Source organism: Sorangium sp. So ce1014 (assembly GCF_051521505.1).
Taxonomy (GTDB): Bacteria; Myxococcota_A; Polyangia; order Polyangiales; family Polyangiaceae; genus Sorangium.
Genome location: NZ_CP150356.1, coordinates 11,032,741 through 11,263,426, shown reverse-complemented (window position 1 = coordinate 11,263,426; position 230,686 = coordinate 11,032,741). Strand labels below are relative to the sequence as shown.

The 230,686-nt window shown below is 71.7% G+C and carries 108 protein-coding genes, 2 tRNA genes and 2 pseudogenes (2 of these 112 running past the window's edge); 63 read left to right on the top strand and 49 right to left on the bottom strand.

Annotated elements, in window-relative coordinates:
• Positions 1–2,157 carry the 3' portion of an ATP-dependent chaperone ClpB gene (gene clpB, locus WME75_RS42485; protein ID WP_437483144.1) on the top strand. Its footprint begins 453 nt before the window's first position, so 2,157 of the gene's 2,610 nt are visible here — the last part of the coding sequence; the start codon falls outside the window, past its left edge; its stop codon occupies positions 2,155–2,157.
• A 22-nt stretch (positions 2,158–2,179) separates the two neighbouring features.
• Here clpB and WME75_RS42480 read toward each other — a convergent pair whose 3' ends face one another.
• From WME75_RS42480 to WME75_RS42455, 6 genes are all read right to left on the bottom strand, one after another.
• A complete protein-coding gene (locus WME75_RS42480; protein ID WP_437483141.1) occupies positions 2,180–3,421 on the bottom strand; it encodes a CinA family nicotinamide mononucleotide deamidase-related protein in 1,242 nt (413 codons plus the stop codon).
• A 124-nt stretch (positions 3,422–3,545) separates the two neighbouring features.
• The gene (locus WME75_RS42475) at positions 3,546–4,415 is read right to left on the bottom strand and encodes a formylglycine-generating enzyme family protein (RefSeq protein ID WP_437483139.1); all 870 of its coding nucleotides are present in this window, start codon (positions 4,413–4,415) and stop codon (positions 3,546–3,548) included.
• 28 nt (positions 4,416–4,443) lie between these two features.
• On the bottom strand, positions 4,444–6,057 hold the full coding sequence (locus WME75_RS42470; protein ID WP_437483136.1) for a carboxypeptidase-like regulatory domain-containing protein: 1,614 nt from the start codon (positions 6,055–6,057) through the stop codon (positions 4,444–4,446).
• Positions 6,057–6,917 (bottom strand): hypothetical protein, encoded by an 861-nt coding sequence (locus WME75_RS42465; protein WP_437483134.1) that lies wholly within the window; start codon positions 6,915–6,917, stop codon positions 6,057–6,059. The genes WME75_RS42470 and WME75_RS42465 overlap by 1 nt, the downstream gene beginning before the upstream one ends.
• 8 nt (positions 6,918–6,925) lie before the next feature.
• Positions 6,926–7,495, bottom strand: coding sequence for a cytochrome c-type biogenesis protein CcmH (locus tag WME75_RS42460; protein WP_437483131.1), 570 nt, complete (start codon positions 7,493–7,495; stop codon positions 6,926–6,928).
• A complete protein-coding gene (locus tag WME75_RS42455) occupies positions 7,492–9,774 on the bottom strand; it encodes a heme lyase CcmF/NrfE family subunit (RefSeq protein ID WP_437483128.1) in 2,283 nt (760 codons plus the stop codon). The genes WME75_RS42460 and WME75_RS42455 overlap by 4 nt, the downstream gene beginning before the upstream one ends.
• A gap of 363 nt (positions 9,775–10,137) precedes the next feature.
• On the opposite strand from WME75_RS42455, the gene WME75_RS42450 reads away from it, so the two are divergent.
• Both WME75_RS42450 and WME75_RS42445 read left to right on the top strand, forming a co-directional pair.
• Positions 10,138–11,400 (top strand): LeuA family protein, encoded by a 1,263-nt coding sequence (locus tag WME75_RS42450; protein ID WP_437483125.1) that lies wholly within the window; start codon positions 10,138–10,140, stop codon positions 11,398–11,400.
• A gap of 91 nt (positions 11,401–11,491) precedes the next feature.
• The gene (locus tag WME75_RS42445; RefSeq protein WP_437483122.1) at positions 11,492–14,467 is read left to right on the top strand and encodes a carboxypeptidase regulatory-like domain-containing protein; all 2,976 of its coding nucleotides are present in this window, start codon (positions 11,492–11,494) and stop codon (positions 14,465–14,467) included.
• Positions 14,468–14,548: 81 nt separating this feature from the next.
• Here the strand turns inward: WME75_RS42445 and WME75_RS42440 are convergent, their stop codons facing one another.
• On the bottom strand, positions 14,549–14,941 hold the full coding sequence (locus WME75_RS42440) for a hypothetical protein (protein WP_437483119.1): 393 nt from the start codon (positions 14,939–14,941) through the stop codon (positions 14,549–14,551).
• Between the two features lie 217 nt (positions 14,942–15,158).
• Between WME75_RS42440 and WME75_RS42435 the strand changes: the two genes are divergently transcribed.
• Together WME75_RS42435 and WME75_RS42430 are read left to right on the top strand one after the other, a co-directional pair.
• A complete protein-coding gene (locus WME75_RS42435) occupies positions 15,159–15,914 on the top strand; it encodes an HAD family hydrolase (protein ID WP_437483116.1) in 756 nt (251 codons plus the stop codon).
• Positions 15,911–17,215 (top strand): hypothetical protein, encoded by a 1,305-nt coding sequence (locus WME75_RS42430; RefSeq protein ID WP_437483113.1) that lies wholly within the window; start codon positions 15,911–15,913, stop codon positions 17,213–17,215. The genes WME75_RS42435 and WME75_RS42430 overlap by 4 nt, the downstream gene beginning before the upstream one ends.
• A gap of 10 nt (positions 17,216–17,225) precedes the next feature.
• Here the strand turns inward: WME75_RS42430 and WME75_RS42425 are convergent, their stop codons facing one another.
• A complete protein-coding gene (locus WME75_RS42425) occupies positions 17,226–17,681 on the bottom strand; it encodes an acyl-CoA thioesterase (protein WP_437483110.1) in 456 nt (151 codons plus the stop codon).
• Between the two features lie 154 nt (positions 17,682–17,835).
• Between WME75_RS42425 and hpt the strand changes: the two genes are divergently transcribed.
• Together hpt and WME75_RS42415 are read left to right on the top strand one after the other, a co-directional pair.
• Positions 17,836–18,357 carry a hypoxanthine phosphoribosyltransferase gene (gene hpt / locus WME75_RS42420; RefSeq protein ID WP_157907284.1) on the top strand — a complete coding sequence of 174 codons (522 nt, stop codon included), beginning with the start codon at positions 17,836–17,838 and terminating at the stop codon, positions 18,355–18,357.
• Positions 18,354–18,671 (top strand): tetratricopeptide repeat protein, encoded by a 318-nt coding sequence (locus WME75_RS42415; protein WP_437483107.1) that lies wholly within the window; start codon positions 18,354–18,356, stop codon positions 18,669–18,671. The genes hpt and WME75_RS42415 overlap by 4 nt, the downstream gene beginning before the upstream one ends.
• A 39-nt stretch (positions 18,672–18,710) precedes the next feature.
• Here the strand turns inward: WME75_RS42415 and WME75_RS42410 are convergent, their stop codons facing one another.
• The 3 genes from WME75_RS42410 to WME75_RS42400 form a co-directional block, all read right to left on the bottom strand.
• Positions 18,711–20,105, bottom strand: coding sequence for a replication-associated recombination protein A (locus tag WME75_RS42410; RefSeq protein ID WP_437483104.1), 1,395 nt, complete (start codon positions 20,103–20,105; stop codon positions 18,711–18,713).
• Positions 20,102–20,740, bottom strand: a complete 639-nt coding sequence (locus WME75_RS42405) for a TlpA family protein disulfide reductase (protein WP_437483101.1) — start codon at positions 20,738–20,740, stop codon at positions 20,102–20,104. The genes WME75_RS42410 and WME75_RS42405 overlap by 4 nt, the downstream gene beginning before the upstream one ends.
• A 156-nt stretch (positions 20,741–20,896) precedes the next feature.
• Positions 20,897–21,595, bottom strand: coding sequence for a YggS family pyridoxal phosphate-dependent enzyme (locus tag WME75_RS42400; protein WP_437483098.1), 699 nt, complete (start codon positions 21,593–21,595; stop codon positions 20,897–20,899).
• Positions 21,596–21,816: 221 nt separating this feature from the next.
• On the opposite strand from WME75_RS42400, the gene WME75_RS42395 reads away from it, so the two are divergent.
• Both WME75_RS42395 and WME75_RS42390 read left to right on the top strand, forming a co-directional pair.
• Positions 21,817–22,320, top strand: coding sequence for a hypothetical protein (locus tag WME75_RS42395; protein ID WP_437483095.1), 504 nt, complete (start codon positions 21,817–21,819; stop codon positions 22,318–22,320).
• A 153-nt stretch (positions 22,321–22,473) separates the two neighbouring features.
• Positions 22,474–22,899: a hypothetical protein gene (locus WME75_RS42390; protein WP_437483092.1), complete on the top strand. Its 426-nt coding sequence runs from the start codon at positions 22,474–22,476 to the stop codon at positions 22,897–22,899.
• Between the two features lie 194 nt (positions 22,900–23,093).
• Here WME75_RS42390 and WME75_RS42385 read toward each other — a convergent pair whose 3' ends face one another.
• Both WME75_RS42385 and WME75_RS42380 read right to left on the bottom strand, forming a co-directional pair.
• Positions 23,094–23,597, bottom strand: a complete 504-nt coding sequence (locus WME75_RS42385; protein WP_437483090.1) for a cyclic nucleotide-binding domain-containing protein — start codon at positions 23,595–23,597, stop codon at positions 23,094–23,096.
• A gap of 311 nt (positions 23,598–23,908) precedes the next feature.
• A complete protein-coding gene (locus WME75_RS42380; RefSeq protein WP_437483088.1) occupies positions 23,909–24,343 on the bottom strand; it encodes an N-acetyltransferase family protein in 435 nt (144 codons plus the stop codon).
• A gap of 172 nt (positions 24,344–24,515) precedes the next feature.
• Between WME75_RS42380 and rpe the strand changes: the two genes are divergently transcribed.
• From rpe to WME75_RS42355, 5 genes are all read left to right on the top strand, one after another.
• Positions 24,516–25,229, top strand: a complete 714-nt coding sequence (rpe, locus tag WME75_RS42375; protein WP_437483086.1) for a ribulose-phosphate 3-epimerase — start codon at positions 24,516–24,518, stop codon at positions 25,227–25,229.
• Positions 25,229–26,677: a hypothetical protein gene (locus WME75_RS42370; RefSeq protein WP_437483084.1), complete on the top strand. Its 1,449-nt coding sequence runs from the start codon at positions 25,229–25,231 to the stop codon at positions 26,675–26,677. The genes rpe and WME75_RS42370 overlap by 1 nt, the downstream gene beginning before the upstream one ends.
• Before the next feature lie 677 nt (positions 26,678–27,354).
• The gene (locus WME75_RS42365; protein ID WP_437483082.1) at positions 27,355–28,596 is read left to right on the top strand and encodes a metallophosphoesterase family protein; all 1,242 of its coding nucleotides are present in this window, start codon (positions 27,355–27,357) and stop codon (positions 28,594–28,596) included.
• Positions 28,593–32,138, top strand: coding sequence for an AAA family ATPase (locus WME75_RS42360; protein WP_437483080.1), 3,546 nt, complete (start codon positions 28,593–28,595; stop codon positions 32,136–32,138). Before WME75_RS42365 ends, WME75_RS42360 begins: the two co-directional genes overlap by 4 nt.
• Positions 32,139–32,417: 279 nt before the next feature.
• A tRNA-Ser gene (locus WME75_RS42355) sits at positions 32,418–32,504 on the top strand.
• Here the strand turns inward: WME75_RS42355 and WME75_RS42350 are convergent.
• Positions 32,474–33,358, bottom strand: a complete 885-nt coding sequence (locus WME75_RS42350; protein WP_437483078.1) for a hypothetical protein — start codon at positions 33,356–33,358, stop codon at positions 32,474–32,476. The two genes, WME75_RS42355 and WME75_RS42350, sit on opposite strands and share 31 nt — an antisense overlap.
• 406 nt (positions 33,359–33,764) lie before the next feature.
• Positions 33,765–35,201 carry a F0F1 ATP synthase subunit beta gene (gene atpD / locus WME75_RS42345; protein ID WP_437495037.1) on the bottom strand — a complete coding sequence of 479 codons (1,437 nt, stop codon included), beginning with the start codon at positions 35,199–35,201 and terminating at the stop codon, positions 33,765–33,767.
• Between the two features lie 816 nt (positions 35,202–36,017).
• On the opposite strand from atpD, the gene WME75_RS42340 reads away from it, so the two are divergent.
• From WME75_RS42340 to WME75_RS42315, 6 genes are all read left to right on the top strand, one after another.
• Positions 36,018–50,804: an SDR family NAD(P)-dependent oxidoreductase gene (locus tag WME75_RS42340; RefSeq protein ID WP_437495035.1), complete on the top strand. Its 14,787-nt coding sequence runs from the start codon at positions 36,018–36,020 to the stop codon at positions 50,802–50,804.
• Positions 50,782–68,940, top strand: coding sequence for an SDR family NAD(P)-dependent oxidoreductase (locus WME75_RS42335; protein ID WP_437483076.1), 18,159 nt, complete (start codon positions 50,782–50,784; stop codon positions 68,938–68,940). Before WME75_RS42340 ends, WME75_RS42335 begins: the two co-directional genes overlap by 23 nt.
• A 74-nt stretch (positions 68,941–69,014) precedes the next feature.
• Positions 69,015–89,261, top strand: coding sequence for an SDR family NAD(P)-dependent oxidoreductase (locus WME75_RS42330; RefSeq protein WP_437483074.1), 20,247 nt, complete (start codon positions 69,015–69,017; stop codon positions 89,259–89,261).
• The gene (locus tag WME75_RS42325) at positions 89,258–100,951 is read left to right on the top strand and encodes an SDR family NAD(P)-dependent oxidoreductase (protein ID WP_437483072.1); all 11,694 of its coding nucleotides are present in this window, start codon (positions 89,258–89,260) and stop codon (positions 100,949–100,951) included. The genes WME75_RS42330 and WME75_RS42325 overlap by 4 nt, the downstream gene beginning before the upstream one ends.
• Positions 100,948–102,084, top strand: a complete 1,137-nt coding sequence (locus WME75_RS42320) for a lipase family protein (RefSeq protein ID WP_437483070.1) — start codon at positions 100,948–100,950, stop codon at positions 102,082–102,084. The genes WME75_RS42325 and WME75_RS42320 overlap by 4 nt, the downstream gene beginning before the upstream one ends.
• 222 nt (positions 102,085–102,306) lie before the next feature.
• Entirely contained in the window at positions 102,307–103,635 is a 1,329-nt protein-coding gene (locus tag WME75_RS42315; protein WP_437483068.1) for an NAD(P)/FAD-dependent oxidoreductase, read from the top strand.
• A gap of 45 nt (positions 103,636–103,680) precedes the next feature.
• Here WME75_RS42315 and WME75_RS42310 read toward each other — a convergent pair whose 3' ends face one another.
• The 3 genes from WME75_RS42310 to fabD all read right to left on the bottom strand — a co-directional run bounded on the left by WME75_RS42310 (position 103,681) and on the right by fabD (position 108,573).
• The gene (locus tag WME75_RS42310; protein ID WP_437483066.1) at positions 103,681–104,943 is read right to left on the bottom strand and encodes a cytochrome P450; all 1,263 of its coding nucleotides are present in this window, start codon (positions 104,941–104,943) and stop codon (positions 103,681–103,683) included.
• Positions 104,944–105,191: 248 nt separating this feature from the next.
• On the bottom strand, positions 105,192–105,515 hold the full coding sequence (locus tag WME75_RS42305; RefSeq protein WP_437483064.1) for a hypothetical protein: 324 nt from the start codon (positions 105,513–105,515) through the stop codon (positions 105,192–105,194).
• A gap of 154 nt (positions 105,516–105,669) precedes the next feature.
• Positions 105,670–108,573 (bottom strand): ACP S-malonyltransferase, encoded by a 2,904-nt coding sequence (gene fabD, locus WME75_RS42300; RefSeq protein ID WP_437483062.1) that lies wholly within the window; start codon positions 108,571–108,573, stop codon positions 105,670–105,672.
• Positions 108,574–109,260: 687 nt separating this feature from the next.
• Here fabD and WME75_RS42295 point away from each other — a divergent pair.
• The 7 genes from WME75_RS42295 (at position 109,261) to WME75_RS42265 (ending at position 115,847) form a co-directional block, all read left to right on the top strand.
• A complete protein-coding gene (locus WME75_RS42295) occupies positions 109,261–110,280 on the top strand; it encodes an NADP-dependent oxidoreductase (protein ID WP_437483060.1) in 1,020 nt (339 codons plus the stop codon).
• A gap of 117 nt (positions 110,281–110,397) precedes the next feature.
• Positions 110,398–110,691, top strand: a complete 294-nt coding sequence (locus WME75_RS42290; RefSeq protein ID WP_437483058.1) for a phosphopantetheine-binding protein — start codon at positions 110,398–110,400, stop codon at positions 110,689–110,691.
• A 273-nt stretch (positions 110,692–110,964) separates the two neighbouring features.
• Positions 110,965–111,747, top strand: a complete 783-nt coding sequence (locus WME75_RS42285; protein WP_437483056.1) for an enoyl-CoA hydratase-related protein — start codon at positions 110,965–110,967, stop codon at positions 111,745–111,747.
• Complete coding sequence (locus WME75_RS42280) at positions 111,695–112,849, top strand: Pnap_2097 family protein (protein ID WP_437483055.1); 1,155 nt, start codon at positions 111,695–111,697, stop codon at positions 112,847–112,849. Before WME75_RS42285 ends, WME75_RS42280 begins: the two co-directional genes overlap by 53 nt.
• A gap of 57 nt (positions 112,850–112,906) precedes the next feature.
• Positions 112,907–114,088, top strand: a complete 1,182-nt coding sequence (locus WME75_RS42275) for a polyketide synthase (RefSeq protein WP_437483053.1) — start codon at positions 112,907–112,909, stop codon at positions 114,086–114,088.
• 153 nt (positions 114,089–114,241) lie between these two features.
• Positions 114,242–115,483, top strand: coding sequence for a hydroxymethylglutaryl-CoA synthase family protein (locus WME75_RS42270; RefSeq protein ID WP_437483051.1), 1,242 nt, complete (start codon positions 114,242–114,244; stop codon positions 115,481–115,483).
• A 55-nt stretch (positions 115,484–115,538) separates the two neighbouring features.
• Complete coding sequence (locus tag WME75_RS42265) at positions 115,539–115,847, top strand: hypothetical protein (protein ID WP_437483049.1); 309 nt, start codon at positions 115,539–115,541, stop codon at positions 115,845–115,847.
• Between the two features lie 59 nt (positions 115,848–115,906).
• Here the strand turns inward: WME75_RS42265 and WME75_RS42260 are convergent, their stop codons facing one another.
• The gene (locus WME75_RS42260) at positions 115,907–116,041 is read right to left on the bottom strand and encodes a DUF1826 domain-containing protein (RefSeq protein ID WP_437483047.1); all 135 of its coding nucleotides are present in this window, start codon (positions 116,039–116,041) and stop codon (positions 115,907–115,909) included.
• 339 nt (positions 116,042–116,380) lie between these two features.
• Positions 116,381–117,616 (bottom strand): annotated as a pseudogene (gene zigA / locus WME75_RS42255) (zinc metallochaperone GTPase ZigA); the annotation flags it as partial.
• A 299-nt stretch (positions 117,617–117,915) separates the two neighbouring features.
• On the opposite strand from zigA, the gene WME75_RS42250 reads away from it, so the two are divergent.
• Positions 117,916–119,286: an MATE family efflux transporter gene (locus WME75_RS42250; protein ID WP_437483044.1), complete on the top strand. Its 1,371-nt coding sequence runs from the start codon at positions 117,916–117,918 to the stop codon at positions 119,284–119,286.
• 25 nt (positions 119,287–119,311) lie between these two features.
• On the opposite strand, the gene WME75_RS42245 is transcribed toward WME75_RS42250, so the two are convergent.
• Entirely contained in the window at positions 119,312–119,995 is a 684-nt protein-coding gene (locus tag WME75_RS42245) for a TetR/AcrR family transcriptional regulator (protein WP_437483038.1), read from the bottom strand.
• A 244-nt stretch (positions 119,996–120,239) separates the two neighbouring features.
• Here WME75_RS42245 and WME75_RS42240 point away from each other — a divergent pair, with 244 nt between their 5' ends.
• Together WME75_RS42240 and WME75_RS42235 are read left to right on the top strand one after the other, a co-directional pair.
• Positions 120,240–121,337, top strand: coding sequence for an efflux RND transporter periplasmic adaptor subunit (locus tag WME75_RS42240; RefSeq protein WP_437483036.1), 1,098 nt, complete (start codon positions 120,240–120,242; stop codon positions 121,335–121,337).
• A 7-nt stretch (positions 121,338–121,344) separates the two neighbouring features.
• Entirely contained in the window at positions 121,345–124,512 is a 3,168-nt protein-coding gene (locus WME75_RS42235; RefSeq protein WP_437483034.1) for an efflux RND transporter permease subunit, read from the top strand.
• A gap of 81 nt (positions 124,513–124,593) precedes the next feature.
• Here the strand turns inward: WME75_RS42235 and WME75_RS42230 are convergent, their stop codons facing one another.
• Both WME75_RS42230 and WME75_RS42225 read right to left on the bottom strand, forming a co-directional pair.
• On the bottom strand, positions 124,594–125,064 hold the full coding sequence (locus WME75_RS42230; RefSeq protein WP_437483032.1) for a DoxX family protein: 471 nt from the start codon (positions 125,062–125,064) through the stop codon (positions 124,594–124,596).
• Positions 125,065–125,141: 77 nt separating this feature from the next.
• Positions 125,142–125,360: a heavy-metal-associated domain-containing protein gene (locus WME75_RS42225; RefSeq protein ID WP_437483031.1), complete on the bottom strand. Its 219-nt coding sequence runs from the start codon at positions 125,358–125,360 to the stop codon at positions 125,142–125,144.
• A gap of 129 nt (positions 125,361–125,489) precedes the next feature.
• Between WME75_RS42225 and WME75_RS42220 the strand changes: the two genes are divergently transcribed.
• The 5 genes from WME75_RS42220 to WME75_RS42200 all read left to right on the top strand — a co-directional run bounded on the left by WME75_RS42220 (position 125,490) and on the right by WME75_RS42200 (position 136,644).
• Positions 125,490–127,808 (top strand): heavy metal translocating P-type ATPase, encoded by a 2,319-nt coding sequence (locus WME75_RS42220; RefSeq protein WP_437483028.1) that lies wholly within the window; start codon positions 125,490–125,492, stop codon positions 127,806–127,808.
• Positions 127,809–128,150: 342 nt separating this feature from the next.
• Positions 128,151–129,974: a CHAT domain-containing protein gene (locus WME75_RS42215; RefSeq protein ID WP_437483025.1), complete on the top strand. Its 1,824-nt coding sequence runs from the start codon at positions 128,151–128,153 to the stop codon at positions 129,972–129,974.
• 20 nt (positions 129,975–129,994) lie between these two features.
• A complete protein-coding gene (locus tag WME75_RS42210; protein WP_437483022.1) occupies positions 129,995–133,282 on the top strand; it encodes an nSTAND1 domain-containing NTPase in 3,288 nt (1,095 codons plus the stop codon).
• Positions 133,283–133,359: 77 nt separating this feature from the next.
• The gene (locus WME75_RS42205) at positions 133,360–135,114 is read left to right on the top strand and encodes a metallophosphoesterase family protein (RefSeq protein ID WP_437483020.1); all 1,755 of its coding nucleotides are present in this window, start codon (positions 133,360–133,362) and stop codon (positions 135,112–135,114) included.
• Positions 135,115–135,423: 309 nt separating this feature from the next.
• On the top strand, positions 135,424–136,644 hold the full coding sequence (locus WME75_RS42200) for a hypothetical protein (protein WP_437483017.1): 1,221 nt from the start codon (positions 135,424–135,426) through the stop codon (positions 136,642–136,644).
• A gap of 143 nt (positions 136,645–136,787) precedes the next feature.
• Here the strand turns inward: WME75_RS42200 and WME75_RS42195 are convergent, their stop codons facing one another.
• Entirely contained in the window at positions 136,788–137,324 is a 537-nt protein-coding gene (locus WME75_RS42195; protein ID WP_437483015.1) for a substrate binding domain-containing protein, read from the bottom strand.
• On the opposite strand from WME75_RS42195, the gene WME75_RS42190 reads away from it, so the two are divergent.
• Positions 137,325–137,561: a hypothetical protein gene (locus WME75_RS42190; protein ID WP_437483012.1), complete on the top strand. Its 237-nt coding sequence runs from the start codon at positions 137,325–137,327 to the stop codon at positions 137,559–137,561. It begins immediately after the preceding gene.
• On the opposite strand, the gene WME75_RS42185 is transcribed toward WME75_RS42190, so the two are convergent.
• A complete protein-coding gene (locus WME75_RS42185) occupies positions 137,537–138,703 on the bottom strand; it encodes a hypothetical protein (RefSeq protein ID WP_437495033.1) in 1,167 nt (388 codons plus the stop codon). The genes WME75_RS42190 and WME75_RS42185 overlap by 25 nt on opposite strands.
• A gap of 228 nt (positions 138,704–138,931) precedes the next feature.
• Here WME75_RS42185 and WME75_RS42180 point away from each other — a divergent pair, with 228 nt between their 5' ends.
• The 4 genes and pseudogenes from WME75_RS42180 to WME75_RS42165 all read left to right on the top strand — a co-directional run bounded on the left by WME75_RS42180 (position 138,932) and on the right by WME75_RS42165 (position 141,996).
• Entirely contained in the window at positions 138,932–139,609 is a 678-nt protein-coding gene (locus WME75_RS42180; protein ID WP_437483009.1) for a sigma-70 family RNA polymerase sigma factor, read from the top strand.
• A gap of 73 nt (positions 139,610–139,682) precedes the next feature.
• Positions 139,683–140,156 carry a nucleoside 2-deoxyribosyltransferase domain-containing protein gene (locus tag WME75_RS42175; protein ID WP_437483006.1) on the top strand — a complete coding sequence of 158 codons (474 nt, stop codon included), beginning with the start codon at positions 139,683–139,685 and terminating at the stop codon, positions 140,154–140,156.
• Positions 140,157–140,345: 189 nt separating this feature from the next.
• Positions 140,346–140,717 (top strand): annotated as a pseudogene (locus WME75_RS42170) (hypothetical protein); the annotation flags it as partial.
• A gap of 406 nt (positions 140,718–141,123) precedes the next feature.
• Positions 141,124–141,996, top strand: a complete 873-nt coding sequence (locus tag WME75_RS42165) for a hypothetical protein (RefSeq protein ID WP_437483003.1) — start codon at positions 141,124–141,126, stop codon at positions 141,994–141,996.
• 381 nt (positions 141,997–142,377) lie between these two features.
• Here the strand turns inward: WME75_RS42165 and WME75_RS42160 are convergent, their stop codons facing one another.
• The 12 genes from WME75_RS42160 to WME75_RS42105 all read right to left on the bottom strand — a co-directional run bounded on the left by WME75_RS42160 (position 142,378) and on the right by WME75_RS42105 (position 187,316).
• On the bottom strand, positions 142,378–142,629 hold the full coding sequence (locus tag WME75_RS42160; protein WP_437483000.1) for a hypothetical protein: 252 nt from the start codon (positions 142,627–142,629) through the stop codon (positions 142,378–142,380).
• A gap of 288 nt (positions 142,630–142,917) precedes the next feature.
• The gene (locus WME75_RS42155) at positions 142,918–144,372 is read right to left on the bottom strand and encodes a diaminobutyrate--2-oxoglutarate transaminase (protein ID WP_437482997.1); all 1,455 of its coding nucleotides are present in this window, start codon (positions 144,370–144,372) and stop codon (positions 142,918–142,920) included.
• Positions 144,373–144,382: 10 nt separating this feature from the next.
• Positions 144,383–148,357 (bottom strand): non-ribosomal peptide synthetase, encoded by a 3,975-nt coding sequence (locus tag WME75_RS42150; protein WP_437482994.1) that lies wholly within the window; start codon positions 148,355–148,357, stop codon positions 144,383–144,385.
• Positions 148,354–157,380 carry an amino acid adenylation domain-containing protein gene (locus tag WME75_RS42145; protein WP_437482991.1) on the bottom strand — a complete coding sequence of 3,009 codons (9,027 nt, stop codon included), beginning with the start codon at positions 157,378–157,380 and terminating at the stop codon, positions 148,354–148,356. The genes WME75_RS42150 and WME75_RS42145 overlap by 4 nt, the downstream gene beginning before the upstream one ends.
• Positions 157,381–157,384: 4 nt before the next feature.
• Positions 157,385–163,759 (bottom strand): amino acid adenylation domain-containing protein, encoded by a 6,375-nt coding sequence (locus tag WME75_RS42140; RefSeq protein ID WP_437482988.1) that lies wholly within the window; start codon positions 163,757–163,759, stop codon positions 157,385–157,387.
• A gap of 3 nt (positions 163,760–163,762) precedes the next feature.
• Positions 163,763–171,583, bottom strand: coding sequence for an amino acid adenylation domain-containing protein (locus WME75_RS42135; protein ID WP_437482985.1), 7,821 nt, complete (start codon positions 171,581–171,583; stop codon positions 163,763–163,765).
• Positions 171,584–171,592: 9 nt separating this feature from the next.
• Positions 171,593–172,528 (bottom strand): TauD/TfdA family dioxygenase, encoded by a 936-nt coding sequence (locus WME75_RS42130; RefSeq protein WP_437495031.1) that lies wholly within the window; start codon positions 172,526–172,528, stop codon positions 171,593–171,595.
• Positions 172,529–172,671: 143 nt separating this feature from the next.
• Complete coding sequence (locus WME75_RS42125) at positions 172,672–172,893, bottom strand: MbtH family protein (RefSeq protein WP_437482982.1); 222 nt, start codon at positions 172,891–172,893, stop codon at positions 172,672–172,674.
• A gap of 32 nt (positions 172,894–172,925) precedes the next feature.
• Positions 172,926–175,304, bottom strand: a complete 2,379-nt coding sequence (locus tag WME75_RS42120; RefSeq protein ID WP_437482979.1) for a penicillin acylase family protein — start codon at positions 175,302–175,304, stop codon at positions 172,926–172,928.
• Positions 175,301–177,118 (bottom strand): cyclic peptide export ABC transporter, encoded by a 1,818-nt coding sequence (locus WME75_RS42115; RefSeq protein WP_437482976.1) that lies wholly within the window; start codon positions 177,116–177,118, stop codon positions 175,301–175,303. The genes WME75_RS42120 and WME75_RS42115 overlap by 4 nt, the downstream gene beginning before the upstream one ends.
• Entirely contained in the window at positions 177,118–181,965 is a 4,848-nt protein-coding gene (locus WME75_RS42110) for a type I polyketide synthase (protein WP_437482973.1), read from the bottom strand. The genes WME75_RS42115 and WME75_RS42110 overlap by 1 nt, the downstream gene beginning before the upstream one ends.
• Positions 181,962–187,316 carry an amino acid adenylation domain-containing protein gene (locus WME75_RS42105; protein ID WP_437482970.1) on the bottom strand — a complete coding sequence of 1,785 codons (5,355 nt, stop codon included), beginning with the start codon at positions 187,314–187,316 and terminating at the stop codon, positions 181,962–181,964. Before WME75_RS42105 ends, WME75_RS42110 begins: the two co-directional genes overlap by 4 nt.
• Positions 187,317–187,732: 416 nt before the next feature.
• Between WME75_RS42105 and mxcH the strand changes: the two genes are divergently transcribed.
• The 6 genes from mxcH to WME75_RS42075 all read left to right on the top strand — a co-directional run bounded on the left by mxcH (position 187,733) and on the right by WME75_RS42075 (position 194,439).
• On the top strand, positions 187,733–190,375 hold the full coding sequence (mxcH, locus tag WME75_RS42100) for a TonB-dependent siderophore myxochelin receptor MxcH (protein WP_437482967.1): 2,643 nt from the start codon (positions 187,733–187,735) through the stop codon (positions 190,373–190,375).
• A 19-nt stretch (positions 190,376–190,394) separates the two neighbouring features.
• A complete protein-coding gene (locus WME75_RS42095; RefSeq protein ID WP_437482964.1) occupies positions 190,395–191,657 on the top strand; it encodes a hypothetical protein in 1,263 nt (420 codons plus the stop codon).
• A 55-nt stretch (positions 191,658–191,712) separates the two neighbouring features.
• The gene (locus WME75_RS42090; RefSeq protein ID WP_437482961.1) at positions 191,713–193,320 is read left to right on the top strand and encodes a PepSY-associated TM helix domain-containing protein; all 1,608 of its coding nucleotides are present in this window, start codon (positions 191,713–191,715) and stop codon (positions 193,318–193,320) included.
• Positions 193,313–193,660, top strand: a complete 348-nt coding sequence (locus WME75_RS42085; protein ID WP_437482959.1) for a hypothetical protein — start codon at positions 193,313–193,315, stop codon at positions 193,658–193,660. The genes WME75_RS42090 and WME75_RS42085 overlap by 8 nt, the downstream gene beginning before the upstream one ends.
• The gene (locus tag WME75_RS42080; protein WP_437482957.1) at positions 193,653–193,931 is read left to right on the top strand and encodes a hypothetical protein; all 279 of its coding nucleotides are present in this window, start codon (positions 193,653–193,655) and stop codon (positions 193,929–193,931) included. The genes WME75_RS42085 and WME75_RS42080 overlap by 8 nt, the downstream gene beginning before the upstream one ends.
• A 421-nt stretch (positions 193,932–194,352) precedes the next feature.
• Positions 194,353–194,439: transfer RNA gene (locus WME75_RS42075), tRNA-Ser, on the top strand.
• 250 nt (positions 194,440–194,689) lie between these two features.
• Here the strand turns inward: WME75_RS42075 and WME75_RS42070 are convergent.
• Positions 194,690–196,072 (bottom strand): DUF4388 domain-containing protein, encoded by a 1,383-nt coding sequence (locus WME75_RS42070; RefSeq protein WP_437482954.1) that lies wholly within the window; start codon positions 196,070–196,072, stop codon positions 194,690–194,692.
• A 169-nt stretch (positions 196,073–196,241) separates the two neighbouring features.
• Positions 196,242–198,215 carry an aspartate--tRNA ligase gene (gene aspS, locus WME75_RS42065; protein ID WP_437482951.1) on the bottom strand — a complete coding sequence of 658 codons (1,974 nt, stop codon included), beginning with the start codon at positions 198,213–198,215 and terminating at the stop codon, positions 196,242–196,244.
• 203 nt (positions 198,216–198,418) lie between these two features.
• Between aspS and WME75_RS42060 the strand changes: the two genes are divergently transcribed.
• Positions 198,419–200,383 (top strand): hypothetical protein, encoded by a 1,965-nt coding sequence (locus tag WME75_RS42060; RefSeq protein ID WP_437482948.1) that lies wholly within the window; start codon positions 198,419–198,421, stop codon positions 200,381–200,383.
• Positions 200,384–200,404: 21 nt separating this feature from the next.
• Here the strand turns inward: WME75_RS42060 and WME75_RS42055 are convergent, their stop codons facing one another.
• Genes WME75_RS42055 through WME75_RS42045 form a run of 3 tightly spaced genes read right to left on the bottom strand, consistent with a single transcriptional unit; the run spans position 200,405 to position 204,782 of the window.
• Positions 200,405–202,579: a transglutaminase TgpA family protein gene (locus WME75_RS42055; RefSeq protein ID WP_437482945.1), complete on the bottom strand. Its 2,175-nt coding sequence runs from the start codon at positions 202,577–202,579 to the stop codon at positions 200,405–200,407.
• Complete coding sequence (locus WME75_RS42050) at positions 202,576–203,808, bottom strand: DUF58 domain-containing protein (RefSeq protein WP_437482942.1); 1,233 nt, start codon at positions 203,806–203,808, stop codon at positions 202,576–202,578. The genes WME75_RS42055 and WME75_RS42050 overlap by 4 nt, the downstream gene beginning before the upstream one ends.
• Before the next feature lie 8 nt (positions 203,809–203,816).
• Positions 203,817–204,782, bottom strand: a complete 966-nt coding sequence (locus WME75_RS42045) for an AAA family ATPase (protein WP_437482939.1) — start codon at positions 204,780–204,782, stop codon at positions 203,817–203,819.
• A 493-nt stretch (positions 204,783–205,275) separates the two neighbouring features.
• Between WME75_RS42045 and WME75_RS42040 the strand changes: the two genes are divergently transcribed.
• The 7 genes from WME75_RS42040 (at position 205,276) to WME75_RS42010 (ending at position 212,326) form a co-directional block, all read left to right on the top strand.
• Complete coding sequence (locus WME75_RS42040) at positions 205,276–206,250, top strand: decaprenyl-phosphate phosphoribosyltransferase (RefSeq protein ID WP_437482936.1); 975 nt, start codon at positions 205,276–205,278, stop codon at positions 206,248–206,250.
• Positions 206,250–206,990: a CPBP family glutamic-type intramembrane protease gene (locus tag WME75_RS42035; protein ID WP_437482933.1), complete on the top strand. Its 741-nt coding sequence runs from the start codon at positions 206,250–206,252 to the stop codon at positions 206,988–206,990. The genes WME75_RS42040 and WME75_RS42035 overlap by 1 nt, the downstream gene beginning before the upstream one ends.
• A gap of 75 nt (positions 206,991–207,065) precedes the next feature.
• Positions 207,066–208,202: a UTP--glucose-1-phosphate uridylyltransferase gene (locus tag WME75_RS42030; protein ID WP_437482930.1), complete on the top strand. Its 1,137-nt coding sequence runs from the start codon at positions 207,066–207,068 to the stop codon at positions 208,200–208,202.
• Between the two features lie 185 nt (positions 208,203–208,387).
• Positions 208,388–209,050, top strand: a complete 663-nt coding sequence (locus WME75_RS42025; protein ID WP_437482928.1) for an NUDIX hydrolase — start codon at positions 208,388–208,390, stop codon at positions 209,048–209,050.
• Entirely contained in the window at positions 209,050–209,997 is a 948-nt protein-coding gene (locus WME75_RS42020; protein WP_437482925.1) for an NAD(+)/NADH kinase, read from the top strand. Before WME75_RS42025 ends, WME75_RS42020 begins: the two co-directional genes overlap by 1 nt.
• A gap of 419 nt (positions 209,998–210,416) precedes the next feature.
• Positions 210,417–210,752: an HU family DNA-binding protein gene (locus WME75_RS42015; protein ID WP_437482923.1), complete on the top strand. Its 336-nt coding sequence runs from the start codon at positions 210,417–210,419 to the stop codon at positions 210,750–210,752.
• Between the two features lie 143 nt (positions 210,753–210,895).
• Entirely contained in the window at positions 210,896–212,326 is a 1,431-nt protein-coding gene (locus WME75_RS42010) for an ABC1 kinase family protein (protein WP_437482920.1), read from the top strand.
• Here the strand turns inward: WME75_RS42010 and WME75_RS42005 are convergent.
• Entirely contained in the window at positions 212,323–212,991 is a 669-nt protein-coding gene (locus WME75_RS42005; protein WP_437482917.1) for a hypothetical protein, read from the bottom strand. The genes WME75_RS42010 and WME75_RS42005 overlap by 4 nt on opposite strands.
• A gap of 99 nt (positions 212,992–213,090) precedes the next feature.
• Between WME75_RS42005 and WME75_RS42000 the strand changes: the two genes are divergently transcribed.
• Positions 213,091–214,368, top strand: a complete 1,278-nt coding sequence (locus tag WME75_RS42000) for a citrate synthase (RefSeq protein ID WP_437495029.1) — start codon at positions 213,091–213,093, stop codon at positions 214,366–214,368.
• Positions 214,369–214,484: 116 nt separating this feature from the next.
• Here WME75_RS42000 and WME75_RS41995 read toward each other — a convergent pair whose 3' ends face one another.
• Both WME75_RS41995 and WME75_RS41990 read right to left on the bottom strand, forming a co-directional pair.
• Positions 214,485–215,696, bottom strand: a complete 1,212-nt coding sequence (locus WME75_RS41995; protein ID WP_437482914.1) for a serine/threonine-protein kinase — start codon at positions 215,694–215,696, stop codon at positions 214,485–214,487.
• A 93-nt stretch (positions 215,697–215,789) separates the two neighbouring features.
• Positions 215,790–216,011 carry a hypothetical protein gene (locus tag WME75_RS41990; RefSeq protein WP_437482911.1) on the bottom strand — a complete coding sequence of 74 codons (222 nt, stop codon included), beginning with the start codon at positions 216,009–216,011 and terminating at the stop codon, positions 215,790–215,792.
• Between the two features lie 156 nt (positions 216,012–216,167).
• On the opposite strand from WME75_RS41990, the gene WME75_RS41985 reads away from it, so the two are divergent.
• The 4 genes from WME75_RS41985 (at position 216,168) to ggt (ending at position 221,508) form a co-directional block, all read left to right on the top strand.
• Positions 216,168–217,265, top strand: a complete 1,098-nt coding sequence (locus WME75_RS41985; protein ID WP_437482908.1) for a hypothetical protein — start codon at positions 216,168–216,170, stop codon at positions 217,263–217,265.
• An 88-nt stretch (positions 217,266–217,353) separates the two neighbouring features.
• Positions 217,354–218,394 carry a WD40/YVTN/BNR-like repeat-containing protein gene (locus WME75_RS41980; protein WP_437482907.1) on the top strand — a complete coding sequence of 347 codons (1,041 nt, stop codon included), beginning with the start codon at positions 217,354–217,356 and terminating at the stop codon, positions 218,392–218,394.
• A gap of 271 nt (positions 218,395–218,665) precedes the next feature.
• Positions 218,666–219,424 (top strand): hypothetical protein, encoded by a 759-nt coding sequence (locus WME75_RS41975; protein ID WP_437482904.1) that lies wholly within the window; start codon positions 218,666–218,668, stop codon positions 219,422–219,424.
• Positions 219,425–219,615: 191 nt separating this feature from the next.
• Positions 219,616–221,508: a gamma-glutamyltransferase gene (gene ggt / locus WME75_RS41970; RefSeq protein ID WP_437482902.1), complete on the top strand. Its 1,893-nt coding sequence runs from the start codon at positions 219,616–219,618 to the stop codon at positions 221,506–221,508.
• Positions 221,509–221,563: 55 nt separating this feature from the next.
• On the opposite strand, the gene WME75_RS41965 is transcribed toward ggt, so the two are convergent.
• Positions 221,564–222,289, bottom strand: a complete 726-nt coding sequence (locus WME75_RS41965) for a universal stress protein (RefSeq protein ID WP_437482899.1) — start codon at positions 222,287–222,289, stop codon at positions 221,564–221,566.
• Positions 222,290–222,414: 125 nt separating this feature from the next.
• Here WME75_RS41965 and purB point away from each other — a divergent pair, with 125 nt between their 5' ends.
• Together purB and WME75_RS41955 are read left to right on the top strand one after the other, a co-directional pair.
• Positions 222,415–223,713, top strand: a complete 1,299-nt coding sequence (gene purB / locus WME75_RS41960; RefSeq protein ID WP_437482897.1) for an adenylosuccinate lyase — start codon at positions 222,415–222,417, stop codon at positions 223,711–223,713.
• 48 nt (positions 223,714–223,761) lie between these two features.
• Positions 223,762–225,540 (top strand): DUF885 domain-containing protein, encoded by a 1,779-nt coding sequence (locus WME75_RS41955; protein WP_437482894.1) that lies wholly within the window; start codon positions 223,762–223,764, stop codon positions 225,538–225,540.
• Between the two features lie 38 nt (positions 225,541–225,578).
• Here the strand turns inward: WME75_RS41955 and WME75_RS41950 are convergent, their stop codons facing one another.
• The 3 genes from WME75_RS41950 to WME75_RS41940 all read right to left on the bottom strand — a co-directional run bounded on the left by WME75_RS41950 (position 225,579) and on the right by WME75_RS41940 (position 228,739).
• Positions 225,579–227,159: a lactate racemase domain-containing protein gene (locus WME75_RS41950; RefSeq protein ID WP_437482891.1), complete on the bottom strand. Its 1,581-nt coding sequence runs from the start codon at positions 227,157–227,159 to the stop codon at positions 225,579–225,581.
• A gap of 76 nt (positions 227,160–227,235) precedes the next feature.
• Positions 227,236–227,898 (bottom strand): HAD family hydrolase, encoded by a 663-nt coding sequence (locus WME75_RS41945; RefSeq protein ID WP_437482888.1) that lies wholly within the window; start codon positions 227,896–227,898, stop codon positions 227,236–227,238.
• 73 nt (positions 227,899–227,971) lie between these two features.
• Entirely contained in the window at positions 227,972–228,739 is a 768-nt protein-coding gene (locus WME75_RS41940; RefSeq protein WP_437482885.1) for a phosphoadenosine phosphosulfate reductase family protein, read from the bottom strand.
• Positions 228,740–228,818: 79 nt separating this feature from the next.
• Here WME75_RS41940 and WME75_RS41935 point away from each other — a divergent pair, with 79 nt between their 5' ends.
• A complete protein-coding gene (locus WME75_RS41935; RefSeq protein ID WP_437482883.1) occupies positions 228,819–229,805 on the top strand; it encodes an ArsA family ATPase in 987 nt (328 codons plus the stop codon).
• A gap of 22 nt (positions 229,806–229,827) precedes the next feature.
• Positions 229,828–230,686 carry the 5' portion of a hypothetical protein gene (locus WME75_RS41930; RefSeq protein WP_437482880.1) on the top strand. 338 nt of this gene lie beyond the right edge of the window, so the window shows 859 of its 1,197 coding nt (coding positions 1–859); it begins with the start codon at positions 229,828–229,830; its stop codon lies off the right edge, out of view.

Genomic DNA, 230,686 nt, shown 5'->3' with positions numbered 1-230,686 from the left:
GACCCCGAGGGGAAGTTCCAGGCGCTCGAGAAGTACACACGCGATCTCACGAAGCTCGCCCGACAGGGCAAGATCGATCCGGTGATCGGCCGAGACGAGGAGATCCGGCGCGTGATTCAGGTGCTCTCGCGGCGCACAAAGAACAACCCGGTGCTCATCGGTGAGCCCGGCGTCGGCAAGACGGCCATCGTCGAGGGCCTCGCGCACCGGATCGTGGCGGGAGATGTGCCCGAGTCGCTCAAGGACAAGACCGTCGCCGCGCTCGACCTCGCCGCCATGGTCGCAGGCTCGAAGTTCCGCGGGGAGTTCGAGGACCGGCTGAAGGCGGTGCTCAAGGAGATCGAGGGCTCGAACGGGCGCATCGTCCTGTTCATCGACGAGCTCCACACGCTGGTGGGCGCCGGCGCGGCCGAGGGCGCCATGGACGCGGCCAACATGCTGAAGCCCGCGCTCGCGCGCGGCGAGCTGCGGTGCATCGGCGCGACCACCCTCGACGAGTACCGGAAGCGGATCGAGAAGGACGCGGCGCTGGAGCGGCGGTTCCAGCAGGTGCTCGTCGCGCAGCCCAGCGTCGAGGACACGATCGCCATCCTGCGAGGACTCAAGGAGAAGTACGAGGTCCACCACGGGATCCGCATCCAGGACGCAGCGCTCGTGGCCGCCGCGGTGCTGTCGAATCGGTACATCACCGAGCGGTTCCTGCCCGACAAGGCGATCGACCTCGTGGACGAGGCGGCGTCGAAGATCCGCATGGAGATCGACAGCCTGCCCACGCCGATCGACCAGGTGGAGCGCGATCTGCTCAAGCTGCAGATGGAGGAACAGGCGCTGAAGCGCGAGAGCGACAAGGCGAGCAAGGCGCGCCTCGACGAGGTGCGGCGCGAGATCGCCGATCTCCAGGGGCAGCGCGACGCGATGCGGGCGCAGTGGATGCGAGAGAAGGAGCTCATCTCCGAGCTGCGCCAGCTCAAGCCGCAGATCGAGGAGCTCAGGCTCGAGGAGGAGCGCCTGAAGCGCGCCGGCGACCTCGGGCGCGCGGCGGAGATCCATTACGGCAGGATCCCGGAGATCGAGAAGAAGCTCGAGGCGATCCGCGCCACGCTCGCGCAGGTGCAGTCGAAGGAGAGCTATCTGAAGGAGGAGGTCACCGACGAGGACATCGCCGCGGTCGTCTCGAAGTGGACCGGGATCCCCGTGTCCAAGATGCTCGAGAGCGAGATGCAGAAGCTCCTGCGCCTGGAGGACGAGCTGCGCCGCCGCGTCGTCGGGCAGGAGGACGCGCTCCGCGCGGTGTCGAACTCCATCCGGCGATCGAGGGCAGGCCTCGGGGACGAGCGGCGGCCGATCGGGTCGTTCCTGTTCCTCGGGCCGACCGGCGTCGGCAAGACCGAGCTCGCGCGCGCGCTCGCCGAGATCCTCTTCGACGACGAGCGGGCCATGGTGAGGCTCGATATGAGCGAGTACGGGGAGCGCCACGCGGTGGCCCGCCTGATCGGCGCGCCGCCCGGGTACGTCGGCTACGAGGAGGGCGGCCAGCTCACCGAGCCGGTGCGCCGGCGGCCGTACAGCGTGGTGCTGTTCGACGAGATCGAGAAGGCGCACCCGGACATCTGGAACACGCTCCTCCAGGTGCTCGACGACGGGCGCCTGACCGATGGACAGGGGCACACGGTCGATTTCAAGAACACGATCATCATCCTGACCTCCAACCTCGGGACGCCCGCGGCCGCGGCCATCGAGGAGCGCGCGAACCTGCCGGCAGAAGAGAAGGCGGAGCTCGTGAGGAGGGCCGTCGTCGAGGAGGTGCGGAGGCACTTCCGCCCGGAGTTCCTGAACCGCCTGGACGATCTCATCGTGTTCCGGCGGCTGGAGCGCGAGCAGATGGAGAAGATCGTCGATATCCAGCTCGATCTGCTGCGAAAGCGCCTGGATCGGCGGGGGCTCCTGTTCACCATCTCGTCGGAGGCGAAGGGCTACCTCATCGAGCAGGGGTGGGATCCGCAGTACGGCGCAAGGCCGCTGAAGCGCGCCATCCAGAGGAGCATCGAGGACGAGCTCGCGAAGCGGATCCTCGGCGGCGAGCTCAAGCAGGGCGACACGGTGCAGATCGACCGAGCGGGCGGCGCGCTCACGTTCACGCGCGCGGCGCCGAACTGACGCTCGTCAGCCCGCGCCCGCGTCAGCGCTCGGGGAGATTGCCGGCGATGCGGCGGAGGAGGTCCAGGACGGCGTAGGCGGCGCCGAGCTGGACCTCTTCGCGATCCCCCGAGAACACGCGGTCGCGCACGACGAGGCCGCCGGGGTGCGACACAGCCCAGTAGCAAAGGCCGACCGGCTTGGTCGCCGTGCCGCCGGTCGGTCCGGCGATGCCGGTGACCGAGATGGCGACGTCGACCTCGCAGAGGCGGCGGACGCCCTGGGCCATCTCGGCGGCGACCTCGGCCGACACCGCGCCGTGGCCGCGCAGGGTGTCCTCGGCGACGCCGAGCAGCCGCGTCTTGGCGCTGTTCGCGTACGTGACCGCGGCGCCGACCAGGTAGTCGCTCGCCGGGTAGCTCGTGAGCAGGTGAGAGATCAGCCCGCCTGTGCACGACTCCGATACGGCGAGCCGCCAGCCGCGGGCGCGCACGGAGCGCCCGACCATCTCCGGGAAGGCGTCGTCCCCCTCCCCGTACACGGCCGTGCCGAGCCGCTCACGGACCTCGGCCGTCGCCCTCAAGGCCAGCTCGTGCGCCATCGAGTGCGTGGCGGCGTGAGCGTGGACCTTCACGTCGACCTCCGGGTAATGCACCCGGTAGCCAAGCGTGATGCCGGGATAGGCCTCCTCCACGCCCTTCAGGAGCTCGCCCAGCGCGGACTCGGGCAGACCGTAGGTGCGAAGGCGGACCTGGAAGGTGTTGTTCGGAGCGGCCGGCCGCACGCGCGGCAAGACCTGCTCGGTGAACATGCTCTTCATCTCCCGCGGCACGCCCGGCAGGAAGAAGACCGTGGACTCGCCGAGGTGGATCCCGAAGCCGGGCGCGGTGCCGGACGAGTTCGGCAGGATCTCCGAGCCGGAAGGGACCTCGGCCTGCTTCTCGTGACCCGCGTTCATCGTCTTGCCACGGCTCTCGACGCGGCGGCGGATGGCGAGCAACGTGCTGTCGTCGCGCACGAGGTCGGTGCCTGTCGCGCGCGCTGCGGCGAGCGGGGTGAGGTCGTCCGTCGTGGGACCCAGACCGCCGGTGGCGATCACCAGCCGGTGCGCGCTCGCGAGCTGGCGGACGGCGGCGGCGATGTGATCGACGTCGTCGTCGACGGTGGTGGACTCGCTGACCGTGAAGCCCGCTGCGGTGAGCTCGGCAGCGAGCCAGGCGGCGTTGGTGTTGAGGATCTCGCCGCGGGTGAGCTCGGTCCCGATCGAGAGAAGCGCGACAGCCATTGGGAAGCGGGACTGTAACTCAATCCGGAGCGAACGGAGCGCGTTTCCGGACTGTTTTGAGGTCGGTCGTCGTTCTCGTCCCCTCTCCCCCTCCAACGCGGCGCGCGAGGGGCGCGGCGTGCGCTCAAGGAGGATAGACGCACCGGAAGCCGAGAGCCGGCGAACGCGTGAGTACCGGAACAAGTTGCCGATTCCAGGTGCGGAGCGCCGCAGCTGCCTCGTCGGCCCACGATCCGCCGTGAGCTCCCGAGAACCCGTCCTCGGGCCGATCCGGGGCCGCCCACTCGGCGACATTGCCGGCCAGGTCGAACACGCGCCCGCCCGCGTGCAAAGCGGCGCCGTCAGGGCGCGAGCCGGCGAGCTCCGGGCCCGTCGCGCCCCATCCGCACGGGCCCGCCCGCAAGCCGAAGGCGACGCGCCGGCAGACCGCGCCTGTGTCTCCCCACGGGTACCGCCGGCTCGAGGGGCCCGCCGCAGAGAAGGCCAGCTGATCCCGCGAGGGGAGCGCCCCGCCCGCAAAGGCACAGTAGCGGGCGGACTCCTCCAGGGTGATCCCCGTCACCGGAAGGCCGGGCTCACCGCGCAGCGCCAGCGAGGCGCACGCGCCGGCCGCAACGCAGGCGGCGTAGCGCTGCTCGGTGACCTCGAACGCGTCGAGCGCGAACGCCGGGACGAACACCTCGCGCGCCTCGACGACGCCCTGCGCTTCCCAGTCGCTCGGCCCGAGCTGCAGCGTCCCGGCGGAGATGCGTACGGTCGCGCTCGGCGCGACGCAGCCGGCGGGGGTCGGCGCGAGGCCTGCGCCGCAGCGGGTCGGCGCGCCGGCGCAGCGGCCAGCCTCGAGGCGCTGGCCTTCGCCGCAACACCGCGGGCCGAGCGCGACCATCCCCGGCGCGCAGCGCGCCGGCGGCCCGGCGCGATGGCGGGCCAGCGCGGTGATGCCGACGATCAGCAGGGCTGCGCCCGCAGCGAGACCGGCCTTCCAGCCGGCCACCGCTCCGGCGTCCGGTGCTGCCCCCACCTCAGGGGGGCGGCGAGCCGGCAGCGTCCGCCTTCCGCCGCGCCCCGGCCGGCTCGCGTGAGACGGCGGCCTTCCCGTGCGCCGGCTTCGCTTCAATCATGGCCACGAGGCGCGCGAGCGCGTCGAGGAGCGCCCCCCGGACGCGGTCGTACGTCTTCGGACCGACGTCGCCCCGCTTCCGCGCGCGCTCGAGCTCGACGAACTCGTCGAGCAGCGCGTCGCGCGCCTCGATCAGCTCTCGCCGCTCCTCGTCGTCGGGCCCGCGGTCTTCGTCGCGCCGACGGACCAGGTTCATCGCGGCCCCGCCGATCACGGCGGCGCCGGCCAGGACGAGCGCGATCCACCGGCCCACGCTGGGCGTCGGCAGCCCGCCGAGCGTGATCTCGATGATCTTCAGCCCGCCTTCCACGCGGGTGCCCTGCCTCTCGGTGATCAGGATCTTCTTGCCGTCCCGGTTCTGGGTGCGCTGCGCCGCCGGGAAGCCGGCGACGTTCAGCGTCATCGACTTCGACGCCTCGGCCATCACGCGCATCTGGGCCATGCGCGGCGGCAGCTCGATGCGGATCGTCTGGCGCTCTTCCAGATTGAGCGGGACCTGCCAGCGGAACTGGCCCTCGTGCCGGCCGGGGCTCACGGTGCCGCGCAGCGCCGCACCGGTGCCCTTGACCTCCTCGAAGCGCACCTCGTCCATGCTCTCGGTCTTGTTGAACGCCTTGTAGTCGGGCGGGAGGGCGAACGTCTCGTTGGGCAGCCAGGCGACGCGGCCGAGGTTGTAGACCTGGAACAGCTGCTCCACCGAGATCGAGTCCTGACGGAGCTGGAGGTAGATGATGCCCTGCGTCCCGACCATCAGGTTGTTCACGTCCGGCGTGGCCTCGTAGACGTGGAGCACGGCGCGCTTGCCGGCCTCGGCGCTGAGCCCGAAATGCGGCAGCGAGAACGTGCCGCCGTCGCGCGTGACCGAGATGCCGTAGCTCGTGCCGCCGCCGATCGTGAGGTTCTCGAGCCGGACGGTGCCCGCGTCGTCCGTCTCTCGCTTCACGCGCTCGCGCGAGTCGCCCTTCGTCACCGAGCTCTGCATGATGTCGACGTCGACCGGGATGCGAGGGAGGGGCTTGCCGTCCGCGTCCTGCACGGTGAGCACGAGGACGCCGGGCGGAAGGGCGGCGTCCTCCCGGGCCGTGTCCTCGGGCGCCTCGAACAGGCCGGTCGCCTGCTCGGAAGCGCGCCGGGATGCCGCATCTCTCGCGGGAGGCTTCCCCACGGGCGGGTGACCGGAAGGCAGCTCCTGCTCGACCTCGGGATGGCCCGGCGGGAGAGCGCCCGCGGCGCCGGGTGCGCCCGCGTCCGCCCCAGCCGTCGAGGCTGCAGCGGGGCTCGCGCTTCCGGCAGCCGCGGCCCCCGCCGGCGGCTTCGCCGCGCTCGGCGCCGGCGTCTTCGCATCCTGCTTGGGCGCCGCGGGCTGCGCGGAAGCCGTCTTGCCCGCCGCGGGCTGCGCCGAGGCGGGCGCCGCCGCCGGCGGGGCCGGAGCAGCCGGCTGCGCCTGCGCCGGGTGCGCGGCGGTCATGCTCAGCGAGGCGATCGCGGCCAGCGGGGTGTACCTGGTCCAGCGCATCACAACGCCCTCCTGCTGTCGCTCTCGTCGCCGCCGGCCACGGCCTCGTCCGTCGCAACCTGATCGGCCAGCGGCGCGCCGGCCGCGCACTTCGTCCCGCACTTCTTGCAAAACACGGCGTCTTCGTCGTTCAGCGTGCCGCAGACCGCGCATGCCAGCGCCGCCTCGCGCTCCTCCGTCGCCGCGGCCACGTCGCTCTCGCCGTCCGCCGCCGGCTCCGGAACGCGCTCCTGCTCCGGCTGCTTGGCCCCGACGCGCTTCCGCTTCGCCGGCCTGGCCTCCGCGGCGGCGCCCTCCGGCGCGCTCGCGGCCGCGTCCACGCCCAGCTCCGGGGCGTCCACGCCGCCGTCGTCCTGCAGCCCGGCGCGCCGGAGGTGATTCGCCACGAGCGCGGCGACCTGCTCGCGCCGCGGCTGCGCGTCGGCGTCCAGCACGCGGAGCAGCCGCTTCGCCTCGGCGCGGTACTTCGCGACCAGCTCGGCGTAGTCCTCGTCGCTGATCTTCCCGACGCTCCGCTCGAACTCCAGGTCCTTGAGCGCGCGCAGGACGGCCTGCTTCTGCTCCTCCTCTGCGCGCGGCGCGCCGATGGCGTACGCGTCGGCGCCGCTCAGCGGCGTCTCCCCGAGCAGCACGCGCAGGCTCGCCCAGAAGATGGCGATCACGGCGACGAGCGCGCCGCCGGCGAGCACGAGGATCGCCGCGGGCGGCCCGGCGACGAGCCCCGCGACGCCGGCGCCGACGAGCGCCGCGAGCGGCACCCCGAAGCGGGCGTAGTGCACGATCTGCCGCTCGAGCGGCGAGTCAGAGCCCCGGATCACGGCCTCGTGGGCCGTGGCCGTGGCGGCGCTTTTGGCGGACATTTCGGCACTCATGCGCGGTCTTCGCGGTCGAGGTTCTTGAGCTCCTCGTCGAGCTTGTCGTCGTAATCGTCGCGCGCGCCGGGGACAACGCCCTTCCGGGATCGCTCGCCGGCGGCGCCCGCCTCGTCGCTCCGCCGCTTCCAGCGGCGCAGCGTCATGATGACGACACCGGCGCCGACCAGGATAGCGCCGAGCGGGAGGAGATAGATCAGCCGCTGGCTGCCCTTGTTCGGCGGCACGGACAGCGCCTCCGCCCCGAAGCGCTCGGCGTACGCGGCCTTGATGGCCTCCACCGATAGCCCCGACGCGAGCGCCGCGCGGAGCTCATCACGGCGCTCGTGCGCGAAGCCGCAGGTGCACGTCCCGAGGGTCTCACGCGGGCAGCCGCACGTGCAGATCACGCTCCAGAAGAGCTTGCGCTCGTCGTCGCTCTGGATGCCGACGGTGCCCGAGCGCTGCATCCCCTCCCCGAGCTGCTGGCCGTGAGCGAACTCCGGCGAGCGCAGCAGGACGACGAGGGCGATGACGCCTGCGGCGAGGAGGGTGATGCCGTGGATAAGGTGTCGTGTGCGGCTCATTCGAAGGCTGGCTGCCTGGGCTCGGCAGCGGTCGGGAGCATTGCACCGATCGCCGGCGCCCGCCCGGGATGAACGGACGCGCCGGAGGCGGGGGCGTCGACGTCGCCTGGCGCGTGCAGGATTGGCGGCCCGAGCCTCTCCTGGATGGGGCGTCCGTAGGCCTGCGACGGGCCTCCGGCGAGCAGGAAGGCGAACACGACGGACGCCACGACCGACCCTCCCGCCCGGACATAGCCGAACGCGCCGGCCTCCTCGAGCACGATGTCGGGCCACATCGCGATGAGCGCCCCGAAGACGAGGATGCCCGCGCCGAACCACATGAACGAGATCAGGTTGTTCACGTGCAGCTGGAAGGAAGCGACCTTGGTCTGAGGGTTCGCCATCCCGATGATCACGTAGAGGTCGTTCTTGAGCGTCATGTGCCGGGCGACCTCGGTCGACGGCGCCTCGGGGGTCGCCTTGTAGATGTACTTCGCCGGGCTGATCCGGCCGACCGGCGTGCCGTGGCGCTCGACGTCGAGGTCGGCGAAGACCATCCGCTTCTCGCTGTCGACCTCCATGCGCGGACCGGCGTAGACGAGGCGGTACTCCTCGATCTCCACGGCCTCACCCGGGCGGAGGCTGATCTCCTTGTCGACGCCCCACGCGCGGCCGGCGAACCCGACGAACATCACCGCGATGCCGACGTGCACGATGTAGCCGCCGTAGCGGCGCCGCGACCTGGCGATCAGGTTGTAGAACGAGGCGAAGGGCGACTCGTCCCCGCGCTTCTGCCGCGCCGCGATGCCGCGGGCGAACTCCTGGATGACGACGGTGACGTTGAACGCGGCGATCGCCACCGTGATGAACGGGTAGGTGGACGCGAGCTTCGCGAGCGCGGCGCCGAGCTGGCCGGGGTAGATCGGGTCCACGGCGACGAACGGGGCGAAGCCCACCTTCTTCCCGAGCGAGAGGTGGAGCGCCACCGTGACGGCCGTGGCCAGCACCGGCCAGCGGAAGCTCTTCCGGAAGAGCTCCGGCGACGTCTTCCGCCACCCGAGCAGCGGCGCGACGCCCATCATCAAGAAGACCACGAGGGCGACCGGAGGGAGCCACATGTTGTAGAACGTCGGCCCCAGCGTCGACTTCTGATCGAGCAGCCACTCGCTGATGCGCGGCCACACGGTCGCGACCGCGATGAAGATCATGATGCTGAAGAGGCCCCAGTTGTTGAGGAGGAACGCGGCCTCGCGCGACAAGAGCGACTCGAACTGCCCGTCGCTGCGCAGCCGCGGCAGGCGGTAGACGATCAGGGCGGTGCACGTCGCCAGGATCACGGCCATGAAGCCGACGAACCAGATGCCGATGCCGGACTGGGCAAAGGAGTGCACGCTCGCGATGAGGCCCGACCGCGTGAGCCAGGTGCCGAAGATGGTGAGGAAGAACGTCCCGCAGATGAGCGAGACGTTCCACACCTTCAGCATGCCGCGGCGCTCCTGGATCATCGTCGAGTGCACGTAGGCGCTCGCCGTGAGCCACGGGAGGAACGCGGCGTTCTCGACCGGATCCCACGCCCACGGGCCGCCCCAGCCGAGCTCCTCGTAAGCCCACAGCATCCCGAGCACGTTGCCGATGGAGAGGAACAGCCAGGAGAAGAGCATCCACTTCCGCGTCGCCACGATCCACTCGCTGTCGAGCCGGCCCGTGGCGAGGGCGGCGATCGCGAAGGCGAACGGGACCGCCGCGCTCGTGAAGCCGATGTAGAGGCTCGGCGGGTGGATGATCATGTAGAAATTGCGCAGCTGGTAATTCAGCCCGTTGCCGTCGATCGGGGCGCCCGCCACGCTCGTGCGGAACGGGTTCACCGCGAAGATCATCAGCGCTGCGAAGAAGATGAGGACGCTCATCAGCGTCGCGATGACGTAGGGCTGGAGCTCCAGGTACCGGCGCTGCAGCCAGACGACGCAGCCTCCCGAGAACAACGCGGTCAGGAACATCCACCAGAGCAGCGAGCCGTCCTGCCCGCCCCAGAGCGCCGCGATGAGGTACGGCGTGGTCATCGACCGGTCGCTGTACTGGGCGACGTAGGCGATGCGGAAATCGTGGCTGACGAAGGCGTACGCCAGCACGAGCACCGCGAGGCCGACCAGCGCGATCGTGCCGTACGCGCCGAGCCGCGCCGCCTGCAGCAGCCGCGGTCGCCCGCGCGCCGACGCGAGCCCGACGGCGAAGGTATACGCCGCGGTCACCAGAATGGCGTAAAGGACGCCGGTCCCGAACTCAGGAAGGGATTGCCACATCGTCGTGGCCGCAAGCTTAGGCTTGCCAGGCGCGCAGGGCCAGCGCACCGCACCCACCAATTCGGCCTTCACCGCCGCTGAACGCGCGCTGCTGTGCGCGTGGCGCTCGCGATCGTCTGCCCCGTCCTGGCCCCGGCGCTTTTTCTGGCGGGGCTGCACCCTGCCCCGCCGACGCCGACGCCGACGCCGACGCCGGCCCGCGCGCTCGGATCTCCTCCGCGCGACCGCGATGTGACGGAGCATGCATCACGGAGTCACCAGCGTCGTTCTCCGCGTCTTCGCCTGCGCCGCGCGTCATGTCGAGCGCGCCGGAAGCGCTTCGTTTCAGGCTCGGCGCTGAGAACGGCGCACTATACTCAGAGCATGGCGATCGCTGCCGCCACTATCCGCCCGACCGATCTCATCTACGACTGGAACGAGGTGGGCCGCGTCGGGCGCGTCATTCCGAAGGAGATCGGCTTCTTCGACGAGACCCTGCGCGATGGTCTGCAGAATCCCTCCGTCGCCGACCCGAGCATCGAGAGCAAGCTCAAGCTGCTCCACCTGATGGCCAAGGTCGGCATCCAGATCGCCGACGTCGGCCTGCCCGGCAGCTCGCAGCGGGCCTTCGAGGACGTGCTCCGGATGTGCAAGGAGGTGGCAGACAACCACCTGCCGCTCCGCATCGCTTGCGCAGGCCGCACGGTCGTCTCGGACATCACGCCGATGATCGAGATCTCCCAGCGCGCGGGGATCCCGGTCGAGATCTACGCCTTCATCGGATCGAGCCCGATCCGGCAGCTCGCGGAGGCGTGGGACGTCGACCTCATCGCCCAGCGCAGCGCCGACGCGATCGACGCGGGCGTGAAGGCCGGGCTGCCCGTCGCCTACGTCACGGAAGACACGACGCGCTCGCGCCCCGAGGTGCTGGCGACGCTCTTCAAGGTCGCCATCGACCACGGCGCGTCCCGGCTGTGCCTGTGCGATACCGTCGGGCACGCGACGCCCGACGGGGTCCGCAACCTCATCAACTTCACGCGCGCCATCGTCGCCGGGGCCGGGGCGTCGGTCGGCATCGACTGGCACGGCCACAACGACCGCGGGCTCGCGCTCGAGAACGCGATCTGGGCGCTCCAGTTCGGCGCGGACCGGGTGCACGGCACCGCCCTCGGCATCGGCGAGCGCGTCGGCAACGCCGCCATGGAGCTCATCCTGCTCAACATGAAGCTCCTCGGCCTCCTCGAGCACCAGGACCTCACCCACCTCCTCGAGTACTGCACCACGGCCGCGCAGGCGGTCGGCTGGGAGGTCCCCATCAATTACCCCCTGGTCGGACGGGACGCCTTCCGCACGGCCACCGGCGTGCACGCGGCGGCCATCATCAAGGCCGAGGCGAAGGGCGACTCCTGGATGGCCGACCGGATCTACTCCGGCGTCCCGGCAGGCATGTTCGGCCGCAAGCAGGAGATCTGCGTGGGCTACATGTCCGGCGCCTCCAACGTGAACTACTGGCTCAGGCAGCGGAAGATCGAGCCCTCGAAGGAGCTCGTCGACGCCATCCTGGTGAAGGCCAAGGCCACGGACCACATCCTCGCCGAGGAGGAGATCCTGGCCGTGATCGAGCAGCACCGCGGCCGCCAGGCCTGAGCCGGCGACATCGACCGGGGGCGAGCCCCGCCCGCGGGAACGGTCCCCGGAGGTTCGGCGTTTTCGCGGATCCGGAGTAGAGATCCAGGCCGTGGCCGAGCAGGACAAGCAACCCGCAGCGGAAGCCGACCGGCCCGAGCGCCGGTCGCGGCTCGATACCGTCCTGGCCGCGATCGCCGCGCTGGTCTGCTTCCTCGCCGCGACCACGCTGCGCGACCTGGGCCCGCGGTTCCTGCCGCAGGCGTCGATCCCCGCGCCGCCGGTGCCCGCCTGGGTCGAAGGGCGCGCGGCCGATCTCACCGCCACCGTGCGCGACGAGCAGGGGCGCCCGCTCCAGGACGCCACGGTGCGCGTCTTCGCGCTGCGCGAGGACCGCGCGTACTTCGCCGGCGAGCAGAGGACCGATCCGGCGGGCGAGGCTCGCTTCGCCGGGCTGCCCTCCGGGGAGGCGTGGATCATGGCGTACGGCGCGGAGCGGGCTCGCGCCTCGACGCGCCTCGCGCTGGAGCCGGGCCCTCGCGCCGTCGACCTCGTGCTGCGGCCCGCGAAGGTGCTGGACGTGCTGGTCGTCGACGAGGCGGAGCGCCCGATCGACGGCGCCGAGGTCACGGTCGCGACCGCCGATCCCCTCCCCTTCGTCGCGGCGAGCGCCGAGGGGGGCCGCGCGCGGTTCGAGCGGCTCGGCGCGGCGCCCTACGTCGTCCGCGCGTCGGCGCTCGGCTTCGAGGACACCGTGCGGACGGGCATCGTGCCCGGGCCGGTGCCGCTCAGGCTCCGCATGGAGCGGCTCGGCGCGCTCACGGTCCGGGTGGTGGACGCGGAGGGGCAGCCCGCAGGCGGCGCGACCGTGCTCGCCGCCGGCACCGGCCTGTGGCCGGCGCGCAGCACGACCACCGACGCGACCGGCGCCGCGAGGATCGCCGGGCTCCGCGACGGGGTGTACGATCTCAAGGCGCGGCGCGGCGCCGCCGTGAGCGCGACCGCGCTCGCCGTGCCCGTGAGGCGCGGCGAGGGCAAGGAGGTGACGCTCGTCCTCGGGCCCGGCCGCCACGTGCGCCTCCTCGTGACCGACGGCGACGGCGAGGACGCGCCGTCCGTGAAGGGCGCGAACGTCGTGCTCGTCGAGCAGGGCCTGTCGGCGTTCCCGCTGCACGGGCGCACGGGCGACGACGGGTCCGTGACGCTCGGGCCCATCGCGCCGGGGTACGCGAGCGCCTCGGCCCTGGCGGCCGGCTTCGTGCCGAGGAACGCCGTGCAGGTCGACGCAGGCGCCGCCGAGGTCCGCATCCCGCTGCTCCGCGGCGGCGCGCTCGTGGGCGAGGTCGTGGACGACCGCGGCTACCCGGTCCCGGGCGCGACCCTCGAGATCGTCGGGGCCGACGCCGACGGGATGCCCATCGACGAGACCACCGCGATGTCCGAGTTCAGGGACGAGCACTTCGAGCGCGCCCTGCCCGGTCCAGCGCCGCTGATCCCGGCGGGAGAGCTCGGGGTCATGCCCGGCCCCATCCCGGATCTGCCGCGCGGCGACGCGTTCGTCCCGGCCGCCGCGGTGCGGTCGGGTGACCCGTGGGTCACGCGCGCCGACGGCACCTTCCGGGCCGAGCCCGTCACCCCGGGGCGCGTCCACGCCATCGTCCGCCACCCGGAGTACGTGGAGACGTCCAGCGAGATCGTGACGCTGCAGCCGGGCGGCGAGGCCCATGTGCGCGTGGTGATGCGCCAGGGCGGCCTGCTCGAGGGCCGCGTCCTCGAGGAGGACCGCAAGCCGGTCGCCGGCGCGCGCGTCGAGCTGGCCGCGACCGCCGGCTCGCTCGAGCGGGTGACGTACTCCGCGGACGACGGCACGTTCGCCTTCGCCGCGGTCCCCGACGAGGTGCTCGTCTCGGTCTCCCGGCCCGAGTCGCCCGGGGACGTCGTGGCGCGGCTCGTCGTCGAGGTCCCGGAGCGCGAGCGCAAGGAGATCGAGGTCGTCCTCCCGAAGGTGCGCGAGGCGGTGGCCATCCACGTCACCGACGATCGGGGCTACCCGATCGATCGCGTGGAGGTGCGCGTCCTCTCGCTCGACGTCGCCGTCCCGCTCCGCAAGACGCTCTTCACGGACGACGACGGCGACGCGCGGCTGCCCGACGCCGCCGGCCTCCCGCTCCGGATCAGCCTCGTGCGCTCCGGCAGGTCCCCGCGCGTCGAGCAGGTCGACGCCGCGCCGAAGGAGCTGCGGCTGGAGATGAGCGCCGCCCTCAAGGCCACCGGCACCGTGACCGGGCGCGGCGGGCGCGAGCGGCTCGAGGGCGCGCGGATCACGCTGTTCTCGTCGACCGGGCCGCGCCGCGCCACGAGCGACGCGGAGGGCGCCTTCACGCTCGGAGACCTCGCGCCGGGCCAGTTCCGTGTGACGGTGACCCGCGACGGGTTCGCGCCGGCGACGCTGCGGGTCACCCTCGCCGGCGATCCCGATCGCCCGACGGACCTCGGGCGCATCGACCTGTTCGAGGCGGGAGAGATCGCCGGCCAGGTCGTCGATCCGCGCGGCGATCCGGTCGCAGGGGCCCGCGTCGCGCGCGACCGCGTGCCGACGTACCTGCCGCTCGGCCCGCTGCCGCCGGGCGTCGTGACCACCGATCGGGACGGGCGGTTCCAGCTCGGCGGCCTGCCCGAGGGCACGGCGGTGCTCGAGGCGTACAGCGCGGAGCTCGGGCGCGCCGAGTCGCAGCCGGTGCAGATCCGGGCAGGCAGGACCACCGACCGGGTCAGGATCGCGCTGCCGGGCGGCGGCGCGCGGCAGGACCCGAAGGGCGCGGGGAGCCTGGCGGTGACGCTCGGCGAGGCGCGCCGGACCGTGGCCGTGGTGTCGGTGCCTCCGGCGAGCGAGGCGGAGGAGGCCGGGATCGAGCCCGGCGATCGGCTCCTGTCCGTGAACGGCGCCGAGGTGCGCTCCATCGAGGAAGCGCGGCGGCGCCTCACCGGGCCGCTCTCGGAGGACGTCGTGGTGCTGCTCGCGCGCGACGGCGAGCGCGGCGAGACGCGGTGGCTCACGCGGGTGCGGAGGGAGCGGGTACGGCGGTAGGCGGCCGCGCGGCAGGGCCCTCGGCCGGCCGAGGCGCCCGGCAGCGGCTCAGGAGGCGGCGTGGCGGCGCGCCACCCGATCTCAGTTCTTCGCCTTGGCCAGCACGATCGCGCGGCCGTCGCCGATCTCCCAGCGCAGCGTGTGATCCGTGGCGAAGCGGAACTCCGCTTGATCGAGCCCGCCCTCGGGACGGAGGAACGCGACGGTCACCTGATCGCCCTCCGCCTTGGCCACCTTGAAGGTGCCGCTGCGCGGCGTCTCCGCGGGCACGGTCACCGTGACCTTGCTGCCGTTGAACTCGAGCGCCGTCCCCTTGACCCATCCGGTCGCCTTCGTGAGCTGTTCAACGGGGGCGTTCTCGATGGAGTCGCCATACCAGCGCCCCTGAAGACGATCGCGAGGGGTCTTCGAGCAGCCCGACACAGCGGTCAGCGCCATCGCCAGGGCCAGAGCGGTCATGATGCGGTTCTGCATGGGCCTTCCTTCGGGGGGTCTCGGGGTCCCCGGTGTGGAAAATGCTACGAAAAACGGAACGGCGTGGCCAACAATGTAGGATGTTTCTGCACACTTACGGACATAGCGAGCTCCGGCAAGGGGGATGGATGCCGCCGCTTCTGGGGAGGGCGAGTTCGCGCTAGGGTTCCGCCGGAGGAGCCGCGCGGAAGACGCGCTCCTTCGCGGCGCGACGACCTTGAGCACGCTGTTCCACGAGAAGCGCCTCGTCCCCCTCGAGCGGACGCGGCTCCTGAACTCCGTCGTCGAGCGGGCGGCTGACCGGTCGGAGGGGCCTCCCGTGGTCGTCTTCGATCTCGACGGCACCCTCATGGACAACCGGCCGCGGGTGGTCGCGATCCTCCACGAGCTCGCGGAGGAGTGGCGCCGCAAGCACCCGCACGCGGCCGCCCTCCTCGAGCGCGCGGCGCCCGAGGGCATCGGGTACGGGTTCCAGGACAACCTGCGCCGGCTCGGCGTCGACGACGAGTCGCTCCACCTGCACGCCTTCGAGTTCTGGAAGGCCCGCTTCTTCAACGATCCGCACATCCGGCACGACGTCGAGGTGCCGGGCGCGAGCCAGTACGCGCGCGACTGCCACGCGGCGGGGGCGACGCTCGTGTACCTCACCGGGCGCGACCTCCCGAACATGGCGCTCGGCTCCTTCGCGAGCCTGCGCGACCTCGGCTTCCCCATCGGGGTCATCGGCACGGAGCTCGTCGTGAAGCCGAGGTTCGAGATGCCTGACACCGAGTTCAAGCGGAGCGTCGCCCCGCGGCTCTCCCGGCTCGGGCGCGTCATCGCGGCGTTCGACAACGAGGCGGCGAACTGCAACCTGCTCGTGGCCTGCCATCCCCGCTGCACCGCGGTCTTCGTGGACACGCAGTACGCGCCCGACCCGCCGCCGCTCGATCGGCGGGTGCAGGTGATCCACACCTTCGAGCGGGTGCCGTGATCCGCGCGCGCATCGCCGCCGTCGGCCTGCTGCTCGCCGCCGCCGGGTGCGAGCCGTCGCGCCACCAGCCCGCCGACCTCGTGGAGGCCGGGGCGAGCCCGAACGCGAAGATCCTCCCCGCGCCGCTCGCGAACGAGACGCCGGACCTGCTCGACGCCTCGGCGGCCGAGGCCAGCGCGAAGCTCGTGTCGGACGACTACGGCCGGCTCATCATGTCCGAGGCGAGCCAGCAATCGCCGCTGCCGCTGCCGCCCGCGACCCCCCTGCCGGAGGACACGCTCTCGTCCCGCGAGCTCCCGGGCGTCACGCTCGCGGCGGCCTTCCGCTGGCGCGACGTGCCGCAGCCCCCCAAGGCGCCCGAGGTGGCGGCCGCCGGGATCCACGCGGCGCAGCGGCTCACCGAGCTGACGTGGAAGGTCGATCTCGCCGAGACGGGGCGCATGCGGGTCCAGTTCACGTCGCGGGCGCTGCCGTTGCCCCCCGGCTCCGAGCTCCGCGCCCGACACGACGTCCACGGGGAGGTCCTGCTCTGGCCGGCCTTGACCCAGTACCGCGTCGTGCCGCCGGGGGCGCTCCGCACGCTGCTCGGCGAGCGGCGCGTCGACGTGACGCCGCTGTCGGCCGGCTCGGCGCGTCCGGTCGGCGAAGGCAAGCGGCTCGAGATCGACGTCCGCAAGATCGAGATGCACGGGAGCCTCGGCGCGCTGTACCTCGAGCTCGGCAGGGTGCCCGAGGCCGGCGAAGGGGGGCCCCTGCTCTGCCGGGCGCTGCTGGAGATCCTCGGCGTCGACCCGAAGTCGCCCGAGTGCGTGGCCGGCGAGGTGCCGCTCTATGCGAGCTATGCCTGGCAGAGCGGCGGCGGCGTCGCGTTCGAGGTCACGTCGGCCGACCGGCGCACCGACCTGATCTCGACCGACATGCTCATGCCGCCCCCGAGCGCGGCGTTCGCCGCCGCGGGGCTCCCGTCGGCGCAGGGCGGCGTCTTCCTGACGCGCGACGAGCTCGCCGCCATCCGGGCAGAGCCGCTCCCGCTGCCCGCGAGCGTCGACCCGGGTGCGCCCGGCGAGGGCTTCGTCGCGGTCAATCAGACCGACGCGCTGTTCTACCTGCTCGTCGACGGCATCCCCGCGGTCGCGGTGCCTCCGATGAGCGAGCGCTACGTCGCCGGGCCGCTGCGCGGGCGCTACGTCGTCCAGTGGCGCACGTTCCTCGGCGAGAGCATCGAGCCGCCGCAGACGGTCGAGATGCCGGCGCGCCTCGTGCGCAGCGGGACCGACGCAGGCGCGACGGACGGCGGCTGAGCGGCCGCCGCTAGCTGCCGGTCGTCGTCTCGGGGCTCGACAGGAGCGCGGCGATGTCGTCCGGGATCCGCGTCAGCGTGAGGCTCGATCCGAGGCACGCGAGGAGGATGTCGCCGTCGCAGATCACCTCCTCGCCCCGGAGGACGCGGTAGCTGAAGCGCGCGGTCACCCTGTGGATCTCGCGGCAGGTCGTCTCGACCACGAGGTTGTCGCCGAACCGCGCCGCCTGGCGGTACTTGATCCGCAGCTCCGCGACAGCGAGGTGAAGGTCGCGCCGGACCATCTCCTCGTAGGAGATCCCGCGGCGCTGCAGCCAGTCGATGCGGCCAGCCTCCAGGTAGATGAGATAGTTCGCGTGGTGGACGATGCCCATCAGATCCGTCTCGCAGAAGCGGACGGCCAGCGGGGTGCGCGAGGTGAGGTGCGGGGGCGCGTCGGGCGGAGGAAGCGGAGGAAGGGGCGGCATCGCGGGAGGCGCCGAGATTAACCCACTTTCGACCCGGGCGGCGGAGCGGCCGCGCGACCTGGAACGCGCGCGATCGGGAACGGCCGGCGGCGCGCAGGGACGAGGGAGGCGCCTCGGCGCTGGTGGCGGGGGCGCCGCGATGCTAGCGGGCGCCATGGCGAATGTCCGGACGCTCCTGTCCGCCGAGCAGATCGGCGCCCGCGTGCGCGACCTCGGCGCGCAGATCACCAGGGACTACGCGGAGCGGCGGCTCGTGCTCGTCTCGGTGCTCAAGGGGAGCTTCGTGTTCACCGCCGACATCGCGCGCCACATCGACCTCCCGGTGCGCATCGAGTTCCTCGGCGTGCGCAGCTACGGCGAGGGCACGGCCTCCACCGGCGTCGTCCAGATCACGCAGGACCTGACGCGCCCGATCGAGGGCGAGGACATCCTCCTCATCGAGGACATCGTCGATACGGGCCTCACGATCTCGCACCTGCTCCAGCTCTTCCGCACGAGGATGCCGAACAGCGTGAAGGTCTGCGCGCTCCTGCACAAGCCGGCCCGCGCGCGGGTCGAGGTGCCGATCGACTACCTGGGCTTCACGATCGAGGACAAGTTCGTCGTCGGCTACGGGCTCGACTGGGCCGAGCGCTATCGAAACCTGCCGTTCATCGGCGTTGTGGAGGCGACGTGAGCAAGCGGTTGCTGATGCTCGAGAAGATGACCCAGGGCGGGTCGAAGGACCCGTTCCACTGGTACGCGCTCGCGCTGGAGTACGCGGGGCAAGGACGCCACGACGAGGCGCTCGCCACGTTCGGCGCGCTCCGGGCGATCGACCCGAGCTACGTGCCGATGTACCTCATGTGCGGGACGATGCTTGTGAAGGCAGGCCGCCGCGACGAGGGGCGCTCCTGGCTGAGCGACGGCATCGGGGTCGCGCGCAGCAAGGGAGATCAGCACGCGCTGAGCGAGCTCCAGCAGGCGCTCGAGGGCGACGGCGACGCGTGACGCCATGAGGGCGGCGCGCGGCGGGGATCGCGCCGCGCCTCAGCCGCCCTCTCCCCCGCCCTCGCCGCGGATCCGGCGGAGGCGCTCGCCGATCGTCCGCTCGTAGCCGCGGTCGGTCGGCTCGTAGAACCGGCTGCCGGCGATCGGCTCGGGCAGGTAGGCCTCGCCCACCGCGACGCCGCCCGGCTCGTCGTGCGCGTAGCGGTAGCCCTCGCCGTAGCCCTCGTCGCGCATCAGCCGCGTGACGGCGTTGCGGAGCGTGAGCGGGACCGGCAGCGCGCCGTGCTCGCGTACGGCGGCCTGCGCCGACTGCCAGGCTGACTTGCACGCGTTCGATTTCGGGGCCGTGGCGAGGTACAGCGCCGCCTGCGTGAGCGGGTAGAGGCCCTCCGGCATCCCCATCCGCCGGAACGCGGCGTCCGCCGCGACGGCGATCTCCAGGGCGCGCGGGTCGGCGTTGCCGATGTCCTCGGAGGCGAAGATCATCATCCGGCGCAGCAGGAAGAGCGGGTCGTCGCCGGCCTCGATCATGCGCATCAGCCAGTAGACGGCGGCGTCGGGATCGGAGCCGCGCATCGACTTGATGAAGGCGCTGATGACGTTGTAGTGCTCCTCGCCGGCCTTGTCGTAGAGCAGCGTCTTGTGCTCGCTCGCGCCGGCGATGAGCTCGCGCGTGATCGTGGCGGCGCCCGCGCGCACCGCCTCGTCCGCGGCGACCTCCAGCGTGGTGAGCGCCCTGCGCGCGTCGCCCTGCGCGAGCGCCGCGATCGCCGAGAGCGCGTCGTCGTCGGCCGCGACCGCGCCGGCGAGCCCGGTGGGCGAGTCGATGGCGCGGCGCAGGAGCTCGACGAGCTCCGGGGCGTCGAGGCCCTGGAGGCGGAAGACCTTGCAGCGGGAGAGGAGCGGCGCGTTCACCGCGAACGAAGGGTTCTCGGTGGTCGCCCCGATCAGGGTGATCGTCCCGTCCTCGACGTGCGGGAGGAACGCGTCCTGCTGGGCCTTGTTGAAGCGGTGGATCTCGTCGACGAACAGGATCGTGCGCTTGCTCTCGTACGAGCGCGCGGTGCGCGCCTGGGCGAGGATCTCGCGGAGCTCCGGCACGCCACCCAGCACGGCGTTGAAGGGGACGAAGCGGGCGTTCGTCGTGTGCGCGACGACGCGCGCCAGCGTCGTCTTGCCGGCGCCCGGCGGGCCCCACAGGATCATCGAGGGGATCCGGTCGGCGGTGATCGCGCGCGCGAGCAGCTTGCCCTCGCCGAGGAGGTGGCCCTGGCCGATCATGTCCGCGAGCGAGCGCGGGCGCATGCGCTCGGCGAGGGGCACCGTGGCCCGGAGCTCCGGATCGCGCTGCCGGGCGGCGTCGAAGAGGGTCGGCTCGTCGCCCGCGGGCCGCCGCCGCGCGCCGCCGCCTCCCCCGCCGCGGGGCGCGCTCATTCGAAGGCCGACCGCGCGCGCGCGTCGGAGGCCCGTTCCGAGAGCAGGACCTCCACGGCGCGGCGCGCGCTCGCCGGATCGCGCCCGACCCAGCGCACCGTGCCCGCGCCGTCGACCACGAACGTGAGGGGGACCTGCGCGACGCCGTAGGTCCCGGTGAGCCGCTGATCGAGGTCCGCGACGATGGGGAACGTCGCGCCGAGCTCGTACGCGGCCGCCTCGGCGGTGGCCTCGGAGGCGTCGACGTTCACGCCGATCATCGCCACCCCGTCCGCCTTGCGGTCGCGCCAGAGCTTGTCGAGCGCCGGCAGGGTCCGGCTGCACGACGCGCACCAGGACGCCCAGAAGTCGATCACGGTGACCCGCGTCCTCCGGGTGCCGGGCACGCCCACGGTGATCGCCGCCGTCGACTCCGCGTGGAACTCCGGCGCGGCGCTGCCCACGAGCGGGTGGCGCACCGAGGCAGGCATCGCGCCCGGCCCGCACCCGAGCACGAGCGGCGCGCAGGCCGCAGCGCTCGCGAGGGCGCCGATACGGACGGCTGAGCGGAGGCGCGACAGCGCGGGCCGCACAGTCGCCGCGCGGACGCCGCCGCTGACCGAGGAGGGCTTGCTCGCCGCCTTCGCCTGCAACACGCGGGGAGCTTAACGTCCCGGCGCCCCTTGTCCGAGGGGCGCAGGAGGAAAAAGAGCGCGTGGTCGGCGGAATGAGTCCGCCGCGGCGGGCGCGGGGACCCCGCCCGAGGGGCCGGCGAGCCGCGCCGGGGTTGCGCCGCGCGCGGCGCGCCGGCGCTATCCGCGGGCTCCGAAGATGGCGGTGCCGACGCGGACGAGCGTGGCGCCTTCGGCGATGGCTGCCTCGAAATCGTGCGACATACCCATCGAGAGCTCGGGCAGCGCGGCCTGGCCGCCGTGCGCGTCCCGCAGGGCGCGCAGCTGCGCGAAGAACGGGAGGACGTCGGCCGGGTCGTCGAGGAACGGCGCGATGGTCATGAGGCCGATCGGCCGGAGGTGCGCGCACCGAGTCACCGCGCCGACGAGCGGCGCGAGATCGCCGGGCGCACAGCCGCCCTTCGAGGCCTCGCCGCCGACGTTGACCTCGAGCAGGACGTCGACCGTCCGGTTGAGCGCGGCCGCGCGCCTGTCGAGCTCGACGGCGAGGTCCTCGCGATCGACGGAGTGCACGACCTGCGCGACGCGCGCAACGTGCTTCGCCTTGTTCCTCTGGAGCCGGCCGATGGCGTGCCACACGAGCCCGTCGAGGTCGGCGAGCGCCTCGGCCTTCTCGACGAGCTCCTGCGCGTAGCTCTCGCCGAAATCGCGCTGCCCGGCGGCGTAGGCGGCGCGGATGGCCTCCGCGGGCTTTCCCTTGGACACAGCGATGAGCCGGACCTCTTCGGGCCCCCGCCCGGCGCGCGCGGCGGCGCCTGCGATCCGGCGCCGTACCTCTTCGAGCCGCGGCGCGATGTTCTCCAGGTCTTCAGAAATCACGCCGCACGATACCGCGACCTGCCGCTCGCGGACACGAGGGCGCGCCGCTGCACCGGACACGGCAGCGCGGGCCGTGGCGGAGGCCGGCGCAGGGTGTCGGATCCACCCGCCCGGGCGGCGTGCCAGAGTGTGCCTGAGGACCGCGTCAATCACCGCCGGATCGCAGTGCTTCCAGGGATCTTCTCGTGGCACGTGGATTGCCATACGCGTGCGTACCCGCCATGCGAAGCCTGCTGTTGTCTACCCTGCTCATCGCGGTTGGATGCACGTTCAACCCGCAGCCCGAACCGCCGTTCCAGGAGCAGGACCCCGATCCGTCGGGGAATACCGCCACCGGAGCCGGCAGCACGGGTGCAGGTACAGGTGCAGGTGCAGGTGCTGGCTTTCCCGCGCCATCGGGCGCCGGAGGAGGGGGCGGCTCCGGCGCCGTGGGTAGCAGCGGCTCCGGCGGCACGGCCAGTGAGGGCGGTGGGAGCGGCGAGGGCGGCGCGGGTGCCTCGGGCGGTGAGGGCGGTGAGGGCGGCTCCGGCGGCGGTGAGGGCGGCTCTGGCGGCGGTGAGGGCGGCTCTGGCGGCGGTGAGGGCGGCTCTGGCGGCGGTGAGGGCGGCTCTGGCGGCGGTGAGGGCGGCTCCGGCGGCGGTGAGGGCGGCTCCGGCGGCGGTGAGGGCGGCGCAGGTGGCGAGCCCTGCGGCGAAGGGGGCGTGGGAAGTGTGAACTGCGGCTGAGCTAGCGCGCCGCCCGACCTTGACGGCGGCGCCAGCCGGGTGGCAGGCGCGAGCGACAGCAGAAGGCTCATCGCGCTCGACGCCGCGCTCCCGCGGACGAAGGAGCTGCGCAAGCGGCAGGGGACTGCGCAGGGTGCTATGAGGAGAGAGCTTATGCGCAAGCTTGTCGTCCTTTTGTTCGGGGTGGTGCTCTCGGGCTGTGGCTTCAACCCGCAGCCCGAGCCTCCCCTCTCGGGTATCGGATGCGCGGACTGCGATGACCTCGGCGCGACCGGGGCCGGAGGGGGACGCGTCGAGGACGGGCCCGATGAGAATGACGGCGACGGGGGCGGCGCCACCGCCGGCGAGGCCGGCTCGGGCAACGCTGGTTCAACCGGGGCCGGTAGCACGGGTGCACCCGGCGCCGGCGGCGCGACCAACTCGGGTGGCCACGCCGGTGCGGATGGCGGAGGCGGCGAAGGCGGCACCGGTGGCGAGGGCGGCGAGGGCGGCACCGGCGGCGAAGGCGGCACGGGTGGTACCGGCGGTGCGGGCGGCGAAGCCGGCGCCGGTGGCGCGCTTGGCCAGGGCGGCGCGTGAGGCGACGGATGGGCCAGGCGCCACGACGCCGAGCGCTCGACGCAGCCTCGTAGCCTGGCGGTGGCGCTGAGCTCCGAGGTACGCCCGGCAGCGGCTCTTGAAGCGTTCTCCCCGCGCCGTCAGCCGCCGCCGCACGCCGTCAGCTCCGCCCTGCGACGCCGCGAGCGCGCGGCTCGACGCCGCGAGCGCGCGCCTCAGATCGCAGGTCGCCGCGGCCGCGTGTACTCGTCGAGCATGTTCGCGACGAGCTCGGCGAGGAGGCTGTCCGCGACGCGAAGGCGGCGCGACATCTCGCGCGCGATGTTCAGCACCAGGAGGGTGTACGACTTGAGATCGCGCCGGTAGAGCGCGTCGAGATCGTGAGCGGTGATGCGCATCAAACGCGACGGGGCGATGGCTCGCACGGTCGCCGAGCGCGGCATCACGTCGAGGATCGACATCTCGCCGAACCAGTCGCTCGGCCCCAGGACCGCGATCCGCGCGTCGACATCGCGCTTCGACCGCTTGAGCACTTCCATCTCCCCCGCGAGCAGCACGAACATCTCGCGGCCGCTGTCGCCCTCGCGAAAGGCGACGGCCCCCGGCTGCAGATCGAGCAGCTCCAGCGAGTCGGCGAGTCCATGGAGGACGTGATCGCCCAGGCCGCCGAACAGCCCGATCTCGCGCAGCTGCGCGATCAAGTCAGCGTTGTGGCTCACGGGGTTGCACCGCGGGCGACCGCGGCGGCCGACCCGACAAAGCCCACCAACACCTCGCGAACATGCTCGCCTACTCGCATCGCTCCACCTCGCGGCCCCGAGCCGATGTACCCACCGAGAGCGTACGCCGCAACATGAGGACGTCAACGCTCGCGCTCGCGACGCGCACGCGACGTCCTGCCGGCTCCCCGGCCGTCTCGTCGCGCCGCGGGATGCGCCCCCCCGAGCCCCGTCCCCTCGGTCACGTCGCTCCGAGCCGTGCGCCTGCCTCGCGGCCGCGCTGCCGCCGGGCGCACCTGGCGCGAGCCGCGCTAGAGATCCTTGGTAAACACGATCCGCGGGCGCCCAGGCCCGGCGTAGTCCTCGATCTCGGCCGCCGACCAGCCGACCGCCGCGTGGAAGCGCACGGAGCCCTCGTTGCCCAGGGTCGTGATCGCCTTGAGCTGCCGGCAACCCTCACGGCGGCAGTCCTCCTCGAACGCTGCATAGAGCATCCTGCCGACGCCGCGGCGGCGGTAGTCGGGATGAATGCCGACGAGGTGCACGTACCCGATCGCCGCGTCCGGGCACCTGAACCCGAGCAGGAAGCCGACAAGCAACCCGTGATCCTCGACGACGCGGGCAAGCCGCCCGAGCTCGTAGAAGTAGATCGGGTGCGCGAGCGCGCTGGTTGGGCCTGCCCACCACCGATCGATCTCACCCACGATCCGGTCGTAGTCGGGCTTCGTCAGCGGCCGTGTCTCCATGCATCACCTCACTCGAACGGTTCGGGATCCAGCTTTCGATCTGCAGCGTCGCCGCGGATGGCACGAACATCTCGCGCAGACCTGCGCAGCCTAGCAGCCGCGCCGGCCTCCTCGTAAGCACGCTCGTGAGGCCCCGCTAGCCGCCGCGCGTCACGCCTGCTAGCGCTACCCCGTGCGTCACGACAAAATCATCGTCGCTCCGTCGATCCTGTCGGCTGACTTCGGTCGTCTCGCGGAGGAAGTGCGAGCCGCCGAGGCCGCCGGCGCCGACTGGATTCACGTCGATGTGATGGATGGCCGGTTTGTGCCAAACATTACGATCGGACCGCTCATCGTTCGCGCGGTTCGCGCCGCGACGCGTCTTCCTCTCGACGTGCACCTGATGATCGTCGAGCCCGAGCGCTACGTGGACGAGTTCGCGGCCGCCGGCGCCGATCGGATCTCGGTCCACGTGGAGGCGTCGCCGCACCTGCACCGGACGATCCAGCAGATCCGGGGCGCAGGCGCGCGCCCCGGCGTCGTGCTGAACCCCCACACCTCGGAAGAGTCGATCCGGCACGTGCTGCCCGACCTGGATCTGGTGCTGGTGATGAGCGTCAACCCCGGGTTCGGTGGCCAGCGGTTCATCCCGGCCACGCTCCCCAAGCTGCGGAGCCTGCGTCAGGCGATCGATCAGGCGGGCCTGGACATCGCGCTCGAGGTCGACGGTGGCATCGCGCCGTCGACGTCCGGGCAGGTCATCGCCGCCGGGGCGACGGCGCTCGTCGCCGGCTCGGCCGTGTTCGGCGCCGCGGCGCCGGGCGAGCAGCTGTCGTTCGACGCGCGTGTGGCGCGGTATGCGGAGGCGATCCGGGCGATCCGCGCGCCCGCCGGGGAGCAGCTTTGATGCGGCGCAACGCCCCCGCGGCGGCGTGCGCGGCGGCGGCGCTCGCGCTCGTCGGGACGGCCGTGCTGGCCGGCTGCGCGCAGCCGGCTGCGCCTGTGGCGCCGCCACGCGCGCAGGCCCCGGACGCGGCGCGCCCCGCGGGTTCGGCCGCGCTCCCGCCGGCCGGGGGCGCCAATCCGGTCGGCGAGGGCGAGCTCGACGACGATGCTGCCCGGCTGACCCAGGAGGAGATCGCGCGCGTGCTCGCCCGCCTGGCGAAGGCGCGCGGCCTGCCCGTGCTCCGCGAGGTGCGGAGCCGCGTGCTCACCCGCGGCGAGATCCTGGCGCGGGTGCGCGCGCACGTGGAGCGCGAGATCCCCGAGGGCGTGCTGGACCATCAGCGCGAGGTGCTCGCGGCGCTCGAGCTCATCCCGGCCGACTACGACTTCACCGCCGGGATGTACCGCCTGCTCGAGGGGCGCATCGCGGGCTTCTACGAGCCGGACGACGCGACGATGTACCTCGTCGACGATCTCAGCGAGACCGAGGCCGAGGAGACGCTGGCGCACGAGCTCGTCCATGCGCTCCAGGACCAGAGCTTCTCGCTGGGGAAGCTCCTTCGCTTCAGGCCCGGCGACAGCGATCGCCTGGCGGCCACGCACGCGCTCGTCGAGGGCGAGGCGATGAGCGCGATGTTCGATGTGCTTGTCGGCTCGGCGTTCCAGATGGACGAGTCGACGCTCCGGAAGCTCGTGGCGATGTCGACGGCGCTGTCGTCCGTGGGCGACACGCCGCTCGTGCTGCAGGAGTCGCTGGGCGCGCCGTACACGGACGGCTTCGCGTTCGTGCAGGCGCTGCGCCGGGACGGCGGCTGGCCCTCCGTGGACGCGGTCTGGCGCGCGCTGCCGGAGACGACCGAGCAGCTGCTGCACCCCGAGAAGCTCGCCGCGCGCGAGCCCGCCGTCGAGGTGGCGGTCCCGACCGCCGCGGCGCTCGGTCCAGGGTACCGCGTCGTGTTCGACGACGTGATGGGCGAGCAGGCGCTGCGCATCGCGTTCGCGGCGTACGCGCACCGCGAGGCGGCCATCGGCGCGGCGGCCGGGTGGGGCGGGGACCGGGTTGCGGTGGTGCAGCGGGACGATCCGCAGGACCCGACGCGGCGCGCGTTCGCGCTCGCGTGGCGGCTGCGGTTCGACAGCGCGGGCGACGCGGCGGAGGCGGGGAAGGTGCTGGAGCGCCGCTTCGGGAAGACGTGCCAGCAGCGCGCGTCGCTCGGGCCGCTCGCGTGGACGGCGCGCGGGGGCGACGTGGCGGTCGTCGCGGGGCCGTACGAGCGGCGCGGGGGAGGGGAGGCCAGCGCGGTGGGGACGTGCGCGGGGGCGAAGACGTGGCTGGCGGAGGTGATGAAGGGCGGGGTTGGGGGGAAGGCGACGGGGGGAGCAGCGGCGGAGAGCCGGGGACGGAAGTAGCCGATCCGCTCACGAGTGGGCGCTGGGCAACGTCGAGCGGTGCCCCGTCCGTTGCGCCGCACAGGCCCGGAGGTCGACACCCTCAGCGAGCGCCTTCGCGAGGAGCTCGCGACGTCTGTCGTCCGCCCGGATAGCAGCCGCAGACGGATGAAGCTCCGGACCTTCCTCGAGGGTTTCGGCTAGACCGCGTGCGCCACGCATCGCCCTCGTCGACGCTCGAGAACCTTCAGAGGTGGGGCTTCGGGCACAAGCTCAGCGGCAGCACCGTCAACGACTACATCACCCTCTGGAAGAGCGAAGCGTCCGTCGACGAAGGGACCGAGCACAGTCGCCTGGGCGCAGCGGACGGAGCTCGAGCGATTCGATGTCTCTCTGGCTGCCTGGATGGATAGAAGACTTCCCTGAAACGGTGGCTCAGGCAATCCAGCGGCGAATCTGCAAGGTTGATGGCTCGTCCTCCGAATCGCTGTTCTTCTCATTCTCCGCATGGCACGCCGCCTCTGGAGCCATCTTTCGGACGCCTCCCTGCGGGACGATTTCGTGCAGGTGACGCGCGAGCTCGCCGGGTGTCACGAGACCGTGGCGATGACGGAGCCGCGTGGCGCTTCACGTCCCCGGGGAAGACTGCTACGGTCCGCCCCATCGCGCGGCAAAGAGCGGCGCGGACCGGGGGCCGCATGAAGTTCTTTCACGCAGCGGACATCCACCTCGATAGTCCCCTGCGGGGCCTCGATCGGTACGACGGGGCGCCGGTGGACAAGCTCCGCGGGGCGACGCGGCGCGCGCTCGAGAACCTCGTGGCGCAGTGCATCGAGGAGAAGGTGGCCTTCCTGCTCATCGCCGGCGATCTCTACGACGGCGACTGGACCGATTACAACACGGGGCTCTTCTTCGCGAAGCAGATGTCACGCCTGCGTGAAGCGGGTATCCGGGTGTTCATCGTGCGTGGCAATCACGACGCGCGGAGCAAGATCCTGCGATTGCCGGAGGGCGTGCGCGAGCTGTCGGCGAAGAAGCCGGAGACGATCGAGCTGGAGGATCTCGGCGTGGCCGTGCACGGTCGGAGCTACGAGAAGGCCGATACAACGGAGGACCTCTCCGTCGCCTATCCCGCGCCGAAGGAGGGGTATTTCAACGTGGGTTTGCTGCATACGTGCGCGAGCGGTCGCGAAGGGCATCAATCGTATGCCCCGTGCTCGGTGAGCGACCTCGTGGCGAGGAGATACGATTACTGGGCTCTCGGGCATGTGCACGCGCGCGAGGTGCTCCACGAGTCGCCGTGGATCGTGTTCCCCGGGAACCTGCAGGGCAGGCATGCGCGCGAGACGGGGAAGAAGGGGGCGACGCTGGTGACCGTCGACGAGGGGCGGATCGTGGGGGTCGAGCCCCGGACCCTGGACGCGCTGCGCTGGGTGCGGTGCGCGGTGGACGCGCGCATGGCGTCGTCGGTCGATGATGTGATCGAGCTGTGCCGCGAGGCCCTGGCGCGCGAGGCGGACGCGGCGGAGGAGAGGATCGTGGCCGCGCGGATCGAGGTGACGGGGGCGACGCGGGCGCACGGGGCGCTCTCGCGCGAGCCCGAGAAGTACCGGAGCGAGGTGCGCAGCGCGGCGAGCGACGCGGGCGAGATCTGGGTCGAGAAGATCAGCTTCCGCACCCGGAACCCGCTCGATGCGGAGGCGAGCCTCGGGGACGAGGCCGTGGGCGGGCTCTACCGGCAGCTCCGCGCCCTCTGCGAGGACGACGCCGAGATCGACAGGCTGCTGGGCGGGCTCGAGCCCTTGCGCAAGAAGCTGCCGGCGGAGCTCGACCACCTCGAAGGCGGAGGGAAGCTCGATCGGACGGCGCTCCGGCAGCTCGTCCGGGAGCTGCCCGATACCCTGCTGCCGCTGCTCTTCGCAGGTGAGGACGCGTCGTGAAGATCCTCTCGCTCGATCTCCTGAGGTACGGGCCTTTCACCGGGCTGTCGCTGGATTTCTCGGCGAAGCCGCGCGCGCTGCACGTGATCTTCGGGTCGAACGCGGTCGGCAAGAGCACGACGCTGCGGGCGGTGCTGGGGTTTCTCTTCGAGATGCCCAAGGACACCCAGGACGCGCACGATCGGGACTACAAGAAGCTCCGGGTGGGCGCGCTCCTCGCGGCCGAGGACGGGCGGACCTTGCAGCTGGTCCGACGCAAGGGGCTCAAGCAGACGTTGCTGGATCCCGCCGAGCAGCCGGTGGACGAGGGGCAGCTGCAGGCGTTGCTCGGCGGGGTGACGGAGGAGCAGTACAAGGTGATGTTCGGCCTCTCCCACGAGGCGCTCGTGGACGGCGGCGAGGCGCTGCTCAAGGGAGGCGGCGACCTCGGAGAGAGCCTGTTCGCGGCCGGGCTCGGGGGCACGCGCGTGCACGCGGTGCTGGAGAAGCTCGACGCGCAGGCGGAGGAGATCTTCACGCCCCTCGGGAAGCACAAGAAGAAGCTCAACGCCGCGCTCGAGAGCTACAAGAGCGCGAAGAAGGGAGCCGCGGATCGGTCCCAGCCGGCGAAGGAGTGGGAGCAGCTCCAGAAGGATCTCGCCGGTGCACAGGCGCGCGCCGCGACCCTGGCCAGGGAGCTCTCCGATCTCCAGGCGAAGCTCAGGCATCTGTCGCGCACGGCGCAGGCGCTGGTGCCCATCGCGGAGCGGGACAGGATCCTCGGGATGCTGAAGGAGCATGAGGGCGCGGTGTTCTTGCCCGAGACGGCGCCCGAGGCGCGGCGGAAGGCCGAGAGCACGCTCGCGGAGACGGAGCCGCGCGAGGAGCGGCTCGGCCGCGAGATCGCGGATCTGACCGCGCAGATGGACCGGTTGCCGGTGCCGGAGGCGCTGCTCGCGCAGGGGGCGTCGATCACCGCGATCCAGGACGGGCTCGGCAACCACAAGAAGGCGGCGGGGGTGGATCTGCCTCGGCTCCGCGGCGAGCTGCGCCAGATCGAAGACACGATCGAGTCGCTCCTCGGGCGGCTCGGGCGGCGCGTGCCCGTGGAGGAGGTGGGGAGCCTCGCTGTCCCGTCGAGCATGGAGGCGCGGGTCCAGGCGCTGCTCAAGCAGCGCATCGGCCTCGAGCGCGACCTCGCCGGGGCGGCGAAGGGGCTCTCCGAGGCGGAGAACAAGCTCGGGGGCGAGCGGAGCAAGCTCGCGGCCCTGCGCGCTCCGGTGGATGCGACGGCGCTCGTGCGCACGCTCGAGATCGCGCAGCGAGACGGGGATCTGGAGAAGGTCCTCGGTGAGCTGCGCGGCGAGGCGACGGCGATGGCGGCGCGGCTTGAAGCCGGGCTCTCGGCGCTCGGGGTGGCGCAGCTCTCGCTCGAGAAGGTGGGCGCGCTGCCGGTGCCGATCCCGGAGACGGTGGAGAGGTTTGCCCGTGAGTTCGCCGCTCGGGACGCCGAGCGGAAGTCGCTCGCTCACTCGCTGGCAGAGCGCAAGGAGCGCTCCGGGGAGCTGGAGCGCGAGATCGAGGCGTTGCGGCGCGGCGAGGAGGTGCCCATGGAGGGGGATCTGGCGACGGCGCGGCGCGAGCGCGAGGGGCACTGGAAGCGGGTGCGGCAGGCGTGGCTGGGGGAGCCGGCGGAGGAGGGGGCGGCCGGGGCGGGGCTCTCGGCGAGCGAGATCGCGCATCATCACGAGACGAGCGCGCGGCGGGCGGATGAGCTGTCGGATCGGCTCAGGAGAGAGGCAGATCGGGTGGCGAAGTTCGCGACGCTCTCGGCCGATCGCGATCGGGCGGCGCGCGGCATCGAGGAGTCCGTGACCGCGGCGGAGCGGGCGCAAACGACGGAGGAAGAGGAGCAGAGGCAGTGGCAAGCCGCCTGGACGGCGGCGGGGATCGCGCCGCGCTCGCCGGGGGAGATGCTGGCCTTCCTGGGGCGCTACCAGAAGCTCGTGGAGGAGAAGGCCAGGCTCGAGGAGGTGCGGCGGCGGGAGCAGGCCCAGAGGGAGCGCATCGAGGGGCATCGGGAGGCGCTCGCTGCGGCGCTGGAGGCGGTCGGCGTGGCCGCTGGGCCGCGGCACGGGTTGCTCGCGCTCGTCGCGCATGCGCGTGAGGTGGTGGAGCGGGAGGGGAAAGCGCAGCGGGAGCGGGAAGCGGTCGTGAAAGAGGTGCGCCGGGGGGAGGTCGAGCTCGAGGGGCTCTCCGGCGCGCTCGCGCGGCTGCAGCGGGAACAGGCGGCGTGGGCCGAGCAGTGGTCGGAGGTGATGCTGGCGCTCGGGGTGTCGGCCGCGACCGGGATCGAGGAAGCCGAGGAGGTGCTGAAACTGCGCGCGGAGCTCGCCCGACATGGGGAGGGGGCCCGGGACCGGCGGCGGCGCATCGCGGGGATCGAGCGCGATGCGGCCGATTTCAAGGTCCAGGTGGAGGGGCTGGCGCGGCTCACGGCGCCGGATCTCGCGGGCATTCCGCTGGAGCAGGCGGCGGCGGCGCTGCTGGAGCGGTTCGAGGACGGGAAGACGAACCGGCAGCTCAAGCAGGCGCTCGAGAAGGAGTCCAAGGAGAAGCAGCAGGATCTGCTCGCCACGCGGGAAAAACGGCGAGGGGCGGAGCGCGCGCTCAAGCAGCTCATGGAGGAGGCCCGGGCCCAGGACGTGTCCGAGCTCGTCGCCGCGGAGGATCGATCGGCCGTGGCGCGGAAGCTCCGGCAAGATCGGGAGATCGTCGAGACGCGGCTCTCGACGATCGGCGAGGGGCTCAGCGTGGAGGCGCTCCTGGAGGCGTGCCGCGGGACGAACGCGGATGCGCTTGCGCAGGATCGGGTGGACGTGGAGCGGCAGATCGCGGACCTGGATCAGGAGCGGACGCGGGTGAACGAGGAGGTGGGGCAGCTCCGGCAGCGGCTGCTCTCGATGGATGGGAGCGACCTGGCGGCGGAGGAGCTGACGCGGGCGGAGCAGCACCTGGCGTCGATCAGCGCGCTGGTCGACGACTATGCGCGGGCGAAGCTCGCGGCGGACCTGCTGCGGCGGGCGATGGAGCAATACCGCGAGAAGAACCAGGGGCCGCTGGTACGGCGGGCGAGCGAGCTGTTTGCGAGGCTATCGCTGGGTACGTTCTCGGGGCTGCGGGGGGATCACGACGATCACGATCGGCCCGTGCTCCGGTGCGTGCCGAGGGCCGGGGATCCGGTGGAGGTGAGGGCGCTGTCCGACGGGACGCGCGATCAGCTCTTCCTGGCGCTCCGGGTGGCGAGCCTGGAGCAGTACTTCACGAAGAGCGAGCCATTGCCGCTGGTGCTCGACGACGTGCTCATCCATTTCGACGACGCGCGCGCCCGCGCCGCGCTCGAGGTCCTCGGGGAGCTGTCGCAGCGGACGCAGATCCTGTTCTTCACCCATCACGCGCGGCTCGTCGAGCTGGCCGAGGCGACGTTGCCGGCGAGCGCGCTCTGCAGGCATGACCTCGATGATCTCGTGGCGAGGGCGGCGGTGAACGTCACGGCGCCATGACGGATCCCGATCGACGCCGCGGCGCTCGCGCTGCGCTGCGCTGCGCCCCCGGATCCGTGCAGCCCCACGGCGCCGAGGAGGTCGAGCTCGTGCTCTCGCTCGCCTACCCGGCGGCGAGGATCGCGCTCACGGAGGGGCTGGCGCCCTGGCCCGGCCGGCGCTCTGGCGCGAGATGGGCGCGAGATGGGCGCGAGATGGGCGCGAGATGGCAACGGCCGGCACGGCGGCGTTGACAGGCGGCGCCAGAGGAGGCACAAAAGCAAGTCGTTCTGAGTATTTGGAGGAGTGGCCGAGCGGTCGAAGGCAGCGGTTTTGAAAACCGCCGTTGGGGCAACTCAACCAGGGGTTCGAATCCCTTCTCCTCCGCTGGTTTCTGCAAGGATGTCGGGTGGTTGGCGCGGTCCGGGACGTGGACGGGAGTGGACAGGCGCGGAGAGGTCTGGACGCAGGTTCTGGCAAAGTTCTGGCACGGCGACCCCCGTCTGGCACCGGCTCGGGCGGTCGCTCCCACTCCCGAGGAGTTCGGGCGGGACTGCCCCATACTCGACGGCGAACGCGCTCGACGCTCGGTGGGCGACGCCTCGCGTACCCGCCGGTCCTCTCGCGTGACGCTCTGGCAAGCCGCGGTGGCGCAGCGCGCCCCACGACTCGGTGGCGTGCATGGGTGCGCCCGACGAGGTGGGGCGCGCGACATGCGCCTCCGCGCGATCGTGATCAGGGCGAAAGACGTAAAGGCCGTAGGCATCGAGAAAACGGCGGAGCGTCTGCTGATCGATGTCGATCCCGAGCTCGCGCGCGATGAACGCGACCACCTCCGGCTGAGTGCATCGCGGATGATCGACGAGGTACTTGGCGATCGGACCGGCATGCTCCGGACGCAGTCGCGGTTGCCGGTCTCGCCCGAGCTCCGCCCAGATCGACTCGAGCATTTGCTGCGCCGTGAGCGTGCGCGCGGTGCGCATGGCCCGGTCGGTGTGGCCCACCGCCGCGCCCACTTGCGCTGCCGTCAGGCCCATCTCCGCATGCAGGAGAAAATTGGCTGCTACGCGCAGCAGGATCGGCTGGGCCGCAATGACGGCCACGAACCGCACCGCCGCCTCCAGCAGGACTTGCTGCGATCGTGTCGCCCCCTCCAGCACGTCCGCATGCTCGCGCTGCCAGCGTACCCACGCCTGCTGCGGCGCCTCGCTCGCCTGGGTCGTCGCCGTGTCCGCCGCCATCGTTCTCTCCTCACGGCAAGCATCCCACAGGGACGAAAGCTCGCAGCAGCCGGGCTCAGGCGTCGATCATGCGTTGAGGCGGAAGTCGTCGGTGAACGCTCCGAAGGGTTCGGGGGCGTTTGGTGCTGGGACACCGATCTCGTTGATCAAGCGAGAAATGGACCGCCAAGACACCAAGGACGCCAAGAGTGTTCTCCGTTCTTGGCGTCCTTGGCGCCTTGGCGGTTCGAAGTTCTGCGCTTTTCAGGCAGTTTCAACCCGTTTGTCGCTCCAGAACACCGATCACGTTGATCGAGCGAGAAATGAACCGCCAAGACGCCAAGGTAATGTTCTCTTCTTGGCGTCCTTGGCGCCTTGGCGGTTCGAAATTCTGCTCTCTTCTGGCGGTTTCAACCCGTTTGTCGCTCTAGCTCTTCGCGGAGCTCGAAGCGCTCCGGGCCTTCACCTCGTCGATGCCTCCGGCCATGTAGAAGTCCTGCTCAGCGATGTGGTCAAGCTTGCCATCGAGGATCTCCTCGAAGCCGTCGATCGTGTCCTTCATGGAGACGAGCTTCCCCGGCCGGCCCGTGAACTGAGACGCAACGAAGAACGGCTGCGACAAGAACTGCTGTATCCTGCGGGCGCGCGCGACGCTCAGCTTGTCTTCCTCGCTGAGCTCGTCCATGCCGAGGATGGCGATGATGTCCTGGAGGTCCTTGTAGCGCTGGAGCGTCTGCTGCACGCGACGGGCCACGTTGTAGTGTCGTTCACCGACGATCATCGGGTCGAGCATCGTCGAGCTGGAGTCGAGCGGATCGACGGCCGGGTAGATCCCAAGCTCGCTGATCGCGCGCGAGAGCACCGTGGTCGCGTCCAGGTGCGCGAACGCCGTCGCCGGCGCAGGGTCGGTGAGATCGTCTGCCGGGACGAAGATCGCCTGGACGCTGGTGATCGACCCCTTGGTCGTCGAGGTGATCCGCTCCTGGAGCGCGCCCATCTCGGTCGAGAGGGTGGGCTGGTAGCCGACGGCGCTCGGGATGCGGCCGAGGAGGGCGGACACCTCGGAGCCGGCCTGCGTGAAGCGGAAGATGTTATCGACGAACAGGAGCACGTCCTGCCCCTGTTCATCGCGGAAGTGCTCTGCCACCGTGAGGGCTGATAGCGCGACCCGGGCGCGGGCGCCGGGCGGCTCGTTCATCTGGCCATAGACGAGCGCGGTCTTGGAGATGACCGGCTCACCGGTCTCGAGCTTCGACTCGCTCATCTCGAGGTACAGATCGTTGCCCTCGCGGGTGCGCTCGCCAACGCCGGCGAACACGCTGACGCCGCCGTACGCCTTGGCGACGTTGTTGATGAGCTCCAGGATGATGACCGTCTTGCCGACGCCGGCGCCGCCGAACAGGCCGATCTTGCCTCCCTTGCGGTAAGGCGCGAGCAGATCGATGACCTTGATGCCCGTCTCGAAAACCTCGACTTTTGTGGACTGGCTCACGAAGGCGGGCGGTTCCCTGTGGATAGGGGCGAACTGCTTCGCGTGCACGGGCCCACCCCCGTCGACGGGAGCCCCGACAACGTTGAGGATGCGGCCGAGGCATTCTTCGCCGACCGGCATCATGATCGGCGCGCCGGTGTCACGGACCTCCATCCCTCGCATCAGGCCGTCCGTTGAATCCATCGCCAGCGCCCGAACGGTCGACTCGCCGAGGTGCTGGCCTACCTCGAGCACCAAGTTGTCGGGCTCGGCGGAAATGCTCGGGCTGGTCATCTTGAGAGCATTCAGAATCCTGGGCAGCTGGCCTGACGGGAACTCGACGTCGACCACGGGGCCGATGACCTGGGTGATTTTTCCAACAACCATGGAAATGGAGCCTTCCTTACGTAACCAGTGGAATCAGCGGCACCGTATAGCACAGCGCTTGCCTGTCCAACAAGTCCGATAAGATGCTACTTCGAATTACCTAAGAGCCGAATGTGTGCATCGCTGCATGGAGGTGTCCGCGCCTGCATTGGCGCGTGATCCTCCCCCGCTCCTGTGGACACCCGCGAAGGCGCCGCGAGGAGGGATGGAACGGAGAAAGAGGAGGGCGTTCTCGCCTGAGCTCGAGCAGGAGGCGGTGCGGCTGGCTCAGCAAGAGCGCACGAGAGCCGGAGTGATCGTCGTCGATCACGGTCCCAAGAGGACGTTCACCTCCAGCTCCGCAGCCGTGCCGGGCGCGCCGAAGGGCGGCATCACCGCCCCATCGCGGCGATGCCCTTGACCCCCCTGGGCGCGGTCCGCTTCGGCGAATCATGTGAGCAAGGGGCGCCCCGCTATGCACAATTTGATAGTGGATGTCAAGAGTGAGCCATCGCGGTGATGCGGGGTCCGTCACGCGATCACGCGATCACGCGACTGTGTACCTCTGGTGTCCAGCAGATGGCGTCCAGGCGACGTCCGAGTGACCTGAACTCGCGTCATTGTTCCTATGGATCTGGGCCCGATCCCAGACCTCCTGGATGACGTGCTCGCATAGGGTCAAACCACTCTCGGTGTGCGAGAAGCGCCACTCGGGTCGTACTTGGGCCCGATCTCGACGCTCAGGCTCGGCTCGCCCAGGACCTCCGCTCTGATCGCACACATCCGTGCGTGCGCATTCAATATATGTGCAGCGTTGCACCGTGACCGAAACTTGTCGTGACCATGTCGAAATGCACGGTCTCGAATAGTGTGGCGCGGTTTGCTGTTTTGTATAACATCCCACGGCCTATGGGGTCGAGCCGCGGCGATGATTTCGCAGTCCCACCGCTTGATATTGCCGTAATCGGCATTGCGTGCCGCTTCCCCGGGGCGGCCGACCAGCGCGCGTACTGGCGCAATATCGAGGCATCTGTCGTGAGTATCGAAGAGGTCCCCTCAACGCGATGGGACTGGCGAGGCCTGTGCCGCCAGGCAGGTCTCGACGAGGACGGGAGCAGCATCCGCTGGGGTGGATTCCTCAACGATATCGACCGCTTCGATCCAGATTTCTTCAACATCTCGCCGCGCGAGGCGCATGCCATGGACCCGCAGCAGCGCATCCTGCTGCAGCTAGCCTGGTCGTGCCTCGAAGATGCCGGTTACAAGGCGTCCCGCGTCAAGGGTACGAACGTCGGAATCTTTGTCGGCATCTGCAACTACGACTACAAGGAGCTCCAGGATCGCTGCGGAGAGACCATCGGAGGCCACACCCTCACGGGGACGGCCAACACCATCGTACCGAACCGGGTCTCCTATGAGCTAGATCTCCACGGCCCGAGCGTCTCCACCGATACCGCCTGCTCGAGCTCGCTCTTCGCGATCCACGAAGCGGTGAGCAGCCTGCGCAACGGCGAGTGCGAGATGGCGCTGGCGGGCGGCGTGAACCTGCTCCTCTGTGGGGAGCGCTATGTTTCCATGGCCAAGCTCGGGATGCTGTCGAGCGCAGGCGTGTGCAATACGTTTGACGCCGACGCCGACGGGTATGTGCGCGCCGAAGGTGCGGGCCTCGTGCTCCTCAAGCCGCTCGATCGCGCGCTTCATGATCGAGACTTCATCTACGGCGTCATCAAGGGGTCGGCGGTGAACCATGGGGGCCGGGCCAGGACGTTGACCTCGCCCAACGCCTTCGCGCAATCCAGGGTCGTTGCGGCCGCGTGGCAGCAGGCCGGCGTTCCTCCCGAGACCATCGGGTACATCGAGGCGCATGGGACAGGGACCCCGCTCGGCGATCCCATCGAGGTGCACGGCCTGCGCCGCGCCTTCACCCAGCTCGCCAAAGGTCCCAGCTCGGGGCATCCGGAGAAGGCGACCTGCGGCATCGGGTCGGTCAAGGCCAACATCGGCCACGCCGAGGGGGCGGCCGGCATCGCGGGCGTCATCAAGGTCCTGCTCGCCTTCCAGCACGGCGTATTGCCCGGGATGCCGCGTTTCCGGCGCCTGAATCCGCGCATCAAGCTCGAGGGGAGATCGTTGCTCGTCGTCGACAAGACCCAGCCCTGGGAGCGGCTGTTCGACGACGAGGGAAAGCCTCTCCCCCGGCGCGCCGGGGTCAGCTCATTCGGCTTCGGGGGAGCGAACGCTCACGTGGTGTTCGAGGAGCTCTGCTCCTCCGAAGCTCCCGCTCGAGGCGCTCGACAGGCAGGGCCCGTCGTCGTCCCGCTGTCGGCGAAGAACCCCGAGCGTCTGCAGGAGATGGCCGGCGCGCTGGCGAGCTTCCTCGCCGAGAACCGCGGCCGCGTGGACCTGCACGATGTCGCGCACACGCTCCAGATCGGCCGGGAGGCGATGGCGAGCCGGGTGGCCGTGGCCGCCACCGATCTGGACGCCCTCATCGCCGGCCTCGACGCGTTTTCGCGAAATCAGCCGGCTCCCGGCGTGATCCACGGCGAGGCGCGCAAGCCGAAGGCGGACGCTGCGCCCGCGCAGAGCGCTGCAGGAGAGGGCGCGGCTCCGAGCGATCTTGCGCCGGCCAGCATCGCATCGCACTGGGTTCACGGAGGTGACATCGACTGGTCGGCGCCGGAGGTGGGGGCGAAGGGCCGCCGCATCCCGCTGCCGACCTACCGCTTCGCCCGCGAGCGGTACTGGCTCCAGGACCTGGGACGGCCGGCGCCCGCCGCTCGCGAGCGGGCGGCGGGCGGATTCGGCGCCGCTCACCCCTCGGTCGGACGCTCCTGCCCACAGCACGGCGAGCGCTGCACTCTCCTCGAGCTCGCGCCCTCTGATCCGCGCATTCGTGACCATGTCGTGGAGGGGCGGCCGGTCGCGCCAGCGGCCCTGGTCCTCGACTTCGTTGTCGCGATCGCGCGGGCAGGCGGGCAGGAGCAAACTCGCCTGCGCGACGTCTCGTGGATCCGCCCCCTCCGCATCGACGAGGCGACGCTTCCCTGCCACGTCGAGCTCACGCCGTGCGGCGATGAGCTCACGTTCGAGATCTTCACGCAATCCAGCGGGGCGGCCCGCCAGGTCTTCGGGAGCGGAACGCTCGCGCTCTCCTCTCGCACCGGCGGAAAGACGGAGCAGGAGCGCCGCGACGTCGTGGCGCTCGAGGCGCGTTGCAACGTGCGCGAGGATGCGGGCGCGCGCTACCGCGCCCTGGGCCTTGCCGGCCTCGATTACGGGGCGACCTACCGCGTCCTCCGACAGCTCTCGCGGAACGACACGGAGGCCCTGGCGACGCTGCAGGCGCCGCAGCACGCCGTCGGTGATGCGGCACCGTCTCTCCTTCGACCGGATGTCTTGGATGGATCGCTGCAGGCCGTGTCAGCGCTCCTCGATCTCGAGGTGGAGGGGGCTCCGCTGCCGGCGGAGCTCGCCCAGCTCGAGGTCTTCGCCCCGCTACCCCACGAGGGCTTCGCGCACGTCGTTCGCAGCGGGGCCGCGGCCGATCGCTTCGATCTCGAGATCCTCGATGGCGCTGGCCACGTCTGCGCAAAGCTGGATGGGCTCACAATCCTCCGCCGGCGGGCTGCGCCGATGGGGCTGTTCTATCGCCCGACCTTTCGACCGCTGGGGCGGTCCGATGGGGAGGTGGTGAAGGGCGGCGAAGGCAGCGTCCTCCTCGTCGGGCTCGCGCCCCAGCGCGATCTGATGCTGAGGATCGCGGCCGTGCACGGCGGACAGCAAGCGCGGACGGTCGTGCTCGGAGACCGCACTGCGCAGAGCTCGCCTCACGAATGGACGCTGGCTCCGGCTGACTCCGATGGGCTCCAAAGGTGCCTCGACGGGCTCGGGAGCGTGCGCGCATTCTACTTCCTCGGCGCGCTGGTAGACCCCGCCCAGCCCCTCGCAGATCTCGACGAGCTCAAGCAGAGCCAGCTGCGCGGCGCGCTGACCTTTCTGCGCTTCGTGCAGGCGCTCGACCGCCGGAGCCTGCTCCGGGACGGGACCGCCATTCGGGCGTTCACCAACGGCGCGTTCGCGGTATCGCCCACCGACGAGGTCGTGCCCCACAGCGCCTCCCTCGTCGGGCTCGCCCTCTCCGTCGCGCGCGAGCACCCCGCGCTGCACGTCACATGCACCGATCTGCCCGCTGTCGTCGAGGCGAGCGCCGAGCTCGTCGGAGCGATGACCCGGAGCGATCTCGCGGCCAACGCGGTCACCGCGGTCCGCGGTGGCGTACACTCCGCGCGCGTCCTCGAGCCGCTGCGCGTCGAGCCCGGGGAGCTCAAGCTCAGGCAACGCGGCGTCTACCTCATCCTCGGCGGCGCCTCGGGTATTGGCCTCGAGACGGCGGTCCTCTTCGCCGAACGGGCGCGCGCGCGTGTAGCGGTGCTCGGGCGGCGGCCCCTTGACGCCGAGATCTCGAGCCGGCTCGAACGCGTCCGAGGCGCCGGCGGCGAGGTGCTCTATTGCCAGGCCGACGGCGCTTCTCGAGCCGACATGGAGCGCGCCGTCCGGCAAATCTGGGATGCCTTCGGACCGATCAACGGGGTCGTGCACTCCGCGGTCGAGCTCGCGGATCGGCCCCTCGAGAGCATGGATGAGGCCGCGTTCTGGGCCGCGCTTGCGCCCAAGGTGCAGGCCTCGGTCGTCCTCTCGGAGGTGACGGAGCGCGAGCCGCTCGATTTCATGCTGTTCTACTCCTCTGCGATCTCGTATCGGGGGAACGCAGGGCAGGGGAACTATGCCGCAGGCTGCACCTTTCAGGAGGCGCTCGCCGCACGCCTCCGCAAGGCGGGGCGTCGCGTCAAGGTCATCAGCTGGGGGTACTGGGGCGAGACAGGCGTCGTCGCGGGAGAGGTATGGCTGCGGAAGCTCGCGCGGCTGGGTATCCAGCCCATCTCCCCGGGCGAGGGCATCGATGCCCTCGCCCGGATTCTCTCGGCGCCGATCGAGGAGGTCGTCGCCCTCCGCGCGGATCGCACGGCGCTTGCCGACTTCGGCGTCAGCGTCGGCGGCACCGCCGGCGACCCGCCTGCGGCCCGCGCTCCGGACGTCCGCGAGGGCGCGCTCGACCTCTCGTCCTTGGCGAGGGCGAGCGAGGATGCTCCTGAGCTCTCGAGGCAGGCGCAGGCGTTCCGCGAGCTCGAGGAACTCGGGTGCCTCGGGCTCCTCGATGCCCTCGAGCAGATGCGCGCGTTCGGAGAGGGCACCTCTTCCCTGGCGCTTGCCGACGTGCGCGAGAGGATCTCGCTGGCTCCAGGCTTCGAGCGGCTCGTCAGCGCGATGCTCGAGCTCCTCAGGCGCGCAGGCCATGTCATCGGCACCGGGCAGTCGCTCCACCTCGGCGACCACGCGAAGGAGCGGCTGACGCTCCGCCATCACCAGGAGCTGCTGGAGAGCTTCTCCGCGTTCGAGCAACGCCACCCCGACTTCATGCCGCACGCGCGGCTCCTGCGGGCTTGCCTCTCGGCGCTGCCGTCCGTCCTGCGCGGGGAGAGGCCCGCGACCGACGTGCTCTTCGCCGCCGAGACGCGGCCCTACGTCGAGCGCGTGTACCGGGAAGGCGCCGTGGGTGCGTACGGCCAGTGCGCTGCCAGCGCCGTGCGTAAGCTCGTCGCGCAGCGCGCTGGCGGCGCACCGGCTCCGATCCGGCTGATCGAGGTCGGCGCCGGGACCGGTGGCACCACAGGGCACGTGTTGGCTGCGCTCTCGGGCTCACTCCGCCGCGTCGAGTACGTCTACACCGATGTCTCGCCGGCCTTCCTGCGCCTGGGAGAGGAGCGCTTCGGCCCGCGCTATGCGTCGTTGCGCTTCGCGGGGCTCGATATCGAGGTGCACCCGGGCGAGCAGGGCTTCGCGCGAGGTTCGGCGGACATCGTCCTCGCCGCGAATGTCCTGCACGCGACGCGGGACGTGGCGGAGACCCTGCGCCACCTCAAGTGGCTGCTCGCGGACGGCGGGCAGCTCCTCTTCTGCGAGACCCGCGCCGTGCAGTTCTTCACGACGCTGACATTCGGGCTCCTCGACGGGTGGTGGCGCTTCGAGGATCCGGAGCGGCGCCTGCCTCACTCGCCGCTGCTCGATATCGAGCGCTGGCAGCGGGAGCTCCGCGAGCAAGGCTTCCGAGCGGTCCAGGCTGCCTGCATCACCAGCGACCAGCATGAGCCGCTGGCTCAGTGCCTGATCGCGGCGGAGAGCGACGGCACGATCGCCGCGCCGTGCCGGGCTGCTCCCACGCCGAGCATCAGTCAGCCTCATCGGCCGGAGGCGCGCCGGTCCGAGCCTGCACCCAGCGAGGCCGGCAGCGCGACCACGGCCTCCCTGCAGGCCGCTGTGCTCGAGAAGCTCATCGCTGTTCTCGCGCGCGCGATCCAGAGCACGCCGTCCAGCATCGACGCGGAGCGTCCGTTCGCCGAGCACGGCGTCGACTCGATCGTCGCCGCGGATGTCGCGCAGGGGCTCTCCAAGGCGTTCGGGCTGCCGCTCAAGACGACGAGCCTGTTCGAGTTCACGACCACCGCCGCGCTGGCGGAGCACCTGTGCGCGACCTATCCTGCGGAGCTTCGCGCCCGCCTGGGCGTGGAAGAGCGGCCGGCGGCACCGGACCGCGGGGGACCGCCCGTCCGCCCTTCGGGGGCGGACCATGGGGAAGCGCCCGTCCGACCTGCGATGCCGAGGCGGGGCAGCGACACCGTTCGCACCGCTGCCCGCATGTCCCGAGGGAGCGCGGCGGATGGCGAGACCTGTCGTGGCGTCATGCTCCATATGCCTGGGAGCATCGACGATGTGCACATCGAGCCCGTGGTGGTCGGCCCTCCAGGGCCGAGGGAAGTCCAGATCCGGGTCCACGCCTTCGCCCTGAATTTTGGCGATCTGCTCTGCGTCCTGGGGCTCTATCCCACGATGCCGGAGTACCCGTTCGTGCCCGGCTTCGAGGTCTCGGGGACCGTCTATCGGGTGGGCGCCCAGGTCGAAGGACTTCAGGTCGGCGACGAGGTCGTCGCCCTCACGGGCGCCGCGCTCGGCGGGCACGCTGCGCTCGTCAACACGCCGGCTGAAGTCACCGTCAAAAAGCCCCGCGGGCTCGGCTTTCCCGAGGCGGCTGCGCTTCCGGTCGCGTTCGTGACGGCCCATGCCGCACTGCAGCAAGCGGCTCCGGTCGCTGGAGAGCGCATCCTCATCCAGACCGCAGCGGGCGGCGTCGGATCCATGGCGATCCAGCTCGCCCAAGCGCGTGGCCTCGAGATCTTCGCCACCGCTGGCTCCGCGGAGAAATGCGAGTACTTGCGCCGGCTGGGGGTAGCGCACGCGATCAACTATCGAGCCACCGATTTCTCCAAGGCGATCTCCGAGCGGACAGGGGGACAGGGGATCGACATCGTGCTCAACATGTTGCCGGGCGACGCGTTGCAGAAGGGGCTCGACCTGCTCGCTCCGGGGGGGCGCTACATCGAGATCGCGATGACCGCCCTGCGGCAGGCGCGCGCCGTCGATCTCTCCCGCCTGATCGGAAACCAGTCCATTCACAGCATCGACCTACGCCGCACGCTCCTCTCTCGCCCGGAGCGCGTGCGCGGCGCTCTCGAGGAGATGGTCGCGCTCGTCGAGGCCGGGCGGATCCAGCCGAACGTAGGTCGAACCTTCGAGTTTCAGGATTGGCGCGCGGCCTATCGATACCTGGACGCCGCCCGCAACGTCGGCAAGGTCGTCGTCTCCGGCGTGCCGCTCGACCGCGAGCCCGCGGTGCCCTCGAGCAGGGCGGTGAACCGAAGCGCAGGGCCCATGGGGCGGCCGGAGCAAGAGCCCATCGCCATCATCGGTGCGTCCGGGCGCTTTCCGGGCGCGGCGGATCTCTCGACCTTCTGGCGCAACATCGCGACAGGCGTCTGCTCGGTGACGCGCGTGCTCTCCGAGGACTGGCCGATCGCGATCCGCGACATCCCCGGAGCGGGGGGCGATCTGGGCTCGGGCGTCGAGCACGGAGGCTTCCTCGAGGACATCGATCGCTTCGACCCGCTCTTTTTCCGCATCTCGGGCGCGGAGGCGACGCTGATGGATCCCCAGCAGCGTCTCTTTCTCGAGGAGTGCTGGAAAGCGCTCGAGGATGCGGTCATCGCGCCGTCCAGCCTCGACGGGCAGCGCTGCGGCGTCTTTCTGGGGACAGCGCCGGGGGACTACGCCGATGTCTTGGGGGCGGCGGGCGAGCGCATCGAGGCGCACACCTTCATCGGCAACGAGGCCTCGATCAACGCTGCGCGGATCGCCTATCTGCTGAACCTCAAGGGCCCGACGCTGGCGATCGGGACAGCATGCTCATCGTCGCTGGTCGCGCTCCATTACGCCTGCCAGAGCCTGCGCAGCGGGGAGTGTGACCTCGCGCTGGTCGGCGGAGTGTTCGTGAACACCACGCCTCGCTTCCACGTGCTCAGCGGCCGCGCTGGGATGCTCTCGCCAGGTGGGCGCTGCCGCACCTTCGACGAGGGGGCGGACGGCTTCGTGCCCGGCGAGGGGGTCGGCGTCCTCGTCCTCAAGCCGCTCGCTCGCGCGCTCGAGGATCGCGACCTCATCCGGGGCGTGATCACGGCCACCGGCGTGAACCAGGACGGTAGGACGAGTGGCATCACCGCGCCGAGCGGCGCCTCGCAGGCGGTGCTCCTCGAGTCCGTCTACAAGGCGGGCGGCATCGATCCGGGGACGATCGAGCTCGTGGAATGCCACGGGACCGGCACGCCCCTCGGGGATCCCATCGAGATCGAGGCGTTGACCCGCGCCTTCCGCGCCAAGACCGACAAGGTGCGGACCTGCGCCGTGGGCTCCGTCAAGACGAACATCGGGCACGCGGTGACCGCGGCTGGCGTCGCCGGCGTCCTCAAGGTGCTGCTCGCGCTCGAGCACCAAGAGCTCCCGCCAAGCCTCCATTTCGAACGCCCGAACCCGCGCATCGACTTCGAGAGCAGCCCGTTCTTCGTCAACACGGAGCTCAAGGAGTGGCGTCCCTCCGGCCACCCGCGCCGTGCGGCCGTCAGCTCCTTCGGCTTCAGCGGCACCAACGCGCACGTCGTCGTCGAAGAACCACCGCCGCAGCCGGCGCGCGCGGGGGAGGCTGACCGGCGCCGCCTCTTCTGCTTTTGCCTCTCCGCCGCCAGCGAGGAAGCGCTCCGGCGGAGGAGCGAGGATCTCCTCGACTGGCTTCGACGCCATGGACGCGAGCACCGCCCTGGCGATGTCAGCTTCACCCTGCTCGCTGGCCGAAGCCACCACGCCGTGCGGCTTTGCATTGTGGCGAGCGATCTCGACGAGCTCACGGCGCATCTCGAGGCCGATCTCGCGGGGCGCTCGGCCCCGCGCGCTCGGCGCGGAGCTCGACCGGAGGACCCGCGGACGCAGGCGCTCGACAACGACCGCTGCCGCCGGCTGGTCGGGGAGCTCCGTAATGCGCTGAAGGAGGGCGCGGCGAGCTGCGAGGCCATGGTGGAGCAGCTCGCCGAGCTCTACGTGCGCGGCGCCAAGGTGGACGCCGGCGCCCTCTTCCAGTCGGAGGATCACCGCCGCGTCCGTCTCCCCACGTACCCCTTCGCGCGGGAGCGCCACTGGCCTCGAGGAATCCGGCGCCGCTTCGCCGCCGAGCGGCGTGCCCCGCTCTCGGGTACGCATCCTTTCGTCGACCGAGGCCTCGCGAACGGCGGGGCGCCTCACTTCGCGAAGACGTTCACGCCCGCCGACGTCTGGGTGCGCGACCACATCGTCTGGGGGCAACCGGTGCTCCCGGGCGCCGTGTTCCTCGAGATGGCGCGCGCCGCCGCCGCAGCGGCGGGCGCGCAGGTTCGGCGCATCTCCAAGGCGGCGTGGTTGCATCCGCTGCCGGTGACGACGGGACCTGTCGAGGCCCATATCGAGCTGAAGCCGGTGGGGAACGGGTTTCACTGCCAGATAACGAGCGGACAGGATCGCGCGCTGAACGTCGAGATGCAGCTCTCGTCGCCGCCCGTGTCCGCGCCGCCGCCCCTTGATCTCGCGTCGATCAGGCTCCGCCTCTCGGATCGCCTGACCGGCGACGCGTGCCGGACGCTGCTTCTGCGCCAGGGGCTCGCCTTCGGACCCACGTTCTGCGTCCTCGACGAGGTGCTGCGATCCGGCGACGAGGCGCTCGCGACGCTGAAGGCCGATCGCGACGGGGAGCGCGGTGCCGATGGACTCGTCCTTCTCCCGCCCGTCATCGACGGCGCCTGGCAGGCGCTCGTCGCCCTGTTGCCCGGCGAAGAGTCGGCGTCCTTCCGGCCGTTCTCCCTCGAAGAGCTCACGTGGTACGACACGCTCGGCCGCGCTGCGTTCGCGCACATCACCGTCAAGGGCGCGGACGGAGGGCGGTATCGGCGCTTCGCGCTGACGTTCGTCGACAGGACAGGTCAGGTCCTCGCGGAGATGACCGGCTTCACTGTGGCTCGCGCGGATGCGCCGTCGCGACAGGGGTCCTCTCGAGAGCCGAGGGACACGGACGGCACTTCGCTCTTCTTCGAGCCGCTCTGGCGAGGCATGGACCTCAAGGCGGACCCGGCGGCGCGAGCCCCCCGCCGGGTGCTCGTGCTCGACGACGACGGCGGCCTGAGCAACGCGCTGGCAGCGCGCGTCGGGCGCTCGTCCGGCGCCGGCGCACCGGCCGTCGAGCGGATCTCGTTCTCGTGCGGCGACAGGGACGAGGAAGCGACGCTTCAGCGGGCGATCGACGTCGCGCCGCCCGAGCTCATCGTCGTCCACTGGCCGTCGCCCGCGGGCCGGATGCGAAGCGGAGAGGACGCAGAGAAAACCCTCCGACAGCAGGGCCTGACGATGTACCGGCTGAGCCGCGCGCTCGCGCGCACCAGCGGCGCGGGCGTCCGCTTGATGTGCGTCCGCGCCGGTGGGACCGACGCCGGCGCGCCGCTCTTCGAAGCCCTCGGCGGCCTTTTTCGGACGCTGGTCCTGGAGCACCCGGCGTGCACAGCACAGCTCGTCGAGCTCAAGGACGCGCCGGGCGCCGGCCCCGAGGCGCTGGCCGACGTCGTGCTGCGCGAATGGGGGGCGACCGCGCCGCTCGCTCGAGAGATCCAGTACGTCGGTGGGCTGCGCCAGGTCTACGACCTCGCCGGGTGGCAGCCGCCCGCCGGCGGCGGCGACCGATCGCGGTGGCGGAAGGGCGGTGTTTACGTGATCACCGGTGGCGCGGGTGGGATCGGAGGGGCGTTCGCCGAGCATCTGGTCCGAGAGGCCGAGGCGCACGTCGTGCTCCTCGGGCGCTCCGAGCTGAGCCATGCTCGGCAGCAATGGCTCGACGGTATCCGGCGGCTCGGCGGGGGCGTGACCTACCACCGGGTCGACGTGACCCGACGCGAGGAGGTGCGCGCCGCTGTCGAGCGGACGCGGGATCAGCTCGGCGCGCTGCACGGCGTTCTCCACGCGGCCGGCACGCTCCGGGATGGACTGCTCGTGCAGAAGAGCGAGCGCGACATCACGGAGGTCGTCATGGCGAAGGTGCTCGGCGCCGTGCACCTCGACGAGGCCATCGGGGACGGTCCGCTCGATCTGTTCCTGCTCTTTTCCTCGCTCGCCGGTCTCACCGGCAATGCTGGCCAGGCCGATTACGCCTACGCGAACCGCTTCCTCCTCAGCTTCGCCGCCTGGCGGGAAGCGCTCAGGAAGTCCGGCGCCTGCAGCGGCCGCACGCTGGCCGTCGCCTGGCCGCTGTGGGCGCAGGGAGGCTTCCCCATCTCGCCGGCGGTGCGCGGGCGGATGGCCGCCGTCGCGGGGCTCCTTCCCATGCCGACCGAGGCGGGGCTCTCCGCGCTCCGCGCGTGCCTGGAGCGGCCCGGCCCGACGCATTCGGTCATGTACGGCAAGGACGAGGCGATGCGCACGTTCCTCTCCGACTTCCGCGAGCACCCGCTTTCCCGTCGCGCCACGGCATCGCTCGAGCCGGAGCGAACCGACAGCGACGCGCTCCTCGCGGCCGCCGAGCGGCTCCTCAAAAAGCGCTTCGCCGAGCTGCTCCAGATCCCGGCGAGCCGCCTGCACCCGAGCGCGTCGTTCGAGACGTACGGCCTCGACTCGATGATGGCCACGAGGATCACGAGCCGCCTCGAGGACGATCTCGGCGAGCTGCCGAAGACGCTCCTCTTCGAGCACCAGAGCCTCGCCTCGCTCGCTCACGGGCTCGTTGAGGAACATGGCCCGAAGCTCGCCGTGCTCGTCGGCGCCGGAAGCGCGGCGCCGGCCGAGGCGCCCAGCGCATCGCCGCGGCCGTCGGACGCGAGCGCGCCCTCGGGCGGAGCGCGTGCTTTCGAAGACATCGCCGTCATCGGCCTCGCGGGTCGGTACCCGAAGGCGCCCGACCTGGACACGTTCTGGCAGAACCTCCTCGAGCGGCGCGACTGCATCGAGGAGATCCCGCCCGAGCGCTGGGACGTCGCTCGCTACATCGACGCCGATCCGAGCCGGCGCGATCGGATCTACGGCAAATGGGGCGGCTTCCTCGCCGACCACGACGTGTTCGATCCGCTCTTCTTCCACATCTCGCCGCGCGACGCGGAGGTGATGGATCCCCAGGAGCGCCTCTTCCTGGAGGTCGCGTGGGCAGCGGTTGAGGACGCGGGCTACAGCCGGTCGACGGTGCGCCGTGCACTCGATCGGCACGTCGGCGTCTTCACGGGCGTGATGTGGAGCGACTACCAGCTCTACGGGGTGGGGGACGGCGCTGACGGTCGAGGGCTCAGGCTCTCTTCATCCTTCGCATCGATCGCGAACCGTGTGTCGTTCGCGCTCGATTTGAACGGCCCCAGCATGGCGGTGGACACGATGTGCTCGTCGTCGCTGACGGCGGTGATCCTGGCCTGCCAGAGCCTCTCGCGGGGCGAGTGCCTCATGGCCATCGCCGGCGGCGTGAACCTCTCGTTGCACCCGAACAAGTTCCTTTACCTCGCCCAGCAGAAGTTCCTCTCGTCGGACGGTCGATGCCGGGCCTTCGGCGAGGGGGGCGACGGGTATGTGCCCGGGGAAGGGGCCGGGGCGCTGGTCCTCAAGCCGCTTCGCCGCGCCGTCGCCGACGGGGATCACATCTACGGCGTGATCAAGGGGGCAGCCATGAATCATGGGGGGATGACCCACGGGTACACCGTGCCCAGCCCCGACGCGCAGGCCGCGCTCATCCATGAGGCCCTGACGACGAGCGGCATCGACCCGACGACGCTCGGCTACGTGGAGGCGCACGGCACGGGCACGGCGCTCGGTGATCCCATCGAGCTCCGCGCGCTCGCCCGGGCGCTCGGCGGCGTGCGGCCGGGCGGTTCGACCTGCGCGGTCGGGTCGGTCAAGTCGAACATCGGCCACCTCGAGTCCGCGGCGGGGATCGCAGGGCTCACCAAGCTGCTCCTCCAGCTCCGTCACCGCACCCTCGTCCCCTCGATCCACGCCGACACGCTGAACAGGAACATCGACTTCGCGACGCTGCCCCTGCGGGTTCAGCGCGAGGTCGCGGCGTGGGAACCCGTGGAGGACAGCGCCGGCATCCGACATCCGCGGCGCGCCGGGCTGAGCTCGTTCGGCGCAGGCGGCGCGAACGCGCACGTCATCATCGAGGAGCACAGCCCGGAGGAGCGAGAGGACGCGGCCTCGCCCCAGCTCTTGCCGCTCTCGGCCGCGACCGAGGAACGCCTCCTCGCCTACGCGCAAAACATGCTGAGCTTCCTCGCCCGCGCGCGGAACTCGGACGAGCCGCTGCCGCCGCTCGCCGACATCGCCTATACCCTCCAGGTCGGCCGCGAGCAGCAGGACAAGCGGCTTGCGATCATCGCGACCGACCTCAAGCAATGGGAGGACAGCCTCACGCGCTTCGTCGCCGGCGAACGCGCTGTCCCGGGGATGTACTCTGGCAGCCCCAGCGACACGCCGCCTCACGATGCGCCGGCGAGCGAGGACGCGGTCCTCGGCGCGATCGGCCGCCCGTTGACGGCGGACGAGCTCGCCACGCTGGCAAAGCGTTGGAGCTCGTCTCGCGGCGACGTGAACTGGACGGCCCTGCACGCCGATCGGCGGCCGCGGCGCGCCTCGCTACCGACCTATCCCTTCGCGCGGCGACGGTGCTGGGCGCCGCGGCGCACGGCCGAGGATTCCGCGATCAGCGCCCGCGCGCCGGAGCCCGAGGCGAAGCCCGTGCGCGTCCCCAGCAAGGCGCGCCCGCAGGCGCAAAACCCGGACGCTTACTGCATCATCGGTGGCGGGCCGACCGGCATCGGTACCGCAAAGTGCCTCCTCCAACGCGGCATCCCGATCGAGATCATCGAGCGTGAGGACGACTTTGGCGGCGTGTGGAACTTTGGCTCGTCGAGCGGGCGCGTCTACGAGAGCACGCACCTCATCTCGTCGAAGGTCAACACGCAGTTCAGCGACTATCCGATGCCGGAGGACTACCCGCATTATCCCGATCGACGGATGTTTCTCGCTTATCTGCGCGATATGGCGCGTCATTTCGATCTGTATGATTTCGCGCGCCTCGGCACCTCGGTGGAGCGGATCGAGCCCGAGGGGGACAGATGGCGAGTCGCGACGAGCGACGGCGACGAGCGGCTCTACCGGGGCGTCGTCATCGCCAACGGGTTACAGCGGCAGCCGAGTTACCCCAGTCTTCACGGAACGTTCACAGGGGAGACACTGCACTCCGCCGACTATCGCAGCGCGAATAGTCTTCGGGGCAAGCGTGTTCTCATCATCGGAGGCGGAAACTCCGGCTGCGACATCGCGGTAGACGTGTCCTCCTCCGCCGACACCGTCTTCCACAGCATGCGACGGCCGTACTACTTCATGCCGAAGTTCATCGAAGGCCGCCCGACGCAGGAGTGGCTGATGGATCTGCCGCGGCAGCTCGGAAAGGGGGTCGACGTCTGGTCTCACGTGCGCCGGGTCTTCAAGCTCGCGGGCTTCGACCCGTCCGACTACGGCCTGCAGGCGCCCGATTACGGGATCAACCAGGCGCACCCCATCATCAATTCACACTACTTGTGCCACGTGGGTCAGGGCGACATCGTGCCCAAGTCGGACGTCGTGTCGCTCGACGGGCAGCGCGTAAAATTCGCGGATGGCAGCGCCGTCGATGTGGATTGTATCCTCTATGCCACCGGCTATATTCCGCACTTCCCGTTCCTTGACGAGCGCCACCTCGCATGGACGCAAGGTCGCCCGGACTTGTTCCTGCGCATCTTTCATCGCGAGCATGACAATTTGTTTCTTGTCGGTTTCGTCAATGCGCCCGCAGGGCTCGGCAATGTCGTCAATGCCATTGGCAATCTTCTTGCTACCTACCTGCGCGCTCGAGAGCGGGACACCCCCGCCTTCCGTCGATTCCGTGCGCTCATGAACGGGCCTGATCCGGATCTCGGCGGGCAGAATTATATACATAGTGAGCGCCACGCGTTCGAGGTCGACCTCTGGAAGATGATCCAGGCCATAAGTTTCTTCCGCGCCAAGCTCGAGGTGGGTGCCAGTCATGGCACGTCCAGCGCCGCGAGCCTCGCCGGCGCCCCGCTTCAGAGACTGCATGAAAACACGAGAAATCCATAAGCTCCCTGAAGTTGAAGGCCGTGGGGTTCAGCCGATCGGGCCGCGATTCTCCGAGCGCCTGCGCAGGCTGACTGCGGAGATCCTGAAGCTCGACATCGAGGAGGTGGACCTCCGCCAGCCCGTCGTCGATTACGGGCTCAACTCGGTTCTGGCCACTGAGTTCATCGAGCGCTTCGAGAAGCTCTTTGGCATCAAGCTGGCGCCTACGGTCTTCTTCGAGTATCAGGACCTCCTCGCGCTCGCAAACCACCTCGTCGAGAGGTATCCGGACCGGATCGAGCGCGCCCTGGATACGGACAAGAGCGCGCCCGAGCCCGCGCCGCTGCGCGGGACAGGCACCGCGAACGGCGCCGCGGCGTCCGACGCGAGCGCGCGCGGTCACACTCCCCGCGCGCAGCCGAGCGGCGCCGGCGCGCCGATGAGCGACCTCGAGGCGCTCTGGGGCAGCGAGGGGCAGGAGACGACGCCCGGGGAGCTGGCCTCCACGAAGGCCCCGACGCCCGGCACCCGAGAGCGCGCTCCGGCCGGCGCGGTGCCCTCGGAGCGCGATGACATCGCCGTGATCGGCCAGAGCGCCGTGCTGCCGGCCAGCGCAGACATCGAGGAGTTTTGGGCGCACCTTCTGGCAGGCGACCACCTGGTCACGCGGATCCCCGCCGAGCGGATCGCAGCGGCGACATACCACCCCGCATCGATCGGCGGGGGGCGACGCTCGGACGTGGCGTGGGGGGCATTCCTCGACGGCGTGGACGCCTTCGACGCCGCGTTCTTCGGGATCACGCCGCGCGAGGCGGAGCTCATGGATCCGCAGCAGCGGCTCTTTCTCCAGTCCGTCTGGCACGTCATCGAGGACGCCGGCTATGACCCGCGAGGGCTCGCCAACAGCCGGACCGGCGTCTTCGTTGGGGTCGCGACCACTGACTACCTCGATCTCGCGATGGAGGCTGGCGTCGCCGCGGACGCCTATATGGCGACCGGCCTCGCGCACTCCATCCTCGCGAATCGCGTGTCGTTTCTCCTTGGGCTCAACGGCCCGAGCGAGCCGGTGAACACCGCCTGCTCAAGCTCGCTCGTCGCCATTCACCGCGCCGTCCAGGCGATCCGGGCGGGGGACTGCGACATGGCGATCGCCGGCGGCGTGAACCTCATCCTGCATTCGCGGGTATCGGACGCGTTCCAGAAGGCCGGGATGCTGAGCCCGACGGGGCGCTGCAACGCGTTCGCGGCGGGGGCCGACGGCTTCGTGCGGGGTGAAGGCGTAGGCGCCGTCCTGCTCAAGCCGCTCCGCAAGGCGCGCGCAGATGGGGATCACATCCGCGGCGTCATCCGCGGGTCTGCGATCAACCACAACGGCCGCTCGGGGACGCTCGTCGCTCCGCGGCTCGACGCGCAGGTCGACGTGCTCCTTCGAGCGTACGCGAACGCAGACGTCGACCCGTCCACCGTCGGGCTCATCGAGGCCTACGGCGTCGGCGCAGACGTCTCCGATCAGGTCGAGATCCTCGGGCTCAAGCGCGCCTTCAGCGAGCTGTACCAGCGGTGGGGGCTCCCCGCCCCAGAGCGCCCGCACTGCGCGATCGGCTCCGTGAAGACGAACGTGGGCAGCCTCGAGACCGCCTCTGGCATGGCGTCTCTCGCCAAGGTGCTGCTCGCGATGAAGCACGCCCAGCTCCCGATGAACGCGAATGCGAACGCGAACGCGCTCAACCCGCACATCGATCTGGGCGGCAGCCCGTTCTACCTCCTCGACCTGACGACGGCGTGGCCGCACGTCGTCGACCCGCGCGCAGGGCGCACCCCGCGCCGGGCGGGGATCAGCGCGTTCGGCTACGGCGGCGTCAACGCTCACATCGTCGTGGAGGAGCCCCCCGCGTCCGAGGCCACGGCGGAGACCGACGCGGGCCCGCGCATCCTCGTGCTCTCGGCCCGGACCGAGGAGCGCCTGCGCGCGTATGCCGCGCGGCTCGCGCGCTCCCTGCGGCGCGAGATCGAGGCCGGCACCGCTCCCGCGCTGCGGGACCTCGCGTTCACCTTGCAAGTCTCGCGCGCGTCGTGGGAATGCCGCGCGGCCGCGATCGTCTCGGATCTCGCGTCGGCGCTGTCCGCGCTGGACGCCATCGCGTCGGGCGAGGTGCGGACCTCCGGCGTGCTCCTCGGCGAGGTCCCGAAGCGCACCGTGAAGTCCGCGATCGCCGGCCCGAGCTCGGCGGAGCAGGAGGAGCAAGTAACGCTCATCGCCGATCGACAGTGGAAGGCCCTGGCCCGGCGGTGGGTCGAAGGGGAGAGCGTGGCGTGGACGTGGCTCTACGCTGACGGGCCAGCGCCGCGGCGGGTCTCGCTGCCGGGGTATCCCTTCGAGCGGCGCCGCCATTGGCTCTTCGAGCGAGGGGAAGCAGGCCGGCTCAAGCTGAAGGGCGAGGGCTCGCACGTCGAAGCGGGCGCGATCCAGGCAGAGCCGCGCGGCGACGCGTTGGGCTCTGGCGAGGCGGCTCAGGCGCACGAGCGGCGCGAGCTCCTGCGGACTACCTATCGCGCCGAGGACCCCGTGCTGAAGGGCCACATGGTCCGAGGCGTCGGCGTCGTACCCGCGTCGTCGCTCCTCGAGCGGACCTTCGCGGCCGCGAGCTCGCTGTCCGCGGAGCGGTGCGCCCTCGAGCGGATTGTGTTCCTGCGGCCGCTTTCGTGCGCGCGCGGCGAGGTCTCCGTCCGCGTCGTGGTCGCGCAGCGTGAGCGAGGATGGGAGCTCGAGATCCAGGACGATCCCGGAGCGGTCTACGCGCGCGGCGCCATCGCCCTCGGGGATGGCGGCCCGACGCCGCAGCCTCTGCCCCTCGACGAGATCGAGCAGCGTTGCGCCGACGAGTTCCCCGCGGCGCAGCTATATCGCCTCCTGTCCGACGCCGGCATCGCGTACAGCCTCGGCTTCCGCGTGCTGACGCGCGTCGGGAGGGGGGCGGGCGAGGCCTTGGGGCGCTACCGACTGGACCGGGCGGCGCCCGCTTCCGAGGAGCTGCCGGGCGCCATCTTCGAGGGCGCGATCCAGACCCTGGCCGCGGTCCTATCTACGGGCTCGGGCCGGGTGGTCTTCTCCCTCGGGCGCGTCGAGATCTGGCGGCGGCCGGGGCGCAGCGGGTGGACGTATGTCCGGCGCACCAGCGATGAGCACTTCGACGTTATCGTCACGGATGATGTCGGCGCCATCTGCGTCCGGCTCCTCGACGTGACGCTCCGCGCCCCTGCTGCCTCCGCTCGAGAGGAAGCCGCGGAGCGCGCCGAGCCGCTCGCGGCTCCTTCATCGCTCCAGGCGGCCCTGTCGCCAGCGCAGTCTCGGCTGCGCGCCGTGGACGCGACGGCCCACCTGGGCGCCCTGGCGAAGCTCGAGTCCTTCGCGCAGAGGTTGCTCCTCCACACGCTGCGCGGCGCAGGCATCGACCTCTCTCGAGCAGGAGGCGTCGACCGAGACGCGATCCGTCGCGCTCTTCGCGTCACACCCGCTCGCGCGCGGCTGCTCTCGGCCCTGCTGAACGCGGTCCGTGCGGCGAATGCGCCGGCCGCCGAGCACGCATGGGACCCCGCGCTGGAGGCGGACCGCCTCGCCGCGGAGTCGCCTTCCATCGCGCCCCACCTGGCCTTCCTCTCGCGCTGTGCCGCGCACCTCGTCGCCGTGCTGCGCGGCGAGGTGACTCCGACCGAAGTCGTATTCCCCGGCGGATCGAGCCACCTCGTCGAGGCGGTGTACGGCGACAGCCCCTTGACCGTCCCGTTCAACGAGGCCGTCGCGACGGCCGTGCGAACGTTCGTCGCGCAGCGGGCCAGTGCGCAGGGGCCGGACACGCACGTCCGCATCGTCGAGGTGGGGGCTGGGACCGGAGGCACCAGCATTCCTGTGCTCGACGCGCTCGAACCTTGGCACCGGAGCGTCGAGTACGTCTACACGGATATCTCCCGCGGCCTCCTGCGCCGGGCGGAGAAGCGGTTCGGAGCGACGCGCCCCTTCGTTCGCTTCGCGGCGCTCGATATCGAAGCAGACATCGAGCAGCAGGGATTCTCGGCCGGCAGCTTCGATATCGTCATCGCCGCCAACGTCCTGCACGCGACACGGGACATCGAGCAAGCCGTCGGCAATACGAGAAACCTCCTCGCTCCGGGCGGCTGGCTCATCGTGAGCGAGGCGACGAGCCTGCAGCTGTTCCTCACGATGACGTTCGGCCTCCTCGACGGCTGGTGGAGGTCCGAGGACAATCGCCGGTCCTCTGATGGGCCGCTCCTCGGCCTGGGCGGCTGGCAGGAGCTCCTCCGCGACCTCGGCTTCTCTGCGGTGTCCGCGCTCACGGCGCCTGTCTCCGGCAGCGCGGAGCCGCATCAGGCGGTGCTGGTTGCGGAGAGCGACGGTCGCATCGCCCGCCCGAGCGCTCCGCGACCCGCCGAGGCGCGCCAGCCTCGCGTTGCCGCGCGCACCGGCCGGCAGGTCGTCGGCCCTCGGGCTGGAGGCCTCGAGGCCGCAGAGCCGATCGTTCGTGAGCTCGTGGCGCAGATCTGCGCCGCGCTGCGGATGAAGCCTGACGACGTGGACGTCCACCAGCCGTTCGCGGACTACGGCGTCGACTCCATCATCGCCGTGGAGCTCGTCGAGCGGGTGAACCGGATCCTCGGGGCGAGGCTGCTCCCGACAGCCCTCTTCGAGCACAACAACATCCTTGCGCTCGCGTCCCACCTCGCGGAGGAGCTCGCCGATGCGCCGCACACGGGCGCTCTGGGCGCCGGCGCAGGATCGGCCGCCTCGGCGGACGTGGGCGGCACCGGTGTCGCGCCGGACACCGCGGTCGCGGCGCAGGTCGGCGGCGGGGCGGAGCGCGCGTCCGACGCCAGCGCGTCGGATGGCCTGATCGCGGTCATCGGGATGTCGGGGCGCTTTCCGGGCGCGAGGAATCTGGCCGAGTTCTGGCGGCTGCTCGCGAGCGGCACGTGCGCCATTCGGAAGGCGCCCAAAGAGCGCTGGGCGGCGGAGGAGATCTTCGATCCCGACCCGGACCGACTCGACCGGTCCTACTGCATCGAGGGCGGCTTCCTCGATGACATCGACCTGTTCGACGCCGCGTTCTTCGGGATCACCGGGCGCGAGGCCGAGCTGACGGATCCGCAGCACCGGCTCTTCCTGGAGGAAGCCTACGCCGCGCTCGAGGACGCGGGATACGCTACGGAGTCCATCCGAGGGGCGCGGTGCAGCGTGTTCGTCGGCGCCGGCGCCGGCGACTACCTGAACCGCATGCTCGAGCTCCGGATCCCGAAGGGCGCGCAGGCGTTCTGGGGGAACACGGCTTCGGTCCTGGCGTCACGCCTGTCCTACTTCCTGGACATGAAGGGCGTCTCCCTCGCGGTCGACACTGCGTGCTCGTCGTCGCTCGTGGCGATCCACCTCGCCTGCCAGAGCCTCCTCGACGGCGAGAGCGACCTCGCGATTGCCGGCGGGGCTTTCCTCAACGTCACCCCGAACTTCCACATCCTGGCGAGCAACGCGCGGATGCTGTCGCCCGTGGGGCGCTGCAAGGCGTTCTCCGCGGACGCCGACGGCTTCGTGCCCGGCGAGGGCGTCGGCGCCGTGGTGCTCAAGCGGCTCGACGCCGCGCTGCGCGACGGCGACTGCATCCACGGGGTCATCCTCGGTTCGGCCGTCAACCAGGACGGCAGGACGAACGGGATCATCGCGCCGAGCGTCGAATCCCAGGCCGCGCTGCTGCGCGAGGTGTATGACCGGAACGGGATCGATCCGGCCACCATCACCTACGTCGAGGCGCACGGCACGGGGACGAAGCTCGGTGACCCCATCGAAGTGGAGGGGTTGACCCGGGCGTTCCGCGCATTCACCGACGCGCGGGGGTACTGCGCCCTCGGCTCGGTGAAGACGAACATGGGGCACGCCGCGACGGCGGCGGGGATCGCCGGCCTGCTGAAGGGGCTGCTGTGCCTCCGGTACGGCCAGATCCCGCCCTCGCTCCACTTCAGCGCCCCGAACCCGGCGATCGACTTCGGCGCAAGCCCCTTCTTCGTCAACGCCGAGCTCCGCGAGTGGGGCCGCGATCGGGGACCGCGACGGATGACCGTGAGCTCCTTCGGGTTTGGAGGCACCAATGCGCACCTCGTCCTGGCGGAGCCGCCCGAGCGCCCGCTCCGGCCGGCGGCGCGGAAGCCTGCGGCGTACGTAGTCCCCCTGTCCGCGAAGCACCCCGACGCGCTGCGCCGGCGCGTCTCCGACCTCGGGCGCTGGCTCGCGGAGCAGGGCCCGCGGCACGACCTCGGCGATGTGGCCTATACGCTGCAGCGCCGCAGGAGCCATCATGCCCACCGCGCCGCGTTCGTCGTCCGCGATGCGCAGGAGCTCCTCGACGCCATCCGGGCCGTAGAGCAGGAGGGGCGGCATCCGTGCTCGCTGACGAGCGAGGGGCGGGGCTCCGTCACAGGGCTACGTCGCTCGCTCGACGAGCTTGCGGCCTCGCTCTGCCGCGAGCTCGGCGACGGAGCGCTGCCCCCGGACGAGCAGCACAAGAAGAGCGTCGCGCTCGCCGAGCTCTACGTCGTGGGCACGGACATCGACTGGGAGCGCGCCTTCCCCGAAGAGAGCCGCACGGTCTCCTTGCCGACCTACCCTTTCGTGCGCCAGCGCTTCTGGGCAGAGCCTCCCGCGGAGGCGTCGCCGCGCGCCGCGGAGGGCCCGAGGCCGAGCCTGCCGGTGACGGACGGAGCCCGTCGGCTCGCCTACTTCGGTCCGCGCTGGGACCGCGCCCCCCTGCCGAGCGCCACGGCGAGAGCGTGGCCGGGCGGTGATCTCGCCGTGTTCGATCTCGACGCTCAGCTAGTGCGCGAGCAGCAGGCCCGCGGCCTCGACGGCGCGCGTCGGATCCTGTGGGTCCGCCCGGGGCCGCGCTTCGAGATCTCGGCGCCGGACACGATCGCCGTCGACCCGAGCAGCCCGGACGACTACCGGCAGCTCTGGGCGCACCTCGCTGGATCGGGGCGCGCGCCGGCCGCTCTCGTGCTGCTCTGGCCGTGGCGCCTGTCCGCCAGGGCGAACGCGGACGCGGTCGACGTCGAGCAGGCGCTCGCGCATGGGATCCGCGCCATAGAGCTGCTCGCCCGCGCGATGTGCGGAGCGCCGCCTGCGGCCGAGACGCGGCTCGTCCTCGTGCACCGCGGCGACCTCGAGGTCCGCGCGGGCGACCAGCCCTTGGGCGAGGCCGCTGCAGCTTACGGCAGGTCGCTCCGGCCGCTGCTGCCGCAGGTCCGCTTCCTGTCGTTGATGCTGCCCGGGGATCTCGACGAGCGCCGCCTTGCCGACCTGCTCGACCGGGAGCTCTCCGACGCGGGGGGGGATCCGCACCGGGAGGTCGCGTACGACGGCGGCGAGCGCTACGTGCGCGGCCTCGGCCCGGCCGAGCCGATCCCCTCCGAGGACGGCGCGGCGCTCCGCGAGCGCGGGCATTACCTCATCACGGGCGGCGCCGGTGGTCTCGGGCGGATCTTCGCGCGCCACCTTGCGCGCCGTTGCCAGGCGCGGCTGCTGCTACTCGGCCGATCCCCGCTCGATGAGCGCCTGCGCGCCGAGCTCACGTCGCTCGAGGACCTCGGCGCCGAGGTCATGTACCACCAAGCGGACGTCACGCGGACGCGCGATCTCGAGGGCGCGCTGGCGGAGGCGAAGCGGCGCTTCGGGCCGTTGCACGGCGTCATCCACGCCGCGGGCGTGATCACGGGGCGATTGCTGGCCGACAAGAGCCATGCGGAGTTCGAGGCGACGCTGCGGCCGAAGATCGTGGGCACACCGGCGATCGACGCCGTCACCGCGGGCGAGCCGCTCGACTTTTTCGTCGCTTTCTCCTCGGCCTCGTCCTGGCTCGGGGACATGGGCCAGGGCGATTACGCGGTCGCGAATCGGTTCATGGACGCTTACTGCCTGCACCGCGAGGGCCTGCGGCGGCGCGGCCTGCGCCACGGACGCTCGGCGTCGATCGCCTGGCCCCTCTGGCGCGACGGGGGCATGCGCTTCGCTCCAGATCTGGAGCAGCGGTACCTGCGCTCCTCGGGGCTTGCCCTGGTCGAGGAGCACCAGGGCATCGAGGCGTTCGACGCGATCCTCGCGGGCCGCCCGATCCAGGTGATGCCGCTCGTCGGTGACCTGTCGCTCCTCGCCCCGATCCTGGGGCTCTCCGCGCCTCGAGCGCGACCGACCGTCAATGTAGCCGCCGTGGACCGCGGGACGCGCGAGGCGCCCGCCGGCGGACGGAGCGGGGCGGCGGGCCCCGCGCGGGAGCAGATCGAGGCGGATTTGCGCAAGATCATCACCGCGCACTTCAAGGTGAACCTCGGCGAGCTCGAGCTCGACGACAACCTCGGGGCGCTCGGCTTCGACTCGCTCATGCTCACGGAGCTCGCCGATCGACTGAGCAGGCGCTACGGGGTCGAGGTCCTCCCGACGGTGTTCTTCAGCCACAACACCGTTCGGAGCCTCGCGGCCCACCTGGTGGAGACGTTCGGCCCTGGGCTCCGTCTCGAGGAGAGCTCGCCGCAGGCGGCTTGTGGGGCTGAGGTCAGCGCCTCGCCGCTCGAGGCACCGCTTGCCGTCGCCGGCGAGGCGCCAGCCGTCCGCGAGGCGCCAGCCGTTCGGGAGGCGCCGTCCGGAGCGCCCGGATCGGAGCCGAGCGCCATCGGCCGAGCCCGTCAGGGCTCGGACATCGACGGCGACGCCATCGCCATCGTCGGGATGAGCGGCGTGTTCCCGGGGGCGCGGGATCTCGAGGAGCTCTGGGAGCACCTCGTGGCCGAGCGGGATCTCATCACCGAGGTGCCGCCGGAGCGATGGGACTGGCGCGCGCACTTCGGTGCAGAGCGCGGCCAGTCGACCTCGAGGTGGGGCGGCTTCATCGCCGACGTCGATCGCTTCGACGCCGCCTTCTTCCGCATCTCGCCGCTCGAGGCCAAGCTGATGGACCCCCAGCAGCGCCTGTTCCTCGAGCACGCGTGGAAAGCGATCGAGTCCTCGGGCCATCGCGCGTCGGAGCTCGCCGGACGAGCCGTTGGCGTGTTCGCCGGCGTGCAGTTCAACGACTACCAGATGCTCCTGTCCTCGCGCGCCGATTACCGGGCGCAGGTGGTCACGGGGAACGCTCACACGATGGTCGCCAACCGCGTCTCGTACGTGCTCGACCTGCACGGCCCGAGCGAGGCGATCGACACGGCCTGCTCCGCGAGCCTCGTCGCCCTGAACCGCGCCGTCCGCGCGCTCCGAGCGGGCGAATGCGAGGCGGCGCTCGTGGGCGGCGTCAGCCTGATGCTCGCGCCGTCGACGATGATCGGCGCGAGCCAGCTCGAGGTCCTGTCGCCCCGGGGCCGGTGCCGCACCCTCGACGCGGGCGCGGACGGGTTCGTCAAGGGCGAGGGCGTGGGCGTCCTCTTCCTCAAGCCGCTGTCCGCGGCGCTCGCCGACGGTGATCCGATCCGCGCGCTCCTCCGCGGCGCGGCGGTGAACCATGGTGGGCGCGCGCACTCGCTGACCGCCCCCAACGCCGACGCTCAGGCCGCGCTCCTCCAGGCCGCGTACGAGGACGCGGGCGTGGCCCCCGAGACGGTCACGTACGTCGAGCTGCACGGGACGGGCACCAAGCTCGGCGATCCCGTCGAGGTCGAGGGGCTCAAGAAGGCGTTCGGGCGCACGAGCGCTGCCGCTGCTGGCGCGACCTGCGGCCTCGGGTCGGTGAAGGCCAACATCGGCCACCTCGAGCCGGCCGCCGGGATCGCGGGCGTGATCAAGGTCATCCTGTCGATGCGCCACGGGGTGCTGCCGGGCAACCCGCACCTCGTCGAGCTCAACCCCTACCTCCAGATCGAGGGGACCCCGTTCTACGCCGTCGAGCGCACGCGCTCGTGGCAGCGCCTCGCCGATCCGAGCGGCGACCCCGTGCCGCGGCGCGCCGGCGTGAGCTCCTTCGGGTTCGGGGGCGCCAACGCCCATGTGGTGCTCGAGGAGCACGTCCAGACGCCCGCGGCTTCGGCGAGCGGTCACGCCGGGCCAGAGCTCATCCTCCTGTCGGCCCGCGACGAGGAGCGCCTGCGCGACGCCGCCGCAGCGCTCGTCGCCTACCTCGAGCGCCGGAGGGGGCGCGGCGGCGAGGCGCTGCCCGCGCTGCGCGATATCGCCTTCACCCTCATGCTCGGGCGGGAGGAGCTCGAGTGCCGGCTCGCGGTCGCCGCCGGAACGCACGAGGAGCTCATCGAGAAGCTCCGCGCCGCGCTCGGCGCCGACCCGAGCTGCCCCGGCGTCCACCGCGGCCACGTCAGCCGACGGGTGCTGCCAGCAGAGAGCGACGACGTGGCGGCGCTGCGCGCCCTCGCCGAGCGCGATCTCGACGCGCTGGCGCGCCTCTGGACCGGCGGGGCCCGGATCGCGTGGCAGCCCCTCTTCGAGGGCGAGCCGCGGCCTCGCAGGGTGTCCATCCCGACCTACCCCTTCCGAGGGCCCCGGTACTGGTTCGACACCTCCTCGAGCATGGACAGGGGCAGGTCGGACGGCGACGGGAAGCCGGAGCTCGCGCCGGCGACAGACCCCACGTTCGCGGAGGTCTGGGAGCGCCGAGCGCGGTCCTACCAGGGCGACGAGGTGACGCTGAAAGTCGTCGACGGCTCGATCGCATGGATCGAGATGAACGACCTGGCCCACCGGAACATGTTCTCGGAGGGCCTCGTCCTCGGCCTGCTGGCGCGCTTCCGCGAGATCCAAGGCCGCACCGACATCAAGGCCGTGGTCCTCACGGGCGGGGGCAACGTCTTCATGATGGGCGGCACCGAAGAGGGCTTGATCGATATCGCGGACGGGAACGCGAAGTACTCCGATCTGCCGTTCCTCTACGAGGGGCTCCTGCGCTGCGAGGTCCCGGTGATCACCGCGATGCAGGGGCACGCGCTCGGCGCGGGCCTCTGCTTCGGCCTCTACGCCGATATCGTGGTGATGGCCGAGGAGGCGGTCTACGGCGCGAATTTCATGAGCTACGGCTTCACACCGGGGCTCGGCGCCACGTTCATCCTCGCCGAGCGCTTCGGAAACCCGCTCGCGACGGAGATGATGTACGTCGCGCGCTCGTTCACCGGACGGGAGCTGAAGGAACGGCGCTCCTCTCCGATCTTCCGCCCCGCCGCCGAGGTCCACGCGGAGGCGCTCGCCATCGCGCGCCGGCTGGCCGACAAACCGAGGGAGTCCCTCGTCATCCTCAAGCAAGAGCTCGCCAGCCGCACGCTCGCCGCGCTCCCCCGCGTGATCGCTGCGGAGATCGAGATGCACAGGCAGACCTTCGCGATCCCCGAGGTGCGCGACCGCATCCGCGAGCACTTCGCGAAAGCGAGCCTGCAGCCGATCGCCGCCGCGGGGCAGCCGGCGGCGCGCGGGGCGGCCGCCGGCGCCCAGCTCAGCAGCGCGCCGACGCCTGGCGCCGCCGGCGCTGGCGTTATCGGGGCCGAGCCGGTCGATCTGGGTCGCGAGGGCACCTCGTACGCCAGCGCGGCGCGCACGCCCGAGCCGCGCCCCAGCGCCGAATCCGTCGCCGTACAGGCGTCCGCCCCCGCACGGCAGGCGGCTGAGGCCAGCGCGCCGAGCGCCGCAGCGGCCGCTGCGCCGTCGCTGGCGACCGCGGTGCCCCCCGCGCCGATCGCCGCCGCCGACGCGATCTCCGCCACCCTCCGCCGGCTTCGGGGCCTTCTGTCCGACGCTCTCCAGATCGAGGACGAGGTCGACGCAGAGCTGCCGTTCCAGGAGATGGGGGTCGATTCCATCAGCGGCGTCGAGATCATTCGCGACATCAACCGCACCTTCGGCCTGAACCTCGAGGCGATCGCGCTCTACGATCACCCGACGCTGAACGCGCTGGCCGAGCGGGTCCAGGCCGAGCTCGTCAAAGCGGGACGCCCGTTGCCGGGGGAGCCTTCAGGGCAGGAAGCGGCAGCGCCGGCTGCCTCGCACGCAGGTGCGTCGTCCGAGCAGGCTACCCCGGCGGAGCCGGCGCGGAGCGCCATCGCGCCACCCCCGTCCGCGCTGGCCACGGCGGCAGCGCCGACGGCATCCGCGGCCGCGCCCGCGGCGGACGCGGCCGACACCGACATGGAGCAGGCTCGCGTGACGGCCGCGAAGGCCGCGTCCTTGGAACGCACGGCCGCTGAACGCGCCGCCTCCATCGACGGAGGCGCCACGGTGACCGCGGCCGAGGACGTCGCGATCATCGGCATGTCCGGGCGCTTCCCCGGCGCCCCCGATCTCGATCGGTTCTGGCACAACCTCGCCCACGGGGTCGACAGCGTCACCGAGGTCCCCCCCGAGCGCTTCGATGTGGCAAGGGTGTTCGATCCGGATCCCCGCGCAGCTGGCCGGACCTACTGCAAGTGGGGCGGCTTCCTCACGGACATCGACCGGTTCGACGCCGAGTTCTTCCACGTCTCCCCGAAGGAAGCCGAGATGATGGCGCCTGAACAGCGGCTCTTCCTCGAGGAGTCCTGGAGGGCGCTGGAGGATGCCGGCTACTCGGATCGCCGCCTGGCCGGCAGCCGGTGCGGTGTGTTCGTCGGCGCCAGCGCGCGCGATTACGTGGAGCGGGCGCGCGGGCGGAAGACGGCGCACGCGCTGACGGGCCTGTCGAACAGCGTCCTCGCCGCGCGCATCGCCTACCACCTCGACCTCAAGGGCCCGGCTATCGCCGTGGACACGGCCTGCTCGTCGTCCCTCATCGCCATCTGGCTCGCCTGCCAGAGCCTGCTCGCGGGCGAATGCAACATGGCGATTGCGGGCGGGGTCACCCTGATGCTCTCCCCCGACTTCCTCATCGTCTCGAGCAGCGCCTCGGTGCTCTCGCCGACCGGCAAATGCGCGACGTTCAGCAGCGCGGCCGACGGCATCGTGATGAGCGAGGGGGTGGGCGTCGTCGTGCTCAAGCCCCTCGCGCGCGCGCTCGCTGACCGGGACCACATCCACGCGGTCATCAAGGCGGTCGGCGCGAACCAGGACGGCAAGACGAACGGCATCTCGGCGCCGAGCGCGCGCTCCCAGACCGCGCTCGAGCTCGAGGTCTACCGCCGCGCCGGGATCGATCCCGACCAGATCTCGTGCATGGAGGCGCACGGGACCGGGACGCCGCTCGGCGATCCCATCGAGCTGAAAGCGCTCAAGGATGCGTTCCCTGCGTACAGCGAGAAGCGGGCGCGCTGCCCGATCGGCTCGGTCAAGACCAACATCGGGCACGCAAACATGGCCGCCGGCGTCGCGTCGGTGATCAAGGTGGCGCTCTCGATGCGCCACCGGCAGATCCCGCCGTCGCTGCACTTTGACGAGCCGAACCCTCACATCGATTTCGGGAGCAGCCCGTTCTACGTCAACACGGCGCTCGCGCGCTGGGAGCGGCGCGGTGACAGCCCGCGGCTCGCCGCCCTCAGCTCGTTCGGGTTCAGCGGCACCAACGCGCACGCGGTCCTCGCAGAGCCGCCGCCGCCCGAGCGGCGCGGCGCGCGCTCGCGCCCCCACCTCGTCGTCCTCTCGGCGAAGGACGAGGCTGCTCTTCGGAGGCGGTTCGAGGACCTGATCGGGTGGCTCGGCAGGCAGGGCGACGACCTGTGGCTCGGCGACGTCAGCTTCACGCTGGGCGCCGGGCGCAGCCATTTCGAGCTCCGCAGCGCCTTCGTGGTGCGCGATCCCGACGAGCTCAGGGCGTCGCTCGAGGCAGCGCTGGCCGGCAAGGCCCAGCCGCATGCGCGCCGCGGCGAGGCGCCCTCGGACCACGCGAGGGTGCGCGAGGCGCGCGCGCGGGGCGCGCGCGCGCAGGACGCGTGCGCTCACGCCGGGGGCTCCGAGGACAGGCGCCGCCAGGCGTTGCTCGAGATGGCCGAGGCCTATGTCGGCGGGTATGACCCGGACTGGGAGGCCATCTTCGCGGACGAGGACGCGCTCCGCATCTCTCTCCCGACGTACCCCTTCCAGGGGGAGCGCTACTGGATCGACGACGAGGAGCAGAGGAGCAGCGCGCCCGCGGCGCATGCCGGCTCCCACCCGCTCATCGACGGCGCCGACTGGCGTGGCAGCCTGGGCGAGGGTCTCGTGTTTCGAAAGACCTTCTCGCCCGACGACCCGGTCGTGCGCGACCATCGGGTGCAGGGCCAGGCCATCCTGCCCGCGGTAGCGTACCTCGAGCTCGTCTTCGCGGCGCTGGCGGCCGCAGGCGAAGAGGCGGCGTGGACGCTCAGGCGGGTGCGGTGGCTCCGCCCGCTCGCCGTCGGGGATGTCGTCGAGGTGCAGGTGCGCCTGCGCGATGACAAGGGCCAGGTCCGCTTCGAGGTGACCAGCGGCAGGCCCGAGGAGCGCCAGGTCCACGCCCAGGGGGACCTGTGTCCGGCCGACCCGACGCCGCCGCGCGGCGTGGACCTCGATAGCATCCGCAGGCGCTGCGCGCGCCGCCTCGCCCACGACGAGATCTACGCGCAGTACGCGGGGCTGGGCATCGTGTACCAGGGCGATTACCAGGCGCTCGCGGAGGTCTCCGGCAACCGCCGCGAGGCGCTCGGGGTCCTGCGGCTGCCGTCAGAGGCAAAGGGCCACGATCGCTATCGGCTCGACCCAGCGCTTGCGGACGCAGCGCTGCAGGCGATCGCCGGCTTCGTGCTGGATGCGCAGGAGGGGCAGGCGCTGCTGCCCTTCTCGGCGGAAGAGGTGGAGGTCTACCGGCCCGTGGGCGCGGGCGGCTTCTCCTACCTCGAGCTGGCGGGGGAGCGGCGGTTCCACGTCACGCTGCTCGACCTCGCGGGAGACGTGTGCGCCGTGCTGCGGGACGTCTCGCTGCGGCCGTGGCGGGATCCCCTCGCCGATTTCTTCTACACGCCGCGGTGGGTCGAGCAGCCGTACGGCGACGCGCTGCCCCAGCAGCGCGCCGCGATGCGGAGCGTCCTCGTCATCCACGCTGACGAGCGCCTCGGGCTCAAGGAGGGCGTTGCGGCGCTCCACCCGGGCGCTGCGATCGCCGAGGTGGTGGTCGGCGCCCGCCACCGCCGGGGGGCGCCGGATTCCGTCGAGATCCCGGCCGGGGATCCGAAAGGGTACACCGCCGCGCTGGAGGATCTGCTCACCCGCGCCGGGAGCATCGACTGCATTTGCTTCCTGGCGAGCCTCCTGCCCCCCGGCGGGAGCGCCGGGGACCTCCGCGAAGTCCAGGAGCGGAGCGTCATCGCCCTCTTCCGGCTGATCAAGGGGCTCATCGACGCAGGCCTCCAGCGCGAGCCTCTGCGCCTCGCGGTGGCGACCAACGACGTGCACCCGGTGACCGGCAAGGAGGCGCTCGACGCCCGCGCCGCAGGGGTCCACGGGCTCACCAAGGCCATCGCCAAGGAGTTCTTCGGGTGGGACGTGTCGTGCGTGGACGTCAGCCTCGAGGGCGTGCGGCCTTTGGCGGGGCCGGACGCGTGGGGAGCGCTCCTGGCCGCGCTCTTGCGCGAGCCTCGCCAGCGGGGAGGCGAGGACGTGGCGGTGCGCGACGGCCGGCGTTTCGTTCGCGTCATCGAGAAGGTCACGCTGGCGCCGCGGCCCGAAGCGCGGCTCCGGCGCGGGGGCGTCTACCTCATCCTCGGCGGCGCTAAAGGGATCGGCCTCGCGCTGAGCCGCGACCTTGCGGCGCGCTTCTCCGCGCGGCTCGTGTGGCTCGGGCGGAGCCCCCTCGACGACGATCGGCGCCGTGACATGGACGAGATCCGCCGCGCGGGCGGCGAGGTGCTCTATCTCCAGGTCGACGCGACCGATCGACGCGCGATGGACGCGGTGGTCCAGGCCGCGCGGCAGCGATTCGGGCGGATCGACGGGGCCGTTCACTCGGCGATCGTGCTCGAGGATCGATCCCTGCTCCGGATGACCGAGGGCGAGCTCCGCGCGGTGCTCGGCCCCAAGGTCGACGGCGCGGTGAACCTCGTGGAGGCGCTCGCGGGAGAGGCGCTCGATTTCCTCGTCTTCTTCTCGTCGGCGCAGTCGTTCGCGGGCAGCGCCGGGCAGGGCAACTACGCCGCCGCGTCGACCTTCGAGGACGCCTTCGCGCACGCCATGGCGCGCCGCGCGCCGTTCCCCGTCCGGGTCATCAACTGGGGCTACTGGGGCACCGTGGGCATCGTCGCGAACGCCGAGGTCGCGATGCGCATGGCGGCCATGGGTATCGGCTCCATTCGCCCCGAGGAGGGCGTGGAGGCGTTCCGCCGCGTCCTGGCTCACGACCTCGTCCAGGTGATGGCGATCCGGGCCGACAAGAGGATTGGCGAGCGCCTCGACCTCCTTCAGAGCGACGGCAGCGAAGGCCACGGCGGCGGCCGCGAGCCCGCCGCACCCCCGCCCTGGGTGGACAGGGTTGTCGAGCGGACCGTGCTCCCCGCCATCGAGGCCGGGGTCATCCAGCGCTACGAGTCCGCCGCGACCGCCATCGACCGCCTCACGGCGCGCATGCTGCGGGAGACCCTCGTGCGGGCGGGCGCCCTGCCCCCCGGCCCGGCGCATCTCAGCCGCGGTGAGCTCCGCGAGCGGCTGCGCGTGCTGGATGGCTACCGCCGGCTGTTCGACGCGTCGCTCGACGTGCTCGCGCGCGCTGGTTACCTGCGCCTCGCCGGCGACGCCGTGGAGGTCCTGCGCGCCCCGGACGAGGCCGAGCCCCGCCTCGAAGCGGCGCGCGCGCGCATCCTCAAGGAGCACCCGGAGGCCCGCGCCGCGGTCTCGCTGCTCGATGTCTGCGTGGACGCGTTCCCGGGCGTCGTGAGCGGCGAGAAGGACCACATGGCGGTGCTCTTCCCCGGGGGAGGGATGTCGCGTGTCGAGGGCATCTACCGGGGCAACGCGGTCATCGACTACTTCAACCGCGTCACGGCGAGCGCTGTCGAGGCCTATGTCCGAGCGCGGCTCGCCGACGATCCCTCGGCGACCGTTCGAATCGTCGAGGTGGGGGCCGGTACCGGGGGCACGACCGCCTTCGTCCTCGAGGCCCTGAAGCCGCATGCCGCGCGCATCCGGTACCTCTACACCGACGTCTCACGCGGCTTCGCGGAGTTCGGGCGATCCCGCTTCGCCGCCACCTATCCGTTCGTGGAGTTCGAGGTGATCGACGCCGAGCGGGCGAGCCAGACGTCCGCCGTGCCGCTGGGCACGGTCGACGTGGTGCTCGCCAGCAACGCCATCCACGCGACCCGCCGCGTCGGCACGACGCTCGGCGAGATCCGCGCGCTCCTCCGGCCCGGCGGGCTGGTGCTGCTGAACGAGGGCTGCCGGCGCCGGGACTTCGCCACGCTGACCTTCGGCCTGACGAGCGGCTGGTGGCTCTACGAGGATGAGCGACTTCCTTGGGCGCCGCTCCTGAGCGTGGCCGGGTGGGAGCACGTCCTCAGGGAGAGCGGCTTCTCGGCCACGCGGGCGCTCGCGCTCCCGGGCGTGCGCCCCGAGGACGCCGCCCAGGTCGTCCTCGTCTCCGAGCGCGATCCGGTGTCATCGCGGCAAGAAGAGGCTCGACCCGCCACGGCGCCCGCGGCGGCGGCCCGTGCGTCGGAGCCCTCCGGGGAGCCGGCCCGACCGGCCGCCAGAGCGGCGGCCTCGGACAAGGATCTCCACGGGCGCGCGCTCGAGTACGTCACCCGCGTGCTCGGGGAGGTCCTGAAGAGCGAAGGGGCCAAGATCCGGCCCGACGCGACCCTCGAGCGCTACGGGATCGACTCGCTCATCAGCCAGGAGATCAACGCCCGATTCGAGCGCGATTTGGGCCCACTCCCGGCGACAATGCTCTTCGAGCACAACACCGCAGAGCGCCTGTCGGCGTACCTGCTGGCGGAGCACCGCGGCGCGCTCGCGCGGGTGCTCGGCCTGACGTCGAGCGAAACGGCCGCAGCGCACGAGGGGGCGGCCGACCAACGGCGAGGAGCGCGCGCGGACGCGACCCCGCCGGAGCCTCGCGGCAACGGTGGCCAAGACGCCAGGGCCACCGCGGCGCCCGGCGGCGACGTGCGCCGGAGGATCGCGCAGCTCTCGGATCAGCAGGTCGAGAGCCTCCTCAACAGCCTCATTCACACGAACCCCACCCTGAACGGGGGACGCTCACGCCGGTGAAAGATTACGATATGGATCAGAAGCGCGAACTTCTCGCTGAGCTGCTCGAACAGCGGTCGAATTGGCGTGCGCCCATGGCCGTCGCCATCATCGGGGTGGCGGGCCGGTACCCCAAGGCGCCCGACCTGGAGACCTTCTGGATGCACCTGCGCAGCGGCGCGAGCTGCATCGGGGAGATCCCCGCCGAGCGCTGGGAGGCGGATCGTTACTTCGATCCCGATCCGGACGCGCTGGGCCGCTACTACACGAAGCGCGGCGGGTTCCTCGAGGGGGTCGACCTCTTCGATCCTCTGCTGTTCAGCATCTCGCCGCGCGAGGCCGAGGCGATGGATCCTCAGGAGCGCCTCTTCCTCGAGATCGCCTGGGAGACGCTGTCGGACGCCGGCTACACGCGCAAGGACCTGTCGAGGTCCTGCAAGGTGGGCGTATTCGTCGGCGTGATGAACGGCAATTACGGCCGGCTCAGCGCCGAGGCGTTCGCGCGCGGCGCCGAGATGCTCGCGTTCTCCGATTTTCACGCCGTCGCCAACCGGGTCTCCTATTGCTTCGATTTCACCGGCCCGAGCGTCGCGATCGACACGGCCTGCTCCTCGTCGCTGACCGCGATCCACCTGGCCTGCCAGAGCCTCGCCGCGGGCGAGTGCCGGGCCGCCCTCGCCGGGGGCGTCAACCTCATCCTGCACCCGCTGCACTACATGCGCCTGAGCCGCATGCGGATGCTCTCCGCCGAAGGGCGAGCCAAGGCGTTCGGCGCGGGCGCGGACGGCTTCGTCGACGGCGAGGGCGTGGGCGCGGTGCTGCTGAAGCCGCTCGTGGACGCGGTCCTCGATGGCGACCGCATTCACGCGGTGATCAGGGGCTCGGCCATCAACGCCGGGGGCAAGACGAGCGGCTACACGGTCCCGAACCCGACCGCGCAGGCCGAGGTCATCGTCGAGGCGCTGGAGAAGTCCGGCGTCGAGCCCCGCTCGATCAGCTACATCGAGGCGCATGGCACCGGGACCGACCTCGGAGACCCGATCGAGATCGCGGGGCTTACGCGTGCCTACCGGCGCTGCACCGACGCCGTCGGTTTCTGCGCCATCGGGAGCGCGAAGACGAACATCGGGCACCTCGAATCGGCCGCCGGCATCGCCGGCCTCACCAAGGTCCTCCTCCAGCTCAAGCACGGCGAGCTGGTCAGTTCGCTTCACGCGTCCCGCACGAACCCCAAGATCGACTTCGAGCGCTCTCCCTTCTTCGTCCAGCAGGAGACCGGGCCCTGGAAGGCCCGCGTCACCATCGTCGACGGCGTCGCGCGCGAGGAGCCGCGGCGCGCGGCGGTGAGCTCCTTCGGCGCCGGCGGCTCCAACGCGCACCTGATCCTCGAGGAGTACAGGCCGCCGCAGGCGCCACAGTGCGCTCCCGGCCCGCGCCTCATCCTCCTGTCGGCGGCCACGGCGCCGCAGCTGTCCGAGCTCGCGGGGCGGATCCTGCGCTTCGTCCGAGAGGCCGCGCGCGGCGAGGGAGCCGGCGACGCGACGACGTTCCTGGCGAGCCTCGCCTACACCCTCCAGGTGGGGCGCGAGGCGCTCGATCACCGGCTGGCCTTCGTCGCCTCATCGAACGACGACGTGATCGACCGCCTGGAGCGCTACCTCGCGCGTGGATCCGAGGCAGAGGGCCTCTCCACGGGGGCGCTGTCTGGCGATCGACGGCGCGCTGCGCTCGACGCGGAGGACGCGGGGCGACAAGCCGAGAGCCTCCTCCGGCAGGGTCGGCTCGACGAGCTCGCGCGCGCCTGGGCGGGTGGGCTCGACGTCGCGTGGCGGGAAGTGATCAGCGAGCGGGCGCCGCTGCTTTCGCTGCCCCATTACCCGTTCGCGCGGGAGCGGTACTGGGCTCCGGCGCAGCCTGTCGACGCGACGGCCACGCCCGCCCGAAACACGAGCCGCGCGCTCGGCGAGGCCGATCCTGCGGCGGACCTCCGGCAGAGCGGGGGCGTCTTCCGCAAGATCCTGCGCCCCACGGACCCCCTGACGCGCGATCACCGCGTCAGCGGGCGCCCCGTCGTGGCAGGGATCGTCTACGCAGAGCTGGCGATCTCCGCGGCTGCCTCGCTCGGCGAGGGAGTCGACGCGGGCTCGATCACCGTCGAGGACCTCGTCCTCTCGCACGTCTGCTGGGTCGACGCGGAGCGCGAGATCCGTATCCCCCTCACGCAGGTCGGCGACCGCTTCGCGTTCCGCATCGAGAGCGGGACCGAGGATCAGCCTGTCGAGCACGCGCGCGGGTTCCTCGCCGTCGGTGCGCCGCGCGGCGCTGGCGCCTCCTCTCGCCTGGAGATCGAGGCCATCCGAGCGCGCTGCACGCGCATCGTCGTCGAGGGGGACGATCTCTACCAGCGCTTCGGAGAAGCCGGGGTCGAATACGGCCCCTGCTTCCGCGGCATCGCGCGCCTATTGGTCGGCGATGGCGAGGCGCTGGCCGAGATCGCGTTCCCGGCGGAGGTCGGGCGCGAGGCCGCTTCCTACCGGCTGCCTCCCATGGTGATCGACGCTGCCATTCAGGCGGTGGCCGGGCTCTTCGCTCAGCGCGAAGAGCCCGGGCGCGGGCCGCGCGTCCCCGTGGCCATGGACGCCATCGAGGTGTCGTCGCGCCTCGAGCTGCGCGGCTTCGCCTATATCCGGGCCTCGGGCTCGGATCGGTTCTACGTCGCTGTCATCGGCCCGGACGGGGAGATCCTTGCCAGGGTCCGCGGTGTTACCTTTCGCGCCCTCCCGGGCAGAGAGCCGGCGGCCGTCCGGGACGAGGCGCTGGGCCAGCGCGACGGCGCTGCGCCGCCGGCGCAGAGGCCGCGAGGGCCTGATGCGGCGGCGCTCCCCGCGGCGCACTCGCTGCGCGAGCGCGCGATCGACTACCTCCGGCAGGTCTTCTCCGGGCCCCTGCGCCTGAGCGCGGGCCGCATCGATCCGAAGGCGCGCTTCGAACGCTACGGCATCGACTCGCTCCTCGTGCTCCAGCTGATGAAGGAGCTCGAGAAGGATTTCGGGCCGCTCTCCTCGAGCCTGCTGTTCGAGGTGCAGACGATCGAGGCCCTGGCCGATCACCTCTGCGCCCACCATGCGATCCGGCTCGGGGAGCTGCTCGGCGCGAGCGGCGTCGCCTCAGCCTCGCCACCGCAGGGGCTGGCGACGCCGTCGCAGAAGGGTGCGCCGCCGCGTCCGACCGCCGCGGTGTCGCCGCCCGTGCAGATGTTCGAGGCGCTCCCGAGCGAGGGAGCCGCCTCTCGAAAGGCCAGGCCGGCGGCAGGCGGGAACGAGCCGATCGCGGTCATCGGCATGAGCGGCCGCTATCCCCTGGCCGCGGACCTCGAGGCCTTCTGGGACAACCTCAAGGCCGGGCGGGACTGCGTCCGGCAGCTGCCCGAGGACCGGCGGTCGTGGTGGCAGCGCCTCGCCCCGGGCGAGGCGTCCGGCGACGTGATCACCCCGTTCGGCGGCTTCCTCGATGCGATCGACGCCTTTGACGCGCGCCTCTTCCACATCTCACCGCGGGAGGCCGCCCGGATGGACCCGCAGGAGCGGCTCTTCCTCGAGACCGCGTGGTCGCTCTTTGAAGATGCGGGCTACCCCCGCCGGAGGATCGAGGCGCTGGGTGGGCGCGTCGGCGTCTTCGTCGGGGTGATGAACGCCCATTACGAGCTCGTCGGCGGCGACCCCGCGGCGCGCGACGCGGCCTCGGATGGCCTTGCGTCATTCTGGTCGATCGCCAACCGGGTCTCCTACTTCTTCGACCTCTACGGGCCGAGCATGGCGGTCGACACCGCCTGCTCGTCGTCGCTCACGGCCGTGCACCTCGCCTGCGAGAGCCTGCGGCGCGGCGAGTGCGCGATGGCCATCGCCGGCGGCGTGAACCTGGTGCTCCACCCGCTCCACCTCAAGCGCCTCCACGCGATGAACATGCTCTCCCGCGGCCACCGCTCGAAGAGCTTCGGCGTCGGGGCCGACGGCTTCATCGACGGCGAAGGGGTGGGCGCGGTGCTCCTCAAGCCGCTGCAGAAGAGCCTCGAGGACGGCGATCGCATCGAGGCGGTCATCCTGGGCTCGGCGCTCAGCGCGGGAGGCAGGACCAGCGGGTACACCGTGCCGAACCCGCGCGCCCAGGCGCGCGCCATCGCGGACGCGCTCGGGGCGACGGGCGTCGATGCCCGGACGGTGAGCTACGTGGAGGCGCACGGCACCGGCACCGACCTCGGCGATCCCATCGAGATCGCCGGCCTCGCCGAGGCGTACCGGCGCTCGACCGACGCGCGCGGTTACTGCGCCATCGGCACGGTCAAGTCGAACGTCGGGCACCTTGAGTCCGCGGCGGGCATCGTCGGGCTCACGAAGGTGATCCTGATGATGCGACACCAGCAGCTCGCGCCCACGCTGCACGCCGATCCGCCGAACCCCCGGATCGATTTCGAGCGCACGCCGTTCTATCTCCAGCACGAGGCCTGCCCGTGGCAGCAGCCCGTCGTCGGGGAGGGGGAGGAGCGCCGCGCGGTCCCGCGCCGGGCCGGGATCAGCTCCTTCGGTGCCGGAGGAGCCAACGCGCACGTCATCGTCGAGGAGTTCGTCTCCGCCCAGGCGACCGAATCCGCCGCGAGCTCGCCGCCCTTGCCCGCGATCGTCCCCCTGTCCGCGAGGAACGAGGACCGGCTCCGGGCTCACGCCGCAAACCTGGCTGCGTGGCTCGATGGACGCCTCGCCGAGGGACCGGAGGCGGGATCGAAGTTCGAGCTCTCCGACATCGCCTACACGCTCCAGGTCGGGCGTGAGGCGATGGAAGCGCGCCTCGTGGTGTTCGCGAGCTCTCTGGAGGAGCTCCGCGACGCGCTCTCGCGCTTTTCCCGCGGCGAGGGCGGCGCGAGCAACACGCTCTCCCATGTCCTCGTCGAGGGGGACGCCCTCCCGTTCGACAACGACGATCTCCGCCTGCTCATCGAGAGCCTCCTTGCCAAGGGCCATCGTACGCGGCTGGCCGAGCTCTGGGTCAAGGGCGCGGACGTCGACTTTGGCATGCTGCCCGAGAGCCGCGGGCGTCGAATGCTCTCCCTGCCGGCCTATCCGTTCGCCAGGACGAGGTACTGGATCGAGCAGCGGGCCAGCGGGCGCGGGCCGGCTCCCGCGGGGGCGCGCCTGCATCCGCTGCTCAACGAGAACGCCTCGACGCTCACGGCCTGCGAGCTCGTGACCCGCCTCGACGCGCGGTCACGCTTCATCCGCGACCACCACGTCGCCGCCCAGGGGATGCTGCCTGGGGCGGCCTTCCTCGAGATTGCCCGCGCGGCCTCGGAGCACGTCGGGATGCGGGCGCAGGGCGCCCGGTCGTTCAGGTGGTCTTCGCCGCTCGTCGTCGCGGCGGAGCCCGTCGAGCTGCGGACGCGGCTGACTGCCGCCGGCACCGTCGTTGAAGCGGAGCTGTATACGACGGGGCCCGCCGGCGATCGCTGCGTGCACGCCCGAGGCTCGCTGTCGTCCGGGGACCTCGAGGGATCCCTCGAGACGGGCGCGGGCATCGACCTCGACGCCATCCGCGCGCGCTGCCCCGACGCGATCGGAGAGGACGCCTGCTACGGGCGTTTCCAGGACGTCGGGCTCTACATCGGCCCCAGCCTCCGGGTCATCCGGCGCCTGTTCCGCGGCCCGGGCGAGGTGCTGGCCGAGCTGTCGCTCCCTCCGACGGAGGAGGGGGACGACGCGGGGCTCCTCCTGCATCCCGCGTTGCTCGACGGCGCGCTTCAGGCGATCGCCCCGCTGGTCGAGGAGCTCGGCGCGGAGCCAGCCCTGTACGTCCCGTTCGCCATCTCGGGGGCAGCGTGGGCGACGCCGTGGCCACGGTCGTGCGCGGCGCACGTCACGTTCGCCGGGCCTCAGGGCGGCGGCCGCGAGGGCGACGCCTTGAAGTTCCGTATCCGCATCGCGGACGCCGAGGGCCGCCTCCTGCTTTCGGTGGAGGACTTCGAGGTGCGGCGGCTCGATCCGGCGCTGCGCTCGATCGCTCGCCCGGCGTCTGCGCCGGCGCGCGCCGGGCTCCCTCCCGCCGAGCCGGGGCTGGACCGACTCTTCCTCTGCCCCGTATGGCGCCCTGCGCCGCTGGCCGCGCCCTCGGCTGAGGGGCTGGCTGGCGACGTGCTCGTCCTCGATCGCGACGATCGGCTGGCGCGCGCGCTCCGGGCGCACGGGTGCTCCGCGACCCTGGTCCTGCCGGGCGACGTCTGCCGGCAGCGCCATGACGAGTGGATCGTCAGGCCGACGCACGAGGAGGACTTCCGCGCGTTGCTCGACGAGCAGGCAAAGCGCGGGCGGGCGCCCCGCATCGTCCTGTTCCGCTGGGACGACAGCGCCCGCATCGACGCCGCCAACGCCGCAGCGTGGTTCGAAGCGGACTTTTCGTCCGTGATCCTGCTGTGCCGCGCGCTGGTGGCCACCGGATCCGAGAGCATCCGCGTCCTTTGCGCGATCCAGGGCGCCGGCGAGGAGCTCTCCCCGCAGGTCGCCGCCTTCGGCGAGCTCGGCAAGTGCGTGGCGCTCGAACATCCCCGCCTGCATCTCGGCGTGGTGGCCTTGCCCTCCGCGGTGAGCGCGGAGGAAGCCGCGGCGCTGCTGCTGCGCGAGGCCGCGGCCCCGGACGAGGAGCACACGGTCTCGCACCGCGCGGGGCCGCGGCGGATACGCGTCTGGGAAGAGGTGCAGTCCGCTCCGGTCTCGCGGGCGCTCCTCAAGCACCGGGGCGTGTATGTCCTCACGGGGGGGCTCGGAGGCATCGCCAGCGCGCTCGCGCAGCGGCTCGCAGAGCGGCACCAGGCGCGCCTCGTTCTCTGCGGCCGATCGCCGATCGACGAGCGCGTCGAGCGGGCTCTCGACGCGCTCCGGGCGCGGGGAGGCGAGGTGATCTACGTCCCCGCCGACGTGCGCGACGGCAGGGCGGTACGGCAGCTCATCGACGCGGCCCGGGCCCGGTTCGGATCCATCGACGGCGTCGTGCACGCGGCGGGCACGATCCGCGACAGCCTCTTCCTCCGGAAGACGCCGGCCGAGATGATGGCGGTGCTCGCCCCGAAGATCCTCGGCGCCCTGCACCTCGACGAGGCGACGCGCGAGGAGCGGCTGGATTTCTTTGCCCTCTGCTCGTCGTGGACGGTCGTGCGAGGAAACCCGGGCCAGGCGGATTACGCCTACGCGAACAGCTTCCTTGACTACTTCGCTGACGTGCGCGAGCGACGCCGGGCGCAGGGCGAGCGGTGGGGGCAGACCGTCTCCTTCGTGTGGCCCGCGTGGGACGTCGACGGCATGCCGGTCGACCCCGCGACGAAGCAGCGCCTGCGGGACGAGGCGGGGCTGGTCCCGCTCACACCGGATCGGGGATACGAGGCGTTCGAGGAGGGGCTGAGGCTGGGCGCGCCGCAGCTCGTCATCGTCGACGGCGACGCGGCGCAGATCCGGACAGCATGGCGCAGCCACGACCGGCGGGCGGCGCAGCCGCCGGTCGTGGCGCCCGCTGATGACATTCCGCTCGCCGCGATCGAGCGCTTCATCAAAGAGGTTGTCGCGGTGGAAGTGAATCTGCAGACCGATGAGATCAACGCGCGGGAGCCGTTCCACAGGCTGGGGATCGATTCGGTGATGGTGATGCACATGACACAAGCGCTTGAGCGTACTTTCGGCGAGTTACCAAAGACCTTGTTTTTCGAGTACCCGTCTGTCGCCGAGCTGGCGCGTTATCTGACGACGCACCGCCGGGACGCGTGCCTCCGAGCCTTCTCCCCGAGGGTGCCCGAGCCGCCGAGCGCCGCCGAGCGCGCGGCGAGCTCCCCTGCGTCCGCGGCGCCGGCTCCCCTGTCGGCGGCGTCGGCTCCGCTGACTGCGCCGGGCGACGGGCCCACACGCGCGCATCCCGGCGGGACCGACGAGCCCATCGCCATCGTCGGGGTGTGCGGGCGATACCCGATGGCGGAGGATCTCGCCGCATTCTGGCGCAACCTCGCGGAGGGCCGGGACTGCATCCGCGAAATCCCCGCGGAACGCTGGGACCACACCGCTTATTACGACCCCACGCGCCATAAGCCGGGGAAGACCTACCTGCGCTGGGGCGGCTTTCTCGACGGCGTCGACTGCTTCGACGCGAGCTTCTTCTCCATCACCCCGCGGGAGGCCGAGGTCCTCGATCCGCAGGAACGGCTGTTCCTCGAGGCCGCCTGGCATACGATTGAAGATGCCGGCTACACGCGGGCCAGCCTGCGTGGCGCGCGGGTCGGCGTGTTTGTCGGCGTGATGTACGCCGAGTATCCCCTCGTCACAGGGGGCCAGCCCGGGGCGGACGGCACGCCGCCTGGCTCCTCGTTCGCGTCGATTGCTAACCGGGTCTCCCACGTGCTCGACCTGCGTGGTCCGAGCCTCGCGGTCGACACCATGTGCTCCTCGTCGCTGACGGCCCTTCACCTGGCCATCGGCAGCATTCGGAGCGGGGAGTGCGAGGCCGCGCTCGTCGGCGGCGTGAACCTGTCGCTGCACGCGCACAAGTTCCTTGTCCTCGGGCAGGGCGGCTTCGGAGCGAGCGACGGGAGGTGCAGGAGCTTCGGAGCGGGCGGCGACGGCTACGTCCCGGGCGAGGGCGTCGGGGCCGTGCTGCTCAAGCCGCTGTCCAGAGCCATCGCCGACGGCGATCACATCTACGCGACCATCGTCGCGTCACGTATCAACCATGGTGGCCGGTCCAACGGCTACACGGTCCCCAATCCGACGGCGCAGGGAGAGATCGTGAGCGAGGCGCTTCGGGTGGCCGGCTGGGAGCCGAGCACGGTCGGGTACATCGAGGCCCACGGCACCGGCACCGCCCTCGGCGATCCCATCGAGATCCGCGGCCTCGCGATCGCCTTTGGAGGGCAGCCCTCGGCCGGCCCGACCTGCGCCATCGGATCCGTGAAGTCCAACATCGGTCACCTGGAGTCCGCCGCGGGGATCGCCGGCCTCACCAAGGTCATCCTTCAGATGCAGCACGGCCAGCTCGTTCCTTCCATTCACGCCGATCGCCTCAACCCGAACGTCGAGTGGGACACGGTGCCTTTCCAGGTCCAGCGGGAGCTCGCTTCGTGGACACCGAGGAGCGAGGAGCGCCATGGCGTCCGCCAGGCGCTCCCGCGCAGGGCCGGCGTGAGCGCGTTCGGGGCGGGCGGCAGCAACGCCCACGTTCTCGTCGAGGAGTACGTTCCGCCCCCGATCGAGCGCCGCAGCCAGGGGCCGTACCTCTTCGTGCTCTCGGCGATGAGCGACGAGCGCCTGCGCGCCTATGCCGAGTCCCTGGTCGCGTTCCTCGAGCGCCCGGCGCCTGGCCGTCACCGCGATCCCGCGGACGTCGCCTATACCCTCCAGATGGGGCGGGAGCCGTTCGCCGCCCGCCTCGCCGTCGTGGCCTTCGATCTCCTGGAGCTCCTCGCGCGCTTGCGCGGGTGGCTGCGCGGGGAGGCGGGCTCCGGCGTCTTCGCTGGCGTCGTGGCGAAGGCCACGGCCGAGATCATCGATCCGGGGGAGCGGCGGAGCCCGCAGGAGCTCGAGGAGCTCGCCCGGCGCTGGGTCAGCGGCGCCTCGATCGATGGGGCCGCGCTGCGGCGCGACCATGCCCGGCGGCGCACGCCGCTGCCGGGCTATCCCTTCGCTCGCACCCGGCACTGGATCCGCCCGGTCCGCGTCGAGGGCGCGCCGGCGGGGCGCGGCGCGCCGGCAGCGAACGGCACCGTGACCGGCCTGGCAGAGCAAACCTGGACGCCTGGGGCGGCGGTGGTGGCGCTCGCGCCGGCGGCGAGGAGCGCCGCGAACGGCCTGGCAGAGCAGGCCTGGACCCCTGCGGCGGCGGTGATGGCGTTCGCGCCGGCGGCGGGGGGCGCCGCGAGCGGCCTGGGAGAGCAGCCCTGGGTGCCCGCGGCGGCAGCGCCGCTCGCGCCGGCGACGGGCGGCGCCGCGAGCGCGCCCCCGAGCGACGGTGCCATGCGGCCTCCGCCGGCCTCCGGGGCGGAGCTCGCGCTCTTCGAGCCTGGCTGGCAGGAGTCGCCTCTGCCGCCTGCCGCCGGCGCGGAGCCGGGGGGCTCTGTCCTCGTCCTCGACACCGACGGGCGCTTCGCCGAGGCGCTGCGCGCCAGGTTTTTGCGATCGCAGACGGCCTGGAAGATCACGCACGCTCTCCTGGGCAGCGGGTTCCGTGCGCTCGAGGAGGGGCGTTACGAGGTCGACGGCAAGCGACAGGGCGACTGGGAGAGGCTGCTCGACGCGCTCGAGGCGCGGGGAGCCGCTCCGACGCAGATCCTGCTGTGCCCTGCGGCTGCGTCGCCGGGCCGCGGCGAGTGGGCGATTCGGCGCCAGCTCGACGCGGGGCTCTACACCGTCGTGGCCCTCAGCCAGGCCCTGCTCGCCCGCACGTCGGCCGCGCCCATTCAGCTGCTCATCGTGGATCGCCAGCTATCGCGCGAGGAGCCTGCCGCCCTGCCTCTGTACGCCCCGCTCGCCGCGTTCGCGAGGAGCCTGCGCTCGGAGAGCTCGCGCGTCATCGCGCGGGTCGTCCACGTCTTCGACGCGCCGGAGGCGCTCGTGGACAGGATCTGGGAGGAGAGGCGAGACGCCGCGCCGGAGATCTGGCTCCGGGATGGCCGCCGGCTCTCGAAGCGGTTTACCAAGTGCGGGCCCGCGCCGGAGCGCGATGACGCGCCCGCGATCCGCAAGGGCGGGGCCTACCTCATCGTCGGCGGAAGCAAGGGGGTCGGCCTCCTCTTCGCGCGGCACCTCGCCGAGCGGTTCGACGCCCGCCTCGTGCTCTGCGGGCGCTCGGAGCCAGACCCCGCGCTCCTGGCCGAGCTCGCCGCGCACCAGCGGGCCGGCAGGCGCGTCCGGTACGTCCGCGCCGACGTGGCGCGACGCGAGGATGTGGTGGCGCTCCTCCGCGAGGCGAGGACATTCCTCGGGGAGATCCACGGCGTCCTGCACTGCGCGATGGTGCGTCACGACGGCCATCTGGCGCACAAGCGCGTCGACGAGATCGAGGCCGTGCTCGGGCCCAAGGTCCAGGGCACCGTCTTCCTCGACGAGGAGACGCGCGACGATCCGCTCGACTGGTTCGCGGTCACCTCGTCGCTCGCGGGGCTCATCGGGAGCGCGACGCAGACGGACTACGTGTTCGCGACCGGCTTCCAGGATGAGTACATGGGCTACCGGGAGCGCCTGCGGGCCGCTGGCCTGTGCCGAGGCAAGTCGCTCGCCGTCGACTGGCCACTCTGGGAGGAGGGCGGCACGCGCGTCGAGCAGTCCCTCGCGGACCATGTCCGCGCCCAGACAGGCGTGGCGCAGCTGCCCACTGCCAAGGGGATCGATGCCTTCGAGCGCGCGCTCCGCGCGGACGCGAGCCAGATCGTGGTGCTGTACGGGCGCCTCGACCGGGCCGACGAGCTGCTCAGCGGCTCCGCGATCGGCGAGCGGCTGGCAAGCGCGCGGAGCGATGGCGGCGCCCAGGAGGGCGATCTGCAGCGTCGTGCGGAGACGTACGTCTGCGACCTCATCGCGCAGGTGACGGGTAGGCCCAGGGAGACCATCGAGACGACCGTGCCTTTTGCCGACTACGGCTTCGACTCCATCGTCCTCGGCCATCTCAAGGCTCGGCTCGACGAGGAGATCGCCGAGATCTCGCCGACCACCGTGCTGGCCTATCCGAGCGTGCAGGCGCTCGCGTCTTTCCTGCTCGCGGAGCACCGCGAGCGGGTCCAGGCAGTCCTCCGGAATCGCCAGGGCGCGGTCGGCCATGCCGAACCCGGCGAGGATGCCGACAGAGCGCGCCAGGCGATCGTCACGGAACGTCAGGGCGCGGCGCCCGTCGAGCGCCAGGACCGCCAGGACCGCGAGCAAGGTCTGCGGTCCGAGGCGCGCAGGGCGCCGGCGTCCGCCACGACCTCGCGCGACGATGCGATCGCCGTCGTCGGGGTCGCGGGCCGCTACCCTGGCGCGCGCACGCCCGGGGAGATGTGGCCGCGCCTCCTCGCCGGGCAGAGCGGGATCACGACCGTTCCGGCAGACCGGTGGCGCACGGTCGACGGGCCCAGCGCCTCCGGCGGGTTCCTCGACGGGGTGGATCGCTTCGATCCGCTGTTCTTCCAGATGACACCCCTCGAAGCCGAGCAGGCCAGCCCCGAGGAGCGGCTCCTGTTGGAGACCGCCTGGGAGGCGCTGGAAGACGCTGCCATTCGTCCCTCCAGCCTGCGAGGCCGGTCGGTCGGCGTGTTCGTGGGGATGACGACGCACACCTACCCGCTGCTCACGCGCGAGCACGACAACCGCGGGGCCCCCGCGCTCGACGGTGCCCACTTCCGGATCGCGAACCGCCTGTCCATCTTCTTCGACCTGCTGGGGCCGAGCTTCGCGGTCGACACGGCGTGCTCGTCGTCCCTCGTGGCCCTCCATCTCGCGTGCCAGAGCATCCGCGTGGGCGACTGCGAGGCCGCCCTCGTCGGCGGCGCGAACATGTACCTGCACCCCTCCAAGTTCGCGAACCTGAGCCGAGCGAGGCTGCTCGGCACGCGGCCGAACCGCGGCGTGTACTCGGCCGACGGGGACGGGTTCATCCCCGGCGAGGGCGTCGGCGTCGTCGTGCTGAAGCCGCTGCGCGATGCGCTCCGCGACGGCGATCCGATCCACGCCGTCATCCTCGGGTCCGCCGTCCGGCACAAGGGCAAGGGCAGCGGCGCGTCCCTGCCCTCGCCGAAGGAGCAAGCCGCGGTGGCGGCGGAGGCGCTGGCTCGCGGCGCCGTGGATCCGAGCACCGTCGGGCTTGTCGAGGTGCAGGCGACTGGCTCCGCCCTGGCCGACGCCGCGGAGTGGGTGGCCCTGGACCAGGTGTACGGCGGGAGGAACGGGGCCCAAGGGCCCGGGTGCACGGTCAGCGCTCTGAGCGGGTATCTCGGCCACTCCGAGGGGGCATCAGGGGTCGCGCAGCTCACGGCGGTGCTCCTGCAGATGCGGCACGGGCGCATCGCGCCGGTGCGCCTCCCCGACCGCCTCAACCCCGAGGTCAACCTTGCGCGCTCGACGCTCACCTTGCCGACCGAGCCGGCGCCCTGGGAGCCCGTGCGGGTCGCCGGCGGCGCAGGGGAGAGCCGCACGGTGCGCCGGGCTGGGATCAGCTCCGTGGGCGTGGGCGGCACGATCGCGCACGTCGTCATGGAAACCGAGGTGCGGGCGCCCCAGGCGTTCGCCGAGCTGAGCGAACCCGCTCGTAGAGCGGAGCTCGTGCCCCTGACCGCGCGGACGCGCGATGGCCTCGTCGAGCAGGTGCGCAGGCTCCAGCGGTTCCTCGCTTCCGACGCGGCGACTGGAGCGGAGCCGGTCCGGCTCGGCGATCTTGCGTGGACCCTCCAGACCGGGCGGGAGCACTTCGTCGAGCGGCTCGTCCTGATTGTCGAGAGCAAGGAGCCGCTCGCGGCGGCGCTCGACGCCCTCGCGTCCGGCCAGCGGCCCGCGTGCCCGACGTTCGTGGGGAGCGCGGCCGGCGTCGATGGAAATGGCGCCGCCGCCGCGAGCTCCACGCCGCGGGACCTCGAGGAGGCTGCCCGGCGCTTCGTGAAGGGGGCGGCGATCGACTGGCTCCGCCTGGCCGACGGGTCGCCGAAGCGGCGGCTCCGGCTCCCGACCTACCCGTTCGAGCGACGCCGCTGCTGGCCGCACGACGTCGGCGAGGAGGGGGCCGCCGAGACGCCGCCGGCGAGGGCCGCGGAGGCGCCGTCGGTGGGGGCCGCCGGCAACAAGAACGCGGCCGCCGGCTACTACAACCATGTGCTGTCAGCGCTCGATACGCCGAGCGGCAGCGCCCTGGAGGACGATCACTTGATCCTGGCACCGTTCATCGAGCGCGTTGACGGCTTCTCGTGGCTGCTGACCTTCGCCGATCCGGAGCGCCACGCCGAGCACTACCGGCTCGCCATCGAGAAGCAGCGGGAGCTCAAACAGATGCTCTTCGGCGGCGTCGACATGAATCGTGTGACGCGCGCCCTCGACATCGGATGCGGGCTCGGGACAGACATCATGACGCTGGCGCGGGCCTACCCGGAACTCCGCGCCGACGGGTTCAACATCAGCTCCCGGCAAGTCCAGGTCGCGCGCCAGCGCATCGATGCCTCGGGGCTGTCCGATCGCGTACGCGTGCACGAGGCAGACAGCTCCCGGACGCCGTTCCCGGGCCGCTTCGACCTCATCATCGGGTTCGAGGTCGGGGTCCACATCCAGGACAAAGACGGCCTGTTCTCCAACATCGCCCAGCACCTGAGCGACTCGGGCCGAGTCCTGCTCGCCGACGTCGTGGCGAGGACGGCGGCGCCTGTGCACAAGCCCGAGCTCGGCCATTTCACCTCGACCGAGGCGGAGCTCGCCCGCTGCCTCGCCCGCGCCGGGTTGCGCGTGGACTCCTGCGTCGACGCGAGCCGCGAGGTGGCGAACTTCCTCGACGATCCCAATTTCGAGGCGAACCTGGCGGAGCTGCACCGGGTGCACCCCACGCTCGAGCAGGTCGCCCCGATGCACCGCGGGTGGCTGCGCTTCGGCAAGGCGCTCAGCCTGGGCCTGTTCCGCTACGTGGCCCTGACGCTCCGGAAGTCTCGCCCCGACGAGCGCGAAGCCGCGGTCGCGGAGGCCAACCTCGACGCCTTCGTGAGCTCCCGCAGCTATTCCGAGGCGATCCGGGGGTTCGCGCGGCCGGCCCAGGCGGCCGCGGCGCCGCCGGCCGCGGCGCCGCCGGTCTCGGCGCCGCCGGTCCCTGATGTCGCTGCCCGGGTCGCGGAGATCGTGCGCCGTGTGCTGCGCATGATGCCGCACGAGCTCGACCTCGACGCGCGCTTCGCCGATTTCGGCGTCGATTCGCTCCAGGGCCTGCAGGTCCTCGAGAGCATCAACCGCGAGCTCGGCCTCACGCTCGAGGTCCACGCCCTCTACGATCATTCCAGCGTGCGGGATCTCTCCCGCTACATCGCCAAGATTTACGCCGAGCAAAGGGCGGCTGCCGCTGGCAGGCAGGGTGCGGCAGCGCCGGAGGCGCTGCCCCCGCAGCTCGGATCCGAGCTCGCGCAGGCTGCTCCGCTGCCGAGGGCCGAGCTCGCGCGGGCTGCCCCGCAATCGCGCCCGCAGCGCGCCGCAGAGCACCCTTCGGGGTGCATCGCGGTCATCGGCATGGCGGGACGCTTCCCTGGCGCCAGCGATGTCTTCTCGTTCTGGGAGAACCTGCGCAACGGCGTCGATGCGGTCCAGGAGGTCCCGAGCGGCCGGTGGGATGCGAAGCGCTACTACGAGGAGGGCGCGTCGAGTGAGTCGGTCAAGACCCTCAGCAAGTGGGGAGGCTTCCTGTCGGACGTCGATCGGTTCGACGCCGGCTTCTTCGGGATCGCGCCGGCCGAAGCCCGGCTGATGGATCCACAGCAGCGGCTGATGCTCGAGACGTGCTGGGCCGCGCTCGAGGACGCCGGGTATGCGCGGCAGGCCCGCGGCTCGCGTTGCGGCGTCTACATCGGGGTGCTCGGCGGCGACTACCAGGACATCCTCCGGGACGCGGGCGGCGACGAGCAGTACCGCGCGCACGCGATGATCGGAAACGCGACCTCCATCCTGGCCGCGCGCATCGCCTACTTCCTCGACCTCAAGGGCGGGGCGGTGAGCCTCGACACCGCGTGTTCCTCCTCGCTGGTGGCCATCCACAAGGCCTGCCAGGACCTCCTCGCCGGTGAGGTTGACCTCATGCTTGCCGGCGGGGTCACGCTCTACCTGACGGTGCGGCCCTACATCATGATGAGCCGCGCGGGCATGCTCTCGCCCCGCGGGCAGTGCCGGGCGTTCGACGACCGCGCCGACGGGATCGTCCCCGGCGAGGCGGTGGGCGCCGTCGTCCTCAAGCGGCTCGAGGACGCGCTCCGCGACGGCGACAGGATCGACGGGATCATCCGCGCCTCCGGGATGAACCAGGACGGGCGCACGAACGGTATCACCGCGCCGAGCGCCGCCTCTCAGGAGGCGCTGCTCCTCGACGTGTGGCGCAAGGCCGGGATCGATCCCGCCAGCATCTCCCTCGTCGAGGCGCACGGGACGGGCACCCCCCTCGGCGATCCGATCGAGATCGCAGCCCTGACCGCTGCTTTCCGCAAGTACACCGATCGTCGGCGGTTCTGCGCGATCGGATCGGTCAAGAGCAGCATCGGCCACACCTCGGGAGCCGCAGGTGTCGTGAGCCTCATCAAGGCGCTGCTCGCGATGCGTCACCGCCAGATCCCGCAATCGCTGCACTTCGAGCGGCCGAACCGGCACATCCATTTCGAGGAGAGCGCGCTCTACGTGAGCGACCGGCTCAAGGCGTGGGAGCAGCCGACCGGCGGGCCGAGGCGCGCCGCGATCAGCTCTTTCGGGTTCAGCGGCACGAACTGCCACCTCGTCGTCGAGGAGCACGTCGCTCCGAAGCCGGTCCGCAGGCCGGAGGCATGGCAGATCATCGTCCTGTCGGCGCGCACCGAGGAGCGGCTCCGCGCCTGCGCCGATCAGCTGCGCGCCTTCCTCGCGGGGCGCCGAGGCACCGCGGAGCTGCCCGGCCTCGACGAGCTCGCCTACACGCTGCAGCTCTGCCGGACGCCGATGCCGGCGCGGCTCGCCATCGTCGCTTCCACCGTCGACGAGCTCGTCGCACGCCTCTCGGCCTATGTCGACGGCAGGGTGGACGACCCGTCCCTCTTCTCGGCCCGCCTGAGCCGGAGCGAGGGCGCCGTCGCCGACGGCGGCGCGTCCGCGGCTGCCGTGCCCGGCGGGTTCGAGGAGCTCACGCCCGAGCGCGCCAGGGAGCTCGCGCGCCGGTGGATCGCGGGCGGCGAGGTCGCATGGCGGCATCTCTACAGGGATCCAGCGCCCGCGAAGATCGCGCTGCCCCTCTATCCGTTCGAGCGCGAGCGCCACTGGATCGGCGGCTCGGCCAGCGCCTCGGCCGACGTCCCGCCCGCCCGCACCCGACGCGCGCCCGCCTACAGTGTGGACGAGCTCTGCTACGAGCCGCGCTGGCTGCCAGCATCGCTCGACGACACCTCCCCTGGTCCGCGCCCGACCCGGCCGCTCTATCGGAGCGCCCTGCCGCAGGATCGTGACGGGGCGGTGCTCGTCGTCGTCCCGCAAGGCTTCTCGGCGGCGGCGCGCGTCATCGAGGCATGGCATCCCGGTCGGCGCACGATCACCGTCACGCTGAGCGCCCCCAACGGCCACCGGCACGATGGGCCGTTCGAGCTCGAGGTCGACTCATCCGATCCGGCGGGCTGGTCCAACCTGCTCGCGTCGCTCGGGGACAGGGGCATCAGCGCCTTCCACACCGTTTACTTCCTCGCCGGACTGCGCGCCGGCAACGAGCCCCTTCCGCTGGATCTGCGCGCCGTGAACCGCTCCACCGAGCTGGGCGTCATCGCGCTCTACCGCCTGACGCAGGCCCTTTTCGCGCGCGGCGCGCTCGGGCGGACGCCGATCGAGATCAGGATCGCCACGGCCAACGTCCACCGCGTCCACGCCGCGAGCGAGGTGAGGCCGCACTTCGCCGGGCTCCACGGCTTCGCCATGACCCTCTCCCAGGAGTTCCCCACGGCGAGGGTGACCTCGCTCGATCTCGACCTGATGGACCTCACGGACCCCCGCTCGGTGGAGGAGCTCGCAGCGCGGCTCCTTCCGCTCCGGCGGGAGCCGCCGATCCTCACCGGCGAGCAGGTCGCGATCCGCGGCGGGCGCCGCTGGGTACGGCGGCTGTTCCCCCTCGCGACGCCGAAGCCGGCGCGGCCGGTGTTCCGTAACCGGGGCGTCTATCTGATCCTGGGCGGAGCCGGCGGCGTCGGGAGGGAGCTCTGCCGCGACCTCGCGCGCCGCCACAAGGCGCGCCTCGTCATCGTGGGCCGTAGCCCGCTCGACGAGGCGCGGCGCCGGCTCCTTGCGGAGATCGAGGCCGAGGGGGGCGAAGCCCTCTACGTGCGAGCCGACGCCTCCGATCTCGACAGCATGCGCGATGCCGTCGATGCGGCTCGGGCGCGCTTCGGCCGAATCGTCGGCGCGTTCCACTCCGGCCTGGTGCTGTCGCGTGAGGCGCTGAAGGAGCTCGGCGAGCAGAGCCTGCGCGCGGTGCTCGCGCCCAAGATCGCGGGCAGCGTCGCGTTCTATGAGAGCCTTCGCGACGAGCCGCTCGATTTCATGGCCTTCTTCTCCTCTGCGCTCTCCTTTGCCTGCACCGAGGGGCGCATCCACTACGCGGCCGCCAGCACCTTCGAGGACGCCTATGCGTGCTCCCTCATCGACCGCGCACCGTTCCCCGTCGCGCTCGTGAACTGGGGTGTGTGGGACGTCAACGAGGTCGACCCGACGGGCCGGTCGCGCCTCGAGGGGCAGGGGGTCAACTTCTTCGCTCCTGAGGATGGGATTGAAGGGCTCCGCCGCATCCTCGATCTCCGCGCAGGTCAGGTCCTGTGCATGGCGCTCGACGAGCTCGGAAGAGAGCAGGTTGGCGTGGTCGCGGGTCCATTCGAGCCGCGGCCGTCCGAGCCGCGGCCGTCCGAGCCGCGGTCGCTCCTCACGAGGCTGCCCGAGATCGTCACGCCGCCCGACGCCGCGTTGGTCCAGAGGCTCAGGAACGCCTCCGACGAGCTCGGGGACTTTGTGCGCCTCCTGCTCCTCGACGCGTTCCACCGCATGCGCTGCTTCCTCCGGCGCGAAGAGCGTTACGAGCCCGCCCGGCTCGCGGCGGACCTGCGCATCGTGCCCGCGCGGCAGCGCCAGTTCGACGCGCTGCTGACCATCCTCGAGAACGCCGGCTTCGTGACGCGGGCTGCAGGGGAGGTCGTATCCACCCAGGAAATCGAGCGCGTCGTCACGAGCGGAGCGCTCGAACGGCTCGACGAGGGGCGCGAGCGCCTGCTGGAGCGCTATCCGGAGGTGAAGTCGCAGCTCAAGGTGGTGAGCCTTTGCGCGCAGCGCCTGCCGGAAATCCTCCGCGGCGAGGTCCCGGCCACCGACGTGCTGTTCTCGGATCCATCCAACCTCGCGAATATCTACGGCAACAACACGACCGCCGCGTACTTCAACGACCAGGTCGCGACGATCTGCCGGGCCTACATCGATTCTCGGCTCGCGCAGAATTCGCCCGGCGAGCGGGTCACGATCCTCGAGATCGGTGGAGGCACCGCGAGCACGACCGTGCCCGTCCTCAAGGCCATCGAGCCCTTCGCCGACCGCATCACCTATACCTTCACCGATCTCTCACGCTCCTTCGTCGCGCTCGGGCAGCGGCGGTTCAAGGCCGCGTACCCGTTCCTCGAGGCACGCGTCCTGGATATCGAGCGCGACGTGGCCGAGCAGGGCTTCGCGGTCGGCAGCTACGACCTGGTGATCGCAGCCAACGTCCTGCATGCCACACGGAGCCTCCGCGATACGGTCCGGCACGCGAAGTCGCTCCTCAAGCCGGGCGGCTGGCTGGTCCTCTACGAGGTGACGCGGAACCTGGATCTGCTCACCATGATCTTCGGCTGCCTCGACGGGTGGTGGCTCTACACCGACCCCGCCGAGCGCATCGCGCACTCGCCGCTCTCGGCCGTCAGCGGATGGTTCAAGCTCCTCGGGGAAGAGGGCTTCACCATGGGCGGCGCCTTTGGCGAGGGAGATGGGTCGACCGACGCCTGGTACCAGGCGGTGCTCGTCGCCGAGCGCAAGGACCTGCCTGCGCGGCAGGCCGCCGCTCCCGAGACCCGAGCCGTCCCGTCGCAGGCGGCGCCGCTGCCGGCCGCGCCCTCGCCGGCCGCGACGCCTCCGCGCGAGGGCCGGCCGGCTCGAGGCGCGGGCGAGAAGGCGGCCGAGCTCGAGAGGCTCGTGAACGACAGCCTCACCAGCGTCCTGCAGATCGGCCGCGACAAGCTGGATCTCGATCAGCCGTTCCTCGAGATGGGCGTGGACTCCATCATGGCAGTCGACATCATCAATCAGATCAACATGGGGCTCACGGTGCGTCTGAAGACGACCGATCTCTTCAATCTCACCACGCCGCGCATGCTCCTCGATCACCTCCTGACGAACGTCGAGGAGCCGTCGAACGATGCGGCCGCGCCGCCGCCGAACGGCCCCGCCCGGGAGGAGCCCGCGCCGCCGCCAGCCGCTGACGCCGCGGGCGACGACGAGCTGCGAGACCTCCTGAGGCGCCTCGGGAGCGGTGAATCTGTCGAGCTGGGCCAGCTGCTAGAGCTGTCCAAGAGCAACGCTCAGGAGGAGACCAGCCAGCGATGAGCGAGCGATTCGAGCCGATGCAGTCCCGGGAAATAGCCATCATCGGGATGTCTGGCCGCTTCCCGGGCGCACGCAACCTGCGTGAGTTTTGGGCCAATCTAGTCGAGGGGCGCGTCTCCATCGGCGAGGTCCCGGCGTCGCGCTGGGACGCCGGAGCGCTCTACGACCCGGACCCGAAATCGCGCGGCAAGAGCGTCAGCAAGTGGGGCGGGTTCATCGACGACGCCGACGCCTTCGACCCCCGGTTCTTCCGCATCACGCCGCGAGACGCGGTCTACATGGACCCCCAGCAGCGCCTCTTCCTCGAAGAGAGCTGGAAGACCTTCGAGGACGCCGGCTACTCCGACCGCGATCTCGACGGCGCGCGCTGCGGCGTCTTCGTCGGCTGCAAGATCGCCGATTACCTCATCCGCCTGCAGGGCCTCGGCGATCGGGTCGAGGGCCACGCCATGAGCGGCAATGACATATCGATGCTCCCCGCGCGGCTCTCCTATTTTCTCAACTTGCGCGGCCCGAGCCTCCCGATCAATACCGCTTGCTCGTCGTCGATGGTCGCCCTCCACCTCGCGTGCGAGAGCCTCCTCGGCGGCACCTGCGACATGGCCCTCGTAGGTGGCGTCGAGCTGATGACCAGCCCCGGTATCTTCCAAGCGCTCAGCAGCGCGGGCGCGCTCGCGCCGAGCCCCGAGTGCCGGCCGTTCGACGACCGCGCCAACGGGGTCGTGCTCGGCGAGGGCGTCTGCGCTGTCTTGCTCAAGCCCCTCGCGGCTGCGCTGGCCGACGGAGATCCCATCCGCGGCGTCATCAAGTGCTCGGGCATCAACCAGGACGGCAGGAGCAGCGGTATCAGCGCGCCCAACGGCGCCTCCCAGACCGCGCTCGTCACGGACATCTACCGCCGCGCCGGGATCGATCCCGAGACCATCGGCTATGTCGAGGCGCACGGGACGGGCACGGCCCTCGGCGATCCGATCGAGATCCACGCGCTGACCGACGCGTTCGGGCACTTCACGCGGAAGCGCCGGTACTGCCCGATCGGCTCGCTCAAGGCCAACATCGGCCACCCGCTCTCGGCCGCCGGGCTGGCGGGCATCATCAAGGTCCTGCTCTGCCTCGAGCACGGGCAGCTCCCGCCGGCCGCGGGCTTCTCGCGCGAGAACCGCCTCATCAACTTTGAAGACAGCCCCTTCTTCGTGAACACCGCGCTCCGCGCGTGGCCTCAGGGCGGCTCCCCCCGACGCGCCGCCGTGAGCTCCTTCGGATTCAGCGGCACCAACGCGCACGTGGTCGTGGAAGAGCCGCCCGTCGCCGCTCGCCAGAGGGCGCGCTCGCACGCGGGGCCCCACCTCGTCCTGCTCTCGGCGAAGACCGAGGAGGCGCTGCGCTGCCGCGTCGACGATCTGAGGCGCTGGCTCCTCGAAGACAGGGGTCGCCACACGGTGACCGACGTCGCCTACACCCTGCACCGGGGCCGCGCACACTTTTCACGGCGCCTGGCCCTGGTGGCCGACAGCGCTGACGACCTTGTCGGCCGGCTCGAGCGCGTCGGCTCGGGAGCCGCTGCACCGTCGCTCGACCGGGCCTCCAGCGTGGCCCTGAAGGCCGTCGAAGATCGCATCGCTCGGCACCTCCACGGAGGTGGCCTCGGGTCGGAGGGCCACCGGGGTGCGCTCATGATGCTCGGGGATCTGTACCTTCGGGGATACCTCCCCGACTGGCGCCACCTCCACCCGGAAGGAGGAGCGCGCGTCCCGCTCCCGATCTACCCCTTCACGCGCGAGCACTACTGGCTGCCTTGGTCGGCCTCCACCGCGGCGACCTCCGCCGCCCCGGCCGCGCAGGCTGCGCCGAGCCCGTCGCCTGTCGCGGCCTCGTCCGAGAGGAACGCAGGCGAACTCCGGCTCCTCCGGGACGAGTGGGTGCCGGCGTCGCTCCCCGCGTCGACGTCCTCGGCGGGAGCGGACCTTCCGGAAGGCGACCTGCTCCTCTTCGGGCGCGACGAGGCGCTGTGGAGAGAGCTCCAGGCCCGCGTGGCGGGACCTCGGCGTCGCGTCGTGCTCGTCGAGCCCGGGGCGGACTTCGGCGAGGTGGGGAGCGACCGCTTCACGGTGCGGCTCGCGCACGAGGAGGATTTCGAGAGGCTGGTCGCCGCCGTGCGCGTTGCGTCGAGGCAGGTGGGCGCGATCCTCGTCCTCTCGTCCGCCAGCGGCGGTGACGAGGGCGAGGTCGGGATCGAGGAGCGCCTCGACGCCGGTCCTCGCTCGCTCTTCGCGCTCTGCCGCGCGCTCGCCAAGGCCCCGCCGCGCCGGCCGCTGCCGATCGTCTGCCCCGTCCCGCTCCTGCGCGGAGCGCCTGATCCGGTGCTGGCTGCCCTCACCGGCTTCGCCCGGACGCTCGACGCGGAGGCGCCGACGTTGAAGCTGAAGACCGTCGCGCTCGGGGCCGAGCGAGCCCCCACGGCGCACGTCGACATCCTCCTCGCGGAGCTCACGGCGACGGAGCCCGGCGGCACGGCGGTTCGCTATGACGGCGATCGGCGGCTCCGGCGCCGCTTCATCCTCGAGCCGCCGGGCGAGCTCCACCGGCAGGAGAGGGGGGCATCGCTCCTCCGCCGCGGCGGTGTCTACGTCGTCACCGGCGGCGCCGGCGGCATCGGTGCCATCCTTGCCGAGCACCTCGCCCGCACCGTGGGGGCGCGCCTTGTCCTCGCCGGGCGCTCCGGATCGAGCGAAAAGACGGACGCCCTGCTCGCGCGCGTCCGCGAGCGAGGCGGCGAAGCGCTCTACGTACAAGCGGAGCTCGCCCGCCGAGCGGATGTCGAGCGGCTGATCGACCAGGCCCGCGACCGCTTCGGGCGCATCCACGGCATCTTCCACGTTGCCGGTGTCCATCGGGACGCGTTGGTCCGGAACAAGCGCAGGAGCGACATCGACGCCGTCCTCGGCCCGAAGGTCCTCGGCACCCTCCACCTCGACAGCGCGACCGCCGACGCCGACCTCGACCTCTTCGTGTTGTTCTCGTCGCTCGCGGCCGTGCTCGCCAACCCGGGGCAAGCGGACTACGCGTATGCGAACGCGTTCCTCGACGCCTTCGCCGTCGAGCGCGAGGCGCGACGCGCGCGAGGCGAGCGGCGAGGGCGGACGAGCTCGCTCAACTGGCCTTACTGGCAGGACGGGGGAATGCGCCTCGCCGCCGCCGACGTCGAGGCCATCCGACTCCATACCGGCCTGATGCCGATGCCGAGCGCTGCCGGGCTCCGGGCGCTCGACGAGGCGGCGCTGCGCGAAGGTTTCGCGCGGCACGTGGTCCTCTACGGCGACGCGGCGAAGCTGGAGGCCACCCTGGCGGAGCAGTCGCCCGCGCCTCCGGAGAGGGCGCCGGCCGAGCGCCGAGGCACGGGCGAGAACGCCGAGGTCGTGTCGCTTCGCCGCGAGGTGGATCGGCTCCTCCGGAACGTCATGGCCAAGGCGACCCAGCTCGGCCCCGAGGAGATCGACCCGGAAGTGAGCTTCACCGAATACGGCGTCGACTCCGTGACGATCAAGGAGTTCAACGTCCGGCTCGACGAGCTCGTCGGCGCATTGCCGCGGACCCTCCTCTTCGAGCACGACAACCTGCGGAGCCTCTCGGACTACCTCGCCCGCCATCACACCGAAGCCCTGCGCCGAGCGCTCGGGCAGCAAGCCGAAGCGCCGCCCAGGGAGGCGGTGCCGCCGCGCGACGCCGCGCTGGCTGGGCTGACGGCCGAGCGCGCGTCGGCGGGCGAACCCCGCGCAGCGAGCATGGGTCGGCCCGACCGCGTCGGCGAGCAGGCCGCCGGGGCGCCGCTCGTCGACGCCGGCGACATCGCTGTCATCGGCGTGCACGGCCGGTATCCAGGGGCGGACGATCTCGAGACCTTCTGGAAGAATCTGGCCGAGGGGAAGGACTCCGTGACGGAGATCCCCGCCGGCCGGTGGCGTTACATCCCGCGCTACGACCCCGATCCCGAGCGGAGCCGCGAGGGCGCAATCTACTGCAAGTGGGGCGGCTTCCTCGACGGCGTCGACCACTTCGACGCGAAGTTCTTCGGCGTGTCACCGCGAGAGGCCGAGGTCATGGATCCGCAGGAGCGGCTCTTCCTCGAGACCGCGTGGGCCACGTTCGAGGACGCTGGATATACCCGCGAGCGGCTCCGCGCCCTCTCGACGGACGACAGGGGGGCGCCTGTCGGCGTGTTCGTGGGTGTCACGACGAACACGTACCTGCTCTACGGCCCGGAGGAGTGGCAGAAGGGCAACCTCGTGACGCCCGTCTCGGCTCCGTGGTCCATCGCCAACCGCGTGTCGTACCTGCTCGACCTCACCGGTCCGAGCGTGCCGGTGGACACGGCGTGCTCGTCGTCGCTCGTGGCGTTGCACTTCGCGGTCCAGAGCTTGCGGCGGGGGGAGTGCCGCATGGCGCTCGTCGGCGGGGTCAACCTGTACCTCCACCCCTCGAAGTACGTGAACATGTGCCAGGTGCACATGCTCTCGCCCACGGGGCGATGCCACGCATTCGGCGCGGACGCCGACGGGTTCGTCCCGGGCGAGGGGGTCGGTGCTGTGCTTCTCAAGCCGCTCGACGCGGCCATCCGCGACGGCGACCACATCTACGGCGTGATCAAGGGCAGCGCCGTCAACCACGGCGGCAAGACGAACAGCTACTCGGTCCCGAACCCGAACGCGCACACGCAGCTCATCAAGGAGGCCCTCCGGGACGCTGCGATCGACGCCAGCACCATCACTTACGTCGAGGCCCATGGAACGGGTACGGCCCTCGGGGATCCGATCGAGGTGCGCGGGCTGACCAACGCGTTCCTCACGCACACCACCGAGCGGGGCTTCTGCGCCCTCGGCACGGTGAAGACCAACATCGGTCACCTGGAAGCCGCCGCGGGGATCGCGGGGCTCACCAAGCTGTTGCTCCAGCTCGAGCGCGGCCAGATCGCCCCGTCCCTCCACGCGGACCGCCTGAACGAGGATCTTCAGCTCGACACCTCGCCCTTCTACGTCGCGCGGCGCCTCGCCGAGTGGCGCCCGGCGGACGGGGCGCCGCGGCGGGCAGGCTTGAGCTCGTTCGGCGCGGGCGGCGTGAACGCCCATGTCATCGTCGAAGAGGCCCCGGCCGATCTGCGCCGCGCGGCGCGCGCACCTCTCCCGGCCGTCGCGGTGCTCTCCGCCAAGAGCGAGCGCGCCCTCCGCACGTATGCGGAGGCGCTCCTCGGCCACGTGCGCCGGCGGCGCGACGCCATCGCCGTCGAGGAGGTCGCGTACACCCTCCAGGTCGGGCGTCAGCCGATGAGCGCGCGCCTCGCGCTCGTCGTGAGCAGCCTCGACGAGCTGGAGCGGGGCCTCGAGGGCTTCCTCGCCGGGCGCCACGGCGACGTGGAGTGGGTCTCAGGCGAGGTCACGAAGAACGGGCCGGCCTCGGGGTCGCTCCTCGAAGGCGAGGAGGGCGCGGCGTTCCTGCGCGCGGCGCTCGAGAACCGGCGCGTCTCCAAGCTCGCGCGCCTGTGGGTCGAAGGGATGCCGATCGACTGGAGCCTGCTCCACGCGGGCGCGACGCCGCGGCGCGTCCCGCTCCCCACGTACCCCTTCGAGCGGAGGCGGTACTGGATCCCGACGGTCGAGGCCCCGCGCGTGCCCGCCGCCGCCGCGATGAGCGCGGAGGGGGCGGCGACGCCGCTGCCGTTCCCCTTCGAGCGCACCGCTGCGCCGGACGGCACGAAGCGCTTCCGCGTGGAGCTCCGCGGGGACGAGTTCTACCTCCGCGATCACATCATCGACGGTCGACCCGTGCTGCCGGGCGTCGTCCTCCTCGAGATGGCCCGGGCCGCCGGTGAGCTCTCCGAAGGCAAGCCCGTCCGGGGGCTCCGCCAGGTGGTCTGGGTCAAGCCGATCGCCATCGACGGTGGTCCGCGCGAGATCGAGGTCGTCCTCCGTCTGGACGGGCCCGGGGCGCTCTTCGAGGTTCGCTCCTCGCGCGACGGGGCCACGGAGACGCACGCGCAGGGGCGGCTCGACTACGGCCCGCCGGCGGCCGTCGCGCAGCCCCCCGTCGACCTTCGCGCCATCGAGCGCCGCTGCCCGCTCCACCGGTCCGCCGGGGAGTGCTACCCCGAGCGCGGCGCGGACAGGGCCGCGGTGAGGATCGGCCCGAGCCTCCGCTCCATCGTGGGGCTCTGGAGCGGCGACCGAGAAGTGCTCGCCGAGCTCGCCCTGCCGCCTCACCTCGACGCCGAGCTCGGCGGGTTCTTCATGCACCCCGCGCTCCTCGACGGCGCGGTGCAGGTCGTGGTGAGCTTCGGCAGAGACGCCGAGACCGAGCTCCGCTGGCTCTTCTTCCCGTTCTCCGTCGACGCGGTCGAGATCTTCCGACCTTTCCCGCGGCGCGCGTACGCGCATGCGCGGCTCGTCCACGGGGGGACGCTGGAAGGTGCGTCCATCGTCAAGCTGGACGTCGAGATCGTCGACGAGGAGGGGGCGCTCCTCGCGAAGCTCGCAGGGGCCGCTTTCCGCATCGTCGATCGAGGGCTCGCGGACGAGCGGCGCGCGCGCGCCGCGGCGGACACGGCGCTCCTCTACTACACGCCCGAGTGGGTGCCATCGCCGCTTCCCGCGCTCGCAGGCCGTCCCGAGGCGCTGGGGCCCGTCCTGCTCCTCGACATGGACGGCCACCTCCACGAGGCGCTCCGACGCCGCCTTGACGCAGGGGGCGGCCCGCAGGCGCCGGTGGTGCTCGTCCACCCAGGGCCTGCGTTCGCGCGGACGGGCGAGAGCACCTTCACCGTCGCGCCGGGAGACGCCGGGAGCTTCCGCCTGCTCGTCGACGATCTCGCGGCGCAGGGCCTCGTGCCGTCGAGCGTGGTGTGCGCCTGGGGCGAGGACCGCTCCGACGTCGACGAGGGGGCGCTCCGGGCCGGGCTCGAGTCTGGCCTGTACACCCTCTCCGCGCTGAGCCAGGCGCTCGCCACGCAGAAGGGCCAGCAGATCCAGGTGCTCCACGTCCATCGCGCCGCGGATGCCGGGCCGCGGCCGAGCGCCGACGCCCTCGCGAGCTGGGTCCTCTCAGCGAACCTCGAGGCGCGGGGGCGCACGGCCAAGGCGCTGACGATCGTGGGCTCGATCTCGCCCTCGCAGCTCGCCGACATCGTCCTGGCCGAGCTCGACCCGGCCAGCCGAGGCGATGCTGTCGTCCGGATCGAGGGGGGGAAGAGGTGGGTCCGCAGCCTGCGCGCCTGTGATCTGGGCGGGGATCGCTCCGAGGGGCAGAGCGCGCTCAGGCGCGGGGGCGTGGTGCTCCTCGCGGGGGGCGCAGGCGCGCTCGGCCGGATCTTCGCGCGCCACCTCGCCGAACGCGTCGGTGCGAGGCTCGTCCTCATCGGCAGGTCGGCCCCGGCGGCGCGCCAAGAACAGCTGATCGCGTCGCTCCAGGCGCTCGGCTCCGAGGCGATTTACCTCCAGGCCGACCTCGCTCGTCGCGACGACGTCGTGGCGGCGGTCGAGCAGGCGCGAGCGCGGTTCGGTAACATCCACGGCGTCATCCATGCGGCCGGCCTCCTCACCGAAGGGTACGTGGCCGAGCGCCAGCGGAGCGCGATCGAGGAGGTCGTCGGGGTCAAGGTGCTCGGGGCGCTGCACCTCGACCAGGCGACGCGCGACGAGCCGCTCGACTTCTTCGTGACGTTCTCGTCCACGGCGTCGGAGCTCGGAGGCCCCGCCCAGGCCGATTATGCCTTCGCGAGCGGCTTCCTGGATCGCTTCGCCGCCTGGCGGGAGGAGGCCCGGGGAAGGGGGCAGCGCGCGGGTAAGACGCGGTCCATCGGCTGGTCCCCGTGGGAGGTGGGCACGGTTGATGCGAACGTCATGGAGTGGCTGCGCCGGACCATCGGCGTTGTACCCCTCGCCGCCGGCGCAGGGATCGCGTCGTTCGAGCGCGCGCTCTCGGCCCCATGGGCGCAGGTGGTCGTGCTCGCCGGCGCGCGCGAGAGGATCGCGCGGTACGTGGGCGAAAGAAGGCTCGGGGCGTCGGGCGCCGGGGCAGCGTCCGCGGCGAGCTCCAGGCGTCCCACCGCGCCGACGCCGGGCGCCGCGAGCGCGCCGGCGGCGGACTCCGGTAGTCGGATCGTCGCGCTCGGCCGTGAGCTCCTCGGGCTCGCCGCAGAGCTCCTCAAGCAGGACCCGTCGGAGATGGATCTCGAGACGGAGCTCAGCGAGTACGGATTCGAGTCGATCAGCCTCATCGAGTTCACCAATGCCGTCAACCGGCGGTACAGCGTCGAGCTGATGCCGACGGCATTCTTCGAGCACCGGACGTTCCACGCACTGGCGAGCCACATCCTCGACGCCTTCCCCGCCGCTCTCGCTGCCCAGCGCAGCGCGAGCCCCGGGCCGGCGGCGCGCGAGGAGGCCAAGCCCGTGGACGAAGGCCCCGGCGAGCGCCAGCCGGCTTCCGCCCCAGTCGCCGAGCCGCCCGCGGCGCCCCGCGCCGAGCCGCCCGCGGCGCCCCGCGCCGAGCCGATCGCGATCGTAGGCATCAGCGGCGTGATGCCAAGCTCGGAGGATCTCCAGGTCTTCTGGGAGAACCTCCGGGCGGGGCGCGCGCTCATCACCGAAACGCCTGCGTCCCGCTGGCGCTGGCAGGATCATGGTGAGGCGTCGAGGTGGGGCGGCTTCATGCCGGGAGTGGACCAGTTCGACCCCTTGTTCTTCGGGATCTCGCCCCGAGAGGCCGCCCTCATGGATCCACAGCACCGCCTCCTGCTGGAGCACACGTGGAAGGCCATCGAGGACGCGGGGCACAGGCCGTCCGATCTCGCGGGGACACGCACCGCCGTCTTCGTCGGCGTGATGAACACGGACTACGCGCAGCTCGTGAGCGAGCGCCTCCGGGAGATGGAAGCCCACGCGCCCATCGGCAACTCCCTCTGCATGCTCCCGAACCGGCTCTCCTATTTCTTCGACTTCCACGGCCCCAGCCAGCCGGTGGATACGGGCTGCTCGAGCGCGACCATCGCGGTCCATCGAGCGATCAAGGCGATCCAGGCCGACGGGTGCGAGATGGCCATCGCCGGCGGCGTGAACGTCATGCTGAGCCCGATGCAGAGCCTGTTCTTCAAGAAGGCAGGGATACTGAGCCGGGATCACCGCTGCCGCGCGTTCGACAAGGACGCCACGGGCACTGTGCGCGGCGAGGGCGTGGGAGCGATCCTGCTCAAGCCGCTCTCTCGGGCGCTCGCCGACGGCAACCCCATCTACGCGGTCATCCGCGCGAGCGGAGAGAACCACGGGGGGCACGCGCGCTCGCTGACCGCGCCGAACCCACGCGCGCAGGCCGATCTCGTCGCCGACGTCCACGAGGCCGCGGGGATCGATCCGACGACCGTCGGCTACATCGAGACCCATGGCACCGGGACGACCATCGGAGATCCCATCGAGGTCGACGGGCTCAAGAAGGCGTTCGACCGGCTCTACCGGTCTCGAGGCAAGCGCGTCGACGCGCCGCATATCGGCCTCGCCTCCGTCAAGACCAACGTCGGGCACCTCGAGCCGGCGGCGGGGATCGCGGCGATCTTCAAGGTGCTCCTCGCGCTCAAGCACCGCTTTCTCCCGGCGAACCTGCACTTCGAGGCGCTCAACCCGTTCATCAAGCTCGATGGAACCCCCTTCTACATCCTCGACAAGCCCCGCCCGTGGGATGCCCCCCGCGACGCCGCGGGCCGCGCTCTCCCGCGGGTCGCGGGCGTGAGCTCCTTCGGGATGGGCGGCGCCAACGCCCACCTGGTGCTCGAGGAGCTCCAGATCGAGCGCCGGCCGGCGCAGCCCGCCGCGGACATCCCGCAGCTCGTCGTCCTCTCGGCCAGATCCGAGGATCGGCTCAAGGCGTACGCGGAGCGCTTGCTGACGTTCCTCGGAGAGGGCGACGAGGCGACGCTCGAGGAGATCGCGTACACCCTGCAGGTCGGTCGCGAGAGCATGGAGTGGCGCTTCGCCACGGTCGTGTCGAACAAGCAGGCGCTCTTCCGCCGGCTGCGCCAGTTCCTCCGGGGCGAAGGCGCTGGGAGCGAGTACTTCTGCGGCGTCGCGAACGGCTCCTCCCGCGCGCGCGCGACAGACCCGATCGGCCCCGGCAACGGAGCCGAGGCGGACGCGCGCCGGCTGGAGGAGCTGGCCATCGCGTGGACGCGAGGGGCCAGCATCGACGTCGCGCGGCTCCATGCGGTGCCGCCGCGCCGCGTCCCGCTGCCGACGTACCCGTTCGCCCGTACCCGCTGCTGGCTCGGCGAGGACGGTTCGACCCTGCTCGACGCGGCACCGCCTCCAGCGAGCTCGGGTGGGGTGCACCCGGCAGCGGAGCGGAAGGAGGCGGTGTCCGAGGACGGTGGTCGCGAGCGAGGCGATCGGGCCAACGGTCAAAGCAAGCCGGCCGAGGCTGCGCTGAACGGGCGGCATCGCGCCGGGGAGCCGACGCCCACGCCGGCCAGCGACCGGCCGCCCGAGGCGATGGGAGGCATCGTGCAGCGGCTCCGGCGAATCGCGTCGGAGCAGCTCGGGGCCAGCCCGGACATCCTCCTTGAGGACGAGCCGCTCGCGAAGTACGGCATGGACTCCATCAACCTGACGACCTTCCTGGGCCGGCTGAGCGAGGAGTTCGGTCTCACCCTCGAGCCAGCGGCCTTCCTGGAGCACCCGACCCTGCGCTCGATCGCGCAGCATCTTCAGGAGGAGCTGCCCGCGCGGAGCGCGCCGCGCGAGGTGCCCCCGCGCGCCGCCGAGCGCGCCCGGCCGGCGCTGCCGCCCGAGGTCGTCGTGTTCAACGCCAAGGGATCGAGGCCGCCGTCGTTCTGGGTCCCGGGCGCCTACGGCTTCGTCGAGTCGTTCATCAGCCTCGCGGCGGCGCTCGGGCCTGATTACCCCGTCTACTCCTTCCGGTCGCGCGGCAACGATGGCAAGCGAATGCCGTTCGCGCGGGTCGAGGAGATGGCGGCTTACTATGCGGAGCAGGTGAGGGCGATCCATCCCGGGGGGCCCTACCTGCTCGGCGGGTACTCCTGGGGCGGCCTCGTGGCGCTCGAGACGGCGCAGATCCTGGCGCGGCGCGGCGAGTGCATCGGGAAGCTCGTCCTGCTCGACACCTATCCGCCCACCGAGCCGATCTACCGCATCATGCAGGAGCCGAAGCACACGTCCGACATCAAGCTCATCCTCGCGAACTACCTCACCGGCCATGGCGAGTGGAGCCAGAACATCACGCGCGAGGATCTCGATGGCGTGCCGCCGCGGCTGCACCTGGCCCACCTCGCCACGCTGGTCGCCGAGCGCGGGCGAACGCGCATGGCGCGCGACGAGATCTTCGGTTATCTCCGCGGAGCGACCGAGGTGAGCGAGTACGCAGCGGAGTCTTATGCGACCTACCGCCCGGCCCCTTACGACGCCTCCGACGTGCTTTACTTCCGATCTCAGGAGGGCGCCGACGACTACATCAACGGATACGACTACATCCGCCCCTGGAAGGACATCGTCCGCTCCAGGCTCGATGTCATCGAGTGCCCGGTGAGCCACGCCTACCTGACGGGCGAGCGCGCGCTCGAAATCATCCTGGGGCCGCTCAAGGCAGCCCTCTCCGAGATCGAAGTCCGGGACGCCGCGCCCCTCGTGGAGCTGTCATGAGCGTGCAGCCCATCTCCCGCGACAGCCTTGAGCCCGGCGGGCGGCTCACGGACGCTGCAGCGCGCGAGGTGCTCCTGCGCACACGCCAGGAGATGGTCACGCTCTCGTTTATCGCCTATGCCGGCCTGCTGGGGTGCGCTGGATTCCGGGCCGGCCGGCTGCAAGCGGAGCTGCTGCGCCTGCTGGACGAGCTCGCGCCCGTCCGTGATCGCTGGAGGCTCGCGTGGGGGCCTGCGGTCGACTCGCTGGCCATCGGCTTGTTCCCCTTCGATCATGTGCTCTTCGCGGTCGAGGACATCCAGGACGAGCACCGGCTCGCCGTGGTGGTCCGCGGGACGAACCCCGCCTCCATGATCACGATGCTCCTCGAGGTGGGGGCCATCTACCGGCAGCGCCCGTGGCCCTACGGGAAGCCGCGCGGCGAGCTCCGACCGAAGATCTCGGTGGGCATCGACCGCGGGCTGAGGGCGCTCTTGCGCCTCCGCGCCGCGGGCGGGACGCCCGGCGCAGGCGAGGCGCTCCTCGAGTTCCTCCGGCGCCGCGTCGCCGGGGCGCAGGGGCAGCTCGCGATCGCCACGACCGGCCACAGCTTCGGCGGCACGCTGGCCTCGACGCTGGCGCTCTGCCTCGCCGATCTGCAGGGGACCGGTGGGATCGCCGAGGAGATGCGCTGGGATCCGGAGGGCAGGGCGGTCGTGTCGACGACCTCGGTCGCTGGCCTCACCGCCGGCGACGCCGATTTCGCGCTCTACTCGGACGCGCGGCTCGGCGCGCGTTGCGACAGGCTGGTCAACTCGCTCGACGTCACGCCGCACTCCTACGCCGCCGAGGACCTCGCGCGCCTTCAGCATATCTACGAGCCCAGCATCCGGACCGCCCCGTTCCTCTGGTGGCAAGTGCAGCGAGCGCTCCGCCGTATGGAGCGCGGCGGCGTGAGCTATCGGCAAATCCGCCGAGACGCGGAGCCGCTCAGGGGCACCGTCCGGGACGGGAGCCGCAGCTTCCTCGCGCAGATGGCCTGGCAGCACACGAGCGGCTATCTCGAGCTGCTCGGCCTGCGCGGTACGATCGACGCCATGGCCATCCTGCGCGGTCGCCCGCGCACGGGCAAGGGAGGAGGCTCCGGGCGGTAGGTGCGGGCGCATGCCGTCACACGGCGACTATCGTTTCCAGGTCCCTTGATCTATAACCGGGCATTCTCCTCTCCTCCGTTGAACGGAGGTCAGCGCTGTGAGATCGGCTTCAAGCAGGCCGTGCCGTAGGACGCGGCGCTCTGGGCAGGTCCTCTTCTGCGGGGTCATATGAGGCAACAGGTATATCGTCACGCGATTGTGATCGGCGGCAGCATCGCCGGGATGGTCACGGCGCGTGCCATCAAGGACCACTTCGAGCGAATCACCATCATCGAGCGCGATCGGCTCCCGGCGGAGCCCGGCCCCCGGAAGGGGGTTCCCCAGGGCCGGCACGTCCACTTCGTCTTGATCCGCGGCCGGATAGAGCTCGAGCGGCTCTTTCCCAGCCTCGCTGCAGATCTGGAGAAGGACGGCGCGGTCTCCTTCGATTACGGCCGCGGCGCTGCCGTCTTCAATCACGGCAAAACCATGGCGCGATTCGACTCGGAGCTCATTGTCCGCGGGTGCACGAGGCCGCTCATCGACTGGCATATTCATCGCTATCTGAAGGCGTCGCCCGGCATCTCTTTCCTCGAAGGGACGACCGCGCTGGGGCTCGTGGTGGGCCCTGACAAGCGCACGGTCACCGGCGTGCGGCTGGCGAGTGAGGGCGGGGAAGAGGTCCTCACGGCGGATCTGGTCGTGGATGCGGGTGGCCGCCAGTCCCGCGCCGGGTCCTGGCTGACAGCGCTCGGCTTCGATGCCCCCGAGGAGACGACGATCGACAGCGCCTTGACCTATGCGTGTCGGCTGTATGCTCCGAAGCCCGACTTCCGCGCTGACTGGAAGCTCCTGTCGACGGTCCCACGCGCGCCCAACCAGCCGCGGAGCGGCGCCATTTTCCCGGTCGAGGGCAACCGCTGGCTCGTGTGCCTCGCGTCGATGGGCGACGATCACCCGCCGACCGACGACGAGGGGTTCCTCGAATTCGCACGCTCGCTCTCGATCCCCAACGTTTACGAGAGCCTCATGGCGGCGGAGCCCCTGGGGCCGATCTACCGCAGCGGATCGACGGAGAACCGGCTCTATCGTTACGAGCGGCTGCGCCGCTTTCCCGAAAATTTCGTCCTCATCGGCGACTCGGTATGCGCCCTCAACCCGCTTTATGGACACGGCATAACCAACGCCACGTTGGGGGCGCTCGCCCTGGCCGAGGAGCTCACCCGGCAGCGCACGATCCGGCCGCAGGGCGGCCTTCAGGAGCTCGGGGCTAGATTCCAGAAGCGGCTGGCGCGACTGAACAAGGACGTATGGACGCGCGCCACCAGCGCCGACGGAGCGTGGCCCCACACCCGTGGCCTGAAAGGATCGGGCAGCCCCCTCCGCGAGGCACCCAAGCGCGCTCTCCGCGCATATGCCGATCTCCTCCTGGAGACAGCGGCGAGCCAGCCGGAGGTCGCCCGCCTCCTCGTGGAGGTCGGACACCTGCTTCGCCCGTCCTATTCCGTGCTCAGCCCAGGGGCGATGCTCCGGGTGCTCGCCCACCGGATCCGCGCGCACCAGTCCGCCTGATCTGCGGGCACAAGGCCGCGCAGGCCAAGCGCCCGCAGGGGGACCTCAGCGCGCTTTCGGACCCAGCGCGACGCGCAGCGTCACCATGTCGCGCATCTGCGGGTTCGGGCGGAACTCGGGTTCGACATCAACGAGGCGAGGGTTCGAAGACCGATCGAGCAGCGAGCCCACGGCGATGTTGAGCTCGAGGCGGGCGAGCGGCGCGCCCAGGCAGTAGTGCGGCCCGACGCCGAACACCAGGGAGCCCGTATTGTCGCGGCGGAGGTCGAACACCTCGGGGTTCGGGTAGACCTCCGAGTCGTGCAGGGCGGCGCTCACGATGGGATGAACGCGGTGCCCCTTCGGGATCGTCACGCCGCGGATCTGGACATCCTCCAGCGCGTAGCGGGGCAGCGTACCGAATTTCATGAAGGGGTTGTGCCTGAGCGACTCGTCGATCGCTCCCTTGAGGAGCGTGCGATCCTTGAGCACGGCCTCCAGCGCATCCGGGTGCCGGAGCAGCTCAAATACGGCGAAGCAGAGCCCGTGCACGGTCGTATCCGAGCCGGCGATGAGCAGACCGATGATGATCCCCATGAGCTGATCGATGGTCAGGCGATCGCCCGCCTCCTCCGCCCGGATGAGATCGGTGAGCAGGTCATCGCCAGGGACGCCCCGGCGCGACTCGATGAGGCGCTCCAGCAGGCGCTTGCCGTCGAGCACCGCCGCGACGGACTGGGCGAGCTCGTCGCGCGCACGCCAGGGGTTGAGGGCCTTGATCAGGGCCAGGGCGAAGGCGCGGAACGCGACGTCCTCGTCGGCCGGGATGCCGAGGATGCACCCGAGGACGCGGATCGGGAGCATCTCCGCGAAGTCGTTGCGGATCTCGATCGTATCCTCCCGCACCGCCGCGTCCATCATGCCATTGACGATGTGCTGGATCCTCTCTCGCATGCGCTCGATGGCCCGGGGGTTGAATGCCGGGTTGACGAGCTTGCGCATGCGGACGTGATCGTCGGGCGGCGCGCCCGCGAGGCCCGAGCCCACGAGCCGGTAGAACTCCGCGATGGAACCTTCCATCGGCGTCGGCTCCGCGTGAATCCAGTGGCGCGGGCTGACGCTGAACCGCCGGTCACGCAGCACGAGCGCCACGTCCTCATGCCGGGTCACCACCCATGAGCGCCCGGCCTCCCACTGGTACACGGGAGCGTGCGTGCGCAGGTAACGGTAGGTGGGAAATGGATCGCGAGCGAACTCGGTCGTGGTGGGATCGAACGTAAACCCGGCCGTGGCCGGCGGGTCAGCGGGAGGGGGGGTCATTCCGGACATGGCTCATGCTCCTTTGCGCTGCTTGGTGTTTCGCGGCGGCGCTGGTCTCGCCCGTCAGAAGTCCGACCAGGAATGGCCGGACTTCTGCGCCGCTTCGCGGCGGCTTCGCACGGGCAGGCCTAGCTTTGTCTCCTCGGGGTTCCGTCCCGAACCCCAGCGTCCGCTTCGCGCTGTCTGACGAAATCCTGTGAGTGTTCCTCGCTCGCGCTCCCTGGGCTCGGACCCTCGCGACGGTCCGCGGACGCGCCCTAGCTCTTGAGCCGTCGAAGCACCACCTGATCGCCCTGGGTGTTCTGCCAGATGACCTCGTCCTCTTGGAGGGAGAGGAGCGGATCGACCAGCTCCCTGCCGATGATCTCCTTGATGGTGGACTGCTCCACCTTGTAAAACAGCTTCCCTCCCTCGAAGCGCCAGGTGCCGCTGTTCTCGAAATGGTTGGCGACCCCGTCGCGCTCGGCGGTCCCCCAGTTGCGGCACCTGCCGTCGGCGTAGAACTCCGAAAAGTATTTCCAGAGCACCCCGTGATTGATCTCCCGGTGGCACTCCCACAGGCCCACCAGGACTCTCGACACCTCTGCATCATCGAATGTTGCCTGCTTCGACATGGAATCAGCTCCGTTCTAGCGAAGTGTCGCTCGTTGTATCCCGATCCGACGCAATCAACAACCTCGAATCGAGGCGCGGCGGGCGCGGTCGCGAGCCGCCGCCGCCGCGCAGGATCCGGCGCTACGGCCTCGATGCGGTCGCGACGGATACCGTATCCAGGGAGCTCAAGCGCGCGCCGAAACGGGTAGCCAGCGTCAGAACGCGCCGCTCGTCGCCGAGCTTGTGCTTGATGAAGCTCGACAGCGTGCCCGAAGGGCCGACATCCACGTATGCGCGGACGCCATGGGCCTCGAGGGCGTCGACGGCGCGCGGGAACAAGGCCTGCGCCCGGCACGCTCGCCACAGGCTATCGGCGTCCACCGCGTCCAGCCAGCTGCCGGCTGCGGTCGAGAAGATCGCGACGCGCGGGGGCTTCAGCGTGAGCCGGCTCGCGAAGCGGCGAAACGGCGCCTCGATGCTGTCCATCCACGACGAGTGCAGGGCATAGCCAATCGGCAAGAGGAAGGTGACGATACCGAGCGCCTTCAACTTCCTGGCGGCCTCGGCGACCTCGGGCGCGGGGCCGCTGACGACGAAGTGCCTCTGGAAGCTGATGCCGGCGAGCTCGCAGTCGGAGAATATCGACGCGTGGCGCTCCATGAGCTCGTGGCTGTCGAAGACCGCGAGCATCGCGCCCGGGCGTGCGCGTTCCTCGAGGAGGCGCGCCTGCTCGATCGCCAGCGCGAGGCCGTCTTCCAGGCTGAGCGCGCCCGCGACCACCGCCGCCGTGTGCTCGCCGACGCCGTACCCGAGCACGACGTCGGGGCGCACGCCGCGCGCCTCGAGGGTCTGGGTCAGCGCATAGCCGATGGCGAGCATCGCTGGGTTCGAGTGGAGCACCCGGTCGAAGGGTTGGAACGGACCGGCGCTCCGGTACAGAATGTCCACCAGCGAGCGGCCGAGGAGGGGTGCAGCCAGCGCGGAGCATCGCTCGATGGCGGCGCGGAAGGTCGCCTCTTTCTCGTAGAACTCGGCGCCCATCCCGAAGTACTGCGAGCCCTGGCCTGTATAGAGGAAAACGACGCCGTCGCGCGGCGGCCGAGGCTGGAGCGTCGCCGCTGCGGCGCTGGCGCGCGGCGGCTCTGCGCGGACGAGGGACTCGGCCGCAAGCGGCTCCTTGCGCGGCGGCTCTGCGCGGAGCGGCTCTGCGCGGACGAGGGACTCGGCCGCAAGCGGCTCCTTGCGCGGCGGCTCTGCGCGGAGCGGCTCTGCGCGGACGAGGGACTCGGCCGCAAGCGGCTCCTTGCGCGGCTCGGCGACCGCGCGAGCGGGAAAGGGCTCGACCGGTAGCGGCGCCGCGCGGATTTCGTCGATCGTGCGGGTAAGGACGTTCCCCGGGCCGACCTCCTCGAACTGGGCTTCCGGGCAGGTGAGCAGGTGCGAAACCGTCTCGTACCAGCGTACGGGGCTGGCGATCTGGCGCGTGAGGTGGGCGCGGATCGAGCCCTCGTCGTCGGGGTAGCGGCGCGCCGCGTCGTTGGAGATCACCGGGATCCGCGGCGGCGCGAAGCGAAAGCGTTCGAGGAATTCCCCGAACACCCGCTGCGTAGGTTGCATGTACCGCGTGTGAAACGCCGCGCTCACGTTCAGCGGCACGTAACGGGCGCCCGCCTCGATGAAGAGCGGGCCCGCCTGTTTGAGGTCGGCCGCCGGCCCGCCGATCACCGTCTGGCGCGAGGTGTTCAGGTTCGCGATGTCGACCCCATGGAGACCGGCGGCGTCGAGCAACTCGCGGATCCGCTCGGGCGACAGGCCGATCACCGCAGCCATCGCCCCCTCCTTGGCCTGGCTCATCAGCTCGCCGCGCCGCTGCACGAGGCGGACGCCGGTGGCGAAGTCGAACACCCCAGCCGCGAAGAGCGCATTGTACTCGCCGAGGCTGTGGCCGGCGACGACGTCGGGCGGCGCTTCGCCCCTGTCGAGGCGCGCGAGGTACGAGAGCGCGTTCACCACGAACAGGGCGGGTTGCGTGTACTTCGTCAGGCTGAGCTCGCGCCCCGGGTCGTCGAGGCACAGCCTGCGAACCGAGTAGCCGAGGATCTCATCGGCTTCCGCCACATGCTTCGGATACGCGTCGAAGAGATCCTTCCCCATCCCCTTGCGCTGGGATCCCTGCCCCGGGAACACGACGATCTTGGTCTCTCGGTGCACCGCTGGATGCCCTCGCTCCGCCGCTCCGTTCACGCCGGGAGAGGCTACCCCGCCGCCGTGGAGCGGGCCCAGATCCGCCACGATCGATTGCAGGACCTCCGCCCGCGCGCTGTTCACGAAGAAGTGATCCCCTTCGAGCATCCGGAGCCGGAACGACGCTTCGGTCTGCTCGCCCCACGCGCGCAGATCCTGAACGTTGGCGTGCGGGTCGCGATCGCCGCCGAGGGCGCTGATCGGGCAGCGGAGCTTTGCGCCGGGCTGGAACACGTACGTCTCCAGCATGGCCAGGTCGGCGCGCAGCGCCGGCAGGAACAGCTGAAGTAGGCCGACATCCTCTCGCACGACGTCGGGAATGCCCCCGTAGGTGCCCTGCAGCGCGGTGACGAGCTGCGCGTCCGAGAGCCTGTGCAGATCCGGCGTCCGGCGGGGCACGTGCGGCGCACCGCGGCCCGACACGAACAGGTGCACGGGCTCCTTGCCGTGGCGCGCGCGGAGCTTTCGGGCGACCTCGAAGGCGAGCAGCGTCCCCATGCTGTGGCCGAAGAGCGCGAACGGTCGATCGAGCAGCGGGGCGATGGCCCCGACGAGCTCGTCCACCAGCGGCATGAGCCGCTCGGCAGGCTTCTCCTTGACGCGACCCTCGCGCCCGGGCAGCTGAACCGCGAGCACGTCCACGCTATCGGGCAGCTCCCCTGCCCACCTGAGGTATACCGAGGCGCCCTTGCCTGCGTAGGGGAAGCAGAAGAGCCGGAGGCGCGCCTGCGGGCGCGCGTGTCGGCCGAGGAACCAGAGGCTTGCGCTCTGGGACGCAGATAGATCGTGAACGTTGTTCATGGCGTAACCTTCGACCGCCTGAGGATCGCCGCAGCCCGCGCGCTGCGGTCATCGAGAGGGTTCCGTTCGCCCGGAGAGGCGCCGCACCCGCGCGTTGGCGCCGCACCTCGCAATGGTTCTCCGTTCCCTGTCATGGGACTGAGGACCCCCGCGCGATGGCCGCGGTGCAGCTCGATCCCGAGCTCCGCGCGCCGGCAGGCTGCGCCGCTCCGACCTCCTCGTCGGCGTCGATGAGCCGCTTTCTGCGGAAAAAAGACCGCTTCAGCTCTTCGATCGTGTCCTCTAGCAACCGCGACCTGCACCATGAGTCTTGTGCGCGCCTCTTCCGGTGCGTTGTCCGTCCATTGCGCGCGGCGCATTCAGCGCTCCTCTGTTAACATGGGCTGGTCAGTCCGACAAGCAAAGCCGAGCGACCCGGGCGCGGTCACGATGTCGCATTCTCCGGGTTACGGGAGCGTGTCGACGACGCTCCGATCGAAATTTTTTGACTTAGATAAATTCGGTCTCCTTGACGCTGCGCTACAAGGTTTCCGGCACGAGTCGATTGCCGATTTCAGACGACAAGGGCAGTCGCCAACAGATCATCATGCGGTGGGGGACTGTCGGACGCCCATTCCAGGAGTCAGCTTTTCATTTGTCGTTGACGCATCCGTGACCAGGTGGTAGCAGGGACCGGAGGAGCCACTTGTGACACAAGGTGTAAACCGGCAGTGGCGCTTGGCAGCACGCCCCACCGGACCCGTCGACGAGCGTCTCTTTCGCTGGACCGAGGAGCCCGTCCCCACGCTCACGACGGGCGGCCAGCTCCTGCTCCGCAATCTTTATCTCTCGGTCGATCCGACCCAGCGCGGATGGATGGCGCAGGACACCTATCTGCCCGCTGTCCGCATCGGCGATGTCATGCGTTCCCTCGCCGTGGCGCGCGTCGAGGCCTCCACGCATCCGGGCTTTGCTCGCGGCGATCTGGCGCAAGGCCTGTTCGGCTGGCAGGATTATGCGCTGGTGGACGCCACGGTCCCCGGGGCGGTCACCAAGCTCCCGCCGGGCATGCCGATCACGCGGTCGCTGAGCACGCTCGGGCTCAACGGGCTCACCGCGTACTTCGGGCTGCTCGATGTCGGGCGCCTCGTGGAGGGGGAGACGGTGGTCGTCTCCGCCGCTGCCGGCGCGACGGGATCGGTCGCCGGACAGATCGCCAGGATCAAGCGCTGTCGCGTGATCGGCATCGCTGGCGGGGCGGAGAAATGCGCATGGCTCATCCGAGAGGCCGGCTTCACCGCGGCGATCGACTACAAGTCCCAGGACGTGCGTGCCCGGCTCAGGGAGCTCTGCCCGAAGGGCATTGATGTCTATTTCGACAACGTAGGTGGCCAGATCCTCGACGCCGCCCTCGCGACGCTCGCCTTTCGAGGGCGGGTGGTGCTCTGCGGCACCATGGCCGGCTATGGCGCCACGGAGCCCTCGTGCATGTTCAAGAACTATACCAATCTCATCCTCCAGCGGGGCAGGATGGAGGGGTTTGTCGTCCTCGACTATGTCGCGCGCTTCGGTGAGGCCGTGAAGGATCTCGGCGCGTGGCTTGCGGCGGGGCAGATCAAGGATCAAGTCGATATCCAGGAGGGGCTGGAGAACGCGCCGAAGGCGCTGCGCCGCCTGTTCTCGGGAGAGAACCGGGGCAAGCAACTCTTGAAGGTCGCCGATCGATGAGCTCGGGATGGCGCTCGGCGAGGTCGTCTGGACAGCGATGAGGATCGGGAACCCATCATTGAGCTTATGCCGTCGGGCGGATGGATCTGGGTGCTCCGGGCCCGTCCTCCTCTGAAATTGAAATTCCTGCCGGACTCGAACGGCTGGAAGGTTGAAAGGACCGGTATGACGCGGGAGGAAATCTTTACTCTGTTGAAGAAGCATATCGTCAGCGTAATCCCCAGCGTCACGCAGGACCGGATTCTGCCCAACGCGACCTTGAAGGATCTCGGCGCCGACTCGGTCGACCGCGCTGACATCGCAACATCGCTCAAGGACGAGCTCGGCGTCGACATTCCGCTGGTGGAGCTCGGGAAGGTCCGCGACCTCGACGGCCTCGTCGATCTGCTGTACCGGGCGCGTTCGGGCTAAGCATCACGCTCTGGGCTCTCTCTGACGAACGTCGCGAGCGCCCCGGGCCTAGAGCGACAAACGGGTTGAAACTGCCTGAAAAGCGCAGAGCTTTGAACTGCCAAGGCGCCAAGGACGCCAAGAACGGAGAACACTCTTGGCGTCCTTGGTGTCTTGGCGGTTCATTTCTCGCTTGATCAACGTGATCGGTGCCCTAGGAATACTTCGGGCGAGCTCGACGGAGGATCGGGCCGCCCAGCAGGTCGTCGGATACAGCCTAGCGGGGCGTTCAAGATGAGCTATCAAACGCTGCGAATCCATGTCGCCGAGGGCCACCGGACGCTCATCTTCGATCGGGCGGAGCAACGGAACAGCTTCAACTCCCGCCTCTTGCACGAGCTGGGTTGCGCCCTCGACCAGGCGCAGCAGGATCCGTCGTGTCGGATGGTCGTGCTGGAGGGCCAGGGGGGATACTTCTCGACCGGCCTCGACTTCGAGGAAGGGATTGAGCGTGGCGGACCGGAGGGCTCGGCGCCCTACATGAACGCGCTGCGCCGGCTCGCCTCGCTCCCCGCGATGGTCGTAGCCAGTGTGGACGGCCAGGTCCGCGCCGGCGGGCTCGGCTTCGTGGCTGCCAGCGACATCGCCATCGCCACGCCGCGCTCGACCTTCGGCCTCCCCGAAGCGCTATGGGGGTTGGTTCCAGCCTGCGTGGGCCTGCATATGATGCGCCGCATCGGTCTGCAACAGACCAAGCGGATGTGCTTGACGACAGAGAATCTGACCGCCTCCCAAGCGCTCGAGATCGGCCTGGTGGACGAGGTCTCAGAGCGACCCGACGAGGTCCTGCGCCGGTTGCGGCTGAAGGTCGCCCGCCTTAAGCCGAGCACAATGGGTCGCATCAAGCGCTACTTCAGCGATATCGCAGGAATTGCAGAGGCCCATGAAGCCCGCGCGATGCAGGAGACCGACCGGGCCATGAACGACCCCGAGGTCCGCAGTGCGATCGAAAACTTCGTCCTCCATGGAACATTCCCGTGGGAGGGAAACCGGCCAGGGTCGCCGCGAGCACGGTGACCGCGAGCGCCAATCCGTACTTTCCCAGCGATCCTCCTCAAACCAGGCACGCGGCCATCTCGGCCAAGGGGTGCTTGACACCGGGACTCTACAGACGAGCGTTACCATGGATCCGAATGTTTCCGCAGCCAACCAGCCGTCGACCGGGCCGCAGGCGCTCTCGCCCCAGGGCGCTGACTTTCGAGCCACCTACACCCTGGGCATGCCCCAGATGTTGTTCGGAGGGCTGTCCGAGCGATGGTTCATGAAGGAGGCTGGCGACATCCACTGGCGCATGCTCTGTTCCGACCTGGGCGTGCCGTCGGGGCAGCTCGCCGACCGCGAGGGCGAGCGGCTCTACGCCAGCTTCATGCGGCTCCGGATGGAGAGCACCGTGCCCTTGGCCCGGTACGCTGAGAACGAGACCCTCACCGCCACCGGCGCGCTGAGCCGGTTCGGCGACAAGCGCTTCTTCAGCGAGCTGACCTTCCTCGGGGCCGCTGGCGAGGTTCGGGTCGAGATGGCCACCGTCTTCATCACGCGAACCACCGACAACAAGAGCCTGGCCCGAGCGACGCCCCAGCAGATCGAGCGCTCGCGCGGCTTCAGCCATTCGATCTTGCCGCCGTTTGGGCAGGGGTATCAGAAGATCAAGCGGCTCGCGCTGGAGGCCATGGAGCCGGTCCAAGACACCGTGCTGGAGCTCGGGGGGGCGACGTTCGACTGGGCCGACCACGTCCTGGATTCGCGTCACTACGTGGTGAACCCCTACCACGACCTCAACGGAGCCAACCTGCTCTATTTCGCCTCCTATCCCCGGATCCACGACGTGTGCGAGCGTCTCGTCCTCAACGAGCGTTTGAGTCACGCAGGGTGCGCGACTGAGTCCGCGTTCGAGATCTCGCCGGTTGCCCGCGATGTCTACTACTACGGGAACGCGGACGCGGGAGACGAGCTCACCTTCCAGCTCCGAAAGCTGGAGCTCTACGGCACGGACCGCCTGCGGATCTGGTCGACCCTGTACCGCCGCCGCGACGGCGTAAGGATCGCAGACATGTTCACCGTCAAGGCCCTCACCGATCCGGCGAGCGCCGTTGGACGACTGCTGGCAGGCGCCGTGTAGGCCTCAGGCCTATCGGCTGAGTTCGACACCACGAGCAGCCCACAAAGAAGAGCGCCCATGCCGGATCTACACCACGGGAAGCAGGCTTTGACCGCGATCGATAACCGCTCGCGAGACAACCCCCACATCCTGAGCCCCACGAGCGGCGCGGCCATGGCATCGACGGAGTGGGGGCGGCGGGCCCAGGCGAACCGGGGCGACGAGGTGATCCTGCGGCTCATCGACGGGGCGAGCGCCTGGGTGGAGATCGACGATCCCGCGCATGACAACGCCCTCTCCGAGGGCTTGGTGCTCGCGCTGCTCGCGCGCTTCCAGGAAATCGCCGGACGGCCGGAGATCAAGGTCGTCGTGCTGACCGGACGAGACGACGTGTTCCTCAAGGGGAGCACCGAAGCGGGGCTCCTCGACGCGGCGGACGGGGGCACGAGGTCCCCGGATCTCTCGTTCCTCTGCGGGGGGCTCCTGCGCTGCGAGGTGCCGGTCATCGCCGCCATGCAGGGCCAGGCGGAGGGTGCTGGCCTCTGTTTCGGGCTCTACGCTGACGTGGTCGTGCTGGCGGAAGAGGGTATCTACAGCGCGAACTTCATAGACTACGGGCTCACGCCCGGCTTGGGCGCCACGTTCATCTTGAGGGAGCAGCTCGGCGGTCCGCTCGCGACCGAGATGATGTACCTCGGCAGATCGTATACGGGCCGCGAGCTGCGCGACCGCGGGGTGTCGCTCGCCGTGCGGCCGATGGCGGAGGTCCGGGCGGAGGCGCTGGCGATCGCGCGCCGGCTGGCGGAGAAGCCGCGGGAGGCGCTCGTCGTGCTGAAGCGAGAGCTGGCCGGTCGAAAGCTCGCCGCGCTGCCGCGGGTGGTCGATGCGGAGAACGAGATGCGGCGCCGCGTGCTCGCCAGCCCGGAGGCGCGGGACCAGATCCGGTCGCGCCTTGAAAAAGCGGGTCTTCGGCGTGGCGCGCCTGCGGCGTCGGCAGGTCCGCCGCCGGTACGCGCTGCACGGGAGCTCATCCCGCCGGCGTCGACCCCAGCGGCCGCCGAGGTCGACGCGCCGACGCCGATCGCCCGGCAGCCCGTTCGGCTGAGGCCGAAGGAGACGGCTCTCCAGCCGCTCGCGTCGGCGCCGATCGCGCCCCAGCGCGTCTCGCTCCCTCCCAAGCATCGCGCCGCGCAGGCCGCGTCGGCGGACCAGGGCAGCCCCGCGATCGATGTGCGCTCCCGCGGGGCTGTCCGATCGTGACGAGCCGGGCGGGCAGGGGGTTCCAGACCGTGTCCGCGAGCCGTCACGAGCGCCTCCCTTCATCGCAGGACGCTCTTTGGTAAAGCATCGTTCTCCTCAGATCGCGCCGCACGTCGGGGCGCGCCGAAAGACAGCACGTCGAGCGGGAAACCTATGCGAAATACAAGGGTCGGGATCGAAGCGATCAACCTCTACGCGGGCCCAACCTACGTCTCCGTCAAAGACATGTTCGAGGCGAGGGGGCTCGACCTCGGCCGCCTTGACAACCTGAACATGAACAAGAAGTCGGTCGCGCTGCCCTGCGAGGACGCCGTTTCCTATGGCGTCAACGCAGCAAAGCCGATCATCGATCGCTTGACGCTCGAGGAGCGGAACCGGATCGAGACGGTGATCACGGTCACCGAGTCGCCTGTCGACTTCGGGAAATCGCTCAGCACGTACATCCACGACTGGCTCGGCCTCCATCCCAACTGCCGGCTCATGGAGATAAAGCAGGCGTGTTACGCGGGGGCTGCTTCCCTGCAAGTGGCCTGCGCCATAGCGGGCTCGGGCTTTTCACCGGGGTCGAAGGTCCTCGTGATCTGCACGGACATCGCCCGCGCGGTCGCCAGGGACACCTACGCGGAGCCCACACAGGCTGCGGGCGCGGTCGCCATCCTGGTCAGCGATCGCCCGAAGCTGCTGGAAATCGACCCCGGCGCCAGCGGTCGCCACAGCTATGAAGTCATGGACGTGTGCCGGCCCATGGCCGAGCTGGAAACCGGGGATCCCGATCTCTCCCTGCTCTCCTATCTGGACTGCCTCGAGAAGAGCTTCAAGGAATACGCGAGCCATGTGGAGGGGGCCGACTTCTGCAATACCTTCGACTACTTCGCCTTCCACACCCCGTTCGCGGGGATGGTCAAGGGCGCGCACCGGCGCATGATGCGCCGGTTGCGGGGCGCGAGCTCCGAGGAGATCGAGGCGGATTTCCGTAAGCGGGTGGCTCCATCGCTCCATTATTGCACCGAGGTCGGGAACATCTACGCGGGTACGGTCTTCCTTGCCCTGTGCGGCGTCATCGCGAGCGCTCACATCGAAGCCAGCAGTCGTGTGGGGATGTTCTCGTACGGCTCCGGATGCTCCTCGGAGTTCTTCAGCGGGTTGCTCCCTGCGAGCTCGCGGCAGGTTCTGGAGCCTCTCGACATTTCCGGTCAGCTTCGCCGCCGGGTGCGCCTGGACGTGCCTCGCTACGACGAGGTCCTCGACTTGAACGCCGAATGGTGCTTCGGACTGAAGGACAAAACCGTCGACCGGAGCCCCTACAGCGATCTGTATGAGCGGTTCTTCGAGGGGAAGGGGCTCTTGACCCTGACTGCGATCAAGGGGTTTCATCGGGAGTACGCGTGGAGCTGACCGTGGACGTTCGACCCGAAGAACGGTCAGCCTGAGGGGCCGCTCACGCCGGTGAGTGTCCGACCCACCTCACAAGCCCACGAAGGACGCGGTCTGGCTCGGTGAGCTCGTTCGTGGCTCACCTCCGGAGGAGCGCTATCACCGGACACGCTCGGCGTGCGTCGACGATCTCCTGCGGCGGATGCGCAGGCTCGCCGCCGGCGGGCTGCGCGTGCTTGTCGGGCTCGCGCTCCACCTCGTCCGGCCGTGCGGCGGCGAAGGAGGCCGCGACCTCGGCGGCGATCGCGGCCACGGTGAGCGTGCCGTCGAGGCGCACGGCGACCGCCCAGCCACCGGGTTCAGCGCGATGCCGCGCTCCGGATAGAGCAGGATGTCGCGGCCCGAGGAGCGATCCCCGCACGAGCCGCGCCTTGCTCGCGAGGATCAGCCGGTCGCCGGGCGCGAGGAGCATCTCGGCGTCACGCTTCGGGCCCGTAGGCCGCCGCGATGGCATCGAGCATCGTCTGCCCACTCCGTCCCAGGCCCGACATAGGTCCTCACCAGACGGACGGTCACCATGTCCACATTCCGTGGGCGCCGCGACATGAGCCGCCATGCCGCGATGAAGCCTCATGGATCACGATGCCATGAAGCGCGCCGTTGATGCAAATGAATTGCATGAACGGTCAGATCGGCGTAATGCTGTTTCATCCAGCAGGCCCGCCGATCCGCCGCCATCGCCGCGGGACGCGGCCTGCCACCGAGCGGCTACAAGGAGGCATCTCGTGCGCGATACCATCAAGCTCGTCTCATCTGCGGGGACCGGTCACTGCTACTACACGACGTAGAACAAGCGGACGATGACGGAGAAGATGCAGATGAAGAAGTCACGAGCAGCTGCGCCGGCTCGGCCCCGCTCTCTTCCTCCTCTTCCTCTCTCTCGTCCTGCCACGCCGGGAAAGGATCCTCGAACCGGCTCCAGCCGGAGGGGCCCGCGGCCATCTCTTCGGGGGTGAGCAAGCAGGCGTCGAGGCCGCGCGTGAGCGCCTCTCGGGTCATGTCGACGCCGATGAAGACGATCTCCTGCCGCCGGTCGCCCCAGACCGGGTGCCACACGACGCCCATCTCGTCGTCCTCCGACCGCAGCTCCTCGGGCAGGGCCGCGTACCAGCGGCCCGCCGCCTCGAACGAGGCGGCGCCGCCCGCCTGCGACCAGGCGCCCGTGATGTCCACGCGGGTCGCGAGCCAGAAGAACCCCTTCGAGCGGAGCACTCCATCCCAGGCGGCCGCGCCGTGGATGAAGGCCCAGAGCCGCTCCGGGTGCATCGGGCGGTCAGCGCGGTAGACGAAGCTCTCGATGCCGTACGCCTCGGTCTCGGGCACGTGCTCGCCGCGCAGCTCCCGCATCCAGCCGGGCGAGCGCGCCGCTGCCTCGAAATCGAAGCGCCCGGTGCCGAGGATCTCGCGAGGATCGATCCGGCCGCGGCAGGCCCTGACGATCCTGGCGCCGGGGTTCAGGTGCAGGAGCATCGCCGTGAGCCGCTCGACCTCGTCATCGCTCACGAGATCCGTCTTGTTGAGCACGAGCACGTTCGCGAACTCGATCTGCTCGACGAGCAGATCCGCGACCGTGCGCTCGTCGTCGTCGCCCAGCGCGGCCTCGCGCGCGCGCAGGTCGTCGGCGCTCGTCCAGTCCGCGAGGAACCGCTGCGCGTCGACGACGGTGACGAGCGTGTCGAGCCGGGCGACCTCCGAGAGGCTCTTGCCCGTCGCGGGATCGTCGAAGGTGAACGTCTCGGCGACCGGGAGCGGCTCCGAGATGCCCGTCGACTCGATCAGCAGGTAGTCGAAGCGCCCCTCCGCCGCCAGGCGGGCCACCTCGACGAGGAGATCCTCCCGGAGCGTGCAGCAGATGCAGCCGTTCGACATCTCGACGAGCCGCTCCTCCACGCGGCGCAGCGCCGCGCCCCCGCCCCGGACGAGCGCGGCGTCGACGTTGACCTCGCTCATGTCGTTGACGATCACGGCGACGCGCAGCGCGTCGCGGTTCGCGAGGACGTGGTTGAGCAGCGTGGTCTTGCCGGCGCCCAGGAAGCCGGACAGCACGGTCACAGGGAGCTTTCGCGTCACGTCGAGATCCTCTCTCTTCAGCATCGGCGCGCTCGAATTAATGCATACTAATTGCATTTGCAACAAAATGTAGACTGTAGAGGGCGTGCGTGCCGGACGCCTGCGCCTCCTTGCGGGCTCGGGATCATCGCCGACCGGCGCGCGCCGAGACCGTCCGGACCGCCGCGCTCGGACCCCGGTCGCCGCGCCCAGCTCAGTCCGTCCGGCGCGGCGCGGCGCACGGCCTTCGCCCGCCTCGCGTCCTCGTCGGGTGGAGCGCACCTCGGCAGGTGATATCCACCGGGGCGGCGGGGCGCGGCTGAGCCCGGAGGATCGAACTTCTCGTGACAAGCGAACCGGAAGACGCGGCGCTGACGGGCCAGGTGTGGCGGCTCGCCTGGCCCGCGATCGCGCACATGCTGCTGCTGACGCTGGTCTTCCTCGTCGGGCGCGGCATGGTCGGGCGCTACTCCACGACCGCGCTCGCCTCGATGCAGATCTGCGGGACGCTCACGTGGACCATCGTCTCCGTCTTCAGCGCCACCTCCGCCGGCACGCTCGCCGTCGTCGCGCGCAGCGTGGGCGCCGGCGACCGCGCCGCCGCCGCCGCCGCGGCGCGCGCGTCGCTGGTCTTCGCGCTCGCGCTCGGGGCGGCGGTCGCGCTGCCGCTGCTCGTCGCCTGCGGCCCGCTGCTCCGCGCGCTGTTCCCGCACGCCGGCGCCGAGGTCGTCGAGCAGGCGATCGCGTACCTCGAGATCGTGCTGCCGGCCCTGCCGTTCGCGTTCGTCGAGGCCGCCGCGGCGTCGGCGCTGCAGGGCGTCGGCGACACGAGGACGCCGCTCTCCGTGGCCGCGATCGGCAACGTCGTCAACGTGGCGGTCAGCGCCGTCCTGATCTTCGGCCACCTCGGGCTGCCCGCGCTCGGCGTGCGCGGCGCGGCCGTCGGCGTGGCGTGCACCATGGCGACCGAGGCGCTGCTGCTCACCGCGGCGCTGCTGTCGCGCTCGAGCCCGCTGCCCCTCCGGGCAGCGCCGGCCGCCGACGCGCGGGCCGCCCGGCAGGCGAACGCCGCGGCGCTCGCGCGGGTCCTCCGGGTCGCGCTGCCGGCGTTCGCCGAGCGCTCCGTCTACCACGCCGGCTACACGGGGTTCGTCGCCATCATCGGGCTGCTCGGCGCCACCGCGATGGCCGCGAACCAGGCGCTCATCGCCGTCGAGTCGGTCTGCTTCCTCTCCGCCGAAGGGTTCGGCATCGCCGCCGGGGCGCTCATGGCGCAGCGCCTCGGCGCGCGCAGCCCCCGCGACGCCGCGCGGGTCGGGCTCGTCGCGGCCCTCATGGCCATCCTCGCCCTCTCCGCGTTCGGCGTCCTGTTCGTGCTCGCCCCGCGCCCGCTCCTGCTCGCGTTCTCCAGCGACCCCGAGCTCCTCGCCCTCGGAGAGAGCGCGCTCCCCGTGGCCGCCGTGGCGCAGCCGTTCATGGCGTTCGCCACCGTCATGGGGACGGGGCTCCGCGGCGCCGGCGACACCCGGACCGTGCTCGCCGTCACGCTGGTCTGCTCGCTGCTCGTCCGGGTCGGCGGGACCTGGCTGTTCGCGGTGACCCTCGGCCACGGGCTCGCCGGCGTCTGGATGGGCAGCACCGCCGACTGGATCTGCCGCAGCGCCCTCCTCGCCGTCGCCTTCGCGCGCGGCCGCTGGAAGGCCCTCGCCGTCTGACCCGCCGCCCCCGCGCCCCGCCGGCTCAGACCTGCTTCCGCCTCGCCGGGCTCAGCACCCCGAGGAGGATCACGTCGACGACGCGCGCGAGCTGGGCCTCGTCGACGCACGCGCGATCCGCCATCATCTTGTGCTTGAGGTAAGCCGCGAGGAGCTCGCACGGGAGCATCGGCTCGTCGCTCGGCGCGAGCTCGCCCCGCGCGACGGCGCTCTCGACGATCGCCCGTATTCCGCCCTCCTGGACGGCGCGCAACGAGCGGGCGATGGTCATGAGCTCCGAGTCGAGGCCCTCCGCGAGGCACACGTGAAAGAGGCTCTGCCCCAATGCTGACGTCTGGATCTCGATGATCGCGCGCCCGAGCGCGATGAGATCCCCGCGGATCGAGCCCGTGTTCGGGGGGATGATCTTCTCGTCCGTGATCGACAGGAGCGCGGCGCGCACGAGGTCCTCCTTCGTCGGCCAGCGCCTGTAGACGGTGGTCTTGTTCACCCCCGCGCGCGTCGCCACGTCCTCGATCCGGAGCGCGCGGTAGCCCGCGCTCGCGAGCTCCTCCAGCGCGGCCGCGAGGATGCCGCGCACGACCGGCTCGCCGCGCACGAGCGCACGCCTCTTCGCGGAGACCCGCTTCGCCGTCCGTTTCGCCGTCGCCGCCTGCATCGACCCTCCATTCAAGTTCCGCCGCGCGGCGCACGCCAGCGCAATTTTCATGACGCGGCCCGCCATCGCCTCTCTTGGTTGCGATGATGGCAACTGATTGTTGCGGTTGGTCCCGGCCGTGTTATACCCACCGCAACCATCGGTTGCGATAATCGGGTGCCGCGCGACCGCGCCGCGAGGCCGAGGTCCGGCCGGCGGCGGAACGTGCGGACGGCGCGGCGCGCTATCCGCGCGCGACGTCGTGCTCTGCCCGAGCGCGAGGCCGCCCCGTGACCGATCCCGCAGCGAGGAATCCTTGAACCACGCCACGACGAAACGCCGCGCCGAAAGCTTCCTCCTGCTCGCCGCGCTCGCCGCGCTCGCCGCCGCCACGGCGGGCTGCGCGTCCAAGGCCAGCGCCGAGAGCGCGACCGAGGCGACCGCGCCGCCGGTCCGCGTCGAGACCGCGGCGGTGCGCGAGGAGCCCATGCCGCGCAGCCTCGCGCTCACCGGCACGCTGCGCGGGGAGCGGCAGACCGACCTCGCCGCCAACGCGGCCGGCCGCGTGCTCGAGACCTTCGTCGAGCGCGGCGACGAGGTGAAGAAGGGCGACCTGCTCGCGCGCCTCGACGTCCGCGCCGCCGCGCTCACCGCCGCGGAGGCCCAGGCGAACGCCGCGCTGACCCGCGCGCAGGAGGAGACGGCGAAGCGCGAGTGCGACCGCTACAGGGCGCTGCTCGAGAACGGCGCGATCTCCGGGGTCGAGCACGACAGGATCGCCGACCAGTGCCGGAGCGCCCCGCTCTCGGTCGCGGCCGCCGCCGCCCGCGCGCGCGCCGCCGCGCAGAGCGTCGGCGACGGCCAGATCCGCGCGCCGTTCGACGGGAGGGTCACCGAGCGCTTCGTCGACGTCGGCGAGTACGTCCGCCACGACTCCCGGGTCGTCGCGCTCGTCTCGAAGGGCGCGCTGCGCCTCTCGTTCACCGTGCCGGAGGCGAGCCTCGCCGCCGTCACGACAGGCGGCGCGCTGACCTTCAGCGTGCCGGCGTACCCGGGGCGCTCGTTCCCGGGCACCGTGCGCTGGATCGGCGCCGCGGTCCGCGAGACAACGCGCGATCTCGTCGCCGAGGCCGAGGTGCAGGACCCCGACGGCGCGCTGCGGCCGGGGATGTTCGCGTCGATCGCGCTCGCCACCGGCGAGGCGCCGGGCCCGGTGGTGCCGCGGTCCGCCATCCTCTCGAAGGAGGGGCGCGCGCACCTGTTCGCCGTCGTCGATCGCCGGATCGAGGAGCGCGTCGTGCAGATCGGCGTGGAGAAGGGCGACGCCGTGGCCGTCCTCCGCGGCGTCCGCGCGGGCGACACGATCGTGATGAAGCCGTCCGAGGAGCTCCAGAACGGCCAAGCCGTGGAGTGAGGTCGTCATGCAGTGGCTCGCCCGTGTCTGCGTCAAGAGGCCGGTCTTCGCGTCGGTCCTCATGCTGGTCATCGTGGTCCTCGGCGTCGCCGGCTACACCCGGCTCGGCCTCGACCAGTTCCCGAACATCGACGTCCCGTACGTCGTCGTCACGACGCGCCTCGACGGCGCGGCGCCCGAGGAGGTGGAGACCGAGATCTCGGACCGGATCGAGGGCGCCGTGAACACCATCAGCGGCATCGAGGACCTCCGCTCGACGTCGACCCAGGGCGTGAGCCAGGTCGTCGTCGGCTTCGAGCTGGAGAAGGACGCCGACGTCGCGGCCCAGGAGGTGCGCGACAAGATCAACGCTGTCCTGCCCAGCCTGCCGAGGGGCGTCGATCCGCCGATCGTGAGCAGGATCGACCTCGGCGCGGCCCCGGTCCTGCTCGTCTCCGTCGAGTCGGACCGGCCGATCCGCGAGCTCAGCGAGATCGCCGACAAGCAGGTGCGCCGGCAGATCGAGGGGATCTCCGGCGTCGGTCAGGTCAACCTGATCGGCGCGCAGAACCGGCAGATCAACGTCTGGCTCGACCCGATCGCCCTGCGGGCGCAGGGGATCACCGCGGCCGAGGTGCAGCGCGCGATCGCGGCGCAGAACCTGATGACGCCGGGCGGAAGCGTCGAGACCGGCCCCGAGGACCTCACGCTCCGCGTGATGGGGCGCGTCGACTCGCCCGAGGCCCTCGGCCGCATCGTCCTCCGGGAGCAGGACGGGCACGCCGTGCGCCTCGCGGACGTCGCCCGCGTCGAGGACGGTCGCGCCGAGGAGAAGACGTGGGCCCAGCTCGACCGGCGGCGCACCGTGCTCCTGTCCATCGTCAAGCAGTCAGGCCAGAACACCGTCACCGTCGTCGACACCGTGAGGGAGCGCCTCGCCGAGGTGCAGCGCTCGCTGCCCGAGGGGACGAAGATCGAGGTCGTGCGCGACGGCTCGCGCGTGATCCGCACGGGCATCGCCGCCGTGAAGGAGCACCTCGTGCTCGGCGCCCTCCTCGCGGCGGTGGTGGTGCTCCTCTTCCTCGGCAACGCCCGCAGCACCCTGATCGCGGCGCTCGCGATCCCGATCTCGGTCGTCGGGACGTTCGCGGTCATGTGGATCGCCGGCTTCACGCTCAACTTCCTCACGCTCCTCGCGCTCGCGCTCGCCGTCGGCATCGTGATCGACGACGCCATCGTCGTGCTCGAGAACATCGTCCGCTACATCGACGAGAAGGGGATGAAGCCGTTCCCGGCCGCCGTCCTGGCGACGAAGGAGATCGGCCTCGCGGTGCTCGCGACCACGCTCTCGCTCATGGCGGTCTTCATCCCGGTCGCGTTCATGCCCGGCATGGTGGGGCGCTTCCTTAGGAGCTTCGGCCTCACGATGGCGTTCGCCATCGGGGTCTCGCTGATCGTCAGCTTCTCCCTCACGCCCTCGCTCGCCGCGCGGTGGCTGTCGGGGCACAAGCGAAGGGACGCGCACGCGAAGCCGCCGATCCTGGAGCGCGCGGTCGGCGTCTTCTACCGGCCGATCGAGCGCGCCTACATGGCCGCGCTCGCGTGGGTGATGGGGCGCCGCTGGGTGATCGTCGTCGCGTCGGTGGCCGTGCTCGGCTCGTGCGGCCCCATCGCCAGGACGCTGCCCGCCGGGTTCCTCCCGGAGGACGATCAGGCGCAGTTCGAGATCAACCTGCGCGCGCCGGAGGGGGCGAGCCTCACCTCGACCCGCCTCATCGCCGAGCGGATCGCCGACGACGTGCGCCGGCTCCCGGGCGTCACGAGCACGCTCATGACCGTCGGGGAGGGGGAGCAGCAGGCCGGAAACGTCGCCAAGATCTACGTGATGCTCGTGGACCCGGAGCAGCGCGCGCTCGGGCAGCTCGAGATCATGCAGGAGGCGCGCGAGGAGATCCTCGCGAAGCTGCCGCCCGAGCTGCGCGTCACGGCCGGCGAGGTGCAGGCGATCTCGTCCGGGGGCCAGTCGTCGGCGCGGATCCAGGTGGCGCTCCAGGGGCCGGATCTCGACCGGCTGGGCGAGTACGCGACGCGCATCACCGAGGCGCTGCGCAAGGTCCCCGGCGCCGTGGACGTCGACAACAGCCTCGTCGTCGGCAAGCCCGAGCTCCGCGCGATCATCGATCGCGACCGCGCCGCGGATCTCGGCGTCCAGGTGGCCGACGTGGCCGGCGCGCTCCAGCTCTTCGTCGGCGGGCTCAAGGTCTCGACGTACTCGGAGGCCGGCGAGCAGTACGAGGTCCGCATGCGCGCCGACGCGAAGCACCGCGAAGGCGCGGAGAGCCTGTCGTTCCTGACGGTGCCCTCGTCCAAGCACGGCGCCGTCCCGCTCCACGGCGTGGTCGCGATGGAGCCCGACAGCGGGCCCTCGTCGATCGGCCGCCTCGGCCGGCGCCGGCAGATCACGATCAGCGCGAACGCCGCGCCCGGCGTCGGCGACACCGAGGTGCAGGCGGCGCTCGACCGGATCATCGCCGAGCAGAAGATGCCGGCGGGCTACTCCACGCAGCCGGTGGGGAGCTCCAAGAACACGGCGAGCACGGCGACGAGCTTCGTCGTCGTCATCGGCCTCGCGTTCGTGTTCATGTACCTGATCCTCGCGGCGCAGTTCGAGTCGTGGCTCCACCCGATCACGATCTTGCTCTCGCTGCCGCTCACGGTCCCGTTCGCGCTGATCTCGCTCAAGCTCTTCGACCAGTCGCTGAACCTCTTCTCGGGGCTCGGCCTCCTCGTCCTCTTCGGCGTGGTGAAGAAGAACGCGATCCTCCAGATCGACCACACGAACCACCTGCGGGCCGAGGGGATGCCGCGGCTCCAGGCGATCTTGCAGGCGAACAAGGACCGGCTCCGGCCGATCCTCATGACGACGATCGCCTTCGTCGCCGGCATGATCCCGCTCGTGCTGTCGCACGGCGTCGGCTCGGGCCAGAACCGGACGACGGGGGCCATCGTGCTCGGCGGGCAGTCGCTCTCCCTGGTCCTCACGCTGCTCGCGGTGCCGGTGGCCTACTCGCTCTTCGACGACGCGGGCGAGTGGCTGCGCCGCCGGTGGGGCAGGGGGGCGGAGGACAGGGGCGAGGCCGAGCTGGATGCGCTGCTCGCCAGGCCGGAGGCCGGCGCGGCGGCGGGCGGCGAGTGAGCGTCGCGCCGGCGCCGCCGGGCAGCGCCGGGCGACGCGCGGGTGCCAGGGGCGGCCAGCGCCGCTCCACGCGGCCGGCCCCTACCGGGGGCGCCGCCGGGTCTCGGACCGGGCGAGCCGCGCGTCGAGCGAGAGCCCGCCCGCGCCGACGAGCAGCAGGAACAGCGCCCCGAGCAGCATCGCCCAGTCGGTGCGCGACTCGTGTGCCATGGCCCAGAATCCGCGCTTCACGAGGAGGGGAACCTTCGTCGTCGTGATCGCGACAAGCATGGTGACGATCAGCGGCACGGCCGCGAGGCGCGTCGCGAGGCCGAGGAGGACGAGCGATCCGCAGGCGATCTCGACGGCGCCGACGAAGGGGCCGAGGATCTCCGGCGCGGGGAGGCCGATCTTGGCGAAGCGGCCAGCGCCGAGCTCGGCCGGGAAGAGGAACTTCTGGATCCCCTCCGACAGGAAGACGCTGCCCACCGCGAGGCGGATCAGCACAGCCGCTGCAGGGGCTCTCGTCTCGGTGATCCGGCGAAGCACGCTTCGGGGGGGCGCGGTGCTCATGCCGGCATGGTACCCCGGGCGCCGGGGGCTCGGGTCATCCCGAGCGCTCGGGCCACGAGCCCCGGCGATCCGGCCGCTCAGGCGGCGCGGGAGCGCACGTCGTAGCCGGCCCCGCGCACGGCCTCGACAAGCGCGTCCACGCTCGCGCTCGCGGGGTCGTGCTGCACGACGACGGTGCCCTCGCGCAGGCGCACGTCGATCTTGGCGACGCCGTCGAGCTCGCGCAGCGCGGCGTCGATGTGGCGAATGCAGGACGGGCAGCTCATCCCGCCGACCTGGAGGAGCGTCTCTTTCATGATGTCTTCCTTTCGGCGACCCACCGGCCGCTCACCTCCGAAGACGCAGTCGGCCCGGCCTCATTACACCGCGCCTGCGCCGTAATGCGCGGGGCGGCCCTGCGTCTGCCGGTCGACAGCGAGGTGATCATGTCGACCGCATCCGTCTCCGTTCCCGCCCCCCAGGACACCGAGGACGCCGCCGCCGGCCGCGTCGACCTGCCCGTCGAGGGGATGACCTGCGCCGCCTGCGTCCGCCGCGTCGAGCGCGCCCTGCTCGCGACAGGCGGCGTCCGCGACGCGAAGGTCAACCTTGTGACCCGCACGGCCACAATCACGTTCGATCCCGCCGTCGCGCCCGCCGAGGCGCTCGTCGCCGCCATCGAGCGCGCCGGCTACAGCGTCCCGGAGCGCCCCGCCGCGCCGGCCGGCGCCGCCGTCGCGCCGGCCGGCCGGGCGGACGCCGCGGAGGAGAGCCTCGACCGCGAGCGGCGCGCTCTCTGGCGGGACTTCCTTGTCGCGCTCGCCCTGTCGGTCCCGCTGCTCGTCCTCGGCATGTCGCACGGCCGCATCCCGGGCGCGGACAGCGCCGGCGGCCGCCTCCTCCAGCTCGCCCTCGCGACCGCGGTGGTCTTCGGCCCCGGCCGCCGCTTCTTCCGGCTCGCCTGGGCCGCGCTCCGGCACCGGGCGGCCGACATGAACACGCTCGTGGCCCTCGGGACCGGCGCCGCGTGGGTCTACTCGGCGATCGCGGTCGTCGCGCCGCAGCTCTTCCCCCACGCCGGGCACGGCGCTCAGCCGCACGTCTACTTCGAGGCCGCGGGGGCCATCATCACCTTCGTCCTGCTCGGCAAGCTCCTCGAGACGCGCGCCCGCAAGCGGCTCACCGACGCCGTGCGCGGGCTCGTCGCGCTCCAGCCACGGACGGCGCGGCGCCTGCGCGGCGACCTGGAAGAGGAGATCCCGGCCGCCGAGCTCGCGCCCGGCGATCTCGTCCGCGTCCGCCCGGGAGAGCGCATGCCGAGCGACGGCGAGGTCGTCTCCGGCGCCTCCGCGGTCGACGAGTCGATGCTCACCGGCGAGGGCCTCCCGGTCGACAAGGGCGCGGGGGCGCCCGTGGTCGGCGGCACGCTCAACCAGAGCGGGCAGCTCACCGTGCGGATCACGAGGACCGGCGCTGACACCGCGCTCGCCCGCATCGTCGAGGCGGTCGAGCAGGCGCAGGGCTCGAAGGCGCCGATCGCGCGCCTCGCCGACACGGTGAGCGGCGTCTTCGTCCCGGTGGTCCTCGGCATCGCCGCCGTCGCGTTCGTCGCCTGGCTCGTCGCGGATCCGACCGCGGCGGGGCTCGCCGCGGCGGTCGAGCGGTTCGTCGCCGTCCTCGTGATCGCCTGTCCGTGCGCCCTCGGCCTCGCGACGCCCGCGGCCGTGGCCGTGGGCACCGGCCGCGGCGCCGAGCTCGGCGTGCTCGTGAAGGGCGGCACGGCGCTCGAGGCCGCGAGCCGCGTCGATACAGTCCTCGTGGACAAGACGGGCACGCTCACCGCGGGGCGGCCGCAGCTCGCGGCGGTGAAGGCGCTGGCGGGCATCCCGGAGGACGAGCTCCTGCGCCTGGTCGGGTCGGCGGAGCTCGGCAGCGAGCACCCGGTCGCGAAGGCGCTTGTCGAGGGCGCGCGCGCCCGTGGTCTCCCGCTCTCCGCGCCCGAGGGCTTCCGCGCCGACGCCGGCCGCGGCGTTGTCGCCCGCGTCGACGGGCGCGAGGTGCGCATCGGCACGGCCCGGTACCTCGCCGAGCTCGGGATCGACGCCGCGCCGCTCGAGGAGCTCGCCCAGGGCCTCGCCGCGCAGGGGAACACCCCGTCGTTCGTCGCCGTCGACGGCCGGCTCGCCGGCCTCGTCGCGGTCGCCGACCTGCCGACCCCCGAGGCCGCGGAGGCCGTGGCCGCGCTGCGCCGGCTCGGCGTGCGGGTCGCCATGGTGACGGGCGACCGCGAGGCCACGGCGCGCGCGGTGGCGCGGCAGCTCGGGATCGACGAGGTGTTCGCCGAGGTGCGCCCCGAGGACAAGGCGCGCATCGTGCGCGAGGAGCGGGAGCGCGGGCGCATCGTCGCGATGGTCGGCGACGGCATCAACGACGCGCCCGCCCTCGCCGGCGCCCACGTGGGGATCGCGGTCGCGAGCGGCACCGACATCGCGGTCGCCGCGGCCGACGTGGCGCTGCTCCGCGGCGGCATCGCCGCCCTGCCCACCGCGCTCGGGCTCTCGCGCGCGACGCTCCGGACCATCCGCCGGAATCTCTTCTGGGCGTTCGTCTACAACGTGGTCGGCATCCCTATCGCCGCCGGCGCGCTCTACCCGCTGACCGGCTGGCTCCTGTCGCCGGTCCTCGCGAGCGCGGCCATGAGCCTGTCGAGCGTCTCGGTGCTCCTCAGCTCCCTCCGGCTGCGGCGGTTCGGGCACGCGAGCTGAACGCCGCGCTCGACCGCGATGCGGCGGAGCACCCCGCGTCTTCCACGCAGAACCGAAAGGATATCGATTGCTTATGCCGCGCCCACGCATCGGAGGGGGCTGCCTTCGCTCGGCACCTTGCGGGGAAGACGGCGTTCGCGCATCCGACTTCTCGGAGCCGTGAACGCTCACGCCTGTGGTAACTTCAGCGTCTCCATGCCTAGCGGTGACAGGTATACGCTGCTGTTCCGCGTCGAGCCTGCGGACATCGGTCGGCCGAAGGACCGGCGGATCCGCCTGTTTGTCGACGATGAGAAAACGTCGAGGGCCACCGAGGTTGTCTCGTTCGGGTTTGATCCGACGATGCAGTACGCGTTGGATGCCATCTCCGCTGGCACCGCCTCTCAGGCGCAAATCCAGAATGGCGGTAACGCCCTCTGGGAGAGGCTCCGCGCGGGAACGATCGGCGCCGAGCTGGAGCCGCTCCGCGACGAGAACGTTCCGCTCGCGATTCGCCTCGACGTGAGCGGCGCCGACGAGGCGATCCCGTGGGAGGCGATGATCGACGACCGCCGCAAGCGGCCAGCCGCCGCGCACGATCGTGTGCTCGTTCGCCACGCTCGCCACGCCCCCGCGGCGAAAGGGCCTCGCGCGACGCCCCTGTCGGTCCTGATCGTCGTCCCCGGCAGATCGGGGCTCCCGGTCGACGCCGAGATCCCGGCGATCGCCCAGGCGTTCCGCGACCGCGGCGTCGCCATACGAGGGGGCAAATGCGACGTGCTCCGCACTCGTGTCACGACAACCGCGCTGAGTCGGGCGTTCGAAGCGAAGATCGCCGCTGACGGCGCCCCGTACGACATCGTGCATTTCATCGGCCACGGCATCGTCGGCACAGATGGCGTCCCCGCGCTAGAGCTGAACGGCCAAGGCGACGAGATGCATGAGATGCCCCCAGCCGCGCTCACCTCCATGATCGAGGCAGGGCCGCCCGCGTTGATCGTCCTCAACGCGTGTCACTCCGGAGCTGCCGCCGAGACGAAGGGCCTCGTAGGCTTCGGGCAGGAGCTCGTAGCGGCTGGTGTCCGCGCGGTGGTGGCGATGCAGCAGGCCATTCGAAACGATCTCGCGATCGAGTTCGCCGACGCCTTCTACGGCGAGCTTGCGCGCTGCGGCCGAGTCGATCTGGCCACCACGGCGGGGCGCAGGAGGCTCCTGCAGAAGCAGCAGGCGGACACCGCCGGTGCGTTTGCGATCCCGGTGTTGTTCCTGGCCCACCAGGCCGAGACCCTGTTTGTGCCCTCCCAGGCTCAGGAGGTCAGACCGGCCGCGACAACACCCGTGATCGGGCCGCCTCCGCCGCCCCTCGCGATCCCGGAGCAGCTCCTCACTGCGGTGCGCGGCGGCTGGTGCATCCCCGTGCTCGGGCCGGCGCTCGTGACGCCCACACGAGACGGGGGCGCGCTCTCGTGGACTCCGGGTCCACTCGCCCAGCACCTTGCGCAAAAGTGCCAATTCCCCGAGCAGTCGATCCTCCAGGCGATGACAACCCTCGGACACCGCATCGATCACCTGGTTCTTCAGCGCGTCTGCCAGCATTACGAGAAGCTGCGCGCGCGCCCCGCCCTGCTCAGGGAAGTGAAGGCGGTGTTCGAGCAGGAGCAGCGCATCCCGGCGATCCACGAGCGGCTCTCGTCCTGGCCGGTGCCTGGCTTCGTGTGCACGCACTTCGACGGGTTCCTGGAGCGGGCGTTCAAGCGGAGCGTGCGCGCCTACCACGCGGTCAGCTCGCTGGAGGCGCGGGCGCCTTCGGCGAGCGAGAGCGGGCCGCTGCTCGTCCACCTGCGCGGTTCGGCGTCCGAGCCCAACACCCTGCGTCTCACCGAGGCCGATCACGACCGGCTGCTCGACGCGATGAACCGGATGGACCGAGAGACCTCGGCCGTCTTCGGGCTCGTGACCGCGCAAGCCGGCCGCAGCCTGCTCGTGCTCGGCGCCTCGAGCTGGGATCCGTGGCTCAGGCACCTGCTCTGGACCTTGATCCCTCGCGACAGCTACGAGCAAAACACGGTCTTCATCGCACATCACGGGCACACGAAGGCGGATGAGGCCGCGTGGTCTGCGTTCGCGGTGGAGTGGATCAACGCCGCGCCCGAAGACGTTGTGGCCGCGATCACGGAGCAGCTATGAGGCGACGACGGTTGCCGTCCATGACACCTTCCGCTTCAGCACGTGCGCAGCCCTACAAGAGCCTCGACTTCTTTACCGACGCCGATGCCGCGGTCTTCGCCGGCCGCGAGGAGGAGATCGATGACGTCGCGACGCGCATCACCGCGAGCCCCACGCTCGTGCTCTACGGCCCCTCCGGCGTGGGCAAGACCTCGCTGCTCTGTGCGGGCGTCGTCCCGACGCTGGAGAAAGAGCGGCGCTACCGTGCTGTCTACGTGCGCCCCCTCCGCTCGCCGAGGAGCGACGTGTGGACCGCCGCGGGCGCCGAGCCGCGCGAGCCCCTGCGGGCCGGAATACAGCGGCTGATCGAGCGAGAGCGCGCCGAGCGCCCGAGCCTGGGAGACGCCCGCGCAGGCGGCGTGAGCAACGCGACCGCGATAGCCCTTCCGCCCGTGGTACTGGTCATCGACCAGGTTGAAGAGCTCTTCACGCGCTTCGACGCGGCAGAGCGCCTGCCCCTCTGGGACGGCCTTGTGGAGGCCATCGACGACGAGGCTCTCCCCCTGCGGCTCGTGCTCGCCCTGCGCGAGGACTACCTCCACAAACTCGACAACGCGCACCCCCGGCTCTCGACGTTACTCGACTACCGCTTCCGCCTCCGCGGCCTCTCGCCGTTCGGGGCGCGCACCGCCATCGTCCGGCCGCTCGTTCGGGACAAAATCCGCTACGCGCCCGAGCTCGTCGACCGCTGCGCCGCCGATCTCACCGAGGTGCCCGAGGGCTACCTCGAGGAGGACGGGGTCGTCGATCCGCTGCTCTTGCAGATCGTGTGCAGCGACGTCTACCGCCGCGCCGAGCTGAGGCAGCCCGACGCGCCGTCGCTCACGCTCGATGACTACCAGGCTACGGGCGGCGCTGAGGGTGTCTTCCGCCTGCTCTTGAGCGAGCTCTTTTCCGGGTTGGAGAGCGAAGAGCAGCTCGTCTTATCCCTCGTGCTCCACGAGATGACGACGGCCCTCGCGACGAAGCGCCCGGCGACCGTGCCCGGCCTTCTCTCCTCGGGCCTCATGGCGTCCAGCGACGAAGTCCAGGCGCTGCTCGACAGGCTCGTCGCGAAGAAGCTGGTGCGCAGATACGAGACAGCCGGTGAGCCCTGGTATGAGCTCGTTCACGATCGGCTCGCCCGCGCGCTTCCCGCGTGGCTCGGCCGAGATCCCCGTTTCTTGCGCATCCGCTTCATGCGTGAGGTCGTGCGGCAGCTCAGCAGGGGCCTGTCGGAAGGCGTCGCGAGAGCGACCCTGCTGAGCAAAGAGCAGCTCATCGGCCTAGTCGATCCGTTCCGCAGCCGCCTCCGCTTCAACGCTGACGAGCTGCTGATGCTCTTCCGCAGCGCGGTCGCGACCGAGCACGAGGTCTCATTCTGGTCGAGCGCCTACGAGGACTTCACCAAGCAGAACGCGGCGGAAATCAAGCAGAACGCGGCGGAAATCCTTCTGGAGATGATGTCGGCCCCGGAGACCGAGCGCGCGACGCTCTCCGCTGTGGGCGCGCTTCAGATGAGCGAGCCTCGGATTCGCGCGAAATGCCTCGAGCGCGCGCTCTACGCAAAGGACGTGGCCGCGCGGGAGACGGCCACGGCGGCCCTCGTGAAGGTGGCGGGCGACGAAGAGATCTCGTCCCTGCAAAGGGCGCTCTCCAACGAAAAGGAGCGCCCGGAGGCCCTTCGGGTGCTCGCGGCGCTCCTCGATGTGCCGTCGGCTCGGGTGAAGATCTCGGCGAGTGACCGGAAAGAGGCGCAGCGCCGCGACCAGCGCGAGCGCATCAAGCAAGCCAAGGTGGCCATCAGTCTCGCGGGGATCGAAGGTATGTGGGAGGGCGCACGCATGGCCATATGGGTGGCGAGCATGATCGCCATTCCAGGTCTCGTGCTCGTTCTGTCCTGGCTCAGTGGCGACGAAATGGACGAGTTCATTCTCGTGTTCGGTATCTTCACGATCGTTCTATCGGCCTTGCTGGGCGCGCTCTGGGGACGCACGGTGGCCAGCGCGCTCGCGCGCAGACGCGCGGCGCGCCGCCCGATATCATGGCTCGCGACGCTACGCGGCCCGATCGAGGCTGCGGTCTTCCTGGGGACTTTCATCGTAATTCCCGCAGGAACCAGCGCGATCTTGCTCTCCGATGACGCTGGGTTGCTTGCGGGTATTTTCTTGGCGCTCGGCGCAGCGTGCCTCTGCGTCACTGCCATCTCCGTCCGTATATTGGAATACGTTTTTGCGGGCACGGGCTGGCGCGCTCTGCATACTCGTCTCTGGATCATCGCAGGCTCAGCGCCCGTCCCCATGATGCTGTGGATCGTGGCCGGTGCCACGCTTCTGACAAGGAGATCTGACGACGGGTGGTTGGTGCTTGTTTATATGGCGTTTACGTGGGTCAGCTGCGCGTCGGCCGCGATCAGCGGCGCGCTCGCGCGCGTCGGGCATGCCGGTCTCGGGGACACAGCTCGACCCTCTTCACAGCGCGCGCGGCGCCTCGCGCTCCTCGGCCCCACCCTCGCGGCCGTCGCGCTCCTCGTCGTTATTCTTCGCGAGTATCCGCTCAAGTGGTGGGCCGATGTCGTAGATATTGACGCACCAGACGCGGCCGTTTCTAAATCCTTCGATCGCGACTGGAGGAGCGGGAAGTGGCTGAACGTTCGAACGAGCGGCCCCCAGCTGATCGAGCTCCGCGGAGGAGACGACAGGCAGTTTGCGATGCTCCTCTCCTGGGGCGGGACCCGCCCGTTCTGGATCAAACGGGCTCACTTCCCCGTCACGTTCGGGGCGTTCAGGGAGGTGAAAGGCAATCATGGAGAGATCGTCGACCCGGAGAGTGATGTCATCGACCCGAAACCGAATCACTTCGCGATCGTCAAGCTCGCTAAATCGAAGGAATCTAGTGCGTGGAATGCCGATCTCAAGCTTCACTTCCCCACTGAACCGGTTCTGGTTTGGCAAGCCGGATGCCGACTGAGTCTCCCCTCTGACAAATGGGAATGCTATAACGGGGGCCCGAAAGTGGATGCGAATTGTGCCGTGGATTACACGGCGATGCGCTTTGCGGAGGCGGTTGCGGTCCCCGATGGCCCCTCCGGGGGGTCAGCGTTCGGAACCTTCAAGCTCACCTGCGACGATGACGACTCGGGCGCGACCGGCGCACAAGCCGTAATTGCGTTCATGGATCCCGAGCGGACAGACGTCTATCGTTCGCAAAATCGATGGGACCCGCCCAATTTTGAGATGTCACCCCCACCGAGCTCCTCACCCTCTGATGTCCCTGCGCCGAGGCCCTGATGCCAGCCCGCCACCGCCCCCTCCCCGAGACGCTCCGCCATTACGCCGATCCCGCGATCAATGACGACGCCCAGACGATGAGCATCGATGCAACCATTGATTGCATCCATTACCCCACCCTTGGCTGCCCGGCGCTCCTGACCCCCGCGTCGCCGCTCACCGTGTGGCTCAGCCTCCCCGAAGGGGACGATCCTTCCAGCGTGAAGGTCGCTCTCGTCGATCGCCACGGGAGCACCCCCGAGCAGCCGCTCACGCCGGCCTCGGCGCCCGTCGCCCTCGGGCTCGGCCCCGCGTCGCCGAAGCGCAAGAGGCGCACGCTCTGGCAGATCGATCTCGACCTCTCGTCCGTCCGGCCCGCTCTCTACGATCTCGCCGTCCGCTCCACCGCCTCCGAGACGCAGCCGAACGCCGTCACCGCCTCCGAGACGCAGCCGAATGCCGTCCGCGTCTACGCCGAGATCACGGGCGACGAGAAGGTCGTCTTCTGCGGCGACAGCCAGTACCACGTCGATAACGCTGCGTGCCTGGAGCGCTTCATCACCGCCATCAACGCCCGCGACGACATCGCCTGGGTCGCGCTCATCGGCGACGGCTGCGATAACGGCGTGAAGAGCAAGCTCAACATGCTCAAGCTCGTCGTGAGAGCCCGCCCCGGCCCGGTGCATTCCTATTATATCGCGGAGTTCGGCGACCTCGCGAAGAGGCTCCTCCCGCGGCTGAACAAGCCCCTCGTGCTCGTACCTGGGAACCACGACGGAATGGCCGCATACGCCAGCTACGCGGAAGGCACGCCGAGCGAGGCCTACCTCGAGCCCGACCCGGCCAATGAGGTCGCCTACGACGGGATCCACCACTTCCGGCGCACGATCGGGCCACTATACTTCGCGTTTGACTGGGGCAAGACGCGCTACATTTGCATGAACAGCTTCGAGCTCACGCGCGCCGAGCGCCTGGGCTATCACGCGGTCGTGGCTAACTGGGGCGGGTTCGTCCGCGCCGAGCAGCGAGGCTGGCTCGAGGACGAGCTGGAAGACGCGTCGGCCGCCCACAGGCACGCGGTCGTGTTCATGCACCACGATCCCCGCGGTGGGAGCGAGGGCGCGGCGCTCGGCTATTACAGCGACGTTCGCCCGTACAGGTACGACAACCTCGTCGATATCGCGATCGCCTATGCGCGCTACGTGGGCAGCAATGCGTCGACCTGGCAGCAAGAGTGGATGAAGCGCCCCAACGACCCGGGCCACCTCGAGGAGACCCGGAAGCTCCTCTCCGTCCTCCTCGACCACCAAGTCCATTGCCTCATCATGGGCCACGATAACGAGAACTGGGTCGAGAGCTACGGGAAAGGTGCCGATATCTTCTCCGAGATCCGGGCTCTACAGACGTATTCATCCAGCGTCCCGCCAGGGCAGCCCGTCCCGCCGCCCTCCGAGGTGAAGACGGCAAAACAGCTCCTCAAGGCGCGCCAGGTGGACACCCTCGTCAATGTCATCGAGAGCAGCGCCGACGCTCGCGGGCTCGACGGCGCCGAGCGCACGGCGCACGCCGAGGCCGTGCTCGAAGCCGCCTTCGAGGAGCTGACGGCGGAGGGAGCGTTCGATCCCGAGGACAGCTTCGCTCCTGTGGAGATCAATCGCTGGAAGCTCCGGGCGAAGGCGCCAATTCACTTCATCCACGTGGATGATGTCGGCGCGTACAAGCACAGCCGAGAGTCCCACTTTGCTGTGTACGGGTACGTCGTCGCGCAGCTCCACGAGGGAAGGCCCATCGGTCTCCAGCGGTACAACGTCCTTGGTGAAGCAAACGATCCCGTCTCGCTGCTTGTCGTTTGACGCACGGGCACCAGCGCTCCGCCCCGCCGGAGCTCCGAGGAGATGCCAGTGACGACCCTGGATTTTACGAGCTTCCGGCCCGGCGTTGGGCCGGTCGAGATCACGATCGACGACGATGACGCGGCGGAGAAGCTACTCGCTGCGAGCCAGCGCGGGCGCACCCGCGGGGGCAGAGGCGAGGCAGCTTCGTCGAGCGTCTTCGAGCTCCCCGCCGCGCTCACAGAGCTCCGGCGGCGGGTCGGTGTCGTTGATAAAGCGGAGCTCACTCGCATGCTCGAGCCGGGGAGGGTCTTTCGCGCCCCTGTCCCGGTGAAGGATCCCTTCGAGCCCGCGATTGGCCGGTGGGCGGCTGTGGTGCTGCGCGAGGACGAAGCGCAGGCGAAGGACTCGCTCGCGCCGCTCCTCCGGCTGCGGCAGCAGGAAGGAATCGCATTCGAGGCGTCCGGCCAGGCTCCCGGTGACCGACCGGCTGGCCTCGTCGCGATCGAGCGACCGCCCGCGAGCACGCCAGCGCTCTGGGAAGAGGCGTTGCGCGAGGTGACCGGAAGGCCGCCGCACCACCTGCTCCTCGTGGGCGGACCCGACCGCTTCCCCTTCGAGGTCGTCCGCAAGTGGAGCTCGGAGAGGATCGTCGGCCTGCTCGACGCTGCGGACGATCCCCTCGGCGCGCTCTCGTGGCGGGCGGTCCGGCGCTACGCGGAAAAGGTGACGCGGTATGCGACCGGTCAATCGCGGGTTGACCGCAAGGCCCTTGTGTACGCGTTCAAGAAAGATAAGGCCACTCGCCGCAGCTTCGACCAGCTCGCGACCCCATTTCTCGACTACGTCAAGACCGGAATCCAGCGGCTCGTCCCTTCGGTGCAAGCGCCGCTTTCGTTGCTTGGCGGCGACGCGACCACGGGACGGCTCTGCGAGGCACTGCGCGACGGGCGCCCCGCGCTGGTGCTCACCTGCTCTCATGGGATTGAATACCCCCCCGAACCACGCCTCTGGGGCGCGCTCACCGATGTCGAATACTCCGCGACCGATGGCCTGCCGCTCTCGGTCGATCGGGTGAAGCACGGCGTGCCATTCGCGCCTGGCGCGGTCTTCTTCGCGTTTGCGTGCTTCAGCGCCGGGATCCCCGAGGAAAGCGCCATCGTCCAGCTCATCGCCAGGCGCGATGGCCCGCCCGAGGTGCCACGGCTCGCCCCCTTGCCGCGCCTCTTGCTCGGTCACGACGAGGGGCCGCTGGCGTTCGTCGGGCATCTGGACCGGGCCACGGTTGGTTCGTTCGCCGGTTTCGACGGGCCTCGGGCATTCGAGGACTTTGCCGACTGGACGCTGGGCGGGTTCGGAACGGTGGGACAGGCCATGTCCACCTTCTGGTCTCAGGCGAGCGCCGCCAGCGCCGACCTGCTCGAGGCCCTGGACGCGCGTCATCCGAGCACTCCTCAGCAGATCGTCAATGCCTGGATTCGCCACCACGACGCGACGGGCTGGCTGCTGCTCGGAGACCCTTGCGTGCGCCTCGCATCAACCGCGCCGTAGATCGCGTCCCAGAAGGCGGTGTTACCGAGCTCGAGGGGTGGTGATCAGACTCGAGGAGGAAGGCGCGAAGGCGGAAAGAACGATCATCTTCCGGCCTTCCCGCCTTCCTGTGAGCTCTTTCCGGGCCAACGTGACCACGACCCTCAGGGGAGCGCGGGCTCGAGCAGCGTGGAGGCGAAGTCCAGGAACACCCGCACCCTGGGGATGGCGTGCCGCGGGCTCTGGTAGAGCGCGTGGATCGGGCGCTCGTCGACGGCGAACTCGTCGAGCACGGTGACCAGCGCGCCCGACGCGAGCTCGGGCGCGATTATGAAGTCGAAGACCCAGGCGAGCCCGGCGCCGGCCACGGCGAGCGCCTTCAGCGCGTCGCCGTCGTTGACGGCGAGCGCCTTCAGCGCGTCGCCGTCGTTGACGCTGAGAGAGCCGGTCGGCTCGAACCGGAGCGCCCCGCTCTCTGCGCGGAAGCGCCATGGCACGACACGGCTCTCGCGGACGAACCCGAGGCAGCGGTGCTGCTGGAGGTCCTCCGGCGTCGCCGGCGCCCCGCTCCGGCGCAGGTACTCCGGCGAGGCGCACACGAGCATTCGCGTGACGCCGAGCCTCCGCGCCACGACGCCGGAGTCCTGCTGGCGCTCGTCCCGATCGCCTGGATCGGCGTGTACGAGGGCTTCTAGAACCACGTGATCAAGGATGTGCTGTACTTCCTGGCCCCTGGGTCGCCGGTGCTTGTGCGCATGTTCCCGCCGCCCATGTACGAGGTGCCGGACAACGCGCTCTTCGAGATCACGGGTGTCCTCCAGGTCCTCCCTGCGTGGATCGCCGCCGCGGCGCTCGCGCGGCGCGTGCTCGGCCGGCGGCCGGCGCCGCCGGGCGTCGTCGATGGGTCGGTCGATTACAGGACGGGATCGATGCGGTAAACGCGGCTCGACAGCAGATCGGTGAAGTAGATCTTGCCGTCCGGCCCGAAGGTGAACCCGGCGAGCGACCCGGCTGGCAGCCCTGTATCCAGGGTGCGTACCAGCTGCCCTGTCAGGTCGAAGGCGTAGAACCGGCTCGTGGCGTGATCGGTGGCGAAGACGAGGCCCTCGTGGACCTCGATCCCGCTCGGCACCTCGAGCGTCCCCGGGGGGACGAGCTCGACAAGCGTGGCCCCATCGACGTGCCTGCGCGCCTCGACCGGCTCCTGCCCGTCGAAGTCCGCTCCGCGCGTGCCGCTCGCTGTATCCAGCTTCAGCAGCCGCCGGTGACCGGTGTCGGCGACGTAGAGGTGCCGGTCCTCGGCGTTGTAGACGATGTGGCTCGGCGCCTCGTCGATCCCGAGCACCTCGCCGGCGGCATAGCGGTAGATCTCGCCGTCGGCGTGGTCGTCGTTCCCGGGGCCGTGATCGCGGGCGAAGTTGTACCGGTCGAGCGCGAGGTCGTGGTTGTTGAAGACCCAGTAGACGTTGAACGCCTCGTGCGCGATGCCCTTGCAGAAGGGGCTGGAGTGGAGCATGTCGAGGTGCGAGCCGAGGCCGTGGGGCGTCGTTTCCGCGAAGATCGTGAGGTCCGACGAGAAGAGCGACGGACCCATGAAGTCATTGCCGCCGTTGTCGTTGTCGCCGCAGACCCCGAACGTGCCTGCGTCGCCAAAGGCGATCGCCGGCGGGCGGTCCATGAAGTGCGTTGCGGCGGGGTCACGGAGGCGGATCGACGTGCTGTCCGGCGCGCCGGGCCTCGTGATGATGATCACGCTGTCGTCCTTGCGGTTGACGACCCAGAGCTCTTCGGGCCGCTCGGGGTTGAAGTCGAGGTCGGTCGGCTCACGCGGCCTGTCCGGCTCGTGGACGGGCACGAGCGCGACCGACGACGGACTGCCGTCCTTCACGCCGATCGGGGATCCAGGCGGGAGGGCGACGCACTCGCCGCGCACCTGGTCGCACAGGGGTGTTTCTGGCGCAGGGGCGCAATCCGGTGAGGCCTGGCAGGCCAGCGCGGACGTCGGCGCGACGTCCGGGTCTGCCCCGGAGCAGGCCGACACAAGTCCCACGCTGGACAGGACGAGCACCCTCTGAAGCATCACGTCGACCTCCAAGTTCCTGGTGAGGAGGACATTGTGACCCGGCCGGTCACGCCGGCCATCCCTTTGTGACGCGGCTCCCGGGGCGCTCGCGTCGCGGCGCGGCGCGGCGCGGCGCGGTGGCGGGGTGGCGGGGTGGCGGGGTGGCGCGGAAGGCGTGGTGGCGGCGGGCGAGGTGGCGGTGTGGCGGGTGGCGAAAGGCGGGCCTCGAGGATAGCCTGGTGCGTCATGAGCGAGCCCGAGCGAACCTTGGAAGGCGCCGAGCGTGCGACGGAAGGCGCCGAGGCTGCGGGTTCGGCAGCGGTCGTCGCGACCCTTGTCGAGAGCCACCGGGAGTTCCTGCGTTTCCTGGAGCGCAAGGTCGGCGACCGGGCGGTCGCCGAGGACATCCTGCAGGACGCGTTCGTGCGGGGCATCGGCCGCATTGACAGCCTGCGCAATGACGAGTCCGCCACGGCGTGGTTCTATCGGACGCTGCGGAACGCCGTGGTGGACTATTTCCGGCGAAAGGGGGCGTCGGAGCGAGCGATGGCCGCGCTGGCCGCCGAGCTCGACGAGGTGGCCGAACCCCAGGTGGAGCATCGCACCGTGTGCCAGTGCGTCCGGACGCTGGCCACGACGCTGAAGCCCGAGTACGCCGCCGCGCTCCAGCGCGTGGAGGTCGACGGGCTGTCGGTCCAGGCCTTCGCCGAGGAGGCGTCGATCACCGCGAACAACGCGGCGGTGCGCCTCTTCCGCGCCCGCGAGGCCCTCCGCAAGCAGGTGGCCGCGTCGTGCGGGACCTGCGCCGAGCACGGCTGCCTCGACTGCTCGTGCGGCCCGGTACCGCCGGCACCGGCGAAGGGCGAGCCGGCGCCGAAGCGAGGCTGCGGCCACGGGGAGGGGAGCCGCGGTCCGGCCGGGTGACGCGGCGGATCAGCGCGGCGCGGGCGAGGTCAACGGGTTCTCACAACGGGCTCTCATCGGCGAGGTCTTTCTCATGATCGAGGTGCTGGCGCCGCGGCCGTTCGACGGCGCGACGACTCCGAAGCTCTTTCTTGCCGGATCCATCGATAACGGCCAGGCCGAGCCGTGGCAGGCGGGCGTCGTGCAGGAGCTCGCCGATCTCGACGTGATGATCCTCAACCCGCGGCGGGAGCGGTGGGAGCCGGACTGGGCGCAGAGCCTCGATAACCCGAGCTTCGTCGAGCAGGTGGCGTGGGAGCTTCGCGGGCTCGAGGAGGCGGACGTCATCCTGATGTACCTCGCGCCGGGCTCGAAGGCGCCGATCAGCCTGCTGGAGCTCGGCCTGTTCGGCCGCACCGGGAAGATGCATGTCGTCTGCCCGGAGGCGTTCTGGCGCAAAGGCAACGTGGATGTGGTGTGCGAGCGGTATGGGATCCCGCGCTACGCGAGCTTGCCAGAGGGGCTGCGCGCGGTGCGCGGCGCGCTCCTGCCGAGGAGCGGCGGTTAGCGCGACGGAGCGCTTCGCGGGATCAGCTCCTCGCGTGGCCCCGAGAGCCCTCTCGTGGAGCCCGGTGCTCTGACGTCGGGGCACACGCAGGTCACAAGGCGTGACGAAACTGCCGGTCTGCTCGGAATTTAGAAATGAGAGGTGGCTGCTGATCGTGACGATCGACGCGGCGATGGCGCGGTGGTGCTCGGGGCGTTCCTGGCGGCGGCAGCCGGGCTCGATGAGGAGCGCCGGGCCTTGTACGGGGACGTGGTGCTATCCTCGCTGAACGCAGCGGCGAGGCGGACGTTGGAGGCGATGGTGAAGAGCGGATACGAGTTTCAGAGCGAGTTCGCGCGTAGCTACGTGGCCAAGGGTAGGCAGGAGGGCCGGCAGGAAGGGCTCCTGGAAGCCAAGGCGCAGGCCGTGCTCGCCTTCCTCGAGGCCCGCGGCCTGGAGGTCCCCGTCGAGGTGCGGGAGCGCGTCCTCGCGAGCACCGATATCGCCGAGCTGGACCGCTGGGTACGCCGCGCCGCGGTCGTCAGCGACGCCCGGGAGCTCCTCACCACGACCGGCTCCTGAGGTTCGCGCCTCCTCGTCTTCGGGCCGGCTGATGGCCATCGCGCCGGTGAGCGGGTGTCGATCGCGGGTGTGATGGTCGGCCCATCGCCTGCCCGAGCGAAGGGCGGCATCCAGGCATCGTCGCATCATCGCATCATCGACAGGGAGCGCTACAGGTGCTCGCTGTGGAGCTCCGATCGCGTCAGGTCCCGTCGCGGGATCAGTTCTTCTCTTACCCCCGAGATCCCTCTCCTGGAGCCCCGTGTCCGCCGTCGGGGCACACGCAGGTCACAAGGCGTGACGACCTCACCGGTCTGCTCGGAATTTAGAACTGGGAGGTGGCTGCTCGGGCCCCTGTGGAACCGTCCACAAGAGCCAGAGAGGCCGCTTGAATCCAGTATGACTGCAAATGACCGAGAGACTACCGATGCCCTCAGTAACCCACGAAGCCCTGGTGGAGCTGTTCAAGAACCGGCCGACGCTGGCCGCCGAGATGCTGCAAGACGCGCTCGGCCAGCCGGTACCGGCCTTCACGGAGGCGCGCGTCGAGTCCTCCGACCTGACGGAGGTGATGCCCTCGGACCGGAGGGCGGACGTCATCGTCGTGCTGCTGGTCGGCGAGCAGCAGCGGCCCGCGATGGCGATCGTCGTCGAGGTCCAGCTCGGCGTGGATCCGGACAAACCGTATGTCTGGCCGGTGTATGTCGTCCAGACGAGGGCCCGGCACCGCTGCCCGGCCCGGCTGCTCGTCGTGACGATCGACGCGAGCATGGTGCGGTGGTGCTCGCGGCCGATCGAGACGGGCCATCCTGGCTGGACGCTGACGCCGCTGGTGCTCGGGCCCGAGGGTGTCCCGGTCGTCACGGACGCCGAGCAGGCGAAGGCGGCGCCCGAGGTGTCCGTGCTCTCGGCGATGGCGCACGGGCAGGGCGAGGCGGCGGAGGCAATCGGCGTGGCGTTCCTGGCGGCGGCAGCCGGGCTCGATGAGGAGCGCCGGGCCTTGTACGGGGACGTGGTGCTATCCTCGCTGAACGCAGCGGCGAGGCGGACGTTGGAGGCGATGATGAAGAGCGGGTACCAGTTTCAGAGTGAATTCGCGCGCAGCTATGTGGCGAAAGGGCAGATCGAGGCCAAGGCACACGACGTGCTCGCCTTCCTCGAAGCCCGCGGCCTGGAGGTCTCCGCCGAGGTGCGGGAGCGCGTCCTCGCGAGCACCGATATCGCCGAGCTGGACCGCTGGGTACGCCGTGCCGCGGTCGTCAGCGACGCCAGGGAGCTCCTCGCCACAAGCGACTCCTGAGCGCGCGACCGCGTGGTGACGAGAGCCTCAAGGCCCCTCGCACCCAAGCCGAGCTCCCGCGTCAGCCGAATCGATCCACGAGGAAATCGAGCTCGGCGCGCTCCTGGAACCCAACGCGGCGCAGGATCGGGCGCGACATCGGGCCGGCTCTCGTCACAATCCTTGGCGTTTCGCGACGGATCGCGCGGACTCTGCTCTTGTTTGAGCACGCCCCTCCTTTCGCGCATCCCTGTCGCTACAAGACACAGAATGCGCTGCAAACACGGCTCGGTCGTGTGTCACTGTGCGAGCTCTCCGCTGTGTGCGATACCGACGCGCAGCGCTGCGGCGATGGTGTGCAGGATACGTGCGAGGTTTGCTCTGGCTCCGATGGCAGCCCGGTCAGTGCAGCGACGTGACCAAGGCGTGCGACGGCGACGTCAGCGAGACGTGCAGATCGCTCGGATACACGGGAGGCGGCCTCGCATGCAGCGACGTCTGCTCGATCGATATCCGTGACTGCGACTCTCGCCTCGGGGCACCCCACCAGCTCGCGTGCGCGCGGCCGCGCATCGACGGGTACAACGTCGGCGACATCGCGATGGCGAGCGACGAACAGGGCCTCGCCGCGGCATGGCTGAGCTTCGACGACACGATCCTCTTCGCCCGCTTGTCGATGAGCCTCGAACGCTGGCGGGCGACGGCGCCGCGCTCGTGTGGACGACGTCTTCCGCCGAGCCGGCGAGCAGCCGGTTCGTTCTCGGCCGCACGCAGCGCTGAGACGCGCGGCCAGACACCCGCGGCGCGACGCGCGGCCAGACACCCGCGGCGCGACGCGCGGCCAGACACCCGCGGCCGACGCGCGGCCAGACACCCGCGGCCGACGCGCGGCCAGACACCCGCGGCCCCGGCCCCTCCGCCCCAGGAGGAGGCCCCGGGCAGCTACTGGCAGGACGCCGCGAGCGCCTGACCGAAGAGCCTCGCCACCTCGTCGATCTGAGCCGCCGTGATGATGAGCGGCGGGAGGAACCGCACAACGCTCCCGTGGCGGCCGCCGAGCTCCACGATGAGCCCCCGCCGCAGGCACTCGCGCTGCACCCGCGCGGCGAGATCGGAGTGGGCAGGGCGCGCCCCGAGCGCGTCGGGCATGGCCGCCGCGTCGACGAGCTCCACGCCGATCATCAGGCCGCGCCCGCGCACCTCGCCGATGCACGCGAGCTCCTTGCCGAGCGCCGCAAGCTGCAGCTGGAGCCGCGCGCCGAGCTCCGCGGCCGCCGCGTCGAGGCGCTCGGCGCGCAGGACCGAGATCGTGGCCGAGCCCGCCGCCATCGCGAGCTGGTTGCCGCGAAACGTGCCCGCGTGGGCGCCCGGTCGCCAGGTGTCGAAGCGCTCGTGATACACCACCACCGACATCGGCAGCCCGCCGCCAAGCGCCTTGGAGAGGACCAGCACGTCCGGCTCGATGCCGGCGTGCTCGAACGCGAACATGCGCCCGGTGCGGCCGAACCCCGACTGCACCTCGTCGAGGATCAAGGGGATGTCATGGCGCGTCGCCAGCCCCCGCAGCCCCTTCAACCAGGCCGGCGGCGCCGGGATCATGCCCCCCTCGCCCTGGATCGCTTCAAGAATGATGGCCGCAGGCTTGGGCACGCCGCTCTCCGGATCGGACAGCAGGTTGTCGATGTACGCGAGCGAGGCCGCGATGCCAGCATTGCCGCCGAGCCCGAACGGGCAGCGGTACTCGTACGGATACGGCAGGAACTGCACGCCTTGCAGGCTGGAGCCGAGCGCGACCTTGGGCCCGAGATTGCCCATCAGGGTGAGCGCGCCGTGCGTCATGCCGTGATACGCACCCTGAAATGCGAGCACCGTCCCGCGCCCGGTGGCCGTCTTGACCAGCTTCAGCGCAGCTTCCACGGCGTCAGCCCCGGTGGGGCCGCAGAACTGGATCCGCGCATGGCGGGCGACGCTGACCGGCAGCACGCCGAGCACGTCTTGCATGAAGCGGTCCTTGACCGGCGTGGTGAAATCGAGCGCGTGCAGCGGCAGACCGGAGCGCAACGTGCTCTCCAGGACCTCGATCACCGCCGGGTGGTTGTGCCCGAGCGCCAGGGTGCCAGCCCCGGCCAAACAATCGATGAACACACGCCCGAGGACGTCCTCCACGTACACGCCCTGCGCGCGCGAGAGCGCCAGCGGCAAGCGCCGCGGGTACGTGCGGGCGTTCGACTCCCGCTGCCGCTGCCGCTCGAGCAGGGGGTGATCGTCGAAATCGTACAGGGCGCGCCGCCGGTGGCGCTCGGCCAGCTCGGCGGCGAGGCTCGCCACGTGCGTCGGTCTGGACGACAGCGGAGACGGGTCGAATGCAGGCAAACTGGATACTGTCGACAAGCTCATCGGATGCTCCCTAGGGAGAAGGGTTGTTTGATTCCGGGCGCTCCAGGGCGCGTTCATCGAGATCCAGGACCTCCAGGGCCGCGCGCACGCGCGCATGCACGTCGGCCCCCTGCACGGCGGCGAGGTGATCGCCGGGGAGATCCGCCGTGTGCACCGCGCCCGACGTGATGCGCTGCCAGTCCATGGGCGGGCCGCCGTGGTACGCGAGCGTCTCGGCGCTCCACCACGCATGGATCGGCGCCGCGACGCACCGCGGCGGCAGATCGTTCGTGAGCAGGGCCGCGCCTCGAAGCAGCGCGTACCGGTGGTGATAGGCGGCGGGCGGGATGTCGCTCGACGCGAAGCCGCGGGCCTGCGCCCAGCGCACGGCCTCCGCCACCCGGTCGCCGTCGCTCAGCCCCTTCAGCCGCTCCCGCAGCGCGTCGAGCTCCGCCGGCGCGAGCGCGAGCAGCTCCGCGCCGCGGCCCTGATCGATGTACGCCGCCAGCTCCTCGACGACATCCGGCTCGCCCGCCGCGTAGAGCCGCGTGCGCGGCTGCGTGTCCAGCAGGCCGAGGAAGGCGACCCGCTCGCCCTGCTCCTCCAGCGTCCGGGCGACGGCGAGCGCCAGCACGCCGCCCACCGACCACCCGAGGAGGCGGTACGGCCCGCGCGCCTGCCGCTCCCGGATCTCGCGCGAGAGCCGCTCGACGATCCGAGGGAGCGAGAGCGCCCCGGCCTCACGCGCGAGCGATGGGCCCAGATCGAGCCCGAGCACCGGCTGCTCCTCGCTCATGGCCGCGGCGAGGCCCTGGTAGGCCATGACGTGCAGGCCCGAGGAGTCCACGCAGAAGAGGGGAGGGCGCGACCCGCCCGCGCGGAGCACGACGACGCTCGACGCGGGGCGCTCGTCCGCGAGCAGGCGGGCCAGCCCCGCGACGGTCGGCGCCTCGAAGATCGCCATCAACGACAGGGAGCCGCCGAGCGCCTGCTGGATCCGGTGCATCAGCGGGATCGCCATCAGCGAGTGCCCGCCGAGGTCGAAGAAGCTGTCCTCGACGCCGATCTGCGGGCGCCCCAGCACGTCGGCCCAGATGCGCGCGAGCGCCTCCTCGACCGGCGTGCGCGGCGCGACGTACTCGCGCCGCCGCCGCGCGGCAGGGCTGGGCAGCGCCTTGCGATCCACCTTCCCGTTGGCGGTCAGGGGCAGCGCGTGGAGCAGCACGAAGTCGCTCGGGTGCATGTACTCGGGGAGCCGATCCCTGAGGAACCCGCGCAGCGCGGCCTCGTCGAGCGCCCCCTCCCGGGGCACCACGTACGCGACGATCGCGCGCCCGCCCGCGCCGTCCTCGCGGGCGACGACGACCGCCTGCCCGACCGCGGGGTGCTCCCGGACGCGCGCCTCGATCTCCCCGATCTCCACGCGGTAGCCGCGGATCTTCACCTGGTGATCGCGCCGGCCCATGAACTCGATGGCGCCGTCGGGGCGGTACCGCGCCCGATCGCCCGTGCGGTAGAGGCGCGCGCCCACGCCGAAGGGGTGCGGCACGAACCGCTTCGCGGTCAGATCCGGCTGGCCGAGGTACCCGCGCGCGAGGCCGGCGCCGCCCAGGTAGAGCTCGCCCACCGTGCCCGCCGGCGCCGGCTCCAGGCGCTCGTCGAGGACGTACGCCTCGGCGTTGGCGAGGGGGCGGCCGATCGGCACCGAGGCGCACCCGCGCCGGTCACGCAGCGCGCCGAGCGGCTGCACGAGCGCGCCCACCGTCGTCTCGGTCGGCCCGTAGTGGTTCGCCACCGCGCAGCCGCCCGAGAGCGCCGCGATCCGCTCGATGAGGGCGAACGGCAGCGCCTCTCCGCCCAGCACAAGGAGCCGCCGCGGCAGCACCGCCGCCCCCTCGCCCGTGTCGAGCAGCGCGCTCAGGTGCGACGGCACGATCTTCAGCACGTCGATCGGCCAGCGCCGGTAGTACTCCGAGAAGAGCCTGCCGTCGGTGGCCGTCTCGTAGCCGATCACGTGGAGGCACCCGCCCGAGGCGAGCGCGCCGAAGAGGCTCGTGTTGCCGAGATCGGCGCTCAACGTCGAGACGGTCGCGAAATGCAGGCCCGCCTCGATCCCGAGCGCCTCGCACACCGAGCGGGTGTAGCTGGCGATGCCGCGGTGCGTTATTGCGACGCCCTTGGGCTCGCCGGTCGAGCCGGACGTGAAGATGACGGACGCGATGTCGTCGAGCTGCACCGGCGCGGCCGGGTCGGCGGCGGGCTCGCCGTCGAGCAGCGCCGCGTCGTCGAGCGAGAGGACGGCGCAGTCGGTGTCCGGCAGCCGGGCGCGGGCAGGCGCGTTCGTGAGCAGGACGGAGAAGCCGGCGCGCCGGATCTGCTGGGCGAGCCGCTGCGCGGGGGCGTGCGGGTCGAGCGGCACGTAGGCCCCTCCGGCCTTGAGGATGCCGAGGAGGCCCGCGATCATGTCCACGGATCGCTCGCAGCAGAGGCCGACCGGGCTGCCGCCGCCGACGCCGCGCCGGCGGAGATGGTGGGCGAGCCGGTTGGCCTGCCGGTTCAGCTCACCGTAGGTCAGCCGCCGATCCCCCGCGACAACGGCCAGCGCATCGGGCTGCCGCGCGGCGTGCTCCTCGAACGACGCATGCAGGCACCGCGGCGGCGCGGCGTCGTGCGCCGCCCCCCGGCCCGCCGAGAGCCGCCGCGCCCGCTCCGAAGGGTCGAGCAGGTCGAGGCGCTCCACGGGCGCCGACCAGGCCCCGGCCGCGCTGCCGAGCAGCGCACGGTACTGCTCGGCCAGGCCGAGGACGCCCTCCGCCCCGCACCGGCGCGCGTCGTGCCAGAGCGAGAGGCGCACGCGGCCTCGCCCGCGCTGCGCCGAGAGCGCGAGCTTGAGCCCGCCCGCGCCCGTGCACCGGCGCTCGACGCTCCACGCGAGGCCGCCCGCCACCCGGGGCTCCGGGAGCGAGGAGAACTCGAAGCCGACGGTGCTCCCGGGCCCCGCGCCGTCCGCCGGCAGGTCGGGGTTCCAGCGCTCCTCGGCTTCCTCGGTCGCCTCCTCGACGCCTGCCTGCGCCCGGCGCACAAGCTCGGCGAACCGCTGCGCGTCGTCCACGCGGCACGGCACCGGGAGCCACCTGGCCACCGGGCCCATGACCTCCTGGACGTCCTCGATCGTCCGCCCGGCCGAGGCCACGGCGACGAGGAGCTCCCGCGACCCGGTGAGGCGCGCGAGGTGGACCTGGAAGGCCGCGAGCAGGACCGACGAGAGCGAGGCGCCCTCGCCGCGGGCCAGCGACTCCAGCCGGTCGAGCAGCGCGGCGTCGACGTCGATCTCGACGGCCTCGCCGGAGGCGCCGCCCTCGAAGGCGGCGCCCTCGAAGGGGAGGACGACGGGCATCCCCGGAGGCGCCGGGGCGCCCTCCGCCGAGCCGACGAGATCGTTCTGCCACTCGGCAAACTGGGCGTATTGCACCGGCTCCTCCCCGCTCGCGCCTCGCTCGCCGGCGCCGGCGTAGGCCTCGGCCAGCTCGCCGAACAGCAGGTCCATCGTCCACGCGTCGGCGCAGAGCGCGGGCGCGGCGACGAGCAGGTCGTGCAGCCGGTCGGCGCGGCGCACAAGCCAGACGTGAAGCAGCGGCCCGCGCTCGAGGTCGAGCTCGAGCCGCGCGGCCTCGCGCCAGAGCGCCTCGACGTGCGCCTGCTGCTCGCCGGCCGCGCGGCCGCCCAGATCCACGCGGCGCCACGCGGGCGCCGCCCCACTGGCGGCCTGCAGCGGGAACTTGAGGCGCGGATCCCGGCGGAACGTCGTCCTCAGGATCTCGTGCCGCGCGACGACCTGGCCGAGGGCATCGGCCAGCCGCGCGGCATCGAGGTTTCCCTCCAGCCGGATCAGCCCGCGCGTGCACACCGCGATCCCGCTCCGGTGGAGCGCCCACAGGCGCCGCTGCTGCGGCGACAGGCGCACGCCCTGGACGCTCGGCCCGAGCTCCATGACCTGCGCCGTCATGTCGCCACCGCGCCCTGGGCCGCCTGCGTCGCCCGCTCGGCCGTCATCATCTCGCCCATGGCGACCACGATCTTCCGCGGACCCGAGAACGGGTCGCGGCCGTGGGCCACGAGCATGTTGTCGAGCAGGATGACGTCGCCCTCCTGCCACGGGAACCGCACGGCGCAGCGCTCGTAGGCCTCGCCGAGCGCGCGGGTCGTCTCCGCCTCGATCGGCGCGCCGTCGCCGTAGACCACGTTGCGGGGCAGCCACTCCTCGCCGAGCATCGCCAGGAGCGACTCGCGCACCGGCGCCTCCAGGTACGCCGGGTGGTGCAGCTGGACCTGGTTGAAGAACACCTGCTCTCCCGTCTTCGGATGCGAGAGCACGGCCGGGCCGCGCTGGCCGATCCGCAGCCGGCCGCCCGCGAGCCACGCGCACCGCATGCCGCCCGCGCGGCAGCGCTCCTCCACGACCGCGGGATCCGTCGTGTGGAAGAAGTCCTGCCAGCTCACGTCGAAGCCCGGCGTGAAGTTGCGCACGTAGAGCAGCCCCGTCCGCCGGAAGCGCTCGCGGACGTCCGGCGCGAGCGCCTCGTAGAGCCGGCGGCAGTCGACGATCGGCGTCGCGCCGCCCTCCGGCGCGGCCTGCACGCAGTAGAACCACTGCTTCATCGGCCAGCGCGGGAGGTGCGAGCTCTCGTTGTGGAACAGGATGGCCTTGTCGGCCGGGTACGGCGTCGAGCTGTAGATGTGCTGCCCGGTCTTCTCCCGCGGAAGGTCGCCGTACTCGCCGAACAGCTCGCCGCAGAGGGCCTGCGCGACCTGCTCGAAATCCGGGACCGACCGGATCGGGAAGCCGCGGAACAGGACGGCCCCGTGCCGGAGCAGCTGCGCCTCGACGAACGCCCGCTCCTCGCGGGCCCAGGCCGCGAGCTCCACGTCGTCCACCGCCGGCTTCACGACGAGCGGCAGCGGCCCGGCGTCCAGCGTGCTCGTCGCGACGAGCGCGCTGGGACCCACGTCCACCTTGCGGGGGGTGATGCGCTTGAGGCTCCGGAGCCGGCCCTCGTCGCGCGCGCGTCCTTCCACGGTGCGTTCCTTCCTCTCGGCTGCCGCGAGCGCCGTCACGCGGCGGTCGGGGTCGTCCACGATGGCCCGCAGCACGGCCATGAAGTGGGCCGCCATCGCGGCGATCGTCGGCGGCTCGAACAGATCGGCGCGGTACTTCCACGCGCACGCGAGCCCCTCGTCCGTCTCCTCGACGAACACGCCGAGGTCGAACCGCGACACCTCCCGGTCGAGATCCACGGGGCTGATGCGGATCCCGGGCAGCGAGATGTCGGACGCCGGCACGTTCTGCAGCACGAACAGCGTCTGCACGAGGGGGTGGCGGCCGGGCTCGCGGGCCGGCCGCACGGCGTCGACGACCTGCTCGAACGGCAGATCCTGGTGCGCGTACGCGTCGAGCGTGACCTCCCGGACCCGCTGAAGGAGCTCCCGGAACGTCGGCAGGCCGCCGAGATCCGTGCGCAGGACCAGCAGGTTGACGAAGAACCCGATGAGCCCCTCGGTCTCGGCGCGGTTGCGGCCCGCGACGTCGGTCCCGACGAGGAGGTCGCTCTGGCCCGTGCGCCCGAGGAGCATGACCTTGAACGCGGCGAGCAGCGTCATGAAGAGGGTCGCGCCCTCGCGCCGGCCGAGCGCGCGCAGGGCGTCGGAGAGCGCGCGGTCCACCGCGATCGTGTGGCGCGCGCCGCGGTAGCTCGGCGCGGCGGGCCGCGGGTGATCCGGGCGCAGATCGAGCGCCGGCGGGTGCCCGGAGAGCCGCTCGCGCCAGGCGCCGAGCAGCGCCTCGCGGGTCGCGCCCTGGATCCACCGCCGCTGCCAGACGGCGAAGTCCGCGTACTGGACCGGCAGCGGCCGCAGCGCCGGCGGGCGCCCGGCCCTCGCCGCCACGTACAGCTCGGCCAGCTCCGCGACAAGCACGTTCAGGGTCCAGCCGTCCGCCACGATGTGGTGGACGACGATGACCAGCACGAGCTCGTCGTCGCGGAGCCGGATCGCGGTCACCCGCAGGAGCGGGCCGCGACCGAGGTCGAACGGCCGCTCCGCGCGGCCTTCGGCCAGGCGCTGGACCGCCGCGCCGTGCTCCGCGGCGGGCGTCGCCGACAGGTCCACCACCTCGAACGCCGGCGCGCCCTCGGGGGCGATCACCTGCACCGGCTCGCCCGAGGCCACGCCGAACGTGGTCCGCAGCGACTCGTGGCGCCGGACGAGCGCGGCAAGGCTGTCCCTGAGCCGCGCGACGTCGAGCTCCCCCTCGACGCGCACGGCGGCGGTCATGTTGTACCCGGCGCTGTCGGGCTCGAGCTGGGCCAGGAACCACAGGCGCTGCTGCGCGAACGAGAGCGGCAGCGGCCCCTGCCGCGGCGCCGGGACGAGCGGCGGCGCCCCGGCCGCCGGCGCGCCGGCGAGCGGGCCGCGGCGTCGATCGACGTCGCCGGCGAGCTCCGCCACGGTGGGGTGATCGAACAGGCTGCGGAGCGGCAGCTCGACGCCGAGCGCCTTGCGCACGCGCGACACGACCTGCGTGGCGAGGAGCGAGTGCCCGCCCAGCTCGAAGAAGCCGGTGTGGACGCCGACCCGCTCGAGCCCCAGCACCTCCGCCCAGATCGCGGCGAGGGCCTCCTCGGTCGGCGTCGTGGGGGCGCCTGCCGCCGCGCCTCCCGGATCGGCCGCGGGCGCCTCCGGCGCCGGCAGGGCCTTGCGGTCCACCTTGCCGTTCGGGGTGAGCGGCAGCGCGGACAGCGCGACGAACGCGGGCGGCACCATGTAGTCGGGCAGCGTCTCCTTCAGGAAATCGCGCAGGCGCTCCGGCGCCGGGGGCGCGCCGCCTTCGCCGACGACGTAGGCCACGAGCCGCTTGCCGGACGAGCGCTCCTCCCGGACCGCGACCACGGCCTCGCGGACCTCCGGGTGCTGCGCGAGGCGCGCCTCGATCTCGCCGAGCTCGATGCGGAAGCCGCGGATCTTCACCTGGTGATCCCGCCGCCCCGAGAACTCGAGGGTGCCGTCCGCGAGGCGCCGGCCGAGATCGCCGGTCCGGTACATGCGCGCGCCGGGCACGTCGCCGAAGGGGTCGGGCACGAAGGCCTCCGCGGTCCGGGCGGGGTCGTTCAGGTAGCCTCGCCCCACGCCGATGCCCGTGACGCAGATCTCGCCGGTCACGCCGACGGGCGCGAGGTCGTCGCCCGTCACGACGTAGAGCTTCACGTTGGGCACGGGCCGGCCGATGGGCACGTGGACGAGCTCGGGCCCCGGGGCCGCCGTGATCGCGTGCAGCGCGACGTCGTCGGCGCACTCGGCCGGCCCGTAGGCGTTCATGAGCGGGACGCGGGGGTAGCGCGCGAACCACCGGCGGCAGAGGTCGGGCGTCAGCGCCTCGCCGGTGGGCAGCATCCACCGGAGGCGCGCGAGGCGCGGCGCGTCCTCCTCGGCCCCCACGAGCTCCCGCAGGAGCGAAGGGACCAGCTCGAGGACCGTGATCCCCTGCGCCTCGGCCTCCTCCAGCAGGCGCCGCGGATCGCCCACGATCTCGTCGGGGACGATGTGCACGCGGCCGCCGCAGAGCAGCGCCGTCAGCAGCTGCCACACCGAGATGTCGAAGCACTGGGACGCGGTCTGGCCGATCACGTCCGAGGCGCCGAGCTCCAGCGCGGGGATCTTCCCCCACACGTTGTTGAGCATCCCGGCGTGCTCGACCATCGCCCCCTTCGGCACGCCGGTCGAACCGCTCGTGTAGATGACGTAGGCGAGGTGGCCGGGGCCGGCGAGCCGCGGGAGATCATCGACAAGCGCGGGCCCGCGCTGCGCGGCGAGGCGCTCGCGCGTCACGAACCGAGGCCGGGCTGGCTCCGGCAGGTGCGCGAGCGCCTTCGCGAGCCGCGGGACCCACGCCTCCGAGGTCACGACCACGGGCGCGCGGCTCGCCTCGACGACCCCGGCGATGCGCTGCTCCGGCTGGTGAGGATCGAGCGGGAGGTACGCGCCGCCGGCCTTGAGCACGCCGAGCAGGGCGACGACCAGCTCGATGTCGCGCGACTCCAGCACGGCGACGATCGTGTCCGGACCGACCCCCTGGGCCCGCAATGCGTGGGCCACCTGGTTGGCGGCGCGGTTCAGGGCCGCGTAGGTGAGCCGGCGCCCGCGGCACGTGACCGCCTCGGCGTCGGGCGTCCTCCGCGCCTGAGCCTCGAACAGCGACACATAGCTCGGCGCGGCGGGCTCCGCGCGCTTCGTGCTGTTCCACTCCAGGAGCAGCTGCCGGCGCTCGCGCTCCTTCAGGAGCGCGAGGTCGCCCAGCCGCGCCTCCGGACGGCGGGCCATCTCCGAGAGGAGCTCGACAAGGTGGCCGAGCATCCGCTCGACGGCGTCGTGATCGAACAGGCGCCGGTCGTACGAGAGCCGGATCCCGAGCCCCGCGCCCGGGTAGGCCACGACCGTCATCGGGTAGTTCGTGTGGACCCGGTCCTGCTCGTAGGAGAGACGGACCTCGCCCACCTGCTCGCCGAGGCGGGGGTCCTTCGGCGCGTTCTCGAAGACGAGGAGGCTGTCGAACAGCGCCTGTCCCTTGGGGAGCTCGCTCCACCGCTGGATCTCCACGAGCGGCGGATACTCGACCTCGCGGATCCGGTAGTTGTGGGCCAGGAGTCCCTTGAGCCACGGGAGGAGCGGCTGCTCGGGCGAGACGCGCACCCGCAGCGGCAGGCTGTTGATGAAGAGGCCCACGATCGTCTCCACGCCGGGCAGATCGGTCGGGCGGCCCGCCACGGTCACGCCGAACACGACGTCGCGCCGGCCGCTGTAGCGGCTCAGGAGGAGCGCCCAGGCCCCTTGCACCAGGGTGTTGGGCGTCAGCCCGTGCTTGTGCGCGAGGCCGAGGAGCGCCTCGGTCAAGGCCGGCGGCAGCTCGACGAACGCGTCGCTCACCCCGGCCCCCGCGGGCGGCGCGGCCCCGTCGGGGAGGATCCGGTCCACGCCGAGGGGCGTCGGCTCGGCGAAGCCGCGGAGCTCCTCGCGCCAGAACCGCTCGGCCGCCGGGAGGTCCTGCCGCGCGAGCCAGGCGATGTAGTCGCGGTAGGGGCGCGGCTCGGGCAGCTCCAGCGAGCGGCCCTCGATCAGGGCCGCGTAGTACGACAGGCACTCCATCATCAGCACGGAGAAGCACCAGTCGTCCGTGAGGATGTGGTGGAAGCTCCGCACGATGCGGTAGGCGTCCTCCCGCACGCGGATCAGCCGGAGCCGCATGAGCGGCGCGCGCGTCATGTCGAGCCCTTCGGCGAGCTCGGCCTCGAGCGTCTCGGCGAGGCGCCGCTCCTGCTCGGCCTCGGTCTTGTCGCGCCAGTCGAGGACGTGGATGACGTCGGAGAGGTCGACCTGCCGGTGGACGATCTGGAGCGGTCGCTCGAGATCCTTCCAGACGAAGGAGGTCCTCAGGATGGGGTGCCGCGCCGCCACCCGCCGCCAGGCCTCGATGACGAGGCCGCCGTCGAGCGCGCCGTGCCACACGTAGTGCTGCTGCATCAGGTAGATGCCCGAGCCCGGGTTCAGCAGGGTGTGGAAGAGCATCCCCTCCTGCATCGGCGAGAGCGGGTAGACGTCATCGAGCCCCGCCGGGTCCGGCAGGTTGCGCGCGAGCTCGTCCTGCGTGAGGCCGCTCAGCGCGAACCGCGGAGGCGTCGCCCCGGGCGGCTCTCCCTGCGGCGCGCCGGCCTCGTCCGGGCCCGCAACGGTGGCGGCGCCCGCGGCCGCGACCGGCGCCGCGGTGGAGCGCGCGACCGCCGCGGCGCCGGCCACGGTGGGGTGGTCGAACAGGTCCTTCGGGCTCAGCTTGACGCCGCGCTGGTTGGCGCGCGCGATGACCTGGAGGCTCCGGATGGAGTCGCCGCCGAGGGCGAAGAAGTTGTCGTGGATGCCGACCCGCTCCACGCGCAGGATCTCGGCCCAGATCTGGGCGAGCGTGGCCTCGACCTCGCTCCGCGGCGCGACGAAGCCGGCGGCCTCCGGCGCGCCCGCCCGCCCGGGCTCGGGCAGCGCCGCGCGGTCGACCTTGCCGTTCGCGGTGAGCGGCAGCGCGGGCAGCGCCACGATCACGGCGGGCACCATGTGGTCGGGGAGCCCCAGCGCGAGCCGGCCGCGGAGCGCCGCGACGTCGAGCGCCGCCGCCTCCCGGCCGACGACGTAGGCCACGAGGCGCGTGGTCCCGCCGGCGTCCCGCGCCGCCACGACCGCCTCGCGCACCTCGGGCTGCTCGCGCAGGCGAGCCTCGATCTCGCCGAGCTCGACCCGGTGGCCGCGCAGCTTGATCTGGTGGTCGGTGCGCCCGAGGAACTCGATCGCGCCGTCCGCCCGGAGGCGCGCCCGGTCCCCGGTGCGGTACAGGCGGCCGCCCGGGGCGCCCCCGAACGGATCGGGGACGAAGCGCTCCGCCGTCAGCTCGGGGCGCGCGTGGTAGCCGCGCGTCACGCCGGCCCCGCCCAGGTAGAGCTCCCCGGGCACGCCCACCGGCACCGGTTCCATATTTACACCAAGGACATATGCCTGGGTGTTCGGGAGCGGCCGGCCGATGGGCACGGTCGCTGCGGATCGGCCGCCTGCGGCATCGATCTGCCATGTAAGCGAGCCCACTGTGGTTTCCGTGGGACCGTAATGATTCAGGACGGTGCACCCCGGCGAGAGCGCGCGGATCCGGTCGATGAGCTCCCAGCTGGAGGCTTCCCCGCCGAGCACGAGGCAGCGCGCGGGCAGCACGCGCTCGGGCTGCGCCGCCTCGAGGAGCGCGGTGAGGTGGCTGGGGACGATCTTGAGCGCGTCGACCCCGTGGCGGCTCATGTACTCGGCGGTGGCGTCGGGATCGAAGATCCGCGCTTCGGACAGGACGTGCAGCGCGCGGCCCGAGCAGAGCGCGCCGAAGAGCGACGTGTGCCCGAGATCCGCCGCCACGGTCGAGACGAGCGCCATGCCGCCGCCCTCGGCGAGGGGCAGCCGCGTGAGCACGCCGCGCACGTAGTTCACGAGGTGGCGGTGCTCGACGGCCACGCCCTTCGGGCGCCCGGTCGAGCCCGAGGTGTAGATGAGGTAGGCCAGGTTCTCCGGCCGGGCCGTCGCGCCGAGCGGCGCGTCGGATTCGGCCGCGAGGGCGCCCGCGTCGCGGTCGAGGAAGAGCAGCGCCGGCCCCGGCCCGTCGAACGCGCCGGCCCATGATTCCTGGGTGATCACGACCTTCGCGCCGCTGTCCTCCACGACGGCGCGCAGCCGCTCGCGCGGGAATTTCGGGTCGACGGGCACGTACGCGGCGCCGGCCTTGAGCGCGCCGAGCAGCGCGAGGATCAGCTCCGCCGAGCGCTCGATGCACAGGACGACCCGGTCCTCGGGCCCCACGCCGAGCGCCCGCAGCCTCCGCGCCAGCTGGTTCGTCCGCCGGTCGAGCTCCCCGTAGGTCAGCGCCGTCTCCTCGCAGACGACCGCCAGGGCGTCGGGCCGCGCGGCGGCGTGCGCCGCGAAGAGCTCGTGGACGCAGGCCGGCGGGAAGTCGGCGGCCGTCGCGTTCCACTCGGAGAGCAGGCGCCGCCGCTCCGCGCCGCCCACGAGGGGCAGCTCGGCCAGCCGGGCGTCCGGCCGCGCCGCCATCGCCTCGAGCAGCGCGCGGCACTGGCCGAGCAGGCTGGCCGCGGCCTCGTGCGTGAGGCGCCGGCGCTCGTAGCTCAGGATGAGCCCGAGCTCGCTCGACGGCTCGACGATGAGCGACGCCGGGTAGTTGTTGCGCCCGGCGGTGAGCAGGGCGTCGCCGACGCGCCCGCCGCCGGGCCGGGGCAGGGCGCGGACGCGAACGTCGCGAACGTCGCGAACGTCGCGAACGTCAGATTGCACGCCGCTCACGTCCTCCTCGGGGTAGCTGTCGAACACCACAAGGGTGTCGAAGAGCGACCGCCCGCCTGGCACCTCGCTCCAGCGCTGGACGCTGGACAGGGGGGTCCACTCGTACTGGCGCAGCTCGCTGTTCCGGTCCTGCAGCCGCGAGAGCCAGGCGGCGAGCGGCTCGTGCTCGTCCACGCGGACCCGCACCGGCAAGGTGTTGATCAGCACGCCGACGATGGCCTCGGAGCCGGGGAGCTCCGGGGGGCGGCCCGACACCGTGGAGCCGAAGACAACGTCGGCCTCTCCGCTGTGCCGGGAGAGCAGGAGGGCCCACGCGCCCTGCACGAGGGTGTTCAGCGTGACGCGCAGGCGCCGCGCGCAGGCCGCGAGCGCCTCCGTCTCGGCCCGCGAGAAGCGGAGCGCCTGCTCGGCGCAGGGGAACGCGCCGTCGCCCGCGGCGGCCGCCGGACCGGCCTCCAGCGGGAGCGGCGTCGGCGCCCGGAACCCGGCCAGCGCGCCGCGGAAGAACCGCTCGGCAGCGCCTTCGTCCTGGGCCTGCACCCACGTGAGGTACTCCCGGTACGGGCGCGGCCGCGGCAGCTCGGGCGTCGTGCCCCGCGCGAGTGCCTTGTAAATGAACAGCGCCTCTCTCAGCAGGAGGGCGAAGCTCCACCCGTCGAGCAGGAGGTGGTGATGGCTGTTGATGAAATAAAAGGCCTCCTCCTCGGCCCGGGCCACCGTGAGCCGCATGAGGGGCGCCTTCAGCAGGTCGAAGCCGGCGCGCCGGTCCGCGGCCATGAGCTCGACGAGGGCCTCCTCGCGCTCGCGCGCGTCGAGCCCGCGGAGATCGTGCCGCGAGAGCGGGATCGTCGCTCGCGGGCGGACGACCTGCACCGGCCTGTTCACGCCCTCCCAGACGAAGCCGGTGCGCAGGATGGGGTGCCGCTCCGCGAGCGCCTGCCAGGCGCGCTCGAAGGCGTCGAGATCGAGCCGCCCCTCCAGGAGGAAGGCCGTCTGGACGAAGTACGGGTCGGCGGACCGATCCGAGACCGCGTGAAAGAGCAATCCCTGCTGGAGCGGGGAGAGATAGTGAATCGACTCAACGTCTTTCTTCTTGTTCGTCATGGCGTCAGTCCAGGGCTTGCAGGATGGAGTCCAGCTCGTCCGACGCGAGCGCGACGTCGGTGAAGTCCGATGGCGTGTAGCCGCCGGCGTCAGGAGACAGGCAGTGCGCGATCAGCTCTCTCAGCGCGTCGCGCCACAGCGCGCTGACCGCCGCGACCGTCTCTTGCCGGTACCGCGCGGCGCTGTAGCGGAAGGTCGCCTCGAGGCGGCCGTCGTACACCGCCGCGTCGATCTCGATCTCGTACGCGAGCGGGCTGCCCGGGTCGTGCTCGGCGCCGGGCGACTCCGCGGCCAGGGAGAACCGCGCGCCGGCGCCCACCACCTGGTCCCACTGCCCCAGGTAGTTGAACCCGATGCCGGGCGTCGGCAGGCGGCGCAGCCGGTCGGCGATCGCCCCCGTCCCGAGCTCCCGCACCGCGCCGTAGGGGAGGCCGCGCCGCGGGATGCGGCGGAGCTGCTCCTTCACCGTCTTGAGCACGGCGCCCGGCGCCGCGTCCGGCGCGACCTCGAGCAGCACCGGGTAGGCGCTCGTGAACCACCCGACCGTGCGCGACAGGTCCAGGTCTTCGCCGTCGAGCGCCTCGCGCCCGTGGCCCTCGACCTCGATCGCCGCCACGCGCTGCCCGGTCCACCGCCCGAGGGCCAGGGCCAGCCCGGCCACCAAGACCTCGTCGACGCGCGTCCGGTATGCCTCCGACACCGCCTCCAGCAGCGATCGCGTCTCGGCCCCGCTCAGCCCCGCCTTGACCGTGGCCATGGCCGTCTCCGCGCGATCCCCGGCCGGCGTGTCGACCGGCAGCGGCGCCGCCCGGTCCCAGGGCAGCCCGAGCCAGAAGGCCGCTTCTTCCTGGAGGGCGGCGTCCTGCGCCGCGGCCTCGAGGCGCTCCGCCCACCGCTTGAACGAGGTGGTCCTGCCGGGCAGCTGCGCCGGCGCCCCGCGGCGGGCCTGGTCGTAGGCGGTCTGGAGATCGTCGAGGAGGATCCGCCACGACACGCCGTCGACGACAAGGTGGTGCGCGGCCAGCAAGAGCCGTCCCGGCCGGCCGGCGCCGAGGTCGAAGGCGACCACGCGGAGCACCGGCCCCGCCGTCAGGTCCAGGCTCGCCTGCCAGCGGGACGCGTGCGCCTCGATCGCCCGCGGCAGGTCGGCCTCGGGCACCCTGGAGAGGTCCGCCCGATGCGCGACGGCCTCGGGCTCGCCGGGCGCGTGCGTCTGGCGCCACGCGTCTCCCTCCGGCACGTAGCGCAGCCGCAGGGCGTCGTGGTGGCGCAGGAGCGCCTGCACCGCCGCCTCCAGGGCCGGCCCGTCGAGGGGCTCGTCGACCGTGAGCAGGAGCGCCTGGTTCCAGTGATGGGGGTTCGGCAGATCGCGCGCGAAGAACCGCCGCTGGATCGGGGTCAGGGGAACGTCGCCCGTCGCCGGCTCCTCCCCGGCCGCCGCCGCGACCGAGGCGACGCCCGCGGCGGCCGAGAGCTCCGCGAGGGTCTGGTGCTGGAACATCTGGCGCGCCGTCAGGCGGAGGCCCGCCTGCTTCGCGCGCGACACGACCTGCAGGCTCAGGATCGAGTCGCCGCCCAGCTCGAAGAAGTTGTCGTCGCGGCCGACGCGCTCGCGGCCCAGCACCGCGGCCCAGATCTCGGCGAGCTGCGCCTCGACGTCCGTGGCGGGAGCGGCGTCCGGGGGCGCTCCTCCCGCGCCCGCAGGCGGCGCCGCCTCGCGGAGCGCGTCCGCCGGCGGCGCCGCCTCGGGCGGCTCGGGCTGCGCCGGGGCCGGCGCCTCCGGCAGCGGCAGCTCGCCGAGCCGCGCGGTCGGCCGCGCCGCGATCGCCTCCAGCACGGCGCGGAGGTCGTCCGCCATGCGGCGGATCGTGCCCTCCTCGAAGAGCTCCGTGCTGTACTCGAACGTGCCGCTCAGCCCCTCCGGCGCGGTCGCCATGTGAAGCGAGAGGTCGAACTGCGCGCTGCCCGGATCCACCTCGACGGGCCGGAGCTCGAGGTCGGCGAGCGGGAGCGCGCGCCGCGAGGCCTCCTGGAGCGAGAACATCACCTGGAACAGCGGCGTGCTGCCGAGATCCCGCGCCGGCCGGAGCGCCTTCACGAGCTGCTCGAACGGCAGGTCCTGGTGCGCCTGCGCGGCCAGCACCTCCTCCCGCGTCCGCGAGAGGAGATCGGTGAAGCGCGGGTTCCCCGCGAGGTCCGCCCGCAGCACGAGGGTGTTGACGAAGAGCCCGATGAGCCCCTCGACCTCGACGCGCGTGCGGCCCGCGATCGGCGTCCCGATGCAGAGGTCCGTCTGGCCGCTCCTCTGCGCCATGAGCGCCTGGAACGTGGCGAGGAGCAGCATGAACGTCGTGACGCCCTGGCCGCGCGCGAGCGCGCCGAGCTCGGCGGAGAGCTCGCGCGGGAGCGCGAAGTCGAGGCGGGCGCCCCGGTAGGACCGCGCGGCGGGGCGCGGCTTGTCGGTGGGCAGCCGCAGCACCGGCGGCTCCGCGCCGAGCCGCTGGCGGAAGTACGCGAGCTCTCGGTCGAGCGCCGTCTCCGTGAGCCACCCGCGCTGCCACCGGGCGTAGTCGGCGTACTGGATCGGGAGCGCCGGGAGCGCCGCGGCGCGCCCCTCCGCGTCGGCGGCGTAGAGCTCCGCCACCTCGCGGACGAGGACGTTCATCGACCATCCGTCCGACACGATGTGGTGGAGGACGACGAGCAGGAGGTGCTCGCGCTCGCCGAGGCGCACGAGCGCGATCCGGAGCAGCGGCCCGCCGCGGAGGTCGAAGGGCTGGCGGGCTTGCTCCTCGAGCCGCCGCAGCGCCTCGGCCTCGCGCGCCTCCTCGGGCACGGCGCCGAGGTCCCCGAGGGCGATCGTCACCGGCTGCTCGGCGTGGATGACCGCCACCGCCCGGCCGTCGCGCTCCTCGAACGTGGCGCGCAGGGACTCGTGGCGGCGGACCACCGCGGCGAAGCTGCGCTCGAGGCGGGCCACGTCGAGCGGCCCGAGCAGGCGCACCGCCGCGGGGACGTTGTACGACGCGGCGCTCTCCTCGAGCTCGGAGAGGAACCACAGGCGCTCCTGCGCGAAGGAGAGCGGCGGCGGGCCGCTCCGCGGCGCGGCGAGGAGCGGCGGCGCCGGCGGGGCCAGCGGGCCGCGCCGCGCCGCCTCGACGGCGCGCGCCTGGGCGGCCACCGTCGGCGTCTCGAAGAGCGCGCGGAGCGGGAGCTCGACGTCGAGCACGCGGCGCACGCGCGAGAGGACCTGCGTCAAGAGCAGCGAGTGGCCGCCGAGGTCGAAGAACGAGTCCTCCGCGGAGACCCGCTCGACGCCCAGCACCTCGGCCCAGATCCCGGCGAGCAGCTCCTCGGTCGCCGTGCGCGGCGAGACGTGGCTCCGCGCGTCGCCGGACTCGGGGGCGGGCAGCGCGCGCCGGTCGACCTTGCCGTTCGGCGTGCGGGGGAGCGCCGGCAGGAACACGAAGGCCGCCGGCACCATGTACTCGGGCAGGCGCTCCGCGAGCCACGCGCGCAGCGCCTCCGCGGCCGGCGCCCGAGCGCCCGCGGCCACGTCAGCGCCTGCGGCCACGTCAGCGCCTGCGGCCGCGTAGGCGACGAGCCGCCGCACGCCCGGCCGGTCCTCGCGGACGAGCACCGCGGCCTCCTGCACGGCGGGGTGCTCGGCGAGCCGCGCCTCGATCTCGCCGAGCTCGATGCGGTAGCCCCGCAGCTTGACCTGGTGGTCCCGCCGGCCGGCGAACTCGATCGTGCCGTCTTCTCGGTAGCGGCCGAGATCCCCGGTCCGGTAGAGCCGGCGCCCCGGCGCCTGGCTGAAGGGGTCGGGGAGGAACACGGCGGCGGTCCGGCCCGGCTCGCCGAGATAGCCGCGCCCGACGCCGATGCCGCCCACGTAGAGCTCGCCGCTCACGCCGACCGGCGACGGGGCGAGCAGGTGGTCGAGGACGTAGAGCCGGAGGCCGTCCACCGGCCGCCCGATCGGGACCTCGGTCTCGTGCGCCGCGGGCGGCGCGACGATGGGGTGCAGCGCCACGTCGTCCGAGCACTCCGCGGGCCCGTACGCGTTCATGAGGGGCACCGCGGGGTAGCGGTCGAGCCACGCCCGGGCGAGCGCGGCGGGGAGCGCCTCGCCGGTCGGCAGGATCCAGCGCAGCCGCGCGAGGGCCGGCGGCGCGGGGCGCTCGAGGGCCGCGTCCAGCATGCCCTGGAGCACGGCGGGGACGACCTCGGCGACGGCGATCCCCCGGCGCTCGACGTGCTCGAGAAGGCGCGCCGGATCGCGCGTGATCTCGTCGGGCACGATGTCGACCGTGCCGCCGAAGAGCAGGGCGGTGAGGAGCTGCCAGACCGAGATGTCGAAGCACGGCGACGCCGTCTGCGCGATGACGTCGCCCGCCGCGAGGCCGAGCCGCGGGATCTTGCTCAGCATGTTGTTGAGCATCCCGCGCCGCTCGACCATCGCGCCCTTGGGCGCCCCGGTGGAGCCGCTCGTGTAGATGACGTAGGCGAGGTGCCCCGGTCCGCCGCGCTCCTCCGGGTCCTCGTCGGACGAGGCCTCGTCGAGGGCGCCCTCGAGGGTCGCGATCGCCGGCCGGCGCGCCGCGGGCAGCAAAGTAATGGCTCTTTCCAAAGCGCCGCGGTGCCGATCGCGCGTCAGCACCACGCGGGGCTCGCTCGACGCGAGGATCTGCGCCATGCGCTCGGCCGGGTAGGCGGGATCGATCGGCACGTACGCCCCGCCGGCCTTGAACACGGCGAGGATCATGGTGAGCAGCGGGATGCCCCGCTCGTCGAGCAGCGCCACCCGCTGCTCGGGGTGGACGCCACGCGCGCGCAGCGCGTGCGCCGCGCGGTTGGCGTCGCGGTTCAGCGCGGCGTAGGTCAGCCGCCGATCCGCGCAGGACACGGCGACGGCGTCGGGGGTCCGCGCGACCTGGGCGCGGAAGCGCGCGGCGTAGGAGGAGAGGTCCTCCGGGGCCGCGGGCGCCGTGTTCCACGCGACGAGCGCCTGCTGCCGCTCGGCCGGCGTGAGGTGCGGCAGATCGCCGAGGCGCGCGTCGGGCCGCGCGGCCATGCCCTCGAGGAGCGCGCCGAGGTGCCCGAGCAGCCGCGCGGCGAGCTCGGGCCGGACGCGCGACCGATCGTAGGAGAGCTTGAGGGGCAGCTCGGCGTCGGGCCACGACATGATCGTGAGCGGGTAGTTCGTGTGGACACGGTCGCGGACGTCGCCGACCCGGAAGACGATCCGCCCCTCGCGGAGCGCGGGGTCGACCGGCGCGTTCTCGAACACGAAGAGGCTCTGGAACAGCGGCTGTCCGCGCTCGATCTCGCTCCAGCGCTGGATGTCCACGAGCGGCGTGTGCTCGTGCTGCCGCAGCGCCAGGTTCCGATCGAGGATCGAGGCGAGCCACGGCAGGAGCGGCTTGTCCGCGGGGACCGGGACGCGCAGCGGCAGCGTGTTGATGAAGAGGCCCAGGATGGACTCGACCCCAGGCAGCTCCGGGGGACGCCCGGCGACGGTGACGCCGAAGAGCACCTCGGGCTCGCCGCTGTAATGGCTGAGGAGCAGGGCCCAGGCGCCTTGCACCACCGTGTTGAGCGTGAGGCGATGGCGCTGGGCGAGCGCGCGCAGCGCGGCCGTGGGCGCCGCGCCGAGCCGGATCACGAGGTCGTCGATCTGGCCGTGATCCGCGGCCGCCGCGTCGGCGGAGCGCTCCTCGAACCCGAGCGGCGTCGGGGCCCCGAAGCCCTTGAGGGCGCCCCGCCAGAACGCCTCCGCGGCCTGGACGTCTCGCCGCCCGAGCCAGTCGATGTAATCGCGGTAGGGGCGCGCGGGCGCTGGGCGCGACGCGTCGCCCCGGACCAGCGCCTCGTAGTGCGCGAGGAAGTCCATCATCAGGAGCGACGTGCACCACTCGTCGAAGAGGATGTGGTGGAAGCTGTGGACGAGCTCGTGAGTCCGGTCGCCCAGCCGGACGAGGCGGAGGCGCATCACCGGCGCCTTGCCGAAGTCCAGCCCTCGGTCGAGCTCGTCGCGGAGATCCATGGAGATGCGCGCCTCCTGGGCCTCCGCGGTGAGGCCCCGGTGGTCGAGCACCTCGAACGGCAGCTCCACCGCCTTGTGGACGACCTGGAGCGGGCGCTTCTGGCTTCGCCAGACGAAGGAGGTGCGCAGGATCGCGTGCCGCGCCACCACCTCTCGCCAGCCCCGCTCGAACGCGTCGATCTGCAGATCTCCCTCGATGCGATAGCGATTCTGCATGAGGTAGACGCCCGAGGACGGGCGGAGGAGCGTGTGGAACAGCATCCCCTCCTGCATGGGGGAGAGGGGATAGACGCTTTCGATGTTGGCAGACGGATCAGGCTTGCTAGACATGGTTCACCTCTGGAGCTCGTCCAGGAGATCGCTCCACTCTTCCGCGGAGAGGCCGGCATCAGGGGACTCGGGGGCGGGCGGCGGCGCGGGCGGCGCCTCCTCCGGCGCGGCTGTCACGGTCAGCTGCGCCGCGGCCTCGGCCACGGTCGGGTGCTCGAAGAGCAGCTTGGGCGAGAGGCGCAGCCCCCGCTGGGCGGCGCGCGCGATGACCTGCAAGGTGACGATCGAGTCGCCGCCCAGCTCGAAGAAGTTGTCCTCGACGCCGACCTGCGCGCGGTGCAGCACCTCCGCCCAGACCTCCGCGAGGATCCGCTCCGCCTCGGTCCGGGGCGCGACGTAGGGGCGATGGCCGAGCGCCGCCGCCTCGGGCGCGGGCAGGGCGCGGCGGTCGACCTTGCCGTTCGGGGAGAGCGGCAGTCGCTCGAGCACGACGATCGGCGCCGGCACCATGTACGCCGGGAGCGCCTCGCCGACCCACCCGCGCAGCGCCTCCGGCTCGGGCGCCGACCCGTCGCGGCCGGCCACATAGGCGACGAGGCGCTTGCCGCCGTGGGCCTCGTCGCGCGCGACAACGACGGCCTCCTGGACCTCCGGGTGCTGGAGCAAGCGCGCCTCGATCTCGCCGAGCTCGACGCGCAGGCCGCGGATCTTGACCTGGTGGTCGAGGCGGCCGAGGAACTCGATGGCTCCGTCGGGCCTGTGGCGGGCCAGGTCCCCTGTCCGGTACAGCCGTCCGCCGGGCGTGGACCCGAACGGATCGGGCACGAAGCGCTCCGCGGTCAGGGCGGGCCGCTCGTGATAGCCGCGGGCGAGGCCGACGCCGCCGATGTGGAGCTCCCCGGCGACGCCCACCGGCGCCGGGTGGCCGTGGCGATCGAGCAGGTAGATCTGCGTGTTGGCGATCGGGTGTCCGATGGGCACCGAGGCCGAGGCGTCGTCTCGCCGGCAGGCCCAGGAGGTCACATCGATGGATGCCTCGGTCGGCCCATAGAGGTTGTGGAGCTCGGCGCCCAGCCGCTCGAAGAACCGCCGCGCGAGCTCCGAAGGCAGCGCCTCGCCGCTGCAGATGACCCGCCGCAGCGACAGGCACGACGCCGCCCCGGGCGCCTCGAGGAACGCCTGGAGCATCGGGGGGACGAAGTGCAGCGTGGTCACGCCGTGGCGCGTGATCAGCTCCACGAGCCGCTCGCCGTCGCGGTGGTCGCCGGGCCTCGCGACGACGAGGCCGGCGCCCGTCATCAAGGGCCAGAAGAACTCCCAGACCGAGACGTCGAAGCTGAAGGGCGTCTTCTGCAATACCCGGTCTTCCGCGGTCAGCCCGTACCGCTCCTGCATCCACTGCAGGCGGTTGAGCAGGCCACGGTGGCTGTTGCCGGCGCCCTTGGGCCGCCCGGTCGAGCCCGAGGTGTAGATTGTGTAAGCGAGGTTGTCCGGCGACACCTGGGTCGCGAGATTGCCTGTCGGCTCCCTGTCGATCTCGGCGCGGCCTTCGTCCAGGCAGAGCACCTCGGCGCGGTGCGCGGGCAGGCGCGAGGCCACGGGCCGCTGGCTCAGGAGCACCGGCGCCCCCGCGTCCTCGAGCATGAAGGCGATCCGATCGGCGGGATACTCCGGGTCGATCGGCACGTAGGCGCCGCCCGCCTTCAGGATGCCGAGCAGCCCCACGACCATCTCGATCGAGCGCTCGGCCGCGATGGCTACGAGCCCGTCCGGCCCGACCCCGCGCCGCCTGAGGGCGCGCGCCACCTGATTGGCGCGCTCGTTCAGCTCTCGATAGCTCAGCCGCTGCTCCTCGAAGATCACGGCCACGGCGTCGGGCGCTCGCTCGGCCTGCGCCTCGAAGAGCTCGTGGACGCGCCGCCCGTCCGGATACGCGCGCTCGGTCGCGTTCCACTCCGTCACGACGCGCCGGGACTCCAGCTCGCCGGGGAGCGAGAGCTCGCCGACGGGCGCCTCGGGGCGGCGGGTGAGCTGCCGGAGCGCCCCTTCCACGAGGCCGAGCAGGCGGGAAGCGGCCTCCTCGTCGAATCGCCGCCGGTCATAGGACAGGCGGAGCTGGAGCTGACCTCCCGGCAGGACGGCCAGGGTGAGCGGGTAGTTTGTCTGGTCCGCGAACGAGACGTCGCGGACGCCGAGGCCGGGCAATCCCTCGTGGGTCCGAGGATCGGTGGGATAGTTCTCGAAGACGAGCAAGCTCTCGAACAGCGGCTGTCCCGCCGGGATCGCGCTGTACGTCCGCGTCTGCGCGAGCGGCGTGTGCTCGTGGGCGCCGAGCTCGGTGATCGTCTTCTGGAGATCGCGCAGCCAGCTCGCGACGGAGGCGGCCTGCGGCACGGCCACGCGCAGGGGCAGCGTGTTGATGAAGAGCCCCACCATGGCCTCGATCCCGGCCAGCGGAGCCGACCGCCCGGCGACCGTGATCCCGAAGAGCACGTCGTCGCTGCGGGCGGCCCGGCTGAGCAGGAGCGCCCAGGCGGCCTGGACGAGCGTGCTCGTCGTCACGCGGTGCTGCTGCGCGAAGCGCACGAGCCGCGCCGTGGCCGACCCGGACAGCGCGACGATCTTCGCCCCGTACCCGTGCGCCTCGTCGGTCGACGCCTCGCGCGTCACGCGATCGAGGGGCAGCGGCGTCGCCGCGCTGAAGCCCGAGAGCGCGCCTCGCCAGAACGGCTCCTCGGCGCTCGGGTCCCGCTCGCGCAGCCACGCGATGTGCTCGCGATAGCGCCGGCGAGCCGACAGCGCGACCGCGCGGCCGCTGCGCAGGGCGTCGTGGGCGACGAAGGCGTCCTGCAGCACGAGGGACGCCGCCCACCCGTCGAGGAGCAGGTGATGGTGGCTCCAGAGCACGTGGTACGCCTCGTCCCCGAGGCGCAGGAGCGAGACGCGCATCAGCGGACCCCGCGCCAGATCGAAGCCTTTCGCGCGATCCGCGTCGACGCGGGCGGCCACCCGCGCCAGGTGCTCCTCGTCCCCGGCGCCGCGGAGGTCCTCGATCTCGATCTCCACCGCCTCCACCGCGCCCCCGCGCCGCACGACCTGGAGCGGCTCGTCGGCCCCTTCCCACGCGAAGGTCGTGCGCAGGACGCCGTGGTGGTGGACCACGGCCTCCCAGGCCCTGCGGAACGCGTCCACGTCGAGCGCGCCCTCCAGCCGGCACGTCACCTGCTCGACGTAGACGCCGGAGCCGGGCTCCCACAGGCTGTGGAAGAGCAGCCCTTGCTGGAGCGGGCTCAAGGGATAGACGTCCTCGACGTCGCGGCCGGCCCCCAGCAGGCGGTCCAGCCTGGCCTGGTCGAGCCGCGCGAGGGGGAAGTCCGAGGGCGTGTACCCTCCGCTGTCCGGCGAAAGGCAGTGCGCGACGAGGGCGCGCAGCCGCGCCGCGAAGTCCTCGCTGAGCCGCGCCATCGTCTCGGGCCGGTAGCGCGCGCCGCTGTAGTTCCACATCACGCGGAGGCGCCCGCCGACGATGGCCGCGTCGACCTCCAGCTCGTAGCCCCGCGGCGTGCGCGGATCCTGGGTGCGCCCGACGTCGCCCTCGGCGTGCGCGAACAGCGGGCTCGACGCGAAGAGGTCGTCCCACTGCCCGAGGTAGTTGAAGCTCACCTGCGGCGCCGCGTGCTCCCGGAGCCGCGCGGCGCGCTCGTCCTCGCTCAGGTACCGGAGCACCCCGTACGAGGCGCCGCCCCGGGGGACGGCGCGGAGCTGCTCCTTCGTCGCCTTGAGCACGCCGTCGGGCGCCGCGCCGGCCGGGACCTCCAGCCGGACGGGGTAGATGCTCGTGAACCACCCGACCGTCCGGGAGAGGTCCACGTCGTCGAGCGCGTCGCGCCCGTGCCCCTCCAGGTCGATGCGCACGGCCGGATCGCCCGTCCACCGCGAGAGCGCCCCGGCGAAGGCCGCGAGCAGGAGCTCGTCCACGCGCATCCGGTACGCGGGCGTCGCCTGCAGCAGCGCGCGCGTGTCCTCGGCGGCGAGGAACTGGGTCAGATAGACGGTCTCCGCCTCGAGCGACCCGCCGGCCGGATCGTCCGCGGGCAGCGCCGCCGCGGGGCGGTTCGCGGCGAGCCACGCCTCGGCCTGCCGCGCCGCCGCCTCGGATCGGGCGTGCGCGCCCAGGCGCCGGGCGAACTCGCCGAAGGAGAGGGTCTCTTCCGGCAGCCGGATCGCCTCGCCGCCGCCGAGCTGCCGGTAGGCGGTCTGGAGATCCTCGAGCAGGATCCGCCACGAGACCGCGTCGACCACGAGGTGGTGCGCGACAAGGAGGAGGCGGCCCGGGCGCTCCGGGCCCAGATCGAACAGCACCGCGCGGAGGAGCGGCCCCTCGCTGAGGTGGAGCTGCGCCTGGTGCTCCCCGGCCGCCCTGGCCAGCGCCGCGGCCTGCGCCTCGGCGGGGAGGTCCGACAGGTCGACCCGCGCGACCGCCGCGCCAGCCGAGCCCGCGGTGCGCTGGCGAAAGCCGCCCGCCTCGCGCGTGAACCGCAGCCGCAGCGCGCCGTGGTGGTCGGCCGTGGCCCGGACCGCGGCCGTGAGCGCCTCGACGGAGATCCGCTGCCGCAGCTCGAGCAGCACGGTCTGGTTCCAGTGGTGCGGGTTCGGCCCGCCCAGCTCGAAGAACCAGCGCTGGATCGGCGTGAGCGGCGCGTCGCCGGCGAGCTCTGGCGCCGCGACCGGCGCCGAGGCCGGCGCCGCCACCGCAGCCAGATCGACGATCGTCTGGTGCTGGAAGATCTGCCGCGGCGTGAGCGAGAGGCCCGCGGCCCGCGCGCGGGAGACGACCTGGAGCGCCAGGATCGAGTCGCCGCCCAGCTCGAAGAAGTTCTCCTGGATCCCGACCGCCGGCCGTCCCAGCAGCTCGGCCCAGATCCCCGCGAGCGTCGCCTCGGCCTCGGTGCGCGGCGTCGCCGCCTCGCCGCTCGGCGCGGCCGGCGCCGGCAGCGCGCGCCGGTCGATCTTCCCGTAGGGCGTGTGCGGCAGCTCCTCGAGCACCACGAACGCCGACGGCACCATGTAGTCCGGCACCTGCTCCTTGAGCGCGCATCGCAGCTCCTCCGGCGCCACGTCGGCGCTGGCCGCGACGTACGCCACGAGCCGCCGCTCCTCCGGCCGATCCTGCCGCACGATCACGACCGCCTCGCGCACCCCGGGCTGCTCGCCGAGCCGCGCCTCGATCTCCCCGGGCTCGATCCGGAAGCCGCGCAGCTTCACCTGGTGATCCACGCGGCCGGCGAACTCGAGCTGCCCGTCCGCGCGCCACCGCGCCCGGTCCCCCGTCCGGTAGAGCCGCTCTCCTGGCCGGTCGGCGAAGGGATCCGGGACGAAGCGCTCCGCGGTCAGCTCCGGGCGCGCCCAGTACCCGCGCGCGAGCCCCTGGCCTCCGAGGTACAGCTCTCCGACGACGCCGGCCGGCACCGGTTTCCCGGCGGGATCGAGCACGTACGCGCGCGTGTTGGCGAGCGGCCGGCCGATGGGGACCGCCCACGCCTCGCGCGGGTCCACGGCGGCCGACAGGTTGCTGACCGTCGCGGTCACGGTGGTCTCGGTCGGGCCGTAGGCGTTCAGCAGGCGGACGCGCGCGGCGTCGGGTGACGCCCGCCAGGCGCTCACCCGCTCGGGCAAGGCCGCCTCGCCGGTGATGACGATCTGACGGAGGCACGGCGGCAGGGCCGCGCCCTCGCCGAGCTCCGCGACGATGCGGTGCCAGTACATGGTCGGCAGCACCGCCGCGGTCACGCCCCACGCGCCGCACGCCGCCAGGAACCCGGCGACCGACTCGAGCATCGCCTCGGTGCGCAGCACCAGCGTCGCGCCTCGCGCGAGGCACGGGAAGATCTCCTCCGCGCTCGCGTCGAAGCTCAGCGACGCGAACTGCAGCACCCGGTCGCGCGACGAGATCTCGTAGACCCCCGCCGCGACGTCGACGAAGCTCGCGATGGCCCGGTGCGGGACCACGACGCCCTTGGGCGTCCCCGTCGAGCCGGAGGTGTAGAGGGTGTAGGCCGCCTGCTCGGGCGCCGGCTCGCCGGCCGGCGGCGCGGAGGGCTCGCGGCGCGCGCACGTGAAGGAGGCGTCGAGCTGGATCACCGCCACGCCGGGCGGCTGCTCGCCCGCCGCGCCCTCCTCGGCGATCACCACGCGGATCCCGGCGCCGTCGATCATCGCGGCGACGCGCTCCCGGGGGAGGTTGGGATCGAGCGGGACGTAGGCGCCGCCCGCCTTCAGCACGCTCAGCACCGCGGCGATCATCTCGATCGAGCGCGGCAGGCAGAGGCCCACGCGGACCTCCGGCCCCACCCCTCGCCGCCGGAGCAGCTGCGCCAGCTGGTTCGCCCTCCGATCGAGCTCGCCGTACGTGATCTGCCGCTCCTCGTGGACGACGGCCGTCGCCCCGGGCGCGCGCGCGGCGTGCTCCTCGAACATCCGGTGGACGGCGCGCGGGGTCGCGCGGAGCGCCCCTGTCGTCCTCCACCCGAGCACCTGCCGCTGCTCCTCGGCGGCGAGCATCGGCAGCTCCGACAGGCGCGCCCCGGGGCTCGCCGCCGCGCCCGCGAGCAGGCGCAGGAGGTGGTCGGCCATCCGCGCGATCGTCGCCTCGTCGAACAGATCGGTGTCGTATTCGAGGGCGGCCGCCAGCCCGTCCTCGTCGGGCGCGACGTCGAGCGACAGATCGAACTGGGCGCCGCCCACGTCCAGATCGAGCAGGCGCACGCCGAGGCCCGGGATCTCCATCGGCTGCCGGAGCACCGGCTGGAGCGCGAACATCACCTGGCAGAGCGGCGCGTGGCTCAGGTCGCGGACCGGGCTCACGGCCTCCACCACCTGGTCGAACGGCACCTCCTGGTGCGTCTGCGCCGCGCGCACGGCCTGCGTGACCCGGCCGAGCAGCTGCGCGAACGACGGATCCCCGGAGAGATCGGCGCGGAGCACGACGGTGTTGGCGAAGCAGCCGACGAGCCCTTCCAGCTCGGCCCGGCTCCGGTTGGTCACCGGCGTGCCCACGCTGATGTCGAACGTCCCCGCGTGGCGGGCGAGCAGGGTCTGGAACGCCGCCGTCAGCACCGCGAACAGCGTCGTCTCCTCGCGCCGCGCCAGCGCGCCGAGCTCCGCGGCGAGCGCGCCGGGCACGCGAAAGAAGCGCCGCGCTCCCCGGTAGCGCTGGGTCGCCGGCCGGGGGCGATCCGTGGGCAGCTCCAGCACCCCAGGCTGTCCCGAGAGCTGCTTCGTCCAGTAGGCGAGCTGGGTCTCGAGCAATCCGCCCTCGACGCGCTGGCGCTGCCAGTGCGCGAAGTCCGCGTACTGGAGCGCCGGATCGGCGAGCGGGGCGGGCCGGCCCGCCACGAACGCCGTGTAGAGCGCGGCGAACTCGCCGAGGACCAGGCTCGTGGACCACCCGTCGAAGACGATGTGGTGGACCCCCCAGAGGAGGATGTGTTCTTCCGATCCGAGCCGCAGGAGCGTGAGCCGCAGGAGCGGGCCGCTCGTGAGGTCGAACGGCCGCCGCGCCTCGCGCTCGATCAGGCGCCGGAGCTCCGCGTCTCGCTGCGCCGGCGGCAGGACGCCGAGGTCGAGCCGCTCGAGCCGCGCCGCCCCGTCGGGCTGGACGACCTGGGAGGGCTGCCCGTCGACGACGGCGAACGTCGTGCGCAGGATCTCGTGCCGGCGCACGATCTCCGCCAGGCACCGCTCCACCACGGAGACATCGAGCGATCCGGTGAGCCGCACGGCCGTGGCCATGTTGTACGAAGCGCTCTCCGGCTCGAGCTGGGCCAGGAACCACAGCCGCTCCTGGGCGAAGCTCATCGGAAAAACGAAGACATCCTCAAGCATGGAAACTCCTCAGGAGGCCTTGGCCCGGTGCGGCTCGGCCATGGCGACAAGGACCTTGCGCGGGCCGCGGAAGGGCGCGCGCCCGTGGGCGACAAGCATGTTGTCTGCGAGGAGCACGTCCCCCGCTTGCCAGGCGAACTCCACGGCGAGCTGCCTGTACACCTCGCGGATCTCATCGAGCACGGCGCCCTCGATGGGCGATCCGTCGCCGTAGAGGGCGTTTCGGGGCAGGTCTTCCTCGGCGAAGATCGCGAGGAGCGCCTCCCGCGCGGCCGGGTCCAGGTTGGAGACGTGGAACAGGTGGGCCTGGTTGAACCACACCTGCTCGCCGGTGCGCGGGTGGGCGGCCACGGCCTGGCACACCTGGCGTGTGCGCAGCTCGCCGTCGGCCTTCCACACGCACTCGATGCCTGCCGCGCGGCAGAAGCGCTCGACCTCGGCCCGGTCGCTCGTGCCGAAGACCTTCTGCCACGGCAGGTCCAGGCCGTTTCCGTAGTTGCGCACGTACATCACCTTCTTCGCCGCAAGGCGCTCCCGGATCCGGACAGGGATGCGCCGGAAGACCTCGCGGCTGTCGGCGAGCGGGGTGCTGCCCCCCTCGGGCGCGGCCTCTGCGCAGTGAAACCAGATCTTGAGCGGCCAATCGAGCGTGTACGACTGCTCGTTGTGAAGAGGGATGTGCTGGTGAGCGGGGTACTCCGTCGACGTGTAGATGCGGTCCTGCACGTGGGAGCGCGGCGTCGACCCGAACGTGTAGTCCAGGAGATCCGGCGTCACGAGCCGGACGAAGGCGTGGAAGTCGGCGAGCGATCGGACCGGGAAGCCGCGGAACAGCACCGCTCCGTGCCGGGACAGCTCCTCTTCCGCGCACGCCCGGATGGCCGCGGCGAGCGCGGGGACGCCGGCGAAGTCCCCGCGGCCGAGCGGGCTCGCGACGAGCGGCAGCGCGCCGCCGGGGAAGCAGGACCGCGAGAGCCCCGCCGCCTCGCCCCGCGCGGCGCCCTCGCGCGACTCCCGCGTTGCCTCGGACGTCGCCTCGGGCGTGGCCTCTGACGTGGCCTCTGACGTGGGCAACGCGCTCGAGTCGTTCACGACCCCTGTCCCTCTTCCATCCGCTTGCGCAGGCTGAGCGGCCGCATGTCGGTCCAGACCTCCTTGATGTGATCGAGGCACTCCGCCTTGCTGCCGGCCTTGCCCGCGTCGCGCCAGCCGACCGGGTTTTCCCGGTACTCGGGCCAGATCGAGTACTGCTCCTCGTGGTTCACGACGACTTTGTAAATGGTGCTGTCTTCATGCTCTTCGCTGGCCATGGACTCCTCCGTTCGAGATGTGGTGTTCGATGTCATCGGCGCTCGGGAACGAGCGTGAGCGTGTGCGCGGCCGGGCCCGCCAGGAGCGGCAGCGGCCGCCCGTCGACCCAGGCGCGCTGCTGATCGCGGTAGTGGGGCGACGTCGGGTCGCCGGATTGCCCGGCCGGCATGTGCAGGATTCCTTCCGTCTCGTGCCCCGGCGAGACGACGAGCCGCTCGCTGGCGCCGAACCTGCGGCTCGCCAGGCGCACGCAGGAGCCGCACCCCGGGAGCGGCTCGTCGGGCATGTTGAGGCGCGCGGCGAGCTCCGGGCTCGCGCCGAGCGGGTGCGCGATCCGCACCCGGTTCACCGCGCCCCACTCGAGCTGGTCGAGGGGCCGTGCGCCGTGCTCCTGCCGGAGCGTCGTCATGGCCCTCTCCAGCGCCGCGAGGACGAAGGCGTCCCAGCCGCCCTCCGGCGCCGGCACGAGATCGGGCGACCGCTCGTCGAGCGCGCGCTGCAAGGGCGTGTCGATGTCGGGCAGATCGAGCTCCAGGGTCGGCTCCGCGGCGCGGCTCGGGGCGAGCCACGCGGCGAACACCTCGTCGGCCAGGGCGCGCCGGAACCGCGAAAGGAGCGGCAGCCCGACGCTGGACGCGTCCGCCCGGCCGTCCCACGCCGTCAGCGCGCGCCGCGCCTCGGCGAGCGCCGGCCGCCTCGACGCGGCCTCCTCGCCGAGCGCGCGCAGCGCGAGGTCGCGGTAGAAGCCGAAGTGCTCGGCCCGCGTATCGAGCTGCACCGCCAGCAGGTCCGCCTCGGCGACCGGGCGCGCCTCGCGCAGGCGTTCGGTGATGCGGTAGGCGCGGTAGCCGTGCGCGTAATCGCGGCCGAGCACCGGCGCGCCCTCGGCGAGCGGCATGCGGTGGTTGGCGTTGACGACGAACCCCGACGGCGGATCCACGACGCGCGGCAGCGCGGCGGGGGGCAGGTAACCGTCCCAGCCCGCGCGCCCGTCCGCCCAGGAGACGCTGACCGCGCCGTCGAGCCCGCGGCGCCGGGGCATGCGCCCGGTCACCGTCCACGCGACGCGGCCGCGCCGATCTGCGAGCAGCACGTTGCACCCGGGCCCGCCGGCGGCGTTCATCACGGCGGCCGCCTCGTCGACGCTCCGGGCCCGGTCCATCTCGAGGAGCCCGAGGTCGACCCCCTCCGGATCGAGCGCCGTCCAGCGGATCGCGACCGGCGCTCCGAGGAGCGGCTCGGGCGCGACAGGCCCCCAGATCGTCCTGCGGACCGCGACGGTTGTGTCGGGCCCGCCGCGGACCTTGATCGTCTCCTGCGCGACGTCGAACCGCGCCCAGCCGGAGGGCGTCCGGTACGCGTCGGGGCGCTCGGGGTGGACCTCGATCCGGACGAGGTCCATCACGTCGCCCATCAGGTTGGTCATGGCCCAGGCGACATGGCGGTTCGTCCCCACGATGATGACGGGCACGCCGGGCAGCACGACGCCCGCGAGCTCGCGGTCGCCATAACGGAGCTCCGCGCGATACCAGATGTTGGGAACGCCGAGCTCCAGGTGCATGTCGTTCGCGACGATGGCGCGGCCGTCTCGCGTCCTCTGGCCGGCCACCGCCCAGCCGTTCGAGCCGACCGGCGCCTCGCCCGCGTCCCCGCCGAGCACGCCCGCGCTCGGCGCCCGCGCCCTCCGGCTCTGCGCCACGAGCGCCCGCAGCTCCTCGACCGGCAGCCGCGGCGACGCCGGCGCCTGCGCGCCGAGCAGCGCCTTCGTGTAAGGGTCGGTGTCCTCGAGCAGGAAGGACGTCACGCCCTTCGGGAGGCTGCGTGCCAGGACCGTGTGCATCCGCTCCGCGTCCTCGGTCGCGCTGAGGGCTCGGAACATCTCCAGCACGACGAGGACGCTGTCCTCAGGGCGCCACGGCTCGGGCCGATAGCCCAGCTGGCGAAACTCGACAGGCAGCGTCTCCGCGCCGCGCAGATAGGCGTTGACGCCCTCGGCGTACGCGTCGAGCGCGGCGCGCTGGCTGCCGGGCAGGCGCGCCAGGATCGCCGCCGCGGCCTTCGGGACGCCGTACAGCCGCTGCCGGGTGTCGGCCTCCAGCAGATCGCGCCCGAGGACCTCCGCGAGCCGTCCTCCGCTGCTTCGCCGGAGCAGGTCCAGCTGGAACAGCCGATCGCGCGCCGTGACGAAGCCGAGGGCCCGGAGGGCGTCCTCCCGCGAGGCGGCGCGGATCGCGGGGATCCCCAGGCGATCGGACGCGATCGTCACCACGTCCTCGAGGCCGGACACGGTCACCGCGCTGCCGGCGCGCGGCGCCGGGGCGCGGGTGGCGCCCTGGGGGGCCTCCGCGCAGCCGGCGATCGCCAGCGGGATGAGCGCCGAGAGGAGGCGTGAGCGGACGTCGCGCCTCATACCTCGTGCTCCGTCGCCTTCGAGGCCTCGTGACCGCGGACGCCGGTCTCCAGCGCGGCCTGCTGCTCGAGCTGGAGGCGGAGAGCCTGCGCGGATCGGGCCCGGCCGCCCTCGTCGGTGCGGGCGCTCGCGGCGTGCTCTTCCCGCGCCGCTCGCGGCTCCACGCCGGTCACGGCGGGGGCCGCGGGCAGCTCGGTCAGGCGGCCGAAGTCGAGCCGCAGGCAGCGATCCGCGAGCGCGAAGTACTGGTCGTCGTGCGTGATCACGAGGACGGTCTTGCCCCTCGCCCGGAGCTCCGGCAGGAGCTCGGTGTAGAAGATCTTCCGGAACTGCGGGTCCTGGTCGGAAGCCCACTCGTCGAAGACGTAGAACGGCCGGTCCTCCAGGTAGGCGGTGAGCAGGGCGAGGCGCTTGCGCTGCCCCTGCGACAGCCCGCTCACGCGGAGGGCGCCCTCCTCGACGCGCACCCGGTGATCGAGCTGCAGCCGCTCGAGATAGCGGCGGGCGCGCTCGTCGACGCCGGGGCCGTTCAGGCCGAGCAGCTGCTCGAAGAGGTAGTATTCCGCGAAGACGACCGAGAAGAGCTGTCGATACGGCTCGCGACTCGCGTCGTCGACGGGCACGCCGTCGAGCCGGATCTCGCCGGACTCCGGCGTGTAGAGGCCGAGGAGCAGGAGGGACAGCGTCGTCTTGCCGCTGCCGTTGCCGCCCACGAGGTACACGATCTCGCCGGGCTGGAAGGTCAGATCGATGGGCCCGAGCTGGAAGCTCCCGTCTTCCTTCTCGCGGTAATAACGGTGCGTGACGCCGCGGAGCTCGATGCGCTTCCAGGCCGCGCGCGCGCCCGCCGCGCCTTCCGGGCGCGGCGGCGCCTGCGGTGCTTCGATCTCCGGCGTCAGCGCGAGGCCGAGCTCGCTCACCTTCGAGAGCGCGATGCTGGCCCGCCCGACGGCCGGCAGGAGCTCGACCGTCTGCGCGAACGGCGTCAGCAGGAAGAGCATCGCCAGCACCACGCCGGACATCGCCGGCGCCGTCAGCCCTGCCCAGGCCGGGAGAGCGAACAGCGTGAGCCCGAGGACGGCGTAGAAGAGCAGCGTGCCCCAGCCGATCGCGATGGAGAACTCGGTCGTGCCCGCCACGAAGTCCCGCTGGTACGTCGCGAGGCTGCCGCCGAGGGCGTCGTAGAGGAACGCCCGCCCGCGCCCGCCGTGCATCTTGAGCTCCTTGATCCCGCTCGTCAGCCCGCGGAAGTGCTGGAACAGGGCGTCGCTCGTCTCGCGGGCGCGGGTGAAGGAGCGGATCGCGCGCCGGTCGTGCGCCCGGAAGAGCACGGCGCCGATCGCCATGGCGCCGAGCACGATCGCCAGCGCCGGCCACGAGATCCGCCCGATATAGGCCAGGCAGCCGAGGACGGTGGCCACGTTGACGCACAGGAGGGGCAGGACGACGTACGCCTGCGTGATGACGGCCGGATCGTCGTTGAGCGCCGCCAGGAGCCGGTGGGGGCCGAGCTGCTCGACGCGGCGCAGCGGCGCTTCGAGGATGCGCCGGCTGAGCTGCATGCGAAGCTCCGCGATCATGGCCTGTCCCAGCCGGGTCAGGAGCACCTGGGAGACGGCCTTGCTCAGCACGCCGAGCACGGCGAGCCCCGCGAACGCCCACGCCAGCTGCGCGGCGGGGCGGCCGTCTGCCGAGAGCGCGTCCTGGACGAGCGCGATGATGCCGGCGCCGGAGAGCCCGCTGATCACGCCTGTGGCGATGGCGAGCAGGAGGGGCCGGAAGGCGCGGCGCACGAGGAAGCCGAGCACGCTCATCACCCGTTCTCCTTCGGTTCCTTCGAGGGGACCGGCTCGCCGTCCGGGCGCGCCGGCGCCTGCGTGCCCTCGGCGCCTGGGCGCCGCCGCGCGGTCCGGGGCAGCGCGATCAGCGCCGGCTCGGGGCTCGCGGGCGCTTGCCCTCGCGCCTTATGGACGCGCTCCGCGAGCGCGGCCACCGTCGGCCGCTCGAAGAACTCGCGGAGCGGCACCTCCACCTGGAACGTCTCCCGGATGCGGTTGAGGATCTGCAGGGCGAGGAGCGACTCGCCGCCGAGCGCGAAGAAGTCCTTCCCGGGGTCGATGGGATCGAGGCCGAACGCCCGCGCCCAGATCGCCGTCACCTGCGCCGTCACCGCCTCGGGCGAGGGGCGCTCGGCGGCGCTGGCGGTCGCTGCTCCGGCGCGCCCGGGCGGCTCGTGGCTGCGGTCGGCCGCGGCGGCGTTGCCCGCGCCGAGCCGCCGGGCCAGGGCGGCGCCCTCGTCGTCGCTGGGCAGGCCCTGGAGCGGGCGGACCGAGACGATGACCTGCGGCAGCGCCGCCTGGCTGAGGACGCGGTGGAAGACCTGCTGCCCTTCCTCCGGGCTCATCCCGTCGAGGATCACGTCGTCGAGCCCCAGGGCGAGGAGGCGCGCTTCGGCGCGGGCCGCCATGCCGACGTTTCGCCAGCGATCGAGGTTGACGGAGACCGTGTACGGCCCTGCGCGGCGCGCGCAGGATTGCGCGAACGCGTCGAGGAACGCGTTGGCGGCCGCGTAGCCTGCCCGCGCGAGGCCGCCGCTCAGCGCGGTGACCGAGGAGCAGAGCAGGACGAAGTCGGGCTGGAAGGAGCGCGCGACCTCGTCGAGCGCGAGCGCGCCGAGCGCCTTGGGGGCCAGCTCCGCGTCGAGCGCGTCCGCCGTCAGCCGCTCGATGAGCCCGCCGCCCGCGACCCCGGCTGCGTGGATCACGCCGTGCAGGGCGCCGAACCGATCGATCGCCTCGCGCGCGGCGGCGCGCATCTGCGCCGCGTCGGTGACGTCAGCGCGCAGCGCCACCACCTCGGCGCCGGCCTGCTCGAGCGCCTGCAGGCGCAGGCGCTGCTCGTCGGTGGGAGCCGAGCGGCCCGTGAGGATCAGCCGTGCGTGCGCGGTGCGGGCGAGGTAGTCGGCGAGCCATAGCCCGACGCCGCCCAGCCCGCCGGTGATGAGGTAGACGCCGCGCTCTCGCAGCAGGGGGGGCGTTCCCTGCGCCGCCTTCAGCGGGACCTGCTCGACGGTGGGTACCCAGCGGTGGTGCCCGCGGTACGAGACGACGGGGGCGTCGGCGTCGGATCGCGCCTCCGCGAGGATCCGCTCGACGACCCCATCGACCTCCGCGGCGTCCGGGCGGGCGGCCTCGAGGTCGATCATGCGGCAGCGGACGAGCGGGTACTCCAGCGGGATGCTCCGGCAGATCCCGAGCAGCGTGGCGTGCTCCGGGCGCAGGGTTTCTCGCCCGGTCAGGTCGTGCAGGCCGCTGGCGAGCGCGACAAGGTGGGCGCCTCCCGGCAGCTTGCCCAGCGTCCGCGCGAGCCAGAGCAGGCTCATCGAGCCCCGGCGCTGCGCCTCCTGGAGCGCGCCGGGGTCGAGCTGCGCCTTGTGCGCGCCGTCGAGGCTGAAGGCGTGGACGATCCGCGTGGGCTGCTCTGTGTTCGTACCGAGCTCCCGGGCCAGCGCGGCGTAATCCTCGGGCTGATCCGGGCGAAGCGTGAAGGCGTGCTCGGTCAGGCGTTCGAAGCGCTCGCCGCTCCTGACCCGGGTGACCCGCCGGCCGGCGCGTTCCAGCCGCTCCACGATCCGGAGGCCGATCTCCCCCTCGTCCGCGAAGACGACCCAGTGCGCCTCGTCGCCTCGGGGCGGAAGCGCTTCCAGCGGGGCGCGCTTCCACGAGGGCACATAGAAAAATCCACCCAGACCAGACGTCCCGACCGAGGTTGAGCCGACCGGGGTTGAGGTTGAGCCGACCGGGGTTGAGGTTGACCCGACCGAGGTTGAGGTTGACCCGACCGGGGTTGAGGTGGACCCGACCGAGGTTGAGGTGGACCCGACCGAGGTTGAGGTTGACCCGACCGAGGTTGAGGTTGAGCCGACCGGGGTTGAGGTTGACCCGACCGAGGTTGAGGTTGCCCCGACCGGGGTTGAGGTTGACCCGACCCCTCGCCCCGTCGTCTGGGGGCGCTCCAGCCAGTACCGCTTTCGCTCGAACGGGGTTGCCGGCAGCGCGACGCGCCGTCGGCGCCGTCCCGCCTGCAGGCCGGCCCAGTCCACCCGAGCGCCGGCCACCCAGAGCTGCCCGACCGTGTCGAGCAGCGCCGCGCCCGCCGCTCCCGGCTCGCGGACCGCGGGCAGCGACGCCAGCGCGAGCGACCCCGCCGCGAGCTGCCGGCACAGCGCGGTGAGCGTCTGCCCCGGCCCGACCTCCAGAAAGATCCGCTCCGACTGCTCCCGCAAGGCCGCCACGCCCTCCGCGAAGCGGACCGTGCTCCGCAGGTGCCGCACCCAGTAACCCGGGTCCTGCGCCTCGCTCGCGGTGATCCAGGTCCCGGTCACGTTCGAGACCCACGGGATCCGCGGCGCGCGCAGCGTCACCCTGCCCACCGCCTCGCCGAACCCCGCGAGGGCGCCCTCCATCAGGTGCGAGTGGAACGCGCGCGACGTGCGCAGCCGGCGGACCTCGATCCCGCGCCCCCCCGCCTCGCGCTCGACCCGCTGGATCGCCGCCGCCCGGCCCGACAGCACGCACTGCCGCGGCCCGTTCACGGCCGCCAGCGCGACCTCGTCGCCGACCCAGCCCGCCACCTCGGCCTCGGACGCCGACACAGCGAGCATCGCCCCGTCCGGCGTTGCCTCCATCAGCCGCCCCCGCGCCGCGACAAGCGAGAGGGCGTCGTCGAGCGACAGGCACCCGGCCACGCACGCCGCCACGTACTCGCCCACGCTGTGCCCCAGCATCGCGTCGGGGGTCAGGCCCCAGGCCATCCACAGCCGGGCGAGCGCGTACTCGACGACGAAGAGGGCCGGCTGCGTCATCGACGTGCGGTCGAGGCGCCGCGCGGCTTCCTCGAGCTCCGCCGGCGCGGGGAACAGCAGCCCCCGGATGTCGGTGCCCAGGTGGCGCTCGAGCTGCGACGCGCACGCGTCGACCTCGGCCCGGAACACCGGCTCGGTCTCGTACAGATCGCGCCCCATGTCGGGGCGGTGGGTGCCCTGCCCGGGGAACAGGAACGCGACCGGCCGCGGCCCGGCCACGGGCTCGCCCGTGCGCAGCGCGTCGCTGCGATCGCGGAGCGCCCGCGCCGCCTCCTCCCGCGAGCGGCACACCACCGCGCGGCGGTGGGCGAAGCCCCTGCGGCCGAGCTGCTGCGTGTGCGCGACGTCGCCGAGCTCGAGCTCCGCGTGGGTCTCCAGGTGCTCCGCGAGCGCCTCCGTCAGGCGCTCGAGCGACGCGCTCGACCGCGCCGACAGCACGAGCAGCTCGCACGCCCGCGGCGGGTCCGCCTCCGGCGGGGCCGGCGCCTGCTCCAGGACGACATGGGCGTTGGTCCCGCCGAGCCCGAAGGCGCTCACCCCGGCGCGGCGCGGCGCGCCCGTGGGCGTCCACGCCGCGAGCTCGGCGGCCACGTAGAACGGGCTGTTCTCGAGATCGAGCGCGGGGTTGGGGGCGCGGAAGTGCAGGCTGGGCGGGATGCGCCCGTGCGCCACGGTGAGCGCCGCCTTGATCAGCCCGGTCACGCCCGCGGCCGCGTCCAGGTGCCCGACGTTTGTCTTCGCCGATCCGATCGCGCAGAACCCTCTCCGGTCGGTCGTGGCCCGGAAGGCCTGCGTCAGCGCGGCGATCTCGATCGGATCGCCGAGCGGCGTCCCGGTGCCGTGCGCCTCCACGTAGGCGATGGAGTCCGCCTCGACGCCCGCGGCCGTGTGGGCGGCGCGGATCACGCCGGCCTGCCCCTCGACGCGCGGCGCGGTGTAGCCGACCTTGGCCCGGCCGTCGTTGTTGACGGCGGACCCCTTGATCACCGCGATGATCGCGTCCCGATCGGCGATTGCGTCGTCGAGCCGCTTGAGCAGCACCACGCCCACGCCGCTGCCGCCGACGGTGCCGCGGGCTCCCGCGTCGAAGGCGCGGCAGTGGCCGTCGGGCGACGCGATCGCGCCTTCCTGGTAGAGGTACCCGACCTTCTGCGGGACGCCGATCGAGACGCCGCCGGCCAGCGCGAGATCGCACTCGCCGGTGAGCAGCCCCTGGCAGGCCAGGTGCACGGCGACGAGCGACGTGGAGCAGGCCGTCTGCACCGCGATGCTCGGCCCCTCCAGGTTCAGCTTGTACGACACGCGGGTCGTCAGGAAGTCCTTGTCGAGCGCGAGGAGCGCCGCGACGTCGGCCGCCGACTGCAGCCGCGGCCCGTCGGGGAAGAGGTGGGCCAGGTACCCGCTCAGGCTCGATCCCGCGTAGACGCCGACCGGCCCCCGCGCGCGCTCCGGGTCGATCCCGGCGTTCTCGAACGCCTCCCACGCGCACTCCAGAAACAGCCGGTGCTGCGGGTCCAGCGCGGCGGCCTCGCGCGGCGTGAACCCGAAGAGCTCGGCGTCGAACAGGTCGATGTCGCCGAGCACCGCGCGCGCCCGCACGTAGTCGGGCCGCGCGATCAGCGCCGGATCCACGCCCGCGGCGAGGAGCTCCTCGTCGGTGAGGATCGCGACGGACTCGACGCCTGCGCAGAGGTTTTGCCAGAACGCCGCCACGTCCCGCGCGCCCGGAAATCTCCCGGCCATGCCGATGATCGCGAGCTCCAGCCCCGTCCGGGATTCGCCGCTGCTCGGTGTCATTTCTTTGTCTCCTGCTCGCCGCGCCCGCCGCGCCGTCGCGCGAAGATCTCCCCGCGCCGCTGCTGCGCGGCGCTCGCCCGCTCGGCGCTCCGCTCTCCCTCCTCGGGCGCCGGCTCGCTGGCTTCCTGGCTCAGGGCCGCTGCGAGCGACGCGATGGTGGGGTGTTGGAACAGGACAAGCATCGGCAGCGCGCGGTCGAGCTCCTCGCGCAGGCGGCTGTGGACCTTGGCCAGCAAGAGCGAGTGTCCGCCCAGATCGAAGAAGTTGTCGTCGACGCCGACCTGCGGGACCGAGAGGACGTCTCTCCAGATCGCCGCGATGGCGCGCTCCAGGTCGGTTCGTGGCGGCGTCGTGACCCGGGCCGGCGCGTCGACCTGCTCGGGCGCGGGCAGGGCGCGGCGGTCGACCTTGCCGTTCGGCGACAGCGGCAGCCGGTCCAGCACGAGGATGGGCGCCGGCACCATGTAGGCCGGGAGCGCTTCGGCGAGCCAGTCCCGCAGCGACGCCGGCTCTGGCGCGGCGCCGCCCTGGCCGGCGACGTACGCGACGAGGCGCTTGCCGCCGTGCGCCACGTCGCGCGCGAGGACGACGGCCTCGCCGACGCCGGGGTGCTGGAGCAGGCGCGCCTCGATCTCGCCGAGCTCGACGCGCAGCCCGCGGATCTTGACCTGGTGATCGAGGCGTCCGAGGAACTCGACGGCCCCATCGGGCCTGTGCCGAGCGAGATCCCCGGTGCGGTACAGCCGCCCTCCCGCCGCGGCGCCGAACGGATCGGGCACGAAGCGCTCGGCGGTGAGGGCGGGCCGCTGGTGATAGCCGCGCGCGAGGCCGACGCCGCCGATGTACAGCTCTCCGGCGACGCCCACCGGCACGGGCTGGCCGTGGCGGTCGAGCAGGTAGATCTGGGTGTTGGCGATGGGTGTCCCGATGGGCACCGAGGCCGACGTGTCGTGTGGCTGGCAGGCCCAGGCGGTGACATCGATGGACGCCTCGGTGGGCCCGTACAGGTTGTGCAGCTCGGCGTCGGGCAGCCGCTCGAAGCAGCGCCGCGCGAGCTCGGCCGGCAGCGCCTCACCGCTGCAGACGACCCGGCGCAGCGACCGGCACGAGGCGGCGCCGGGCGTCTCCAGGAAGGCCTGGAGCATGGGCGGGACGAAGTGCAGGGTGGTGACGGCGTGGCGCGTGATGAGGTCGATGAGCCGCTCGCCGTCGCGGTGATCGCCGGGCCTCGCGACGACGAGGCCCGCGCCGGTCATCAAAGGCCAGAAGAACTCCCAGACCGAGACATCGAAGCTGAAGGGCGTCTTTTGCAACACCCGGTCTTCGGCGGTGAGCCCGAAGCGCTCCTGCATCCATTGCAGCCGGTTGAGCAGGCCGCCGTGGCTGTTGCCGGCGCCCTTGGGCCGCCCGGTCGAGCCCGAGGTGTAGATGGTGTAAGCGAGGTTGTCGGGCGAGAGCGCCACGGCGGGTTTTGTCGCGGGCTCTCGGTCGATCTGGGTGCGATCGGCGTCGAGGCAGAGCACCTCTGCGCGGTGGGCAGGAAGGCGCGACGCGACGGGCCACTGGCTGAGCAGGACGGTGGCGGCCGCGTCGTCGAGCATGAAGGCGATGCGGTCGGCCGGGTAATCCGGGTCGATGGGCACGTAGGCGCCGCCGGCCTTGAGGATGCCGAGCAGCCCGACGACCAGCTCGGCCGAGCGCTCCGCGGCGATGGCCACGAGCACGTCGGGCCCGACGCCGCGGCGCCGCAGGGCGTGCGCCACCCGGTTGGCGCGCGCGTCGAGCTCTCGATAGCTCAGCCGCTGCTCGCCGGAGAGGACAGCCACCGCGTCCGGCGTCCGCTCGGCCTGCGCCTCGAACAGCTCGTGCACGAGCCGCTCGCCCGGATACGCCCGCTCGGTCGCGTTCCAGCCGCGCACGACCTGCCTTTGCTCGTCCGCATCCATCATCGGCAGATCGGACAGCTGGGCCTCCGGCGCGGCGACGAAGCCCTCGAGGATCGCGACCAGGTGCCGCGCCATGCGCGCCACCGTGGTCCTGTCGAAGAGGTCGGTGTTGTATTCCCAGGCGCCGCGCGCTCCCTGGCCGTCCGGGGTCAGGTTGAGCGCCAGATCGAACTGGGCTGTCCCCGTGTCCACCCGCTGCGCGCCGATCGACAGGCCGGGGATCTCCGCCCCCTGCTCGGGCGCCGGATCCATGGCGAGCATCACGTTGAACAGCGGTGTGTGGCTGAGGCTCCGCTCCAGGGACAGCGCCTCCAGCACCCGCTCGAACGGCGCCTCCTGGTGCGCTTGCCCCTCGGTGACCGCCGCCCGGACGCGGGCGATGAGCTCCGCCACGCGCGGATCCCCGGTCAGGTCGACGCGCAGCGCCAGCGTGTTAAGGAAGCACCCGACGACGCCCTCCAGCGCCGCCCGCGGCCGCGCGGCGACCGGCGTGCCGATGCAGACATCGCTCTGGCCCGTGTACCGGTGCAGCAGCGCGAACAGCCCTGCTGCCACCGTCGTGAACAGGGTCGCGCCCGCCCCCCGCCCGAGGGCGGTCAGCCGCGCCACGAGCTCCGGCGGCAGCGCGATCTCCTCGCGCGCGCCCGCGTAGGTCTGGACCGACGGCCGCGGTCGATCCGTGGGCAGCTCGAGGGGCGGCACAGGCCCCTTCAGCCGTTCGCGCCAGTACGAGAGCTCCCGTTCGCGCGTCGCCCCCGGCTCCGCCCGGCGCTGCCACAGCGCGTGATCCGCTGGCTGGACCGGGAGCGGCGCGAGCTCCGGAGCGCGCCCGGCCGAGAAGGCGCCGTACAGCGCCGACAGCTCCCGCAGGAGCACGTTCATCGACCAGCCGTCCGCGATCAGGTGATGGCAGGTGAGCGCCAGCGCGTGCTCCTGCTCGCCGTTGCGGACGAGCGTCCAGCGCACGGGCGGCGCCTCCGCGAGGTCGAACGCGCGCCGCGCCTCCTCGCGAAGGAGCGCTTGCAGCGCCGGCTCCCGGTCCTCCTCGGCGAGCGCGCTCAGGTCCTGGATCGGCAGCGCCACCTTCGCGGGCTGCGCGATCCTCTGGACGGGCTGCCCTGCGACCGACGGAAAGCTCGTGCGCAGCGCCTCGTGGCGGGTCGCGAGCGCGGTCACCGCCTGCTCCAGGGCGCTCGTATCGAGGGCTCCGGAGAGCCGCAGGGCAGCCGCGATGTGGTAGACGGGCGCCCCGGCGACAAGGTGCTCGAGGAACCACAGGCGCTCTTGCACGAGGGACAGCGGCAGTCGCTCCGGCCGGTCACCCGGCGTGAGCGGCGCGGCGCCGGCGGTCGATCCGCCCGCGGGCGCGCTGTCCTGCCTGGCCTCGATCCAGGCCGCCAGCGCGGCGACCGTCGTCGACTCGAAGAGCTGCGCCGGCCCCACGTCGATGCCGAGGGCCTCGCTCACCCGGCCGCTCACCTGCATGGCCCGCAGCGAATCGCCGCCCAGGCTCAGGAACTCCTCGCTCCGGCCGACCCGCGCGCGTCCCAGCACCTCGGCCCAGATGTCCGCCAGCGTGGTCTCCAGCGCGGTCAGCGGCGGCTCGGCGATCTCGGCCTCGGCGCTCGCCGGCGCGTCGAGCGTCGATCGCCAGACGGCGTCCAGGGAGCCGTCCAGGAACCGGCCGCGGCACGCCCTCCGTTGCACCTTGCCGCTCGTCGTCCGCGGCAGGTTCCCTGGCTTGATGAGCACGACCGCGTGGACCGCGACCTCGTGCCGATCGGCCACCGCGTTCTGGATCGCCGCGCCGAGCTCCGCCGGATCCGTCGACGCCGAGGCGCGCCGTCCGAGCTCCTGGACGATGACGACGCGCTCCTCGCCGTCCACGTCCACGGAGAACGCCGCGCAGCCGCCGGCGCGCAGGCTCGGATGGCTCCCTTCGGCGGTGAGCTCGATGTCCTGCGGGTAGAGGTTGCGCCCGCGGACGATGATCAGGTCCTTGAGCCGGCCGGTCACGTAGAGCTCGCCGCGCGAGAGGAACCCGAGATCGCCGGTCCGCAGGAACGGCCCTTCTCCCGTGGACAGCCGCGCTCCGAACGTCGCTGTCGTGTCCTCCGGCCGCTCCCAGTAGCCCTGGGCCACGCTCGCACCGGCCACCCAGATCTCGCCGACCCGCTCGCCCTCGCAGGTCCGGTGCGCCTCGGGATCGACGATCAGCACCTCGTCGCCGGCCGGCGATCCCCCGCAGCCCACCAGGGTGAGACCGGCTTGCGGATCGCGCGGATCGAACACGGCGCGCCCCTGCTCCAGCGCGGCGCGGTCGACCGCGCGCACGACCGGCGGCGCGTCCGCCGCTCCGCCGCTGACGAGCAGCGTCGCCTCGGCCAGCCCGTAGCAGGGGTAGAACGCCGCGCGCCGGAACCCCGCCGGCGCGAACGCCTCGGCGAAGCGGTCGAGCGTCGCTGCCCGGATCGGCTCGGCCCCGTTGAAGGCCACCTTCCATGAGCTGAGGTCGAGCCCTCCCCGCTGATCCGGGGGGATCTTGCGGAGGCACAGCTCGTACGCGAAGTTCGGCCCGCCGCTCGTCGTGGCCCGGTAGCGCGAGATCGCGTCCAGCCAGCGCCGCGGCCGCATCAGGAACTGCTCGGGCGAGAGCTGGATGCACGGCACGCCCACGTAGAGCGGCTGCAGGATGTTGCCGATGAGCCCCATGTCGTGGTGCGGCGGCAGCCACCCCACGATCACGCTCTCCTCGGTGTGCGCGAACGCGCGCTGGATCAGGAGCTCGTTGCGCAGCAGGTTGCCGTGCGTGAGCACCACGCCCTTGGGCGTCCCGGTCGAGCCGGAGGTGTACTGGAGGAACGCCACGGTCTCGGCCGTCACGCGCGGCGCTCGCCAGGCGTCTTCCTGGCCGTCGCGGACCGTGTCGACGGCCATGCAGCGCAGGTGGCTCAGCTCGGCGAGGCTCGGATCGTCGCGGAGCATCGCCACGGCGCCGAGGAACGCCTCGGTGGTGAGCACGACGCTCGGGCGGCAGTCGCGCACGATGGCCAGCACGCGGAGCAGCCCGCTTTTCCGCTGGGGCAGCGGGACCGGCACCGCGATGAGCCCCGCGTAGAGGCAGCCGAAGAAGGCGGCGATGAAGTCGAGCCCTGGCGGCACCAGGAGCAGCGCGCGCTCCCCCGCCTGCGCTCCGGTCTGGAGCTCCGCGGCGAGCGCGCGCGCCCGCCGATCCAGCTCGCCGTACGTCATCGCGCGAGCGTCCGTCTCCCCGTCGAGCAGGAAGGTATAGGCGTGCCCGGAAGGGCGCTGCTCCGCGCGGCGCCGGAGCAGCGCGACAAGCGTCGCGGGCTCGGCCGCGCCGCGATCGCGGATCGCACGCCCAGGGGATCGGTTCGACTCCATCGCCACCTCAGCTCCAGACCGAAAAAGAAAGCCCGACAGCGGGGCAGGCTCGCTCACCAGACCTGGCGGTCCGCGCCGATAACGCGTTGTGTCATCAGCGCGGACCGCCAGGCCTGGCGCCGCGGCCGCCTCACTCGCCTGCCGTCTTGTTATTGAAAATGAAAACGATTATTAATTTCTCGGCGGCGGTTGTATGGAACACCGATCCAGGGTCCGTCAAGAAAAAACGCCCGAAACGGCGGTTCTGCGGTAAAAGATGAAATTGATTTGGGTTTTCAATTCGGGTACCGGAGTCCTCACGGCCATGGACGCCTGCCCGGTCCCCCGACCCATGACGCACCGCGGCGCGCTCGAGGCCGAAGGTTGATGCGGTGACGCGACGTTCTCTTGTTCTTCGAGGCTTCCTTGCAGGCCTGATGGCCCTCCTGCTGCCGGGCGTGCCTGCGCCGGCGCACGCTCAGGAGGGCGGCGTGCCGGACGGCCCTGGACGCGCGGAGGGCGGCCGTGAGGCGAGCGCGCGCGCGCCTGCTGCCGGCTCGACGGTGGACGAGCGTTCGCCGGCCGCCGCCGGGGTCCCCGCGATCGAGCCGCCGCGGCTCCTCGAGCTCGCCCAGGCGGAGTATCCGCCGGAGGCGCGCGCGGCACGACAGGAGGGCACGGTCGTGCTGAAGCTCCTGATCGATGCGGCGGGGCGCGTGACCGAGGCCGAGGTCACGGGTCCAATCGGCCACGGCTTTGACGAGGCGGCCCGGGCGGCGGCGCTCCGATCCCGCTTCACGCCGGCGCGCCGGGGCGGCACGCCGGTCGCCTCACGGATCCTCTACGGCTACGAGTTCCAGCTCCCCGAGGAGCCCCCGGCCGCGCCTTCCTCGTCGGCGGGGGGTGGAGCCGGGGCCTCGGCCGGATCGACCGGAGCCGGGGTCCCCGCGGGAGCCAGCGTCCCGGCCGCGCCCACGGCGGAGATCACGCCCCGGCCGGTCGGGGCGCCAGCCCAGGCGACCGGCGCAGCGCCCGCCGAGGTGACCGTGCGCGGCGCCGCGATGGCCGAGCGCCTCCGGCAGTCCGCGCAGGCGATCAAGGTCATCGAGATCGAGGAGGCGAAGCGGAGGACCGCCGACATGGGCGAGGTGCTCGCCCGCACCGAGGGCGTCGGCGTGCGGCGGAGCGCGGGGCTCGGCTCGTGGACGCGCTTCTCGCTGAACGGCCTCACGGACGAACAGATACGCTTCTTTCTCGACGGCGTGCCGCTCGACCTCGCGGGGTACCCGTTCGGCATCTCGAACGTGCCTGTGAACCTTGTCGAGCGCGTCGAGATCTACCGCGGCGTGGTCCCGGTGCGCCTCGGCGCCGACGCTTTGGGCGGGGCCGTCAACCTGGTCACGGATCGGGACGTCCGCGGCACCCATGGCGCGGCGTCCTACGAGATCGGCTCCTACGACACCCACCGGCTCACGCTCTCGGCGCGGCACCTGCACGAGCCGAGCGGCTTCTTCACCCGCGTGAGCGGCTTCTTCGACGCCGCGAAGAACGACTACCCCGTGGACGTCATGGTGCCGAACGAGAACACCGGCCGCGAGCAGCCTGCCCGCGCCTACCGCTTCCACGACGCCTACCGGGCGGCGGGCGGGAGCGCCGAGCTCGGCTTCGTGAACCGGCCCTGGGCGCGGCGGCTGCTCCTGCGCGCCTTCGTCACCGACTATGACAAGGAGCATCAGCACAAGTTCGGCGTCATGAAGGTGCCCTATGGCGAGGTCACGAACGGCGAGACCGTGCCGGGCGCGACGCTCCAGTACGAGCAAGGGCTCGGCCGCGGCGTCGCCCTCGAAGCGCTCCTCGGGTACACGTACGGGCGCGCCACCTTCCTCGATGTCAGCGAGTGCATCTACGACTGGTTCGGCCGCTGCATCCGCCGGCGCACCGTGCCAGGCGAGGACCGGAGGCCCCCTCGGGATCAGGTGTTCTGGGAGCACAGCGGCCTCGGCCGCCTGAACCTCCGTTACCGGCCCCACCCGGAGCACGCGCTGCAGATCTCCGTGTCTCCCACGTTCATCACGCGCACGGGAGAGGAGCGCAGTCGGGCGAGCCCCCAGGCCCGCGACCCGCTCGGCGCCGAGCGCAGCATGCTCACCTGGGTGCACGGCGTCGAGCACCAGCTCAACCTGCTCGACGATCGCCTGGAGAACAGCTTCTTCGTGAAAGACTACGTGCAGCTGCTCCGCGCGAAGGAGCCCCTCCTGGGGCTCGGCGGGGGCTTCAGCCGGCGGGAGCGCGACACCCATCGCCTCGGTGTCGGCGACGGCCTCCGCTATCGCGTCTCCGAGTGGCTCTACGCCAAGGCGTCTTACGAGTGGGCGACGCGGCTCCCGCGGCCCGTCGAGGTGTTCGGCGACGGGGCGATGATCCTCGCCAACCTCGCGCTCGAGCCCGAGACGAGCCACAACGCGAACCTCGGCTTCACGATCGACGCGCGCGACACCGCGTCGGGCGCGTGGCGGCTCGACGCGAACGGGTTTCTCCGCGCGATCGAGCGGCTCATCGTGCTGAACAACCGCCCTAACGAGCTCACCTACATCCATGTCACGGGGGCCCGGTCGCTGGGCATCGAGGCCGCCGCCGGCTGGACGTCGCCGGGAGAGCACGTCGCCCTCGACGGCAACATCACCTATGACGATTTTCGCAAGACGTCCGACGAGGGGAACTTCGCTGGATCCGAGGGCGAACGGATGCCGAACCGGCCGTGGCTCTTCGCCAACGGCTCGGCGCGCGTGCAGCTCCAGCAGGTCTTCGCGGCGCGCGACGCGGTCTCGCTCACCTGGGACACGCGCTACGTGCACGAGTACTACGTCGGCTGGGCGAACTCGGGGCTGATCGAGAGCAAGGCCAAGGTGAACTCACAGCTCCTGCACTCGCTCGCGCTCACCTACGTCGCGCGCCTCGCGCCGCGCACCCTGAGCTTCACCGTCGAAGCCCACAACCTCACCGACGAGCCCGCCTTCGACTTCTACGGCATCCAGCGGCCCGGACGGGCTTTCTTTTCCAAGGCCATGCTGGAGATGTGATGGAGAGTCAGGAGAAGTCATGAGAACCATCTGGAACAACTCGCCGGCATCGAGGCGCGCGGGCACCGCGCTCCTCGCGATCGGGCTCCTCGCCGTGGCGCTGGGCAACAGCGGCTGCGGGGACGACGAGCCGAACCCGAGCGGCAGCGGCAGCGGCGGCGGCGGCGTGGGCGGGCCAGCGTTCGTGGTCGCCACGCGCGTCTGGGACGACACCGCGACCAACTCTTACTTTTACGTGCTGCCGTCGCTCGAACAAGGCACGGCGGTCGACCCGTCCCAGGCGCTCGAGGTCACCGGCTCGGCCAGGCTGTTCGCGTTCGAGGACCAGGGCTGGTTCGGCATCGGTGATTCCGAGTCGCCGACGATCTCGCAGTACACGCTCGATGGTGGCAGCGCGCTCGTCAAGGGAGACGCGATCGGCCTCCAGCCCTTCGGCGTGGAGGCCCTCTGGCCCACGAATTACGTCATCTCGCCGACGAAGGCATACCATCCGGATCGCGCGGGCGAGCAGATTGTCGTGTGGAACCCCACGACGATGGAAGTGCAAGCGACGATCCCGTTGCCGGACACCGCGCGCGAGGGCTACCTGGCGCTGTACGGATATGGCTCGGTCCTGCGCGGCAAGACGCTGCTCTTCTCGGTGGGGTGGTTCGACTGGAAGACGACCGACACCGTCCTTCCGGAGACCGGGCTCGTCGCGATCGACACCGAGACGGACACCGTCGTGCGGTTCGACGTCGACGACCGGTGCGGCGGGATCACGCAGTCCGTCGAGACGGCCTCTGGCGACGCCTACTTCGTGAGCTCGGCGCTCGCGGGGGCGGCCTATCACGTCGAGCGCCTGGAGACCGAGCCCTGCGCGCTGCGCATCCCGAAGGACGCGGACGCCTTCGACCCGGACTTCCTCCTGCGCCTGGGCGAGCTGGCAGACGGCGCGATCGTGGGCGATCCCATCCCCGCGGGCGGGGACAGCCTCTTCCTCCGGGTGTTCGACGAGGGCCTCGCCACGATCAGCGAGGAGACCAAGACCTCTGAGATCACGGGCCAGCCGGCGTGGCACTGGTGGCGGTGGGACACCGCGACGAACGAGGCCGCTGCGATCGCGGAGCTGGCCCCCTCGCCCGCGAACGTCTCCTTTTTCGAGGTCGACGGCCGGGTCTTCACCATCGAGGAGAAGAGCGGCTCCACGGAGAGCACGCTGATCGAGCTCACCGCCGAGGGCGGCCCAAAGGTCGGCCTGACGGCGCCGGGGTACCTGCACGGCTTGGCGAAGGTGCGATAAGTTCGCGCGGCGCGCGGCGCGCGGCGCTCCGCGCGAGGGGACAGTGTGACTCGCGATGGCAAAGAAGCTCTCCAGCCATGCTTTCACGACCTTCTGGGACGTGCACGCATGGGCCGGTGTGATCGGTGGGCTCTTGCTCTACGTCATGTTCCTGTCGGGGGGGATCACGCTCTTCCGGCGGCAGCTGGAAGTGTGGGAGGAGCCCCTGACCCAGCGGCGCTCGTCCATCGAGCAGGTGGGGCTCCAGGCCACGCTCGATCAAGGGCTCGCCGCCGCTCCCGCCACGCCCGAGCAGCTCTGGCTCGATCTGCCCAAGGAGGGGCTGGGCGCCGCGCGGATCCTCTACAGCTCGCAGGGCGAGCGCGTCTCGTCGTGGATCCACGAGGGGCTGGTGCCCGAGCGCGAGCGGCTGTCCGACTTCCTCTACGACCTGCACTACCTCTGGCACCGAGCGACCGGCGCGTGGCTGTTCTATGTGGCCGGTCTCCTGTGCGTCGCGCTCCTGCTCGCGCTGGCGACCGGCGTGCTCATCCACCTGAAGGACATCGTCCGGCAGTTTCATCGGTTCCGGCCGAACAAGACGCGCCGTGTCCTGTGGTCGGACATGCACAAGGTGCTCGGCGTGATAGGCCTGCCGTTTCAGGTCCTGTACGCGTACACCGGCGCGTTCTTCGTTTTCCTCGGCTTGCTGGTGCAGGTGTTCACGGGTCCCGTGTTCGGCGGGGACGCCGCGCGGGCGGACCGGGTGGCCTGGGGGGCGTCGTTCGCAGACGAGCCGGCGCCAGGGGCGCCCGCGCGCGGCCTCACCCTGGACGAGCTCACGGCGCGCGCGCGCGCGGCGGAGCCCCGGTTCGTGCCTGAGAGATACCGTATCCGGCATCACGGCCTCGACAGCGGGACGGTCGAACTCCGCGGGCCGGTCGAGGGAGTTCCGTTCGGGCGCGGCATCGTGCGCCTGCGGGCGACCGACGGCGCGGTCCTCTCCCTCGACATGCCGGGCTCGGAGGGCGCTCGCAGCGGCGTGATTCGCTGGATCTACGGCCTTCACTACGCCGATTTCGGCGGCGTCGCCCTGCGCATCCTGTTCCTCGTGCTCTCCGTGGCGACGTGCGCCACGATCCTCACCGGCAACTGGATCTGGCTCGCGCGACGGGAGGCGCGACGCGAGAGCCTGGGCAACCGCCTCCTCGCGCGGCTCACCGTGGGCTTCGGCGCGGGGACCCTCGTCGCGATCGCGGCGCTCTTCCTGGCGAGCCGGGCGCTCCCGCTCGACTGGGCGGGCCGCATGGCGGCCGAGGAGCTCACGTTTCTCGCGGCGCTCGGGCTCTGCATCACGTGGGCGCTCGCCGCGCGCGACGGCGGGCGCCTCTGGTGGCGGCAGATCGGGCTCGCGGGGCTCCTGCTGCTGCCTGTCCCCGCGCTCGCGGCGCGCTGGTCGGGCGCGGGGCTCTTCGGCGCGGGGCCGAGGCTCGGGGCGGTCGTCGCGGTCGACGTCGCGCTCCTCCTGGTGGCTGCGGCGCTCTGCGCCTCGGCCTGGGCGCTTCGCCGGGCGGCCTCGAGGCACGAGGCGCCTCGGCAGGCGACGCAGGACGAGCCGCCGGCGTCGCTGGCCCATGGCGGGGCGGGGCTCATGGCCAGGGGGCAGACGGCGTCCCATGGTTGAGATCGCATCGCTGCTGGCGGCGTATCTCGCCTTCGCCTTGCTCCACGCGGCGCGGCCGGAGCGTGTTCCGTTCGGCATCGCGTCGCGGCTGCGCGGGGGGCGCGCATGGCGCATCGCGGCCCGGGTCCTGGCCGCCGTCTCCTTCTCGCTGTCGGTGGCGCTGTGGCGCCGGACCGAGGCCGGCCCCGCGGCGTACCTCGTTCCCTTTGCCGCGCTCCTCTGCGCCGCGAGCCTGTTCGTCCTGCTCGCGCCCCTGTGGCCGCGCGCCGCGTGGGGCCTTGCGCTCCTGTGCCCTCCCGCGGTCGCCGCGCTGTCGTTCGCAGGAGCGTGTCATGGCTAGCGACCGGCTCGCCCGGCCCGATGCCCCCTTGCGCCCGCTGGCGGCGCTGGTCGGCACGCTCCCGGTCGCCGTCCTGGCGAGCGCGTGCGTCGCGCGGTTTGCGCCGCTCTCCGGGGACACGCCGAGCCTCCTCGGCTTCGCGCTCGTTGTGCCGCTCTGGGTGACGGCGATGTGCGTTGCCTTCCTGGCCCGCAGCGCGACCCGGGCGTGGGGGGTCTGCGCGGCGCTCAGCGCCGTGCTGTTCGCCCTGGCCTACGGCGTGCCGCAATGACCCTTGACGGCGGGCGCAGCCGCCGGGCGCCCGCCTGCTCCGCTCCGGCCGGTCTTTGGCCGGGCTCGACCGGGAGGCGGGAAAATTGCTAAAAAATTAAGTAATTTCATGGATTTAAATTCATGGAGGGCTCTCTGGGCAGGTGCGCCCCTCCTCCTCCCTGGCCGGCCCGAGGTCCATCGGTCGAGCCCGGCAGCTCGTCGTTCCGGGCCGCCGTCCCGTCCCCTGGAGGTATCGGTCGCCGCCGACGCTTCCCCGCACGATCTTCTGTGCACGGCGACAGGCTCTTTGGTATGTTGCCGCTCCCTCGACGGCCCGCGCCGAGCGTCTGTCGAGTCAACGTTCTTTTTACTGTCGAAGCTTCGAGATCCGCACTGGGCCCTGCGCTGAGCGCTGGCCGGGCGGATCCTCCTGGAGACCAGGAGAGGTGGCCGAGTGGCTGAAGGCACACGCTTGCTAAGCGTGCGATCGGGAAACTGATCCGCGGGTTCGAATCCCGCCCTCTCCGCCGCGATCCCGCTCAGCGCTACGCCCGTTGTGAGGCGGCCTGAGCTTCGCGTGCAGACGACTCACGGCGGCGGATGCCGCCGCGCCGAGGCGAGCAGCTCACCGGAGCATCGCAGGCGGAAGGCCGGCGCAGGCGACCCGCGCCGCGGGGCCTCGTCAGAGCGCGCTGCGCGTCGCGTGTGCCGTCCGGATGTGGTGCGCGCGTCGTCCAGATGCGCCGCGCGCGCGTCGCCCCGCCGTCGGCGCTCGCCTCAGGCGGCCCGGGTCCTCAGCACCCGCGACTGCAGGAACTGGTAGATCGTCTTGATCGCGTCGAACGAGCCGACCGCGCTCTCCTTGATCACCTCGTTCACCGTGCGCGAGCCGTTGACCGCCCCGAGCACGAGCTCCTCGATGCGCGTCAGCTTGCCCGAGCCCACGCCGTCGAGCGCGACCTGGTCCACGACCACCACCTGGTCGAAGTTGATCGTCCCCTCCATGAGCCGCCACTCGTCGACGCGCCGGAACCCCTCGAGCACCAGCGCGGAGACGGTGAGGCCGAGGCGCGCCTGCTCGACCTCGGGGCGGAACGGCTCGCGCGTGAACGAGAAGCGCCCGTAGGGCCAGCGCAGCACCTCGTAGATCAGCTCGCTCGACTGGCGCTCCAGCACGGCGATGAGATCGTCGTTCGTCGCGACGTCCGCCTCGACGAGCACCTGGCCGAGCAGCGTCTGCGGCATCTTCACGCGGAGCAGCGCCTCGAGCCGCTCCCGCGTCACGAGCCCGCGCTCGATGAAGTAGCGCCCGAGCTTGAACTCGTCCGACGAGTTGCGCGCCTGCACGAGATCGATGAGCCCCTGGCGGATGGAGATCGTGACCGACGCGCGATTCGTGGCCACCCGGAGCACGCCCGTCTGCCGCTGCATCTGGAGCAGCTGGAGGATCTCGGCGAGCGGGATCGCCGCGACGTCGCCGCTCATCACCTCCTTCGCCTCCGGGGGCGTGTCGAGGTCGCGGAGCGTCAGGGTCAGCCCGGAGACCACCTCGTTCGTCATCACGCGGGCGACCGCCTGCATCACGGCCGCCTCGTTCGTCCGCGACTCGGGCGACAGGCTCATGATCGCCGGCGTCATCACCGTCGCCAGCTGCTGCGCGAGGTCGACCCCGGTGCGCTGGCGCATGTTCCGGGCGAGGAGGCTCGGCCGCACGCTCTCGACGATCATGTCCTCGTCGGGCATCTTCGCGCCCTCGGGCACGGGCCGCGCGCGCCCCTCCGCCGTCTTCGCGAGCGCGCCCTCGATCACCGCGACCAGCGCGCGCGCGTCGAACGGCTTGGTGATCGCGTCGACGGCGCCGGTCTGCTGGACGAACTGCCCCCGGATCTTGTCGCCCTTGGCGCTCATCAGGACGACGGGGACCGTGCGGTGCAACGGGTTCGACCGCAGCTCCCGGCAGAAGGCGTAGCCGTTCATCCTCGGCATCACGAAATCGAGGAGGACGAGGTCGTATTTCGGCCCCTTCTTGATGAGCTCGATCCCCGCGAGCCCGTCGCGCGCCACGGTCGGGTCGAACCCGTTGCGCGCCAGGATGGCGCTGACGACCTTCAGGATGGTCGGGCTGTCATCTACAACGAGGACGCGCGCCGGGGAGGCCATGGTGAAGGATACAGGCCCTACCCTACCAGAAGTGCGCGGCCGGCAAACATAAAGGCCAAGGGGCGCGGCGGCCCCGGGGCGAGGCGGCGCCCGGCGAGCGCGGTGGCGGCGGCGCGCCGGAGCGCCGCCGTCGACGCATCGGAGCGCGCTCGCGTCCCCCGGCCCGGCATCAGGCGCCGGCGCTGCCGGTGCCCGTCGCCCCCGGTCGGGGGTCCGCGGGCGCGACCGCCTTCACGTGCACCTCGGCGAGCTGCGCGGCGTCGACGAGCACGGGCGCGCCGGTCATCTGGTCGGTGCCCTGGTTGGTCTTCGGGAACGGGATCACGTCCCGCAGCGTCGGCGCGCCGCTGAGCAGCATCGCGAACCGATCCATGCCGAGCGCGATGCCGCCATGCGGCGGCGCGCCGCTGCGGAGCGCGTCCAGGAGGAAGCCGAACTTGTCGCGCGCGTCGCGCTCGTCGATGCCCAGCGTCTGGAAGACGCGCGCCTGCACGTCGGGGTCGTGCAGCCGGATCGAGCCGCCGCCGACCTCGAACCCGTTCAGCACGAGATCGTAACGATAGCACTCGACCCGCGCCGGATCGCTCTCGAGCAGCGCCACGTGCTCGTCGATGGGCCGCGTGAACGCGTGGTGCGCGGCGGACCAGCGCCCCGTGTCGTCGTCGTAATCGAACAGGGGTGGGTTCGTCACCCAGAGGAACCGCCACTGGTCGCCATGCCCGTACTCCGGGATGAGCCCGATCTTCTTGGCGACGTCGACGCGGAGCTTCGCCATCACGGTGTGCACCACCGCGGCGTTGCCGAACTGGAAGCAGAGGATGTCGCCCGGCTTGGCGCCGAGCGCCGCGTTCAGCTTCTGCCGGAGCTCCGGCGTGATCGACTTCGAGAGGGGAGACTGCGTCCAGGAGCCGTCCTCGGCGAGCTTGGCGCGCGCGAGCCCCCGGAAGCCCTTCACGTCGCGGAGCCCGCGCTCGAGCTCCTCGGTCTGCTGCCGGGACAGATTGGCGCTCGCCGGGATGACGAGCCCCTTCACGATCTCGGCCGGCAGGTCGCGCCGCAGCTTGCCCGACCGGAATTTCTCGGCCAGCTCCACCCAGAAGGGCACGCCGCCGCCGCCCTGCTCGATGATGAGCTCGGTGAGGTCGGTGTGCTCGATCCCGAAGCGGAGGTCGGGCTTGTCGTTGCCGAAGCGGGCCATCGACTCGGCGTACGGCATCTGCGGGAAGCGGCCCGTCGGGTAGAGCTCGGCGAGGTCCTTGCCGAGGGCGGTCTTGAACACCGCGAAGACGAGCCCCTCGATCAGGCGGAAGACGTCGTCCTGGTTCACGAACGACAGCTCGACGTCGATCTGGGTGAACTCCGGCTGCCGGTCGATGCGCAGGTCCTCGTCCCGGAAGCACTTCACGATCTGGAAGTAGCGGTCGAAGCCCGCGACCATGAAGAGCTGCTTGTAGAGCTGCGGGCTCTCGGCGAGCGCGTAGAACTTGCCGGCCGCGATCCGCGAGGGGACGAGGAAGTTGCGCGCCCCGCCCGGCGTGTACTTCACGAGGAAGGGCGTCTCGAGCTCGAGGCAGCCCTGGTCCGACAGGTAGTTCCGCGTCGTCCGGTTGACCTCGTGGCGCATCCGCAGCGCCCGCTGGAGCGGGGTCCGGCGGAGGTCGAGGTACCGGTACTGGAGCCGGATCTCCTCGTCGGTTCGGATGTCGTCCTCGATCGAGAAGGGAGGGTTGTCGGCGCGGTTGAAGGCCACGGCCTCGGCCACGCGCACCTCGACCTCGCCGGTCGCGAGCTTCGGGTTCACGTTCTGCTCGCCCCGGTGGACGACGACGCCGCGCACGCCGATGACCCACTCGCGGCGCACCGTCTCGGCCAGCTTCAGCGACGCGGTGAGCTGCTCCGGCGTCGAGTAGGGCTCGCCCGACCCCTCGAGCGCCGGCGCGCGCTTCACCGACCCCGCGTCGTAGCCGGCGTCGAAGACGACCTGCGTGATGCCTTCGCGATCGCGCAGGTCGATGAACACGCAGCCGCCGAAATCGCGGCGATGCGCCACCCAGCCGAAGAGGATGACCTCCTTGCCGATGTCCGCCGTGCGCAGATCGCCGCAGCGGTGCGTCCTCTTGAGCTCATCGATGAAACGGGACACGAGCCGACCTCCGAGTTTCCGTGGGAAGCGGCGACTCTAGCCCAGGTCGACGTTGCCCGCCTCTCCGTATGATCGCGCCCCGCGCGCACGGATCGGCCCCGCGCGCCGCCGACGCGCGGCCGGGCCGCGCACCGCCGCCGCGGCGCGGCCGGGCCGCGCGCCGGAACTTGGCCCGCGCGCGGCCGATCTGGCATGGCCGCCCGGTGAGCTCCGAGGAGAAACGCTGCTGGCTCGATCGGTCGCTCGCCTTCGTGTCGGCCGCGCTGCCCTTCGGGCTCTCGCTGGCCCGCGCCGCGTCGTCAGGGCAGTGGCGTGAAGATCTCACGGCCGTCCGGGACCTCGGCCTCGTCGCGGTCGGGGTGGGCGGCGGCCTCTCGACGGCGCTCTCGCAGGCGCTGAGCCTGCTCCCGCTGGGGCCTCGCACCTTCCGCACCGCCCTCGGGTCGGCGCTCGCGCTCGCGATCGCCTCGCGCCTGCTCTACGAGATGGTCCGCCGGCTCCTGCTGGAGTCCGCGCAGCCAGCGCCCCTCCCGGGGCTCTCGCTCCTCCGCAAGCTCCGCGGCGGCGCGGCCGACGCGACCCCCGCCGCGGCGCGATCGGCGCCGGGCGCGCCCGGCGGCGCCGTGAGCCCGCGGCTCGCCTCCGTGCTGTCGGCGATCGCCGTCCTCACGGCGGCGCTGTCGCCCACCTGGCAGCGGGAGGCGACGGTCGGCGGCGGCGCCATGCTCGCCACCTGCTGCGCGCTCGTGACGATCGCGCTCGCGTCGATCTGCGCCGAGCAGGCGCGGCACGCGGGGCGCGCGTGGATCGGGCTCGGCGCGCTCCTCGGGGCCACGTTCGCCGAGAGCCCGCCCGCGGGCCTCGCCGCGCTGGCGGCGTCGTACGCGATGTTCCTCGCCCGCCGTGGCCTCGGCGGTCCCTCCGCCATGGCACAGGCCGCCGGCGGCCCGCCGCGGCGCATGCTGGGCGCCGCCGCCGGCGCGGGGGTGCTCACGGCCGCGCTCCTGCTCGCGCCGCTCGTGCTCCGGCCGCTCGCGCCGCGCGCCTGGACCGACATCGGCCGCGCGCTCACGACCGGGAGCCTCGCTGCCCTCGACGTCGCGAGCGCGCGCACCACGGCGCTCGCCGCGTGGAGCCGCGAGATCGGCGTCGTCTCCCTGCTCATCGCCGCGGCCGGGCTCGCGCTCTCGCTCCTGCGCCCGCGCGCGCGGTGGCTCGTCGCGCCGTTCCTCGTGCTGCTCGCGCTCGACACCCTCCTGCCCGCGCGCGCGGCCGGCGTGCTCTCCGCGGATCCGCTCACCCCGCTGCGCTCGCTCGCGGTCGCGGCGATCGCGGTCGGCTCGGCGCTCGGCGCGCACGCGGCGGTCCGGGCGCTGCTCGACACGCGCGTGCCGTTCTCGCGGAGCGGCGCCGTGCTGCTCGTCGTCTTCCAGCTGACGCTCGTCGCGCTGACGAGCGAGGAGGCAGGCTTCGCCGCCGACCGGAGCGAGCAGACGGCCGCCGAGGTCTGGACCGACGAGGCGTACGGGAGCCTCGATCCCAGCTCCGCGATCCTCGTGCGATCGCCGGCGATCGCGTGGCGGGTCTGGGCGGCGCGGATCACGCGCGGCGAGCGGCCGGACGTCGTCGTGGTCCCGATCCCGCTGCTCGATCGCGGCCAGGTCGCGGCGAGCCTGCTCGCCGACGAGCGCAAGCTCGCGCCGCTCCTGCGCGACTTCGCGCTCGCGGGCGAGCCCAGCGAGTTCGCTCTCTCGACGCTGGCCGACGTCCGGCCCCTCTACGTGGAGCTCGATCCGAGCTGGTCGAAGAAGCTCCTCGGCCACCTGAACGTCGCCGGGATCTGGCTCGAGTACGCCCCGCAGCCGCTCGGCGCCTCGGATCGCAAGCTGGCGACCGTGCAGTCGATCGTGCCGATCCGGCGGGTGCTGGAGTCGCTCTCGGTCGCCGCGGTGCCGGACACGTCGACGGCGGCCGTCCTCGCGTCCACGATGCGGGGCCAGTCGAACGTCGTCAGCCTGCTGGGCGAGCGCGTCGTGGCGCAGTCGTTCATGGATCGGCTGGGCGAGCTCGCCCCCGGGGACCCGTTCGTCTCCGGCGGTCCGAGCCGCCGCGCCGTCACCGGCATCCGCCAGGCGTTCATCGCGAAGCGCCCCGTGCGGCGCCGCTGAGCGCAGGCGTCCCGGCCGCGATCAGGGCGACGCGTGGAGCCCGAGGTCGCTCGCCGAGAGCGCGCGGCGATCGGCCAGGCGCAGCGCCTTGACCCGGCGCTCGAAGTCGCGGCTGTCGTCCTCGGTGAGCTTCGCCCCGCCGAAGCGGGCGCGCAGGTAGACCTGCGTGAGCAGCAGGATCTCGCGCGCCAGCGGGTGGTCCGTGAGCTCCAGCGCCTCGGCGTGGCGCAGCGGCGGCATGCTGGGCGGGCGCGGCACGCCCTGCGCGAGCATGGCGGCCTCCAGGCTCTCGTAGAGCGCGATCGCCAGGATCGCGCTCGGGGTCCGCCCCCCGTCCCCGCGCGACTCCTCGCGCCCGCGGCGCCCGCGGCGGAAGCGCCAGTAGAGCAGGCCGCCGCCCAGCGCGAGCGCGACGGCGGCGACGGCGAGGAGCCGCGGGCGCGACAGCGCGACATCGCCGCTCGAGCTGGACCTCCGGTAGCGCGACGTGAGCGTCTGGAGCAGGCTCACCTGCTGGTTCAGGTCGTAGCCGACGATGTGCCTGTCCCAGCGCTGGCTCGTCGCCTCGATGAAGTCGCGGAGGTACGCCCAGACCCCGACCAGCTCGCTCTTCGGCGCCGAGTCGGCCGGCGGCGTCGGGTCGAACGTCTGCCACCCCTCGCCGTCGAGGTACACCTCGACCCACGAGTGCGCGTCGCCCTGGCGCACCGCATAGAACCGCCCGAAGCGGTTGTAGGTGCCGCCGACGAAGCCGGTCACGTTGCGCGTCGGCACATCCACCGCGCGCAGCAGGATCGCCATCGCCGTCGAGTAGAACTCGCAGTGCCCGCGCTTCGACTCGAACAGGAAGTGATCGAGCGGATGCGGGTCCGCCCCTGAGGGCGACGCGAGATCGTACCGGTACTCCGCGCGCAGGCGCTCCTGGATCGCCCGCGCCTGGTCGGCCGGGCGCTCCAAGCCCTGCGTCCACTGCTGGGCGAGCGCGACGACGCGCGGCGGCAGGTCCCTGGGGAGCTCCAGGTAGCGCCGTCGCTCGCCCCCCGGGAGGCGCTGGAACGTCGGCGACCGCTTCCGCGACAGGAAGACGTCGTAGACGAGCCCACGGTCGTCCAGGGGCTGGTACCTGAACTCGCCCTCGGGCCCGCGGTGGGCCAGCGCGCCCGCGTCGACCCCGAGCTGCCCGCGGTTCTTGAACCGGAGCCCCGTCGCGTTCGGCGGGAGGAAGATCACGGGCGGATCGATCGGCTCCAGATCGATGCGCATCACCGGATCGACCGCCGGGTCCGGGTACCGCTCGAGCGGCACGAGCCCCCCGTCGCTCTCGGTCGGGCGCTTGAACGTCTCGCTCTGGGTCCAGGTGCGGCCGTCGTACGCGTCGAGCGCGGTGCCGCGCAGGTGCATGGTGAGGCGCGGCGGCGGCGGCTCCGGGAGCTCGGGGATCTCGACCCGCATGGCCAGCTTGGGATCGCTGCGCAGCACGCCGACCGCGCCCAGGTCGACCTTGCCCGAGAAGCCGATCATCCGCCCCGTGTGGCCGCGGTTCAGCAGGAGCAGCGAGAGGCCGACGCGCGGGAAGATGACGAACAGGAGCGCGGTGAAGACGAAGATCGGGATCGAGAGCAGGCAGGTGACGGCCAGGAACGAGCGCCCGACGACCCGCCTGGAGCGCAGGATGCGCGGCACGTCCACGGGCAGCCCGGTCCGGTCGCGCGCCCCCTGCCGGTAGTTGCCCTCGACCTCGCGCCGCAGGTGGCTGAGCACGAGCGCGCCGGGGGCGACGACGAGCACGCCGATGAAGCACAGCCCGTAGCCGAGGCCGCCGCCGAGGACGGTCCCGGCGATGAGGTGCAAGAGCGCGAGCACGATGACCTGCTGGTCGTGCGCCGCCCCCTTGCGCGTCGCGAGCCGGATGATCTGCAGCGCCGCGGCGAACTCCACGAGCACGTCGAGCACGCTCGCGTCGGTGGCCACGATGCGGACCACCTGGACGGCGATGACGACCAGGAGGACGCCCGTGTCGAGGTGGCGGAGCGCCGGGTGCCGCTGCCAGGACTCGCGCACGACGAGCGCGAGCGCGAGGCCGATGAGGATGGCCCAGCTCACATAGCGGTTGAACTGCCCGCTCGCGACGAGGGCGATGACGCCGAGCGCTGCGAGCGCGTCGGTCATGACCCGGTGCACCAATCCGAACCTCATGGGGCGGTCCTCGGCGTGCCGGTGCGGCGCTCGCCGCTGGTGGGGCCCGGGCTGGAGGCCTGCCGCAGGGACGTCCGGGCGGCGCGCTCGGCGCTGAGCTCCGACACCCGCGCCTCGTCCACCGCGTCGAGCAGCGCGAGGAACCTGAGGATCCCGTCGGAGCCGAGGTTGCGGTCACCGCGCACCCGCTCGCCCAGCGTCGTCGCGACGACCACGGCGTCGCCGCGCTTGATGTGGGCGACGGCGCGCGAGGCGGCCTCGCGGATCCTGCGCTCGAACGCCTGCGCGAACCCGTCGCCTTCGCCGGTCGGTCGCACCGTGTCGACGACGATCTGCACGTCGGGCCGCGTCTCCCGGGTCCGCTCGCGCAGCACCAGCTGGTCGCGCATCGTGCTCTTCTTCCAGTAGATATCGCGCGGATCGTCCCCGTCGCGCATCGGCCGCAGCCCGAAGGTCTCGTCGCCGCCCCCGCGCCCGCTGAGGCTCGCGCCGCCCTCGCGCCGCCCCGCCTCCTCGACCGGGAGCCGCACCGGATCGACGGCGGGATAGATGATGAGATCCCCCTCGGCCTCGACCTCGCGCGATTTCTCGAACAGCCCGAAGGGAAAGCGGGTCGCGATGCGGAACCCGGTGTGCCGGTCGCGGCCGCGCTTCGCCGGCGTCCGCCGGTAGGCGGCTACCTGCGCGCTGGCCGGGCTGATCTTCAGGAAGAAGCAGCGCTTATCGGCCGGCTGACCGGCGCGCAGGTCCTCGACCTCGATCGCGTACGACGGCACGCGCTTCTTGTGGTTGTAGACCTCGATCTCGACGAGGTGCGCCCGGCCCACCTGCGCGCGGGCCGGGAGCCGCCGGGTGACGGTGAGGTGCCGGAGCGACAGGTCGCTCATCACGCCGGAGACGACGATCAGCGACAGCAGCATCCCGAGCAGCAGGTAGAGGAGGTTGTTGCCCGTGTTGATCGCCGCGAAGCCGACGCCCAGCGTGATCCCGAGGTAGTACTTCCCCTCCCGGGTGAACTTGAGCTTCCGGGGCGGCCGCAGGGCGAACAGGACCTTCGCCCACGACGACGCATCCTGCCCGCGCTGGGGCCGCAGCGGGCGTTGCTCGAGCGGGGGCCGGTCGCGCCTCGGCCGGCTCGGCCGGACGGCGCTCCGCACCGCGGCGTCGGCACGGTCGGCGCCGCGGGAGCTGCCGCTGAGAGATCCCCGCTCCCGGTCTTCCGCGCCCATCGTCCCCCTCAGAGCGGGACCGGCACCCGAGCCACGAGGTCGCGCACCGCCGCCTCGCACTCGTCGCGGGTCGGCATGTAGCCCTCCGCGTGGGCCGAGAGCCGGACCCGGTGCGCCAGTACGGCGACCGCGAGGTCATGGATGTCGTCCGCAATACAGTACGAGCGCCCGCAGAGGACGGCGCGCCCCCGGGCCGCGCGGGCCAGGTTCATGCCGGCGCGCGGCGACGCGCCCAGCGAGAGGGTCGGGCTCGATCGCGTGGCCGCGAGGATCGCCTGCAGGTAGGTCGCGAGCGACGAGTCGAGCTCGACGCGATCGACCTCGCGCTGCAGCACCACGAGCTGGGCGGGATCGATGATCTGCGGCACGTTCCGCGCGCGATCGGGCTCGCCGCCCTGGAGGAGCAGCCGCATCTCCACCTGCGGCGGCGGGTACCCGATCCGGATCCGCACCATGAACCGGTCGAGCTGCGACTCCGGCAACGGAAAGGTGCCGGCGAAATCCTGCGGGTTCTGGGTCGCGAGCACGAAGAACGGATCCGGCAGCGGCGTCGCCGTCCCCTCGATGGACACCTGACCCTCGTTCATCGCCTCGAGCAGCGCCGACTGGGTCCGCGGGCTCGCCCGGTTGATCTCGTCGGCGAGCAGGACGTTCGCGAAGATCGGCCCCTGGCGGAAGACGAACTGCCCGATCCGCTGATCGAAGACGCTCACCCCGAGGACGTCGCTCGGCAGGAGATCGCTGGTGAACTGAACGCGACGGAGCTCGCCCCCCACGGCCTTCGCCAGCGCGCGTGCCAGCGTCGTCTTGCCGACGCCGGGCACGTCCTCGATGAGAACATGGCCCCGGGCGAGCAGCGCGATGAGCGCCAGCTCGACAGCCTCTGGCTTCCCTTCGAGGGCCTGCTCCACGGCAGAGCGAAGCTTCAGAAGAATCGGCGAAGCTTCACGCGCGACCGAGAGCGCTGATGTCATCAAGGGCGATGGTAGCACGAGGTTACGGCCAGCCTGCGCGGATGCGCATTTTGCGTTCCACGGCGTTCCACGAGCCGGCGTGGCCGGTGCGAACTCGGATTCGCCGACGCGCGCCGCCGGCCCGCGGGACCCGGTGCGCTGCGCCACGTTCGCTGCGGGGTCGTCGCCTGAGCGGGGGGGGCAGGGCCTGTCGCCGCCGCTCGGTTCTGAGCGTCCACGTTCCTGCTCTTTTGCCTGCTGCGGAATGGCCGGGACCGGTGCGCCCGGGTATGCTCCGGCCGCCGTGACCGCCCCGGGTCCCCTTTTTCGCCGCAGTGCTCCGGCCCTCCCTGCTCAAGAGACGCCGGGCGTCGACGCTCGCCCGGACGCCGGAGCGCTCGACAAACCGGCGCCGGCTGAGCAGGGCGCCTCACCCGTCGCGATGAGCTCCGTCCCCGCCGGCAGGCCCACATCGTCGCCTCCGCGGAGCGGCGTGCCGAGCTCTCGTCCTGGGGTGCCGAGCTCCCGTCCGCCGGAGAGCGGGCCCCCTTCGGGCAGCCTGATCGCGCAGCCGCCCCTCCTGCCCGACTCGCCGAAGGGGACGCTGCTCTGGCGGGTGCGCGGGATGATCCGGGCGATGCGCCCGCACCAGTGGGTGAAGAACCTCTTCGTCCTCGCCCCGGTGGTGTTCGCCAAGCACCTGACCCACCCCTCGATCATCACGAGCGCGATCGGGGCGTTCGCGATCTTCTGCCTGCTCGCCGGCGCCGTCTACGTCCTGAACGACATCGTCGACGCGGAGGCCGACCGGGTCCACCCGGTCAAGCGTTTCCGGCCGATCGCCTCGGGGCGCGTGCCGATCCCGGTCGCCAAGGCGATGGCGGTCGGCCTCGCGGTCATCGCGCTCGGGGCCAGCTTGCTCGGCCCGCCGCTCTTCGCGCTTGTCGCCGCCAGCTACTACATCCTCAACGTCGCCTACTCGTTCCGGCTCAAGAAGGTCGCGTACCTCGACGTCGGCTGCATCGCGATCTTCTTCGTGCTGCGCGTGCTCGCCGGCGGCTTCGCGACGAGGACGCCGCTCTCCGGCTTCATGATCGCCTGCACCGCCCTGCTCGCGCTCTTCCTCGGCTTCGGCAAGCGCCGCCACGAGCTCGCTTCCGCCAACGCCTCGAAGCAGCGCGCGGCGCTGGACGCCTACTCGCCCGGCGCCCTGACGGCGGCGCTCGCCGTGACCGGCGTCGCCACCATCGCCACCTACCTCGCGTACACGCTCGATCACGACACGCAGCGCTTCTTCCAGAACCCGTACCTCTGGCTGACGACGATCCACCCGCTCTTCGGGGTGATCCGGTTCCTCCAGCTCGTCGCCGGCAGCGGCAAGGCCGAGAGCCCCACCCAGGAGATCCTCCGGGACACCCCCTTCGTGCTGAACCTCGTCATGTGGTCCGCCGAGGTGCTGGTGATCGTGTATCGGCTGAGGCCGTCCTGATGCTCGGCGCCGGGCCGGAGCTCGCCCGGCCGGCGGCGGCCCCGTCCGGCGACAAGCCCACAGCGAAGAGCGATGCGCTGACCGACCTCGCGCTGACGATGCCGATCTTCGTCCTCTACCACCTCGGCGTCGCCTTCCTCCCCATCCGCAACGCGGCGGATCCGGTCACCGCCGAGCTCCGCGCGCTCGCCAAGCACAGCCTCCCGCTCTACGCGGGCCTCACGGTCGCCGTCGGCGCCGTGTTCGTCCTCGTCCTCTCCCTCCTCGGCCGCGGCCACGCCCTCCAGACGAGGCGCTTCGCGCTGCTCGCCACCGAGGGCGCGCTCTACGCCATCCTGATGCGCTTCGCCGGCTCGTACGTGGTCGGTTCCCTCCGGCTCGGCCCGCCCGTGGCTTCCAGCGACATCTTCACCGGGGTCGTGATGTCGCTCGGCGCCGGCTTCTACGAGGAGATCGCCTTCCGGGCAGGCCTCTACGGGCTGGGCGCGCTCGCGATCAAGTTCCTCTTCGGCCGAGGGGTCCAGGGGACGGTGCTGCTGGTCGGCTGGGCGGTCGTGGCCGCCGCCGTCTTCTCCGGCTGGCACTACGTCGGCTCGATGGGCGATCCCTGGAATCTCCCCTCGTTCGTGTTCCGCATGGTGTGCGGGCTCGTGCTCACGGGGATCTACGTCTTCCGCGGCTTCGCGCCGGCCGTCTGGACCCACGCGCTCTACGACGTCTGGGTCCTCGTGCTCCGCTGAGCCCGGGGCCGCGTCCGTGCGGGCGGGGCCGCGTGCCGTATTGCCGGGCCGTTCTGGCCGTGCTTTGGAAAATCGGTGTCCCTCGCACAGCAGATCTCCTCTCTTCCTGCGCCTCTCCTGAAGCGCTTGCATGACCGGGGCTTCGACGGGTCCCGCCTGGTGCGGTGGGCGGCGACCCTCGGCGTGGAGCGGGACGCCCGCAACCGGCTGCCCGGCCGCGTCGAGCCGCCGGCCCCGGACGACCTCTCGGCGGCGCCGGCCGAGGGGACGGCCGAGCACGGGCGCCTGCGCGAACGCGGGCTCGCTGCGCTCTCGGCGGGCGAGGTGGCCCTCTGCGTCCTCGCCGGCGGGATGGCGACCCGGATGGGCGGCGTGGTCAAGGCGCTCGTGGAGGCGCTCCCCGGCCGGACGTTCCTCGACCTCCGGCTGGGCGAGAACGCGCACCTCGAGCGGCTGGCGAACCGCCCCGGCGCCCACGTGCCGCTCTGGCTCATGACGAGCGAGGCCACCGAGCAGCCGATCCGCGACGCCCTCGGCCCGCGCCTCGACGGCGCGCGGTGCGCCACCTTCGAGCAGGACGTCTCGCTCCGCCTGACGCCCGAGGGCTCGCTGTTCCTCGACGAGCAGGGCGAGCCGAGCGTCTACGCCACCGGCCACGGCGATCTGCCGGACGCCCTCCGCCGGAGCGGCCTGCTCGCCCGCTTCCTCGAGCGCGGCGGCAAGACGGTCTGGATCGCCAACCTCGACAACCTCGGCGCGACCGTCGATCCGGCCCTCCTCGGGTGGCACCTTGCCCACGGCGACCCGCTCACGGTCGAGGTCGTCGACAAGGTCGGCGCGGACCGGGGCGGCGGACCCGTCCGGTGGAACGGAAAGCGCATCATCACCGAGGAATTCCGCCTCCCCCGCGGCTTCGATCCGGACGTCGTGCGGGTCTTCAACACGAACACGTTCATCGCCAGCGCCGCGGCGCTCGACGCGCTCGCGATGGAGTGGACGTACGTCGAGGTCGAGAAGAAGATCGGGGAGCGGAGGGCCATCCAGTTCGAGCGGCTCCTCGGCGAGGTCACGGCGGCGCTCGAGCCCCGGTTCTTGCGCGTGCCGCGCGAGGGGCTCGCCTCGCGCTTCCTTCCGGTCAAGGACGTCCCGGAGCTCGAGCGGCGCCGCCCGGAGATCGAGGCGATCGCCAGGGCGCGGGGCATGCTTGGCTGAAGCCCTCCGGGCGCCTGCGTGCCACGCCATGCGTCATGGGCTCGCCGGGGGACCTTCACCCGGGCCGCCGCGGTCCGCGCGCGCCCCGGCGTGAGGTCGGCGCATCCGGCGGGCGCGCATCGCGATCGGGGCGCGGGCGCATCGCGATCGGCGGTCGTTTGGCGCTATGCTTTGCGCCTCGACGCATGCGGCTACCTCCCTTCCCGAAGCTCGCGCTCAGGCTGGTCCGGACGATCCCCTCGCTGGACGGCCCTGGTTTTCTCAACGTGCGACGCCAGGTGTTCCGCGTCGAGTTCCCGGACGGCTCGCTGAGCGACCCGTTCACCTACGACAGCGTCGATCGCGAGCGCCTCGATGCGGTGGTGATCGCCCCGCATTACCGCGACGCGGACGGGCGCCGTCATGTCTATCTCCGCTCGGCGCTCCGGCCACCGGCCGCGACCCGGCCGCCCGAGGTGTGCCCGTTCCCGGAGGCGCCGACGCTCGGCGCGCTCTGGGAGCTGCCCGCCGGGCTCGTCGAGCTCGACGAGCGGAGCCCCGAGGGCCTGAAGCGCTCGGCCGCGCGCGAGCTGCTCGAAGAGGTGGGCTTCGACGTGCCCCCGTCGGAGCTCCAGCCGCTCGGTCCATCGTCGTTCCCGACGCCGGGCATGGTGGGCGAGCGGCACTTCTACTTTCACGTCGAGGTCGATCCTGCGCGCCAGGGCGCGCCCCTCGAGGACGGCTCCCCGCTCGAGCGGTCCGCCGTCATCGTGGCCGTCCCGCTCGACGAGGCGATCGAGCTCACCCGGCGCGGCGTGATCGAGGACGCGAAGACGGAGGTGGCGCTCCGGCGCCTCGCGGAGCTCTGATGCCGGAACAACCTCTCGCGCCCGCGCAGCGACGTCCGCCCCGCGTCGCGCTCGTCGTGAAGCGCTCTGCCTGGAGGATCTACCGCGAGGAGCGGAAGGATCCGCGCATCACGCGGCTCATCGAGGCCGGCGACGCCGCCGTCGCGCGCCTCAAGGCGTCGCACGAGGCGCACGAGCAGACGGTGCGCGAGGTCAAGGCGGCGCTCGACGATCTCGGCGTCCGCGTCGAGGTCCTCGCCGGCGCGGGGCAGTCCTTCGACGCGGGCGAGCTCGACCTCGTGATCACGGTCGGCGGCGACGGGACGCTCCTCAGCGCGTCCCACAACGTCGGCGACGTGCCGATCCTCGGCATCAACAGCGCGCCGGGCCACTCGGTCGGCTTCTTCTGCGGCGCGACGAGCGCCGACGCGGCGGACGCCATCGCGAAGGCGCTGCGCGGCTCGCTCCGCCGGGCCGTGCTCGCCCGCATGCAGGTCACGGTGAACGACAAGCTCGCCACGGCGCGCGTCCTGAACGACGCGCTCTTCTGTCATATCTCCCCCGCGGCCACGTCGCGCTACGTGATCCGGCTCGGCAAGGCGGAAGAGGAGCAGAAGTCGAGCGGCTTCTGGATCGGCCCCGCGGCCGGCTCCACGGCCGCGCAGCGCTCCGCCGGCGGGCGCGTCCTGCCGCTCACGTCGAAGTGCCTCCAGCTCGTCGTGCGCGAGCCCTACACCCCCCACGGCGAGGCGTACCGCTTCCGCCACGCGCTGATCCAGCCGGGCTCCTCGCTCGTCGTGCGGAGCAAGACGCACGACGCGAAGCTCTTCTTCGACGGGCCGATCCACGCGGTGAACGTCGGCTTCGGCGACGTGATGGAGTTCGCCCAGGCGCCGCAGTCGCTGACGATCCTCGGCCTCTCCACCAAGCGGAAGTGGGGCGCGGGCTCGGCGGTGAGCCGCCGCTAGGCCCCTGACGCGCCGCGGGCAGGCCCGGTATCAGCGGGCCGGCGCGGCGCGATCGCGCGCGCGGGGCGGGGTGGAGGAGGGCTGTCGGCCGAGGAGGCTCGACTCCACGAGGGTGCGCGCGCGACCGGGATCGCCTTCAACGGAAGGGGATCGGGTGATCTCCTACCCCGAGCGCCCGGCGTCGGGCCGCCCTCGCGGCGGGCGCATGAGGCCTGAAGAAGGGGCGATCTCGGCCGTTTTCCTGGGGTTTTGGCGACCCGCGTCAGGGCCCCCCGGCGGTCCTTCCGCCGGAGCGACGCGCCCCCCGGGGCATGAAACCCCTTTTTTTGTAGCTCCGATCGATGATTCGACACTGGATCTGCGGCGGCCGTTGTGTTTCCTTTGGCGCGCAAGAGGCACAAACCTCAGGAGGAATGAACATGGCGGCGAAGAAAACCGACGGGAAGAAGAGCACGTCGCTCAGCAAGAGCGCGCTGATCAACGCGGTGGTCGAGGCGAACGAGAACGAGGTCTCGCGCAAGCAGGTCAAGGCGATCCTCGAGGCGCTGACCGACATCGCGTACAAGGAGCTCAAGAAGAACGGCATCTTCACGATGCCCGGCTTCGCGAAGTTCCGCGTCATCAAGAAGCCCGCCACCAAGGCGCGCGAGGGGACCAACCCCTTCACCAAGCAGCCGATGACGTTCGCGGCCAAGCCGGCCAGCAAGTCGGTCCGCGCTCGCCCCATCAAGGCGATCAAGGACTCGCTGTCCTGAGCCGATCCGGCTCGCTGGAGGGCTCCTGGACGCGGCGAAGGCCCGCGGCGGCCCCCTCTCCGGGATCCAATCGTCCCCGGGGAGCGAGCATGGCTGGCCCCGCGCGGCCCCTGCGGTAGCATGGTGCGGCTGCTCTGCCGCACATGACGCTCGCCGTCCGACTCCTCCGCGCGCTGTTTACATTCTCGGTCATCCTGACGAGCTACCTGATCCAGCTGGGGCTCGGGCGGGTGTTCGCGATGCGCCTCGGGCGCGGCCGCGCCGCGCGTGAGCTGCCCGGCTGGCTCACCGCCCGCCGCGCCCGCGTCGATCAGAACAACGCCCGACGCCTGCTGCGCGCCATGCTCAAGCTGCGGGGCGTCTTCATCAAGCTCGGCCAGGTGCTGTCCATCATGGGCGGCTTCCTCCCTCGGGCCTACGGCAAGGAGCTCGAGCAGCTCCAGGACCAGGTCCCGCCTCACCCCTTCAGCGATCTCGAGGCCGCGCTGCGCGCGAGCTTCGGTCGCACGGCGACCGAGCTGTTCGCGTCGATCGAGCGCGCGCCGCTCGCGGCCGCGTCGCTGGGGCAGGTCCACGTCGCGCGCCTCCGCGACGGCCGCAAGGTCGCGGTGAAGTTCCTCTACCCGGGCATCCGCGGGATCATCGCCGTCGATCTGCGCGTCCTGCGCCTCGCCATCCTTGTCTACAAGCGGTTCGTCCCGGTCGGGCGCATCGAGCGGGTGCACGAGTCGCTCGTCGACCTGCTCCGCCGCGAGACCGACTACCTGCACGAGGCCGCGTGCATGGAGCGGATGGCGGAGAACTTCGAGGGGGACGCGGGCCTCGCGTTCCCGGAGGTCATCCACGAGCTCACGACGCGCGACGTGCTCACGATGACGTTCATGGAGGGGATCAAGATCACCCGCCTCGACGCGCTGCGGAGCGCGGGCGTGGCGCCCTCGGACGTGGCGCTCCGGCTCGTGCAGGCCTTCTACAAGATGCTCTTCGCGGATCGCTTCTTCCACGCCGATCCGCACCCGGGGAACTTCCTCGTCGCCGCGCGGAGCGCGGAGGAGGGCGGCGGCTTTCGCCTCGTCGTCCTCGACTTCGGCGCGATCTGCGAGGCCCGGGACGAGCTCATCGACGGGCTGCTCGACATCCTGAAGGGCATCTTCGCGCAGGACGACGCGGCGGTCGTGCGCGGCTTCCGGCGCATGGGCTTCGCCGCGCCCGGGGCCAACGACGCGCTGCTCGAGCGGACCGTGAAGGCCTATTTCGCGAAGCTGCTCAAGATCCGGGATCGCACGCCGGCGGCGCTGATGCGCGCCCGCCCCGAGCAGCTGGAGAAGCTGGCCGATCCCGAGCTCGAGCGCGGTGAGCTCCAGGAGCTGATGCGCTCGTTCGAGTACCCCGAGGACTGGTTCTACGTCGAGCGCGCCTGTGTCCTCCTCTTCTGGCTGGCTGCCCAGATCGATCCCAACCTCGACACGATGGCGGCCGGCTTCCCGTATCTGATGCCGCTGATGGCCGAGCGCGAGGCGAGGGCCGGGTCGGACGGGCCGAGCCCGCCGGCGCGCCGGACGCCCGAGCGCTAGCGAGACGGGGGGTCGAAGCGCGGGCCGGGGCGGGTCAACCCGAGCCGCTCGAGGAAGGGCGCATAGCTCGCGTCGCGATCCTCCATGATCTCGGCGAGCCTGGCCTTGACCTCGGCGATCCCAGCCCCTTGAAGGCGCCGGTAGTTGTCCTCGGCAGGGTCGGCCACAGGCTCGACGCCCGCCCCGGCGAGGACGGTCCCCGAATGGTTCAACCCCTCTGGAATCATTTGCACGAACGGGTCCGGCGCGTGCCGGAGGAGGCCGACGAGCCGGTGCGAGTTGCTCTCGTCCCCCGCCATCTCGGGGTGGAACGCGGCCAGCACCGGCGCGGGGGTGCGCAGCCGCCGCAGCTGTTCACCCAGGCGCGACGCGAACCGCTCGAACTGGGGCGACGGAGTGTGGATGCACGGGAAAACCAGGTGGACGACCGCGGACTCGGCCTCCAGCACGGCCGCCAGCGCCGTCTCCAGGACGGGCTCGCGATCGATCAGGACGTAAAAGCGTCCGAATCCGGTTGCGGCGTCGCGCATGAACGGGCAGAGCCGGTGGCGAGCGATGACCTCGTCGGCGTAACGCCCGTGGACCCGCCGCACCTCGGCCGCGAGCCGAGGCGCCTCCGGGTGGTGGACCAGCTCCCCCCGCACGACCGTCTCGTTCAAACGCATCACCTCATTTCTTGAGGAAGAAATCTGCCCTCAGCTCGTGATAGCTTACGCCGCGCTGCGGCGGAAGGAGGAGGCGTGCAGGAGACCGCGAAGTTTACGCTGAATAAGAACGGTGTGGAGCAAACGATCGAGCTGCCTGTGATCACGGGCACCGAAGGGGAGAAGGCGATCGATGTCGCATCCCTTCGCTCGAAGACCGGGTACGTCTGCATCGACCCGGCCTTCGTCAATACGGCCTCGACCACCAGCTCCATCACGTTCCTTGATGGGGAGAAGGGCGTCCTCCGCTACCGCGGCATCCCGATCGAGCAGCTCGGCGAGAAGTCGACCTTCGTGGAGACCTCGTACCTCCTGATTTACGGCAAGCTGCCGAGCAAGAGCGAGCTGTCCCGGTTCTCGACGCTGCTCACCCGGCACTCGCTCATCCACGAGGACATGAAGCGCTTCTTCGACGGCTACCCGTCGACGGCGCACCCGATGGCGATCCTGTCCGCGATGGTGCTCTCCCTGTCGAGCTACTACCCGGAAGCGATCGACGTGAAGAACACCGAGCACCTCGACATCACGATCGCGAGGCTGCTCTCCAAGGTGCGCACGATCGCCGCGTTCTCGTTCAAGAAGTCGATCGGCCAGCCGTTCGTCTACCCGCACAACTCGCTCTCGTACTGCGCGAACTTCCTCAACATGATGTTCTCGGTCCCGGCGGAGCCGTACGAGATCGACGAGGACATCGTGAGGGTGCTGAACCTGCTCCTCATCCTGCACGCCGATCACGAGCAGAACTGCTCGACGTCGACGGTGCGCCTCGTCGGCAGCTCGAAGGCGAACCTCTTCGCCTCGGTCGCCGCGGGCATCTGCGCGCTGTGGGGCCCGCTCCACGGCGGCGCGAACCAGGAGGTCGTGACGATGCTCGAGGCGATCCGCGCGGACGGCGGCGACGTCTCGAAGTTCATCAAGCTCGCGAAGGACAAGACCTCGGGCTTCCGCCTGATGGGCTTCGGCCACCGCGTCTACAAGAACTACGACCCGCGCGCCGTCCTCATCAAGGCGGCCGCCGACAAGATCCTGGCGAAGCTCGGCATCAAGGATCCGCTGCTCGACATCGCGCAGCGGCTCGAGGAGACCGCGCTGCGGGACCCGTACTTCGCCGAGCGGAAGCTCTACCCGAACGTCGACTTCTACAGCGGCATCATCTACCGCGCGCTCGGCTTCCCCACGAACATGTTCACCGTCATGTTCGCGCTCGGTCGCCTCCCCGGCTGGATTGCCCACTGGAAGGAGATGAACGACGATCCGAGCGGCAAGATCGGCCGCCCGCGGCAGATCTACACGGGCGAGAACGCCATCGACTACACGCCGCTCGACGACCGCGCCTGACCGCGGCGGGGCCCCCGCGGCCCCGCCTGCAGCCCCCGAACCCTCCCTGCCACGTGACCGCCGCGCCTGCCGGCGGCGATCGCCGCGCCTGCCGGCGGCGGAGCCCTCGCGGCTCGTCAGCAGCTCAGCAGCAGCAGGACGACGATCAGCGCCACGATGACGCCCGTGACGAGCGAGGCGCTGCCGACGAGCAAGAGCAGCTTGCCCGTCGACCATTGCGTGAGCGGCGTGCCGGCGCTGCGGGGCACCGTCGCTCTGTCGTCGAGCGTGCGCTCCGGCCGGCTCATCGAATGGGCGGGGACCGCGGCGGGCTCCACCACGGTCGGCTGCGGGCGGGCGCTCGGCGACACGCCGCCGCCGGGCGGGGGCGTCAGCGGCGGCGCCGGCTGCGACAGCGGCTGACCGGCGCGGATCCGCCCCTCGAGGACGGCCTGCGCGTACGGGGGCGGCCCGCCGGCAAGCACCGTACGGACGTCCGCGCGCATGGTCTCGGCGTTGGGGTAACGGTGGAACTTGATGAACGCCAGCGAGCGATCGACCACGGCCGCGACGGCGGGCGAGATGCCGGGCGCCACCGAGGCGAGCGGCGGCGCCGGCTCGGTGGCGGCAGCGATGACCTCCATCGCCTCCGTCACCTCGCCGTGCACCTGCCGGCCCGAGAGCAGGCGGAACATCGTCGCCCCGAGCCCGAAGAGATCCGTGCGCCCGTCGATATCGTGGATGAGGCCCGTCGCCTGCTCCGGCGCCATGTACGTCGCCGTGCCCATGATCATGCCGGTCTTTGTCGCGGTCTTCTCGGGCAGGCCGGTGAGCCCGTCGACGACGCGCGCGATGCCGAAATCGAGCATGCGAACGCGGCCGTCGTTGCCGAGGTGGATGTTCTCGGGCTTGAGATCGCGGTGCACGACGCCGCGCGCGTGCGCGATCGCCAGCGTCTCGAGGACCTGGTCCGCGAGCGCGAGCACCTCGCCGGGCGGCATCGTCCCGGTGCGCGCCATCCGATCGAAGAGCGTCTCGCCCTGGAGCGCCTCCATGGTCAGGTACGCGAGCCCCTCCGGCGTCTCGCCGGAGCCGAGCACGCGCACCACGCCGGGCACCGCGTCCGCTCCGCCGAACGTGTTCCCGATGAAGCCCTCGCGCAGGAAGCGCTTCCGCACCTCCGCGATCGCGTTGAGCTCCGGGTGCAGCACCTTCAGCGCGACGTGCGAGCCGTCCGCCGCCCGTCCGAGCAGCACGCTCCCCATGCCGCCGGTGCCGAGCACGCGCTCGATCCACCACGTTCCAGCGAACGTCTTGCCGACCCAGTGCTCCGCGTCGTCGTCGTACACGCCAGGCGCCCTTGTTCGACCCCGCCACCCTCCGAGGAGAGGGATGCTCGGCGGCGAAGCAACTGGTAGGCCGCTCCGCGGCAGGCGCGCAAGTTAATTGATGGAGGTCGTGCCGAAACGGGGGTCGTCGTCAAGCCGCTCGGCCGCCGTCTTGACCCCGGAGGCGACGCCGCGGAACGCGTCAGCCGGCATGCGAAACGTCACGCCGGGGCCGAGGAGTGTCACGTGGACGGTACCGCACCCGCACCGGGTGACGCGCGTCGCCTCATTCGAGGCAAGCTCCGTGTGTGGACCGCATTTCTTGGGCGCCGCCATGGTTGAACCTCTCCCACATCCTAGCAGCTTCTACCCCTGTTCGGCCACAGCGGCCCGCCCCCCGACGGATCCATGCTGGCCTCGTGACACCAGGGTCCTGAAATTGCCCAACGGTGTATATCTCCATCATTGCTGCTCCATTGCCTGGAGGGACTCATGGTTGCTCGACCGCTGACGCTTGGTCTGCTTGTGCTGGGTGCTGTCGCTTGCATTGACGACCGCCCGAGCCCCGTCCCGGGGCCGGCGGTGGACGAATCGCTGCTCGATCCGCCTCCGGTGGGCGAGGGCTTCCAGATGCAGACGGAGGACATCGAGGTGCCGCCGGGGGTCGAGCAGCAGGACTGCTATTTCTTCAAGGTCCGCGACCTCGCCGCGTCGAACGGGCTGGACCCGGACGCGCCCGTGAACCTCCACCGGGTGCAGATCGCGCAGCGCGACGGCTCGCACCACATGAACATCTTCCGCGTGCGGACCATCAAGGGGCTGGGGCCGGAAGGGGGGCTCCTTCAGAAGAACCAGGACGGCGTGGGGGAGTGCTTCAAGAGCCCCAACTGGGCCGACTGGCCGCTCCTCGCGAACTCGCAGCAGAACGGGCAGCTCGACTGGGAGTTCCCCGAGGGCGTCGCGAACGTCCTCGGGCCCGACGAGTGGCTCATGCTGCAAACGCACTACGTGAACGCGACGTCGCAGAAGACCCCCCAGGCCGTCGGCCGCGTCCGGGTGAACTTCTGGGCGCTGCCCACGGAGCAGGTGACGGCCGAGATGGGCACCGTCTTCGCGACAAAGCAGTCCATCCGTGTCTGCCAGTCGAACCCGCGGCCCACGTTCGAGGGCTCGTGCCAGATCAACAGCCCCTCTCCCGTGAAGATCATCGGCGCCAACGGCCATTTCCACAGCCGGGGCACGCGGTTCGACATGTACACGTGGGACGGCACATCCATCGGCACGCCGCCGGCCTCCGATCTCTTCTACACCTCGAGCTCGTGGGACGACCCGCCGATGCTCACCTCGCCGGAGCTCGACCTGGAGCTCCCGAAGGGCGGCGGCGTCTGGTACGGCTGCACCTACGAGTGGCAGCCGCCGGACCCCGCCGTGGGGTGCAGCGGCCTCGACGAGTACGACGTGACAAAGAACGAGACCTCCGAAGAGCAGCTCGATTGCTGCTACACATTCGGCCCGATCGTCGAGAAGAACGAGCACTGCAACATCTTCGTCTACTACTATCCGAAGCAGGACGACGTGGTCTGCAACTGAGCTCCCGGACAGGCGCGCGCGCGGCGCGCGCACCGACAGGATCGCTCGAGCTCGCTCTAGCCTGGTCTTCAACCCAATGCGCACCTGCTTGCATCCCGTTGCCGCGATGGCGCTCGGGGCGGCCGCCCTCGCCGGCTGCCCCGACAATCCTGTGACGCCGCCGCCGGATGACGGACCGCCGGCGTGGCGCGTGCTGCTCGACGAGGGCGACCTCGATCGGGCGGTCCTGTCGATCTGGGGGACGGCGCCGGACGACGTGTTCGCCGTGGGGGGGCCGCTCGGCAACACGGGGCTCGCGTCGCTCGCGCTGCATTACGATGGGTCGACGTGGCGTGAGCTCCCGGCGGGCGGAGAGGAGACCTTCTGGTGGGTGGCCGGCTCCGGTCCGAAGGACGTCTGGATGGTCGGCGAGCTCGGCCGCGCCGTGCGCTGGGACGGCGAGGCCTTCACCAAGCACCACACCGGCACAGACGCTACGCTGTGGGGCGTAATTGCGTTCGCTCCCGACGATGCCTGGGCCGTGGGCGGCACGCCCGGCAGCGGAGCGGAGGGGGAGAAGGATATTGTCCTTCACTGGGACGGCAGCGCATGGTCGAGAGAGCCGCTGCCCGAGGAGCCCGGCCGCGCGCTCTACAAGGTCTGGGGCACGTCGTCCGACGACCTCTATGCCGTCGGCGAGTTCGGCGTGATCTGGCATCGCGCGGGCACGACCTGGCAATTGCAGTCCGATCCGCCGATCGCGCAGGGCACCTTGTTCACGGCCGCCGGCTGCAGCCGTGACGAGGTGTACGCCGTCGGCGGGAGAGACGTGCTCCGCTCGGACGGCGAGGCGTGGCGCCGGCTCGAGATAGAGCTCACCAACGACGTGAACGGCGTCGCCTGCGGCCGCCCGGGCGAGGTGGCGATCGTCGGGTACGGAGGCCTCAAGCAGCGCCTCGTCGGCGGGGCCTGGATCGACGAGTTCACCGAAGAGCCGTATGCCGACCTCCACGCCGTCTGGGCCGACGGGAACGGGGCCTTCTGGGCGGTCGGCGGGGACTTCCTCAGCCGGCCGACGCCGGGCAGGGCCCGCAAGGGCGTGGTGGCGCGCCACGGAACCGGGCAGATCGCCGACACTGTGAGCCGATGATCACCAGACCGCATGTCCTCTCACCAGCCCTGACATGCGCGCAGTATGGCATGTCGCCTCAGCGCGCCGTGAACTCGGCGACACGCCACGGCGGGGCGAGCACGACCGTAGAGACTTTTTTCGTGGGAAATGCTTCAAGGGGTGGTGCTGGTCGTCCGATTGCAATACCCGCGGAGACCACACGCGGATCCCGCGCTCCCAACCCAGGAGAATTGACATGCGACGGACTATTGCTCAGCTTGTTGTAAGCGTATTTACTTTTGCTGTTCCCGTGCTCGTTGCTTCCACCGCATCAGCCCAGCCCAACCCCTGTGGAAACCTCCAGGCCGCGGCGGCCGGACAGTGCGAGATCCGCACCTCCGGCGGCTGCCAAGGGTACTGCGAGCCGGTCCAGTTCACGGCGGAGTGCTCGGGGAAGTGCAATGCCACCGCGCAGGGCTCGTGCACGGGCAGCTGCCAGGCGGACTGCGAGGGGGAGTGCAACGTCGACCCGGGGAGCCTCGACTGCGAGGGGAGCTGCACGGCGAGCTGCAAGGCGAACTGCAGCGCCAATTGCTCGGCGAGCGCCGATGGATCAGGGGCGCAGGCGGATTGCGAGTCGTCGTGCAAAGCGAGCTGCGACGGCGAGTGCAACGTCAGCTGCGAGGGGACCCCGCCGAGCGCGTCGTGCGACGCGAAGTGCGAGGCGAGCTGCGAGGGGGAGTGCAACGTCGAGGCGAACATCGACTGCAACGTCGACTGCACGACCGAGCTCAAGGGCGGGTGCGAAGTGCAATGCTCCACGCCGGACGGCGCGCTGTTCTGCAACGGGCAGTACGTCGATGTCGCCGGGAGCGTGGAGGAGTGCAAGAACTGGCTGCTGACGCAGGGGGTCGACGTGGAGTTCCACGCCGAGGCCGAGGCCGAGGCCAGCGTCTCCTGCGCCGCCGCGCCGGGGTCGTCCTCGTCCGCGCCGTTCGCGGGCACCGGGCTCGCGGCGCTCGTCGCGGGCGTGGGCGTGGCCGCCGCGCGCCGCCGCAAGCGGTCCTGAGCGAGGTCCGGCGCACCTGACGGCGCAGGCGAGGCCGTGGAGGCGCCTCCAGACGGAGGCTCCTCCACGGCCTGTCGCGCGCGCCGCGGGGGAGCGCACCCTCGCATCGTGCATCCATCCTCCAGGCCAGGGCGCCCCGCGCGGCCGGGCCTGGGTTTCTCCGGCACCGTAGTAGATTCGCGCCCACCTTGATGACCCTGCATCGTCGCTCGAGGCCGCGCTGGGTGCTCGCCCTCGCGCTGCTCGCCGGCTGCGAGGCCCGCACGCCGCCCGCCCCGCCCGCGGCGGCGCCCGCGACCTCCGCCGCGCCGGCCCACGCCAGCGCCGCCGCGGCGCCGAAGGCCGCGAGCGCCCCGGCGCCGCCGGCGGATGCCGTCGCGGATCCGGCGCCGCTGCCCCCGGATCCGCCGATCGCGCTCGCCTCGGGCGGCGCGCGGGCGGTGCGCGGCGACGCCGGGCTCGTGACCTCGGTCGAGGAGCACGCGACGCGCGCCGGCGCGGACGTGCTGCGGCGCGGGGGCAACGCGATCGACGCGGCGGTCGCCGTCGCGTTCGCGCTGGCGGTGACCCACCCGAGCGCGGGCAACATCGGCGGCGGCGGCTTCATGATGGTCCGCCTCGCGAGCGGCGAGACGCAGGCGATCGACTTCCGCGAGGCCGCGCCCGCGTCGGTGACCACCGCGTCGAACATGGCCATGGTGCGCGACGGCGCGTACGGCTACGCGTCGGCCGGCGTCCCGGGCTCGGTCGCCGGCCTCGCCCTGGCGCACGAGCGGTTCGGCACCCGGCCGCTCGCCGAGCTGCTGGCCCCCGCGATCTCCCTGGCGCGCAAGGGGCACCGCCTCGGCGCGCGGCAGGCGCTGACGCTGCGCTGGTCATGGCCCCGGCTGAAGACCGACCGGGCCGCGAGCGCCATCTGGGGGCGGGGCAAGGCGCCGCTCGCCCAGGGCGAGCTGGTGCGCCAGCTCGATCTCGCCCGCACCCTGGAGACGCTCGCCACCGAGGGCCCGCGCGCGTTCTACGAGGGCGCGATCGCCCGGAAGATCGCCGCCGCCATGCGCGAGCGCGGCGGCCACATCAGCGAGGGCGACCTGCGCGCCTACCAGGCGAAGTGGCGCGCGCCGCTCCGGTTCTCGTACCGCGGCTTCACCGTCGACACGATGCCGCCCCCGTCGATGGGCGGCGTCGCGCTCGCCGAGATCATGCTCACGCTGGAGAGGCTGAAGGCCCACGAGGCCCCCGCAGACTCGGGGCTGTCGCTGCACCTGTTCGTCGAGGCAGCGAAGCGAGCGTACGCCGACCGGCGAAAGGTGAGCGCCGACCCGGATTTCGTCCCGCCCGAGACGGCGCAGCTGCTCGCGAGGCTCCTCGACGGGAGCGCCCTCATGCGCCGCACGCCGCCCATCGACCCGGAGCGCGCCACGCCGGCGGGCGAGATCGCGAGCGCGGCGGGCGCGCTCGCGCCGGAGTCCCCGCAGACGACGCACTTCTCGGTGATCGACGGGCAGGGCAACGCGGTCTCGTGCACGACCACGCAGTCGGCGAGCTTCGGCGCGAAGATCGTGATCCCCGGGACGGGCATCCTGCTCGGCAACGCGATGGGCGCGTTCTCGGAGACAGGCATCAACGCGGTCGCGCCGGGCAAGCGCATGGCGAGCTCGATGACGCCCACGCTCGTGAGCCGGGACGACAGGGTAGCGCTCCTCCTCGGCTCGCCCGGCGGCGATACGATCCCGAACACCGTGGCTCAGGTGCTCCGCAACCTGGTCGACCACGGGATGACCATCGACGAGGCGGTCCGCCGCGCGCGCATCCACCACCAGTGGCTGCCGGACCGGGTGCGCGTCGAGCGGCTGACGCCGCCGCCGCGCGCCGCCCTCGACGACCTCGCGCGGCGGGGGCACGCGGTCGTGCTGGACCCGATGCCGATCGGCGACGCGAACAACATCCTCGTCGACGCCGCCGGCGTGGCGTGGGGGTACGCCGACACGCGCGAAGGGGGCGCGACCGAGGGGGTCGGCGCGCCCGACAAGCTCGGGCCGGCGGCGCAGGCCGGCGCGCCGCCGGCGTCCGGCGCGCGGTAGGTCGCGGGCGGGCGGCGGCATCGAGCGCGCGGCCGGCGTCCAGCGCGCGGCGGCGTCAGCGCAGCCTCGGGTCGTACTCGGCCGCGTCGGCGTCGTCGTCCTCCTTGGGGCGCACGACGACGACCGGGCACGGCGCGTGTCGCACGATCCGATCGGCGGTCGAGCCGCCGAACAGCCGCTGGAGCGGCGACTGCGGGTGCGTGGCCACGACGATGAGATCGGCGCTGAGCTCCCGGGCGAGCGAGACGATGGCCCGGTCGGGGCGGCCCGTGCGGAAGTGCATCGCCATGAGCCGGGCCTGGCCGTCCGCGAAGCGGTGCTGGAGCACCCGGAGCGAGGGCGGCGACGACGCGCCCGGCACCGTCACGTCGCGCACCGCGGGGGCGACCTGCCGCGGGCCGACGACCACGGCGTGGATCTCGGTCTCGCCCCGGAGCGCCGCCAGCTCGAAGGCGAAGCGCCACGCCCGCCCGCCCGGCTCCGACAGGTCCATCGCGACCACCACGATGTACGGCTTCACGTGGCGAGCGGCGCGCGCGCTCGCGCGGGCCGGCTCGCTCGCGGGGGCGGCGGCCTCGCCGGCGCGTCCCGCCGGCTCGCCCCGGGCCGGCTCGCCCCGGCCAGACCCGCCCGGGGGGCTCGCGGGCGCCTTGACGGCTCCGGTCGGCTCGCTCGCCCCCGCGGGCAGCGTCTCCGGCGCGGTGTCGCTCTCCTGGGGCGGCGGACAGGCGACCGACCTGCCCAGGTGGGCGTGCGCGGGCGCCGGTGCTTCGGTCGGCATCGCGCGCAAACGTTTGCAACGCGCCGCGCGACCGCAAGCGTCGTGCGGCCCGTTGCGACAGCGAGCGCGTGCCCCGGACCACTCCATCCTTGACGCACCCTCCAGACCTTCGCAGCGTCCCGCCCATGATCCCCCGCTACACCCCGTCCGAATTCGAAGATCTCTGGTCGCCCGCCACCCGATTCTCGACCTGGCTCGAGGTGGAGCTCGCCGCCTGCGAGGCGATGGAGGCCGAAGGGCTCGTGCCCGCTGGCATCGCGAAAGGGATCCGGGCGAAGCAGCTCTCGCTCGATCCGGAGCGGATCGAGTCGATCGAGCGCACGGTCAAGCACGACGTCATCGCCTTCCTGACGCACGTCGAGGAGCTGGCGGGCGAGGGAGCGCGGTGGCTGCACCGGGGGATGACCTCGAGCGACGTGCTCGACACGAGCCTCGCGATCCTGCTCGTCCGCGCGGCGGACCTGCTCTCGGCCCGGCTCGACAAGCTCTGCGACGCGCTCGCGCGGCGCGCCGACGAGCACCGGCGCACCCCGATGATCGGCCGGAGCCACGGCATCGCGGCCGAGCCGGTCACGTTCGGCCTGGCGCTCGCGGGCCACCTCGCCGAGATGAAGCGCGGCAGGGCGCGCCTGCTCGCCGCGCGCCAGGCGATCGCGGTCGGGAAGATCGCCGGCGCCGTCGGGACGTACGCGCACCTGTCGCCGCGCATCGAGGAGCGCGCGCTCGCCGCCCTGGGCCTGCGCCCCGAGACGGTCTCGACGCAGATCGTCGCGCGCGACCGCCACGCCGAGTTCTTCGCCGCGCTCTCGCTCATCGCGGCGGGCATCGAGCGGCTCGCGACCAACGTGCGGCACTGGCAGCGCACCGAGGTCCGCGAGGCGGAGGAGCGCTTCTCGGTGGGCCAGAAGGGATCGAGCGCGATGCCCCACAAGCGCAACCCCATCCTCAGCGAGAACCTGTGCGGCCTCGCGCGCATCGTGCGCGCGGCCGTGATCCCCGCGCTCGAGAACGTGTCGCTGTGGCACGAGCGCGACATCTCGCACTCGTCGGTCGAGCGGATGATCGCGCCCGACGCGACCTCGACGCTCGGGTTCATGCTCGACCGCGCCGCGGGGCTCGTCGACGGGCTGGTCGTCTATCCCGAGAAGATGCGCGAGAACCTCGACCGCACGGGCGAGCTCTTCTTCAGCGAGGCGGTGCTGCTGTCGCTCGTCCAGAAGGGCAGGCCGCGGCAGGCGGCCTACGAGCTCGTGCAGCGCTGCGCGATGCGCGCCATCGCGGGCGAGGGCCGCTTCCGCGACAACCTCGCCGCCGACGCCGACGTCGCCGCGCTGCTCACCCCGGACGAAATCGCGCGCTGCTTCGACCTCGACCACGCGCTCTCGCACGTGGACGCGATCATCGATCGAGCGCTCCGCGACTAGCCTGCGCCGTTGACCTGCACAGGCCGGTTTGACAGGCTCCGGCCCGCCATGGCCGCACCTGCCTCCACGCCCGTCCGCCGCCCGCGTCGCCTCGCGGCGCTCGCCGCGCTGCTCGCGCCGCTCGCCGCCTGCAGCGGGGGCGCCTCGGCGCCGCCTCCCTCCACGGGCACGAGCCCGCCCGCCGCGGCGCCCGCGGAGCCCGCGCGGCCGCTGGAGGCGCCGCGGGAGCCGTTCGCGGCGCTGCGCGACCGGATCCTGCGCGAGTGGGTGACGGACGAGCCGGCGTTCGCGCGCTCGCGCGGGCTGCACGACCAGGACGGCAAGGTCGGCGACTACTCCGCCGCGGCGATCGAGCGGAGGCTCACGCGCCTCTCGCGCGATCGCGCGGCCCTCGCCGCGATCGACGCCGCGGCGCTCTCGCCCGACGAGGCGCTCGACCGCGCGCTCGTCCTCCAGCAGATCGACCTCAAGCTCTTCCACGGAAGGGACCTCGAGGACTGGCGCCGGCAGCCGCAGTTCTACGGCGAGCTGTTCGGCGTGAACCACTACCTCGATCGCGCGTATGCGCCGCTGCCCGAGCGCGCGAGGCGCCTCCTCGAGCACGAGAAGGCGGCGCTGGCCCAGGTGCCGCGCATCCTCGAGAACCTCGCGAGCCCGCTGCCGAAGCCGGTGGTCGAGGTCGCCGTGAAGATCTTCCGCGGCTACGCCGAGTACCTGCGCGGCGACGTCGTGAAGCTGCTCAAGGGCGCGGGCGACGCCGCGTTCCAGGCCGACTTCGAGGAGACGAACGCGGCGCTCGCCGGCGCGGCGGAGGGGCTGGCCGAGCACCTGGCCAGGGTCGAGCTGCCGAAGGGCGACGCGAGCCACGTGCTCGGGGAGGCGCGGTACAGGAAGCTCCTTCTCGCGCAGGAGGGGCTCTCGATCCCGCTCGCCGAGCTCAAGAAGATGGGCGAGGAGGACCTCGCGGCGAACAAGGCGGCCTACCAGGAGCTCGCCCGGAAGGTGAAGGCCACCCGGCCCAAGGCGGAGCTGCTCCTCGCCGAGGCGACGCGGGTGATGGAGGCGTCGCGCAGGTTCGTCGTCGACCGGGGGCTCGTGAGCCTCCCGTCCGACGAGCGGGCGCTCGTGAAGGAGACGCCGCCGTACATGCGCTGGAACTCCGCGTTCCTCGACGCGCCGGGGCCGTTCGAGCGGAAGGGGCTCGAGGCGTTCTACTACATCACGAAGCCCGACCCCTCCTGGCCCAGGAAGGAGCAGGAGGAGTACGTGATGTCGCGCGGGACGCTGGTCTCGACGACCGTGCACGAGGTCTACCCGGGGCACTTCGTCCAGGGCCTGTGGGAGCACCGCGCGCCGACCGAGGCGCAGAAGATGTTCGGGAGCTACTCGTTCGTCGAGGGCTGGGCCCACTACGCCGAGCAGATGATGATCGAGGAAGGGTTCGGCAAGGAGGACCCGCAGAGCCGGCTCGGTCAGCTCACGGACGCGCTGCTGCGCAACTGCCGGGTGGTCGCGTCGCTCGGCGTGCACGCCGAGGGCATGGGGCTCGACGAGGCCGAGCGCCGCTTCGTCGACGACTGCTTCCAGGATCGCGCGACGGCGCGGGAGCAGGCGGTGCGCGCGACGTTCGACCCCGGCTACTTCGCCTACACGCTCGGCAAGATCCAGATCCTGAAGCTCCGCGACGAGGCGAAGGTGGCCCTGGGCCCGGCGTTCTCGCTGCGCCGCTTCCACGACGCGCTCCTCGCGCACGGGTCGCCGCCCGTGCCGCTCCTCCGCGAGCGCGTGCTCGCCGAGCTCAGGGCGCCGGAAAAGAAGCAGCCTTGACGAAGGCCTGCGGGCCGCGCTCCCGGGCGGCGCGCCCGCTACGCGGTCATGTCGGCCATGAAGATCGGCGGGCTGTGGAGGGCCATGATCTCCGGCGTGGGCGGGGCCGACTGCTTCGCCATCCGGAGCGCCTCGTCCATCGTGCGCGCCGTCTCCCAGCCGAGCAGCTGCGGGATGTACTCGTTGTCGGCGCCGACCACGATCATCCGGCCGATGTGCTGCCGGCCCGCCTCGCCCCAGTACCACATGAAGAACGGGTGGGTCGGGTGGTACGCGTGCCCGAAGCGGTACATCTCGATGTACGCCGGGTTCTCCGAGAACTTCTTCTCGTACCGCTTGTGCAGCTCCATCGCGTCGCGCGTCTCCGGCAGGAGCCGGTGCACGAACTCGATGTACGGGGCGTGGTGCTCGTTGTCGAACAGGTCGGTGCAGGGGTGGAGGATGATCATCGTCCCCCCCTTCTTGAGCATCGGCGCGCCCCGGTAGAGGTTGAACATGTAGCCGTTCGCCATCACCTGCACGAGCAGCGGGTTCAGGAACGAGTTCACGTTGTACGGGCTGATGTACGGGATGCCCGTGATCAGGATGTCGGCCTGGCCCGTGACCGGGACGAGGTACTGGTCGAAGCTGCGCTTCAGCGTGTGCTCGTGGACAGCCTCGGTCTCGCCGGCGAACACCCCGGTCACGCCGTACGGCGAGGGGACGCGCTGGAAGATCGCCTGGCGCGCGGGCTGCGGCACCTTCGACAGCGTGAAGCGGAGGGCGCGCAGCGCGCTCTTCTCGCCCGCGCTCAGATCGTCCTCGTTCCGGGCGAGGAACTCGAGCGGGCGATCGAACATGCGGTTGTTGATCGTCGTCTCGATCGTGAAGACGTTGAGCTTCTTGTTGGCCAGCCGGCCCATGCGCTCGACGCTCGTGTGCAGCGCGGAGCTCTTCGGGTCCATGTACGAGTAGCAGTCGCGCATCACCCGCGGGTTGTGGTGCGCGCGCAGGCTCCTGTACCCGCACAGGCCGACCGAGACCGACTTGTGCCCGCCGTCCATCGGCACGAGGTTCAGGTTCACGTAGATCACGAGATCGCTGTCGACCGCGCGCTTGTTGAGCTCGACCTCCTCGCCCACGTCGGTCGTGCCGATGTGCTTCATGTTGGCGAGGTTCTCGGCGTCGTGGTTGTAGAGCTTCTTCGGCCAGTAGGCGTTGAAGATCCTGTCGCCGACGATGTGGCGGACCTCCCAGTCCTTCATGCGCCGATGGACGCTCGTGGCGATGATGATCTCCACGTCGTCGACGCCGTAGTCCGAGAGCAGGTCGAGCACGATGGTGAGCACCCGCTCGCGGATGTCAGGCCGCTTCATCGGGGGCAGCGGCAGCGAGATGTCGTCCACCGCGATCGTGACCTTCATCCCCGGGCGGAGCTTCGCGTAGAGCGGCTCCGAGTTGTACGGGTGGTTGATCGCGTAGCGGATCGCGGCGTCGACGTCCTTCAGCGGCTCGAGGGGCGGCTTCGCGTAGAGCACCCGGGTGCCGGTGGGCAGGTCGACCTCGACCAGCTGGTCGCCTGAGAAGAGCACCCGGGGGGCGCTGCGGCTGTCTAGCGTGACGACGCAAGGATGGCTCATGGGGCTTTCAGAGCAGGGGGTGCGACCGTGTTGGGCTGTGGCGTGGCTCCCCGCCGCCGTCCGGCAGGGGCCGGGGTCATGCGGCGAGGTGGAGGATCGGCCAGTGGTAGGCCTGCGCGAGCAGCTTGAGCTTGCGGTCCGGGTTCACCGCCGCCGGGTAGCCGACGACCGAGAGCATCGGGACGTCCGAGTAGCTGTCCGAGTAGGCGAAGCACTCGTCGAGGTCGTGCCCGCGCGCGTGCGCGTGCTCGCGGATGAGGCGCGCCTTCTCGGGCCCGGCCACCACGGGGCGCAGGAGCTTGCCCGTCGCGAACCCGTCCTTCACCTCGAGGCGGTTCGCGATGATGCCGGTCGCGCCGAGGTGCTCGGCGAGCCGCTGCATCAGGAAATCCAGCGCGCCGGAGATCAGGACGACCTCGTGCCCCTTGTCGAGGCTGCACTTCACGAGGTCCCGCGCCTTGCCGTAGATGGCTGGCTTGAGCACCTTCGCGAACGCCTCCTCGGCGAGCGCGACGAGGCGATCCTCGGAGACGCCGTCGAACGAGCTGAAGAGCAGCTCGTTGAAGAGGCGCCGATCCTGGAGCTCCGCCATCGCCATCCAGGGCGCCTTCACCAGAGCGCGGCCGAGCTTCGCAAGGCTGTGCATCGGCGTCGGCTGGTTCAGCATGTAGAACACCGTCGGGTGCACGAGGTTGGTCGTGACCAGGGTGCCGTCTACGTCGAAGTAGCTCGCCGGCATGCAGGGCAAATCTCCCTGCATCCCGTTTGAGTCAAGATCGAGCTGCCGCGAACCGGCGTTCGCAGGCAGATCGTCACGCCGCGAAGAGGCGCTCGTACCGGTCGTCGAGCTCGATGCCGCCGTCGGTCTCGCCCCGGTCGACCGGGTTGATCCCGCAGTATTCGACGCTCGCCAGGTGGCGCCAGCGCCCGGCGCGCTCGGGCTCGTCGGGCAGCACGGGCGTCGTGCACGGGAAGCAGCCGATGGTGCGGAAACCCATGGCGTGCAGCGGGTTCTCGATCGCGTCCGGGTGCGCGGCGAAGTGCGCGTCGAGCGCCTCGCCGCTCAGCGAGGCGAACGGGTGGACGCGGAGCACGTTGTTCGCCGGGTCGAGCCCGAACGGCGCGACCTTGGCGCGGGCGCCGCCCTCGCCCCGCCGGAGCGCCGCGACGAGCGCGTCGTAGCGGCCGCGGAGGGCGCTCAGCGGGGCCGACTTGCGGAGGTCGCAGCACCGCTCCTGGCCCTCCTTCGAGAGGTAGAGCAGCCCCTCCTCGCGCGTCTGCTGCGCGAAGGTGCGCTCGGGCGAGAGCGTCACGACGCGCAGGTGCGGGTGGGTCCGCGCGAGCTCGTCGCGGGTGGCGAGCGTCTCGGCGTGGAGCACGCCGGTGTCGACGAAGATCACGTCGAAGGGGAGCCCGGCCCGGTCGGCCATGTGGCACAGCGCGGTCCCGGCCCGCTGCATGCTGCTCATGATGGCCGCGCGGGGGCCGAAGGACTCGCGGACGAAGCGGAGGAGCTCGACGGGCGACGCGCCCTGGAAGCGTCGGTTCAGCGGTTCGAGGTGTCGCTCGGTGATGCGCATGGGCGATGGATAGCAGAGCCCGTTTCCTTGATCCGGGTTGCCTTCGCCTGAGCTTGCGCCTAACTCCGCTGACGCGGAAATGACCAGCGCCCATCTAGCCTTGCAAGCGGGCGGGCTCGGCCAGGATCTGCCGGAGCTCGAGCGCCGGCGCTTCCTGTTCGTGACCGGCAAGGGAGGCGTCGGGAAGACGACGATCTCCGGCGCCCTCGCCCTCGCCTTCGCCGCCCGTGGCAAGCGCGTCCTCGTCGCGATGTGCAACACGAAGGAGCGGCTCTCGGCCATCCTCGGCACGAGGCCGATCGGCCAGGAGGTCACCCACGTGGCCGAGCGCGTGTGGGCGGTGAACATCTCGCCGGACAAGGCGCTGCGCGAGTACGGCGAGATGGTCCTCAAGGTGCGGGCCGCGGCCGATCTCGTGTTCGACAACAAGTACACGCGCACCTTCTTCCGCGCGGTGCCCGGGCTGTTCGAGTGGGCGATGCTCGGCAAGGCCTGGTTCCACACGACCGAGCTGCTCCCGGACGGCTCTCCCCGCTTCGATGTGGTCCTGCTCGACGCGCCCGCGACCGGGCACGGCATGGACATGCTGCGCGTGCCCAAGGTGATCCTCGACGTGGCGCCGCCGGGCATCCTGCGCCGGGACGCCGAGGCGGCGTGGGCGATGTTCAGGGATCCCGCGCGGAGCGGGGTCGTCGTCGTGACGCTCCCGGAGGAGATGCCGGCCACCGAGACCGTCGAGCTCGTGGCGGAGATCCGGGGCGAGCTCGGCCTGCCGGTCCACCGGCTGATCATCAACGGCGTGCTGCCGCCGCTGTTCTCGCCCGAGGAGCGGCGGGCGCTGCTCGTCGATCCGGGGCGGCTCGACATCGCGGCGCCGACGCGCGCGGCGCACACCGCCGAGAGCGCCATCGTGGCCGGCGCGCGCCGGGCGATGCGCGAGTCGGTGCAGCACGAGAGCCTGGGCCGCCTGCGCCGTGAGCTCGATCTGCCGACCGTGATCCTGCCGTTCCTCTTCGACGAGGCCTCGACGGTCGCCGGCACCCGCAGGCTGGCCGCGCGGCTCTGAGCGGGGCCCGATGCCGGCGGCGATGCTGCGAGCGAGCCCGCTGCTCATCGACGGACGCGCGTTGCTCGACGCCGATCGCCTGCTCCACGCGGGGGTCGCCGAGCGGCGCGCGAGCTTCGAGCTCGCGTTCACGGCGATGCCGCCCCACGCGGGCTTCCTCGTGGTCGCCGGCGTCGAGGCGGCGCTCGAGGCGCTCGCGCTGGACGGCGCGCGCCTCGACGCGGGGGCGGTCTTCGCGGCGCGCGAGGCCTGCGGCCTGAGCGACGCGCTCGTGGAGCGGCTCGCCGGCGCGCCGATCTCGATCGACATCGACGCGATGCCCGACGGGACGATCGCCTTCCCGGGCACGCCGGTGGTCACGGTGGAGGGGCCGTTCATCGAGGCGCTGCTCGCCGGCGCGCTGCTCGTGCCGGCGCTCGGCCGGGGCACGGCCGTGGCGACGCGGGCGGCGCGGCTCCTCGTCGCCTCGGACGGCGGCGCGGTCGTCGACGGGTCGTCGGCGCGGGTGCCGTTCGCCGACGAGGCGCTGGCGCTCGCCCGCGCGGCGCACGTGGGCGGCGCGTCGGCGACGACGAGCGCGCTCGCGGCCACGGCGCTCGGCGTCCCGTTCCGCGGCGCGGTGGGGATCGATCTCGGCGAGCTCGCGCCGCCGCCGTCGCCGCTCGAGGGCAGCTGGCCCTGGTACGCCGACCGGATGGTCGACCTCGGGGGCCACGAGGAGGAGGCGACGCTCCTCGAGGCGAGGCGCGTGGGCACGACCGCCGGCGGCTGGGTCGCCACGGGGCTCGCCGAGCCTGAGGGCGGGCTGCCGGCGGTGCGCTACGAGCTCGTGGCGCTCGAGGAGTCGGGCGCGTGGGCGCTGCGGCAGGGCACGAGCGATC

Coding starts and splice junctions, on each gene's coding strand:
- WME75_RS42480 (WP_437483141.1), bottom strand. CDS start 3,421: ATGGCTGTCGCGCTTCTCTCGATCGGGACCGAGCTCACCCGCGGCGAG.
- WME75_RS42470 (WP_437483136.1), bottom strand. CDS start 6,057: ATGCGCTGGACCAGGTACACCCCGCTGGCCGCGATCGCCTCGCTGAGC.
- WME75_RS42465 (WP_437483134.1), bottom strand. CDS start 6,917: ATGTCCGCCAAAAGCGCCGCCACGGCCACGGCCCACGAGGCCGTGATC.
- WME75_RS42460 (WP_437483131.1), bottom strand. CDS start 7,495: ATGAGCCGCACACGACACCTTATCCACGGCATCACCCTCCTCGCCGCA.
- WME75_RS42455 (WP_437483128.1), bottom strand. CDS start 9,774: ATGTGGCAATCCCTTCCTGAGTTCGGGACCGGCGTCCTTTACGCCATT.
- WME75_RS42450 (WP_437483125.1), top strand. CDS start 10,138: ATGGCGATCGCTGCCGCCACTATCCGCCCGACCGATCTCATCTACGAC.
- WME75_RS42440 (WP_437483119.1), bottom strand. CDS start 14,941: ATGCAGAACCGCATCATGACCGCTCTGGCCCTGGCGATGGCGCTGACC.
- WME75_RS42425 (WP_437483110.1), bottom strand. CDS start 17,681: ATGCCGCCCCTTCCTCCGCTTCCTCCGCCCGACGCGCCCCCGCACCTC.
- hpt (WP_157907284.1), top strand. CDS start 17,836: ATGGCGAATGTCCGGACGCTCCTGTCCGCCGAGCAGATCGGCGCCCGC.
- WME75_RS42410 (WP_437483104.1), bottom strand. CDS start 20,105: ATGAGCGCGCCCCGCGGCGGGGGAGGCGGCGGCGCGCGGCGGCGGCCC.
- WME75_RS42395 (WP_437483095.1), top strand. CDS start 21,817: ATGCGAAGCCTGCTGTTGTCTACCCTGCTCATCGCGGTTGGATGCACG.
- WME75_RS42390 (WP_437483092.1), top strand. CDS start 22,474: ATGCGCAAGCTTGTCGTCCTTTTGTTCGGGGTGGTGCTCTCGGGCTGT.
- WME75_RS42380 (WP_437483088.1), bottom strand. CDS start 24,343: ATGGAGACACGGCCGCTGACGAAGCCCGACTACGACCGGATCGTGGGT.
- WME75_RS42370 (WP_437483084.1), top strand. CDS start 25,229: ATGCGGCGCAACGCCCCCGCGGCGGCGTGCGCGGCGGCGGCGCTCGCG.
- WME75_RS42365 (WP_437483082.1), top strand. CDS start 27,355: ATGAAGTTCTTTCACGCAGCGGACATCCACCTCGATAGTCCCCTGCGG.
- WME75_RS42350 (WP_437483078.1), bottom strand. CDS start 33,358: ATGGCGGCGGACACGGCGACGACCCAGGCGAGCGAGGCGCCGCAGCAG.
- WME75_RS42340 (WP_437495035.1), top strand. CDS start 36,018: ATGTCGAAATGCACGGTCTCGAATAGTGTGGCGCGGTTTGCTGTTTTG.
- WME75_RS42335 (WP_437483076.1), top strand. CDS start 50,782: ATGAAAACACGAGAAATCCATAAGCTCCCTGAAGTTGAAGGCCGTGGG.
- WME75_RS42330 (WP_437483074.1), top strand. CDS start 69,015: ATGGCCGTCGCCATCATCGGGGTGGCGGGCCGGTACCCCAAGGCGCCC.
- WME75_RS42325 (WP_437483072.1), top strand. CDS start 89,258: ATGAGCGAGCGATTCGAGCCGATGCAGTCCCGGGAAATAGCCATCATC.
- WME75_RS42320 (WP_437483070.1), top strand. CDS start 100,948: ATGAGCGTGCAGCCCATCTCCCGCGACAGCCTTGAGCCCGGCGGGCGG.
- WME75_RS42315 (WP_437483068.1), top strand. CDS start 102,307: ATGGTCACGGCGCGTGCCATCAAGGACCACTTCGAGCGAATCACCATC.
- WME75_RS42310 (WP_437483066.1), bottom strand. CDS start 104,943: ATGTCCGGAATGACCCCCCCTCCCGCTGACCCGCCGGCCACGGCCGGG.
- fabD (WP_437483062.1), bottom strand. CDS start 108,573: ATGAACAACGTTCACGATCTATCTGCGTCCCAGAGCGCAAGCCTCTGG.
- WME75_RS42285 (WP_437483056.1), top strand. CDS start 110,965: ATGAGCTATCAAACGCTGCGAATCCATGTCGCCGAGGGCCACCGGACG.
- WME75_RS42280 (WP_437483055.1), top strand. CDS start 111,695: ATGGAACATTCCCGTGGGAGGGAAACCGGCCAGGGTCGCCGCGAGCAC.
- WME75_RS42275 (WP_437483053.1), top strand. CDS start 112,907: ATGCCGGATCTACACCACGGGAAGCAGGCTTTGACCGCGATCGATAAC.
- WME75_RS42270 (WP_437483051.1), top strand. CDS start 114,242: ATGCGAAATACAAGGGTCGGGATCGAAGCGATCAACCTCTACGCGGGC.
- WME75_RS42260 (WP_437483047.1), bottom strand. CDS start 116,041: ATGGTGACCGTCCGTCTGGTGAGGACCTATGTCGGGCCTGGGACGGAG.
- WME75_RS42245 (WP_437483038.1), bottom strand. CDS start 119,995: ATGAAAATTGCGCTGGCGTGCGCCGCGCGGCGGAACTTGAATGGAGGG.
- WME75_RS42235 (WP_437483034.1), top strand. CDS start 121,345: ATGCAGTGGCTCGCCCGTGTCTGCGTCAAGAGGCCGGTCTTCGCGTCG.
- WME75_RS42230 (WP_437483032.1), bottom strand. CDS start 125,064: ATGAGCACCGCGCCCCCCCGAAGCGTGCTTCGCCGGATCACCGAGACG.
- WME75_RS42225 (WP_437483031.1), bottom strand. CDS start 125,360: ATGAAAGAGACGCTCCTCCAGGTCGGCGGGATGAGCTGCCCGTCCTGC.
- WME75_RS42220 (WP_437483028.1), top strand. CDS start 125,490: ATGTCGACCGCATCCGTCTCCGTTCCCGCCCCCCAGGACACCGAGGAC.
- WME75_RS42215 (WP_437483025.1), top strand. CDS start 128,151: ATGCAGTACGCGTTGGATGCCATCTCCGCTGGCACCGCCTCTCAGGCG.
- WME75_RS42210 (WP_437483022.1), top strand. CDS start 129,995: ATGACACCTTCCGCTTCAGCACGTGCGCAGCCCTACAAGAGCCTCGAC.
- WME75_RS42205 (WP_437483020.1), top strand. CDS start 133,360: ATGAGCATCGATGCAACCATTGATTGCATCCATTACCCCACCCTTGGC.
- WME75_RS42185 (WP_437495033.1), bottom strand. CDS start 138,703: ATGCTTCAGAGGGTGCTCGTCCTGTCCAGCGTGGGACTTGTGTCGGCC.
- WME75_RS42180 (WP_437483009.1), top strand. CDS start 138,932: ATGAGCGAGCCCGAGCGAACCTTGGAAGGCGCCGAGCGTGCGACGGAA.
- WME75_RS42175 (WP_437483006.1), top strand. CDS start 139,683: ATGATCGAGGTGCTGGCGCCGCGGCCGTTCGACGGCGCGACGACTCCG.
- WME75_RS42165 (WP_437483003.1), top strand. CDS start 141,124: ATGCCCTCAGTAACCCACGAAGCCCTGGTGGAGCTGTTCAAGAACCGG.
- WME75_RS42155 (WP_437482997.1), bottom strand. CDS start 144,372: ATGAGCTTGTCGACAGTATCCAGTTTGCCTGCATTCGACCCGTCTCCG.
- WME75_RS42150 (WP_437482994.1), bottom strand. CDS start 148,357: ATGACGGCGCAGGTCATGGAGCTCGGGCCGAGCGTCCAGGGCGTGCGC.
- WME75_RS42145 (WP_437482991.1), bottom strand. CDS start 157,380: ATGACGAACAAGAAGAAAGACGTTGAGTCGATTCACTATCTCTCCCCG.
- WME75_RS42140 (WP_437482988.1), bottom strand. CDS start 163,759: ATGTCTAGCAAGCCTGATCCGTCTGCCAACATCGAAAGCGTCTATCCC.
- WME75_RS42135 (WP_437482985.1), bottom strand. CDS start 171,583: ATGCTTGAGGATGTCTTCGTTTTTCCGATGAGCTTCGCCCAGGAGCGG.
- WME75_RS42125 (WP_437482982.1), bottom strand. CDS start 172,893: ATGGCCAGCGAAGAGCATGAAGACAGCACCATTTACAAAGTCGTCGTG.
- WME75_RS42120 (WP_437482979.1), bottom strand. CDS start 175,304: ATGAGGCGCGACGTCCGCTCACGCCTCCTCTCGGCGCTCATCCCGCTG.
- WME75_RS42115 (WP_437482976.1), bottom strand. CDS start 177,118: ATGAGCGTGCTCGGCTTCCTCGTGCGCCGCGCCTTCCGGCCCCTCCTG.
- WME75_RS42110 (WP_437482973.1), bottom strand. CDS start 181,965: ATGACACCGAGCAGCGGCGAATCCCGGACGGGGCTGGAGCTCGCGATC.
- WME75_RS42105 (WP_437482970.1), bottom strand. CDS start 187,316: ATGGAGTCGAACCGATCCCCTGGGCGTGCGATCCGCGATCGCGGCGCG.
- mxcH (WP_437482967.1), top strand. CDS start 187,733: ATGGCCCTCCTGCTGCCGGGCGTGCCTGCGCCGGCGCACGCTCAGGAG.
- WME75_RS42095 (WP_437482964.1), top strand. CDS start 190,395: ATGAGAACCATCTGGAACAACTCGCCGGCATCGAGGCGCGCGGGCACC.
- WME75_RS42090 (WP_437482961.1), top strand. CDS start 191,713: ATGGCAAAGAAGCTCTCCAGCCATGCTTTCACGACCTTCTGGGACGTG.
- WME75_RS42085 (WP_437482959.1), top strand. CDS start 193,313: ATGGTTGAGATCGCATCGCTGCTGGCGGCGTATCTCGCCTTCGCCTTG.
- WME75_RS42080 (WP_437482957.1), top strand. CDS start 193,653: ATGGCTAGCGACCGGCTCGCCCGGCCCGATGCCCCCTTGCGCCCGCTG.
- WME75_RS42070 (WP_437482954.1), bottom strand. CDS start 196,072: ATGGCCTCCCCGGCGCGCGTCCTCGTTGTAGATGACAGCCCGACCATC.
- WME75_RS42055 (WP_437482945.1), bottom strand. CDS start 202,579: ATGAGGTTCGGATTGGTGCACCGGGTCATGACCGACGCGCTCGCAGCG.
- WME75_RS42050 (WP_437482942.1), bottom strand. CDS start 203,808: ATGGGCGCGGAAGACCGGGAGCGGGGATCTCTCAGCGGCAGCTCCCGC.
- WME75_RS42045 (WP_437482939.1), bottom strand. CDS start 204,782: ATGACATCAGCGCTCTCGGTCGCGCGTGAAGCTTCGCCGATTCTTCTG.
- WME75_RS42035 (WP_437482933.1), top strand. CDS start 206,250: ATGCTCGGCGCCGGGCCGGAGCTCGCCCGGCCGGCGGCGGCCCCGTCC.
- WME75_RS42025 (WP_437482928.1), top strand. CDS start 208,388: ATGCGGCTACCTCCCTTCCCGAAGCTCGCGCTCAGGCTGGTCCGGACG.
- WME75_RS42020 (WP_437482925.1), top strand. CDS start 209,050: ATGCCGGAACAACCTCTCGCGCCCGCGCAGCGACGTCCGCCCCGCGTC.
- WME75_RS42015 (WP_437482923.1), top strand. CDS start 210,417: ATGGCGGCGAAGAAAACCGACGGGAAGAAGAGCACGTCGCTCAGCAAG.
- WME75_RS42010 (WP_437482920.1), top strand. CDS start 210,896: ATGACGCTCGCCGTCCGACTCCTCCGCGCGCTGTTTACATTCTCGGTC.
- WME75_RS42005 (WP_437482917.1), bottom strand. CDS start 212,991: ATGCGTTTGAACGAGACGGTCGTGCGGGGGGAGCTGGTCCACCACCCG.
- WME75_RS41990 (WP_437482911.1), bottom strand. CDS start 216,011: ATGGCGGCGCCCAAGAAATGCGGTCCACACACGGAGCTTGCCTCGAAT.
- WME75_RS41985 (WP_437482908.1), top strand. CDS start 216,168: ATGGTTGCTCGACCGCTGACGCTTGGTCTGCTTGTGCTGGGTGCTGTC.
- ggt (WP_437482902.1), top strand. CDS start 219,616: ATGACCCTGCATCGTCGCTCGAGGCCGCGCTGGGTGCTCGCCCTCGCG.
- WME75_RS41965 (WP_437482899.1), bottom strand. CDS start 222,289: ATGCCGACCGAAGCACCGGCGCCCGCGCACGCCCACCTGGGCAGGTCG.
- purB (WP_437482897.1), top strand. CDS start 222,415: ATGATCCCCCGCTACACCCCGTCCGAATTCGAAGATCTCTGGTCGCCC.
- WME75_RS41955 (WP_437482894.1), top strand. CDS start 223,762: ATGGCCGCACCTGCCTCCACGCCCGTCCGCCGCCCGCGTCGCCTCGCG.
- WME75_RS41950 (WP_437482891.1), bottom strand. CDS start 227,159: ATGAGCCATCCTTGCGTCGTCACGCTAGACAGCCGCAGCGCCCCCCGG.
- WME75_RS41945 (WP_437482888.1), bottom strand. CDS start 227,898: ATGCCGGCGAGCTACTTCGACGTAGACGGCACCCTGGTCACGACCAAC.
- WME75_RS41940 (WP_437482885.1), bottom strand. CDS start 228,739: ATGCGCATCACCGAGCGACACCTCGAACCGCTGAACCGACGCTTCCAG.
- WME75_RS41935 (WP_437482883.1), top strand. CDS start 228,819: ATGACCAGCGCCCATCTAGCCTTGCAAGCGGGCGGGCTCGGCCAGGAT.